A 230,686-nucleotide genomic window follows, 5' to 3' on the forward strand; every position below is an offset into this window, starting at 1 on the left:
AAAAGCATGAAAACCAATTGGGCTATATGATAGAATCATCTTGATTAACACTACGTTAATGGTGAAAAGGGTGAGGAAAATGAAGATTTCGGCTATCGAGCCTACTCCTAGTCCAAATACGATGAAAATTATTTTGGACGAAGAATTACCAATGGGGAAAAGCAATAATTATAAAAAAGATAGTAGTCAGGGTGCACCACCAATTATTCGTAGCATTTTAGCTATCGATGGGGTTAAAGGTGTGTATCATGTCGCAGATTTTTTGGCTGTTGAACGGAATGCAAAATATGATTGGACGGAAATACTACCACAGGTTCGAAAGGCGTTTGGTGAGGACACAACACAAGCGACTGTAGCCGCAAAAATGGTTAATGAGCACTTTGGTGAAGTGAATGTTCAAGTTCAAATATATAAAAATATCCCGATGCAGGTGAAGTTATCATCCAGGTACAGAAACATTACGGGTTGGATTACCAGAAATGTTTGCTGAATCCGTAGCGAAGGTTCAAAAGCCGGAGGATAATGTAGTGATGATGCGGCGTTGGAAGGAATATGGTGTCCGCTATGGAGATTTAAATAGCATTGGTCAGGAAGTAGTGGAAGAGTTACTAGCAGCCTACCCAAATGAAAGGCTCCATTCCATTGTAGAAAATGAAACCAATCCAGTCTTGGACAAAAGTTTAAGTCGTAAGAAATCTCGCGTGAAAGTACGGATAGATGATTTAGATCATATTGATTGGCGTGTGCGGTACCGCTTGTTAGAGCAAATGGATGAACCTACCTTAGCTGATTTGCCTATACTAGATAAAGCTTTAAGAGACGAAAAAGCATCAATTCGTAGATTAGCTACAGTTTATTTGGGAATGATTAAGGATGAGAAGGTATTGCCTTATCTCTATCGTGCCTTAGCTGATAAAACGGTAACAGTGAGACGTACGGCAGGTGACTGTCTATCAGACTTGGGTTTTACCAAAGCAATCGATGAAATGATCAAAGCCTTAAAGGATGAAAGTAAACTAGTTCGCTGGCGCGCTGCGATGTTCTTATATGAAGCAGGTGATGAGCGGGCTCTCGAAGCGCTAAAAAGTGCTGAAAATGACCCTGAATTTGAGGTCAGTTTACAAATTAAAATGGCCATCGCAAGGATTGAAGGTGGCGAAGAGGCGAAAGGTTCTGTATGGAAACAAATGACCGAAGCCAGAAATCGCGACGAACAATGAACGAGCATTCAGAAATAATTAAGTTAAATAAAGTGTTAATGCTCTTATCCGTTGTTTGCAGTAAATGGAGTATGTTACACTGCAATAGATAGAAGGAAGTTGTTAAACAGCTGGAGGAGGAATGTTTATGTCAATGGCTTACGAAGAATACATGAGACAAATGTTAAAACCTATGAGAGAAGAGCTAGTCCAAGCAGGTTTTCAAGAATTATTAACGGCTGAGGAAGTTGATCAATTTATAAGCAATGTTGAAGGAACAACGCTTGTAGTTGTTAACTCTGTTTGTGGATGTGCAGCAGGCCTAGCACGCCCTGCCGTGACGCAAGCTTTAACACAGGCAGCGAAAAAACCAAATCATTTAGTTACCGTTTTTGCTGGTCAAGAAAAGGATGCCACAGCAAAAATGCGTGAATATTTTACCGGATATGAACCATCTTCACCATCAATGGCTCTGTTAAAAGGAAAAGAAGTAGTCCACTTCATTCCTCGTCATGAAATTGAAGGTCAAACAATGGAAGCGATTATGGAGAATCTCCTCACCGCTTTAAATGAAAACTGTTAATTTCAAAGAGATGCTGCGGCATCTCTTTTATTATAGGCTGTATTAAATTTGTCTGTTGATTTCCGCTGCAGGCACTCCCTTTCCGCGGGGGAGTCCTGGAGCCTCCTCGGCGCTTTAGCGCCTGTGGGGTCTCCCAAGACACCTTCTCCCGCAGGAGTCTCGCACCTTCCGTTCCAATCAACAGAGTGCCAAAAAATTAAAATCGTTCTTTAACACATCCTTTTATAAGGATAAATTCCTTTTGAAGCTTTACTGCAACAATAATTCATTCAATATAGGTTATAATAGGGAAAAACGATAGGTGAAGACATGTTTATTACGACAGCAGGTAGAACAAATTTGCAACTGAATCATCAAGCGATGAAAGTGGCTGAAGAATTACAGATTCCTTATATGGAACGAAATAAAAAATCGGTGAGCACACTTCAAGATGTAGCTAAGGATGATTGTATTGTTGTTGGGAAAAAACGACTGGAACTATACCCATATCAAGAGCCAGATCCGTTCTTTTTTCACCCTAATTCTGCAATGTTTCGAATAAAAAGGCTGATAAATAACGAGCATGATCCTTTCCTCGATGCCGCTAAAATCGAAAAAGGTATGACTCTATTAGATTGTACACTGGGACTGGCATCTGATAGTATTATTGCAAGCTATGCCGTTAGTGTAACGGGAAGTGTTGTCGGAATCGAGGGGAATAAATATTTAGCCTATATGGTTAAAGAAGGATTACAGCAATGGGATTCCGGAACTCTTGTTAATGAACGAAGCGATGAAAATGATTGAAATCCATTACGCAAACTCTTATGATTTCTTAAAGGCGCAAAAATCTGCCAGCTTTGATGTCGTTTATTTCGATCCGATGTTTGAAGAGCCTGTCATTGAATCTGATGGAATAAAATCGTTGAGTCGGTTTGCAATTCATGATGATTTAACTCATGAAATCATGAAGGAAGCGTATAGAGTAGCAAGGCACAGGATTGTGCTGAAGGACCATTTTCGTAGCGAACGTTTTAACAAATATGGATTTAACGTGATGATAAGAAAGTCTTCCAAATTCCATTTTGGTACAATTGAAAAACGATAAAAAGAGTACTACTTTTTTTTATTGAATATAAGAGTATAATATATCGTAATAATACTAGAGTTCTACATATTGGAGGATCAACAATGAACATCCATTCCGCAGATAGGATGAATGCTTTTACAGAAAGCGTTTTTGCAGAACTAACACATTTAAAAAAGTCGCAGCTCGCCAAAGGGCATCATGTTATTGATTTAAGTATTGGAAGCCCGGATTTGCCTCCACCTGTTTTTGTTCAAAACAAACTAAAAGAATTGGTCGAACTAGGGAATTCATTTGCTTATTCATTAAGCGGTACTGCTGATTTTAATCAAGCGGTCGCAGACTATTATAATAGAAGTTTCTCTGTAAGACTAAATCCAGAAGATGAAGTTCTCTTGTTAATGGGGTCGCAGGATGGTTTAGTCCATCTACCGCTCGTTTTATGCAACCCTGGTGACTATATCCTTATGCCGGATCCTGGGTATACAGCTTATTTTGCAGGCGCAAAGCTTGCATCTGCTGAAATTTACCCGATGCCATTATTAAAAGAAAATCAATTTTTGCCAAATTTGGCAGAGATTCCTGAAGAAATTATTGAAAAAACTAAATTAATGATATTGAACTTTCCTGGAAACCCTGTACCCGCACTGGCTACTGAGGAGTTTTTTTCGGAAGTTGTTCAGTTTGCGAAAAAACATAATATTGTTGTGCTTCATGATTTTGCTTATTCCGAACTCTATTTTGATGAGAAGCCGATTAGCTTTTTATCTGTTCCGGGTGCAATTGATGTTGGAATTGAAATGAACTCTCTTTCAAAAAGCTTTAGTATGGCAGGAGCTAGGATTGCTTATGCGGCAGGTAATGCGGAAGTTCTTAGTATGTTGGGACAACTAAAGTCCAACCTTGATTATGGGGTATTTTTACCTGTACAAGCTGCAGCGTGTTTAGCCTTAAGAGACACTTCTAATTATCTCGATCAAAACCGACAGATTTATAAGAAGAGGCGAGACTTGTTAGTGAATGGATTTAAGGAGCTGGGCTGGACCATCGAAAGCCCGAAAGCATCGATGTTTATTTGGGCTAAAATACCTGAAGGATACACATCAAAAAGCTTTACGATTCAATTAATTGAGAAAGCGAATGTTGTTGTTACTCCAGGGAATGCATTTGGGCAATGGGGAGAAGGATATGTTCGGATTGCCCTAGTTCAGCCAGAATCAGAAATAGTACAAGCATTAGAAAATATCCGCAAAAGTGGCATACTGCACACGCAAGTTAAGTGAGTTAGAAAGGAGCATCATTGTCCATGCCAAAATGGTTACAAAAATCGCTAGTTGTTTTAATTTCCGTTTTAACGTTCGGCCTTGTCACTCCGCCACAAACCCTGTTAATTGATAAAGTTGATAGAGAAAAAACATTAGAGAGTGAAACCATTGTAGAGGTATCGTCTAATGTTGCTTCGGAAACATCGTTAGAAAATCGAACAAGCGACTTTCTGCAAGAACGCGAAGAAAATCTACTGTCTACTAAACAAAAATGGGTACAATTACGCGTAAAGGATGCAGAAGAACAATCCTTTACAAAATTTGGTCAAAAAATCAAACCAATAATTAAAGATGATTTTCATGAAGTGATTCTGCCAAATATTGAAAAGGTGATATCATCTGTTGCGGAACAATATCCTGAAGACGATTTAGTTCATCTAGCTGTATCAGAAGGGCCAAGTAAAGGAAGGTCAGAACGAATCTTCCATATTACAAATCAAAAAACGGGGATAGATGTCATTCGCTTTCATGTCCGTCGGGACCAACCACCACAGGAGGGTTATTGGTTTAATTTTCACTATCATACTTATCACGACCAATATCAAGCCCATCATGATTTAGGTTCTATCTATTGGGCAAAAAATACTCCTCCTAATTGGATGAGTTAATATTCACCATAATTTCGTTTATTTTCAGACAGAGATGAAAACATTATATAAAAACAAATAGAGGATTTTTAGCTAAAAGGACGGATCAGTCAAATGAGTCACCATCCTTTTAGAATGTAAATGATTGGGGAGCTTTTTCATGATGCAAGACTTTATTAACACATATGCTCAGTTTTTTGATTTTCATATGTGGGTACAGGTATTAACAGATCCAGTTAGCTGGGGGTTAATTGGAACGCTAGTAATTTTAGAAGGGTTGCTATCTGCAGACAACGCCCTTGTGCTCGCGGTTATGGTTAAACATTTACCGGCAAATAAACGAAAAAAAGCATTGTTCTACGGATTGATAGGCGCTTACACATTTCGTTTCATTGCCATCGGCGTCGGAGTTTATTTAATCAAGTTATGGTGGGTTAAGGTACTTGGTGCTGGATACTTAGCTTGGTTATCGATTAAGTATTTTATCGACCGCCGAAAAGGTGTCGATGTTGAAGAAGATGTAGAAGGACTAAATCAAAATGGATTATTTTTTAGACTTTTTGGAACCTTTTGGGGAACGGTTGTTTCAGTTGAATTAATGGACATCGCCTTTTCCGTTGATAGTGTTTTAGCTGCATTTGGAATCAGTCAGGAAGTTTGGGTTTTATTAATGGGCGGTATCCTTGGCGTTCTCATGATGCGTGGGGTCGCCTGGGTATTTTTAAAACTAATTGATCACGTTCCTGAGCTAGAGGCAACAGCGTACATTCTCATTTTGATCATCGCTTTAAAGATGTTTGTTGGTGTCTTTGGTGTCCATATTGATCATATCTATTTCTTTATTGTTTTATTAATCACATTTGGTGCTACCTTTGTTGTTCATTTTATGAAAAAAAGAAAGCAAGCAGTCAACCCGGAAGTTAATCATGAAAAAACAGCTGATCCTGTAATTTGCAGAGTCAGCTGTTTTTTTGTACAGAATTTTAATTGGAATAATTTGGGATATAGTGGATCAAATGTGAAGGACAATGGCAATCGGATGCACCAAATCCTTTGATTGGCAGCGTTCCATTCACTTCCTTCCTTAATTTCTCAGCAAGGAGACACTCTCCATTTTCCAACTCGTATGTTATAATTTTAGTAATCTCACAATAAGGACGCAAATAATCGATATGCCATCTTTTTGGTTTCTCGATTTTTTTATGCCGATTTAAGCGGTGAACTATAGCTCTTTTTGCGCTTCCGACATAAATGTACGCACCTTTTGGAAAATGGTAGGTTCCTAGTTTTCCAATTGGAATCTCTATGTCTTCTATTAGGTCAAGGTGAACGGCGTATAGTGAGTGGTTCTTATCTATTTTTTCTATCATTCAATAATCCTCCAATATATATGAAAAGGAGAGGCATATGCGGAAATTAATCATCTTAGTTATTTTGATTGCTTTCTCCGTTCCTTTATTAGGTCATACCCAGGCGAAAGGTGATGGAATTGCTCTACGTGATTACACACCGCAATCCACATTATTACAATCTCTTCAGCTACGTTCACAGGCACAGCTTGGCAAACTCGTTTATTTACCAGAATCAGATTTTGATCAAGCAGAAGCATCGAAAATTATCTCGCGCTTAGACAAGCTTCCTAGTACCATTTTATCAAAAATGGTTGAGGAGGGAATACAACTGCATCTGTTTGAGGGAAATTTAACGGATCAACCAACAGCAGAGCATTTAAAGGGTGTTATTCCAAGAGGGTATACTAGTAATAAAACATGGGATGATGTTCCAGGTGTAGGGGGTTCGAAGGTAGTCCTTGTCAAAATTGGGGCCAGTGCGAAAGGAAGCGGGCATGGGTCTGTTAATTTAGAGCTTCATGAGCTCGCCCATTCAATCGATCGCTATGTCTACGACGAAATCCGCTCAAACCCTACTTATTTGAAAATATGGAAGCAGGAGCGTAATATCTTATTTCCAGGTCAATCCTACTTTATAAATTATCCAGAAGAGTACTTTGCCGAAACCTTTGCGATGTACTATCTAAGTGAAGAGACGAAAGAAATATTAAAAAAAGAGGCCCCAAAAACATATGCTTTTTTTAATAGCTTATCTACGATAAAATAAAACTTAAATGTTACATTAATAGGCAGTGTTAAAGTTCATTATTGATTTTGTTCACTTGTTGATTGGAGCGGAAGGCGCGAGACTCCTGCGGGAGAAGCGTGTCACGGGAGACCCCACAGGCGCATAGCGCCGAGGAGGCTCCCTGGACTCCCCGCGGAAAGCGAGTGCCTGGAGCGGAAATCAACAATCGAGCTTAACATTGCCAGTTAGTAAAGGTGTGTAGACAAATGGAACAATATTTGCAGCTATGTAAGGATCTTTTAGAAAACGGAGTGAAAAAAGAGGACCGAACAGGAACGGGTACAATCAGCACATTTGGTTATCAAATGAGATTTGATCTGAAAGAAGGTTTTCCTCTTATCACAACAAAAAAGCTACATTTGAAATCGATTATTCATGAACTTCTTTGGTTTTTAAATGGTGACACAAATGTCAAATACCTACAGGATCATGGAGTTCGTATTTGGAATGAATGGGCAGATGAAAACGGTGAACTCGGACCGGTATACGGGCATCAATGGCGTTCGTGGACGGGTGCAGATGGTACAACTGTGGACCAAATAAGTGATCTGATTCATCAGTTAAAAAACAATCCAGATTCAAGAAGATTAATTGTTAATTCCTGGAATGTGACAGAGATCCCAAAAATGGCTCTTCCGCCGTGCCACTGTATGTTCCAATTTTACGTTGCAGATGGAAAACTTTCATGTCAGCTTTATCAACGTTCAGCTGATGTGTTTCTTGGGGTGCCATTCAATATTGCCTCTTATGCACTGCTTACTTTAATGGTTGCCCAAGTATGTGATTTAGAGCCTGGTGAGTTTATTCATACATTCGGTGACACGCATATTTATTTAAACCATCTAGACCAGGTAAAACTTCAATTATCGCGCGAGCCGCGCACCTTACCAACGATGAAGCTGAACCCGGAAGTGAAGGACATTTTCAGCTTTAAGTTTGAAGATTTTAGCTTGGAGGGTTATGACCCGCATCCTCACATTAAGGGGGTAGTCAGTGTATGATCTCATTAATATGGGCAATGGATGTAAATCGGGTAATTGGCAAAGATAATCAGCTTCCGTGGCATTTACCTGAGGATTTGAAGTTTTTTAAAAGAACGACGATGGGACACCCAATTGCAATGGGAAGAAAAACACATGAATCAATTGGTCGCCCCCTCCCTGGTAGGGAAAATATCATCGTCACAAGAAATAAGGACTATTCCAGTGAAGGCTGTACTGTCCTTCATTCTGTTGAAGAGCTAATAGAGTTTTCAAGAGGATTAAAAGAACAAGAAATTTTTGTTATTGGCGGGGCAGAAATCTTTAAAGAAGTATTTCCAGTTGCAGATCGCCTGTATATTACGAAGATTGATTATTCATTTGATGGGGATACTTATTTCCCTGAAATCGCAATGGATGAATGGAATGAAATTTTCCATGAACCTGGATTAAAGGATGAGAAAAATCCATACGATTACGAGTTTTTCACTTATGAACGGAAGTAAATAATATTGATACAAGTAACCCAAGCGGCAATAATCACCGACTTGGGTTATTTTTTATTCGACCCCCCACGCGATTTCGAAAAATTTTCCATAATTACATACCTCACAAAAGAATCCTTGCTATATAATGAAGAAATAGATTTTGGAGGTGCATACGTTCATGTTTCGATTAATTGCCTTTTTCAGTTATTTTGTTGGCTTTCTTTTATATAGCATACCGACATTATCCAAAATGAAAAAGCTTGATCCATCCATACCAGTTGCTCAAAAAAATAAAATGATTCATGAAATCCCTCGAAAATGGTCGCAAACAATCATGAAAATTACAGGTTCCAAGATCATTGTCGAGGGGCAAGAGAATATTCCAGATGGTCCAGTTGTCATTGTTTGTAACCATGTTGGTGATTTCGATATTCCAGTTTTGTTAGGGTTCGTTAATAAACCATTTGGGTTTATTTCAAAAATTGAGGTTAGTAAGGTTCCAATTCTTTCATCCTGGATGAAGGTGATGAATTGTGTGTTTCTAGATCGAAAGGATCGTAGACAATCAGTTAGAGCGATTAAAGAGGCAGCTGCAAGCGTAAAAGAGGGACATTCCCTAGTGCTTTTTCCAGAGGGGACCAGAAGCAAGGGTGGGGCTGTGGGAGAGTTTAAACCAGGTGGGTTCAGAATTGCAATAGATGCCAATGCTCCAATTGTTCCAATATCGATTAGTGGAACTGCTGATGTTTTTGAAAAGAATAATCGCTTAGTCCTGGCCTGCAACAATTAGAATTCATATTGGTAAACCGATTCTATCACATTTAACAACAAATCCTGCATCCATCAAGGAAGTGGCGGAAGAGACAAGACAGTTTATTTTAGCAAACATGGACAAAAGAACGATTGCATCATGAGAAAAGCCTCCGTATGAGAGGCTTTTTTCATAATGTAAGCACATCATGATCTGCATGAATTCGTCCTTACAAATCATTATCCATACAAAGTGGAATTGGTTTCGTAGCTTTCTAGAACCTTCATCATCCCCTTGAATTCTCGGTCATCACAAAATTCATCTTCGGTGAAATTTGTTTTAACCCATTCAATAAGCTCCTTAGGGCTATTAAATATCTCACCACTCGTATCACTTTTTCTAATCATAAATCTTCCATTATCTTCATCAAGTGTAATTTCGACTGGTAAGGCACTGTCAAGGCTACATAATGAAAATTCCATTTCCTCACCCCAATCCCATTGTTATCTAGTATATGTGTTAATCACATTGTTTTATCCTAAAAAATAGTTTATAAAATTGAAATTTTAAAAAAATAACATTGAAAACAAACCCCAAAGTGGTATAATTTACGAATATTAATATCGGAAAAAGGAAGAAGGGTAAGATATGGAACAAAAAGTGGTCAAAAAGAAATGGGTGCAGGTAGAAGACATTCTCATTGCAAACCAACAACTTAAGGATATCGTTGCCCATACTCCATTGCAAAAAAATGAGCGGTTATCCGAAAAATATAATTGTAACGTATATTTAAAACGTGAGGATTTGCAGCATGTACGCTCTTTTAAATTAAGAGGGGCCTATTATATGATGAAAACACTTACGGATGATGAACTGGCTAATGGCGTGGTGTGCGCAAGTGCCGGGAATCATGCACAAGGTGTTGCTTATGCATGCAGACAATTAGGCGTTCAAGGGAAAATTTTCATGCCAACTACAACGCCTCGACAAAAAATCAGTCAGGTTGAAATGTTTGGAAGAGATTTTGTAGAAATTATTCTAGTAGGAGACACTTTTGATGATTCCTACAATGAGGCTTGGGCTTGTTGCCAGCGAGAGAACAGACAATTTGTCCACCCGTTTGATGATGAGCGAGTTATTTCTGGGCAAGGTACAGTTGCGGTTGAAATCCTGCAGGATTGTGAGGAGCCAATTGATTTTATGTTTGCTAGTATTGGCGGCGGCGGCTTAATGGCAGGCCTCAGTACTTATACAAAAAGTATTTCTCCGCAAACGAAAATGATCGGAGTAGAGCCTGAAGGCGCGGCTTCAATGAAGTTTTCTTTTGAACACAATCAAGTATCTGCACTTGATGAAATTGATAAATTTGTTGATGGAGCGGCAGTAAAGTGTGTGGGTGAAAAAACATTTGATATTTGCCAGAGTCTTGTTGATGATATCATCCCTGTTCCAGAAGGAAAGGTGTGTACAACAATTCTTGAACTCTATAATGAACATGCGATTGTTGCTGAGCCTGCAGGTGCGATGCCGATTGCTGCACTAGATTTATATCGTGAAGAGATTAAAGGAAAAACAGTAGTGTGTATTGTAAGCGGCGGGAACAATGACTTTGCGCGGATGCAGGAAATTAAAGAACGATCGCTTCAATATGAAGGATTACTACACTATTTTATTGTTAATTTCCCTCAGCGTGCTGGTGCCTTAAGAGAATTCTTAGATGAAGTATTAGGCCCAACGGATGATATTGTCCGCTTTGAATTTACAAAGAAGAATAATAAAGAAAATGGTCCAGCTCTTGTCGGAATTGAGCTTAAATATCCATATGATTATGAAGCGTTGATTACAAGGATGCAAAAGAAGGGCTTCCCGTTCACTGAAATTAATAAAAATGAACATCTGTTTAACCTTCTAGTTTAGTCATAGTTAGGACATTTTTTGTGAACAATATTGAATGAAAAAAGTCACACTGCACGAAGAATTAGTTTTTTTATGAACAAATTGTGAACAATTGCTTTCTTTAAGTACAAATTAGTGTTTAAATACTATAATCATGTTAGCATTATATTAAGTCAATTTGATAAGGGGATGTACTTATGCTTTCAAATATTGGAGTTCCAGGGCTTATCCTAATCCTCACTCTGGCCTTAATTATTTTTGGACCAAAGAAATTACCTGAAATCGGTCGGGCATTTGGTCAAACACTTCGTGAATTTAAGAAGTCTACTCGTGAACTTACTAGTGACGTAATAGAAGAATTTGAAGAAGATAAGAAGAACGCTACAAAATAAAGGTGTAAGATTTATCTTACACCCTTTTTTTCGAATAAGAGTAAATTGAAACGCCAGGTTATCAATAATAAATGGCGTTTCTGTGTTTCTTATCATCGTTAAGATTTTATTGGCAGGGGATTTAACATGGAAGATAAAGAGTTAAATATCATTGAGCATTTAGATGAATTGCGAAAGCGATTAATCATTACAGTCGCCGCTTTTATTGTCTTTTTTATCGTCGGCTTTATGTATGTAGAAGAAATTTATCAGTGGTTCGTTAAGGATTTAGAAGTAAAACTGATTGTCCTTGGACCGAGTGACATTGTCTGGGTCTACTTAATGATTGCATCAGTCATAGCCATTGCTGCAACCATCCCTATTTTAGCCATTCAAATTTGGATGTTTGTCAAACCAGCGTTAAAACCACTTGAAATCAAAGTGTCCTTATCGTATGTGCCCGCATTATTTATTCTATTTATTGTTGGATTGTGTTTCGGATATTTCGTTATTTTTCCAATGGTAATGGATTTCTTAATTAATCTCGGTGGCGAGATGTTCGTTACTAATTTTACAGCGGATAAGTATTTTCGATTTGTTTTGAATATGACATTACCGTTCGGAGTATTATTTGAGCTCCCAGTCGTTGTCATGTTTTTAACATCACTTGGTATTATCAATCCGTTTGTGCTTTCAAAACTAAGAAAATATGCTTATTTTGTGTTGATTATCATTGCGGTTATCATTACACCACCAGATTTTATTTCTGATTTTCTTGTAACTCTCCCATTATTGATGCTGTACGAAATTAGTATCAATTTATCGAAGATCGTTTATAAGCGTAAATTAAAACGAGAACAAAAATGGGAAGAAGAAAACAGTGACTCAACCGAAATCGTATAATTAAAAACAAGCTATCTAAATCAGATAGCTTGTTTTTTTATGCTTTTATGTATTTATGTCCAAGGGGTTACCAATATTTAAAACTTGAATTTGGTTATTTATATAATAACGGTGCATAAACACTGTGGAAACGAAGTTAAGGATAATGTGTGTCAATTATGAAAACATTAGGACTTTTGTGCGATTTTCGTGCTATATTTACGCTGAAATCATAACAATTTTAGCAGAATAAGGGAGGGAAAATGAAGATGAGAAAGAAAACAATTTATGAAACAGCTTTAGAACATGGTTTTTCACGCCGAGATTTCCTTAAAATGTGCACAGCATTGACGGCGGCAATGGGCTTGGATTTTTCACAGTCCGATAAAGTAGTAAAAGCTATGGAAACAAAAACTCGAGTACCAGTTATTTGGCTTCAGCTTCAAGATTGTACAGGTTGTTCAGAATCATTTATTAGAAGTGCCCATCCTAAGATTGAAAGCGTTCTACTTAACTTGATTTCACTAGAATATTCTGAAGTATTATCCGCTGCTTCAGGTCATCAGGTCGAAGCTGCAATGGAGCAAGTGTTAAAGGATTATGACGGGGAATATGTTCTAGCAGTTGAAGGAAGTATCCCTGGAGGATGATTCCTTTTTATCAGTGGCAGGAAAATCTGCGAAGGAAACCTTTAAGGAAGTGGCAAAGGGTGCAAGTGCTATTATCTCCTATGGAAGCTGTGCTTCATGGGGAGGGATTCCAGCGGCAAAGCCAAATCCAACAGGAGCAAAGCCAATTACGAGCTTTGTTAGCGGAAAGCCAGTCATATTAGTTCCTGGTTGTCCACCGATTGCAGAAGTGATGACAGGGGTTATCGCTCATTATCTTACATTTGGTTCACTACCAGAATTGGATCATTTAGGGCGGCCAAAAGCATTTTATCGTCATAGAATCCATGATAAATGCAATCGAAGAGCATATTTTGATGCTGGACTTTTTGTTGAATCCTTCGATGATGAAGGAGCAAAACAAGGATATTGTTTATACAAAGTAGGCTGTAAAGGCCCAACTACATATAATTCCTGTGCAGAAATGCGCTGGAACGGTGGCGTAAGCTATCCGATTCAATCCGGAAATCCATGTATTGGTTGTTCGGAGGAAGGTTTCTGGGATAATGGTCCATTCTTTGTTCGCCGAGCAAAAATACCAGGTACTCAGACAACGATGAACCCTGATCAAGTTGGTGTAGCAGCAGTAGGATTAACAGCTGCAGGAGTTGCTGTTCACGCAGGACTCACTGTTATGAAGAAGAAGCATGATGATAAACGGGGGGAAGATGAATGAGCGAGCGAATAGTTGTAGATCCGATTACTAGAATTGAAGGTCACCTTAGAATTGAGGCAGATATTGATGATTCAGGCGTAATTAAAAATGCGTATAGTTCGGGTACAGCAGTACGCGGACTTGAGTTAATTGTCCGTGATCGTGACCCGCGGGACGTTTGGGCATACATACAACGTATTTGTGGGGTATGTACAACCGTTCATGCGTTAGCTTCCATTCGTTCTGTAGAGGATGCCTTGAAGATTAACATTCCTCGAAATGCCCATTTAATCCGTGAAATCATGAATGAAGTAATATTTTTACATGATCATGTTGTTCATTTCTATCATTTACATGCATTGGATTGGGTAGATGTTGTTAGCGCATTAGATGCAAATCCAGATGAAACATCAAAAATCGCTCAATCCATTTCAAGCTGGCCAAAATCATCACCTGGATATTTTAAAGATGTACAAAACAAGGTGAAGAAGTTAGTGGAAAGTGGACAGTTAGGGATTTTTGCGAATGGATATTGGGGACATGCAGCCTATAAGCTTCCACCTGAAGTGAATCTGCTAGCTGTTGCTCACTATCTCGAGGCGTTGGATTGGCAAAAGGAAATTGTCCAAATACATACTATTTTCGGAGGGAAAAATCCGCATCCGCATTATCTTGTAGGCGGAATGGCTACACCGCTAGATGTTAATAGCGATAATGGCATTCATGCGGAACGATTAATGAGAGTATCTCAATTAATCGATCAAGCGAAGGAATTTGTTAACCAGGTTTATATTCCGGACCTTCTTGCGATTGGCTCTTATTACAAGGATTGGACATATGGCGGAGGCTTGAACAATTACTTGTGCTATGGTGATTTCTCAACTGGTAGTATCAACGATCCAAAGCTTTATCGGATGCCTCGCGGCGTAATCTTGAATGGTAATTTGAATGAAGTATTAGATGTTGACCTGACAAATCCAGAGCATGTTCAAGAATTTATCGATCATTCATGGTATACGTATGACGGAAAAGATGGCGGAGTGGGTAAGCATCCGTGGGATGGAGAAACCACATTGAAATATTCTGGTCCTAAAGCGCCGTTTAAAGAATTAAATACCGATGAAAAGTACAGCTGGTTGAAAGCGCCTCGTTGGAAAGGGCATGCGATGGAAACTGGACCGCTTGCTCGATTGATGGTCGGCTACGCATCAGGGAAAAAAGACATTGTGTCTCTTGTAGATGAAACATTGAAGAAATTAGATATCCCAATGTCAGCTTTACAATCCGCCCTTGGACGTACGATAGCGCGTGGTCTTGAATCTGTGTTAATCGCGGACTGGTTGCGAAATGACATGGACGAATTGCTTAAAAACGTTAAGAACGGAAATCAAATAACGTTTGATCGGTCGAAATGGGAGCCTGAAAGCTGGCCGAAAAAAGCCCAAGGTGTTGGCTGGATGGAAGCACCTCGTGGGGCATTAGGACATTGGATTGAAATAGAAGACGGTAAGACGAAAAATTATCAGGCTGTTGTACCAACTACCTGGAATGCGTCTCCGAAGGATAACAAAGGGAAAATTGGTGCTTATGAGGCGTCTCTAAAAGGAACACCTTTATTAGATAAGGAAAAGCCTTTAGAAATTTTACGAATCGTCCACTCTTTTGACCCTTGCCTTGCCTGTGCTGTTCATTTAACCGATTTGGAAAATAAACAGACTACAGAAATTCGAATCGGATAGGGGAGTACTAAATGCCTAATCCAAAAATCATTCACAGGAAAAAGGGTTCGATACCGCTTGCACCTGGAGAAAACAGCGAAACCAGCTTTAGACGTCATCGTCCACCAAGCTATAAACCCATTGGGACGGATCAGGTGAAAGTCTATGTTTGGGAGTTACCGGTTCGGATTTGGCACTGGGTTAACGCTATTGCCATTCTGGTTTTAATGGTTACAGGAATATACATTGGAAAACCGTTCGCGGCAGCTACAATGCCAGAGGAAGCCTATTATTCCAATTTAATGGGATGGGTCCGGTATATTCATTTCTTCGCAGCATTTGTGTTCACTGCTAATTCCATTTATCGTTTTTATTGGATATTTGCAGGAAATAAATATTCTTCTCAGAATATTTTTCGCTTAATTTACTGGAAAGAAATGATCGAAACAGTAAAGTTTTATTTGTTCATGAAACATAAAAAGCCTCATTATGTTGGGCATAATCCTTTAGCCATTATGAGCTATATCGTGTTTATTGGAATTGGCTCAATTGCCATTATTTTGACAGGCTTTTATCTTTATTTTGAACCACAGCCAGAAACGTTTTTTGCAGCCTTGTTTTCTTGGGTTCCTTGGATCTTTGGTGATAGCTATTCCATTCGTTCATGGCATCATCTTGTCGCCTGGGCATTTATGGTTTTTTCCGTAATTCATATCTATCTAGCTTGGCGTGATGATTATTTAGAACGAAATGGTACATTATCTTCGATTGGAACGGGCTACAAAGTGGAACCGAAAAAGGCGATTGGAGGAAAAGATGGAGAATAACAGCGTAGAAAACAAGATAACAATCCTAGGGATTGGAAACAGCATCTTTTCTGATGAAGGAGTGGGTGTCCATATCATCCCGGCTTCTCGAGAAGATATTCGATAACGATGAAGGTATAGAAATTATCGAGGGATCGACTGATGGAATGAAGCTGCTAGGTCCTGTAGAGGATACAGATCACTTAATTGTCATCGATGCCATTAATGCTGGCAAACCTGGTGGAACAATTATTCAGCTTGAGGGTGAAGAGATTCCTGCCTATTTTGGCATTAAAATGTCGATTCACCAATTAGGCTTTCAAGAGGTTCTATTTGCAGCAAAATTAAGAGAGAAATTCCCAAAGAACATCGTTATGATTGGGATGCAGCCTACCAGTTTGGAATTGGGTGTCCAATTGACAGAGGTGAATCAGTCGAAGCTGGTTGATTTAGCAGAGATGGTTAGACAACAAGTCATTCGTTGGAGAGAATCTGCGTGAACAGAGAAAGTTTTTTTAAGGAAATGGGTAAAGGTTTGCTTCAGACCGTCAAAACAGTATTTGAGCCATTTATCGAGGATGATTTGGAAACACTTGAAAAAACAACAGACCGTATCCTCGGAATTCAATGGTTGTATCTATGTAGCAGCGAGTATCCATTTGAAAAGCTGAATCAGTTTTATGTGAAAAATAAGTCAATATTCGTGATTCAAGAGGAAGGGAACATGAGGGCAATTAGTGGCATTTGCCCTTCATGTTCCAATCTTCTTCATTTATCAGCCCTATTGTTAACTTGTAAATGTTTTAATTGTGAGAAAGATTATAATTTTCGAACAAATAGTGGGGAGCTCACTTTTTTCGACCTTCCGATCACAAGAAAACAAGACGGCTATTATATTGGAATCAAAGCGAATGATGATAGGCTATCGATAAGGAATGATTCTAATGCATGAAATGTCCTTAATGGGAGACGTGTTAAACATTATTCAAGAGGATGCCTTGACAAAAGGGATTAAAAAGCTAGATAAGGTGGAATTAGTAGTCGGAAAAATCAGCAATGTTTTGCCTGATGCGCTTATTATGGCATTTGCTATTTTTAAAGAACAGAATCCACACTTTATCCATCATGATGCCGTATTAGAAATCCATCTTGAAGAGGCAAAAGCAAAGTGTATATTTTGTGGGGAAGAATATCAGCCTGACCAACGAATTGCTCAATGTCCTGTATGTCAACTTCCATCGGGTAAGGTAACGTCAGGTGAGACATTTCAAGTGTTGTCATATGAAGGGAGATAACCAACATGAAAGTAACATTAAGAACAGATGTATTAACGAACAATAATAAGGCAGCAGAGTTTAATAGAGGATTATTTGCTGATACAAGTACCTTTGTTGTTAATATGATGAGTTCTCCTGGAGCGGGAAAAACAACGTTGCTGGAAGAAACGGTTAGGTCACTTTCGAATCGTTACAGAATCGCCGTTATTGAAGGGGATTTAGCAACCGAAAGAGATGCCGATCGTATTCGAGCACTTGGGGCAAAGGCAGTTCAAATTAACACACATGGTGGTTGTCATCTAGATGCTAGAATGATAGCCGCTTCTCTAGCAGAATTGGACCTAGATGAGATTGATCTTTTATTTATAGAAAACGTTGGTAATTTAGTTTGCCCTTCTGGCTATGATTTAGGCCAACATCATAAAATCGCCGTATTAAGTGTACCTGAGGGAAATGATAAAATTCCAAAATATCCACAGATGTTTATGAGAACCGAGCTTGTTCTTGTAAATAAAATTGATCTACTCCCGTATTTAAATTTTGATGTCAATCAAGCAAAAGAAGATTTGCAAATGATTAACCCAGAATCCAAGCTTATTCCATTATCGGCCACAACGAAGGAAGGCTTTGAACATTGGCTATCTTGGATTGAGGACGCGTATTCAGCATGCTTCGGGCAGTAAAGGTTTCCGTTCAGGGAAGGGTGCAGGGTGTTGGATTTAGACCATTTGTGTTTGGATTAGCAGAAAAGTACAGCTTAGTTGGAACCGTTCAAAATAACATGGATGGAGTTAAGATTCATATTGAAGGTGACGAGCAATCACTGCATGCTTTTTTATCTGATTTAGAAACGAAGCCACCTCGGCTATCCAAAATTAATAAAATCATAGTCAACGAGGCAAAAGTAAAACAATATTCAACTTTTTCAATTATAAGCAGTGAGCGTAGTGGGACGTCGATGCTGGTCATTCCAATCGATTCGGCGGTGTGTGAGGATTGTCTTCAAGAAATGAACAATCCTACTGATTTTCGTTATCGCTATCCGTTTATTAATTGTACGCAATGTGGACCAAGGTACACAATCATTCGAGAGCTTCCCTATGATCGGCCGTATACAACGATGGGTGACTTCCATATGTGTCCTGACTGTCTAACAGAATATGAAAATCCCTTGAATCGCAGGCATCATGCTCAGCCAATTGCCTGTCCGAAATGTGGACCACAGATTTCGTTGTTTGATGGAACGGGTAATTTGGTAGAGTTAAATGATCCACTTGCCGAGGGTATTAGAATGTTAGAGTTGGGTAAGATAGTGGCGGTAAAAGGGATCGGTGGCTACCATCTTTGTTGTGATGCTCGGAACGTCAAAGCAGTTGAGCAGCTCCGGATAAGAAAGAAAAGAAAAGTTCGGCCGCTTGCGGTAATGGCCTCTACTCTGGAGGAGATTCAACGGTTTGCTGATGTTAACGAAGAAGAGGCACTCCTTTTACAAAGTCCAGAAGCACCAATTGTTGTGTTACGAAAGAAAAAAAGTGGTGATTTGGCTGAAGAGATTGCCCCAGGCATGGAAACAATTGGTGTAATGCTACCGTATTCACCGCTTCACCATTTGTTATTTGATAAGTCTGCCGTCAGCTGTCTTGTGATGACGAGTGCGAATCCTTCAGGTCTGCCGATGATTTTCAATGAGGATCAGGTCTTTCATTATTTAAATGAAATTGCTGATTATTATCTCATTCATAATCGAGAAATCTTACATCCGGTTGATGATTCTGTCATCCAATGGAGCAATCAAGGTCCAGACTTTTTACGGCGTTCAAGAGGATATGTCCCAGATCCGCTTCCAATCCAATCTGATGTAACCGGTATTGTCGCCTTTGGTGGACAGCAGAAAAATACCTTTTCGATTGGCAGAAATCAGCAAATCTTTATTGGACCCCATATTGGGGATTTGGAAAATATCGAGACGATTGATCATTTTAAACATGAATTAGACCATTTACTTAAATGGATTGATATCCCAAAAGATACAGCAGTCATTGATGCACACCCAAGTTATTTAAACCGTACTATACTCAATGATTATCATTTTAGTGAAATCCTTGAGGTGCAACACCATCATGCACATATGGCGGCCTGTATGGGTGAAAACGACCTTTATGGTGATACGTATGGGATTATTCTAGATGGAACAGGATATGGCACGGATGGTTGTATATGGGGCTTTGAAATTTTTTATGGTGGATATACTCAATACAAGCGGCTAGGCCATTTGCGCTACACCCCATTACCAGGAGTGGAGAAGGCCATTAAGGAGCCATGGAGAAATGCTGTAGGAATGCTTATCTCTTTGTTAGGAAAAAGGGAGAAGACTACGCCAAGCAGATTTTCTCTGACAAAGAAGCAGAGATTAATATTCTAAGCTCTATGGTTACGAATCAACTTAATATCGTTAACGCTGGCACATGTGGCAGATTATTTGATGCAGTTAGTGCGATGACAGGTATATGTCAGCATTCTACTTATGACGGCGAGGCAGCGATTAAACTTGGAGAATTGGCACGTATGAACGATAAGGTTGTTCCTTATCCGTGTTCATTTATAAAGGTAGAGAATAGATTACAGATTGATTTTACTAAAATGCTAGAAGAGATTGCTGACGAGATCTTATCAGGAAAATCAGTAGAGTCCATTAGTACAAGATTTCATGAAACGATTGTTCGTGCACTTGTACAAGTCATGGTAAACCTACATGAGGAATATCCAGAGAATTCAAAGCGCGTTGTTCTTTCAGGGGGTAGCTTACACAACCGTTATTTACGGGAAAGGCTGTCTAAAGCTCTGAATACACATGGATTCCAGGTGTTTAATCATCATAAGGTTCCTTGCAATGACGGTGGTCTATCCTATGGTCAGTTATTAGTAGCAGCAGCGATAAAGGAGGCAAGCTTATGTGTGTAGGAGTTCCTGCTAAGGTGATTGAAAAACATGAATACTCAGCAGTCGTCGATGTAATGGGTTCACAGACAACGGTCGGCATTATTTTTGTCCCTGAGGTCGAGCTTGGTCAATATGTCATTGTACATGCCGGACAAGCAATGTCGATTGTCGATGAAGAATACGCCAAAGTCAGTGTAGAAGAGTGGAGGAAGCTGATTGATGCACGAAATACTAAAACAGTCCTCTAATCCTGATCTTTGTAAGGAACTACTTGCAGCTGTAATCGAAAAAGCCCAAGAATTCCAGTCGGTTTTTGGTCGGAAACCTGCTTTTATGGAAGTTTGCGGCTCACATACAATGGCGTTGGCCAAATCGGGTGTTAAACAGTGCTTAATTGATGATGTGAAGCTTATTTCAGGTCCTGGCTGCCCTGTCTGCGTGACTGATCAACAATCAATTGATGCGATGATCTCCTTGGCAGAAGGAGATGGTCGAATTATATGTACTTTCGGGGATATGGTGCGCGTACCAGGTTCACAGAAGACGTTACTAGATGCAAAAACGGAAGGACGCGATATTCGTGTCTTGTATTCCCCTGTTGATGCTATCCGAATTGCTCAGGAGAATCCCGACAAGGAAGTCATTTTTCTCGGAATTGGCTTTGAAACAACCATCCCTATTTTAGCGATATTAGTAGGGCGAGCACATGAGCTTCAATTGAAAAACTTTTCTGTTTGGATGACCACGAAGCTTGTAGAACCAATTCTTCGCTCCTTATTAGATGCTGGAGAGGTTGGTCTTGATGGATTTTTACTTCCAGGACATGTGTCAATTGTGTTGGGAGAGGATTATTACCAATTTTTAGCCCAGGAATATCATGTATCCGGAGTGATTTCGGGCTTTGAGCCTGCTGAGCTGCTAAGTGGTATTTATAAATTGATACAGCTTGCATTAGATAATGAAGCAAGAATCATCAATGATCATCGGTCAATCGTAACAAAAGAGGGAAATACAGTGGCGAAAGCCTGGATGGATACATATTTTACTGTTTGTGATGAAGCTTGGAGGGGCATCGGCATCATCCCAAATAGTGGGTTAGAAATCAAACCCGAGTATGAGCAATACAATGCGAAGAAAAAGTTCCAGGTAAAACTAGGTGAGCCAAAGAAAACAAAATGTCGCTGTGGGGAAGTCATTAGAGGTCTAATTTCTCCTAACGAATGCTCTTTGTTTGGAAAAGCATGTCGACCAGTGAATCCAATCGGACCGTGCATGGTTTCGGCAGAGGGAAGCTGTTCAGCATATTACCAATACATGAGGGAGAGTTACTAATGGAAAAGAAAATCACCTTAGCTCATGGAGATGGCGGAGAACGTAGTCATCAATTAATTCAAGAACTATTTGTTGAAGCGTTTGGAAATCGTGAGGAATCAACCTTTGATGCGACCGTACTTCATTTACCGACAACTGAAATTGCCGTCACGACTGACTCTTTTGTCATTAAGCCAATCTTCTTTCCTGGTGGATCGATTGGTAAGCTTGCCATAGCCGGAACGGTCAATGACTTAGCTGTTTCAGGTGCAAAGCCACTCTATTTGACTTGTGGCTTTGTGATTGAGGAAGGATTCGCGATTACCGATTTAAAGAAAATTGTTGGTGATATGGCTGATGAAGCTAAGAAAACGGGCGTAGCAATCATTGCTGGTGATACGAAGGTCGTTGAAAGAGGAAGCGCAGATGGCGTTTATATCAATACAACCTGGATTGGCGTAATCGAGAAAAAACTAAATCCAGATTTAATCTTCCATGAAGGCGATTCAATTATTATCACAGGTACGATAGGAGATCATGGAATGGCGGTTTTAGCCGCGCGAGAAAGCCTTGGAATCTCGATTCCTGTTAACAGTGATTGTGCCTCATTAAATAAAATGCTAGGTTCAGTTATGGATCGGTGTGATCATGTTCGGATTATGAGAGATCCAACTAGAGGGGGACTTGCGACAACCTTAGTGGAAATAGCTGAGGACTTCTCCCTTACTTTAGTGATCGAGGAAGCGAAAGTACCGATTAAGGACGCTGTTCATGGTGCCTGTGACTTATTAGGGTTTGATCCGCTCTATTTAGCCAATGAAGGGAAAGCAATTATCATTGTAGCCCAACAAGAGGCACAATTGGTATTAGATACGCTAAAAGAATACTCAATTGGTGAGGATGCAACGATTATTGGAACCATTACCGGAACCGAAAAAGGTCAACTCCTGCTACAATCACCGATTGGATCGAAACGGTTATTGACTAGATTGACGGGAACAATGCTACCGAGAATCTGTTAATCATAACAAAAATGCTGACGAATACCGTCAGCATTTTTGTTATTTTTTAGGTTTGGCGGTAATGATATAACGCTGTGGAGCATTGCCAACATAGCGAAATGGATAGCAAGTTGTAACGGTAAGAACCTCATCAGGTGCAGTTGGTTTAATGACGGTTAAATCATCTGCTTCCACAATTTTCGTTCCTTCAATGACATAGGTGAAATTACCGTATGGAACCTTGACAACCAGTTCATCCCCAACCTTCAATTCGCCCATTCGCCGAAAAACCGTATCCCGATGTCCGGATAGGACAATTTGGTCCTTTCCCTCAGGCCAAGCTGTCCCTTTGTAATGACCAACGCCCTTTTCTAGATCATCTGCGTCGGTACCCTCAACAATAGGTAATTCAGCATCGATACGAGCGATACTGAGAATGCCGGCAACATCTCCCGTAAAAGGGGAAAACTCATCTATATTAACGTTAGGCTTTTTTAATATTTCATGTGCCTTTGTTAAGCTATTGGATTGAACGGTTTTTGTCTTATAGATTTGATATAAACTAAACCCAATTGTAACTAGACCAATAACAATGAAAAGATAGGACAATTTACGAATCACAAAACCCCTCCTCTCTCATTCTCTACTTTAGCGCATTAGCAATCTTGTAACAACACTCGATTGCGAAAAAATAGTTTTGAGCAACCATAACCCGATTCAAAAGTTATGAGAAGTAGTTACATTGTCTAAAATGAAAATGTATAATATTAGATAAGCGTTTAAATAGGGAAGTGAAAAATTGAGTAAAGTAAGGATTGTAACCGATTCTACTGTGGATCTTACGGATGAAGAGATTAAGAAATATAATGTAGTAGTCGTACCATTATCCATTCAAATTAATGATGAAACATTTATTGACCGAGTTGATATTACCCCACAAGAATTTATTAGAAAAATGAAAGAATCAAAAGAATTACCAAAAAGCTCGCAGCCTGCAGTTGGAACATTCGCTGAGGTTTATAATCGTCTTGGTGAAGAAGGATATGAAATTATCTCGATTCATATGACAGGTGGTATGAGTGGAACCGTTCAATCTGCATCAAGTGCAGCGCAAATGACAGATGCAAAAGTTACGGTAGTTGATTCCCGCTATATTTCCGCTGCCTTAGCCTTTCAGGTGATTGAAGCAGCCGTAATGGCACAAGAAGGAAAATCAACGGAAGAAATTTTAACCAGGGTTAATGAAATTCGTGAACATACAAAGCTTTTTGTTGTAGTTGATACATTGGAAAATTTAGTTAAGGGTGGACGAATCGGCAAAGGACAAGCAATGCTCGGCTCCTTACTAAATATTAAACCTATTGCATCCCTTGACGGAGGAGTTTATACACCCGTTGCCAAGGTAAGAAGCCATTCGCAGGTTGCAAAATACTTAGCGAAACAATTTGCTGAGGCGGTTCAGGGAAAAACAATTAAAGGTGTCGGAATTGTTCATGTTGATGGCTATGAATTAGCAAAGAAAGTAAATGAAGCCATTATTGAATTGACTGGTTACGATCAAGCAGATATCCGCTATACCACTCCTGTAATCGGAACTCATACTGGAGTAGGAGCAATTGGTTTTATGTATTATGTAGAATAATACCGAATAATAGGAAAAGGTGGATGATTATGACACCTTTTCCTTTTTTCTTTGTAAAAGGTTTGCTAGAATAAAGTGCGAGATGATTCATTTAAAGTGGGTGGAGAAATGGGTAGAAAAGGGTATGCTATTTTACTAGTTTTATTTCTAGTGCTTCTTTCTGCGTGTGGACAAAACGAAATACCAAATGCAAAAAACTGGCCTGTTAAAGATTTTACCTATACAGATCAGAATGAAAAGTCGTTCGGTCTATCCGACTTAAAGGGGAAGGTATGGGTCTCAGATTTTATTTTTACATCCTGTGCTGATGTTTGTTATCCGATGACATTCAATATGGCGAAGCTTCAAAAGATGTTGAAGGATGAAGGAATCAAGGATGTAGAACTCGTTTCCTTTAGTGTCGATCCAACCGTTGACACTCCGGAAAGATTAAAAATGTTTGCAGAAAACTTTGAAGCAGATTTTAGTAATTGGCATTTTTTAACTGGTTATACGCAAGAGGAAATCGAGCAAAAGGCATTAAAGGATTTTAAAGCGGTTGTAAAAAAACCTGGAAAATGAGGATCAAGTCATTCATGGCATCGATTTTTATTTAATGGACCAAGATGGTAAGATTGTAAAATACTACGATGGCCTTGATGAAATCCCATATAAGGAAATAATTAAAGATATCAAAACATTACAAAACTAGGCCTATTAGTGGGTCTAGTTTTTTACAATGACCAAACAGGAGACGCAAAACGATGAAGAATATATGGAAAAGTTTGTTTGTAGTTTTATTGTTATTGAACATTAGCTTTGTATTTTGGCTGTATTATTCTCTAACGTCATCAGATGAAGCGAAAACATTAGAAAATAGGAAGGGTAACACGGACGCTATTCCGCTTTCTATTAGAACGAATAAAAGTGATTTAAATACAATAATTAATCAATATTTGCGTAACGAGAAAAAAGGGGCGATAGATTATCAAATTGAGCTCGACGATTACGTAAACCTATACGGAACGCTCCCTATATTCAATCAAAAGATGAACATGAAGGTGGCGTTTGAACCTGTTGCATTAGAAAATGGTGATCTTATTCTACAGGAAAAGGAACTTACAATAGGGAAACTGAAGCTCCCACCTGAAACGGCATTAAAATTTGTCAAAGACCGCTATCAAATTCCTGAATGGGTAACGATTCAGCACGATAAAGAACGAGTTTATCTTGATTTACAAAAGCTGAAGCTAAAAAGCGACATGCAAGTAAGTGTAAATGAGTTTGATTTAAACGATGATCGGATTATTTTTACCTTGCATGTCCCAATTGAAAAAGGTGTCTCAAAATGAGACACCTTTTTCTGTAAACGGAAGGGGACATTGGTTCCGTTATTTTTACAAAAAGTCTTGTTTTGATGGGCTAATCGGACATCAGATTCGTTATTATACAATTCTTTGGTATTATACAGTGGTTTTTAGATAAATAAGATACCCTGTGTCCACTTAAGTCTAGAAATAAGGTGATTTTTTCAAAATAAGGAACTCAATGTCCTTTCAATTCCTTTACTTTGATTAGCTTATACTAATCTGGTCTGGACGAGGTCCAAAAATGGATTAAAATATCCGTAGTCCTTTCGGATAAAAGTTTTTAATGGTTCCTTTTGATTCTTTTCCCCAACCTAATGGAAATCCATTAAGGGTTAATAAAATCCAGCCACGATCTCCATTGGATGAAAGAGTTTCCCCTCTCAAAAAACGCTGCCAACAATCAGTATCTAAAGAAAGAGAATAAGTATGCCGTGCCTCTGTTTCTGTTAATGCGAGTGCGAGCGAATGATTCGGTTCAAAACGATTTTTCTTGAATTCTCCAAGATGAAGACCAGGCCTGACCACCTTTAGTCCAGCAAAATCAAAACAGGTTTCAGGAACGGAAAAGAGCTGCTGCTTAAAGCTGAAAAATGGTCCGCTGATTGGAGTATTGATGGTGTCCTCACAGAACTGTATAAAGTCGCGTAATTCGTTTTTCGATGGACCTTTCCCAATTGGTTTAAGACGAGGGATGGGACTTTGACCATTCTTTCGTAATTTGGCGACGAAATGGCCTTCTCCAACCAAATGCTGTGGCCAAAGTCGCGCAGTTTTTTCTAGGTCACGGTTCTTGGTTTTGCTCCATTCAGGATTTCCGCTTGTGAGGCCATGTTTATGCTCAATCGGAAGTAATTCCATATCAGGATAGGCTGATAAAAAATCCTCAATTGATTGTTCATTTTCCTCGGGCGAGAAGGTACAAGTAGAATAGACAAGAATGCCACCTTCTTTTAACATCGTGTAGGCAGATTTCAAAATACTGCGTTGTTGATTGGCGCAATGTTCAACATGAGCCTCACTCCAAAACGCAATGGCTTCTTCATCCTTACGGAACATTCCTTCTCCTGAACATGGAGCATCGACAAGGATTTTATCAAAATACCCCTCAAACCGCTGTGCAAGCCTGTCTGGTGTTTCATTGAGAACGACTGTGTTTTTGATCCCCATTCGCTCAACATTTTCAGATAGAGCTTTGGCGCGCTTTGGATTGATTTCATTCGCCACTAACAGGCCTTTGTTTTGCATAAATCCTGCAAGCTGAGTTGTTTTCCCACCAGGTGCGGCACATAGGTCTAAGACCGTATCATCACTAGATGGTCTAAGCACATCAGCCACAACCATCGCACTTGGTTCTTGAATATAATATAATCCTGCTGCATGATACGGATGTTTTCCGGGCTGATCAATTTCTGGGTCAAAATAAAATCCCGTCTCAACAAATGGGACCCGCACAAGGTTAAACGGTGAGAGCGATGACCAATCCTCCATCGTTACTTTTAGCGGATTTATTCTTAGCCCGCTTGCTTTCGAATTTTCATATGTTTGAAAAAAATCGTTTGCTTTTTCCTGAAGCAGATTTTCCATTTTTAGCTTAAATTGTTCTGGTAAATTCACGTGTGAGCCCCTTTCAAAAAATTTGCCTAGGAAAATTATTTTCATTTTTAAAGCGAGAAGTCAAGGAAAACTTGTCCAAGAAAAAAAACGACCGGCTTTCCGATCGTTTTAACCGCGAATGATAAAGGTTTCAATCCGAGGTTCACCTTGTTGCAAGCCAGCCAAAATAATAGAATAAACTTCATTTTCCTTGAACTGAAGCTTGTGTAATGGCATTAGGACTTCTTTCGTGCCCGCCATCCTTAACTCCAAGTCAACCGTCATCGGCGATAAAGGTAAATAACCTGTTGCGGTCTTGAAAGCAACTTTTGGAAAAACAACATCGCCTTTAACGACAGCTAAATCAACTTCTGGTGCATCGACAGCCAGATGAATGAAGCGGAATTTAGTTTCACCTTTTGGGACATGTAAATGATCCTCAAATGAAAGCAATCGATGCTTCTTCTCTGATCCAATTATGGGCAATGTATAAATTTTGCCTGGTTCAACCGAAATGCGTCTATTTAATATGCTTGCGACCTGATTTTCTGCTGGGTAGATATCGATATGGTATTTTCCAGCGGGTAAGGATAAATAGTTACTAGCTTGTTTGTAGGGGATATTACGAAAAATACGGAAAGAATTAATATAAACATCGACATTCGGATTATCAATGGAACTGTTTAGAAAACGTATAACTCCCTTGGGCTGGTCGCTTTGTTGTGCTGGTCTGTACTCGGACCCTGCCTGCTGAATTGCCTTCATTAATGCTTGTAGGTGTTTTTGGTAGTAATGCATGTGCATGTTTGGATCTAAGTATTTATAATAATTGGCCATCATATCATAGGCGGCAGCCTTTTCGAAGTACTCCTGTTTATTTCTTGATTCTGACATACTCCTCGCTCCTATCCTCAACGCTTCTTCGATAACATATGCGCTATGGGCTCAAGTGGTGTCTGGATGGAGGGAGGTTATCTAGTAGGGAATCTAGCTAATAAAAGAGCCAATATTTTTACTTTTATTAAAGAAACGTTAAAATAGTGGATATGATGAAAAATAATATTGCTGGAGGTGGGCAAGATGGACGAACGTTTAGAATTAGCGACCTTTGCAGGAGGCTGCTTTTGGTGCATGGTCAAGCCGTTTGATGAACAGCCGGGTATAGAACAGGTTGTGTCTGGTTATTGTGGAGGTCATGTCGAAAATCCAACCTATGAACAGGTTTGCTCAGAGACAACAGGACATTATGAGGCCGTTCAAATTAAATTTAATCCTGAATTATTCTCTTATCAAAAATTGCTTGAACTTTATTGGCAACAGATTGACCCTACCGACCCAGGTGGCCAATTTTATGATCGTGGCACATCCTATCAAACGGTTATTTTCTACCATAATGAGGAGCAAAAACAACTGGCTGAAGCATCGAAAAAGGAACTGGAACAGAGCGGTCGATTTACTAAACCCATCGCGACAAAAATATTACCTGCAAGTACCTTTTATCAGGCTGAAGAATATCATCAGCATTACTATAAGAAAAACAACCTTCACTATGAAGGATATCGGGTCGGTTCAGGTCGATCAGCATTTATTCACAAGCACTGGGGGACAGAGAATGGCAAATAAAAATATTGATGAGTTGAAGAAAAAGCTAACACCCATTCAGTTTGAGGTGACACAACACAACGGAACAGAGCCACCATTTCGAAATGAATATTGGAATGAAGGTAGAGCGGGTCTTTATGTTGACGTTGTTTCTGGGAAGCCATTGTTTAGTTCCCTGGATAAGTTCGATTCGGGCTGTGGCTGGCCAAGCTTTACAAAGCCGATTGAAGTTGATGAAGTTGAAGAAAAGCAGGATTTCAGCCATTATATGATTCGGACAGAAGTTCGCAGTAAAACGGCAGATTCCCACTTAGGGCATGTGTTTAATGATGGTCCAGCACCGACTGGACTTCGCTATTGTATTAATTCTGCTGCACTCCGGTTTATTCCGAAAGAAGATTTAGCAAAAGAAGGATACGGGGAGTTTGTAAATTTATTTGAGCAAAAATAGTAAAAGCCGCAATGCGCGGCTATTTTTTTTGTTTGTAAAAATATACACGATTTATAGAAAGCCAATTATTTCGATGTCATTCCACCTGATAGGATAAATTTCATTGCATCCTCTGGTTTTATATTGATAATCTCCACTTGATCTTTTGGAATTAAAAAAGTAAAACCTGCTACTTGGAAGGTTTGGGGAATGTAAACCGCAATATAGTCTGATAGCGGTCCATAAAATTTCTCCAGCTCTTCAGCGGTGATGAACCCGAGACTTTTCATTTCAGTTCCAGGGATCGTAACCAGTGCGACCTTGGAAAATGATTTTTTCTCACCCAAAAAGGAATGAATTGTATCTTTAATGACAGAATACACCGTTTTAACAAATGGAATTCGATCAAGGATAAAGTCAATGATCCGAATAATCTTGCCTGTTACAAATTTTGTAGATAGCCAGCCTAATAAGGTAATGAGAATAATCGTAATCAATAATCCAATTCCAGGAATGTAATCATCCTTTAAATAAGGCTTGAGCACATTACCGAGCAAGCTGTCTAAAAACATAAACGTCTTATATATGACGTATATAACTAAAATAATCGGGACAATCGTTAAAATTCCATTAATAAAATTTTTCAATAAACTCTTCACTTTAACCGTTCCTCCACTAAATAGTTTACAAACTAATCTAATTCAGTTTATCAAATCCACTGACTTTGTTGAGTATTTTGTGCAAGAAAATTTAATGATGTGCCAATTGTTTATATATCTGAAAAAAGATTAGGCGAAAACACATGCAAGACAAGAACCCATAACATAATGTAACAAGGAAAACTGATTTATTCGATAAGGAGTGATTTGAACATGCATTATGGATATGGATCTTGTGGTTGTGGTGGATATGGCTATTCAGCTCCGGTTTCTTACCCGTGTGGCGGATATAATAACTCGTTTGTGTTAGTTGTCGTGTTATTTATTTTATTAATCATTATTGGTGCAAGTTGTTACGGTGGAAGATAGGTAGCAAACTAAACTCACGGTTAACTAGACCGTGAGTTTTTTTGTTTTATCTAATTTAACGAATATTTTTCGGTGTGAAAAATATTAATGTTCGTGTTTTGTTGACGCGAGTTCGTTTTTCTGATATATTTACCAAGGAGTTAAGGGAAAACACGAAGAACATTTACGTCTGGGGGAAATCTCATGAGATCAAATTACGATGTAATTATTGTAGGTGCAGGACCTGCTGGAATTTTTACAAGCTATGAATTAACAATAAAAATGCCGAATGCTAAAGTATTATTAGTGGATAAAGGCCACGATATATATAAAAGAAATTGTCCAATTTTACAAAAGAAAATTGATAAATGTCCACCCGCAGCTGGAAGAAAAGAATTTGCAGGCTGCTTACCTGCTTGTTCGATTACAAATGGTTTTGGTGGAGCTGGCGCATACTCTGATGGTAAATTTAACATTACGAGTGAATTTGGTGGATGGATGACCGACTATCTTCCAGAATCCACTGTTCTGGATTTAATTAAATATGTAGACGAAATCAATCTTTCACATGGTGCAACTGAAAGCATTACGGATCCGTTAACAGATAAAGTAAGAGACATTGAACGTAGAGGCTATGCAGCGGGTTTAAAGCTACTTCGCGCACAGGTTCGTCACCTTGGAACAGAGCAAAACTTACAAATACTAATGAGTATCTTTGAATACTTAAAAGACAAAGTTGATATGGCGTTTAAAACAGAGGTTGAAGATCTGATTACCGAAAAAACAGCTGATGGGATGAAAATTAATGGGATTCAGTTGAAAAATGGTGAATCGGTTTATGCAGATAAAGTGGTTATTACACCAGGTCGAGATGGTTCTAAATGGCTTTCAGATATGCTTAAAAAACGTCGTTTTGGGATGATTAACAATCAGGTTGATATCGGTGTTCGCGTCGAAACGTCCAATATCGTTATGGAAGAAATTAACGAGAATTTATATGAAGGTAAGTTTGTCTTTAATACTTCTGTTGGTACAAAAGTACGGACGTTCTGCAGCAATCCTTCCGGAACATGTTGTCGTCGAGAACCATTCTGGGATTATGTTAGCGAATGGACATGCTTATCGTGATCCTAAGCTAGGAAGCCCGAATACGAACTTTGCTTTACTTGTATCCCATACATTCTCTGAGCCTTTTGATAAGCCAAATGAATATGCACATGAAATTTCACGTTTGGCTAATATTCTTTCAAATGGTGGTTTAATTGTTCAGAAATACGGCGATTTACTAAAAGGAAGACGTTCTACAGAAAAGCGAATTAAAGAAGGCTTTATTGAACCAACATTAAAAGAAGCTGTACCTGGGGATTTAGGACTTGCCTTACCGTATAACACTTTAAAGAGCTTAATTGAAATGACCGAAGCCTTAAATCATGTGTCACCTGGATTAGCCTCAGAGCACACATTATTCTACGGTGTCGAAGCGAAGTTCTACTCTGCTCGTCCAAAATTAAACGATCGATTTGAAACGGAAGTCAGTGGTCTGTATGTTGGTGGAGACGGTGCCGGTATCACGCGCGGGCTTGCTCAAGCAAGTGCATGTGGGGTGTGGATTGCTAGAGACATCATCGAAAAAGTACAAACAGCACCAGCTCAAAAAGAAGTATTAATTTAAGGGGTACCCAATATAGGCAGTGTGATTCTGATATGGAATCATACTGTTTTTTATTTGGATTGGCTCAACCAGAATTGTGTCGGTGGCATTTATTATGTCGGCGGACATCTGGTCCTCTATTTTGACCAAAAGGGTTGTTTTAACAGGCTAGTCGGACACTGGGTACCTTATTCGATAAAAAGTGAGCCTGATAGATTTGTTTTTAACTAAATAAGACACCTCATGTCCGCGAAGAGTAGAAAAAGAAGGGATCAATCAAGAATAAGGTCCCGTATGTCCGCGTAGACACACGAATTCAGAACGAGTGCTCTAAGCTTTTTGTTGTATCAAGCGTGTCCTTGCATACGGTGGTATAATACATTTGTTAGGTTCATATTGGGAGGGATCGTATGTTTGCGCCGAAGCTCCAGCCAGGAGATGAAATAAGAATTATTGCGCCATCAACAAGCATGGCCGTGGTCAAGGAGAAACAAATTGAAAATGCAGTAAGCCGCTTAAACAAATTAGGATTTACTATTTCGTATGGTAAACATGTTTATGTTCACGATGAATTTTTTAGCTCGTCAATCGAAGAAAGGCTAGAGGATTTACATGAAGCATTTCTAAACCCGAATGTTAAGGGGATCCTGACCGGGATAGGTGGCTACAATAGCAACGCGTTACTAAAATACATAAATTATGATGTAATCCGCAATAATCCAAAAATATTTTGTGGGTACGGAGATACGACTGCATTAAGCTTAGCCATTTACGAAAAAACCGGTTAGTCACTTATGCTGGACCACATTTTACAAGCTTTGGTATAGCTGAAGGATTGGATTATACGTTGCAGTCCTTTATAGATGCAGTAACAAATGACTCACCCTTTGAAATCACGCCATCACCTTTTTGGAGTGATGACGCTTGGCATGTAGAACGTGAAAACCGAGCTTATTTCGAGCAAAGTCACTATCAGGTAATTCAAGAGGGACAAGCTGAAGGACGTTTAATTGGTGGTAATTTAGCCACAATCAATCTTCTACAAGGGACTGAATTTATGCCTTCTCTTAAAGATTCGATTTTGGTTATTGAAGACGATCTCGAAGTACATCCTCATCGTTTTGATCGTAATCTGCAGGCTTTGCTCCATTTACCGGAAGCTGGGCAAATAAAAGCAATCTTAATAGGTAGATTCCAACGGGATTCAAATATGACGGAGGCAGCCCTAGCACAAATTATTCGCTCAAAGCGAGAGCTCAGCGGCATCCCCGTGATTGCAAATGTTAATATCGGTCATGTTCAACCGATTGCCACAGTGCCAATTGGATCAGTAGCAACGATTCAAGCCGTTGGCAATAAAACAGAAATCACAATTGATCAAGTAGAATAATTCAAAATAATGAACCTTCCTTCAACAGACCCACATAAGTGTGTCTGTTTTTTTCATGTCTATTCGCTGGCATTCATATAATGAATTAGTATGAGATTTTTCCCTTTTGTGTGCTTTCGATGAGGAAACGGAGTGAGAAAATGGAGCAGTCTTATTTAATAAAACCCCTTTTGGACGCAAGCCTACCAGTGATTGATTATGGAGAAGGTATATTTTTGTATGATAAAAATGGAAAAAGGTATCTGGATGCTTGTTCAGGAGCCGTAACGGCCAATATTGGTCATGGAGTACCAGAAATTATTGAAGCAATGCGAAAGCAATCTGAAAAGGTTTCATTTGTCTATCGTGCACAATTTACAAGTGAACCGGCCGAAAACCTAGCGAAAAAGATCGCGAATCTGGCCCCAGGTGACTTGAATTGGAGTTTTTTTGTGAACAGTGGCTCGGAGGCCACCGAAACCGCGATGAAAATTGCGATTCAGTTTTGGCAGGAAAAAGGGATGAAGTCGAAAACGAAAATCCTGTCAAGATGGGTTAGCTATCACGGGATTACGTTCGGGGCACTATCCATGTCAGGACACCCGGGTCGAAGAACTCGCTTTGAAGCTCACCTTGAAGATTGCCCTGTAATCAATCCTCCTTATTGCTACCGTTGCCCATATCTATTGACCTCAGATCAATGTGAGAATAAGTGTGCACATGAATTGGAGTTGGCCATTCAGCGGATTGGTGCAGATCATATTGCTGCATTTATTGCCGAACCAGGTAATTGGGGCTGCTGGTGGTGCGATTACACCTCCAAAAGACTATTATAAGGTGATAAAAGAAATATGCGCCCGCCATAATATTTTGTTCATAGCGGATGAAGTCATGACCTGGGCTCGGGCGGACTGGTTCTTTTTTAGCCTGTGAACAGTGGGGCGTAATACCTGATATTGTTGCTTTAGGGAAGGGGCTAGGAGCTGGCTATACGACGATTGCTGCGACACTTGTTAGTGATAAAGTAATGGACCCTATCTTGCAAGGCTCGAAGGTGATTATGAGCGGGCATACCCTTAGTGCCAATCCCCAGACTTGTGCCACCTCTTTAGCCGTCCTTGAGTATTTGGAGCAAAAACAGCTAATCCAGCAGGTGGAAACAAAAGGCATATATTTAAGAAATCTTCTCGTAAAGCTAATGAATCAATTCGACTTCATTGGTGACGTCAGAGGTAAAGGATTATTACTCGGAATCGAATTGGTAAAAGACCGTACATCAAAACAACCTTTTCCAAGAGACTTACAGGTGACGAAAACGCTGATTGATATCGCTCAGGTAAATGGACTCCTTATTTATCCAGCAGGATCAGGCTTGGATGGAATAAGCGGTGATGCCATCATTATTTCCCCACCCTTTACCATTACAAAAAGAGAAATCGAAGAATTAATCCGCATCTTAACCACTACCTTTACAACATTCAAACAGTTGCACCAACAATGCCAAACGAACAAAGGTGAAATCTAAATGGATAACACATTTGGAAAAATCATGACCATAGAAGAGTCAAGGCAGTATTTTTTTGACGGGATGGTTTTAATGTTTGGTGGGTTCGGTGGGATTGGCTCCCCCCAACCTTGATAGACGAAATTATACGATCTGAGTTAAAAAACCTCACTTTAATTGGAAATGATACTGGTTTTCCAAACATCGGAATTGGAAAAATCGTCAGCAATGGCCAAGCAAAAAAAGTGATTGCCTCTCATATTGGTTCAAACCCTGTTGCAGGTAAATTAATGACGGAAGGGAAGCTAGAGGTAGAGTTTTCGCCCCAAGGAATCCTCGCTGAAAGAATAAGAGCAGGTGGTGTCGGGATTGGCGGAATCCTAAGTGATATTGGGCTCGATAATGAAGTGGTGACAGCTTCTAAACCTCAAATTTACTTTAACGGAAAAACGTATCTCGTAGAATCACCCTTAACTGCAGATGTATCAATTGTCTATGCAAAAAAAGCAGATCCGTTTGGGAATCTAGTGTATGACAAAAGTGCGCGTAATACCAATCCACTTGTCGCAATGGCCGGAACCTTGACGATAGCGGAAGTCGAGGAAATCGTTCCGCTAGGCAGCATAAATCCAGAAGAAATCGAAACACCTGGGATATTTGTGAACAAATTGATTCAATCGAAGGGGGTGAACTGGAAGTGGGCATGGGAATAAATATCCGTGAACAAATGGCGAAAAGGGCGGCCAAGGAAATAACAACGGGAATGATTGTGAACTTAGGAATTGGAATTCCGTCATTAGTTCCAAATTACATTCAGGATCAAACAGTTTTATTTCAATCTGAAAATGGAATTTTGGGGATGGGGCCAACTCCGCAACTAGGCTTGGAAGATGAAAACCTATGTAATGCGGGTGGGTTCCAGGTAACAGTTGTCGAGGGAGCGTCATACTGTGATAGCTCGATCGCGTTCGCGATGATCCGCAGGGGAAAATTGATTTAACGATTCTCGGTGCGCTCGAGGTAAGTAAAAAAGGGGATTTGGCTAATTGGATTGTGCCTGGTAAAAAGGTGCCGGGTATGGGAGGCGCGATGGAATTAGCCCAAAAAGCCAAACGGGTCGTCGTCCTGATGAGTCACACAGATAAAAGCGGGAACCCAAAAATTGTTGATCAATGTCATTTGCCATTAACGGCCGCAGCTTGTGTTGATATGATCATCACAGAAATGGCAGTGTTCGTCATAAATCAAGGGGAATTGGTGCTAAAGGAGTTATTTGCTCCTTATACACTGGAGGACGTTAAAGCAAACACGGCTTGCGCATTTTCGATTGGAGCAGAATACGATAGCCATTTTAAATGAATCAGAGGAGTGATAGGATGGAACCTCATGAAATCTTGGTGAAACGATGGCTGCAAAATAACAAAAGTAGGGGAGTAGCTCTCCTGCAAAAGCTAGTTCAAGAGGGGAGTGTTAGGGGGAAGGAGAGCAGTGCCCAAGCTGTCGTAATCGAAAAATGCCGTGAACTGGGCTTGAAGCTGGATATTTGGGAGATTGGAGATCAGAAGCTTTATCAACATCCGAAATTTTGCTCAGACCTGGAAAAATTTTAGCGGAAATCCTAATGTTGTAGCCATTGCCCAAGGAAGAGGTGGAGGGCGGTCGCTTATTTTAAATAGTCATATCGATGTTGTACCAGAAGGCGATTTGACAAATTGGGATGATGATCCGTTTAGTGGGATAATTCGAAATGATAAACTATTTGGCAGGGGTTCATCAGACATGAAAGGAGGAACCGCTGCTCTTTTACTTGCTTTAGAAGCGATTCGTGCTAATGGAATCCAACTTAAGGGGGACGTAATCTTTGAGAGTGTGATTGAAGAGGAAAGCGGTGGAGCCGGTACACTTGCGACTTTAATAAGAGGATATAAAGCAGATGCTGCAATTATTCCTGAACCTACTAATTTAAAATTTTTTCCAAAACAACAGGGCTCAATGTGGTTTCGAATTACGATTCAAGGTAAAGCTGCCCACGGCGGGACGCGATATGAGGGTACAAGTGCCATTGAAAAAGCAATGCTGGTGCTGGAACAACTGCGCAAGCTAGAAGAGGAACGGAATAAAAAAATAACCGACCCTTTATATAAAAATATAAAAATCCCAATTCCAATCAATATAGGTAAAATTAATAGCGGAGATTGGCCGTCATCCGTCCCTGATTTAGCTGTAATCGAAGGGAGAATGGGAGTCGCTCCTAATGAGAGAATGGAGGATGCGGAAAAAGAAATGGAGAAAGCACTGAAGGAATTATCCGAGACAGACAGCTGGTTTGCCCTGCACCCGCCACAAATCGAATGGTTTGGTGGACGTTGGTTGCCAGGTAATCTTGAAGTCGAGCATCCATTAATTCGTGTCGTTTCAAGTTGCTATGAATCGGTTATGAACGAAAAAGCGGTGATTGAAGCATCACCATGGGGAACAGATGGGGGATATTATCGCAGGTTGGGCAAATTCCCGTGATTGTTTTTGGACCTGGTGTTACAGAGGTTGCCCATGATGCAAATGAATATATCATGCTAAATGACGTACAAATCGCGGCTGAAATTATTGCATTAGCGATTCTGCGTTGGTGTGAGGTAGCAAATGAATGACAGTTAGCTAGTTGGAAGAATGGAGGAAAAAGCAGTGGGTGAAGAAGCAAAAATCAAAAGGATGCAAGGTGCAACCTATCAACTGGAATTATACATCGACCCCTTTAATAAACGAGTTCGTGTCGATGATTATCGCGGCAATATCGAGAAAGTGATACAACAAGCGGAATTTGCTGCCGAAGCAAATGGAGCGGAGAAATTAATCTGCAAGGTGCGAAAGGAGCATTTTACTGACTTTATTGAATCCGGTTTTCTTTGTGAAGCAAAATTAGATGGTTATTTTCTAGGTTCAGATGCTTATTTTTTTTGCAAGTACTATTCTACTGAACGGCTTGAAAATGAACAATGGATCTTTGAGGATCAAATCATCAAAAATGTGTCCCTGTTACAACGCAATAATAAAGACAGCAGGCTAGAACTGGATGTTCCCGTTCGCAAAGCAACCAAAGACGATGTGAACGCATTAGCGAAACTTTATCGAGAGGTCTTCCAAGTGTATCCGACCCCGCTTCATGAACCTGAATATATTGAGAAAACGTTGAAGGACGGAACGATTTATTACGTCATTGAGCAAAGCGGAGAATTGATTAGTGCAGCATCTGCAGAGGTCAATACTTTCTATAAAAATGCTGAATTAACCGATTGTGCTACTCTTTCAAACCATCGTAAGCATGGATATGTTAAGGTTTTGCTGCAAAAGCTCGAGGAAGAACTAGTTCAAAGCGGAATTTATTGCTCCTATTCTCTTTCAAGAGCCCAATCGTTTGGGATGAATGCAGCGTTCTATCAGCTTGGCTATCAATATCGAGGCCGTCTTTTGAATAATTGTTTTATCTATGATCAAATCGAAAATATGAACCTTTGGGTAAAGGATTTAGCTAAGGTTAGTGAGTGAGATGTTAAAAAATATTTTCGAAAAATTTTGTGCTGTTTTTTCGGCACGGAAATGACAGATTTTCGGCACCATTTCATATACTTATATGGGATGGTGAGGAAGAATGCTGGAGTATTACAATGTCACAAAAGAAGTATTAGCATCGATTTTAAAAAGTATCGATGAAGCGATTCATGTGGTGAATATAGAGGGTATCTCCGTTTTTTATAATGAAGTGGCTGCAAAGCACGATGGACTTAGTGTCCACGAGGTTCTAGGAAAACCCGTTCTCTCTGTCTTCCCCTCCTTAAATGAAAAGACCAGTACGCTCCTAAACGTGTTACAAACCAAACAACCCATTTACAATCAGCCTCAATCCTATGTCAATCTGCATGGCAAAAAAATCGAAACGATGAATACGACGCTTCCTATATTTGACCAAGGAAAGATCATTGGTGCTGTTGAAATTGGGAAGGATTATTCACGGATTAAACAGCTTTATGAAAGATTGCTAGATTTAGAAAATGGCTTTAAAAAATCTCAGGCTGTTGTAAAAAAACGAGTTCAATATAGTTTAGAAGATCTAAAAACAGTCAATCCGGCCTTCATCCACTTAAAGGCAGTAGCCAAAAAATTAGCTCGTTCTTCTTCCCCGATTATTGTCTATGGTGAGAGCGGAACAGGGAAAGAATTGTTTGTTCAAGGAATTCATGATGCTTCAAAGCGAAGGGATGCACCCTTTATTGCGCAAAACTGTGCTGCGATTCCGTCGAATCTGCTCGAAAGTATTTTGTTTGGAACGGCAAAAGGGAGCTATACTGGAGCCATCGAACGTCCTGGACTGTTTGAACTGGCAAATGGTGGCACCCTATTCCTTGATGAACTTCACGCCATGCCGATTGAGCTTCAAGCAAAGCTATTGAGGGTCATTGAGGATGGGGTTGTTAGAAGGGTTGGAAGTACAAAAAACGTATCGTTTGATGTTCGCATCATTGCGGCGATGAATCTACATCCCTTAACAGCCGTAGAACAAAATAAACTGAGGCCTGATTTATTTTACCGTCTTAATGTTCTTTCGATTGAGCTTAGTTCACTGCGAGAACGAGCGGAGGATATTCTTTTTCTTGCTGATTATTTTATTGAACATTATAACCAAATTCTCGATAAAAGCGTGAAAGGACTCCGGCCGGAGGTTGAAAAAATATTTATCGACTATAGCTGGCCAGGGAATGTGCGTGAATTAAAGCACTGCATTGAATACATGTTAAATGTATCGGACCATGACTTGCTCGACCTTGGGGATTTGCCCATATTTTTAAAGCAGTCGCCAATGCATTCGCACCGAAATAAGCCAGAAAATCTTTCTTTACGAGAGCATATTGAGGATTGTGAAAAAAAGTTAATATCCAAGGCACTATCCTTATCAAGCGGAAATGTAAAGAAGGCTGCAAGTCTGCTCGATATTCCAAGACAAACGCTACAATATAAAATGAAAAAATATGGTGCTGATTAATCGGCACTTTTATTTTTGGCTTATACCGGTTTCGCTGAGCTTCCTCTCCTGCACTTTTGGCATGAAATGTGCATGTAATAAAGTAGATATGTATGGGAGGAATGATCATGAAACAGACACTATATAAACCTGCACGTCATTGGAAGGATATTGAACTCTGGAAAAATGTTACCGAAGAACAATGGAATGATTGGCTTTGGCAGCTTACCAATACAGTTAGAACATTAGAGGATTTACGGAAGGTAATCAATTTAACAACAGAGGAAGAGGAAGGTGTTCGAATCTCAACCAAAACGATTCCGCTAAATATTACACCCTATTATGCCTCGCTAATGAATCCCGATGATCCTCGTTGTCCGATTCGGATGCAATCAGTGCCGATTGGAAAGGAAATTAATAAAACAAAATATGATCTCGAGGATCCCCTTCATGAAGATGAAGATTCACCTGTTCCAGGCTTAACACACCGTTATCCTGACCGCGTACTATTTCTTGTTACAAATCAATGCTCGATGTATTGTCGCTATTGTACAAGAAGAAGATTTTCAGGACAAATTGGTATGGGTGTTCCGAAAAAACAAATTGATGCGGCAATTGCTTATATTCGTCAAACACCTGAAGTCAGAGATGTCCTTCTGTCAGGTGGGGATGGATTGTTAATAAACGATAATATTTTGGAATACATCATAAAAAGCCTACGAGAAATTGATCACGTCGAGATCATTCGCATTGGAACTAGAGCCCCTGTTGTCTTTCCGCAAAGAATCACCGAAAATCTATGCAATATCTTAAAAAAATACCACCCTATCTGGCTAAATACCCATTTTAATACATCCATTGAAATTACTGAGGATTCAAAACGAGCATGTGAAATGCTTGCAAATGCCGGAGTGCCGGTTGGAAATCAATCAGTTATCCTCGCCGGCATAAATGACAGTGTACCAATTATGAAAAAACTAATGCATGACCTCGTCAAAATACGTGTTCGTCCTTACTATATTTATCAATGTGATTTATCAGAAGGAATAGGTCACTTCCGCGCACCGATTTCTAAAGGATTAGAAATTATTGAAGGGTTAAGAGGACACACCTCAGGCTATGCCGTGCCAACATTCGTCTGTGATGCACCTGGTGGGGGCGGGAAGATTTCGTTGCAACCAAATTATCTTATTTCACAAAGTGCGGATAAGGTAGTGTTGAGGAATTTTGAAGGTGTGATCACGTCCTATCCAGAACCGCAGAACTATGTACCAGGTACAGCGGAAGATTACTTTAAAAGTGTTTACTCAGAATATGAAAAGTACCGATCAAACGTTGGTATATCCGCGATCATGAATGATAGTAAATTCAACCTCATTCCAGAAGATCTTCATCGTCTAGATAGAAGGCAAAAGTACCAGGTAGACCCGAATCATACTTCACTAAAGGATAAACGCGAAAAACGGGACGAATTAAAAGAAAAGAAATTTAAAGCGCAGCAAAAATCAGTCAATAGTAAAGATGAAAAAAATAAAATAACGGTAAATGAAAAGGTGATTCGGGATGGCGATTAAATGTGAGTGGTGTGGCGGAAACGCAAGCAACGGTGAGAACACGGTTTACTGGGAGCTGCCCGATGGATCAAGGGCGATTGAAATAACGATGACACCGGCGTTTATATGCCAGGAATGTGGCATGGTGTATCAGAGCGAGAACATTATTAAAGAAATTGAAGATCAATTATTTTTAGTTGATACAAAACTAATCGGAAATTCAATTAGTTTTAAGGAATTAATGATATTACCTAGATTGTTGAAGAAAAATTATTTCGATTTTTCTTCTTAAAGATTCTTTCAAACTAATAAATGGCACTCAGAAATGGGTGCCATTTTTACATTTTTATTAAATTTCTTTCATATTCAGCAATAAGGCCATATTCTTGAATAACACATATATAGAAAATCGGAATAGGTGAAAGATTGTAAGGATTTCGATTTAAACTTCTCAGACAATTCAATAGTTATCCACAAATAAACTGGGATTTTATAGTAAAATAAAAACTAGATATAAATAAACTCAAAACACAGAATTTATTTTGGAGGAAATTTCGGTAGTAAAAAATAGCTATTGATAAATTATTTCATGAACTTATTTACATTAAATAAAAAGCACATCTAATGCCTATGAATGGTGTCATATGAAATTATTTGAGTTTTTGCAGTTATTGAATACTAGTTTAGTGCAAAATAAGCAAACTTGGAGGTTAAAGAGTGAAGGATGATAATAATGAAGTTATCTCCAATAAATTACGTATAATTGTAGGAATTATATTTATGGGGTTACTTTCGATAAAATTATATAGCTACATACAAAGTTCAAGTTTCGAAAAGTACTGGGTGTTGATACCATTTTTGCTTTTTCTAATAACGTATATAGCTAAAGAATTATCTAATAAAAATGTAATTTCAGTATTTAGTTTACTTCTTATAACGATTTTTTCGACTATCATTCTGGGATTTATAGCCAAAATAAGCATTATTAATAATATCTATCAGGTGCACGAAGAATCAGTATTAGTGTTTTCATTTTTTATTTCTTTAATCTGTTTTGCAATGATTTCATATAGAAACAGGAAACCATTGGATATTATGACTGAAGACAAAGATGAGTTGTTTAATTTATTTTACATTAATACATCCAAAGTCCATGAAATAGCGATGTTAATTGATAATAAAATTATGAAAACTATTGAGAGAGACCAAAGTTCTCAAGAAATACTAAAGTCTCAAGTATCAATGAATGTCAATAAGTCTGGTGTTGGAGGAACTTCAATAAATCGATATATAGAAAATAATAACAAGAAAAGTGTTTATGAAAGTTTTGAAGTGAAGACAACTAAATCAATTATGCTGAGAAAGATATATTCATCTATCGAAAATAATGTTACAAATATCCAGAAACTAGGAAACATCGTACTATTTAAAAATATTGAATTAGAACAACGAAATACTGATGATACTGTAATGGTATTAAATGTTTTGAAAGATGGGGGAATGAAACAGCTATCGAAAGATGATGATTTCGAGTTAAACATCTCTAAAATGATGGAAGAAATGTTAGATGATTTTTCTATAGATTACACATTTAAACACAAAAAAAATAACTATTTGATTAGAATTCCTTATAAATCTAAGGAATATTTTGAAAATAGCTACTCTCATAATGATTTGCAATTAGGGAAGCTTAGCATCATTGGTATATATAGAGGAGAAATAGACTTTTCCAAGATAGAAAGCATTTCATCGAAGTTTCTAGAGTTATTTTCAGAGTCATACAAGACTGAGTTACAACGAAATAATAATATAAATGGCGGTTTATTACTGAGTGTTCAACCAAATTCGGGGAAAGAACATGAGTTTAAAATCGAGTATCATAAACTTGATGGGAAGTATCATTTAATTGACTTAATAGCCATAATTCAAGAAATCAACATCAAAGGTGGTGAATTAAGTGGATAAACTTCTATACATTTATGATAGTAAGTACATAGATACATTAAAAGACGAATTAGTAGATTTTGATTTTGTTACTTTAACTTCAATAGTAAGAGAATGTGGTCAGGTGAGTGAAATATACAGATTAGATATTTCACAGCATGTAATTGATTTAACGACTTTTTTCTTTGATACGTGTAACAATAGATGGCACCTTGGTGTATTGGAAGAATATATCATTGAAATGCATAATCAAATTGAACATGTTATATTCTCTTTAGCTAAAACTGAAGAGCAAAAATTTATGGACACATATCCATTTTTATTTTCTAAAGAAAGTATTCATTATTGTCAAGTAGAAGACGAAGGAAACGAAACGAAAGATCAAGAGTCTAAAGAAATCATTTCAATTAATTCGAATACAAATGAAATTCTCATATATGAAAACATTAGTGATATTTATAACTGTAACAGTGAGATGAACATATTTAATTTCTCTCAGCTTGTTAAAGACTTTAATGGTCTTAATGCTAATTTTAATTTTGAGAAAATAAAAGAAGATATTCACTACTTAATTGATCTAACGACTTTAGTTGAGTATCTTAGATACAGGAAGGATCAAGTCTTTATATATGAATTGATTTTTAATAATTTAATGGGGAATGAAAATATTAGGTACCTGATCCATGATAAATCTGTAAATACTATGAATGAAATATTCCCATTTATCTTCAAAGAACAGAAAATATTTGATGAAAAAGTTATCGATACATGCATAACAAGTGAACCAACTGATCATAAAATAAGCTTATCTGAAGATATTGATTTAATAACTAGCACTCTAAGTAAGCAATTACAAGGACACAATGATTTTAAACATGCATTTAAGTCTAATTTGCTAAAGTTCAAATTATTAAATAGGATAGGACGACGCAAAATTATGTCTATATTCATATGTGGAAAATCAGGTATTGGTAAAACAGAATTTGCTAGATTACTTTCTCAGATTATGTATCCAACTGAAGAGCAGATTAAACTTAATTTTGGTAATTACTCAAGTGAAGGCGTTTTGAACAGCCTTATCGGGTCTCCATTAGGTTATGTTGGAAGTGAAAAGGGAGGAGAATTGGTTAATAAAATTAATGAATCAGGATCCAAAGTTATACTGATCGATGAATTTGAAAAGGCTGATGAAAAAGTGTTCAATTTCTTCTATGAGTTGTTAGAAGATGGTCAATTTACAGATAGAGAAGGACACGTACATGATCTGGACGGTTATATAATAGTATTCACATCAAATCTTAATACGGATAATTATCACACACATATACCAGAACCACTACATTCAAGATTTGATATGAAATATTTTTTTACACCATTAATTGTAGATGAAAAATTACATTTTATCCAATCATATAGTTCTAAATTAGTTCAAAACTTGGAAGATGAATTTAGAATTAGTTTTGATAAAGATAATTTAAAAAATAAACTAATAGATTTAGTAGAATACGATAACTTACGGGATATCAAGAGAAATATTGAAGATATAATTATTTCTGAAATGGATTTAAACTCCATATAACACTGTCATTCCTTCATTAATGTAATATTTATACATATTTTTTAAGGTGTCTTACTAAACAAACGGGAGCGATTGTTGAATAGAAAGACTATTTCTTATGCAATGCAAGAATTAGATAAAACACTACTACATCATTTTATCTGCCACACCATTCCAACTATGTTGTCGTTACCAAAATAGGTTTAAAATAAGTAATTAGAGATGAACAAATTATTCATTTTATATAACAAGTTAATGTTTATAGTATTTAGTGATAATTTAATATAATAAATAGCAAAGAAAAGTATACATTAAAAAACGAGAGTGCAGCTTGTCACTTCTTAACTTTTAAGGCTACCTGGTATCTAATTCTCATTTAGCCTTAAAAAAGGAGGGCAAGCTTTTCTTATTGTCTAAGGAGTGGTTTCCTTTTAGGATTTTGAAGAAGCAGAGACTCTTGTGTGGGCTAAAAATACAGATTATACAAATGCACTAAAGTAAAATTGGTTGTAATATTTATAAAGAAAGAAGATGAAGAAAGTGAACAAATCGAAACTGTTGTCTTATGCCACAGGTGGTTTGTTATCTTTTATTGGGATCAGTGGAGTAATTGTTGGACTTTTGTTTGTAATAGAACCAGACGGAAGATGGGTGGGGGTGAACACGGATCTATTAAAGAATACACCATTCGTTAACTTTATGATTCCAGGAATCCTGTTATTTGCCGTCAATGGGGTCGGTAGTCTGATAGGCACTTTTTTAGTATTAAAAAAACACCATAATAATGGAATTGCCACCATCTTTTTAGGAGTAGCAATGATTATTTGGATTTCTGCAGAAGTATACTGGTTTGGTTGGATTAGTAGTGGGCTACAAATAACATTCTTAGTAGTCGGTGTGGTTGAGGTAGTTTTAGGATATTTCTTACATGAACAGGATCGTCATCGGGCACACATACATTAAATTAGTGGAGGTTTTTTGAAAACGTCTAGTTCTGGTGAACATGTGGAGTACGGGAAACATTTTGTAAATAGTCAATAACCAAAACAGGACAAATAGTCATTATGTCTAATTAAAGCTGCAAATCAAGATAATTATCTTCTTGTTTTGCAGTTTTTTGGTTATTTAAAAGTACTTACAATAAAAAACGCAGTCCCTACCTTCGTTTGTGACGCTCCTGGTGGGGGCGGGAAAATTGCTCTGCAACCGAATTATTTGATTTCTCAAAGTGCAGATAAAGTAGTGTTGAGGAATTTTGAGGGTGTGATCACATCCTATCCAGAACCACAAAACTATATCCCAGGCACAGCAGAAGTCTACTTTAAAGGTGTATATCCGGATTATGAAAAGTACAAATCCAATGTTGGAATATCCGCTATCATGAATGACGGTAAATTCAACCTCATTCCTGGAAGATCTTCATCGCCTTGATAGAAGGCAAAAGTACCAGCAAGACCCGCAGCATTCTTCCCTAAAGGATAAACGTGAAAAACGGGACGAATTAAAAGAAAAGAAATTTAAAGCTCAGCAAAAATCAGTCAATAGTAAAGATGAAAAAAATGAAATAACGGTAAATGAAAAGGTGATTCGGGATGGCGATTAAATGTGAGTGGTGTGGAGGAAACGCAAGCAGCGGCGAGAACACGGTTTACTGGAGCTGCCTGATGGTTCAAGGGCGATTGAAATTACATTGACACCGGCGATTATCTGCCAAGAATGTGACATGGTGTACCAGCTCGACGACATCATAAAAGAAATTGAAGATCAATTGTTTTTAGTAGATACAAGGAAAATAGGAAACTCAATAAGTTTTAAGGAGCTTAAGGAATTTCCTAGATTGTTGAAGAGAAACTATTTTGATTTCTCTTCTTAGGTTACAAGTTTTAGCACTCCGAGATGGGTGCTTTTTTTTTTGGAATATACTGCAAACAAGTAAAAAGTTCTGCATGAATTATTTTATTAAAAATAATTAAATGTACTTAACTTATAATTTTTCTCAGTGAATATTCTAATTAGTTTTGAGCGACAATTGATATTTATTTTTTTATATATGTGCTGCAGGTGTTTTTTTACTGTATCCTCACAAATAAACAAATTTTCACTAATTTCTTTGTTACTGTATCCCTTGCAAATAAGAATGATAATTTCAAATTCCCTTTGAGTCAGATTGTACTCTTTAAAAATTGTACCTTTAAGGTTAATTTGGTTTTTTCCTTGGGGGTGCAGTTGATACATGCGATGTGTTAAATGAGGTTTAATATAGTTTAATATAAAAACATCTCTATCTGAGAAATCTGAACTTCCCTTTTCTCTATATAAACAAACTACTCCTAGTAAAATGTTATCGTACACAATATTAAGTACACAACCATAATGCATACCTACAGGGCTATAAATTTTTTTGTAAATATCAGTGTTTTTACGAATAGAATCGGATAGGATATCTGTATCCCGAAAAACAGTCGAGTTTGGGAGCCAATACGCCCAGTTACCATAATCACCCTTTTGGATATTTTCATATTCAGAAAATAGATCATTAGGATTACTTATTCTTTCATAAGGATGCTTATAAACAATAGGGGTAATAAGCGTTTTTTGATTTTCTGCATTACTCCCAATGAAAAATGTTGCAATGTCAAAAGGAACTGCGCCCTCAAGTTTCTTTAAAAATGACATTCTCATTTCTTCATCGTTGGTAGAATTAATGTTGAGAATAATATCTGAAATAATTAACCATTCTTTATCCGAAAGTGTCAACAAATAAATCACCTTCCTTCTTAATCAAGTACTCTTGTATGTCATTCTATACACTAAGCTATATTTTACCCTCTTAATCTAGTTAAAAAGAAATTAATATTTGCCCAATTTTTGAAATATGCCATACGATTTTCTGAACCAGTTATCTAGTATCAATAACCTCTAATCACCATTAACCACACCTTATTTTTCCGCATTCTACTTGTAAGGCATGCTTTATATTCTCTACTATACCTTCAGATTAAATAAATTTCATATAAACATTATATAAATATCATTTTAAAAATGAATACCACTAAAGTGGTATAAATCGAGTGAAACTATGCTTTCGGACAATATTAGAGCTTTACAAAATACCATATACTCATTCATTAAGGGGTGTGTAAAAAATTTATAATTACGCGTAATTAAAGAAAACCAATTTAAACTTTAAATGAATTAATTGTGAATGCAGTTATGAATTATTGGGATCTTCCGAAGTGATTAAGCAATATTAAAAATGATTAGGAGTAGACAATGGAAAAAGAACATACAAAAACCAGTAAAAACACTAAAGTTAAGCTTTTAAGTAAACTGTCTAATAAAAAAATAATTTTTATCATGCTGATTACATTTGTTTTTTTAGGGATTGGCGGAATGGTAGGTGCAAAAGGAGTATTAAAGGCTAGCGATAAGCCATCATTTTGTACGAGCTGTCACAATATGCAGCCTATGTACGATTCCTATAAAAATAGTGATTTGCTAGCTAATTCCCATGCAAAGGCTAAGGATAAGGTAGTATGCCACGATTGTCATGAAAGTACTCTCGTTAAAAAGGCTTCAGAAGGTGTGAAATATGTAACAGGAGATTACGAGACTCCAATGAAAACTAGAAAATTTTCGGATGATATGTGTTTGAAATGCCATAAAATGAATGAAGTTAAGAGCAAGACAAATTTCGATGGTTCTAATCCCCATCAATCACATTTGGGGAAACTTGAATGTAGTAGCTGCCATAAAATGCATGAACCTTCAAAAGTATATTGTTCGAACTGTCATGAAAGTTCACTTTTATGGATGGAAAATCTTCCTGAATACTTTAAAAAACCGTAGTAGTTATAGATAGTCAAATTGAGAGAAAAGTTGTCTAACCGCTAAATCTTGCAAAAGGATTGATCATATGAATAGAAGGTTTGTAAGGAATAAATTGTTTACGATGATAACATTAATTATTTTGATTTTGTCCTTGTTATTACAGGGGTGTTCTGGGATAACTAATGATGAAAAATCCAGTACTGCTTTTAAAAATAAAACACTGAGTACAGATGTAGTAGTGGTGGGTTCCGGTGCAACAGGATTGTCAGCATCAGTCCAAGCGAAACAACTTGGTTTAAATGTTATTTTACTTGAGAAAAATGGCACAATTGGTGGTACCACTAATGTAGCTGAAGGGTATGGTGGTATAAATACTAACTTTGCTGTAAAAGCAGGATACCAATATAATGTAAAAGATATTTTTAATGATGCGGAGTCTTTTCATCATTGGGCAAATAATCCTGAGATTTTGCAGAAATATTATGAAAGCTCTGCAGAAACTGGAAATTGGTTAGAATCCTTAGGGGTAAAATTTGAAGGGATAATGGCAAATGGAGCTAATAAATATAATACGTGGCATTTTTATGAAGGGCTTGGAAAAAACGTTACCCATACTCTATCAGATAATGCAAAAAAAATGGGTGTTAAAATTTTGCTAGAAACTCGTGGAAAAGAACTAATTATGAAGGATGGTAAGGTTGCTGGTATTAAAGCTCAAAAAAGTGACGGTAGTAACTTAACAATCAAAGCGCCTGTCGTCATCCTAGCTACAGGCGGATATGCTGGCAATCCTGATATGGTAGAAAAATATGCAAAAGTTGATCCAGAACAAGTTGTAGATGCTGGTGTTCCAGGAAGAACCTGGAGATGGTATCAATATGGCTTTAAAAGTTGGAGCGTCTGATACTAGACTCAAAGGGTCTCTTATGGTCTTTGGTGCATATATGAAGGGATTAGATATTTATGGAGCTGTCAATTCATTCGGATGGGTGCCTGCTTTGCGAGTAAATCAGGATGGCAAACGTTTCGCAGATGAGTCCCTTTCATTGATTGATTGGGGAACAAACGGAAACATCCTAAAGCAACAAAGAGCTATATATCAGATTGTTTCGAAAGATACTTTAGACCATTATGTGAATGAAGGATTTCCAGATTGGATTGGAGAAATGCCTAACTTTTACGAAGAATTGGATAAAGTGATGAGAAATAAAAAGGGACGCATCTTTATCGCAGATTCTCTTGATGAATTATCAGATAAAATCAACGTGAATAAAACTCAATTAAAAGCCACTGTGGACCAATATAATGGTTACAGTAAAACAGGGGTAGATTTACAGTTTGGGAAAAACGCAGAATATTTATTACCGGTTGAAAATGGTCCTTATTATGCCTTTAAATATCAAACTGGTTACTTCGCTACCACTGATGGATTGGACGTTACAACGGATGCACAGGTATTAGATAAAAAAGGCAAAGTCATCCCGGGGCTCTATGCCGGCGGCGGTGATGCAGGTGGATGTAATGGGGAAACATATGATGTTAGTGTAGTTCCAGGTTCTCAACAAGGTTGGGCTGTAAATTCTGGACGCTTCGCCGCCAAACATGCTGCAGTATATCTAAAGCAAAAGTAAGATTTGCCCAAATATTTTAATTGGAAACAGTTATTGTAGAGTAATTGCACGATAGATAAATTGGCAAGGAAAATTCCTATCCCTTGCCAATTTATTATGTAAATTAAATAAATAATACAGTGATGAAGAGAGGAACTCCCAAATAATGAAAGTAATGTTCAAAATGAAACCTGGTGATATTTTATTAGTTTTTTTAGTGGTAATCTCGGTTTTAATATCACTATTTTGGATGGATTTTCACAATGAAGGCAAACAAACCAATCGCCTTATAGCAGACATTACTAGCAATGGAGAGGTTATTCAGAAGATTGACCTTAATAAAGTAAAAGCTTCCGAAACAATTACAGTAAAGAACAAAGGCTATGAACTAACCCTGGTTGCTGAAAAGGGGAAAATACGAGTTTTAGATGCAGACTGTCCTGATAAAATATGTGTTCATGCCGGATGGCTAATGGAGCAGGGGGATAATGCTATTTGCATGCCATCGGAGATTGTGGTCATGATTGAAGGGGAAGAAAAATGATCAACTTTTGGATATGAGGTAATTTTATATGAACAATAATAAAAAAAATGCCATCATCATTATATTAGTAACCAATGGGATTTTAATCTCTTTTTTGGAATCATTTATCCCCATTCCCTTGCCTGTCCCTGGAGTAAAGTTGGGACTTGGGAACATTATTACAATGATTGGGATAGCTTTCCTCGGATTGAAGGATGTCCTTTTTATTGTCATAGTACGTTGCTTAGTAGTCGCAATCTTTACCAGAGGTGTCGTAATGTTAGCCTTTAGTTTAAGTGGTGGTATCTTAAGTGCACTAGTAATGTGGTGCTTTTATAAGAAAGCATCGAGATTCTTTAGCTTGAAAGGGATTAGTATGACCTGGAGCTATTGTTCATAGTACGGTCCAGATAGTGGTGGCGTCTATCATCTTGGGACAAGGTATCATTATGTACTATCTTCCTATTCTTCTCATTTCTTCAATTGTTACTGGATTCATTACAGGTAAAATCGGGGAATTAACCATAAACGAAGTAAGGAAAAAAGGGGTTTTCACTGTTGGCAATTAAGTGGAAAGGATATTTTGGGCTATGGAAAATAAAGTGATGCAGATTCATCCAACTACCTTACTAAGAACAAAGTACACAGATATTGATGGACTTATTAAGTTTGTAGAAGCTATCATATTTGGGGGATAGTTTTTTTAATAGCAAAACCCATGAGCTTTTTCCTTTTATCCGTTTATTTATTGATTGTCACCTTTATTTCGAGAATAAATACACGAATGTTACTCAAGAGTTTGATATCCTATTGTTTTGTCTTTCTTTTTCCTTATCTTTTTGGAATTGGAATGAATACCCTTTTGTATGCGATTTTCAAAAATGATATATTTTCTTTTCAACAAGACTATGTTGAAATTTTTCTAAGACTTTACCAATTGTTAATGATATGGTATTTGAGTATTCTTTATTTTAATACAACTGATATGAAAACGATGCTTGGACTTTTTGATAAACTCTTGACTCCGTTAAAATTCCTTGGTGTTCCCATATCGGACTATATAAAAATTGTGATGTGCGTTATGCAAGAACTGGCGGAGATAGGATCGGAAGTTAAAAAGAGTTATAGAGAGCGTATGCGTCCTTTAGTAAGGAAAGACAAATGGAAGTATAACATTAATATAAAAGGAATATCTCAAATTATAGTATCCTTGATTGTAAATTCTTTTGATAAATTGGATAAAATTGAGGGATACGTTGAAAAATTAAATACAGATGAACTATGTGAATACAAATTTAAGCTATCCATCATTGATGTTGTCTTTTTATTAATCTTTTTTGTATTGGTCTCATTAATTGTAATGGTAGAGAAAGGGTTTTTTTAGATAATTTATACTCCCATCTTGGGTATCTTTCATGATTTGAAGTGTGTGGGAAAAATCCGTCAAGAATACACTAAATCCACGCTCAATGTTTTTTGGTGAACCTTTCCGGTGGACAAAAATATTGTTTATTCTCTTGCTCCTATCTAATGTAATTGGATTGAAAATGTTCACAATTGAATCGAACGAGAAAGAAGGTGCGGTTTAAACGGCTTGGTTATATTTGCGGGAGCTTTTGAAGTGGTCAAAGTAACAGGTATGAATAAAGTTGTTAGAGATAAAAACCTACAATGGTATATTGTTTTGTTTATCGGATTTATATGGAGTTTTGGTTTTCTGAATTTAGCTATGAGAACTCTCCCTATGGGAATGCCATATGCAGTATGGACAGGAATTGGAACTGTGGGAGGAGTAATTATTGGGATGTTGTTTTATGGAGAACCTAAAGATTTGAAACGAATTTGATTCATAGGAATAATCTTAACAGTAGTAGTTGGTTTGAAAATGACATCTTATATTAGTTTATTAAAGAAAGGCTGCCGAAAACAGGTGACTTTCTTCTTTAACTAGGACATTTTTTTAACAAGAAATAAATATTTACAGCATATAAGCAGCCATGTTTCCATAAGTATGCTGTTTTTTTAAAAGGGTAAAAAAGTCAAGAGAGTTGTTTAAATAAAGCTTTATTGAAATATTGTTCATACTTGCAATAAAAAACGCAGTCCCTACCTTCGTTTTCGATGCTCCTGGTGGGGGAGGGAAAATTGCTCTGCAACCGATTTATTTGATTTCTCAAAGTGCAGATAAAGTAGTGTTGAGGAATTTTGAGGGCGTGATCACATCCTACCCAGAACCGCAGAACTATAAACCAGGCACAGCGGAAGGCTACTTTATAGGCGTATATCCTGATTATGAAAAGTACCAATCCAATGTTGGAATATCCGCCGTCATTAATGATAGTAAATTCAACCTCGTTCCGGAAAATCTTAAGCGCTTGGATAGAAGACAAAAGTACCAGCAAGACCCGCAGCATTCTTCGCTAAAGGATAAACGTGAAAAACGGGACCAATTATAGGAAAAGAAATTTAAAGCACAGGAATAAACAATCAATATTGAGGAATCCAAACCATCTAAAAATGAGTAGGTGATTCGTGTTGGAGATTAAATGTGAGTGGTGTGGAGGAACCGCAAGCAGCGGTGAGAACACGGTTTATTGGGAGCTGCCTGATGGGTCAAGGGCAATCGAAATTACGATTCTTTCAAACTTTTAAATGGCACTCAAACGAGGGTGCCATTTTTTCATGTTTATAAAATTATTCACTTATTCAATTATCGGGCCATATTATCCTATCTTTATGACAACGGAAAGGCCTAATTTCTCAATTTAATGCTGAAAAATTAGGCCTTTATTTTTTTACGCAACCGTAAAGTCCATCAATCAAAGAAAACTTATTAAGAAGCTAAACTTCGTTTAATCAGAATGTTGTAATTTATATTTCTGAAGTTTACGCATGATCGTTGTTTGATTTACATCAAGTGCTTTTGCTATTTTTCTTGTTGTCTTATACTCTGCCATAGCATAGGAGAGTATTTGTTTTTCTGTTTCCTCTATTGCCTTTTTTATTGGGATAATACCTGATACTTTGACTAAAGGCTGTTTGCCATCTCTGTTAAATTCGAAAGGTAAATCTTCCATTGTAATAACAGGTTTATCAGAAGTAACGACAATTTGTTCAATTAAATTTTCTAGTTCCCTGATATTTCCTTGCCACTCATGAAGTTGAAGAAAAAGTTTAGAGCCTTCATCAAATGCTACTGCTTGTGAATATTTTTTATTAAACTTATTTAGAAAGTGTTCAATTAATAATAAAATATCTTTTTTTCTCTCCTAAGTGGCGGGATACGAATAGGAACAACATGTAAGCGATAGTATAAATCCTGACGGAATGTTTTATTTTCGATCATCTCTTGCAAATTTCTATTCGTTGCGGAAATGATACGAATATCCACTTGTTTTTCCTTTGTACCACCAACCCTTGTGAAAGTTTTTTCTTGAACTAAATGTAATATTTTTACTTGGACATCTAAAGGCATTTCGCCAATTTCATCAAGAAATAAAGTACCGCCATTAGCCATTTCAACAAGTCCAGCTTTCCCATTTTTGTTCGCGCCTGTAAATGCTCCTGCCTCATACCCAAATAATTCAGATTCTATTAAATTTGGAGGAATGGCTCCACAATTAACTTTAATAAAGTTTTTATTTTTTCTAGGGCTTAATTCGTGAATGACCTTTGCTAAGACTCCTTTACCTACTCCTGACTCCCCGTGAATAAATATAGAAGAATCTATAGGGGCAACTCTCTTTGCCAATTCTATAACAGTGATCATTTTTTTCGATTGTGTAATAATTCTGTTGTAAAATATTGTCTTTTTAGAAATATTATCATCGTATATTTGTTGATTTATCATGGAATCGGCTTGAGTTAGTTTATTTCTCATTTGGACCAGTTCTGAAATATCCCGAGAATTAGATATGATACGATAAAGTTTACCTTCTTCATCAAAAATAGGTTTTGCTGTTGTAAAAACAGTTTTGCCATTAGGATAAACTTGCTCAGCATATTGTACTGTTTTAGTTTTTATCGTCTTTAAAGTAACAGAGTTAACAATGAGCCCTTTGTCCTCTAGGTCCTTAATGTTTTTATTAAGAAAAGCTTCCGGAGGAAGGCCTGTAAAGCGTTTGCATGCTTCACTTACAAATAGAGTGTTTCCATTTGCATCTGTTACATAGATTTCATCATAAGAAGAGTTAATAATTTCTATTAACTCCTTTTTCTTTTTCATTAATAAGTCCAGTTCGTCCCGTAGTGATTCATTCACGTTTAATAATCTACTTAATTCATGCTGATATTGAATGTTCTTTACTTCCAATGCTTTATAACATATATGTTGTTCATTGTTTTTTACAATAAAATAATTGTACCTGTCAATTTCCTCCACACTCAAATCTAAAATAGTACTTACCATGCAAAAACTGTAGTCTAGGTATGTACTGAGTGGCTGTTCATAGCCTTCCGCAGAAAGGTAATTCAAAAAACGTGCTTCATCCAAAATCCCTATTACTTTCAATGAGTTATTTACAACAAGAATGGGGAAGGACTCAAGTGCTAATAATTGTTTTAATTCTTTTAAACTTATATCAGAAAATACAGTTAAAGCTTTTTTTCTTTCTTCTAATTTCATAAGTGTCCCTCCGATTATTTTATTCAATACATAAACGTTATCGATTAATAAAGTTTTGATTTCTGCACCAGGATAAACTTTTCTTATATTGTTTTTATTATACATAATTTTTAGAATATTAGCACAAATAAATAATAAAAACGAACCGTAAATGCATTTCTTGATGCATTTACGGTTCGTTTTTTGAAAGCTTTATATAATTATTGAATATCTTTGAACGGTGAACCAATAGGTATTTATGAACGAAACATTAAGTCTATTGATTTTCTTTACCATTAAATAGTTAGTTGGATAATTGCGTGTATGCAATTCAAATCTTAAAGATAGATCTGAGGTTGTTTGTTTTTTGAGTTGAATACAATTTGCAACACCTAAAATCGGAGCTTGTTAATAGTAAAATTGTTGAACACCTTTGAAGAATGGTAATTTATCAACCTTGATCAGCTTAGAGTTAACATGTTTTGTGCTTTTTGAACCTCTATTGCATATTGCTGATGCGAAAAGGGTTCGTTTTTAGATAAAAATGATGATTTTAACCCTGGCTTTTTATTCAGAATCTATTGAATATTTTTAATTATTTCCCCCTAAATCACCAGTTTTTATATGGTTATATCCTTTCTTCCATTTTTAATTCAAAAAGTTGGCACGGTAATTGCATATTTAATTGTGTACTTATTTTTTTCTTATTGGAGTGAGAGAACTATGTGGTCATTTAAACACTAATTTGAAAAAGTAACGATTGGAACTACTGAATAAATAACAGAGTTTTAAGAACAAATTACCAACTAATTTTAAAACATTGGCATGGTAATTGCATGTTTAATTGTAAACTTTAAATTTTCTATTAGAGGTGAGAGAACTTTGGGACAATTTAAACACTTATTTGAAAAAGTAACGATTGGAACTACTGAATTAAATAACAGGATTTTAAGTACCGCACATCAAACCAACCATGTTATAGACGGTATACCTACTTCTGACATGACAGCTTATCATGTAGCTCGTGCTAAAGGTGGAGCTGGTTTAATCATTTTAGAAGCAGCTGCTGTTCATACTTCTGGGATGTTAACTGGTCTTACGATTGCTGGATATGATGAGAAGGTGAAGCCTGCTTATTCGGAAATAGCAGAACAACTACATCAATATGGTACTAAGGTTTTTGCTCAATTATTTCATGGAGGAAGAGAAGTAATAGCAAAAGATTATCGTAATGCGGCATGGGCTCCATCTGCTGAACCCAGTTTAAGATTTGGTGCAATGCCCAGACCAATGAGTCTTGCTGATATTGAAGAGGTGATCGAAGGGTTTGCTATTTCCGCCAAAATTGCTAAAGAAGCAGGTATTGACGGAGTTGAAGTAGCATGCTCACATGGGTATTTACCCGCCCAATTTTGGTCAAGTCATACTAACCATAGAAATGATCAATATGGGGGTTCGTTTGAAAACCGAATGCGTTTTACGCTGGAAATTTTGGAGCGAATTTGGAAGTACGTAGGTGAAGATTTTACAGTAGGTATTCGAATTAGTGCGGACGAAATGACAATGGATGGAACCAAAATATCAGATGCAATAAGAATCGTTGAATATTTAACAGAAAGAGTTCGAGTTGATTTTATTGATGTTACTTCAGGGGATTCAAGTACTTATGCGGGTTCAACACATATTGCACCAGCTTCTCCAATGAAACATGCGTATAATGCACCTCATGCTTTTAAGATTAGAATGGCAGGGGCAGTTCCAGTTTTTGTGGGAACAAGAATCATCGATCCTGTTGTAGCTGATCAGATTATTGGTTCTGGAAAAGCAGATGTTGTTGGGATGACTCGGGCCTTAATTGTAGATCCCGAAATGCCAAATAAAGCAAGAAATGGTAATCTCCAGTCAATTGATGCTTGCTTAGGATGCGTGCAAGCCTGTATTGGTCATTATCATAAGGGTCTAAAAATTGGATGTGTGCAAAATCCTGTTGCTGGCCGAGAGAACAATATTGAATCGTTAATTGCTCTTTCAAGGGGAAAACAGCATGTTGTGGTAATTGGAGCAGGGCCAGCGGGACTGCAGGCTGCTATTACTGCGGATCAACAAGGGCACGAAGTGACCTTAATTGATCAAGGTGAAGACATCGGGGGATTGCTTCGAACAATGCGCCGTGCTCCAATGCGTCAAGAAGTAGCAGAAACAATGCTAGATAATTATACTCGTAAGTTAGCAAAAAGTAAGATTAATATTCGGTTAGGAAAGAAGGTAAGCAGGGAGGATGTATCGGAACTTAAGCCAGATGCCATCATTTGTGCTGTGGGTTCAAGACCATACTTGCCTCATGTAGAGGGGGTTAATGATCCTCGAGTGATGGCAGTCGATGAATTGTTCAGTAGTACGCCTAGAAAAGTGGGGCACTGGGTGTTTGTGTTTGATTTTGCAGGGGACTGGGCTGGTATGGAAGCCGCTGTATTCTTGAGGGAAAAAGGTCATATGGTAACTTTATTGTCTTCAAGACTTTATATTGGTGAAGCGATTCATCAGTATTTACGGAATGAGTACTTGAAGAAGTTATACAATCTGAAAGTAGATCTACGCCCTCATTATGACTTTGGGGGATTCAGAATGAACAGCTGGTTATTCGAAACTTATTCTCATCCGAAAAAGAATTGGTGGAAGAATGGGATTCTGTCGTTTTATCGTTAGGGCGTGTTCCCAATACTGAGTTGTTTGAGCAATTAAAGGACTTAGCTCCTGAAGTCAAGCAGATTGGAGATTGCCTTGCTCCTCGTACTATTGAAGAGGCAACTTATGAAGGTATGATAGCAGCCCTTAATTTAGGAATTACACAAGTAAAGGTAAATGTTTAGGAGGAGTAATAAATGAATATATTTGTATGCTTAAAGCGAACATTTGATACGGAAGAAACACTCAGTATTCAGGATGGCCGAGTTAGTGAGGACGGTGCCACTTTTATCATCAACCCTTATGATGAATATGCGGTTGAAGAGGCTCTGAAATTAAAAGAAGATCATGGAGGAGAAGTGACGGTTGTGACCGTAGGGGAGGAAGAGGCTGAAAATGTACTCCGAACTGCTCTGGCTATGGGTGCTGACAAAGCAGTGTTAATCAATGATGAGGATTTGGAGAATCATGACCAATTCTCTACGGCTGCGATCTTGGCTTCTTATTTTAAAGATAAACAGGTTGATATAATCCTTGCCGGAAATGTAACAGTTGATGGCGGTAGCGGGCAGGTCGGACCGCGTCTTGCTGAAGAACTTGGTATTTTAGCTGTAACCGCTATTACTAAGCTTACTGTAGATGGAAGCAAAGTGACAGTTGAGCGAGATATTGAAGGCGATTTGGAAGTTGTCGAGGTATCACTTCCATTACTTGTTACATGTCAGCAGGGGTTGAATGAGCCACGTTACCCCTCATTACCTGGAATCATGAAGGCGAAGAAAAAACAGTTGGAAATATTGGATTTGCATGATTTAGATCTAGATGAGGAGGATGTTAAAGCGAAAGTAAGCTCAGCAGGAATCTTTTTACCTCCTGCAAAAGCAGCTGGGAAAGTGCTAAACGGGGACATCAATCAGCAAGTGAATGATCTTTTAAATTTACTAAGAAAAGAAGCAAAAGTCATTTAAAACGGAGGGCCAAATAATGGGAAAAAAAATATTGGTTTTTGGAGAAATTCGCGAAGGTGAATTACGTAATGTTAGTTTTGAAGCTATAGCTGCTGCCAAGCAGATGTCAGACGGAGGTGAAGTTGTCGGAGTACTTCTTGGCACCAATGTTAGTATTCTAGCAAATGATCTGATTTTTTATGGAGCAGACCGAGTCATAATCGTTGAAAACAATCAGTTACAATCTAATACCCCTGATGTTTATTCGCAGGCTTTACTTCAGGTGATCGAGGTTGAAAAGCCAGAAGTATTCATACTCGGACATACGGCGCTAGGAAAAGATGTTTCACCAAGGATTGCGGCAAAACTGAAATCAGGTTTAATCTCTGATGTAGTAAGAATTGAAACAGAAGGAGAAGTGGTTCAATTCATCCGTCCGATTTATTCCGGAAAGGCTTTTGAAAAGCTTATCGTAAAAGATGGAATTACATTGGTAACAATACGCCCGAATAATATTGCACCATTGGAAAAGGATGTGGCTCGTACAGGGGATGTAGCTGTAATGGATGTTGTGCTTAAAGATTTACGAACAATTATTAAAGAGGTTGTTCGTAAAGCGACAAATGGGGTCGACCTTTCAGAAGCAAAAATTATTATTTCAGGAGGACGCGGTGTCAAGAAGAAAGATGGATTTAAACTGCTCCAGGAATTAGCGGATTTATTAGGCGGTGCAGTTGGGGCTTCTCGGGGGGCATGTGATGCTGACTACTGTGACTATTCTTTGCAGATTGGGCAGACGGGTAAAGTGGTAACACCGGATCTGTATATAGCTTGTGGAATATCAGGAGCCATTCAGCACCTTGCCGGAATGTCTAACGCGAAAGTAATTGTGGCAATCAATAAGGATCCGGAAGCTAACATCTTTAGTGTTGCTGACTACGGAATCGTAGGTGACTTGTTTGAAGTTGTTCCTGTTTTGATTGAAGAATTAAAAAGTGCAGCGATTTGCTAGATTCACAGGGTCCAATCCACTATAAAAGCAGATGGGATTGGAATAAAGATTAATTTATCGAAGGGGCGTTAGGATGAATAATTTACAAATACTCAATATTCTTCTATTCCTAATCGTTACTGGCTATGCGTTTTACTTATTTGTAACACTGGTCAAAACCCGCTATTTGTATATCAAGTTGGGGAAGAAAGCTGAATTTAATCAAACCACAAAAGATAGAGTTGATGACATTCTCATTAATGTATTGGGGCAAAAAAAGCTCTTAAAGGATAAAAAAAGCGGAACCATGCATGTCATATATTTCTATGGCTTTCTGCTTGTTCAATTCGGAGCCATTGATCTAATTTTGAAAGGACTCGCCCCTGGAACTCATCTTCCACTTGGTCCAATTTATTCATATTTCACTTTATTTCAGGAAATTGTTGTTGTAATGATTTTATTCGCAACAGCATGGGGATTCTACCGACGTTATATTGAAAAACTAGTTCGTTTAAAACGAGGATTTAAAGCAGGGCTTGTCTATTTTTTTCTCACTGGACTAATGCTATGCACATTATTGGCTAATGGGATGAACATTATTTGGCTCGCAGATGAACCTAGTTGGGCAGAACCTATTGCTTCATTCGTTTCTATCGTATTTAACTGGCTGCCACATAGTGCTGCAGGTGCCTTATTCTTTGTCTTTTGGTGGGGACATCTTTTATTTTTACTTGCATTTTTAGTGTATATTCCTCAAGGAAAGCACGCTCATTTAATAGCAGGTATTGCCAATGTTTGGTTAGGACGTACAAGTAACGTCGGCCAATTATCTACAATTGATTTTGAAGATGACTCACAGGAAACATTCGGTGTTGGCAAAATAGAAAATTTTAACCAAAAACAACTTTTAGATCTTTATGCCTGTGTGGAGTGTGGACGATGTACCAATATGTGTCCAGCATCAGGAACAGGAAAAATGCTCTCGCCAAAGGACTTAATTTTAAAATTAAGGGATCATTTAACAGAAAAAGGTGCCGCTGTTACCTCAAAATCACCGTGGATGCCCGCTTTTGCTTTTAATAATACTAGAGGGAATCAATTAGCATTAGCAAGCAGAATCGCAGGTGCAAAAGAGTCAGCGGCATCAATCGAAAGTGTTAGTTTGATTGGCGATGTCATTACAGAAGAGGAAATATGGGCTTGTACAACTTGCCGCAACTGTGAGGATCAATGTCCTGTTATGAATGAGCATGTAGATAAGATCATTGATTTGCGACGATATCTTGTTCTAACAGAAGGAAAAATGAATCCAGATGCCCAGCGTGCTATTACAAATATTGAACGACAAGGAAATCCATGGGGATTGAACCGTAAGGAACGGGCTAATTGGAGAAATACCTTTGAGGATGTAATTGTTCCTACCGTTAAAGAGGTAAAAAAAGCAGGAGAAGAATTTGACTTCCTATTCTTTGTTGGATCAATGGGTTCTTATGATAACCGTAGTCAAAAAATAGCCCAATCCTTTGCTCGGGTGATGAACCAAGCTGAAGTGAAGCTAGCAATACTTGGTAATGAAGAAAAGAACTCTGGGGATACACCAAGAAGGATTGGAAATGAGTTTTTATTCCAAGAGTTAGCAATTGCAAATATTGAGACATTTAAAAAGTACGATGTGAAGAAAATTGTTACGATTGATCCTCATGCCTATAATACACTAAAAAACGAGTATCCAGAATTTGGTTTAGAGGCAGAGGTTTATCATCATACTGAATTGTTAGCAAAATTAATTAAAGATGGAAAATTAACGCCAAAAAATCAGGTGGATGAATCGATTGTCTACCACGATTCCTGCTATTTGGGGCGCTATAACAACGTGTACGATGCCCCACGTGAAATATTAAAATCCATACCTGGCGTTAAACTAAAAGAAACCGAACGAAAACGTGAGAATGCAATGTGTTGTGGGGCTGGTGGTGGACTTATGTGGATGGAAGAAAATACTGGAACGCGCATCAATGTTGCTAGAACAGAGCAACTTCTTGAAACAAACGCAACCACAATAAGTACTGGATGTCCATATTGCTTAACAATGATCGGGGATGGAATTAAAGCAAAAGAAGTGGAAGAAAAAGTGCAAAGTTTAGATGTAGTAGAGATTCTGGAAAAATCACTTCTATAGAAATAACTAACTAATAGTCTAAGGGGGAATTTTATATGGGGAAATTTGTAACTCTATTAAAAGAAAGCGAAGCCAAATATGAGGAGGTACCCGGTGCTCTCGGAGATCTCGCAATCTTCTCAAGAAATCTTAATGGGTTATCGAGCACAATTGGCTGCGGATTTAAGCATTTAAAAAAGGCTAGATTCGATTGGGAACTGAAATATGATGAAGCTATTTATGTAGTTTTCGGTGACATGTTTATAATCGAGGATGGTAATAAAATTGAAGCTAAAGAAGGTGACCTATACTTCCTTAGGGAAGGGGCAAAAGTAAATTATGGCACCGATAATGAAGTTAAATTTTTCTATTCTGTATACCCTATAAATTGGAGGGATATTAAATAAGTATGTTGGAAAAATTGTCTTAATCGAACACGAAAAAACTAGCTTTAGTTTGCCCTTGGAAGACTCTTAATGAAAAGTCTATTAAACTCAAACTTTTAAACTCATTGTTTGAATCCATAAATGTTCACTATTATATAGCTTTTCTATATATTAAGTTTCTCAAATTGCACTAGTGTTGCACTAAATAGACTGAAAATTTCGATACTATCCAAACGACACTAGTGATCAAATTTAAATAAAAATTGTAAAAAGAGGAGTTAAATATGAGAAAAAGATTATTTATTAATGGCGAATGGGTTGAATCCCAAAACTACAAATTGCTTCTTTCTCCCTATAAGCAGGAAGTAATAGCAGAAATTCCTTTGGCAACAGTGGAAGAAACCGATATGGCGATTGAATCAGCATATCGTGCCCGGGAAGTCATGGCCAAAATGCCAGCCCATCAGCGAGCAACGATTCTCGAAAAGTTATCTCACCTTTTGGAAGAAAGGTCAGAGGAAGCTGCTCGCATCATTGCTTTAGAAGCAGCCAAGCCAATAAAAACGGCAAGGGTTGAAGTTGCTCGTACAGTCCAAACTTATAAATTCGCAGCAGAAGAAGCAAAGAGAATCCACGGTGAAACAATACCGATGGATGCTGCACCTGGTGGTGAAAGAAGAGTTGGCTATACTTATCGGGAACCAATTGGAGTAATTGGAGCTATCACACCATTTAATTTCCCCATGAACTTGGTAGCACATAAGATTGGCCCTGCAATTGCTGCGGGGAACACCATTGTTCTAAAGCCAGCAGACCAAACACCTTTATCCGCACTATACCTTGCTGAACTCTTGCAAGAAGCAGGGTTGCCTGCCGGAGCACTTAATGTTGTGACGGGTGAGGGGAAAAAGGTAGGCGAGTATATCGTAACCGATTCACGGGTCGCTATGATTACCTTTACTGGAAGTCCTGCTGTAGGTATTGGGATCCGTAATAAGGCCGGATTAAAGCGTGTAACCCTTGAGTTAGGATCGAATGCAGCAGTAATTGTTGATAAAGGAGTTGAAGTCGATAAGATCATTAGCCGATGTGTAATGGGGGCATTTTCGAACCAAGGTCAGGTCTGTATTTCATTGCAACGTATTTATGTACATGAAGATGTATATGAGAAATTTGTTGAGAAATTCGTGGAGGCAACTAAAAATCTAAAATTAGGTGATCCGCTTGATTCAACAACTGATATATCTGTATTAATTTCAACAAAGGATGTCCAAAGAACCATGGATTGGATTGAAGAAGCAAGAGCAAATGGAGCGAAGATCGCGATTGGTGGAGCATCTGAGGGTAATATTGTTTATCCTTCGGTCATTTTAGATGCAGATTCTAGCTTAAAAGTATCTTGTCAGGAAGTATTTGCACCAATTGTGTTAATCAATAAAATAAAGTCAGTTGATGAAGCGTTTAATTTGGTTAATGATTCACGATATGGTCTACAAGCTGGGATATATACTGAGAATATTAAGAATGCACTAGATGCAGCAGAAAAGTTACACGTTGGCGGTGTAATGATTAATGACATCCCTACCTTCCGTGTAGATCATATGCCATATGGTGGAGTAAAAGAAAGTGGTACTGGTCGAGAGGGAATTAAATATGCAATTGAAGAAATGACTGAAATGAAACTAGTTATCTGGAACCGAAATGATTAAAAGTGGTATGAAAGAGGGAAAAAACAATTATTCAACGAATTCTGTATATCAACGAGGATAATGTGATCATTTAAATTACCACTTAAATGGGCTTAGGAATTAGATGATAGCTAAAAAATAAAATTCGTAAGGATTCATTGTGCAACCCAAAGAAGGAATTTAGGCTTGTTTATTTACACCGAAACTTGAATTAAGAATTATTCAATTGAAAGCGTTTTTATTTAGGTGTACTTCAATTAGTTTACTATCTTCTTTATTTATTCATTTTAATCACCAGATTAAAATAATCTATCAAAAAGGGGATTTGATATGAAAAGGATCATAACAGCTACATCATTAGGTAATATTATTGAGTGGTATGAATATGGTGTTTATAGTTATATGGCTGCTATTATAGGAGCGCAATTTTTCCCAGAAAGCAACAAGATGACAGCTCTGTTAAGTGGTTTTGCTATTTTTGCGATTTCCTTTATCGTCAGACCGCTAGGAGGTATTATCTTTGGTTCAATTGGGGATCGATTTGGTCGAAAGCAGATCATGCTAATTACTATTCTGTTGATGTCATTCTCAGGAGCTGCACTTGGTTTACTTCCCAATTATAATTCCATAGGTTTAATGGCGCCGATTCTGTTAATCATTCTGCGGATTGGACAGGGCTTAGCAGCAGGGGGAGAATACGCAGGCGCTACTGTTTATGTAAATGAATCTGCTGATAAATCTCGCCGAGGTTTTTTTGCGAGTTTTCTTGAAGCAGGTACAGTAATTGGTTATCTTATAGGATCATTGGTTGTAGCTTTGCTTACCTTCCTGCTTGGCCAAGACGATATGTCAGCTTGGGGATGGCGTATCCCGTTTCTTTTGTCACTACCTTTAGCATTGGCAGGATTATATATCAGAGTAAAACTTGAGGATTCACCAGCTTTTACCCAGATGAAAAATGAAAACAGTCTATCAAAGGAGCCTCTTCGAGAAGTGTTTTCAACATCTAAAAAACCATTGATAGTTTCCTTTTTAATTTTGGCATACGCCTATTGTGGTTATTATACCGTGATGACATTTATTCCCTCATATTTCTCTAGCCAGGTTGGCTTATCGACATCTGACTCATTCAAGGCAACTACAATTGGCATGATATTAATGATTATTCTCATTGTTACTTTTGGGGCTTTAAGTGACCGTATTGGTAAAAGGCTACTCTTATTTTTGTCTTCTTTATTTGGTGTTTTATCATCATTCCCTATTTTTATTTACATGAATTCTGGAAGTCAGTTGGCACCATTGGTTAGTTATGTAATATTGACCATAATTGTAGCTTGCGTTGCAGGTGTTTATTGCTCAACCATCCCCATGATGTTTCAAAGTCAAGTACGAATCGTTTCTTATGCAATTTCTTTAAATATAGCGGCGGCAATTTTTGGCGGGGAGCTCCTTTCATTATGACAGCGTTGGAGTCTTGGACGGGAAATAGTTTAATTCCAGCTTTCTTCTTGATGGGGACAGGGCTTATGTCATTAGTTGGAACTATATTTATACCCAAAACTGTGGAGGCGAATAAAGTTGATTTCCAAGAAATAGAGACAAAAGATCTGAAAAGTAGCTAATAAATCATGATCCTAAATTTTGAGCCTGTGGAAAAAATCAATTTTTCCACAGGCTCATTTTATTTATTGTACCATCACACTATCTTTATGGATAGTATGTGTCGAAGAAGTGCATACTTGTTTGGGAATCCACATCCACTATATAATTCTTTCAAATCAAGTAAGGGAGGCTTCAATCATAAATAAAAATATAAACCTCTGGATTTAAGGCGATTCCACACCACTTTGTAATGGTGGCGGATACCATTGGAAAAACGAAGAGAGGGATTAACATGAATAAAATTTTGTTTTTTGCCCAATTACGTGATGTAGTCGGTAAAGATTCGGTTTATATGGATCTGTCCGGGAAAACTATTTCTGAAGTAAAAACAAAACTCTTAGAAACCTATCCAGCTTTAAAACTTGATTCAGCTATGGTGGCTGTAAATGAGGAATTTGCCGGAAATGAAGAAATTAATAATACTCAGGATGAGATTGCTTTTATTTCGCCTGTAAGCGGGGGGTGAGAATATGTTTGAACGCTATTCACGCCAAACACTTTTACCTGCAATCGGTTATGAGGTCAAGTAAGAGTTCAAAATAAACATGTATTGATTATCGGAGCAGGCGCATTAGGATCCGGCAGTGCAGAAATGATGACACGATCTGGAGTGGGTCGTTTGACGATTATAGATAGAGATTATGTCGAAGAAAGCAATTTACAACGTCAGCAGCTTTATACGGAAGAAGATGTACGTGAGAAACTGCTATCGTTTTTGGTACTGGTTTGATACTATGTGATGGGAAGTTAGCTGGAAACTGAAAGATTTAACGTATAAAAGTTTAATTAAAAGTTTTTACAACAGCAAGAAGGGAGCTTGTTTTTAAACAAACTCCCTTTTATGATTTAAATAATAAGCATCATAATGTTAGTTTCGCTTCAGGAAATCCTCGGTTGAAATTACATTGCAATACATGCTTTGAAGTGCGCTGACAAATGCATAATGAACCTGTTCTGCTGGTACAATCTTACCTTGGTAAGATAAATCCCTTGTCGCACATGCATCTTCAATTAATGTAGTTTCAAAGCCGAGATCCACTGCAGCTCTAACGGTTGCATCAATACACATATGTGTCATCATACCTACAACCACTACTTTGGTTACACCGTTTGCTCTTAATTTGCTTTCTAAATCAGTCTGTAAAAAGCTGTTAGGGAAATTTTTCCTAATAATGGTTTCGTGTTCCAATGGTTGAACAGTTTCATGTATATCAGCTCCCACTGTATTGGGAAGAAAGAAGCCTAACTCTGGATTACTTGCGAAATGCTGAACATGAAAAATAATATCTTTGTTATTTTGTCTAAACCAATCAAGAACTTTAGCAGCATTAGCGGCTGCTTTATCAGGATTGCTTAACTCCATCATTCCATTTGGAAAATAGTCGTTTTGTATATCGACAATGATTAAAGCTGTACTCATTTTATCCACCTCATTAGAAATTTTTTATTACGAGTATTATGATATTAAATATCTTAATTTCTATCGATACTTTGATGAAACACTCTTAGCTTAAAGAATTTCATGGTGAAAGGAATTTAAAATGGAACTTGATAATATTGATTTTCAGATCCTTCGGTTACTATCCGAAAAATCACGTATTCAATGGAAAGACCTAGGTCAACAAATTCATATGACGGGACAAGCAGTAGGAAATCGTATTAAAAAACTTGAGGATAGTGGTGTAATTAAAGCCTACACTCTACTAGTAGACGAGATGAAATTAGGACTTACTTATACAGCGTTTGTTATTATATATATGAAAACAGCAAATCATGAATCGTTTATACGTTTTGTTCATGATCGAAATGATGTACTTGAAGTTCACAGGGTATCAGGAGAAGGATGTTACCATTTAAAAATAAAAGTTAAATCCCAAGATCAATTAAATCTTTTTCTTAATGAACTTCTAGTATATGGGAATTATAGTATACATTTATCCATACAAGAGATTAAACAACTGAATCCGGTGAAATCACTTATTTAAAGCTTATTCCGACCTGCTTTATGAGGTTGTTGATAATATAACTAGAATCTATACAAAAGGGTAAGAAAAGTGAAGACCTATAAAGTAAATTATCGGTATAGAAAACTATCTAAATATAAGAATAGATGACAAAAGAACAAGAGGATAAAAACATAAAAATAGCAAAAAAGGTATAATTCTCAATGATATTGAGGCATTATACCTTTTTTGCTTAGGATGATTTTTTCATTGTCCGAGTTTGTCACTCAAATCACAATAGCTGTATTTTCTTTTATTTTTTTTTATTTATCTCTCCCCATTGGCACATTTCTTGGATAATAGGCCAAAGGGTTTGCCCTTTTTCAGCGAGGCTATATTCTACCTTTGGAGGGATTTGTGGATATTCCTTACGATGGATTAAGCCATCATTCTCCAATTCCTTTAATGTAGAACTGAGTGTTTTATAGGTTATTTTCCCTATCATTCGCTGAAGTTCGTTATACCGTACCACACCATTTTTTGATAAATAGTAAATGATTAGCAGTTTCCATTTACCATTGATAATGGAAAGGGTGTAGTTAAAAAAAGGCTCTTGATTGTCGGCGTCATTACTTTTAGATGGTTTCATATTTATACTACCCTCCTAGATAGTATGTGTCGAAAAAGTGCATACTTGTTCGAGAATCTATACCAACTATATAATACATTCAGATTCAAGTAAAGGGGGAAATGCGGTGGCGAAAATTGGAATTTTCGGTTCTTCCTTCGACCCGATCACTAATGTCCACTTGTGGACGAATACATTAAATCAAAACATTTGTACCAATAAAAAGGGGGAATTTCCAATGAACAAACAAGTGGAAATCATCTATACTTTGAATGTTAAACCAGAGATCAACGCTAAGAAGGAGATTCGAAACCGGATCGACTTTCTCAAAGCATACTGTTTGAAAGCAGGAGCAAAAGGTTTTGTTTTGGGTATCAGCGGTGGTCAAGACTCGACGCTTACCGGGCGGATGTCGCAATTGGCGGCTGAAGAATTGAGGGCAGAAGGTTATGAAGCCAAATTTTATGCCGTTCGTCTGCCATATGGAACTCAAAAAGATGAACAAGATGCTCAAGCAGCTCTGGATTTTATCAAGCCCGACCAAACCTTCGTCTTAAATATCGAGGATCCCGTTGCTGCTTTTGTCAAAGTCTATACGAACGCGACGGGTGAGGACCTTGCTGACTATCACAAAGGGAATGTTAAAGCCAGAATGCGTATGCTTGCCCAATACGCGATTGCCTGGGAGCAACAATGTTTGGTCATTGGTACGGATCATGCAGCTGAAGCAGTAACTGGGTTCTTTACGAAATTCGGCGATGGTGGAGCTGACATCCTCCCTTTAACCGGCCTCACAAAAGGGCAGGGACGTGAACTCTTGAAGGAGCTAAATGCTTCCGAACAACTTTACCTTAAGATTCCGACAGCTGACTTGCTCGATACCAAACCTCTGCAAGGAGATGAGACGGAACTTGGCATTGAATACAATGTTCTAGATCAATATTTACTAGGTAAGGATGTTGATCCTGTAGTTAAGGCGAATATTGAAAACCGATTCGAAGTTACAAAGCATAAACGGGAGTTGCCCGTAACTCCATTTGATGCTTGGTGGAAGTAAGCATTGTTTGAATGGATGCCGCTCTATAAAGGAGCGGTTTTTTTGTTCTAATGATTAGATGTCAGTTTATAATTTCACTATCGTTTAAGATAGTATGTGTCAAAAAAGTGCATACTTGTTCGCGGATATATACAAGCTATATAATTCATTTAAATTCAATTAAAGGAGGGGTTGAACCTGAAGTAAAATATACACCTCTGATTCAAAAATTTGTTTTTGGAGATGAGGTGGCAAATAAGTGAATGTTTTTCAACCATGAAGAAAAATCGTTAGGAGGACAAATAAAGTATGTTTACACATCAATATCAAGACAATATAGATACAATACTACAGAAAATCGAAGAAGCTGATGCGATTGTGGTTGGCGGTGCTGCTGGAATGTCTGCGGCAGCTGGATATAACTGGTATCGAGATGATGCAAATTTCCGAAAGTATTTTAACGAATTTGCTAAAGAATATGGGATTGACAGTATCTTTGGAGGCTTTTACTATCGATTCTGCACAGAAGAAGAACGGTGGGCATATCTTGCTACTTTAATTAATTTTGTAGCGGAGGTTCCCATCGGCCAGCCTTATAAGGATCTGAATCAAATTTTAAAAGGTAAAAACTATTATATTCTTACGACTAATCAAGATACCCAATTTTTACAAGAGTTCCCGGAAGAAAAAGTTAGTGCCATTCAGGGTAACTGGACCTATTTACAGTGTAGTGGTCCCTGTCACGATGGAATTTATCCTTATGCGGAGCAAGCAAAGGAACTGTGTGCCCACATCGAAGGGACAAGGATTCCATCAAGCTTGGTTCCAAAATGCCAGGAGTGTGGCGGCCCTATGGAACTTTGGGTACGTTCCTTTGTATTTTTGGAAGGAGCCAAATTTAGGGACGAACATAAAAAATATCGTGAATTTCTTACGGAAAATCAAAATAAGAAAGTCCTCTTTTTAGAGTTGGGCGTTGGTCTAATGACTCCGATGTTCATCAAAGAACCCTTCTGGAACATGACTTACAGTTGGCCAGAACGCATACTACATTACCATCAATCCAAATCCGGAGCATAACTTGCTACCAGGGAATTGAAGGATAAAGGACTCGCCATTCATGAAGATATAGCGCAAGTACTACGAGATGTTCTGGCTGAACAGCAAAGTGAAAGGAAACAAGATGCGGTTTAACAGAATCAACAGGCATCTTCCATATCAACAGTACAAAGAACGTCTTCAAATTCTTATTAAGGAAATTCAATTTTAGTTCCGAGTATATCATCGATATCTTATAAAGCTGGAGGATTAAATGAAAGAGAACCATCGTAAGGTCTTAATAAAAATTCAAGAGGCTGACAGCATCCTGATCGGTGCAAGTAACGGCCTTTCCATTTCGGAAGGTATTCATATTTTTGCGGATGATACATCTTTTCAAGAGAATTTTGGCGATTTCCGTGAAAAGTACGGTTTTCGAAGCATTATACAGGGATGCTTCTTTCCATACCCTTCTGTGGAAAAAAAGTGGGCTTTCTTTAGTCGTATGTACGAATATTTTTTAATCAACAGAGAAGCCAGTCCAGTGATGAAGAACCTTTATGAACTGGTGAAAGATAAAAATTATTTTGTGGTTACCTCTAATATCGACGCTCATTTTACACAGGCAGGTTTTCAAAAGGAACGCCTCTTCGAAATAGAAGGCAATTGTCGGAATCTGCAATGCTCACATGGTTGCCATAATCGAATTTACCCAGGCGACGATGTCTTACGCAAAATGGCACAAAACCAAGAGAACGGAAAAGTTCCTTCGGATCTTATTCCAAAATGTTCTGAGTGTGGAGGCCAAATGCAAGTCCATATCGAAGTCGATCGAAATTTTCTAAGAGACCAGAACTGGCAAGCTAGCTTCGAGGCTTATCAGGATTTTATCGAGAAAGCCCATGGTAAAAAATTAGTCCTGTTGGAATTAGGCGTGGGTGCCAGAAATCAAATGATTAAAGCCCCCTTTATGAATGTAACCAATCATGAGGAAAATGCTACCTACATTACTTTTAATAAAGGCGGCGAGCTTTATATTCCAGATGCCATTGCTGCTAAATCAATTGGAATCGATGGCAATATTGCGGAAGTGTTACAGCAATTAGTTCAGATGAAATAAGCTGATTCAATGTATTTGAAAACAGGGGAGGGAATGAAAGGTGTTTCTAGATAATGTTTTGAATGAACCTGTCTGCCAGCCAATCAAAAAGCTTTATGAACAATGGTATAAATACATGGAACAAAATGTAGAGTTTTGGCTGCCGGATAGTGAATGGCATACGAAAACCCATTGCGCTCGAGTGCTATTGCTGGCACTCCTCCTCGGACATCAAAAAAATCTAAGTGATGAAGAAATGGATGCACTGGGAATGGCGGCTATTTTCCATGATTCCCGTCGCCTTGATGATGGGATTGATAAGGGACATGGTGGTCGTGCGGCAGAGTATTACAAAGATTTTTGCCGTGAGCACGATTTGCCCTATAATGCCGCGACCTACTACATCACCTATTACCATGACCAAGATGATTCCCGTGGTTTGTCAGAGATTACAAAGTCCATTAGTTTAAGTGAACGGGGCGTGCTGCTGTATCAGATTTTCAAGGATGCCGACGCACTGGATCGTTTCCGTCTGGGCCCTAATGCATTGAATTTAAATTTTCTTCGGACAGAAGAAGCACACGGACTTGTTGACTTTGCAAAATATCTCTTACAGAAAAGTAGTGAAACTAATTTGTGAAACTATAGAGAGAAAGAGCTTACTTATTGTGAGCAAGTCCGAGCATATTTTGCTAGCATAGGAGGAAAGTGTTATGAACAAGTATATCGATGATAGTTTTGCCCTGCACACGGACTTGTATCAAATCAATATGGCAGAATCCTACTGGGAAGATAATATGCATACAAAAAAGGCTGTATTCGAATTGTATTTTCGAAAATTACCATTTGGAAACGGTTATGCGATCTTTGCAGGGTTGGAACGTATCATCCATTATCTTCAAACCTTTCAATTTTCTGAGAGCGATTTGGATTATTTAAAAGAACTAGGCTATCAAGAAGACTATGTTGATTTTTTACGAACGATCCGTTTTACAGGGTCTGTTCGTGCAATGAAAGAAGGGGAAGTTGTATTTGGCAACGAACCCCTTCTTCGTGTCGAAGCACCGCTTGCCGAAGCACAACTCATCGAGACCGCCTTGCTAAATATTGTGAACTATCAAACACTTATCGCAACTAAAGCTTCCCGAATTAAACAAGCCGCGGGTGACCAACCTGTATTAGAGTTTGGTACTAGGCGCGCACATGAATTCGATGCCGCATTATGGGGGACAAGAGCTGCTTATATTGGCGGGTTCTCAGGCACAAGCAATGTCCGGGCAGGAAAACGATTTGGCCTTCCTGTCTCTGGAACCCATGCTCATTCTTTTGTTCAAGCATATCGAGATGAATACACCGCTTTCCATAAATATGCAAAACGTCACAAAAATTGTGTCTTCTTAGTGGATACCTATGACACTCTAAAATCAGGTGTTCCTTCGGCGATCAAAGTAGCGAATGAACTGGGCAGAAACATAAATTTTGCAGGTATTCGGTTAGATAGTGGAGATCTAGCTTACCTTTCCAAAGAAGCAAGAAAGTTATTGGATCAAGCAGGATTTTTTGATACGAAAATATTTGCTTCGAATGATTTAGATGAACATACTATTATGAGCTTAAACGCTCAAGGAGCGAAAATCGATGCATGGGGAGTCGGTACTAAAGCCATAACCGCTTTCGACCAACCAGCTTTAGGCGCTGTGTACAAGCTGGTCTCCATTGAAGATGAAAACGGGCAGATGAGAGATACCATCAAAATTTCTGCATGTCCTGAAAAAGTCACGACACCAGGATTAAAGAAAGTATATCGTATTATCAATAATTTTACGCAAAAGTCAGAAGGAGATTATGTCGCCTTAAGCTTCGAACAACCAGATAAAGAAGCCAAGCTCTATATGTTTCATCCTGTGCATACGTACATTGGAAAATTCGTGACCAATTTTACGGTCAAAGACTTGCACGAAGATATTTTCGAACATGGTACACTTTTGTATGAATTTCCGAAGGTACAAGTGATACAATCTTACGCACAACAACAACTAAATCTTTTATGGGAAGAGTACAAACGTTCTTTAAATCCAGCAGAATATCCTGTGGTATTAAGTCAAGCTTGTTGGGACAACAAAATGAAAAACATAGGAGAAGCAAAAGAACACAACCTAAAATCTGTACCCTTATAAATTAATTTGGGAGTTGGATTAAATGGCAAAGGAAGCCTTATTAATTGTTGATATGAGTAATGATTTTGTAGCTGATCATGGAACATTAACTGCTGGTAAGCCTGCACAAGAAATAGTTCCTTATATTAAGGAATTGGCGACAAGATTTTTAACAGAGGGAAATGTAGTTGTAGTAACCATGGATGCACACCAACCAAATGATCCACACTTTGAATTATGGCCACCGCATAATATTGTGGATACAGAAGGACAACAGTTGTACGGGGAATTATATGACTGGTATCAAAATAATAAAGATAATGAAAATGCATTTATACACCCAAAACGAACTATAATGCATTCTTTAAAACAGATTTGGCTCAAACTTTAAGAAATTTTGGAGTAGAAAAGGTTCATACTGTTGGAGTATGTACGGATATTTGTGACTTTTTAACAGTTGCAGGTGCAGACGCAGAGGGATTCAAAACAGCCATTCATAAACGAGGTGTAGCAACATTTACGGACCTTGGAGAAACAATGGTAAACCATATGAAACTTTGTTTCCATACTGAAATTATTGAATAAACAACAAACACAATTAGGTCGGTGAAATACATGATTGACTTTTTAGAACGAATTAATGAACTCTCGAGAAAGCAGAATGAAGATGGATTAACAAATGCTGAAAAAGTTGAACAACAGGTGCTTCGGGAAGACTATTTACGGGCAATACGTGGACAAGTGCTCCATACTTTCTCAGGAATGAAGATACTGGATCCACTTGGAAATGATGTAACACCCCAAAAAGTCCGCAAGTTAAATACAAAAGATGAATTAAAAGAATGGGAGAATAAAGGTGAAAGATTATTTAGTAAAAGCCATTGCTCACAATAAACAAGTGCGTGCATATGCCGCTATTACAACGGAAACGATTGAGGAAGCAAGACAACGCCATAATTTGCAAGTGGTTTCTTCTGTTGTTCTAGGACGTTCTATGACAGCTGGAGTCATACTTGGTGCCATGCTAAAAGGAGAGGAAAAACTAACTATAAAAATGAATGGTGGAGGACCAATTGGAACCATCTTAGTGGATGCAAATGCCAAGGGTGAAGTGAGAGGGTATGTTTCAAATCCCCAAGCGTACGCTGAGGTGAATCAGCAGGGATTACTTGATTTTAAATCAGTGGTGGGCACGAATGGAACCCTTTCCGTTACCAAAGATATTGGCTTGAATCACCCGTTCATTGGTCAGGTTCCCATTACGTCGGGTGAAATCGGTGAGGATTTTGCTTCTTATCTATTTCATTCAGAACAAGTTCCTTCCTCTGTTGGTGTAGGTGTACTAGTAAACCCTGACTCTACCATTCAAGCTGCTGGTGGTTTTATTATTCAGCTGATGCCAAACACTGAAGAAGAGACGATTCGTTTAATTGAAGAACGTTTAAAAACGATGCCTTCCATTTCTTCGAGATTAAAGCAAGGGATTACACCAGAACAAATTCTTAAACAATTACTTGGTGAAGAAAATGTCAGCATTCTTGAAACAATGCCAATTGAATTTCAATGTGAATGCTCTAGAGATAGAATCTCGAACGCTATTTTTAGTCTAGGAAGCGAAGAAATCCAAGATATGATCAATACGGATGGACAGGCTGAAGCACAATGCCATTTTTGTAATGAAAGCTACTATTATAGTAAAGAGGATTTAGAAACATTATTAAAAATGGGCGTTTCATAGAGTGCAAAGGAAGAGTAAACCATATTATAATCTTACCTTCCCCTGGCAGCAGGGGTTATTTTTTTGATAGAAAGTATTATAGAAAGATAGGAGAAAAACAAATGGAGAAAGCACCAAAAGACACACGTGTAGTTGTAGGAATGTCAGGCGGGGTCGATTCTTCCGTTGCTGCACTGCTCCTAAAAGAGCAAGGTTATAACGTAATTGGAATATTCATGAAGAACTGGGACGATACGGACGAATTTGGTGTTTGTACGGCGACAGAAGATTATGAGGACGTTATCCGCGTTTGCAATCAATTGGATATCCCCTATTATTCTGTGAGTTTTGAAAAGCAGTATTGGGACAAGGTATTCACCTATTTTTTAGAGGAATATAAGTCAGGAAGAACGCCAAATCCAGATGTAATATGCAATAAGGAAATCAAATTCAAGGCATTTTTAGATCATGCCATGAGTCTTGGAGCCGATTATGTAGCTACGGGACATTATGCACGGGTGGTCAGGGAAAACGGTAAAGTTCACATGTTAAGAGGGAAAGATGAAAATAAGGATCAAACCTATTTTCTAAATCAATTAACGGAGGAGCAGTTAAATAAGGTGTTATTCCCAATAGGCGATATCGAAAAACCAAAAGTAAGGGAAATAGCTGCCGAAGCAAATTTGGCAACAGCATCCAAAAAAGACAGCACAGGAATCTGCTTCATTGGTGAACGGAATTTTAAGCAATTCTTAAGTGGTTATTTGCCTGCACAAAAGGGGAATATGGAAACATACGACGGCAAAGTTGTCGGACATCATGATGGTTTAATGTACTATACAATTGGACAGAGGCATGGATTGGGGATTGGAGGCAATGGTGATCCTTGGTTTGTAATAGGAAAGGATATAGAAAGGAATGTATTAGTTGTTGGACAGGGTTTCCACAACGAAATGCTATATTCGGATAGCCTAATTGCAGATGATGTAAGCTGGATTTCAAAGGGTATTATAACAGAAACATTTGAATGTACGGCAAAATTCCGCTATCGCCAACAGGACAATAAAGTAACGGTAGAAGTGTTGGGTGATTCCAATGTTAAAGTCACTTTCCACGAACCCATTCGTGCCATAACGCCTGGACAAGCAGTTGTTTTTTATCAAGGAGAAGAATGCCTCGGTGGAGGAATTATTAACGAAGTGTATCGGGACGACAAACAATTAACCTATGTAGGATAACGGAGAAGCTGAAACAAAAAGCTGTCTCCAGTTTCGACCAAAAACCGTTATTTGATATAGAAAATGTTTTGGGTGATTAATTTAAGGTTTAAGGAATTAATGACATTACTCAGATGATTGAAGAGAATTTATTTTGATTTTTTCTTCTTATAGATTATTTCAAACTATTAAATGGTGCTCAGGAGTGGGTGCCATTTTTCATATTTAAAAAATTTTTTCTTGATCAACAATCGGGCGCCCTTTAATTGAGTAACGCTTATAAAAAGTACGGTGACAGAATAATACAATTTCAATTAGCAACATATGTAATTAGATTATTGATTTAGAGATTGTTTTATAAAGAGTACTTTAAACTTGTAATAATGAAGGGTTTAACAAAACGATATACGAAAATTTAAATAATCATAGAATTAGGCTGAGTTTTCTTGTGAAAGAACTCAGCCTATTTTCAATTTTTAATTTTGCCCTCAATACGAATTTAATCCATTGCTATCGTTTCTAGTCCATTACCTCAGACAAGAGAAAAGTATATAAACGGTAAAATTGTTATTGATTTTGTATTTGTATCTATTGATTTAATCGTACATCTCCATTCAAATAATAATCCGTTGTCCAAAGGTGACCGCCACTACTATCAATACTAAATCTATTTCATAAATCTAATTGTAGTTTGTTAATATTTGGTGCTACTTGAGGTTATTCGTCTAGAATATGATCTTCTAAAAATGGTTTGTATGAATTACAGTCGATAAATAATTGACCTCATAGGAACTAATCAAAACTGTAATATCTTTCTCTGTAACTGACTCATTTGTTTCCATATTTACAAATGCCTTTAATTCCTAACTTTTCCAATTGGGACCTTTTTCCCCTTCCCTGAGATGTATAAAGTTTATTCCTTTTAATGACGTTCACAAAATTTACTTTTTTATACTAAAAAAATGATTGAAACTTTTTATATATATGGTATTTTTATAAGTGTTCTCATATGATGAGATTATATCTCATATTATGAGATATAATTAAAAAAGGAGGCAATGACAACTTAATTGTTTGAAATCATTAAAATTAATATTGGAGGGCGAAAAAATGAGAAAAGAAAAAGATTCTCTTGGTGAATTGTTAATAGAGGATGAGAAATATTACGGAATTCAAACAGAGAGAGCATGTGCGAATTTTCCTGTATCTAGAATTTATGTAGGATTGTACCCAAAAATAATTAAAGCAGTTGCCCTTTTAAAGAAAGCTGCAGCAATGGCGAACTCCAAAATTGGAATGTTAGATCCTAAGATTTCAAAAGTAATTTGCCTTGCAGCTGATGAAATTGTTGATGGAAAGATGTCAGATCAATTTCCATTGGATATTTATCATGGCGGGGGAGGAACCTCTTTAAACATGAATGTTAACGAAGTCATAGCAAATAGAGCTAATGAGTTGTTAACAGGAAAAAAAGGGTATGAAAAAGTTCATCCTAATACTCATGTAAACATGGCTCAATCAACAAATGATGTTATTCCTAGTGCAATTCATATTGCATGTTACTCCTATATTGAAGAGTTAATACCTGTTCTGGAACAATTAGAAAAAGAATTAGAAAATAAAATGATAGAGTTTGAAAATATCGTGAAAATTGGTAGAACATGTTTACAAGATGCTGTTCCCCTTACATTGGGTCAGCAATTTAGCGGTTATAAATACTTTATTTCTCGAAATATTGCAGAGGTAAAAGAAGTACAAAAGCAGTGTTTACCACTTCCATTAGGTGCAACAGCTGTTGGAACAGGCCTTGGGGCATATCCAGGTTATTTAGAAAATGTATATGAGATTTTACCGACAGTTCTTGCTGTTCCTTTTTATAAAAGTGAAAATTTCTTTGATAGCCTCCAAAATGGGGATTTCTATCTAAAAGTATCATCTGTCTTGAGGGGGCTTGCTACAGGTTTATCAAAGATGGCCAGTGATTTTAGATTGCTATCTTCGGGTCCACGTGCTGGTTTATCTGAGATTACACTTCCATCTGTACAGCCTGGTTCATCAATTATGCCTGGAAAGGTGAATCCAGTTATACCTGAAATGGTTATGCAAGTATGTTTCCAAGTTTACGGAAATGACACTGCTATCATGATGGCAGCTGACCGAGGTGAATTGGACCTAAATGTTTGGGAACCACTTATCATACAAAATCTTTTTAATTCATTTGAGTTGTTAAATAATTGCATTACATTATTTATTGACAAATGCATAATTGGTATTGGTGCAAATATCGAGATTTGCGAGAATAATGCTCATTCTTCATTAGCACTATCAACTGTTATAGCAGCTTTATTTGGATATGAAGAAGCTAGTAAAGTGGCAAAAGAAGCACATTTGAAAAATTGCACAATTAAAGAAATTGTTATAGAGAAGGGTATTCTCTCTGAAGGAGAAGCTGATTTATTGCTTAATCCGTTACAATTATCTAATCCTGAAAAAAGCGGGGAAATATTTGCTAGCTTTAAAAATATGCACGGACATGACAAGTAGAAACAAATTTTACTAGTTTATAGTTGAATTTTAAAAGTATAGATGTAGGCATCCGAGAATCAATTAAAAAAGAAAGTGTATGTAAGTTACTGATTAAAACAAAATATTCTCGTTTGGAGGAAAGGCATCATGTTTTGGATTCAGTTTCTTATTGTTATGGCCTGTATAATTATTGGTGCTCGTCTTGGTGGGGTTGGCTTAGGAGTTATGGGAGGGGTCGGTCTTGCAATTCTTATATTTGGGTTCGGTCTTCAGTCAACCTCAGCACCTATCGATGTAATGTTAATGATTTTGGCTGTTGTAACAGCTGCGGGGACGCTTCAGGCGGCAGGGGGAATGGAATATTTAGTTTTCTTGGCTGAAAAGGCACTTAGAAAACACCCTAAGTGGATCACATTTATTGCTCCATTAGTTACATACTTTTTTACTTTCTGTGCTGGAACAGGCCATGTTGCCTATTCAATCTTACCTGTCATTGCAGAGATTGCACGAGAGTCAGGTATTCGTCCTGAGCGGCCAATGTCCATTGCTGTAATTGCCTCACAACAAGCGATTACGGCTAGTCCCATATCTGCTGCGACAGTTGCTCTGTTAGGCTTATTGTCTGATTTTAATGTAACGTTGTTTCAAATCATGATAATCTGTGTTCCTAGTACTTTTATTGGTAGTTTTATTGCTGCTTTTGTTGTTAGTAAGATGGGGAAAGAACTAGATATGGATGAGGAATATTTAAAACGTCTTGAATCTGGTCTTGCTCCTATTAAAAAAGACAAAAAGAACCTTATACCAACACTAAGTGCAAAACTTTCAGTCAGTTTGTTCATTTTGGCAGCATTATCAATAGTAATTTTAGGTTCATTTGAAGGTCTGCGCCCTGGCTGGGAAATTGAAGGTGTATTTACACGAATGACCATGTCGATTGCCATTGAAATAGTAATGCTTTCAGCTGCAGCACTTATGATCATTTTATGTAAACCGAAAGTAGAAGAGATCGTTAATGGTAGTGTTTTTAAAGCAGGTTCAGCCGCAGTTGTAGCCATCTTTGGTATTGCTTGGATGGGAGATACATTCTTCCAGGGCAATATGACCTTGATTTCCGAATCGGTTTCAGATCTAGTAACAACTGCTCCGTGGTTGTTTGCGATCGCTTTATTTGGACTTTCAATTCTATTATTTAGCCAGGCAGCAACCATTCGTACTTTTATGCCTTTGGGAATTGGACTTGGGATTAACCCGGCCTTATTAATTGCAATGTTCCCAGCAGTCAATGGATATTTCTTTATCCCGAATTATCCAACTGTAGTTGCAGCTATCAACTTTGATTCAACTGGAACGACTAAAATTGGTAAATACATTCTAAACCATAGCTTTATGGTTCCAGGCTTGGTTGCTTGCGCAACATCGGTTGTAATCGGCATCCTACTCAGTATGGTAATCTTATAAATATAAAAAGCTATCTTTTTTAAGATAGCTTTTTTGTATGGTTCTCCCTTTTATTGTATTAGCTCATAATAATGAACTTATTTCTTTAGAGTACAATTTAAGTAATTCCGAAAATTGAACAATTCTTTGTTCGTTAAGTCGTATTTCAGGTGTTGCAATGCCCAACGACCCCTCGATCCCTTTTGGTCCAAAAATTGGTACGGCAATACCAGCAGTTCCTAATGTAGTTTCACCGTAACTTACAGCATAACCACGCATGCGAATTAACTTTAAATCATTCAATAAAGCATCTTCATTATTAATTGTCCGTGATGTGCGTATTTCAAATTTGCAATGTTTAATATAGTTTTCTTGTTCGTCAAGGTTCATAAATGCAAGAATTACTCTCCTTGTAGCCGCAATGTGAAGTGGTAACCTAATACCAATTGGTTCAAACACACGCAGTTGTTGATCGCTGTCGACTGAATCTACGAGTAAAGCTTCGTTAGAGTTAACTAAAATATTGAGATAGACAGATTCCCCTGTCTCCTTTAATATTTTCTCCATGAACGGTCTAGCTATATCACGTATTGAGAATAAAGATTGTGCTTGAAAACCTAGTTCGATTAAGGTTGGTCCTAGGAAAAACTTTTTGCTCTCCAAATTTTGACCAACAAAACCGTATCTCTGCATATCTTGTAAAATCCGGTGGGTTGTCGCTGTATTATAACCTGCAATACGGGATAGTTCCCCAGCACCCCATTCCTTTCTTCCATCTCGTGGTTTTAATAAGCTAAGTAATGTAAAAGCTTTATTTAGTAATTCAGACATATATGTTTAATCCTTTCTATTTTCAGTAATTAATATTGCTACTATAATCTACTTTTAAAAGTAATATTTTTGAAAACAATTTCTAGATTTTTGTTCGTTTTTCTGGAATGGAAGAGTTTTCGAAAAGTTGTAGGTGAAATTAATATCGTTTTCTTGGTATACTTGGTTAATTTCTCACTTTTTATTTGGATGTTTGCGACAAGGTGTTGGGTTTAAGACTAGACTACTTTGAGAATTATATTGCCCCCGTAATTATCTTATAGAAGAGAGAATCAATTATCAACGAGAAATGATTTAAAAAGAAAATGAAGATAGCATTAGAGGAAATTAATATTAATAGATCTCTTTTATATTTATAAATGGCACTCAGGAATAGGTGTCATTTTTCGTATTTATTAATTTTTTTCTTATTCAACTATCGGACCAGATTGTTGAGGAAATTTTCACGTGTTCGTGTTGAATAATGATTAAGATTGCGAATGATTACATTTAAACGAAACATTTTAATTGAACAATAAGTTCCGCATATTATCCATCCTCTATACTAGGGATCCTGGCTGCATAGATTAATAACAGGTTTTTTAACTGAAATACAAGTTTCAGGTCTAAGAACTAAACGTAAAAAAATCCCTAATCATAGTCAAGAAGAATACAAGACAATACTTAGAAATTTCATATTAAAAAACACATAATCATCCATTTGTGTTTTTTAGTTGCCGCAGGCTTTATAGGTAAGGATTGTTATTTGAATAATATAAGGTGTTGTGGGTAACGATAAGTTCGATTGTAAAAAGGAGGGAAAATAAGTGAGAGATCATTTAATACTAACAGCTTCAGAGATTGGGACCTTATGGGGACAATATATTAATGGAACAATGATGGATATCGTAAATCGATACATGGTTTCAATTATTGATGACCAAGGTATAAAAAACATATTTGAAGATGCTGTTCGTACCTTCTATAAACAAAAAGAACAGGTGGCTTTTTTTATCCAAAAAGAGGGGTTTCCAGTTCCAGTTGGTTTTACTGAAGAGGATTTACGAAAAGCACCCAGGCTGTTCTCAGATCTTTTTTGTTTGAATTACTTACATATTATGACTTTACATGGATTAATTGGGCACAATATATCGTTAAGTGTGAGTGTTAATAAAAATTTACGAGAGTTTTATGACTCTTGCGATAATGAAGGAAAACGCATGTTTAAATTAACAACAGATATGTTATTAGAGAAAGGAAGTTTACAACATGAACCTTATTTTTATCCAACAGAAGAAACTGAATTTGTTTCTGAATCAGGCTTTATCAGTTCATTTTTAGATCCAGATAGACCAATTTCTGCAACGGAAGTAATAAACCTCTCCTTCAACTTAAAAAAAAGCATGTTGGGGAAAACGTTGGCAATCGGGTTTAGTCAAGTCGCAAAAGAGCAGGAGGTTATTACTTTCCTTTTGAAAGCTATTAAAAAGTCAGAAAACCATACCAGTGGCTTAGCCGAAATCTTGAAAAAAGAAAATCTCCCTTTACCACAATCATTCGATTCCGAAGTGACAACATCAACAGAGTCACCATTTTCAGATAAACTCATTATGTATCATATTGGCTTTTTGATTCAAACTGCACAAGCCTACCACGGTATTGGTTTATCAGGTGCAATGAGATCAGATTTAGCAATCGCATATGAGAAAACCATTTTGGAGAATTTAGCAGCTACTAGAAAATGGTTTGCAATCATGGTCAAACACAAATGGCTGGAACAACCTCCCTTAGCTGCAAATCGCAAAAGAATAGCAGTAGAAAAAAAGTAAGGATCTTTGGTCTGAGATTTTTACTTTTTTTCTTTAAAGAGTCTATATGGATATTCTTGTAATAACAAAACTAACTAGTGCGGATTACTTGAACAGAGAAGAAAGGCGAAAGAATTCTGAACATCCCTAAGAAACAGATACAGTTGCTTTAGTAAAAAAGTTACTTTCGCATCTCTTTCATATTTTTAATATTCCACAATCGAGCGCATTTCTCATACATACAAGAGATGCGCCTAATTTTATTATGGGCCATATTGTTTAGTAACGAATCTAAAGGAAATTACCACTTTCATTAGACAGGAGAACATGGTTTCTTTTTCTTCACATATTAACTGGCACAAGTGTATTTGAACTATTAAAAAACTTAGAAAGGAATCACTCAAAATAATGTCAAATAAGTCGTGTTAAATTTTGATATCAGTTTAGAGGAGAGGAAAAAAACATAAGATTAATTGTAGTATATTCCTTCCTTTTCCATACCTATAGCTCTATTGTCCACAAAATCTTACTGCAGGGGACGTATATCCATTCAATCCTCAATTCCATTTGACTCGAAATAATTTGGGACTGTACGCTGCTCATTGAAATTTTAAATTGACTCAATCTGTTCCTGCAAGTCTGTAGAAAGTAGGAACGATTAGGAAAAATTCTTCGGTCAAGACCGGAATAGAACGCAGATCCTCGTGCAGTTCAAACGGTGAACAGAAGCCAATGTCCATGATACTGCATGTCTATCTTTTTTTAAGCCCCTTTATACCAGATGTAATAGTGCAACTTTTCCTAGTTCCTAAGATTAAAGAATGCGGTTTATTTTCGGGCCTATTAATTTGTAATTCTATTGACACAGCTAACCTCAATATAATACATGACTGTTTCTTCAGGTGAGTATTCCATACTTTTATCAATCCACCATCTTACTGTTTCTACAAAGCTACCTACGAGATGATTTAAAACGAAATCGGCAGGGGCATTCACTTTTATCTCATTCAGATACTTTGACAACATCGCTGTAAGGTATTCTTTAAAATACCTCATAAAGAGTTCGCCACTTTCGCAGGATAAAATACCCACAATGTTCCTTTTACTGTCCTTCAAATGATGGAGGATATGTGTAAGCTTCGCGTCGATACCGTTGTATTCACTCGAAAAATCATGGGTATTTTCTGGCACGAGTTCATCCGAAAATACATGACTGAAGATATCGGTACACATTGCTTTAAGTAGCTCGTCCTTTGTTTCAAAATGAGCATAAAAAGTGCTTCGACCAATATTCGCTTCATCAATGATTTCCTGCACGGTTATATTTCTATACCTCTTCTGTTCAATCAATTTGCTGAATGCCTTGAAGATAGCATCTCTTGTTTTTTGTTGCCTTCTGTCCACGTACTTACCTCCTGTACAAATACCATTGGAATGTTCAGTAACTTACAGACTGACCATTTTAATTATTGAATATCGAATCGAATAAAAATATGATTTTATAAAACTATATGTTCGATAACATACAAATTGTATCGTTGTTTGAATAACAAAGCAACAGGAGGAATCTACATGAAAATCTTTATAAAACTTAGTGCAAATAGGTTACGTTATCAAAAAAGCAGATGTAGCACATCAAAAGAAACTAGCAGCAATTTTATTTACATGTTATTGAGCTTTGCTTTTAATGTACAAAATAAAATGAAATGATTGAAGAATAATATTTAGCTATTATGGACATAAAACGAAAAATTAACTTCGAAAAGGGAATATTTCTTTCTGACCACATAGAAACGTATGTTGTAGATGCAGGTCGCCAAGGAAACGAAGAACAAGTTTTAGAGGACATGAAAACAGCACTAGACAATTTTATTCATTATGGAGTCACTTAAAATGGAAGATACCACAATACAAAATAAAACCACTAAGCAAAAACTTTCCATCATCTTTGCCTTAGCAATACCCGCAATGATTGAAAATATATTACAAACCATAGTTGGGTTTGTAGATACTCTATTTGTTGCAAAATTAGGTTTAAATGAGGTCACTGCAGTAGGTGTGGCTAATGCAGTATTAGCTGTCTATATTGCTGTTTTTATGGCAATAGGGGTAGGAACATCTTCACTTATTGCCCGAAGTATAGGGGCAGAAGATATTTCAAAAGCAAAATCCATTGCTCGGCAATCAACCATCTTATCATCTATTCTTGGACTGCTATTTGGTTTGATTACCCTCTTTTTTAGCGAACCACTACTCCGTTTAATGGGAGCAGAATCAAAAGTTTTAACAGATGGAGTCACTTACTTTAGTATAGTTGCCATTCCTTCTATTTTTATCTCACTCATGTTTACCTTTGGCAGCATTCTTCGAGCTGCTGGTGATACAAAAACTCCTATGAAGGTTAGTTGGTGGATTAATCTTATTCACATAGGATTAGACTATGTATTAATTTTTGGGATCTTTGGAATAGAAGGACTAGGAGTAGCAGGGGCCGCATGGGCAACAGTTATTGTACGAATCATTGGTACACTTCTGTTGTTTATCAATATTAAAAGGTCAAAAGTGTCCTTTCTATTATTTGGGAGTTCCTCAAGGAAAGATACCTTGTCTATTTTAAAATTATCTACTCCTACAGCAATTGAACGTTTAATTATGCGGTTCGGACAGGTACTTTATTTTGGATTGATACTCAAGATTGGGGCTGATGTCTATGCTTCCCATTCGATTGCAGGAAATATCGAAACATTTTCTTACATGCCAGGTTATGGTCTGGCTATTGCTGCCACAACTTTGGTAGGGCAAAGTATTGGAGGTAAGCAATACAAAGACGCTTATAAGTACGGAATGATTACTACAGTAGTGGCAATTATTTTTATGTCCTTTATAGGTGTTCTTTTATTCTTCTTATCCCCTTGGTTCGCCACTTGGTTTACCACAGATAAAGATGCAATAGATATGGTTGTAACAGCATTAAGGATAGATGCTTTTGCTCAACCTGCATTAGCTATTGGATTAGTTTTAGCAGGAGCATTACAAGGAGCAGGAGATACAAAAAGTCCTATGTATAGCACAGCTATTGGTATGTGGCTGATTCGTGTAGTGGGAGTATTTGTACTTGGAATTCATTTTGAAATGGGAATAGCAGGAGTTTGGCTTTCAATTGCAATAGATTTATATGTCCGAGCTATATTTCTGTTTTTCAGATTTAAGCAATTCAAGAATAAATAAAAGTATCAATAAGAAAATAATAATTAAATTTCGGGGTGTCTGATTATGGGTTATGCAACTAAAGTTCAAGAATTCAAACAAAAACTTGAAGAAATACAGAGTTTATCCATTGAGATGTCCTATACAGCATGGACATTTTATGACGAAATTGTTTGCCCTGATTGTAGAAAACATGAAGGGATATATTGATGTACGAGAAAGAAACACCCACCAGCAACGGCGGGTGTTTCTTTTCACTAATGGTTCAAAAAAGGTGAGTAAATTATGGGAAAATGAGGAGTAGTGACAGAACGAGATAAACAAAATATAATTTCTTTAGCTTAACTAAAGGAGACAAGTAACTATTGAATAAGCGTGATACTGCACCAAGAGATTTGATTTACTATAAAGAGAAAATATATTTCTGGATTGTTCTTTTCTTCAGCATTATTTCTTACGTCCTATTCTCTTTTTCCATTATAGGTTTACCTATAATCGCTGCTTTGTTCTTTCTTTCCTTTTTGCTTCACGGGGTCGCAATGGGGCAAATTCGAACCAACGCAGTTAAGCTTTCGCCTGGGCAATTCCCGGATATCTATACCAAGGTGGAAGAACTTTGCAAAAAAATGGAGCTTAAGAAAATACCGGATGTTTATGTAATGCAATCAGGAGGCATCCTCAATGCCTTTGCAACCCGGTTTTTCCGAAAGAACATGGTCATTGTCTATTCGGAAGTTTTTGACCTCATTGAAGAGGGTTTGGAAGATGAGCTTTATTTCATTCTTGCGCATGAGCTGGCACATATAAAACGTAACCATATGGGAAAGATGGCATTCATCCTGCCATCCATGTGGATCCCAGGATTGGCAGAAACGTATCTTCGTGCCTGTGAATATACATGTGACCGTTATGCAGCGTACTACACGGGAAATCCTGAAGCTTCAGAAAACAGCCTGATGATGCTTGCCATTGGAAAGAAATTATATTACAGGACGGATCGAAATGAATTCATGAATCAAATAAACAGGGAAAAGGGATTCTTTGTATGGCTGAGCGAAATTCTTTCCACACATCCTCCTCTCCCAAAAAGGATTCATGAAATCAAGACCTACTTTGGTGGGGTGGAACCCATCATTTCAGCGAAGAAAACGAAATGGGTATATGGTGCTGTAGCCGTACTCGCATTGTGCATATTTCTTGGTGGAATTTATTCCGAAATGGATAATATTGAATCCCTTCTTCCTTTTGGTAATCTTGAAGACGAAGTAGTTGATGAGCCATCTGACATTCCTCCGATTGTCCAGGCAGCGGTTAATGGGGACACACAGAAGGTCGAAAAGCTTGCCAAGTCAGGAAAAGACGTAGATGAGGAAGACTATACTGGATATACTGCAATGGACTGGTCGATAAAGGCGGGAAATGAGGAAATGGTTAAAACCCTTCTTAAAAATGGTGCTGATCCGAATAACGAAACGAGTTATATGATGACACCGCTAATGACAGCCGCTGAAAAAGGAAGACCGGAAATCATTAAAATTCTTCATTCTGCCAGTGCAAAACTCAATTATCAGGATTCCGAAAACAGTATGACTGCATTAATTTATGCAGCGCAGGGAGAAGACGAGGATACGGTTAAAGTTTTGCTTCAGCTTGGGGCGGATCCTAAAAAGATGGACTACTCAAACATGACACCGTACATGCACGCTCTTGATGTGGGACATGAAAACATTGCTGAACTATTGAAACCGAATAAGTAGGATTTCAAAAAGAACTACTTATGTGGGGTAAATAAAGTATGAACAGAAACAAATTGGTTTTCTTATCAATATTTAGCAGTGTTTTGGTCATTCTGTATATGTTTTTCTAATGGAAAATCATCGATATGATAACGGAATTTTTAGATTGCCTATTCTTCTAATGGTGTTTGGATTATTCATTTTCATTACGGTACGCGAAGTCATATTCTATAAAAATAAAGATTGGAAGCCGATCGTCATCCAGTTCGTCACAATCCTTTTGCTATTTTTAATTACTTTCAATCAGATTAAGGCACCCTAGAGCTGATGCGTTATTACAACATCAAATTTAAATAAAAGTTTTGCTTGAAGGTAAACACTAAAAATGATCCTGCTTTTACTGCCTGGTCCTTTTTTTATTCGACTAACGGGCGCGATTATCAAAAAGATGATTGCGCCTTTTTCATGTTGGGCCATTTAACAGAGTAATAAAGGATAGTGAAGAAAAAAGGTAAGAAGCGGGGGGCAGTTTAACTGAAGAGGAACAACTGATAAAATAGCTATAAATCAAATTCAAAAGGTGTTGTTATTTTGTGGGACAAGTAAGATTGTACAGAATATCTCTGCTATTAATATTAGTTTTTATGGTTGCAGGAATATTATTGTTTATATTGTCCATTATGGCTTTAAGGGCTGCCCCTATTGTGTCAATTTTGATGGTTATTTTTTCAACCTTTACGATAGGTTCTTCAATTTATCTTTGGCGAAAAAGAAATGAAGGTAAAGGATTTTATTGGGATGAAGAAGGAATTGTAATCGACTTAAAGGGAAATAAGGTTTGTTGGGATGAAATTGAAGACATTCAATTTTTTAAAAGTAGTAGCAGCAGTTTTTCAAAGGCTACCGTAATTTACCCTCACTATACTAATCACGAAAATATAAGAATACGACGCAAGAAGTTACTACCAACTCCTGCCCATTCAATTGATTGGATTTTAATCGAAAAGCCAAAGGAATTTCACAATAATTTAATGAAAGTTTGGGAAGAAAAAATAATTAGCAATCATAAAGTCAGATTGCTATTGTTAAGATATATTTATGAATTTTTGGATGGTGTTAATCTTGCGTAGGATACCTAATCTTTACCCTTATTTTTTATTTATACTTGGTATTATAGTAATTGGTAGATTATTACATAAGGAATATGCAAATTATTTTGATTTAGTTTTTATTATCATTTTATTACTTCAAACAATTTATTTATATCAAAGGAAGAAATCAAAAAGACATTAACGATCTTCAAGAATCGGGCGCGAAAATGCAATAAATTAGACTATTTATTTTAGCAGTCCATTTTTCTGGTTATTTATCAACTAAAGAGGCAGTTGATTAAGGAAGTACATTTGAAATTAGTTGTTTTTTCACTATAATATATAATACATAAAAATTCGTACATCGTAGGAGAGCAGATTATGATTAAAAATATTGTATTTGATTTAGGTAATGTGTTATTGAACTGGAACCCTGAGGTGTATCTACAACAAAGGAATATAGAAGTTGATAAAATTCCTGAAGTATATAAAGAAATATTTCAAAGTAAAGAATGGGATTTATTGGACAGAGGGCTTATCACAGAGGATGAAGCAAAAGATATTATAATTAAAAGGAGTCATAACAATGGGCATCTGATAAGGCTTGCATTTGAAAATTGGTATGAGTTGTTTACGCCAATTGAAGATACTGTAGATATTCTGAAAAGTGTAAAAAACGCAGGTTATAAAGCTTATTTTTTGTCTGTTTTTCATTTGTTAGCATTTGAAAATGTAACGAAGAGATATGCCTTTTTTGAACACTTTGATGGTGGAGTTGCCTCTTATGAAGCAAAAATGGTCAAACCTGAAGAAGGTATATATAAACAATTAATAGAGAAATATTCAATAAAGCCTGAAGAGTCCATTTTCATAGATGACTCCAAGGCTAATATTGAAGCTGCAAAAAAACTTAATTTTAATGCAATTCTTTTCGATAGTTCAACGGATTTGAGAGAGGAATTAAAGGAATATAACGTTATTATATAATAGAAAAAAACAATGTTAATTATAAAGACCTTATAAGATCTTTTTGTGGGGTATCCCCAGTATATAAAATTGAAAAGGATTGTACTTAAAAAACGGTAGCATTAGTACAATATGAATTTAGTGATTTTATGATTGAAACCAAATATTGGTTATTCCGTTAAAGGGCGCGAAAATGCAACAAATGGACTGTTAATTTTGGCAGTCCATTTTTCTTGTCCTTTAATCAATTAAAGGAACAGAATACTTCAATAATAAAAAGATAAAACAATTGAATAAATAAACATTTAGTGGTATAAATATACAAACTGATCACAATGGTAATTAGAATAAGGAAGTTGAATTTAGTGAAAAAACACACAAATATGTATAATTTCGGAGGTACCTTATGCTTGATTTTATTAATATAATAGATTTCACTCATTTTACAGCTTTCATAGTCGCTACATTGATAATAGCTATTATTCCGGGACCAGATATGGCTTTTATAGTCAGCCGTACTGTTGTAGGAGGCAAAAAGATTGGAATAGCCACAGCATTTGGAATGCAAGTAGGGGTTATGTTTCATATTCTACTTGCTGCATTTGGACTATCAGCTATTTTGATGACTTCTGCAACTGTTTTTCAAATCGTAAAGTATATTGGTGCCACGTATCTAATTTATTTAGGAATACAGACTGTTCGAGATAAAAAAGGAATAAACATTGATATTCGAGAAAATAAAGGTGGAATATGGAAAGCTTTTTGGCAAGGAGCAATAACTGATATTTTAAACCCGAAAGTAGCTTTATTTTTTCTTACTTTTCTCCCACAATTTATTAATCACGACATGGGCAACACTTTTTTTCAATTCATATTTTTAGGAGTAATTTTTGGAATGCTTAGTTTAACAATTGATGTATGTTATTCAATTGTTGCGAGTTCAATTAGGGATGTTTTAACTAAAAATAAAACTGCAATGAAGTGGCAAAAAAAGGTTAGTGGGTTTACTCTAATCGGTTTAGGAACTTTGCTAGCTGTTGAAAAGAGAGGGTAATCTTAAACGAAAGGGCGCATTTCTCCATCAAGAATTGTGCTCTTTCTTTATGTTAAGGCGCAAATTGTTTAAAATTAGATAAACTTTACAAGGCAGCTGGGGTGAAGATGATATAATTTTATAAAACTGATTTGTATTAAGGAGACTTATAATTTTGGAAGCAAAATGTATTAAATTATATGAATTCGGTAGCCCTAAAGATGTGTTAAGAATTGAGTCTAAAAGTATTGAACCACCAAAAGATAATGAAATCCTTGTTCGAATGCTAGCACGCCCTATCAATCCTTCAGACTTAATACCGATCAGAGGTTCATATTCTCATCGGATTTCATTACCTAATATTCCAGGGATATGAAGGAGTTGGAATAGTAGAAGATGTCGGTCCTTTAGTTTCTCAGCAATTTATTGGTAAACGTGTTTTACCTTTGCGTGGGGAAGGTACATGGCAAGAGTTTGTTAAGACATCTTCAGGGTTTGCGGTTCCTATACCTAATTCGATTGATGATTTTACTGCAGCACAGATGTATATTAATCCAATAACGGCATGGGTAGTTTGTACAGAAGTTTTAAAATTAAAGCCAAATGATGTTTTATTAGTTAACGCATGCGGTTCTTCTATTGGGCATATTTTTGCTCAATTATCGAAAGTTTTGGGTTTTCGATTGATTGCAGTTACTAGAAACAATAAGTATACAAAGGAATTACTTCATTTTGGTGCTTCTTATGTGATTGATACATCTAAAAATAACTTAGATGAAATGGTTTTGCAATTAACTAATGGAAGGGGTGCTGATGCAGCTATTGACTCTGTTGGGGGTTTGGCTGGAAATGAATTAGCTTATTGTGTACATCCTAACGGTAATTTTCTAACCATCGGTCTTTTATCAGGGATACAAGTAAATTGGGCAGAAATTATAAATAAAGTGAAAGTGAATGCGAATATGTTCCATTTGCGAAATTGGAATAATGCTGTCTCAGCAGATAAATGGCAAGAAACCTTTAATCACTTAATAAATTTAATAAGTAATAAAAAATTGCATTTGATGACGGTAGATTCTGAGTTTGATTTATTGAATGTAAAAAGTGCTATCGAAGTCGTTGAATCATCTAAAATAACTAAAGGGAAAGTGTTTTTAACTAGCTATTGAGTAAGTGACATCAACTAAATAGAAGACTTTTTTGTTATTCAATATTACAGATCAAGCACGTGATGTTTTGAAGCAATTATTCCAGGAACATGAAGCGAAAAACATTCGTGTATATTTCGCAGGCTATGGCTGAGGCGGTCCTAATGTGGGGCTGGCTCTGGATGAGCCGGAAAATATGATAAATTAGTAACTATTAATGAAATTCGAGTTGCAATTGATCCTGACATTGAATCGTTTACTGCTGGTCTTACCGTTGAATACACTCAAAAGGCTAATGGGCTTGTATTATTGGGTAATGAGAGCAGCTGTTGTTAAAATAAAAACATTATTAGAGGTAGTTAGCGAAAGACTAACTACCTTATTTAAAAGAGAGAAATCAATTCTCTTCTAAGGATTTTTTTTTTTAGATTAACCTTTTACGACCAATTCAATATGAGCGTATCATTGCATTTTCCCAAACAACAAATCGAGAATTTTTTCATCAGCCTTTCGATTTTGTCCTTTGTAGGGATAACAATGAATATGGATAGCAGGATTAAAGTTAATTTCGATGATACTATAATTCGAGTCAGTCGCTTCTTTTTCAATGTCATCGATCATCATATCCACTCCACAGAACGTAGCGTCGGCAGCTTTAGCAGATTGAATGGCAATCTTTTTATAACTTTCCAGAATTTCATCCGTAAAATCAATGCTGTCTCCGCCAGTACTGATATTTGAGTTTTCCCGTAAGTATACGATTTCACCTGTACTCGGAATATCGGTGATATGCTTCGATTGATTTTTCAAAAACATCTTTTCCACTTCACCCAATTGAATTCGTTCAAGAGGGGTTTTATAACCTTTTCCTCGTAATGGGTCCTTGTTTTTTTCTTGGACGAGCTGTTCAATTGTGTGAATGCTATCCCCTACAACATTTGCGGGTACCCGATGTAAAATCCCGACGACCTCATCGCCCATTACTAAAAAACGATATTCCATTCCTGTCATAAATTCTTCAAGTAGAACAGTCTGGTCGTGTTCAAATGCCATCTCAAAAGCTTTTTGGTAATCCTCAAGGGAAAAGTCCCGGCGAAAATGGTAATGCCAAGTCCAAAATTTGTCGACTTCGGCTTAATGACGATGGGATTATTCCGATAAGTCCCATAATCGGCCAGAGCAGAGTCCAGATCACGATAAACCCTTCCATCTGGCACACGAATGCCGTGTCGCTTAAGGACTTTCTTCGTGACAACCTTATTTTCCATCATTAAAACCGTGCTGTATGAATCAAGGGACGTTTTCGTTGCTTGCTTGACGTACTCTCTATGATTGCCTTTTTGTAGCAGAATAAAATTCTCCTCACGGTCTAAAAATTCAAACGAAATACCTCGTTTAACCGCAGCTTTCAGCAATAGTTGTGTGGATAGCTCCAAGTCTTCGTAGCCAATAAATTGGTAACCACTTGCCTTACTTTCCTCGGCATACTGCTTTGCTTTGTCCATATGGTAAGAAAGATAAGAGGACTTTTGAATCTCAGACTTAACCACAGCAGCAAAACTGAGCTTCGGATTTAATTGCTTTTGTTTCTCTTGATTAAGTAATCGTATGAATGTATCGTCACTAGGCTTTAACACCTGTAACATGTGCTCCATCTCTTTAAAAAAAACTAAGGCTTTTTCCTCTAAAGTTATATAACTGTCTTCACCAAATAACCTACCCTGTAAACCATTCAGGATTAGACTATCATGATTAAGGGCAGCTACTTTTTGTTCTTCTTCTCCGAATGGCCCGTCTTCGATAAGCATCATAAATAGGAGAAATAAATGAACAAATTTCAGCGATTCTTTGCTAACCCCAATTTTATAAAGGGGGTTTAAATCAATCATACGCAGTTCCAAATAGGCGATTCCATTCTGCAACAAAGCTTGAACCAGGTCTTTCCCTTTTTCAGGTTTTATTCTTACAGGACTATAATACTCCCTCACACTCAATAATTCCTTGGATTTAACCAACGATTGTAAGTCTCGAACATACTCTTCAACCGAATCATAAGAAATATAAAATGTTTTTTCATTACGGTAGCCGCATACACTATTACGCAAGGAACCCATGTTCGGAAAAAAATAGCTTTCTTCATCCAAGTGTTCGCTCAATTGAACACATTTTTCGATATAGGTTTTATCAAAGACAGGACTAGCTCCGGTCAAATAAATAAGCAACCAACGATATTTCAATACGTTTCGAGCTACTCTCAAATAGGTGTTGTTTTTAAAATCCTTAAAGCTTTTATTGACATGTAAAGCATGATATATCCTTTTTAAAAACTCCTCATTGAACGAAAAATTATAATGGATTCCGCTTATTAATTGTCTTTTCCGGCCGTATTTTTCGGCCAATTGGAGCCGATAATGATCTTCTTCTGGATCATTCATCAAAGCAATTGGGATTTCCTCATCATTAGGCAATGCAGGTGGATTGCTGCTGGGCCATAGATATTCATCATTTAACTCAAGTGTCACAATATCATGGATCGTTTCTAAAAATTGATATGTCTCATCAATCGTTTCGAATGAAGGCGTAATCATTTCGATTTGGCTTTCCGAAAAATCCGTCTTAATATACGGATTTTCCATTTTTACTCCAAAAGATTTTGGGTGGGGTGTCAATGCTAGTTTTCCATTCTTATCGACTCGGTTATTTTCTTTTTCCAAACCAAAATTGCCACGCCAAATATCTTTATATAAATAATTGTCCATCACGAGTTGTAATAATTCATGATTCAACATACCCATTACAATGTACCTTCTTTCAGTTCATCCTGTAACCTTGATCCCTTTATCATTTGATTCATTTTTCCAAGTGTCCGCTTAAACCAAAAAACAAGAATGATTCCTTTTAGGACACTGCTTAATGCAATGGACATCCAAACACCATTCAGTCCAAAAGGAACCGACAGCATGATCGCCATTGGAATTCTCAATGTTGTTAAAATAATGCTGAAAATAGGTGGAATATAGGTTTTTCCAATTCCGTTGAATGCACCGACTGTCATAAGCTCCAAACACATAAACAATTGGGAATATCCAATAATTCTCATATAGTCACTGCCTAGAAAAAGGCTGGATTCATCCGACAAGAATAATGAAAAAATTGGCCGTGGAAGTAAAATGAATAAAAACGAAATCAAAACTCCAAAAATCGATGTGATGAATAGGGCATTGTTATACCCCTTTTTAATTCGGTCCTGTTTGTGCGCTCCGTAATTTTGGCCAATGAATGCTGCAATGGCACCTTGAAGACCACCAATTGTCATATAAGAAATCGACTCAATCTGTATTCCGACTCTTTGGACAGCAATAGCATTTGGTCCCCACTGGACAATAATTTTAGCAATAATAATGGAAATTACGGTAAAGGTAACCCGCTGTAGCGTGATCGGTATTCCCATCCGAAGAACTTCCTTCATTTTTCCTACATTGAACATAAACGGTTTGGAGAACAAAGTTAGGTTTTTCGTGTGCGCGATAAACAAACAAGTTACAACTACATTGGCCGATAAAGTAGCAAGTGCCGCCCCTGATACACCTAATCCTTTAAAATTCCCCAATCCAAAAATGAATAAAGGGTCAAGAATCAAGTTTACAAGGAACCCAACCGTTTGTACGAGAAAAGGTTTTCCGCTGTTCCCCATTGAAGTTAGAACGGTACTGAGTAAGATGTTAAAAAAAGAAAAGATCGTTCCAATAATCGATATGGTGAGAAACTGTGAGGCCATTTTTTCTATTTCGTCTCTGCCTAAATCAAAAAAACCTATTAAATCATTTCTTGTTAGGAAAATAAACAACATATATATGAAACCTAGTAACAAAGACATTAATAATCCATTATGGATATAAACTTTGGCTTGATCTTCTCTTCCAGCGCCTATGCTATGTGCAACCTTGACGCCTGTACCGATGGAAACCATCGTAAATAACGCAACTGCCAAGTTCACGAAAAAGATTGCTGTCCCAATAGCCGCGACTGAACTGCTTCCCAATTTCCCAACCCAGATCATATCAACAAGCCCGTAGGTTGTAGATATGAAATTCGTTGCAATAATCGGCAAAGTTAATTTCATCAAAGTAGATGCAATAGGTCCTTCTCTCAAATCATACTTTCCCTTCACTATCATATACCTCCTATGTTAATCAAAAAAATTTGATTTAATATCTAAAAAAATTAACAACAAGTCGACTTGAAAACGCAACAAAGTTCATGTGATAGTAAATGATTTAACTCATCCTGATTCAACTCGTAGTAACTCCAAGTTCCCTTTGTTTCCTTTTTTATAAGGTTTGCGTCTAATAAAATCTTCAAATGATAAGATAATTTAGATTGTGCCATATCGACCAAGGGAGCTAAGTCACAAACACACATAGTCCCATTTTTCGTAAGAAGATTCATAATCTGTAGTCTTTTTTTGTCAGCGAGGGCTTTAAACTTTTGTTCATATTGTTCAAACAATCGATCCATTGAATCGTCTTGAAAATCAATGTTTAAGTCCATTTCTTTTTTCATATTATTTACCCTCTTTTCCTTCATCAAATAATCTTGATATATTTATATTAAATACAATATTTTCTCGTGTCAATTATTCATCAAAATAATTTGATTTATTTTACTCATGACATCTTGGAACGTTCTTCCGAACGGGCGCGAATATGCAACAACTTGGACTTTTTGAATTTGAAGTTTATTTTTCATGCCTTTAAACAATTAATAGCTAGATTATTGGAAGTAAAAAAGTGACAAACTAACAGGTATATCAATTCCTAAAAAGGAGTAAGGAAACCGTACGATTATGAAAGTAGTGGCTATAGGGATTATATTGGTGGTTTGTGGAAGTATCATTTTAGGGTGGTTTATTAAAGAAGCTTATAAAAATTATAAAAATGAAAGTAAAAAAACCAAAATTTTCTATTTCCTATGGGTGATTTTAGGTCTCGTATTAGATTTTAGTAATGGATTAATTATTATTGTTGGTCTTATTTTATTAGGTATTCTCTTAATAATCTATTCCCCACTCTTCAACTAACTGGTGTGATGCTTTAAGAAGGCATCGCCTTTCCTTGTTCAGCTTAACCCGTAAATAGAATTAAAGGGCGCTTCGTAAAGAACTGCGATCTCTTTTTTATAGGGAAAACTAGAAATGTAATTACACTAAGGATTCGGAAAAACAAAGCCAGGTGATAAATATGAGACGAGGAATTAGTTTTGAAATTCCAAATGAATACGGAAGTTTCCTTGGGGAAGTATTAAAGCCCATTAACATAACTGAATATATTTGGCGTATTGAGGGCGAGGAATCATATTCAGTGGAGGTTGATAAGTTAGGAGAACTCCTTTTCCTACAAGAGAAAAACGAAATAGATGGCTTATTCCTTAAAGGTTTTTTAGAAGATAAAACGTATAATCTTATTTTTGCTGATTTAAAAGCATACCCAAAAGGAAAGAATCCAGCAAATATTGAGACGTATGAGGAGTTTTTAAATAGCGGATGTGAGCTGGTGCTTTTAGTCGTTGATTCTGTTTATTTCACAATTTATTGTAAGGACAGAGAAAAACTTGAAAACTTATATAATAATGCCAAGTTAAGAGGTTTTGATGATCTCCAATACATTACCGACGAAAATGACACAAGAACAAGGCTATCAGTATGGTAATGGCTGCTTTATAAACACTGTGTTCCAATTCAACAATAGAGCGCGATATCACAAGATTTTCGCTCCCATTTTATGCTTGGGTACTTTAGTAGAAGGCGTTCATTTAATTGAACAACCCTTTAAAGAAAATTGTATATTTTTTGATAAGGAATAGATGAGTTTGTGATAAAGTTTACTTAACTAACGTAATTAGTTTAATGTAACAAGGATTGTAGAACTTCATTTTTAAAAATTTTTATCAGTACTGGATTTATGTATACTAAGGAAATTAATAAAAAGACAGAGTAATAGGATTACACACACATTATTTTAAGCAAATTTGGAGGAATTACATATGGGTCTAAACGAAGGTAATGTGCAAAAATTTTTAGATTGGACATATGAAAAAGTATTAAACGGGATACCAGGTACAGCTTCAGTTGATGAGTTAGCTAATAGCTATACGTCAAAACACTCTTCTAATGATAAAGCAATCAAAAGTTTAATCCGATGGCAACAAGGAAAAACAGGTACAAATGGATTTGTTGCTGGGTTAGGTGGAATTATTGTTATGCCTGTCGCCATCCCTACAAATCTAGCTTCTGTAATGTATATGCAAATGAGAATGATTGCAGCAATTGCTTATATTCGTGGGTACGATTTAAAGGATGACCAAGTACAAACTTTTGTATATGCATGCTTAACAGGACAATCTGCATCAGAATTAGTAAAGCAAAGTGGAATTAAAATTGCTCAGAAGGTTGGCGAAGCACAAATTAAAAGAATACCCGGTGAGGTTATAAAACAAATTAATCAAAAAGTTGGTTTTAGATTAGTAACGAAATTTGGAGAAAAAGGGGTTATTAATTTAGGCAAAATGGTGCCATTACTTGGGGGAGTAGTTGGTGGAGCATTTGATGCTTCATCTACTTATTTGATTGGGAAAGCAGCTGAAAAAACATTTATTGAGGGCGGTTATGATAAAGATAATGGGATTATTATAGATATGACCTAGTTTAATCCGAAACTGTCAACCTACCGCAGTTGAATAAATAAAATATGGAGGGAATGAGATGAAGAAGACTCTTATCATTTTTTTAATATCATTAATTGTGGAAGCAGCAATCACCTATTATGTTGCAGAGAAATTTGCCATCCGATTCATTGAAATTATGTTTTTTGGAGGAGTCGCTTTTTCTATGATCACCTTTTGGTTTTCTAGCAGTGGAGGCATTTTCACAAAGTATAGTGAAAGTGAGGCTAGCGCCATGACAGGCGTTATCCAGAAACGATCGGAACTTGTCTTCAGAAAAGGGCCTGTGTTCATGGCATCTCTAACGTTAATGCTAATTGGTCTGGTCATCTTCATCCTCCTAATTGCCGGGGTTATTCCTGAAGTATAGGGTGCGGCTCATTTAAGAACAAATTGTAAATGAATATTGAGAAAAATACACCATGCAAAATCAATTGAATTTTAACTAAATGAAGTAATGAGTTTCTAAACAATCGGGCGTAATTATCGAGAGATGATTGCGCCCATATCTGTTTTACTAGATACAGAAAAATACCCGGACCACTAGGTTGGAGTTTAGATGAGATTATGAAATGCTGGATTTAAAGTAACGAGTTTATTAATCAATTGTTATGGATAATATTAATTGATTATGTGGAATCTAACGTTAAAAATTATTGGGAGCGAGCATCATGAAGAAAATGTTTGTACTCTTTGCAATTTTATTAATGTTTTACACAGATAACTTGGTTCATGCTAAACCACCAGAGCCAAAGGAAATTAAACCTTATGCAGAAGACTGGTATGTTACACCAGAAGATATTATTCGAGATATTATATTTCCAGCTATTGATAAAAGTGTAATAAAAGAGTACGGAGGAAAAGAGGCTTCCAGTTTTGGTTGGCAGCAACAGAGGATTTTTAATATTGTTTATAACAACAATCATACGTATGATATTTCCCTAAAAATTCAAATTCCCGACAGCAACAATGATTCATTTGAATACATAGAGGACTTGGTTAAGGTAAGAGTTTCTCCATCTTGTGATAGTCCTAAAATTGGATGTAGTCATGGCTTTAAGGTAGAAGTATTAGACTATAAGCATCTAAATAAATAATGAATTAGTGTTGTTTTTAAATATGTTCAAGAGAACAATTCTAGAGCATTGAATCTGCGTTCTTTCTTGTACGACGGATAGGAGGCGCGAAAATGCAACAAAATGGACTTGATAATTTTAGCAGTCCATTTTTCACGGCCTTTAATAAGCTTTAGGGTAGGTTAGTGGAGAATGAATTCTTAAATAATTGTATAAATTGAATATCTTATGTTATTGTTAGTGTAAATTTACACCTTGTAATATGTTAACATAGGGGGTTCTAATTTGAGGAAAATAGGCATCATTATCTTTTTAGTTATTTTCTACTGTTTTCCATTTGTTTTTTTTCAATGAAACAAGACTTTACTAAACGTTCAATGATTGGGTATCTAATAATGATTGTGGCAACTTCCTTTCTAGCATTCGTTTTGAAATCCTTTTATAATTTCATACCCATTATTATCGGAAATGTTTTATCCTTTGTAATTTCTTATTATTTTAATGCAAATATGTCCGAAACAGAGATGTGGGATGGTGGATATTTTAAACCATTTACTTCTTCTCAACTATTAGTGGTTGTAAGTCTTTTGAATTTAATTCCACAGTACATAGCAATTGTTTTAGCGAATAAAGTTCATAATATGAAAAAGATTAAATTTAATAGAGATTAAAATTGAATAGATCTTAACAGCAATTGGGCGCATTTCTCAAATTAGAATGCGGCTATTTTATTAGATAACTAGGTAAACGTTTTATAAGAGATTGTGAAATTCTACATCTAAAGTAACAGGTCAGGGTAGTTAAAGAAGCAGGTATATCTAGTTGAATCTAGAAAATGTTATTATAAAGATTTGGATTTATTAGTCAGGTTCATTTTATAAAGCTAGAGAATGGAGGTTGTTTAATTGGCTGAAATAACGATGAAAAAAGTAAATATATTGATTCCATTGTTTTTATTAGTTATCAACTTTATTTTCTCTGCCTTTCTTATTGAAGAATTAATCGATGCATCTGAGCCAAATTACGGTGTAACTGGTTTATTTACACCTGTAATTGGTTTGATTTCCTTTTTATATATAAGAAAAGTAGAAGGAAAAAAGCAAAATGTTTTGTTCAGAGTTTTACAGCTTTTTAATTGGATTTTTATTATTTTTCCAATAGCTGTTTTCCATTCTCTTGTTCCACTAACTGGGCGTGGGATTAGCAAACTTTGAGAAGTATTAATTTATGTTACATTTTTGAGAGGATACTCAAAAGTTGGAATATTTTTAGAACAAAAGAGGCGGATAAAGTGGCGGAAATAAGAAGGGATAATTCAAAAAGGTTCAAGTTTGTCGGCATAGGGATGGTACTTATAGTGGTGGTCGGATTAAGCACATGGCAATCGGTGGATAGATACAAGGAAGTTAAACAAATTGAGTCGAAATTGGGTTTTGATATTACTGTGGTAGATAGACAGTCACACGATGCATGGTGGGCAGCAACGAGAACGTATCTAGTGAAACCATTAGGAGATGGTAACGAGAGCAATATAGAATACCTATTTTACTTGAACAAAGAAAACAAGGTCGAACAATGGGCGAAGGTCAGAAATGGAAAGACAATCAAACAAAATATCACAGAAAAAGAGTAGAGTTGGATAGATATTCAAGAAGGACATCATTTTCTTTTGCATTTATCAGGTTATCACCATAAAAGAAAACTCAGCTTGATTTGTTAATAAACGGTGTGTTAGTTGAACTGGAGATATATGGTTTTTAAGGAAGCGGAAAAATCTAAGTTATTCAATTAAAGAGCGCGAAAATGCTAGAAAATGGACTTTTAAATATAGCAGTCCATTTTCTTAGCCTCTAATCAATTACAGGCCAGGTTTATTATGAAATGTGGAAGAATTATATAAATCTTTAAAGATGAAACTTTAAATAAATGGTAAAATTAGGACAAATAGCAAGTAAGGTGAAAATTATGAGGTCACTTATGAAAAAAATTAGCTTGCAAATAAATAAAGAAAGGATTAAACCTTTTTTAGTAATTTATTTAATACTTTTAATTGTTTATATAATTATTAGTATATATACCTTTAAAGATAATAGTGTTAATTATTTTTATAATGGGCTTGGACAAATAGTTATTGCAGGATTTTGGTTACTAATGGGGATAGAACATTTACTTCTTAAAAAGAAATTGTTTTCAATCTTCTGTTTTGTGTTATCTCTTATGTTTATATCTTTAGTCATACAAAATTTTAATTTATTCATCTTATAGATATATATAGAAAGATTTAACAAATAAAGGGCAATTGTTACTAAACAATCAGGTGCTTTACTTCAAAAACGATATTCAGTAATCGGGTGCAAATCTCTAACACGAGCTGTGTCTATATTTGTATTGGCCAGATTGATGAGCAACAAGTTATGGGATAATGTAAAAATTAGGAAGTTAATGTGAAGAAAGTACTTAAAGAACGGGGCAGGTGAGCTAAAGAATACTTACAATTCCAACCAATATTATATGGTATAATTCGACCTATAATTATTAAATTCAACGCTAGAGGTTATTCAATGAAGTTATTTACACTAAAAAGGCAGTTTAATGGATATAAAAAAGGAACACAGTTTTACTTGATAGCTGAATCGGAATTTATAGGGGTTAAAGAGTTTGTATTGAGAACAAAAGATTTAACGAATAGGATAACGATTAATGAAAGTGAACTTCTTAAGAATTTTACTTTCATAATAGAAGAGCGATTTTCAGGATGAAGGTCGCTTTTTTATTATGGAGAAAGAAAGGATTGGAGATGGGAGAAGTTATATGAACAAACGTACAGGTAAGGATGAAGATTATGTAATCACATTATGTGATGAGCTTTTAGGAGTATAGGGCACAAGACAGCATGGATTTGATTTCTTAAGGGCTGATCAAGGGAAAACAAATAAAATGGGAAGATCATTACCAGTCGATGTAAATTATCCAATTTAAATTTGGTAATTGAATATCAAGAGAAACAACACGAAGAAACCAACTTCCTTTTTGATAAACCAAATAAAATGACAGCTTCATTAGTGGTATTGGTTATTTATTGGCAGCTTTTACTGAAAGAAAACAGGTACTACACGACATCATCGCCAAAACATTGGTAAAAGTTAATAATAATAAAATTTAATGCTTGTTTCTGCATGTCAGAAATCCAATTAAACTACTGTAAACACGTTAAGAGAAATAATATGATTTCAATTTTTACTAAGTTTTTGAATACCAACGTGCAGAATTAAACCTATTGCACTCCAAATGTTCAGAATAACAGCAATTGTTATCAAAATCCAATGTAACAACTCTGGTAACTGTGTAGTTAGGCTTATTGTTAAGGCACTGCTACCAACTATTAACATTGCTAATAGCAAAGGTAAGTTCTTTACCACAAAATACACCTCCCTTATTTATCCAATATTTATTATATCATACTCAATTTTCTTCAAAAAACAACAAACTATACGAAAACAGCCTTATTTAAATAATGGGTGCGATTTTCAATAGAACTTCCCTATTGACATATAACGGATCATTTAGTTTAACAAGAATCAATTTGATATTACTGAATTACCCAAATTTGAATATTATTAATTTAATATATAAAATTAAGTTAGAGTGAATATGGATTTACTGGTCGGTTTCTTAGTATTTTCGGGAATTTTTGCGGTTTATGGTGCTTTAAGAAAAGTGAATAATAATATCTTAAACCAAACAGAAGAGATAAAAAAATTACGTGAAGAATTATCCAAATGTAATAAAAATTAGAAATTCCTCTTCAGTTAAACGGGTGTTTTCCTTCAATAACGATATTCAGTGATCGGGCGCGCTCAAATAGATGATTGCGCCTATTTCATGTTTGGGCAAGATTGTGGAACATCACTTTTAAAGAAAAATTTGTAAGAAGGAAGATATTGTGAAGATGTACACTCAAACTAATGGCAGTTTACTTTAAGTATACTATTTCACAAACTAACTAATTTATAAGATGAAAATCACTGCAATATACAATTATTAATTATTCTAACTTAGGGCAATTATAGTTGAAATATAGATAGTAGAAGAAAAAGCTACAAACAATTTTTCAGATGAATCAGGTCATCATATGAGGATTGATAGAGAATTAGATACTGCATTTTCATTTTGCAGATGGGATGCTTGCTTACAAATAAATTGTATTTTATACATCTGGACAAACGTATGAAGCAATGAACTGTAAAATAAAGTCATAAAGGCTGTGCAAATTAATAATTACCTATAGTCCAACTACCAAAAATTATCCGCAAATTGTGGTTTAGATAGGCAAAGGAATGTTCCTAAATCTGCAGAATGAAATATGTAAGCTAAAGATTTGAATTTTTGACTGTTCGTTACAAAAAGTTTATACTGTATTTAACTCATCACTCTTTGGGTAAGGAAGGGGGTAGAAAACATGAGTAATTGTGGTAGACCACGGGAGTTTAACAATCCAGAAGTTCTCGACGCAGCAATGGACGTTTTTTGGTTAAAAGGATATGAAGCATGTTCTACTGAGGATTTATGTAGTAGCACTGGGCTAGGACGAGGTAGTTTATATAATGCGTTTGGAAGTAAACATGAATTGTATGAACAAACGCTCCATCGTTATCATGAGCACTGGATTCAGGTGCAAACTGCTATTTTAGAAGAAGGACCTGGTTCAGCCCAAGAAAGGCTACGCAATTTGTTAGAATGGGCTGTGGAAAAGGACTTTGAGGAAACGAGTAAAGGCTGTTTGTTAATTAAAGCCACTATGGAGCGTGCTAGAATAGACTCAGCGGTTGAAAGTGTTGCTAGTAGTCACGCTGAACGTCTGGAAAGTGTTCTCCATCGTGTAATAGAGAAAGGAATTCAATCTGGAGAGATTAAATCTAGCAGATCTGCCTTCGAGCTATCAAAAAGTTTTTTGTGTAGTTACTATGGTCTCCGTACTCTCAACGCAACTACACGTAATCGCGCTTTGGCGGAACAAATCGTTGAAGGTATTATGGTAAACATCTATTAGATGAGATTGCCGTTTTTTTGACATGATTTTGTACTGATTAATAAAAAACTGGTTAGACATTAAAAATATTTTTTGTCTAAAATGAATAACTATTTGTTTTCCAAACGTTAGAATAAGTACTTAACATAATAAGGGGAGAATATAAGAATGACTAGTAAGACTACAGCACAAGTTACGAATGATTTTAATAAAATTATAACAGAACGCCGTTCTATAAAAAATTACGATCCATCTGTAAAAATTAGCCGCGAAGAGATGGCAGAAATTCTTACCTTCGCAACACGTGCTCCATCTTCCGTAAATATGCAGCCATGGCGTTTTCTTGTGATTGAAAGCCCTGAGGCAAAAGCAAAACTTGCCCCTCTAGCTCGGTTCAATCAGACCCAGGTTGAAACATCATCAGCTGTTATTGCGGTTTTTGGTGATTTGAATAATTTTGAGAAGTTCGAAGAAATCTACGGCGCAGCTGTAGATAAGGGATTTATGCCTCTAGAGGTAAAAGAGCGAATTCAGACATCCTTTTCTAGCTACTTTGAAACCATTTCACGCGAAGAGATGAAAGAGGTTGTTTTGGTAGATGGCGGTCTTGTATCAATGCAATTAATGCTTGCTGCCCGCGCTTATGGATATGATACAAATCCAATTGGAGGATATGAAAAAGACCAAATTGCTGAGGCTTTTGGATTGGATAAGGACCGTTATATTCCGGTTATGTTGATTTCTATTGGTAAAGCGGCTGATAACGGGCACCCATCTGTACGTCTCCCAATTGACCAAGTCGCACAATGGAAGTAATGAAATATAAACAAGAGGGGATTGAGGTTTAATGATTATCATTCATGCTACATTCCAAATAAACCCAGCGAAGGAGAACCTGTTTCTAGAGGAAATCCAACCGCTTATTTCCTCTTCAAGAGAAGAGAACGGAAATATTTCTTATCGCCTTCAAAAAGATGTAGAAAATGAACATGTATTTATGATGGTGGAAGTTTGGCAGGATATGCAAGCTGTTGGCAGCCATAACTCAAGCGATCACTTTACCAAGTTCGTAGCCAAAGCAAAGGATTTCTTGGCTGCACCATTAGAGGTTAAAGCATTTGAGGGGCAGCCATTAAAATTATAGAAATGTATTCTTAAATATAATGAAAAAAGAGATGGTTTCCCAAAAGTATAGTTTTTAGGGATCTCTCTTTTTTTGTTCACAAAAAGATGGCTCCCTCCAACTTATATAAGAAGGGAGTAAAGAAAAGGATTAAATGGTGAAACTTATTATCCAATCATATTTCCTGTTCTAGAACAAGGAAGATTTAGGTCTCTTTTGAATTTAACTCTTATAATAATGAACTAAAAATTTTTATTTGGAAAATAAGAATTTACTGATAAAATCACCAAGCTCCATAAACCCAAAAAAAGGCTTGCAAAACTGATGTCAGTTTGCAAGCCTTTTTAATTGCTATTTATATGATATGCACCTCAAAACACAACCCTTTAGAGATCGATGGAGTGCTTTTTTGACGTTAAATTAATTTCTTTTTTACCTGCCATTCCAGGTTTTGTACTTCAAAATAGAACCCGTACCCGTAGGACTACTTTTTTATTTACTAATATTAAACCAACCTGACCTTGCTTGAATTACATTCCATAGTTTTTCTGGAATATTAAGCTGGTCAAGTTTCGTTAAGTCCAACTCAGAAGCGATATCGGCTTCAAGTCCATTTGCGACCTTTTCAACCCAATCAGGATTCATAATTAACGCATGCCCAATAGCTACAAGCGGTAAACCTAATTCCATGGCTTTAAGTGCATCATCTGATGTTATCATAGAACCAGCAGCCAACACAGGTACCTTACCGTTTGCTCTTTCAATAATTAATTCAAGCATTGTTTTTTCATCTTGACTATCAACTGGCTTTGAAGACACTTGACCTAATGAAGCATGTATATAATCTAAATTTTGTTCAATAAGGAAATCAATAAGTTCATATGTGTCTTCCATCCGTAATCCGTCGACTTTGGAGGATTCTTCAGGAGAAAATCGGTATCCTAAAATGAATGGTTTGGTAGCATATGTATCAATTACCTTTTTGATTTCTTTAATAATTGCCAATGGAAAACGCAGTCGATTCTCAAGTGTTCCACCCCATTGGTCTGTCCGTTGATTGGTTGCTGGAGACCAGAAGTTTTGAATTAAAAATCCATGAGCCCCATGAATTTCGACACCATCAAATCCAGCTTCAATTGCCCTTCTCGTTGTGTCGCCAAAAGCACGAATAGTGGACAGGATTTCCTCATGTGATAGTTCTCTTGTTTCTACACTTGCTTCAGTTTGATATGCACTCGCACTGACTGTATCCAACCCAGGCAAGGCTTTATCGCCTGCATGAAAAATCTGAAGTACAGCAGGGGAACCTCCACTTTTGGCTGCATCAGCTAATTTTCGTAAACTGGGAATAAATTCATCGTTGTATCCAGCAAATTCATTCGTAAAGCCTTGCCCATTAGGTGAAACATGAGTACAACCTGTAATGACGAGTCCTACTCCATTTACTCTTTGTTTGTAATATTTTACCTCTTCATCCGAAATGGTAAGGTCGTCATTACTTGACCAAGTTGTCATAGGTGCCATAACGACTCTATTTTTGATTGTTATTCCGCTTCTAAATGTGAATGGTTCAATTAACTTACTGTATTTTTGATTCATTTTTATAACCTCTTTATCCTAAATTCTTCTAATGATGAAAGATTATCTTAGTGCATAATTGTTATCATGTTGAGCCATCAAAACTCTCCCCATTAGAAGTCTACTTTAGTATAAATAGTTGACGTAAGGGGAAGACAAGAGTAAATGATTATAATGTGTAATACACAAGGTTATTGCTATAATATTCTTCCTCATGATATTCTCTTAGTTACAGTAACTGTAACTGTAACTGTAACTAAGGAGGAAAAGGGAATGTTGTATCCAATGAAATATGTAGTGGAGAACTTAAATATAACGGCAAAGACACTTAGATTTTATGAAGAACAAGGGTTACTGCAAGATGTATCTCGTGATGAAATAGGTCGAAGAGTATATAATGAACAACTTGTAGATTGGATTTCTTTTATTCGTTGTCTTAGAGAAACAGGAATGCCACTTTCGAAAATTAAGGAATATAAGGAACTTTACGAACAAGGGAATTCTACCTTTTTGTATAGAGAAGAAATGTTAAAGCAACATAAATTGGAAGTGCAGAAGAAAATTGACGAAAGTATAAAAAATTTGGAAAAAATCAACTATAAAATCGCCATGTATGAACTTCAGAAAGAAGAGGTTACGAAAAATCCTAATCATAACTTTAAATGTCACCGTATGGAGAGTAAGATTGTGAAGTAATGTACTTACGCTAACGGGTGAGTTAGTTTAAGAAGAATTAGTTGGTTTTGGATATCTTAGTTATTCCATTAAAGGGTGCTATCCATAAACAAGGATCAGCTCGTATTTACATACTAAGGCGCAATTTAGTAAAAAGGCGTCTAATTATATTGGATAAAGAATTGAAAAAGTATAAAAAATAAGTGTAAAAAGGTATTTTGTCTTTTTCATAAAAATCCCAGTTTTAACATTTATGATGTAATTAATAAATCAGTTAAAGGTGGAATTTAAAATGATGGAAGCAATGGAACGAATGAATTTTATTTTTAAAGGTATCGGCATAGTAATCGTTGTAGGATTAGTTGTATTATCAGGTAGTTTGCTTGGATAATAAAAAGATTAATAATTAACGGAAATGAAAAAATGGAACGAGTATTCTTTTTTGTGCAAAAGAAAATTTCATATTTATCAATATTCCATAATCAGGCGCGAAAATGCAACAACTTGGACATTAATCAATTAAAGGGCAGGTTGAATAAAGATAAAGAGGATTTGTATAATTACATTCTTACTTACTGAAATTATAAAGGTATCGCAAAACTATAATTTATAAATAGTAAGCTGGGTGTATATGAATCAAAATGAGAAAGCAAAAATAGTTGGAGAACTATATAAAGATGTAGATAAAGTAAACGATAGATATTTTGACTTTTGGAAGGAACATACCCTATTACATTGGGATTGGTGGGTTTCATTAGGCTTAACAATTATTCCTTGGGTTATATGGTGGGAATTTAGAGACAAACAGAACACTGCTCGTTTTATGTTTTCGGCTTTTTTTATCATAATAACTACTTGTTTGTTAGACTTTTTTGGTGTTGTCTCTGGTTTTTGGTACTACACAGGAAAAGTAATACCATCAATTCCCTCCTATTTTCCTTGGGATTTTTGTTTGTTTCCAGTATCAATGACTCTGTTAATGCAATATAGACCTTATATATCACCAGTTAAAAAGTCTATATTTTATAGCGGGATTGTTTCATTCGTTGGAGAACCTTTTTTTGACCGGATAGGATTTTATACCATGGTACATTGGGAATATATTTATTCCTTTCCCATTTATATAATTATTTATCTATGTGCAGATTGGGTAAGCAAACGGAAAACATTTGGAACGGTAAGTAAATAGTAAACCATTAATCACGGTGAGATTTAAGTATAAGTCATATTCAGCTAACTGGTGCATTACCGTAACAACGGTAATGCCTTTTTCTTATTGAAGTAAGTACACGACTTCACAAATTTTTGTGCAATTTTGGATCATGTCGTAGTGATTCCAAAATCAACTAATCCAAATGGTATGAAACAAAACTTGGATGTTTTTGATTTTGAATTAACTAAAGAAGATATGAAAAAATTGGTGAGTTAGATTTAGGACACATTGAATTAATCGACTATTTACAAGCTGCACCAGCAGAAATGCTAAACAGCTTAAAAGTACATGACTAATGGAACTCGAAATTGCTGAGCTTTTTCTCAGCTTTTTGCAACAATAGGGCCATTTCTCCAAAAGAAATGTGCTCTTCTTAATGTATTGAGCTAATTTAATGAAAGAATTTCACGAAACTTTTAAATACATTTAAACGTATATAAATTAAAGGTTTTAGTGAGTTATTGAAGTAATTGGGGTGTTTAAAATGGAATTATACATTTTTTTATCAATTGTTGGTTTATATGTTTTTATTTCACTTTTGATATCACCTTTTCAATATCGTTCTTTAATAGAATTAAAAGAAGAAGAAAAAAAGAATAAATTAAAAGGTAAGAAACAAGGAGAAATGTACGACGCAATGAATGCTGGAGAATTAAGTCTTCAAAGGAATATGCAGGGGAACCCCTTATTCTTTCTTTCGAATATAATGGTTTCAATCATTTATAGAATTAAACATCCTAAAGATAGAAAGTAGGTTAACATGAAAAAGAAAGTGACGTGTGCCAATTCATGCGTCACTTTCTAATTCCATTTATTGAGTTAGCACCTCAAACCGGAACCCTTTACTGGTGTACAGTAGCTTTTGTTGAAGTCCACTGTCTACCTAGATATTAAAAAAGGTTTTAGTGAAAGTTCCAGGTATTTGAAGAGTATCTCCGCCTCCAGTAAGAGTAACATTAGTGTACTTTACGGATACTAATACTCTTTTTTGACCCCCTGGGCAAGTTAAATCTGATGGTGGCGGCTCGAGTGTAAGCGACCCTTGAAATGACCCATTTTTTTTAGATGTAAAATCACCTGAAGCCATTACGGTTCCAGTTTCTTCTGTTTTTTTAGGGTCGGAAGGAAAATTCCCACCATTATTTTGGCACGCATAAACAGCAGTTGCATCAGCTGATGCTGTTACTGTGATGGTGACGTTATCCCCTAATCCACTAAATTTAAAATCAATGTCTAGTGATCCGTCGTTGTTTGGTCCTGTTGCACTTGCAGAGTTAAAATGTGGTCTTGGCATTTAAAATCACCTCCTTTTAATTACAGAGTATGAAATAAAAGTTATATAGTGTGGACAAGTTTATTAAGTTAATAGCACATTTCTTTAATCTTATTTTGGGATGATATGTACATGATAGAAGGATTGATATGAGCAAGGAAACATTGAGTTCCAAAACGGTATTGAATTGAAAAAGGACTATAATAAACTCGGACAACAACTACGGAAAAATTGAAAAATGAACTTGGTACAAAAAATAATGTAAGGTTTTCACCTTCTTTATCAACTATGATGTATGCGGAATTTAATTTTGGATTTTTTTAAAATGGAGATTTTTATGTTAGTTAAACAATTTTAAGGGAGCTATCTATTAATAAGGATCAGTGCTTATTATCATTTGGGACAGGTTGTTGAGCAACAAGTTGTAGAATAATGAAAAAATTTGAAGATATTGTGATGAAGAAATGTACTTAGAGTAATGGTGAAGGTTAGTTACAAATGGTATAAATTATGTGTTTGGGAGACGTGGGATGACAAAGGAAAAAAAAGAAAAGCAGGATGGGATTTTTAAAGAAATGCTAGATGAGATTGGTGGATCTATATTATTTGAAATAGTCTGGAACATCTTAATGTTTATACCAAGAATGATAATTCGCTTGATTACAAGCATTTGGTGAAGTCATTAATTTTTATTGAACTAATGGGTGCAATAGTTAAAGATAAGATCGCTGCGGCGGTCTTTTTGCTTGTTCAGCTAACGGATGGAGTTTAGTGAAGGAAGGATTCATACAATTCTCGATTTATCACTTTTGTTGTGTCAATATCATTTTTCATTTCCTCAGTCAGAAGCTCTTGGAACCAACTACGAAAAGATGATGCTTTACTACTTGCTAACAACGTTGAAAAGAATGAATAGTTGCTCTCAAAGTATTCGAACCAGCCTACATTCGATTTTACAAAATCTAAATCTATTTCAGCTGCTGATTCGCACATTACCCTTAGTTCATTAATATGTTCTTCAATGATTTTATCCAGTAAATCAAATTTATCCAAGTAATGAGGATAAAAGGTTTATCTAAAAAAAATCAACAATTTTTATTGATGTGTTGAGTAATCAACGAATTGCGTTAATTTAACCATTGAACGCAACTTTAATCTATTTATAATTATAAACAGATGTTGATTAATCAATCAATATTGATTTGTTAAGTGGATTTAGCTTAGCTCCTTCGGATTAATAGAATTAAATAAGATCATTCAGAGGGTTATAAGACAAAGCACTACAAAAATATAACAATGCAAAGGAGACAAAAGCATGTTTAACGAAACTTACAAATTATCAAATGGTATAGAAATTCCAAAATTAGGTCTTGGTACATGGCTACTTGACGATGTACAGGCAGCACAGGCAATCCGTGATGCGGTATCTATCGGATATCATCATATAGATACTGCTCAGGCGTATATGAATGAAATTGGTGTAGGCGAAGGAATCCGTTCCTGCGGTGTCGCAAGAGAAGAACTTTTCATCACGACAAAGGTTGCTGCAGAAGCAAAGACCTATGATGCTGTAACAAAGTCAATCGATGAGTCTTTAGTAAAGATGGGATTGGATTATATTGACCTACTGATTATCCACAGCCCACAGCCTTGGAAGGAATTCCGTGAGGAGAACCGTTACTTCGAGGAAAACAAAGAAATATGGAAAGCAATGGAGGATGCTTATAAGACAGGCAAGGTAAAGGCAATCGGTCTTTCTAACTTCCTTCAGGATGATATAGAAAATATTCTGTCAAGTTGTGATATCAAGCCCATGGTAAATCAAATATTGGCACATGTTAGCAATACTCCTTTCGAGTTAATTGAATTATGCAAGAATAAAGACATTCTGGTAGAGGCATATTCACCAATTGCTCATGGTGCAGTCCTTGATAATGCAGAAATTAAAGTCATAGCCGATAAGTACGGGGTATCAGTTGCCCAGCTTTGCCTACGTTATTGCTTACAACTTGGTCTTGTAGTAATACCTAAGACGGCAAATCCGGATCACATGAGAAACAATGCAGATCTTGATTTTACTATTCTAGATGCAGATATGGAGACTTTAAAGAATGTAGATCATATCCAGAATTATGGTGAGCATAGCTTCTTCCCGGTATTTGGCGGGAAATTAAAATAAACAGGGTGTTTGCGAATTCATTACAAAACGGAATAAATAGAATTCTCTCTTAAATAATCTTTTTTTAAAGGTAATCAAAAAATTTATAAAAAAGTAAAATGATTTATTTGACCTCATGTTGAATTTAAACTGTTTAAATCATAAAGAGGAAATTTTCATGACAGAAATGAAAGATAAAGTGGTAATTGTAACTGGACCAAAAGGTGGTATTGGGCTGGCAACAGGACTAAACTGAAAGGTGAATGAAAGAACTGTTGAGTGGCAATAAAGTTACCTCACAATGGGCCAAATTGTTTAATAACAGTTAGTGCAAATTTGCTAAAGTTAGGAAGAAGTTGTGAAGGATAACAATTAAACTAACGAATCAATTAAATTAAAGAAGTGCATCACGATTAGTAGGACAAAGTTTAAATTAATAGATATTCGTAAAAGGGCCAATGAGCCCTTTTTTCTTTTAATTATCTAAGTATCTTTAAAATATTAAAATGTTTTATTTGACTTGAAACGCGTTTCAAATATTACAATTAAATTATCCTGTTAAGGTGTTAAAAAAGGAATTAATGAAATTGATATAAGCTATTAATCTAATCGGAATAAACCATGGAACAATAAATTTCTAGGGGGTATTCTATTGCAATACTTTGATAATCAAATTTTTGTTTGTAGTACAGATAGTGAAATAAGGGATATAACAACTGGAACGAGGTTTCAATTCAAAAAGTATGGTGGAATTATTAGTGCAAAGTTTGTCGGGAAGAATATTGTAAATGGAGAATTAATTGGAATGGTAAATCAGCAAGGTGAACTTGAAGCTATTTTTAACTATTGCAATAGTGATTCACAATTTTATAGCGGTAATTGTTCATTCAAACCTAAAAAAAATCTGAATAAAAGTAGTCAGTTACATGTCCTATGGAACCTATTTGGGAATGAAATTATAGAAAATAACCTTGTTCTTGACGAACTTTCTAATCTAAATTAATGTCAATCAATTAAGAAGATGACTTCTATGAAGGAGAACAAATGACAAATATAAAAGATTTGGCGAAGCTGGCGGGCGTGTCTGTATCGACAGTCTCTCGTGTATTAAATAATTATCCATATATCAACCAAGAAAAAAGAAATGCTGTTTTAAAGGCAATTAAGGACACTAACTATTACAAAAACATAAATGCAGTAAATTTAAGCAAAGGTAAGACTCAGATGATTGGTGTCGTTTTACCATTTTTAGATTATCCCTACTTTTCCCTAATATTAAAAGGAATATCAAGACAAGCAAATAAACACAACTACAAGTTAATCCTATTTCAAACGGGTTATATTGAAAGCAGAGAAATGGAAGCGTTCCAAATGTTGAAACAAAAGCAAATCGACGCTTTAATTATTTGTTCAAGATCTTGTGATTGGTCAATCATCAAAGAACATTTGCCATTTGGACCCATAGTGTTATGTGAAAATCTTAATGAAAAAGTTGTGTCAACAGCCTATATGAATCATTACAAGATTTTTTATGAGGCACTAAAATATTTATATGATAAAGGGCATAGGAAAATTGGATATTGTATTGGTAGAAAGTCGGGACCGAGCAGTATTGAACGTGAATTAGCATATAAGGATTTTATTAGTCAGAATAAATTACCCTACAATCCTAACTTTATATTTGATAATTGTATTCATATTGAAGACGGTAAAAAAGTGGTTAACCAAATAAATGCTATGGATTCACCCCCAACTGCACTGTTGGTAACAAATGATCAAGCTGCTGCAGGGATTGTTACTAGTTGTCAAAAAGAACTTATATCAGTACCAGATCAACTCGCAATTATTGGTTTCAATAATCAGCCAATTGCGGAAATAATGAATATCACAACAATAGAAATTCCCCTTGTGGATATAGGTAATAAACTTTTTCTTCAAGCTATATGTGGTGAAATATCTAATAAGGAATTCGGAGTAAAATTTATTGAAAGAGGAACAGTTTAAATTGAAGTAGGTATGAATGTGGAGAACGCATCCAACAAAATATTGGGAGGAGCCATTAAATGAAATTGCTAACATTAAACTGTCATTCCTGGCAAGAGGAAGATCAAATAGAAAAAATTAAATACCTCGCACAAACAATTAAAGAAAAATCATATGATGTTATTGCCTTACAAGAAGTAAATCAATTGATTGAGGAAGAGTATGTATATAAGAATGTGAAATCTAGTAATTTCGCTTACATATTGTTACAAGAGCTTAAAAAGTTAGAGGTAACAGAATATTCGTTGGTTTGGGACTCTTCAAATGAAATAGAGGAGAAGTATGAGGAGGGTCTTGCTATTCTAACAAAATTTCCAATCGTTGAAGAATATTCCTTCTATGTTTCAAAGGTTGTGGATATTAACAATTGGAAAACACGTAAAATTATTGGGGCTAAAATTAACTATAGTAATAGACCAATATCTTTTTATTCTTGTCATATGGGATGGTGGGGAGATGAAGAGGAACCATTTAAATACCATTTAGACACACTTCTACAAAATGTAAATCAGGTTGAGCAGTTCTTTCTGTTGGGGGATTTTAACAACAGCACTCAACTCGAAGGAGAAGGGTACGAATATTTGTTAAACCAAGGTCTTTATGATACTTATCCATTGGCTCGAGAAAAAGATAACGGAATAACAGTAAAAGGAAAAATAAATGGTTGGGATAATAATAAGAAAGACTTGCGTATCGACTTAATTTTGTCAAACCAGGCTGTTAAGGTAGATTATTCCAGTGTAATCTTCAATGGGAAAAACAAGGCAGTCATTTCCGACCATTTTGGTGTAGAAACAAAAGTAGTAATGTAACCCTTTTACTTTATGAAAATCTATAGGAGCTAGAGTAAAACAACGGAGGTAGCTGCGCAACCCTTTTCTTATTCTGTAATCAGGCCATATAGTTGAGGAAAGTAACCACGTATTTATAATACTACCAAGATTTTTAAGGAATACACTTAAACCAACGAGCAGGTTCATGATACACCCAATGCATCTTGGTCTATTTTTCTTTTTGTCAAAAAAACGGAGTCAATAAGAATATGATATTCAATTGTTTCGAAAATAAAATTAACTTATAATAAAAATATCCTTAGGGAAGGTGGCTTGGAATGATGGGGGTAATTATTACTTTGGCATAGCATAGGCTATTGTCTAATATATAAATCAATTTTCAATAGCTTGTGCTAATCCTAAATATTACTTTTTAGGAGGAGCCAAATGAGCTATCAATATCAAAAAGCAACTGAAATCCTGCCATTAGAAATAATTGAAGAAATCCAAAAATATATTGATGGTGGAATTATATATATTCCAAAGAAATCCACAAATAAAGTAGCTTGGGGAACAAGAACGAATACAAAACAACTGTTGTTTTCCCGCAATTCGGCTATTTATCAGGATTTCTCTGACGGTATGACATATGAACAATTATCACAGAAATATTTTCTAGCTATAAAAAGTATTCAGCGAATAATTAGACAAGTGAAAAAAGAAAATAAAAAAATTATATAGAGTAGATGCGCTGAGTTAATCTTGGCGCATCTTTTTTTATAATTATGTGTGTACCAAAATCCCTAAATTTTTATGATATCTTTTTATTAACTTAGTCGCTAGAAAGGGAGGCGATTGTATGGAATTGATAAAAATGACAGGTATTGAAAAGCATTTTGGTGGTAAGCTTCTTTTTGCTTTTGATAAATTTATTGTTTATAAGAACGATATTATTGGTGTGGTCGGGTTAAACGGAAGTGGAAAAACGACTTTGTTGGAGATCATTAACGGTGATATAGCTCCTGACAAGGGGATGATTGAGGTTAAGGGTGATATCTCTTATTATAAACAATTTGGTCAATACCAGGAATCAGCAGGATCTTGGCAATTGAGAGAATTCCACTCTAGCTCATCAATATCAGAAGGTTGGTTCAGTGGTGGGGAAAAAACTCGTGTACGTTTAGCTGAGACTTTTTCTAAGAATAGTTCAATCCTTTTGCTAGATGAACCAACAGCGAATTTAGATTCTAATGGGATTCATTTGCTAAAGCGAAATTTGGAAAAATATAATACGATAATGATTATTAGCCACGATACAACTTTATTAGATGAATTGTGTAATAGAATTATTGAGATTGACAACAAAACCATACACTGTTTTGACGGGAATTATACAGCGTACAAACAACAGAAAGAACTTCAAATTTTCACAGAGAAAAGAGAATACGAAAATTATCAAGCAAAGAAAAAGCATTTAGAGGAAGCTTATTTGCAGAAAAAAAAGCAAGCTGAAGCGATAACAGATAAGCCAAAGAATATGAGTAGTTCTGAAATTCGAGCTAGAAGCTTCTTATCTACTTATAAGTCTTTTGGAGGGCGACAAAAAGCAATAGCAAAGCAAGCAAAAGCTGTGCAATCACGTATAAAGCAGTTAGATGTAAAAGAAAAGGTCGAAGGACAGGCAAAAATTCAAATTAATTTTGAACTAACAAATCCTCCGAAAAATAAAATATTAATTCGCGGTGAAGAAATAACTTTTGGATATGATTATCATTTGATTTTAAATAACGCCTCTTTTGAAATCCGAAACAAGCAAAAAGTTGCTGTATTGGGGGATAATGGCAGTGGTAAATCGACTCTTTTTTCTTTAATAAGAAATAAGTATGAGGGGATCTATACTGTACCAAAATTAAAAATTGGTTATCTGTACCAAGAGTTTGAAAATTTGCAGCCAGATAAAACTTTACTGGAGTCTGTCTTGGTTGATAGTGTACAAGAAAATGATACTGTATATACAGTATTAATGAATTTACTGTTTTCAATTGAGGATTTTGATAAAAAGGTTGCAGTACTTAGTGGTGGAGAAAAAATTAGGTTATCTTTTGCAAAGTTGATTGTATCAGATTATAATTTGCTTATTTTAGATGAACCTACAAACTATTTGGATTTACCGTCAATTGAGGTAATAAAAAGTGTTTTAAAAGAATATGAAGGAACGATAATATTTGCCAGTCATGATGAAGCGTTTATTAATGAGCTTAGTACTGAACTTTTAATTATTGATAATAAAAAGCTAAAAGGTTATCAGGGAACTCTAGATGAATTCAAGAATAGTAAAACAGAAGCAAATATTGAACATCTACAACAGGAAATAGAACAATTCCAGTTAAGTCAAGTAAAATCCCTTTTGGAAAATGAAACAAATCCTAGAAAAATAGAGAAGATAAAGAAGAAATATGAAGAGATGACTAGGGAATATAAAGGAGAGTAATTATTCTTTGATATAATTTAAAATGATAAAAGTAACAAATAGCCCATTTGAATGAAGCTTTTTACCAAGACCAAAATCAACAAAAGTAAAAAAATGAAGAGTTCGTACATATCAGTCAAGGCTATTGTGTACGAGCTTTTTATTTTCAATATAACTATAAGTGTGAATAGTAGTTCAATTGAAGACTTGAATACCATTCAGCTTTTTTCACTACTTGAATTGTACGGTACGAGAACATTGTAAAGAAATGTACTTAATCTAACGGAGGCCGATAGTGAAAGAGGAACTAAGTGATTTTAGGATAGAGATATATTTTAGTTATTCAATTATGGGCGCATTTCACTAAGAAATGCGTCTCTTTTATGATAGGGAACAAGACTACTTGGAATGCTGTATTAACTATTTTTATTTTCTAGTTCTCACATAATGTTACAATAAAATAAGGACGCTATCTGCAAGTTAAAAGATTGTTTATGAGACTGTTTTTAACATGATTTGGATGGTGATTTATGGTTTTTAAAAGGTTGGACATGAAAATTTTATATGTAACAAAATCAATTTTATATTTTTTATTAGTAACACTATTTGTTATATTATCAGCTTGTTCCCAAAACCCAAACTTTGAATTGTATGAAGGAAAGGATTTAAGAATAGCAGTGGTTGGAGAACCACCAGCAATTATAGAAGATCAAGTGAGCTTTAGTAAAATTACTTTCGATGAATTGGCAAATAAAGAATTAAATTCTTTTGATGCAGTCTTTGTAATGGAAGAGAATCTTCGCCAAGCTGCTGAAAGTCAGTACGCAGATGTTTACTTAAAATCTAAAATCCCATTCATTTTTGTATCAGCTAAAAGTCATATTCCTTTTACTGTGAAGGAAACGGAATATGATGATTCTTGGAAGTGGACTCCTGGTGAAAACTATGCTGTTGGTGTTCTTAGGTCACAAGAAGGGGACCAATTAAAAGATTGGGGATTTGGTTTGTACAATGATGAAAAGACAGAAGAGCACATAAAAGAAATGTATTCAAGAATCTTCAAGAGCATAGAAGAACTTAATCTATAAAAAGGTTCATTCCTCCAGACTAGGGCGCGAAAGTGCAACAACTTGGACTGTTAATTTTAGCAGTCCATTTTTCTTGACCTTTAATCCATTAAAGGAGCAGGTTAATGTAATAACAAATGCAAAAAAGGTTATCATTACCAATTTGTCATGATAATATGAATGTAATCTTTTAGAAGAGGTGATTTTAGTTGAGTAGAGTTGAGCAGAGTATAAAGTTAGATTTAGAACGAATTGTTTTTATTGGGAGGACCTTTGAAGAGTATTTGGATATGTTCGCGCTTTCAGATGAAGAACTGCAAGGAAAGAAAATACTCGATTGTCCAGCAGGAGCTTGTTCATTTACTGCTATTGGTAACAAATTGGGTTTAGATGTAACAGCTTGCGATATTGCCTATTACCATTCGGGGGAAGACCTAAAAAATAAAGGTCTCCAGGATATTGAACACGCAATGGAGCATATGCAAAAAGCCCAAAACAATTATAAATGGGATTATTTCAATGATATACAAGATCTTAGAAAACATCGTTTAAGTGCCTTACATGATTGTGCTAACGATATGAGGGAATCCAATGAAAGATACATCCCTGCCACTTTACCTTCTTTGCCGTTTAAGAGTGCAGAATTTGATATTCTTCTCTCTGCACATTTTCTATTTATGTATGCCGATAGATTGAATTATCAATTTCATATCGAAACGCTAAAGGAATTATTGAGAGTTACGAAAGAGGAAGTTCGTATTTTTCCTTTAGTTGATTTAGAAGGAAAAAGATATGAGCATTTAGATAATTTAATTAGTTATCTGGCTGACACTGGCTGTACAGTTCAGGAAGTGAAAGTACCATATGAATTTCAAACAAATGCTAATTCGATGTTAAAAATAAAAAAAGGTAGTAAAAAGGGGTGAACGTAGATGCGTTGGTCCTTTTTACTACCCATCTTGTATCATTCAACCTATACAAATCGCAAGTCTTAATAATGGAAAAGGTCATACAACAATTGAGCTTGAGCCTATTATCATCGAATTAAAAAAATAATAATGGATTAGTTTAAAAATGGCGCCTAACTTGGATAACGATATTTAGCAATTGGGCGCAATTCAAAAAGAAATGCGCCCTTTTATAGTTGGCCATATAGTTGAGGAAAGTAACACTTATTTATAATGCAATCAAGATTGTTAAGGATTACACTTAAACTAATGAAGTAGTATTGTTTTAGCGCTAACATTAAAAATGCGAAGAAAGACTGGTTGAGGAGTAAATGAAAAATATAATAAAAGTAATTTTGGGTATCAGTTTTATATTTTATTTATTAGCATTGGTCATGCTGTTGTTTGTGGGAGTTATGTTTGTGGGTATTAGAGGTTATATATGGACAGACTTATCGTTGATAGAATATATAAAGAATTCTTCAAATTTTGTTCCATTTAAAACAATCAGTACATATATTCAGGCAATATTTGATGGCAGTATGAATATTAGTATACCTATCAAAAACATTGTGGGTAATTTATTTATGTTTTTGCCAATGGGGATTTTTCTTCCATTTTTCATAGTTAAAATAAATAAAGTCAGCATATTTACTATTTCAATGATTATATTGTTATTTTTTATCGAGGCTATACAATTAGTTACAAGAAGGGGAAGTTTTGATATAGATGATTTCATTCTTAATATGCTTGGTGCTTTGATAGGTTTTGGAATTTGGAAATCAAAACTTTTTCAGAGATTACTTAAATTAACCTGCCCCAAAACTTATTAAAGGCTATGAAAAATGGGCCGCTACAATTAACAGACCAAGTTGTTGCATTTTCGCCCCCGACTACTAATAGTGAGAAAAGGTAAATGGTTTAAAGTTTCCACCATCCCATATCTCTTTTCGGACATATTTGCATTAAAATAATACGAAATTACAAAGAATAAAACATTTCCGATATGAATAGGGATGAAATAACCAAGATAGTAAAATGACTCCATTTAAGAAATGGAGTCATTCAATCAACCTAAATAATGGATAGTAAATTATTTCAAATAAAACTATTGCAATTTATTATGCATTAACTTGCATGGTTTACATCTTTAATTATTCTTTGCCCCATCCTGAATCCAGTTTTTTATAGTTTGAATCGTATCTTCATTCAATGGCTGTCCCGGAGGCATCGGGAATTTAGCTTTTCCTGTAATACTATCATATAACAGGCTTTTATCAGGGTTTCCCGGAGTTACTTCCTTCAATATTCCAGAATAGCTCTTGTATGGAGGATGACATTGTAAGCAATAATTCTGGAAAATAGGTTCAATATCTTTTTGAAAACTTGGATGAGTAACTACTCCCTTCGTTTCCAAAACCTTAGGTCCAGAACTCATTCCTTGATAGGTTAGTACACCTAGCCCAATCACTAATACTGCTGCTACACCCAGTGCAACGGGTCTTTTCTTAGGTGACCGACTCGGATTACGATCGATCCACGGCAAGAAAAATAATATAAGAATTCCAATCAAAGGTAGACCAACCATTGCTAGGACATCCAACTTCCCAGGAAAATACTTTAGAAGTTGATATACACCCATAAAATACCAAGCAGGCTTAGGGGTATAGTTTTCCATGTTTAGTGGATCTGCTGGATCGCCCAAATCCTTGGGAAAATAACTAGCTAGGATGAAAAGGGCAACTGCATTAAGTAAAATAAAAAAAGCCATCCGAAAAGCTTCATTTGGATAAAAAGGACGTGACTTTTGTGTTATATCTTCCCCTCTCTGTTTTGCTTTAGTAAGTTCGTCTGTAGAAGTCATCCCTTGACGAAGAACAAAAAAGATATGAGGCAAGAAGGATAATAAGATAATCCCAGGGAGAACAAGTATATGGATTGCAAAGAACCGGGTCAATGTCGCTCCCGTAACGTTTACGCCATCCCGCAAAACCTGTACGAGATAATCCCCGATAAACGGAACATAACCTGCCATTGCTGTACCAACAGTCGTCGCCCAATATCCTTCTTGATCCCAAGGTAAAAGATAACCTGTAAATCCTAATGCTACGGTTCCCAGAAGCAGTATGACTCCTGAAACCCAGGTCAACTCACGGGGGTATTTATAAGCACCTACATAGAATACTCGAAGCAAATGTAAAACCACTAAAACAATCATGAAATCTGCTCCCCATGCATGTAAGGAGCGAACAAAATTCTCAGCACCTGAAGCTTCTATTGCCTTGACACTGCTGTATGCTTCATTAGCTGAAGGTATGTATACGGTTGCCAATAAAATTCCAGTTATTGCTTCATTAATAAAAGCAAATAAAGTGGCAAAGCCTAAATAGTCTAAAAAATTACTTCGTTTAGGAGCAGGGTGATTAAACATTGAGTCTAGAAGTTCCTGAACCCTTAATCGATCGTCAAGCCATTTTCTCAAACCAACATTCCCCCTACTCTGACAGAATCCCCTTGAACTTCAATAACCCGACGTTGCAAAGGCTTTGGAATCGGTCCGAAGAGGATGTTTCCTTTAATATCAAACGCTCCCCCATGACATGGACATATGAATGTTTTCGATGAATCTTCGTAATTTACCGCGCACTGTAAATGGGTGCAGAGAAATTCTAGAGCAAGCCATCCTTCTTTTCCCATGTTGAGTACGTAAATCCCTTCTTCGACGGTACTTCCTTGATAGGTAATTAATTTAGGGACACCTTCCTCAAAATCGGACACTTTCCCTACTTCTTTTAGCGTCTCTGCATTGGCTACCGGTGGTTCTAGAAACTTTCCAGCCGCACCAATATAACCCAGTGCGATTGCAGTTCCTGCTGCACCTACACCAAGAGTTAAAAAACGGCGACGCGATATTCCGGATTCTGTTTTATTATCCATTTTTTTCTCATTCATTGAATCAACCTCTCGTCATTCTAGTTTGGGCAATTGCCATTAAAATCACCAAGATTAGTAGGACGACAACGATAAAATCAACAAGCAATTAATTGGCAACTAATATTCCCACGCTAAATCAGTTCAAATAGTGGATAAAACTCGCCATTTAGAAATAAATCCCTCCTTGTACTTAACTTCACCTGAGAGTAACATGGTATGGAAGGGCTTACAATAGCCTTGATGGGTATTTCACATAGTTGTCGTATTTGTACTTTTTAAAAGTCATTGAAGAGAGATTAATTTTCGTTAGAGTAACTTTAATAAAGGGACAGTGAATATTGGATGGATGTCGGGAGTGAAAAAAGCTGTACAAGTGGGGATGAAAGATGAACATATTTAGATTTTGCAAGAACATAAATAGAGAAAGTAAGTTAAACAATCATGTAAATCATTCTGAGATATCAAAGAACATTGGTATAAATGCAGATAACCAAAATGAGAAAATATATAAAGATTATTTTGAAGCAATTAAACTTGATCCACAAAATGGAGATCTATATGTAGAGCTAAGTAAAGCATACTGGTCTCAGAAGAAATATGATTTAGCAATTAAATATCTTGATGTCGCTTTTGAGCTAGAGCCGCAAAAACATTACTTTTTTTATTTCCTACGGCATCTTATATTTTGGGAATTAGGTAATTTAGAGAAATCATTAGAGGATATAAAGCAGGCTGTTAACCTAGCACCTCCAGAATATATGTATCATAAACATTTAGCTAAGGTGTATGTTGAATTAGGGCAGAGAGAAAACGCCATATTGGCTTTAAAGAAAGAAATTGAAGAAAATCCAAAAAACAGACATGCTTATTGGGACAATGCGGTATTTTATGAAAGAATCGGGCAATTTCAAGAGGCTCTTGAGTACATTACTATGGCTATTGAAGTAGAACCAGCAATACTCTACTCCTATCATCGGAGAGCAAAAATTTATGCCAAGATGGGACAGTTTGATAATGCACTAAAGGATTGCAATGTCTGTATTCAAATTGAGCCTAAAGAGTGGACTCATTACCGTGTACGCTCAGAAGTATATAAAGCAAAGGGGGATACTCGAGCCGCAGAGGCAGACTATCACACGAGTATGGACTTAAATCCTTGTATAAATCGGTAAAGATCATTTGTGAACTAATATCCCCCGACTTGTCTTATTTTATTTATACCTAACAAATAAAACAACCACACTTCCAGATGGATTTACTAATGGGACAAGTTAGTGTAATTAGCCTTATTCAACTAACAGGTGCTTTAGTTCGATAACGATATTCAGTAATCGGGCGCAGTCCTGCAAAGGACAGTAACCATTGTATAAACTTATTCAAGTTATTTTAAGTTTTTTCCTAATTAATTCATAATATAGAGCTGTAGTTGTTAGTACTAGTAAAAATACAATCACCGAAAAGTAGATTTTATATCCATGTTGATAATGGATTGCTCCCATGAGAGAGGAGATTTTTTCCATAGTTAACCCGACTATAGTCCATCCTATAATATAAAAAATAAAGCGCTTTTTATTTATATTAAGCACCTTATAAAAATAAATAAAGAAGTAACTGAAAGCTGGGAATTGAAAATAGGTCAACAGATCAGTAAGCTCGTATCTGTTAGAATCATTAACTTTATAAAAATCGAGTAATCCTCCACCAATAGTAAAATCAACTAAATTTGAAGTAGCAAACCCCCATGTTAATAACATGACAGTGATATTAAGAGGGAGTTTTTTAGGAAAAACAAAAAATGCAGTATAGGCCAAAAGTAGTAAAACTAAGGTATATATTTCATTTTTATCAAAAGATTCCCATAATATCATTTATATCTCGGCACCTCCGTAGATGTTTTTTTAAATAAGGTGATAGAAAAAAGTGCAATAAGATTTAAGCATAGATAGTATATCCCTTCAAACCAAAAGGTCCACTTTTTGAATTCTGCTATGTTTAATCGAATTGAAATAAAGCTAATAATTAGCAAAATCAATACGGAAGAAATCAGGATAATTGCCTTCATGGTAAGTGAACGATTTTTTATAAAGAGATTTAAGTGTAATACGATAAGAATAGGGATAATAATATTGCGATTAAATAAGTATGCTGTGTACGGTATCCATTTTTCTTGTACAGAAATTAATTTCAATTCATCGTTTATTATCCATGAAAAATTAATACTTATGATAAGTATTATTAAAAAAATAAAAGTGTTTTGGACAATATTTAACTCTTTCTTTATAACGGTAAATATGGATATTCCAAGCCAGGATAGGAAAAAGAAAACTGCAAGTTCCATAAAGCCCTCCATTGATGATTTTATTTCTAGTATGGCACCTAAACGATAACTGATTCACAAGTATTCCATATTTAGAACAATAAATAGAGTAAGGTGTTTATTCAGTTTCGGGGTGTTTGTAGAAGAACCATTAATCGATCATAAAGTGCATACCATATCTTGGTTAACCCAGATAAGGGCTCTTATCCAAGGATAAACGCTCATTTTACGTATTAATAATTGGACCCACGAGATATTTATGGTTTTGTATATGATAAATAAAAATGAAACAAGGAGAATAGTATGTTATTTCGAGAGATTGTACCGAAGGAACTGGAATATGTTTATAAAATGGGCTATAAGGAGTGGCCGAAAGGGAGAACCTTTGAGCGATATGTCGAAGAAAATAAAAAAGAGGATGAATTTGGCAGTCGATATGTCTATGTCGATAAAGAAAACAATATTATTGGTTCACTCATTGTTCTGTCTCTGAAGATCAAAGTTGTAGATAAGATTGTTCCTCTTTTTGGGCTTGGTTCTATCGTTATAAACTCCGATTATCGTGGGCTAGGTTACGGGAACGAAATGATCAAAGAGTGTTTATTTCATATTGAACATAATTGCAGCGAGCCCATTTTTATGCTTTTTAGCGATATAAACCATATGTTTTATTGTCAGCTAGGTTTTAAAGAACTTCCCGAAAATTTGCAACGATATCCCAAATCCGTTTGTATGGTACGCTGCCGTGATGCGGATTACAAACTGGTTTCAAGCCTGTCAATTGATCATATTCCGAAATATTTTTAAGAAAAGCCTATTATTAATAGGAAGATTTTAATGTTAGTTTTTCAATTATAGGACGCGAAAATGCCAAGAAAATGGACTGTTAATGTCAGCAGTTCATTTTCTTGGCATTTTATAAATTTATAGAGCAGGTTATTTATGATTAACCATCAACATAATTGAAAAGCTAAAGCTAAAGGCCATTAAAGGCTTTAGCATTTTCTTAATCCTTTATATTTTTTCCCCATTCTCCCATACTATCTAGGATAGGGATAAAGCTTTTCCCTATAGGTGTTAGCGAATATTCTACCTTTGGAGGGATTTCTTTATATACTTCTCTATGAACCATTTGGTCTTCTTCCAATTCTCTCAACTGACGTGTCAATATTCCTTTTGAAATATCAGGTAGCAACCTTTGCAGTTCATTAAATCTTCTTGTCTGTCTGCTTAAATGCCATAGGATGATGATTTTCCATTTTCCTGCAATTATGTCTTGAGTTTCTGTAACTGGACAAACCTCTATTTGTTCTTTAGGGGGGTCACTAAATCGACTTCGTGCCATCATAAATACCTCTCTTCCTTAATGGTACTATTTTTGTGACTATGTTATAAAAAAGTAACTACTTTTAAAAATAAGTCTAATACTATAATATTTGATTTGATTCGATAGTCAAAATAAAAATATTAATACTTGGAGGTATTTGAAATGAAACATCTAATTGTTTATGCACATCCAAACCCTGAAAGTTTAAACCATGCTATTTTAGATACAACGATTAATACAATAAAGAAAAATGGTCACGAAGTTGTTGTCCGTGATTTATATGCACTTGATTTTCAACCTGTACTGAAACCAGAAGATACAGAAGCTATGAAAGCAGGAAAAACTCCTGATGATATTAAAACAGAACAAGAATTTATCACTGAAGCAGACGTCATAACATTTATTTATCCTATTTGGTGGACTGGTCTTCCAGCCATTATTAAAGGGTATGTAGACCGAGTGTTTGCATTTGGGTTTGCTTATTCTGCTGGACCAGAAGGTATAGTTAAACTATTAGAAGGTAAAAAAGGTTTTATCATCAATACACATGGTACTCCTAATGAGATTTACGATGAAATTGGTATGACAGCAGGTTTGAAAGCCACTTCTGACATTGGAATATGGGATTTTACTGGAGTTGAACCTGTGGAACACTTACTATTCGGAAGTATTGGATACCTTAATGAAGATGCATATAAAGGTATGTTAAAGAAAGTGGAAGATACAATTAATTCTCATTTCTCATAAACAACTATTGAAAAGGGCTGCTCATAACTGGGCAGTCTTTTATTATTTTTAAAACTGTTCATTCCACTAACTGGGCGCTTTTCCTGTAGCAAGGATTAGCGCTTTTTCATTTTTGCGGATGAAAAGTTTAACAAATCATTTGAAAAATTGAAAAGTTAAACCTATTAATTCCTTTAAAATGGAAATATATTGATTAAGAGGTGACCGAAATGATCTCACATCGATTACTTACTCACGATACAATCATCGAACTGTTGCCCCCCATTAGTCCAGATCAGGATTTACTTTTTTATAGTTATTTAGTTCAACGAAGGGAAAAAGCCCTATTTATTTGCCAATTCGTTGAAGAAAATCTGACTGCCATATTAGCTTATTTTAGCGAACTTTCCTTCCCTGCTTTTTCCTTTTTCAGACTTGAAGAAAATAACATCTTTTTTCCAGAACTCGTTTCGTTTACAAGAGAAACTCTCAATCTTGATGAAAAAGCTGTTTGTGGCACGATTCTCAGTCAAAAGGATCTTGAACTTTTTCAATCCTTTGGACTTATTAGAGGAACTCCTCAACGTTTTTTAATAATGAAGCATCAGGATGACTCGAAACTCCTTGATTCACACATAACGGAAAAGGTGAGGGAAAATGAATTTTCTAAGGTTATTGATTTTCTACATAAGGGTGGAATGAGGTTTTTTACTAAGAGCGAGTTAGAATATTGTCCTTTTCTTGGAGTTAGGGAAGGGGAAGATTTTGTTTCTGTCGGTGGGTATCATTTTTATGACTCTAAGCTAGTGGAACTAGGGAACATTGTTACCAGGTTAGATTGCAGAGGAAGGGGATTAGCTAAGCACATAACAAGTGAATTGACACACCTCGGTAAAAAACTTTCACCAGATGTCTATCTGGGTGTATTGGCAGATAATCTGCCCGCTGTTCAGGTTTATGAAGGCTTGGGGTATGGGATTACAGCGGTGTTATCTATTGTCAATTTTACCTTGTCTAGTACCCTTACTTGTAGTAATTCATATTGAACTAGAGGGGTAGGTTTGTGAAAGATTTGCTTATTTTTCATTTCGGACAATGGTACATTTTAGGAAAGGGGTGAGGTAAATTAGTCTTATTCTTTTTGCTTTCATTCACATACTCATAGGTTTAGCATTAATATACTTTTATCGTAAATTACCAAAAGCGATAACTACTTTTGCTTTTGTTTTTCTTTCTATGAGTTTTATTTATTGGGGAGTCGTTTAGAGGGAGCTTATGGAGTTGTTCAAGCAAACAATGTGAATGTTGACCAAAATGGCAACCGTAAGCCCCTCCATTTATGGATGGGTGAGCGTCAGAAGGCAAATAACCCGAAGTTCGTATGAAAGTCTGCCGTTACGGGCGAGACGAGATAACTCTTTTGCTAAGATGACACCAAAGATTCCCGCCTTTCCGTCTGGACAAGAATTACCATTCTTAATTCTTAGATATAAAGTCTGGGTCAGTGAAGTAAGAAAAAAGGCAAGAACTCATGTTTAGGAGGACCAGGCTCGGGTACTGATTTTGGTACTGGTTTAGGAGGATCAGGCATTTGCGGCCTTACCTTTATCCATTGTATCTGCATTATTAATAGGAAACTTTAGAATTTTATTCTTAACTATAATAATTTATATATAGTAATTTGGGCGTTTCTAAAGCGCCTATTATCTATTCACAAATAGTTGATTGTACCTGGAGCGAGGTTAGATAAACTAGTAAAAATGAAATTAGGTAATATTATTACTCACTGATTTTTAAATTTAAAAATTTGTTTATTTTTTCGACATGTGTCCCTATTGGATAGTGTTTGTATAAACTGCTTGCTAATCGAATAGGATCACCAAAAAAGTATCGTTCATACTGGGTTTGCCTTGTACCAAACGAGCTCATTGTCAGGTCCCATGCTAAACGAAAAATTCTAACTCTGTCTTTAGCATTCCTATTCGTCCCTTGTAGGTACTTATCTAAATCCTCGCTTATTTTTGAATTAAAGTCCTTTTCAGTAGGTAATGAAACCATGCCGCTTGCCCCAATTATTTGGATAATCTCGCTGAAGCGGGGATATATTCTCGGAAAGATGTTACTCGCGACTTGTAGAGAGACAATACTAGGGCGCATAATGCCCCACTGATCTATTTCCGCATCATTTTCTGACTTCACCAATAGTGCTTTCATTGTTTCAAGACCGATGATGATTTCGGAAAGTTTTTCTTGTATATGTTGGTACTCACCAACATTAATCGTTTCAACCAGAAGCTGAGCAACGCCTAACATAAATTCTGTTTTAACAATTTGCCGAGTTATTACTTGATGATAGGCAAAAGCATAAAACGAACTATTATTTATTAAATCAAAGACTGCCTCAACATTATCGTAAACAAATACACAATCCCATGGAACCAGTACGTTGTCAAAGACAATAATGGTATCCATTTCTTCATATCTGGAACTCAGGGGATGGTTAAAAGCTGATATTCCTCCGACAAATGATTCCCTGCAAATAAATCTTAAACCTTTTGTATTAGACGGGATGGAAAAAGCAAATGCTTCGGCACTATCCATAAATCCAGATGTGGAAATAACAAATACTTCATCTGTTAAACCACCTTGTGTAGCCAGGAGGCGAGCACCTTTAATGACCAGTCCATCTTTATTTCTATCTATAACCCTGGCTGTGATGGGCTCGTCAGATAATCCCAAATTAAACTGTGAACGATTGACTTGTGGAGTAATAAATGTATGTGTAAATGAAAGGTCTTTTTCCATTGCCTTTTGATATAATCTTTTAATATTTTCAGGAAAACAGTTTTCTCTGTCTTCTAATAATGGGTAAGACGATGCAAAGCTCATTATAGCTGTATTCATATAGTCTGGACTTCTTCCCATTAAACCATTAGTAAATCCAGCCCATTGTTCAATCATCTTTCTTCTTCTTATCAAATCTTCTTTTGTTTTTGGTTGTAAATAGGAGAGTCCAATAGGTTCTCCGTAATCTGGTAAAAGGAAAGTCATGTCATTTTTTAGTACCGGATCATTTTGTAAATCATAGAGGGAAGCTTTGCTCTCAAGAACCCCTTTAAATGCGGGATGCTCGGAAATTTTCCCTATAATTTTATCACCGTCAAGCCAAATTTTATTTTCCAATTTATCGATACGCTCGATAAATTCCCTACCGTTAATGATTCCCATTTCGGTCTGCACTCCTTCGGGTCAGCATCCTTAAAATCTAATTAAGTTAATGTTATTTTATGGATATATTAAATGCTTGTTCCTATTGGAAAAGCCTTGTTTTAAAATGGGGGTAAGTACCATGACAATATTTGGATGGGGATACATTTGAAGGCGACTCAGCCAATTTCTTAAAGTTATTAAATTTCAAATCATAGAACTAAGAAGTAAAATGAAGAACTATATTAATATTATGGTTTATTTATAGATGTAGCTCATGAACGCTGTCGTTTGTCGTGAATGTAGGTCTTTCAAACGGATGAGGTTACGAAGCAAATCGAAGAATAGCTGTTTTTAATTGATTCAAAGAAAATTGGCAAAAATCAGCTATGAGGAGTTTATGGCGTTACCTAGGTTGTTAAAAAAGAATTATTTTACTAATTTTAAATGTACCCTATAGTAAGACTTTTATTATGTAACAATTTATAGGGTACATTTTTACTTTCAGATGAGCTATTTAAATACAAGCTGCTTTGTTAATTTAATAGTTACCATGGACTTGAGCGAACAATCGCTCTCTCATATTCCTGTCCCAGTGTATTGGAGCTGTTCCTTATTATCATTATTTTCTTTCTTTTTGTTTACAACACTCTTAAATGAACCCCAAGCGATACACAATGTAATCATAAATATGACGAGTGTAAATACTGCATGAATAGCACCGAGCCAACCGTATGTAGTATAGTATTGGAAGTTGATAATAAAGAATAACACAAAGCTCAAAAATCTATATAACTTATGAATTTCACCAATATTACCAATAACAAACATAATGACTGGAATAAACTCCATTATGTATACTAAGTCTTTGTGTAATTCCCAAAGTCCACCATCAAAAAAAATAGCTAAACCCGCTAATGAAATTTGGGTGAACAGCCCAAGCAAAAGAATCCATGATAACAGTATAAATAAAGTTCGTGAGTGTTTTTGTATCTTATTCTTAGTTCTCTGACTCATTTTCATTAAAACTCCCCTCCATTTCTACATTTAAAAAATTAGGCCACTTATGGACTCGTGTCATGAATCCCTATTTCATATTTCTGTACCAGTGTATTGGAGCTGCTGCTTATTTTCATTATTTTCTTTCTTGTTGTTTACGACAATCTGATATGAACCCCACGCAACATATAATGAAATCATAAATAATACGATTGCAAATGATGCATGAATCGCACCAAGCCAACCGTAATTAGTATAGTATTGGATTTGGATAAAAAAGAATAACAAGAAGCTCAATGCATTATACAATTTAGGGATCCTACCCATATTACCAAAAATAAACATAATGGCTGGAATAACCTTAATTACATTCATAATAGTTCTGTGTTTTTGCCACAGTCCACCATCAACAAAAACAGCTAAGCATGCTAAAACAACTTGTGTAACGATCCCAAGCAAAAGCATCAATGCCAACAGGAAAAATAAGGTTCGAGAGAATTTTTGAATCTTAAACTTAGTTTTTTTTTCCATTCCCATTAAAAATTCCCCTCCATTTCTAATTTCAAATTGCATACGTATAAGCTGTTTCTCTGGTACTTATGTAATGTTTTTTTGTAGTAAAAATTACCTACATAATAAAAATATCAAGAAATTGTGCAGAAAGTATGAATTTTCTATGTCTTTAAGCGTATTTTATCCTGTGAAACCGCCAAAATATATGCACAACTGAGTAGAAAGAAAAAAGACCTTTGTCATTTGGCAGTGGTCATGAATTGTATTAATGAATACTAATTTGTTTATAATGTTTACGCTTTAACTAATTTCCAAATTCCTTGGATTCCATGATTAATATTGATGGCAAAAACACAATGGAGGATTGTAAAGAGGGTGGGTATGAGCGAAACATAGTACTTAAAGATGAACCTGGTCCTTGTGTATTCTTATTTTTGGAGAATAGATTCATTTTGAAGATGATAGATAATAAATTTTTACACATAAGGAGATAAGACTATGACAAAAAACAAATTACTAAGAATGGACAATGTCGGCATCGTTGTAGAATCCCTTGATGACGCAATCTCTTTCTTCGAGGAGATTGGCTTGAACCTCGAAGGGCGAGCCACTGTCCAGGGTGAATGGGCTGGTCGTGTAACCGGATTGGGCTCTCAGTGCGTAGAGATTGCGATGATGGTTACCCCGGATGGCCATAGCCGACTTGAACTTTCACGATTTCTCACCCCACCTACTGTATCCGATCACCGGACCGCTCCTGTAAACGCCCTCGGTTATCTACGCGTCATGTTCACCGTTGAAGACATTGACGAATTGCTATCCAGACTCACTAAGCATGGTGCTGAGGTTGTTGGCGAAGTGGTTCAATACGAGGACTCGTATCGGCTCTGCTACGTTCGTGGAACCGAAGGACTTCTAATCGGTTTGGCGCAACAACTTGGTAACAAATAAGTATGTAACGTCATCAAACAAAGCATTCAGCTTTGTAAAACTAGTTCCGGTCAACTCTTTTGTGGTCTGTGAGATTTTCCACTTTGGCCGATAAAATTGGAAATAAGGTCGATAAAACCAAAAATAGGGCCGATAAGCTGGACCGGTCATCTCTTTAGTGTGTGACATCCTCCACATTGACCGATAAAATTGGAAAAGCGACCGATAAATTTTATGAAGCGACCGATAAAAATTCAAAGCGACCACTCCAATCCTCTTATTGAGAAGAGAAGAAGCAGGGAAGCAAATTCAGGCTAAAACGTTATATACAATAACTTCTGTTAGATTAAAAAATGGAAATACTTAAATAGACGCAGGACATTTATAAAACCATAAAAAGCCGATCTTCACAACTGGAGATTGGCTTTTTCTATCCCATTCATCATGGAGATTACCTGTCATAAAACGAAAAAACATCTTGTTACATTTATAAAACAAATGACTTTTTCTATTATTTATAACTAGATGCTATTGATGAATTTACCGTATTACTAAATGCAAATATAATTCAATCATAAGTCCCTTTTCTCCCTAAAAAAGTAGAGAAGTTCAGAGAATTATCTAAAATCAAGACTTATAATGACGGATACTCCACACGGATAAATGCGGTGGAGCAATAAAAACTAAAAGCTGGTTTAAAGAAGGAGAGAGAAGGGTGAAACAACTAAAGTTGATCTTTTTGTTATCAATAATCGTTATTATTATGGGAATCGGTGCAGCCTTAACTTTAAAAGTTGCAATTGGTGTTGGGCCATGGGATTCATTAGCACAATCCACTTCTTATTTATTTGGAATGAAAGTAGGAACGATGGGGATGATTTTAAATTGTTCTTGTGTATTAGGCCAATGGATTCTTCTTAAGAAGGATTTTAATTATAGACACCTGTTACAAGTACCGTTGAGCGTACTCATTGGATATGTTGTTAATTTCTTTTTCTATAATGTTTTAGAACTTATTTCTATTGATGGTTATATTATGAAACTTACGTTGTTTATTGTTGCCATTATTGTTTTGGCTTTTGCATTAGCATGTATGTTAGTAATAAATATTGTAACTTTTCCATTAGAAGGATTTTGTATGGCAGTGGCTAAAAAAACTAAATGGAAATTTGCTGTAATTAGACAATTGGCAGATATTTTTAATATTATTCTAGGGGTTTTACTTTCATTTGGACTTTCTTTACCACTAACATTAAGGGAAGGAACCATTATTTGCATGCTATTGTTTGCCCCATTAATTGGTTACTTTATGGGAAGGATTCAACCTATATTTAGAAAATTAGAACTTATAAATGAAGAAGTAGAAAATATAGAAGTAGTTAAGAAAGATTCATTAAAGATCGTTTAAGGAGGACGATAAAAAGAAGGGGCTTGCTTTAATGGTTTAACGGCTAAGTTAACCAATGAAGAAGTTACATATTTAGAAGAGCCTTATGTTCCACACCCTGTGGTAGGTGCTTAAGGTTCTAAGTAATAGTGGTTTTTAACGCAAATCCCCTGGTTTTCCTTGAATGAGTTGTTTGAGATAGGATACAGGACGGTTGAGGAGGATATTGTGTTGACAAAAAGAGGGGTACCCAAGTGAAATGTTATTCATTGGGTACCCCTTAATCTTTAAGAAATAAAAAAGTATAAATTTTTGAACTTCGTTTACTATCCAGCTCCAGCGCCCTAGCGGCTAGTGCCCTTCGCCCTCCGCCCTACGATAAAATGAGCCTCTGGCTCTTCGTGTTTCCTTTATCTCAGTTGGAGTGCTCCAGGTTATTCGCAGCTGAACAGGGTGCTTGCGCTTTACTTATTTAAAACAGTTTCGTAGTCCAATCCTCACAATTCCAAATATCAGTCGCAATTTCACGATAGAAATCAGGTTCATGGGATACCATCAAGATACTTCCGCGATAAGCCTTTAAAGCACGCTTCAATTCTTCTTTTGCGTCCACATCCAAGTGATTGGTAGGCTCGTCTAGAATTAATAAATTCGTTTCTGTATTTAAAATTTTACACAATCGAACCTTGGCTTTTTCGCCACCAGAAAGGACTTCGATTTTACTTTCAATATGTTTCGTCGTTAATCCACATTTTGCAAGAGCAGCACGAACTTCTGCCTGATTCATACTTGGGAACTCGCTCCAAATCTCTTCAATACAAGTGTTGTAGTTGGACTGTTTAACTTCTTGCTCAAAGTAACCGATGTATTGATACTCACCACGTTCCACTTTACCCTCCAGCGGATTAATCAACCCAAGAATACTTTTTAAAAGAGTAGACTTACCAATACCGTTTGCACCCACGAATGCAATTTTTTGTCCGCGTTCCATTTTCAAATTCAGTGGGCGAGAAAGTGGTTCATTGTAACCAATAACAAGATCTTCAGTCTCGAAAATCCAACGACTAGCTGCACGAGCTTCTTTGAAATTAAACTCTGGTTTCGGTCTCTCTTTCCCAATTCAATAACTTCCATTTTGTCGAGCTTCTTCTGACGAGACATCGCCATGTTACGAGTCGCAACACTTGCTTTGTTCCGAGCAACGAAATCTTTCAAATCAGCAATTTCTTGTTGTTGTCGCTTGTAAGCAGATTCTAGTTGTTGCTTCTTCATTTCATGAATTTTTAAGAAGTTGTCATAGTCACCAACATAGCGATTCAATTCTTGGTTTTCCATGTGATAGATCAAGTTAACAACATTGTTCAAGAATGGAATATCATGCGAAATCAAGATAAATGCATTCTCATATTCCTGTAAATATCTTTTCAACCATTCGATATGCTGTTCATCCAAATAGTTCGTAGGCTCGTCTAGTAATAGGATTTCAGGCTTTTCTAGCAAAAGCTTAGCTAGTAAAACTTTCGTACGTTGGCCACCGCTTAGATCCTCTACATCTCGATCTAGTCCAACATCGTCTAATCCTAGACCACGAGCAACTTCCTCAACTTTTGAATTAATTTGATAGAAATCATTGCTATCTAAAGTTTCTTGTAGCTCTCCAACTTCTGCAAGCAGTGCATCGATATCAGCACCTTCATCACCCATTTTTGCATAAAGTTCATTGATCTCTGATTCAGTATCAAAAAGATATTGAAAAGCGGTGCTCAAAGCGTCACGCATCGTAGTGCCTTTTTGAAGGACAGCATGCTGATCTAAATAACCAACACGAACCTTTCGTGACCACTCAACTTTTCCCTCGTCGGGTTGCAACTTTCCAGTAACAATATTCATGAAAGTAGACTTACCCTCACCATTTGCTCCAACTAGTCCAACGTGTTCGCCTTTTAAAAGTCGAAAAGAAACATTATTAAAAATCGCACGATCACCAAAACCGTGGCTTAAATTTTGTACGTTTAATACGCTCATTTTTTTAACCCCTTATCTAAAGTCACATGAGGATATTTTACTAGATTTAGCGTGGATTTTCTACTTGAAGTTATTTCTTGTGCAAAATGTAATTTGATTTTAGGCAAAATTGAAGTCTCCCCCTTCTGAATAAATAAGATTATTGAATTGTGAAAATTTCCACTTGAACTATGGGGGGCTTTATTTCAATGAAATATACATAAAAAACCTAGCTTTTGAGGCTAGGTTTTAGCATTATCCACAATTGTTTTGGAAGAACAGATGAATTATAACAATTGTAAAAATCTTTCCCTCCAATCTTCTGCTAGGGCATCAACTGTCAAAATCTTTTCAATGGATGTTTTATCTTGTTTTTGGTGAAAAAGAATATGTGTAGCAAAAGATACGGATATTTCTTTTGAGTGTTTTTCCAAAAGAGTTATTTCCGAATCCAACATAATAGTTCCCTCTTCTAATACTCGAAAAAAGTAACCAGTTAGAGTCGTATCAATCACTTTCTTTAAAAGTTGTTTTTCTTCGTTATAATTGGAGATAGTTACACAAGGCACTCTCCCTTGTGTGATTTGAAGAATAGTATCACCTATTTTGTATATGTCTCCAATACAGACCTGTTCTTCCGTCATGCCTGTTGCCGTAATATTTTCCCCGAAAGCGGGTAGAATTAGCTTTTTTTGAAATACATCTTCCCAATAAGAGTAATGCTCAAAAGGATAAAAACATACAACACGGTCTGGTCCCCCGTGAAATTTATGATTTGCAACGTCATCACCAATAATGCCAGTTTTTTTTACCTCAAAAGCTTGTACAACTGATTTTCCTATTCCAGAAAACTCTTTTTTATTGTTCCAATTATATTCCCTTGGTTTTCCAACAGCTAAATTAATAATTTTTCTATTCAATTAGAATATACCTCGCTTTCATAGAACTCTAAATTGGTAGGTGAATATAGTTATTTTATCAATATATTGTCACTAGGGAAAAGGGTAGCTCTTTAATAAACAATAGGGTAATTTCACGGGGACAATGGTTAGTTTTGTTGTGGCATCTGAAAAGCACCTCCTTTGATTGATCCATCCATCGTACCAGGAGGTGCTGACCCTTTATTATAGGCTTTCGTTAATTTTAGCAGTCCATTTTTCTTGGCCTTTAAATAACTAAAGGCAATTGTGTAGATATTTAACTAAAACAAAAGTGCAGTTCTGTTCAATAAGAAGTCACAATAAAATTTGGATTATATAGTAAAATTTAATTAGCAATACAATTATTAGGGAGAGATTTTATGAGGCTTTTAACGAGTATTTTCATAATTCTACTGCTTTTGTCAGGTTGTTCAAGTAAACCCTCCTTAGAACTTGTAAGCGCTAGTGTTGAAATTAGAGATGATAGGTCAGGAGGAATTGGTATTACCTCGGGTGAAAAGGAAGGTGAAGTTATAAAGCCTATTTCACTTAGTTATGATTTCGTCTTAAAGAATACTAGTAAAAAGACTCTGGGAAAAGCCGAAAAACCTAATAAACAGACATATGAATATGATGATGGGATAAAAGTTTATATTGAACCAAATGAAAAGTTGAAAGCAATTTCTAAAGAAATAATGGGTGTAAATATTTTTAGTTTTGACGAAGAAGGAAGACAAATAGCAGAGTTAGGTATAGGGAAAACTGGTGTGCCTATTATTGAACCAAATCAAGAAGGAAAATATACTTTTGATCTTATTTTAGGTGCGAATGAAGAAAACCCTGAATTAAGAGTTGTACCCTCATCAGAACAATTAGAAAAGTTGAAGCAAAATGCTATGGATGCAACTTTAATTGTTACGATTGAGGATGAGGAAATCGCACGATTTGATCTTAGTAAATCAAACTAATTTCTTAAACTTTTGTTCTTCAACTGATGGGGACTAGAGTTAAACAACGGAGGTAGGATGAAAATACGAAATATAAAATGTTGTTGTATGTTGATGATTTGCAGCTTGTTGTTAATATTAACAGGGTGCACAGGCGCAGAACAGGGAAAATCACCAACGATTGATAAAATAACCATTGAACCTTATATCTTGAGCGAAAAAGAAAGCCAGCTAATTAGTAAGACTGGTGTGGGGCAAATTGAATTCTTCAAGCTGAATGGTGCTTTGAAAGGTGATGATGATTTACAATTTTCAGTAGAGGTGTATGAAAACGGCAAGTTTAAAGAGACTCTGCTAAAGACTTGGGATGAACCAGGAACAAAATTTAAAGACAGCCTCATTTCTTTTGGAATAAGTGATAACGGAGATGGAAGCCATTCTTTAAAACTGCTAACTGGTATACCTTCTGGGCTTGCTTCAGCGAATTATTCAAACAACATGACATCATCTTCTATCAGTAAACTAGTAGATGAAAAAGTTATTTTAGAGAAAAATAAACCTGTTTATTTAGCAGCGTGGATAGGCACTACTAAAAACGGCCTGCGTGCAGTAGGAAGCGACAATGGCAAATTGCCTGAAGGTATCGAAGAAGCGGAGATCGCACTATTATACAAAGCTCTATGGACTAATAAATGAAAAGAAATATTTTTGCTTATTTCACAATTGGGCACAATTCACCAACAAGAATTGTGCCCTTTTTTATGTTTTGAGCGCTTCAACAGAAAATTCGTCTATTATTATTGTATTGTTCAGTGGAACCTAGTTTTTTGCACTAGACTTACTTAAGTGGAACAATGTGATTTTTTATATATACGGATAAATATGGAAACTGCTATTATTAGGGAAAAATTACACTCTATTCTTAAAGGAGTTCAAGATGAGAGTGCATAAACTCGGAGGTTTTAATTATGTCTAAGAGAACAATTAGCGTAATTTCAATCATATCCTTATTATTTATTGGTTTCCTTATTTATTGGTACCCTGTTCAAAAGAGCATGGCTGAGAAGGCTGTTCAACAATATATGAAAAAACAAGGGATTTACCAGGATAATATTGATGGCAAAAACATAATGTAGGATTATAAACAGGGTGGGTATGAGATAGATATTGTATTAAAAGATGATCCAGGTCTTGTGTATTCTTATATTTGGAGAAAAGGACATGGTGTTGTATTACTTGTATTTATTAATGGTACTGCCGGCATTGATAAGGGAATGAAGTATCCTCCCCTTTAAATCCTTAAAATAATATGGAAAGCTGGATTGCAATTATATAAAAAAAGGGATTTGATATTGAAGGAACAAAAAGACATTCGCTTTTTATTAACGGTGAATTTGTTGATGAATACTATATGTCTAAACTTTTATAAAAATATTTTACTAAGCTAACCTGGAGAATATTTTAAATGCCTTGTTAATTGAGTAACCGGAGGAAAATAATATGAACCAAAAAGAATTTGAATCGGTCATTAAACAATCACCTAATATAAGATACGAGTATTTTATAAAAAAAGTTGCTGATTATGAAGAAGTGTGGGGGTTATATAACGATGGTTGGGCAACAGCACAAGATGATAAAGGAAATATGTTGATCCCTTTCTTTCCCCGAAAAGAATTTGCAGAATACAGTGCTATTAATGAGTGGAATAACTTCAAAGCTGAACCGATTGACTTATACGAGTTTATTGATAAATGGCTTATTGGAATGAAGTTAGATAGAGTTAAACCATCTATTTTCCCAACAAATGATTCAGTTATGGTTGAAATTGATGTGTTATTAAGGAACTTAAATAATGAGTTAGAGAATTATTAAGGTAATGGTACATTAGCACAATAAGTGGGAACCTCTATTTTCAACACTATTGTTTGTTAAAATACTCTCTAATAGGGCGCGGTTGTCTAACGATCAGCGCCTATACAGGCTTGGTTATTGTTTTTCTCTATGGTATGTTTTAATACATAAAAAATTACATTGGGGAGGTATTTTATCAATGCTGAACAACTTAAACCCAATAAGTGATGAAGATCTACAAAAGGTTACAGTTGGCGAAATTCTACCACTCAATTCTTCTATAATAATTCTAGAGTATGATCCTTGTTGGCCTGAGCTTTTCGCGAGAGAGGCTAATAGAATACGTTCCGTACTTGGGGAAAAAGTATTGCTTCTCGAACACGTAGGATCTACCTCCGTTCCTAGTTTATGTGCTAAACCAATTATCGATATTTTATTGGTTGTAGCCGATTCATCCAATGAAATAAGTTATGTCTCAGATTTGGAATCTGCAGGATATACTTTACGTATTCGTGAGCCGGAATGGTTTGAACATCGTATGTTTAAAGGTCCCGATACAGATATTAATCTACATGTGTTTAGCGATGGTGCATCTGAAGTCAAAAGAATGTTGAAGTTTCGGGATTGGCTGAGAGCTTATAAGCCCGATCGAGATAAATATGCTTCTGTTAAGCGCATTTTAGCTGAGAGAGAATGGCGGCATATACAACACTATGCAGATGAAAAGAATTCAATAGTTAAGGAAATTATGGATCAAGCAATTGATATTGATTAGTGGTAGATTCTATCAAAAATTCTTGAAGTATTTATTCAATAAACGGACGCAAAAATGCAACAACTTGGACTGTTACTTTTTTTAGCAGTCCATTTTTCTTGGCTACTAATCCACTAAAGGGTCAGTTTTGTTGAACAAAGGTTTCTGATATTCAGCTAGTTATCAGGGAACAATAATCTCTAATATTAGCTATATAAAGGGGATTATTTATGAAAAAAATCATATTATTTACCATATTGGTATCAGTCATTTTACCAATATTTACTCACTCTAAAGAAAAATCTAATAAAGACCTCATAAAAATTATCAATGAGTTTGTACCACCAAACGCAATACTGGTTAGTCCTGAAGAACCTAAATTAACTAAACCATATCAGTTTTATGATTTTAACCAGGATGGTCAAGAAGAGATTATTATTACTTTTGAATTAAAGGCAAAAGAACAACCTAATCCTTCACAATATGGAGTAATAGTATTAAGAAAAGAAAACGAAAGATGGAAGAAGACTTGGGAGACCCAAACACAAGGAGTAGGATTAGATTATTCAGGTTTTGCTGATATTACTGGTGATGGCATTAAAGAGTATCTCTTCGGTATCACAATTGGTGCTTCAGCAGGAAATACACTAGAGATTTTTAAATGGAATAATAATTCTTTAAAGATTATTGCTGAAGTTCCATATCATATGATGGATCTCTTAAGTAATAAGAAAGTTGGTATAGCCGTTTGGCAAAGGTACATTGCAGATACCTATTTTGTAGATGTTCTTAAATGGAATGGAGAAAAATTAGTTCTAGATGAAGAACTATACTCTAGATACTATCCTGTAATTGAAAAATTTTATAACGAAAAAATATCAACAATGGACGCGTGGTTCTATTGGTATACCCTTGCAGATTCTCAAATAAAAGCAAATTTACTTGAAAAAGCAAGGAATTCTATACAGAAGGGAACTTCATTAGCAAAGCAATTATCATTACCTGATGAAGTGAAAAACTTTGAACAATTAAGTGATAAGCTGGAGAAGAAGAAAAAATCTTATTAAGCTAACTGGCGCGATGCTCCAATCCGGTGGAACAACTTGAAAAATCCATACAACTCCATTTTAGGAACTGTATGGATTTATTCTTTCAAAAGTTTGAACTTGATTATTATGATAAAAGGAATAAATCAAAACACCTTGAAAAGGATTGTTTGTCTTCATTAGAGATTAATAGTAAAGGTACTGGTTTTTCAATTTTGGGGTAGATAGTTGGATAAGAAGTTTAACAAATCATTTGAAATATTGATAAGTTAAACCTATCAATTCCTTTAAAATGGAAATATATTGATTAAGAGGTGACCAAAATGATCTCACATCGATTACTTACCCACGATAAAATAATTCAGCTATTACCACATATTAGTCCGAAAATCTCGACGGATTTAAAAAGTGCAACGGGTTGGTTGCTGGTGAGATGAAGTTGGTCTTAAAGGTAACGAGGAGGGAGTTATTGCCTTTGCCTATTTTCCACCTGAATATGGGGAAAATGGTTTAGTCCTTCGTTTCAGATGGCAGTTTTTTTATGACATCCGCATCACCTGCAACGTCAACGTGTGCTGTTTCTTTTTTTAACTTTTTCTTTATTTGTTTCATTTCTTCTATTTGGCGTTTTGTAATTGTTATTTCATTTACTTGCACAGGGTGTTTTCTTATTTCAACTTCTTCTTCTTTCAGAGGAATTCGGAGTTCCTCCTCATCACCTGCTTCTATTACCATTACTTCACGCTTAATCGGAACCGTGAACGTTTTTTGTTCTTCAACAACTTCTTTATGAACCTTGACCTCACCTAATTGTACTCGTTCTTTTTTTATCTCTAGCTGCTCTTCTCGTAATTGAAGCGTTTGTTCATTATTTTTATTTGTTTTTTCAGAGGGTCCGTCGATGTTCCTTCTCGCAGTCATTGTATAACTAATACCGCCAACGATTGCTCCTAAAACGAGTCCTGATACGACCCTAAAACCTGTTACCCAACCGATTATGCTACCGATTATCGCACCAATAATAATGTACTTGCCCATAGGACCTCCTAAATTCATTTTATTTAAAGAGGATGGAAAGAAACCTACTTAACAAAAAGTTAAGTAGGTGGGAACAGTTAGTCCCCTTTGATAAGATCTGTAGTACCATTTGATTCAATATCTGCAACTTCTTTACGAAGTACTTCGCGTACTTGTTCTGTTTCCTGAACCGAACGTTTATGAGCGGAGACTTCACCAGTGACGACCGTGTGCTTTTCTACATCGATTTTTTCAGCTGTTACGGGAATGTTAACGGTTTCTTCTTCAGTAATTGGTTCATCTGATGGTTTGTGATCAACGGCTCTTTGTTCAATAATGACCTGATCATGAAAAACAGGGACATCCACTGTTTTCTCTTCCTCAACAATGTCCTTATGGAGAGTCACATCACCCGTATCCACCCGATATTTATTGATGTCCATCTCTTCTTCACGAAGATCAAGATGTGCGTCTTCTGCTGCAAATTCTGTATCAGCAGTGCGATCTACTTCACGTACCTTTTGTTGAGTTTCCTTTTTAGTTTCTTCATCGTTAAATAAAAAATCCAAAAAGCCCATGCTGAAAACCTCCTAAGGGATGTGTTTTGATCGTACAACTAATACTTTCACCTGAATGAGTGAAAATATGCGCGTTTATTTTGGTGCCTATATCTTAAAAGGCTGAACTAGACAATTGGGTGTATTTTAAAAAAAGTTACTATTTGAAAGCACGTTGGAATCAAATTCATAGTGATAATATCTTATAAAGTAGAAAAAACTATGTTTAGGAAAGGAGGGATTGTGAATGTCTATAAAAAAATGGGTAACAGGATTATTCGTTGTGCTTGCAATGGTTGTGTTTGTGACAACTCAAGGTTCACTCGGCGTATTTGCCGAATCCGGTGATGTAACTCAGCCTAAGGAGACAGTGAAATCGATTGAGGTCGAGTTGAATGATGATTACTTTAATCCGAAAATCATTACTATTCAGAATGGAACAGCCACATCGTTAATATTGAAAAACAAAGGCAAGAAAGAGCACACCTTCACAGTAAAAAATCTCGGAATAGACGCCGAGGTCCAGCCAGGAAAAGTAAAAAACATTACCGTGACACCGAAACAGCCCGGTACATTTGAACTTATATGTCGGTACCATTTCCAGGAAGGAATGGTTGGGAAAGTAATAGTCAAATAACAAGCACGGTCTTGCATTATTGATGTTTGGATGTTTATTACCGTTCCACCTCTAATAAATGGAAAATATAATGTATCGTATATACCATTTAGAATGAGGTGGAAAGGTGTATTTCTTTAAATCTATTTCTGATGAGGTTCGTTCATTTCAAATAATATTTAAAAAACATAATAAAACGATGAAGCTCATTTTAGCGTCTATTTTTGCGTGTTTCGCTGCTATTTTGCAGTCTGCTGGTGGCTTTTTACCGGGTTTAGGATATTTCTTTAGTCCGCTTGCCACTGCACCTATTCTGCTATGTTCCATGTTTTCCATTCACTTTGGAGTAATGTCCTATTTTCTTACAATGATGTTGTTATTCATCCTCCAGCCAACTGAACTAATTGTATTTCCTTTTACAACAGGATTGTTAGGACTTGGTATTGGGGCATCTTTTTATTTTTTTAGGAAGAGATTAAGTATTATTACTACAGGTGCATTTCTGTTAATGTCAGGAATTTTGAGTCTAATATTTATTTTTGACTTTCCAGTCTTAGGTCCAATCGTCAATGATTCCTTTTCATTTCTTCCTATTGGAAGTATCTTTTTATTTGCTTTTCTGTATAGCTGGTTATGGGTTGAAATGGCTTTAATCATTTTTACAAAATTAAAAGTGATTATAACTTAGTTTGTGAAAATGAAGTGGGTCTGATTTAACGCCATGTAAGAGGTTCAGGGAATGATTTCAAAAACAGTACCTTGGTTAAAATCAGTCACTTTCATTGAGCCATAAACTCCTATAAATAGTCTTGTTTGCCCTAGATTCGTCCCCAGACTAACATAATAAGCAGATTGAGACCCAAAATTATAATTGGTTTCAATCACACTAAAATCATTTGGTCTACCTTCTGGGTTTACCCGAGTATAGGCTAACACCCCTTTAGCCGGAGTTTGAGATTTGTCTCTCCGAGCAAGATCGGTAAACACAACGCTTCCTGTTAAACCAGGGATTCTGTTACCCATATAGGCTTTCACTCCTGTAAGTGCAGTTCCTCTAAACTTGTCTGGTCGGGGATCCTGATGAAAATAACTCGTTAAAGGCTGAAGACGTCTTCCAGAAAGTGTTGCAGCTTCATTGTAATAAGCAATTGTTTTCTCATCCAAAGTGGAATTTCCAGTGCAGCCCCTAACAATCGAAGTAGGAAAGGACCCTTCCCAACCTCGCCAGCCAAAGTTTATAAATCCTTCTTGGTTAGGTTTGTAGTTCGTTAAAGAAGCTTGAACAAGCTGAGTAACCGGTATTGGGTTATAATGAACGAATGAAAAAATCGACTCAACCAAATCCTGCCCGACATTACCCACATATTTGATAAATTGATTATTAAACCTTTGAAATGAAATACCTGATATATTGCGAACCCCTTTGGCGATTACCGTTAGCATTTCCTGACTAGTTGTTGGAAGTTCATTAAATCGTGTGACAATAGGGGGATGATGGGTGGATGAATTTTTTCCTACATCAATTTCAATTATTTTACCGGCGATTTCTAGATCGTCTTGGCTTAAGTTAAATGGATCATAGCCTGATCCACCATCTCCGGTTGTTAAAACCAATTTGCCTGTTTCAGGTGAAAAGTTTAAACTATTGACCCCGTTATGATTTAAAAATGGTCTTCTTAAGTTAAGTAATGTCCGTCGTTTTTGAGGTTGACCATTCGATTGTATAATCCATTCTTCAATGGTATCAATGTGATCATATTGTGTTTCTCTATTGATCCACTTAAGGTTTAAGGTTTTGGGATCACATGGGTCAGGGTTAAAGCCTCCAGGAAGAGCACCTGGACCTTGTGTTCCAGCTACTGAATAATGAAGATAAAACAGACCGTTAAAATAAAATTGGGGATGAAACGCAAGCCCTAGTAACCCTCTTTCATCATATCCTCCACCTGGAAACACCTAGCTTTAGGATTCGCGGGCGAATATCTAAAAAAGTCCTTAAACTTGAGTTTCCTATGTAAAAGATCTCCCCTACCTGGGTTGCAATAAATAATTTTTCAATTGAGTCACCTGGGAGTATAGTGGTTTTCAAAACTGTAGGTAAATTGATCTTACTTGCAACGGGCCGTAAACCAACCTTAACTTTTATCAATTTACTATGCACTCCCTCTTATTGTTTTTTAATAAGAATATGATTAGAACTGTCTATTAGTACCAAATTTGGCTAGGGAATAAATGAGATTGAAACTTAAAGTAATGAGTTAATTGATCAAGGAATAAATAAAGTGATTTTTCCACGGGGAAGATATACACATACAATTCAAGGGGGTTGGATTAAATGAAGAAAAAGGAAATATTTTCCTTAGGTATGATCGTCATTCCCTGGATTTCTGTTCTGTTCATGGATAAGAAGTCATTAATAAGGTTTTTACCTGTGGCGTGTTTTGTTAATTTATTTATTAGTGTTTTTAGTGTCATTAGCAATAAGCAAAGATGGTGGATAAATAAAAATCCATTCTCCCCAGGTAATGTAGATTTTTCATACATTTTAGGACCATACTTTGTAGCAACGTTATGGATATTTAAAAAAACTTATGGGAATTTTTCCAAATATTTTATTGTCAATGTGATACTAAATATTTTTAATGCTTTTCCTATGGCTTCTGCATGGGAAAAGGTTGGTGCATTTAAATTTAAAAAAATTAATCATACTATGTGGTACTTTATTTGTATATGGTTGGCGATTATTATTTACGGTTTTCAATACATTGTTGAAAAAACAATTGTGAATGAAAATAAGCTAAAATCGGAGATATAATATCCATTGATGAGGGACACTTCTGGTAAATTAGCAGGGACAAGATATAAAGCGGAGATCACTACGACGACCCCAATTAAATGGGAAGGGTATATAATGGAACAAATTTGTGAGTCTTTCAACAAAATAAAAGGTCGGTTAATATTAACCGGCCTTCTATGTACATATTCAATTAGGGTTTAGATTTTTGGATTTTGTTAGCGGATGTTTACTTAATTATTGCGAAAGAAGAACCAGTGGATACATTACCACCTGGAATACTCAAAACTATCAGTCCCCTTACCATCGACCGTTCCGGAAACCGAGACATTATAGTAATCTTTGAAAGTTCCCTTAGAAAGTTTGATGTACTGGTCGAAATCAATCTGGACATTTTTGTCGGTGTATTTTGAGGTAGAATAACTCTTTGAATTGAATGCCCAGGTAAGATTGATAGATTTAGTACCAGCAGGAGTTTCATCGCCAGTGCAATTTCCTTCTTCATCGCAAGTAAAATCAACTTTATTTATTTCTAGTGTCTGATTCACTTTGGCCGTACCTTTGTTAATGTCAAAAACCACTATGGATGCTGGTACTACCGCAATTCCATAATAGTATTCGTCTTTTACATAATCGTAGGTTTGGTAATAAAGGATGTAAGAATCCTTAGCTTCAAAGTTAGTAGAAAGGGATACAAAGGTATCGACTGTACCTTCTGAACCATAGAATGAAGCATTTTGAAAAGAGCCTTTGTAAGCAGGGGAATTGCTTTGCGCCATTGCTGGCAGAGCCATAGTCAAAAGGAACACAACCGTCAGGATCAATACTTTAACTTTTTTCATTAAAAACCTCCAGATATTGGAAATCTAAACCTTGTTCTAATTGTACAATATGGAAGTCAACGTGTATTCAGTAACCGTTCGACAATTATTACACTTTGTATTCATCTTGATGATCATAGCAAATTCCTTAGTGATAGAGACTTTTAAAATATTTAAATATTTGTCCTAGATTTAGTACTTATTATCTAAAAACGATAATATCCTTTTACGTAAATATCGTAAAAGGAGAGATATGATGGATCAATTTGATGTAATTATTATCGGCAGCGGCCATAATGCGTTGATAACGGCTGCCTATTTAACACGTGCCGGGAGAAGTGTATTAGTTTTAGAAAAAAATGACCGTCCAGGAGGATTTCTGCGAACAGAAGAGCTGACACTCCCAGGTTTTAAACATGATGTATATGCTGCTGCACATCCACTCTTTACAACTGGACCAGCGTACGCTGAGTTAAGAGAGGACTTAGAAGCACGCGGGCTTCGCTATATAAATACAGACCTGCCGACTGGTGTTTCATTTGAAGACGGACGAACAGCGGTCCTGCCTACTTCCTTTGAGGAGCTCATCACTGAGGTGGAACGGTTGGCTCCTGGTGACAGCACTGCGCTGCAAAGTATGTTTGAACAGTTGAATCCTTATGTAAACGATGTTTTTGGATTATTTAACATGGATCTTTCCAGTTCAGAAGCTGCACCTATCATCCAGCGTTTACTTCATCAAGAAGGCGGTGTCGGTTATTCACCATTTGCAGCATCGCTCGTTTCCACGGCCCGTAATACGGTTAGTTCACTTCAGTCACCTGTGACGAAGGCGATGCTTGCTTCCTGGGTTACTCACCTTGGCCGCACACTGGATGAGGTGGGAAGTGGCATTTGGGTGCCGCTCACTATGATGGCATTGATGGGCGGGGGAATGCCAATACCTGGAGGGTGGCAGTGAGAAGTTAGTTCAAGCTTTAGCTCAGTTAATTACGGATCAGGGCGGGGAAATTCTTACAAAGATTCAGGTCGAGCGGATAATAGTGGAAAATGGTAGAGCAGTTGGCGTAAGGACCTCAAATGGGAAAAAATACCGTGCCAAACAGGCGGTTGTGGCCTCAACCACACCTGATAAATTGTATCTCTCGCTATTAGCCGATACCGAAATATCACCACCACTGCGAGCACAAGCAAAACAATATCGGTACGGCAGAGGCTGTGTGCAAATTCATTTAGCACTGAGTGAGCCGCCCAACTGGCCGGATAAGCGGTTTAACCGTGTAGGTCAGCCACATCTAACAGATAGTCTAGACGGATTTACCTTAGCTATTGCCCAAGGCGCGGCTAATCTGCTTCCGTCCAATCCTACCTTTACTGTAGACTGTTCGACAAATCTGGATCCTACGCGGGCACCGTCAGGAAAGGCCATCATGCGTATTCAAGTGCTGGAAGTACCTATAAGGCCAAGCGGGGATGCTGCAAATCTTATCGATGTGGGGGATGGGACATGGTCGAATGATTTAACAGAGCGTTTTACAGAACGCGTGCTAAACGTGGTCAGCAAGCATATATCAAACATTCCAAGCGCGGTCATTGGAAAATACGTGGTCACGCCAGACACAATTGCAAAATATAATCCGAATGCTGGTCCGGGAGATCCTTATGGTGGTGCACATGATTTAGGTCAGAGTTATCTTTTGAGACCATTAACAGGGCAGCCTGGTCACCAGACCGCAATACCAAATCTGTATATGCTGGGAGCCGCAACTTGGCCCTGGACATGGGGTAAATGGTGGGTCGGGCTATATAGTAGCTCAGAAACTATTAACACAATAAGACATATTAACTTAACAATTAAATTACTAGAAGCCCCGAAATTTAGGGCTTCTTTATTTGAATGTAGTTAACTTCAACCCTTATTTGGTTAACTTGTTTCGTATATGAAATTGGTTTTTCATGAACATTGTCAGGAAGTGCTAATTTATTCTTCTTTTGAAAAGCACTAGGCATTACGTCAAGAACTACTGTACCACGAACGCAAAGAGTTAATCTTGTTTAAGTTTTTTGCAGCCTGTGTTTTTCAGGAATTAGATATGAAATAACGCCCGCGCTTAGTAAAATGAAGGCTGCCAATCCGAATGAAAAAACATGTGTGGCAAAGACCTCATAGCCCCAACCTCCGAGAAATGAAGAAATCGCCCCTCCAATTTGATGACCAAGATAAGCCCAACCGTATAGTATTCCTAGCAGCCGTATGCCAAAAAGCTCTCCTAAAATAGCGGAAGACATCGCTATACTCCCAGACCAAACTAGGCCACCCAATGCTGCAACTAAATAAAGTTGCCATGTGTTCTGGGAAAATACCAAGCCTAAAAAACCTAATCCGCGTACAAAATAAATAAAAAATAGAAGCTTACGTTTGGAAAAACGATCAGCGATTGAAGCTAAGACGAGAGTGCTGAATATTGCAACAAGCCCTATAAGCCCAACTCCAAATGAAGCAGAAGTAGGTTCAAAATGATGATCTATTAACATCGGAACTGCATGGGAACCCAGCAAGTTCATACTGAATCCACAAGCAAATAATCCCGCTACTATTTGCCAATATGCTTTTGAACGAATAGCCTCTCGCAAAGTGAGCTTTTGAGTTAATTCATCAGCAGAAGTGATGGTGCTTGAAACATCTTCTTTTAAATCAGCCCCTTCTGGAACATCTTCTTTAAAAATGAGATTGGCAGCAGGAACAATTATTATGATAAAAATGAACCCAAAAATGAACAAGGTACTTCGCCAACCGGCTGACTCAATCATAAAAGTAGACAACGGATTAAAAATAGCAATACCAGCCATTGAGCCTGTTGAAAGAGAAAATAAAGCCTTTCCCCTTTGACGAACAAACCAACGACTAATAATCGGAGTTACTGCAACTGGGCTAGTAAATGCAAGGCCGAACGACAGAAACACGCCATACATTAAGAAAAATATCCAGACATTGTTTGTTAACACCGTTCCCAAAATCGATAACTCTATGATGCCAAGCCCCAGCAGAAGAACAAATTTTGTACTATATTTTCCACATAAATAACCCGCGATAGGCATTCCAACACCATACATAATCATACTCACAGAAATGATCATGGATATAAAAGTTCGTGTTACATTTAAATCTTCTATCATCGGTAATACAAACGGTCCTATCCCCAAGCGTAGCCCTACCGTTAACATTGTAATGATCATACTTACAATAACAATATGCCAACCAAAGTAAATTCCTTGTCGCTTTTGAACCATTGAGTGTACCCTCTTTCTATGGCGCGATTAATTTACTGGTAAAAATAGATTCAGAGCGATCCTAAAATTTATATAAGTCGAAAAATTCTGAATTACAAAAACAATAGTGTGGGCTAACCACATCACATACTAACAATACATTACACTTCTGCGTTACTCCTCCTTCCTAAATGTTTTTGGCATTAAGACAGCTACTACTTCCCCAGTAACAACAAGGTTGTCTCCTGCAAATACTTCCGTATATACTCTGTATTTTTTTGGATGGATTTCTTCTACTGTCCCAATTGCCTTTAATGGTTCTCCAAAAGGTGTTGGATGTATGAAATCCACTTTTAGAGAACCTGTCACAAATCTCGGGGATTAACCCCATCTCCGATTTCATTTCCATTCTTTCGGTGCAGATACAAAGATGCTGACCCAGTCCCATGACAATCAATTAATGATGCTAATAAACCGCCGTAAACGAAGCCAGGAACACCTCCTGTATGTTCGGGGCGTGGTGTATAAATTGTTATAGTTTTTTTGCCAATCCACCCTGTTTGAAGATGGTAACCGTTTTCATTTAACCGACCACACCCATAACACCAAGCAAAGTCATCAGGGTAATCATTTTGAATTGCGTTCATTACTTTTTCCTCCATCAAAAAAACCTCCTAAATACAAATAGTAAAAATGCTGTTTTTCTTATGTTAGCCATTGAAACTTAAGCTACATAGACATAGAAAAATTCAAAATAGAAACCTACCAATATCTCATTTTCTATATAAAAGATTATAATACTGTATAAATGATAAGAAAAAGATATATATGTTATTTCACTCATAAGAGTTTCTTATATCACGATGTGGGAGGTCCTAAAATATATGGAGCTTAGACAGTTAGAATACTTTGCCGCAGTGGCTAGGATGGAAAATTTCACAAAAGCAGCCGAAAGGCTACGTATAGCCCAACCCGCACTTTCTCAGCAGATAAAAAATTTGGAACAAGAACTCGGCATTAAGCTCTTTAAACGAACAGGACGAGGGGTAATACTAACTGGGGCAGGGGAGCAATTCTTTATTGGTGCTGAAAAGACCCTAGCAGAAGCAAAAATGGCAAAAGATTCTGTTAAGGGGTTTATAAACTCTCCGCACGGCAAAATTATGGTTGGCGCGTTAGAGTCCATGGTACAAACTAGATTACCAAGCTTGTTGAAAGCGTTCAGTAAGAAGTATCCCGGAATAAAAGTATTTATAAGGGAAAACACAACTGAGCCATTGTTGGAAGCTCTTAAGAAGGGTGAGTTAGATCTCGCTTTGGCTCATTCGGAAGTTATTTACCCATCAAATTTAGATTTTGTTCCACCCAAGGGGCTTTCCTCAAAACCTCTATATAAAGATGAACTGGTGTTGGCCGTCGCCAAAGCACATCCACTCGAGAGGAGAAAAGCGATTTCTTTCAAAGAACTTAGAGAAGAGTCATTCGTATCTTTTAAGGAAGGCTCAGGAATCCGTTCCCAACTACTTGCGACGTGCAATAGAGAAGGCTTTGAACCAATTATTGCCTACGAGTGTGCCTCTCCAAGGACGCTGGTAGCGGAGGGACTTGGTGTTTCAGTCCTTCCTCGTTTAATGGCGGAGTCCCCAGGTCCATCCATATCGATTTTACCCTTAGACCCACCGCTATCCCGTTGGGTTTCGGTATTTTACTTTGAAGGACGCTATCTCTCACCTTGTGCTAAGGCCTTTTTGCGTTTTATGGATGAATACCTTATTTCCGAAAGCGAATAAGATGTTAAATTGTTGAAAATCAATTGTGGTAAATAAAGGAATTTAAAAATCCGATAAAGAATTAGTGAGAATAATAGAGTTTTTCAAGGAGGATCCATAATGCCTGTTATCACAGTGAAGTTGGCAAGGGGAAGAACTAGTGAGCAAAAACAAGAATTCGTTGAGGCGTTAACTAAGGAAGCTGTTAAAACATTAAATGTTAAAGAAGAATGGGTAACTGTATTATTCGATGAATACGAACGAGAAAATTGGGCTTCAAATGGACAACTTCACTCCATTAAATTCGGTGATGGTTTTGGTAAACGAGGTGTAGAATAGGATTTTGAGGAGGGGGAATATGATGTTATTCAGTTTATGGTCCATAATCTTTATATTTTTAGGTATTCTTTCTTTTGGCTTTAATTGGTTTCTAGAGGATTACTTTGAACCGATTGTACCTATAGGAGTTATCTTTTTATTGGTTGGGCTTACCTCTAGTCTTATTGCAATCTATAAAAGTGAGAAAGGGAAAATAAAATTCATATCTCTCGCTTCATTTTTTATTATCATATTTTTAGTAACATGGTTTGAGCCATTCCAAGTTGTTCGTATTGTGGCTTGGCTTAAAAATATTTCTTAATTAATGGGTCTTATCTTATTCACTAATTTTTTGGAAATGGCTAACATAACCTACTTTTAGACGTGGTATAATTATCCAAATTAAAGGAGGTATATAAATGACCGGTGATGCACTTTTTACAATTTTTCCACTTGTATCAATTATCTTTTACATAGCACCAGTTTTATTTATTATTTGGTTTTTAATTAAATTCTTAAAAATACAACAAGAAAAGAATACTATTCTTAAATCTATTTCTGACAAACTTGATAAACTAAATAATTAGACGGGGAAACTCGTCTATTTTTATTTCGTAAAATTCGGTTTAGCATCTAAATATAAATAAGACCGTCTATATATTATTAATTGGGAGAATTGCTTATGAAAAAGCGGGTATTTATATTAGTAATTCTTATTGGACTTAGCCTGATGGGGTGTTCAAATGATAGGCTGTCAGGAGGAAAGCCGCCAAAAGCCTTTATAAAGATTAATAATGAAATGTTTGAAACAACACTCGGTACTTATTGTTGGAACGGGGGTAGAAAAACTACCTGCATTGATACTGTGGGACCAATTGAACTCTTAAAAGGCGAAAAGCCTATAAAAGTTAAATCGGGTGAAAATATAACGTTCGTAATGGACTATAAACCAAAACCAAATGAAATTCATGTTGTACTGATGAGCAATAACAAGGAAACTGAAGTCGAGGTTAAAGATAATCAGTTTACCGTACCTACGCAAAAAGGAGTATATTATTATTCTTATGGCGTATGGTGGATGGATGATAAGGAAGAGAATTTATCCCATGGCGACGCCTTTTATGCTTTCGTTATAGAAGTATATTAGATATTTCTTAAAAGGGAGCAATTCTTATAAAGGAATTGCTTCGTACTATATGTTAGGAATAAATTGTTGAGCAATGACTTTAATGAAAATTAGATTTTTCTCTCCCTTTCTTGTGGATTTTTCTCCATATTTCAAACATCTTATTTTTAGGAAAATTAGATATAATTGATTGGAAATGGAGAGGGGATTTGATTATGACCAAAATGGCAAACGCAAGCCCCTACATTTATGTATGGGGTGAGGTTGCCTTTCTTTTTTAAAAAAACAGAACATTTGTTCTTAAAATTATTGTATTAGAAATATATTCATGTTATACTAAAAATATGAAAAGTCTAATAATATATAAGAGTAATAATCATGTTGTTTATTCCTGTAAGTATCATGTTGTTTGGTGTCCTAAGTACAGAAGGAAAGTTCTAATTGATGGAGTAGATGATAGACTTAAATCTATCATTTATGAAGTAGCGGATGAATCCCATTCTGAAATCATCGAATTAGAGATTATGCCCGACCATGTTCATGTATTACTTGAATGTGATCCTCAATTTGGGATTAATAAACTAATTAGAATAATGAAAGGAAGAAGTTCACGTCTTCTAAGAAAAGAATTTCCTTGGTTAAAAAGCAGAATCCCATCGCTTTGGACAAATAGTTATTTTGTTTCCACTGTTGGTGGAACAACATTAGAGGTGGTGAAACAGTACATAGAAAATCAGAAAGGAGTCTAACACAATGGCCGCATCAGAAGAAAAGAAAAAAGAAACCACGCCATCATTCATTGCGACGATTCGTTTGAGAACCAATCATGTGGAAGAAAAGAAGCTTCTGATGCTATCTGATTGTGCCAGACAACTCTACAATGCTTGTTTGGGAGAAAGTTTAAAAAGGTTAAATTTCATCAGAAACACCCGTTTATTTAAAGAAACGATTTCTTTGGATAAGACAGTCGAAGAACAAAAAGAATTAAGAAAAAAGAATTTTAAACATTTAAACGACTCCTACGGTTTTTCTAGTTATTCGATCCAATCCTTTGGAACGAAAACGAAAAATGCTTCGAACTTTATTAACCGGCATTTAGGCACACATGTATGTCAAAAAATTGCAGACAGAGCGTTCAAAGCTGTGCAAAAATATGCGTTTAGACAGGCAAAAAGAGTTTATTTTAAACGCAAAGGGGAATTCGTCTCTTTAGAAGGAAAAAATAACAAAACGTTTCTAACCTATTCAAACGGATTTGTCTTTGTAGGGAAAGATTTAACTTTAAAATGCCTCATGAACCCAAAGGATATCTGGTTACAAGAGTCATTAAAAAATAGAATTAAATTTTGTAGAATCATCCAAAAAGAGGTAAAGGGAAAAAATCGTTTTTACGTTCAACTAATCCTCGAAGGATTCCCACCGCAAAAATATAAAATGGGAAAGGAAGAAGTTGGATTAGACATCGGACCTTCCACCATCGCCATTGTTGGAGAATCAAAAGCTGAACTGTTGGAATTCTGCAAAGAAGTCGTATATTTGGATAAAGAAAAACGAAGATTACAAAGAAAACTAGATCGACAAAGAAGAAGCAATAACCCTCATTATTTCAATGAAAACGGAACGGTGCGAAAAGGAAAAAAACGCTGGGTTTTATCCAATCGCTATATCAAAACCAGAGTTGAATGGAGAGAGTTTGAACGTAAACGAAAAGAAACAAGAAAACACCTCCATGGAAGAGATACCAATCGGGTCTTACAACTTACATCCTCTATTAAGACAGAAAAACTCTCCTACAAAGCCTTTCAAAAATTATTTGGTAAAAGTATTGGACGGAAAGCACCAAGCCTGTACATATCCCTATTAAAAAGGAAAATATTATCCCAAGGAGGGCAATTCAGAGAGTTCTCTACCTATTCAACAAAATTATCTCAAACCTGTCACTGTGGCAAAATACAGAAGAAAAAATTAAGCGAAAGATGGCATAGATGTGATTGCGGAGTCATCGCACAAAGAGATTTATACAGTGCCTTCTTAGCCAAACATGTAACATCCAGTAACAAAGTAAATTTAAAAAAGGCAAAGGAAGAATGGGAGCAGATAGGTCCTATCCTTAAACAATGTATGGAAGAATTAAAAAATTTAAAACAATGTAGTCCATTAATTTCTGCTTTTGGGATTTAAATCTTTAAAGTTGTTAAATTTAATATTCCGGTGTAGACGTGCCCCGTAACAGTCAATAAGTTGTGAAGGGTAAGGGAATCCGAACCTACGCAAGAAGTTCCGTTTTAACCTTTTGCGTCAGAACGATTTCGACTGTAAAAGACTCATAAATCAAAGTGAAGTCCTGCTTTTATATTATAATAAAAGCTAGAAGAGCCAAGATGGTTTTGGGTTGGAACCCCCTCCATTTATGGATGGGTGAGCGTCAGAAGAAACTTCTGCATCTACCTGTTTATTTTATTGTTGGTCGGGACAGTCGGCTGTTCCAATAAAAAGAAAGTGAAACTGAACAAAAGAATGTAAAACCGAAAGCGGCGATTGTGGAAGTCCAACGATTAAATCGTTTGGAAGAAAATTCGGTTGCTTTTACGGATTCTCTGGATATCAAAATTTTTACTGAAGCAGTCAAAACAGCCGTTGAACAACCAGGAATCGCCAATATGTCAGATCCAATGTATAAGGTAACAGTCGGGGAAGAGTCGTATTTCCTGTGGTTAATCAATGGGGACGGTACCATTATGAATACGAATGATACACATACGATATACAGTCTACTTGACCCATCTACAAATGCCATAGACCAGTTATTCATGAAAACGTTTCCTGCTAAAAAGAAAGATGGGACACTTGATATGGCCTCTTATACAAATTTCCCGTTGGATCCAAATAACGTAGGTTTTTTTATAGGATCCCTAAATCCGACCCCGATTGAAGAGGTGGAAAACGGTGTCTATATAAATGGGGTACATGCCCATGGAGACCGCCAATCGTTTCAAATTTTTTCTAAAGTATCGCAGGGGGACTATCAGAATGCAACAGCTCGCCTAGAAGGTGAAAACCTGATTATTGAAATAACGAGCCACGAGGCAAAAAGTGGGGAGGTAGCCCATCCCTATGTGATTCATAGTTTATCCATGAAAGAAAACCCTCGATATTATGTGGTTATTCGAAATGGTAAAACGGAGAAGCAGGAAGAAATTGCATACGGAATTGAATAGAAAATAGCGGAAGAGACTTTTTGTTATAAAGCAGAACGGTTGCTTATCTTCAATCAGTTCTTCTACGATCTGTGTTGAAATTTGCCATTAAGGGTTTTTACAGTTTTAGCATTTATTAAAAGTTTCATAGAATACTTCATTGGAGGTATAATTAAATGTATGAATATAAATATGTAGAGACTTCGTTGGGAGGATTTTTTTCAGCTCCAACACATAGAGAAACCATTGATGCTTATGCAGCTGAAGGCTGGAGATTAATACAAGTTCTGCCGATGGAATATAATGGTCATGGCAAACCAACATCATATGAGATAATTTTTGAAAGGCTAATTCAAGACTAGTTTTTTCATTACAGATTATCTTTTCTTGTCTATTTAATGAAAAGGGTATATGAAATTTGTTGGAATAGTAGATTTATTTTTGTAAAGAAAAATGTAAACTTGAAATGGATAAAGTTTGTATAAAACGGTATGGCTGTTGCCAGCCGTTTTTCTTATAGGGATTACAAAAACTTTTTAATGGAGTACTTCAGTAACCGTTCGACAATTACTTCACTGTAAAATAAATTAAAAAGAACAAGAGGAGAAATTTGTATGAAGATAAGTAAACATAACGCAGAACATTATGTATGGGGAAATATTTGTGACGGCTGGCATTTGGTAAAAAGCGATGGATTAAGTGTCATTCATGAACAGATGCCAGGTAATACTTCAGAGGTAAGGCATTTTCACAAACAAGCACGACAATTTTTCTTTGTTTTATCTGGTACGGCTACGTTAGAAGTTAATGGAGAATACATTATTTTGAACACTCATGAGGGAGTTGAAATTCCACCTCTAACACCACACCAAATGATTAATGACTCAAATAATGATGTTGAATTTTTGGTTATTTCTCAACCTGCAAGTAAAGGTGACAGAGTTTTAGCAGAAGAATAATTTGATTTGTTCTTCGTCTAAAGGGCGCGCCTTTCGTATATTCAAATGATCCCTAAGGGGAAATGTTTTAAATGGAGGATAAAGTGTGAATAACATTATCTTATTTGATGGTCTATGTAATTTTTGTGATCATAGTGTTCAATTTATAATTAAAAGGGATAATAAAGCAATATATAAATTTACTTCCATACAAAGCGATGTTGGGCAGAAAATATTGCAAAAATACAAAGTTCCTACTAATGTAGATAGCTTAATTCTTATTAGTAATAATAAATACTACACAAAAACATCAGCAGCCTTACGAATTTGTAAGAATTTAAAGGGTGGTTGGCAGCTTTTACAATGCTTGTTAATTGTTCCAAAACCAATCCGTGATTTTTTCTATACCATTCTTTCAAAGAATAGATATAAATGGTTTGGGAGGAAAGAAAGTTGCACGATACCGTCTCCCGAGTTAAGAAAAAGATTCTTATAAAGTATGTGCGAAATAAAAGAAGCAAAATACTACCCGTAGGCCTTGCAAAAAGACAATTATTACGAAACTTCCGCTCCATGGATGGTTAAGGGCATAGTTTTGTCCTGATAACAAAAACTAACAGAATGAAAACGGTAATTATATAAAGGAGATAGTCTATGCTGAAAAAGATAAAAAAAATCATTCAAGTACTCCTATTTGTATTTATCGGCACATGTTTCATTCTGCTTGTTTGGGGTAAAATTGACAGAACAGCAGCCGAAAAAAGGATGGTATTTGACCAGCAGCCCATACAATACCCGATTCGCCAAAGTAATATTACTGTGTATACGGACGGGAAAAAGTTAATCAATCAATACTTCTCAGATATAACGAAAGCTAAACATTACGTGTATATCAACTTTTTCTCTATTGCTGATGATAAAGTAAGTCATCAGTTTCTAGATTTATTGAAACAAAAAAGCCAAGAAGGTGTAGAAGTATATTATGCAGTGGACAGGCTAGGTGGAATTTTACTAAAGGAAAAGGAAAGAGAATTATTGGTTAAAGCAGGAGTGCATTTTACGTATTACAATAAGCCTGCTTTTCCTTATCTTTTTTCTTCTTTGGATCATCGGAATCATCGCCGTATTTCAATTATTGATGGAAGGATTGGCTATATTGGTGGATTTAACATAGGTAAGAAGTATTTAGGAGAAAAAGTAAAACTCGGTCATTGGAGAGATTATCATCTTCAGATTCGAGGAGAAGGAGTTCAAGATCTAATACATCAATTTGTATTGGACTGGAAGAAAAACACAGAGCAGAAGATTCCACTACACAACGCGACAAAGGAAAAGGGAGCAACTTTGCATCGATTTACTGCATATTATAGCGGAGAAAAGCTTGGGCAAGATTATGCAATGCTGTTTCAACGAGCAAAAAAGTCCATCATTATAGAAACACCTTATTTTATACTTAAAGACAAAACTATTTGGAACTCATTAGTGGATGCTAGAAAAAGAGGAGTCCATGTTAAAATTCTGTTCTCACCCCATTCGGATGCACTGTTAGTTAAAGAAGCAGCTTATCCATATATTCGAAAAGCATTAAAACAGGGAATCGAAGTATACGGTTATAAAAAGGGAGTGTTACACGCTAAAGTATTCTTGATTGATGAAACGGTATTAATGGTTGGGACCGTAAATTTTGATTCGCGCTCGTTTCATTTAAATGAAGAAATGAACTGTTATATCCATGACCCTGTCTATATTTCAAAAATAAAGCCAGAAATCAATAAAGACATCCAAAATTCAAAACGTGTAACATCCTCTGACGTCAATCAATTATCTTTAAAAGAAAAAATTAATGAAAAAGTTGCAAAAATGATTGAGTATTATTTGTAAAAACTAAATGATTGATCATTGAAATAATACCTGATGATACTTTTATTCAATCAAATGATGTTTTGAGATATTAAGACTTAAATATCCTACTAAAATAAAGCAATTCTCAATAAGGAGAATTGCTTTATTTTGGTAGGATTCTATCCAATATTTTTCTCTTCTATAGATATTTTATCTCAATTCATCCCAATATAAAAAGACGTACTCTGGTTCATTCTCTTTTTTCAACTCATCAACACTTGCCATTTTATCTGAAGTTTTCTGTTTATTCGTACGTAAAGTATTACTAGCGTTCTGTTTTAAATCCTTTTCATCCATTAAATACACTCTCCTTTTTAGGATAGTTTGTGTCCTGCCATTTTTCTTATTCTTTTTTTGTAAGGAAACAACTAATCCAATACAAAATTGTTATTAGTTTACCTCCTCCACATATTTAAGACTATCGACAATTTTTACCGCTGTCTTAATGGGACCTTTATAGTAAAAATGATAAACAAATCCTTCATTTGTCTCCCATTCAATATCAGTATAAGCTTCACTTCTTGTACCCCGAATATTGATTCTACCATCATGAATGTTTTTATTTTTTAGCCAATTCACTTTCTTCATTGCATCAAACAAATCTTCCGCTTGTTGATAGGGCTCGTCCCCGTTATCACCATCAAAACGCATTGACCATGATTCGCGTTTGGCGTAAATAATCGATCTAATCCACGGTTGAATCCATAATTTAGCGCCATCTTTCTTTTTATAAAAAACAAAGTCATGGGGTCGGTCGCTGCGTATCACATTACCGACAAAACCGGATAGCTCGCCGATTCGACTTGATTCAGGTGTATGATCAAATGCCAGTTTATTAGCTGGGTAAGGTTTATCTGTAGTCTCAATATAAATACAGTACCAATTTTCTTCCGTATCAACATATACAGAGGTATGATTCGTCTTCCCTTTTTGTTTCTTCCAATAGGTGGGCAATAATACTGGAACATTAGTATGTTGGTATAGATCTTTTTCGACTGGTTGTAAAAAAGGAACGATTTCCTTCGGTTTCGCCATTGCGGAAAGGAAAAAAATGCAAACGAGAGAGAGCAAAATGAGCTTCCTCAAATAAATCCTTCTTTCAGTAGTTAGTTTTTTATCATTATTTGTTTTAACAAAACAGAATAGTGATGGTAATATCTGCTGGTAAATTCTTAACGAGTACCAATTTCCTTTGGGATATTTTCAAATGAAGCATTATTGGGAATGGGGACTCTACAAGGAGGAAATCCAAGAGGTAATGGAATTGGAAAAACACTTTTACGATACTTATATAGATATGGCAAAAATACTTGAATATAATAAACAGCCCTCTCTAATTAATTGAGAAGTGCTGTTTACTATTTCAGTCCTGAGCGAACTGAGTTTAATTTATTGTTCAATCAGGATTTTCAAATGTAGAAAAAGTATAACAAAAACTTAAAATGGCTAAATTCCTTTGGATGGGCTTTTATTTACTTTAATATTCTCCTTTAATGACAAAAAAAGAGCCCCGAATGATTCCCGCTAGAGTAGACTTCTGCTTAGCAAACTTAAACTTTCCTTCTAGCTCCTTTGGTACCTCCATCCCTTCAGAAAGCTTAAAACCAACGGCCCGTTTTGGCTTAGGGCCATCAACCGTATACAAGACGTTGACTTCAAGACCATCTTCATATAAGACGAAGGCCCATTTGATATTTTCTACTTGGAAACGGGACGTTTCTAAAGGTTTGGCTGCAAACTCAAGATTACGTTCTTTCTTTAAAATTTGGTTCACATAATCAAGGGTCTCTTGGCTTTCGTTAGCAGGCACAACGGTAAATTCATGCTTGTATTTGTTCATAAAGTAACGGGCTTCATTAGCACGTAAACCAGCTAGCGCTTCTGCAACTGGTGAAGACTCTAAACCAACAGTAGAAACATTTTTAAAATTAACGATATAGGACATTTTCATCTCTCCTTTTATCTCTACAAGAGAAATTATTACTATACTTCCCATAAGCAATACAGTTAAACCTCGTATAGTTAGGTTACTATACACTGTATCACAAGTTAAGCATATAACGTTTTATGGATTTCCTTGTGAACATAATTAGGTGAAAATGAACAATTTTAGTACATTTTCATTTTTAAGTTGTAGGTTTTAGTAGTTTTTTGTAGGTCGTAGTTAAAACTAAGAATAACACTATAGAAAAAGCGACAACAAAGGGCTACTAATTTAAGGAGGGTTTTAATGAAGAAGTTTGGTCTTGCTTCGCAAATTTTTGTTGCACTTGTACTCGGTATTGTTATTGGTGCTTTATTTCATGGTAATGAAACAGTCATGGCCATTATCGCTCCGATTGGCGATATTTTTATTCGTTTAATCAAAATGATTGTGGTCCCGATTGTCATCGCTGCATTAGTGGTTTCAGTAGCGGGAGTTGGCGATATTAAAAAGCTAGGGAAATTAGGGGGAAAGACGCTTCTTTATTTTGAAATTGTCACGACCATTGCGATTGCGATTGGACTGCTTTCGGCAAACTTGTTCCATCCGGGCTCTGGTTTAGATACCAGTAATCTTGAAAAGAGCGATATTTCAAAATACGAGGCGACAACGCAAACAGCTGAAAGTCATGGATTTGCGGAAACGATTGTCCATATTGTGCCGAAAAATATATTTGAATCCATGGCTCAAGGGGATTTGTTGCCAATCATTTTCTTTTCAGTATTTTTTGGACTAGGAATCGCGGCGATAGGGGATAAAGGAAAACCTGTCCTAGGGTTTTTTGAAGGTGTATTGGATGCGATGTTTTGGGTGACAAATCAAGTGATGAAGTTCGCACCATTTGGTGTGTTTGCGCTGATAGGAGTGACTGTTGCTAAATTTGGGATAGCATCACTAGTCCCTTTAGGGAAATTAGTAGTGGCTGTGTATGTAACAATGATAATTTTTGTGTTCGTGGTTCTAGGATTAATTGCAAAAATGTCTGGTACAAGTATTTTTGTTTTAATGAAAGTGTTAAAAGACGAACTAATATTGGCTTTTACAACTGCGAGTTCAGAAGCAGTTTTACCAAGGCTAATGGATAAAATGGAGAAGTTCGGTTGTCCGAAATCGATTACTTCTTTCGTTATTCCAACAGGTTACACGTTTAATTTAGACGGTTCATCCATCTATCAAGCACTTGCTTCACTTTTTGTTGCCCAAATGTATGGGATTAATCTATCGTTGACTCAACAAATAACCTTGTTAATGGTACTAATGTTAACTTCAAAAGGAATGGCCGGTGTTCCGGGTGCATCATTCGTTGTCGTTTTAACAACACTGGGTTCGATGGGATTGCCAATAGAAGGTGTGGCATTTATCGCCGGTATTGATCGCATTTTAGACATGATACGAACAGCGGTTAATGTATTGGGGAATTCTTTAGCGACGATTGTCATGTCAAAGTGGGAAGGTGAATTTGATGAAGAAAAAGCAAATGATTACATTAATTCCACTAAACAGGCAAACGTTGCGTAAAATCAAAACGCTGGATTGATAAAAATTATTTGAAATTAGTTATGTGGAGTGCTGTTCACAACTTGAAAGAAGAGATAAATAATATGTAACAGTGAGTAGGGGGCCTTTCCTGAGTGGGAAGGCTCTTATTTTATTTTCATGAACTACAGAGACAAATATAGTTCAGCCTTTGTTAACTCGGGTTATGGGTAATGAAATAAACGATAGTACTTCGTTCCTAATTGTCATGACCTTCATATACTACCTGAAAACAAAATAAATTTAAGGAGGTCTGACGTTGAACTATTTTACCCATCCATACACGAATCCTTATAGGAATCAATCTGTTCATTCAGGAATTAGACAGAATACGCATATACTTGATAAACAAATAGGAGATGTAAATGGCGACAATATACCAGATCTTATTTACCTAGTAGGTGAAAAGACAGAGAATCCTTTTTATGAGCATATAAAAGTTGCCGTCCAGGACGGTAAGACAATGTTGTGGTATGTGATTCCATTGGATCCCAAATACAGTATGGCCTATACTCCATGGCTGATTCTTGGCAGCTTTACTAATTCAAATAGAAATGAAATGATGGTCAATCTGCCTGTGGGCGGAAGCGGGGGACTAACCTATTACTATGTCATATCATTTCTTGATAACCATGCAGAATATATACTTGGACCGGAGCAGTTTATGACACTTTCGGATACATTGGGATTTGAAGTGATCTATATGGATAATTATCGAGTACTTGTTAAAAGTGAAAAACTTAATCAATCTTATACATTGGATATAAGTTCCAGAAAAAAAGTTTATGAAGGCACCGTTTATGACAAGGATGGTAAGCTTATCAAACCTCTAGAAGGGTTTGTCATTGATCTACCCCAGCTGTATCCGATTAAAATAGACGGAAGTGTGCCATATAAGCTAGAAGCGCAGCATGATATAGCAGGAACATCACATGCTGACCAGCTAGGATCAATCGTTTTATACTGGAAATATACAGGAAATAATCGATCCTGGGTTTTAGATCCCGAAATGTTTTTTGTACTGCTTGAGTAATTTAGTATTTATTTTTGAGCCGTAAGGGGGGAATTTCATGCCTTGGCAGCAAAAAATTGGATACTTATTAGGTCAGCCTGTAGGAATTTCGTTTATTGATGGTACTGGAACTTCAGGGGTCTTATGTGATGCATATGGTGGTAGCGTGTACGTCATGGAGTATTTATATCAGTCTCAATTTGCTCTTAAGCATTATAACTACAACATGATTCAAGATATTCATCCTTTTCCAGGGTGTAATCATCCCCATCAACAAAACCATCCAGTAGCCTTTTAAATTACGAGGTAAAGATAGTTGATTATGTAATTAGATAAAATAACCTGATATCAAACATTTTTGTCAGATATTAGGTTTTACTTACTTATTTTTCGAATAGAACTTACAGTTAGTATCAATAGTGGAATCCCGACATAATTTAGGGGAATAAGAAATGGGATTATAATCATCTCTGGAAACTCCAGGGTAGCTGAATCGAAATTAGGGAATAACAGAGTAATTGCAAAGGCGGCCACAGCCTTAAAAAGTGGCTCTGAAATTTACTGCTGATAATATAGATAGTTTGTGAATAAACCTACTTAACCAAAACTAGATAGTATTAATATTTTTATACAAATAATTTCAATATCAGAAGACTAAGTATGCTAAAATTTAGTTAAGGGGTGGTTGAATGAAAGATGAAAACAAACCTTTTAATGATGTAATTGACCATTTCAACAAGATTGAAGGCAATGCTGCTAATCTCGCTAAAACTGATGTGAATAAATTGCCAAAACCAATAAAATACATTGGATACTTTATGATTGGTTTCATTACATTAACTATACTGCTAATGATTATTTTAAATCTATTAAATTAACTGATACTGATATTAATCTCCAGGCTGCCATTCTTGGCGGCTTTTTATTTTTCAGCAGACGGATTTTTAGAGGTTTTACTATGTTTTTCATTCCTTATAAGTGAACCAAATTTATCTGTACTGGACATTACCTTCTTTATCAATCATTCTTTATCAATCATTCTTTATCTATCGGTTGTTGAATACCGTCTTTATATAGATCGAGAAAAATGTCACCATTCGTACTTTTAACAGCATAACATACTTGTTCTAAAGTCAATCCCCGCTTATATAGTTCTTTGTAAAGCCATTCATCAGTTAGTTCATTTTGTTTTAAATTTTTTTTAATTATTTTACCATCCATTATTAGTTCCACAGGAAAAGACGCTTTACTAGTTGAGAAAATTTTTAAATCTTTCCGGGTGACTGGAAGATATTCTGACTTAAGTAATACCGAAACTCTTCCATTCAGCTCAAGTACTGCGTACTGAACTTCTTCAATATCAAATATATTCTTTTCCCTTAATTCTTGATTTAAAGTATCCAGGTTCAATTTAATTTTCTTTAAATTTTGTTCCAGTATTTTTCCATTTTCAATGATAACCGTGGGTTTTCCAGAGAGAAATTTTCTTGCTTTACGGCTATTTAAGGTAATCCAAGTAAGAAGATAACCAATACCACTATACGTTATTAAAGATGCTGTAATCTGCCAAGATTTTAAATTAATGTTAAAAGCTAAATTAGCAGTAAGTGAACCTAATGTTATTGCAGCAACAAAATCATGGTAAGTCATTTGGGAGATGGTTTGTTTTCCAAGTTTACGAGCAATAATCATTATCAAGAAAAATGCAATAATCGTTCTAATTATTATTTGTAAAGTCTCATTCATAGTTTTTCCCTCTATTACAAAGTTAATAATAGGCTTTGTTAAACTTATCAGTTGATGTATTCTTAAATCGGTGAAATGAAATAATTTTTGAACTAAATTTATTTGCATTTTTTAATATTCTCGTATGCAAAGGAAATATTCCTCAGAGTGGGATGGATAGAGGGATATCTCCGGCTTTTAAAGAATACAATTTTATAAATAAGCTTAGCAAAAGTGGTGAGATAAATAGGGGGAAAATGTAATTTCTTTTTGGAAAATGTTACGGAAAAATGGATAATTAACAGGCTTCGAAGCGCTGGTTGTGTTTACGCTGAAGATGAGACCCGGTTACTTATCTCAGAGGCACAAACGCTAGAGGACCTTAAGAAAATGGTAGAAATGCGTGCCGATGGTTTACCTCTTGAATATGTTGTAGGTTATGCAGAGTTCTGTGGTTTGCGGATAGAAGTGGAGCAAGGCGTTTTCGTGCCTCGCCAACGTACCGAGTTTCTTGTTCGCCAGGCAGAAGCCTTGTTATGCACTGATGATATCGTCGTTGACCTATGTTGCGGGTCCGGTGCTGTGGGTGTAGCACTGGCGGCAGCTTTAGGACGAGTTGAATTATACTCTGTTGACATTGATCCTGTCTCAGTACAATGCGCTGGACGCAACGTGACTGATTTCGGTGGCCATGTTTTTGAAGGTGACTTGTATAAAGCTCTGCCCCACTCGCTTAAAGGCCATGTGAACATCCTAGTTGCGAATGTACCTTACGTTCCTACCGAGTCAATCAAGTTGCTCCCACAGGAGGCTCGCCTATATGAACCGAAGGTGGCGCTTGATGGCGGAGAGGATGGACTTGACATTCAGCGAAGAGTAGTAGAAGAAGCATTTCTCTGGCTAGCACCTGGAGGACATCTTTTGATAGAGACGAGCAGAATACAGGCACCTCAGACCTTTGAAATCTTTTCAGGTGCTGGGTTAACCGCAAAATTGACTAGGGATGAGGAACTGGACGCTACTGTCGTAATCGGGTCAAATCCTAGGTTTTAGCGTAATTAAGTACATAGTCTTAATCACAACCAACAAATAAACAAAAAATCTTTATTCATTATAAGAGCGCTTTTCTTAAGCTAAAAAAGGCATCTGCTTTTGGGGAATATTTCAAATAAGGAAAAAGAGTCGGTCTTTTAAATCCGACTCTTCCTTTTATTAATGAGATTGTGGTATTGAAGTTTCGGCTGAAATAACCGTATGTTTTAACAACATAGAAATAGTTACTGGGCCAACACCTCCAGGGACTGGTGTAATGGCTCCTGCTTTTTCGAAACACTCCATATAATCAACATCACCAACATTTCCCTTTTTATAGCCTGCATCAAGGACAATTGCTCCGTCTTTAATCCAGCTACCTTTAATAAAGTTCGGTTTCCCTATCGCAGCTACAACTATATCAGCCTGCTTTAATAACTCTGATAAATTTACAGTGTGAGAATGACAAGTGGTAACTGTTGCATTTGCATTTAAAAGTAGTGCTGAAACTGGTTTACCTAAAATAGGGCTCCTACCGACAACAACAGCATGTTTTCCAGTAATCGATATTTTGTAATATTTAATGATTTCCATGATGGCTGCAGGGGTACAGGAAGGGAATTTCCCAAAACCGAAGGCAGTTTGACCAAAACCGATACTTGTCACTCCGTCCACATCCTTCGCAATATCAATAGATTCGAACGCTTTTCGCTCGTCAATATGTGAAGGTACGGGATGTTGAAGGAGTATTCCATGCACTGAGTTATCTTGATTTAATTCTTCGATTACCTTTAAAAGGTCAACTGTTTGAGTTTCTTTTGGTAGATGAATTCGTAACGATTTTATTCCAATTCTTTCACAAGCATTTCCTTTCATCTTCACATAGGTTTCTGACGAAGGATCGTCACCTACTAATATTGTAGCTAGACAGGGAGTAACTCCTCTTTCTTTCAAATCTTTGACTCGACCAATTAAATTTTCTGTGATATGTTTTGCAACAATCCTACCATCTAATATTATCTTTTCCATTGAAAACCCTCCTTAAATATAAAAAGAGATAAGGATATAATCCCTATCTCTGCCCAGACGACCCGACTAATATAAATGCGGTTTCCATGTGGTTAAATCCACAATTGCCGTCAGTTACCGCACTATTATATTCTTATTTCTTTGAGCATATCATACAAAAAATAGCTGTTCAATAGAAGAGTTTTCTGAAAAGGAAACAAATGAGACCATGGGAAAAATAAAGCTTATTGTTTTCGAAAATCTAGAGATGGATATGTACTATAATTATTCGATGTCACTAAATAAATCCTGGGCGGACCCATAGGAAGTATAAATGTGGATATACCTATAAAAAACCTCATTGGTAATTTTATTTTGTTTTTGTCAATTGGTTTTATCTGCCTTACTTTATAAAAAGAATAAACAAAGTAAGGATATTTTCAATTGCAATTTATCAAAGGATTAGTGAAACTTGTTATTATAGTTACAGTCAATTAAACTGAACCTAATTGACTAAAACTAAGGATTTGCAATTTAAGGAGGAACTAGGATGTTTACATCAGTGAATGATTTCTTAAACGAATGGAAACAAGAAGCAGCAGTTACCCAAAAAATACTGGATGTATTAACGGATGAATCGTTGAATCAGGAAGTTTTCCCAGGATTATATAGTATTGGAAGCCTGGCTTGGCACATTGCTGGTGCAGCTTACTTCTTTCCATCACAGGTAGGATTAAAATTTGAGACTCCTGATCTTAAAAAAGAGGCGCCGAAATCAGCTACTGAAATCAGCGAGACTTACAAAACAGTAAGTCAACGGTTAGCACAAGCATTTTCTGAACAGGTTTCAGATGAAAACTTCAATAAAATGGTGAATTTATTTGGTAGGGAAATGCCATTTCAAGCTGTTTTCCGTCTGCTAATTCAACATCAGGCTCATCATCGCGGACAATTGACTGTCCTTATGAGACAAGCTGACTTGAAAGTTCCAGGCGTATATGGTCCTAGCAAAGAAGAATTGGAAGCAATGAAATCATAAAAGAGCTGAAATCTTCAAAAAGTAAAAAAGAGGATATACAGATAATCCGGTGATTGGATCGGCTGTATATCCTCTTTGCTTTCTAACCATCAATAAGGAGAAAAATCTCATCGCCTTCTATAGATGTTTTATAGGTTTTGACACATCCCGTATCCGGCTCTTGAACCATTCCATTATCTAGGCAGATCTTCCAATCATGCATCGGACAGAAAACAAAATCTCCACTCACAACTCCCTCTGCCAATACTCCGCCTTTATGCGGACAGCGGTTTTCAACCGCGCGGATGCTTCCACCTGAAAGTTTAAATACGGCGATTTCTTTATCACCGACACGCACTGTTTTTCCTAAACGATCCGGTAATTCATGAACAGTACCAACTAATAATTTTAATGCTGCTAAGCTTTTATTTACCACGCTGTCATCTCCTCCTTTGAATAATCCTTAGATTTAAGACATTACTACACTATCAAATAAGTCTTTTTTCTTTTTATTGTCATTAATAATCTCTCTCCATGGATCTTTGAAAATGGATAACGTTTCTTCCATACGAGCGTTCAATTCTTTCCGCTTATCCGTATCCTCCAATATCGATTGCACGTGTGCTAAACTAACACGCTCAATCCAAGCAGACGTACGTTCCAAGTAGTTGGCGGTTTCGCGGTAATACTGCAAATATGCACCTGTAATTTCCATTACTTCTTCGTTCGTTTTTACCTTGTATAACAAATCTCCTCCGCGTACATGAGTTCCGCCGTTACCGCCGATATAAATTTCCCAGCCACCGTCAATACCAATAAATCCAATATCTTTAAAGCCGGATTCGGCACAGCTTCTAGGACAGGCGGATACTGCCATTTTTACCTTGTGAGGTGTTTGAAGACCTTGAAATTTCTTTTCCAATGCGATTCCAAGAGCCATTGAATCCTGCGTGCCAAAGCGGCAGAACTGTTCACCAACACAGGTTTTAACAGTGCGGAGGGATTTTCCATACGCATACCCTGGAAGGCATATCGAGATCTTCCCACACTTTTGGCAGGTCTTCTTTTTTGACACCGAACAGGTCAATACGTTGGCCGCCTGTTAATTTAACTAAAGGAATCTCATATTTATCCACCACATCTGCAATTTTTCTCAAGTCTTGAGAATTGGTCACTCCGCCGTACATAGCTGGTACAACTGAGTATGTGCCATCCTTTTGAATGTTCGCATGCATCCGTTCGTTTACCAAACGGGATTCTTTTTCATCTTTATATTTCGTTGGATTGACCATTCCCAAGTAGTAGTTTAGAGCTGGTCGGCATTTGGAACAGCCTTCTTCTGTGCTCCAGCCAAGGACGTTCATGACTTCTCTTATATGAGTCAATCCTTTTGCTCTTATTTCTTCCACCACTTCATCCCTTGATAATGTTGTACAATCGCAGATTGCTTCTTTTTGAGAATTTGCATCAAATTCCGCTCCTAACGTATGCTGTAACAATTCCGCTACAAGCGGTTTACATCCACCACAAGAACGGGAAGCACTTGTACAGGCTTTTATTTCATCGACTGAGCAGCAACCTTGTTGTTGGATTGCCTGGACAACGGTTCCCTTTGACACTCCGTTACAGCCGCAAATGATTTCATCATCTGTCATGCCGGCAACTAAACTGATGCTTGACGCTTCACCAATCGGCTTCAAAATGGATACTTTCTCTGTATCCGATATATCTGCTTGCTTTTGGATCAAGGAGTACAAGCGGTTGCTATCACTACTGTCACCGAATAGTACAGCTCCGACAATTTGATTCTCTCGCAATACTACTTTTTTATAAATTCCATCTTGTTCATCGAACACCTTGATTGCCTTTTTGTTTTCACCTTCTGTGAAGTCACCGGCAGAGAATACTTCTACACCTGAATACTTTCAGTTGAGTGGATAAAACTGATCCCTGGTACGGCTTTGTTTCTACACCACAGATTGCCTTCGCTAATACTTTTCCTTGTTCGTACAGAGGGGCAACTAATCCGTAGGCGATTCCATTATGTTCAGCACATTCTCCAACTGCGTATATATTTGGGACATCTGTTTGCAAATAGTCGTTGACAACAATTCCGCGATTAACAGAAAGACTACTACCTTTTGCTAAGTCGATATTTGGTTTGATTCCAACCGCCATGACCACTAAGTCGACTTCCAATTCGGTACCGTCGCTAAACCTTAATCCTTCGACGCGATCTTCACCAAAGATTTCCTGAGTTTGTTTTTTTAATAAAAATTTCATCCCTTGATTCTCTAATTCTGTTTGCAATAGCTTACCTGCTGTCGGATCCAATTGTCGTTCCATTAAGTTGGGAGAAAGGTGGATGACTGAAACATCCATTCCCAGATTTAAAAGGCCTCTTGCCGCTTCTAATCCAAGCAGTCCGCCTCCGATAACGGCGGCCTTTTTATATTTTCTTGAAGCAGCAAGCATTTCGTCCGTATCTTTAATATCACGGAAGGCTGTTACTCCTTTTTTATCCGCTCCCGGAATCGGAAGGATAAACGGATTAGATCCTGTTGCCAAAATTAGTTCATCATACGGCTCTATTCTGCCTGAATCGGTCACGACCAATTTTTTATCGGAATCAATCTTTATTACTGTTTCCCCTGTATACAATTGAATATTGTTTTCTTTGTACCAATTCCAATCATTTAGTGTGATATCCACGACTTTTGTGTCGCCTTGCAACACCTTGGATAATAAAATTCTATTATAATTCGGATGTGGCTCGCTTCCGAAAATCGTAATCTCGAATTTTTCCTTAGAAATATTCAATATTTCTTCAATGGCTCTAACACCAGCCATTCCATTCCCTACGAGTATCAACTTCTTTTTTTCCATTCGGCGATTCCTCCTATTGGCACGTTGTTTAAGTAAAGTAAACTCACTAAACTATAACATGGTTTGTTGAATACGTGACTTGTTATGTAAGAATACCTCACAAACTTTTCTCAGAATGTAATATCCTCAAAAATGATTTCTTTCGCTACACCTATTTTTGAGATGTTTTTTAATTGGTTTTTAAGGTTCGAGAAATGAGTAAGCAAGTGGTAAGTAGGGGGAGAAGATTTAAGAAAACGGCCTTTCATCTTCGTTGAATTACAAGTGAAGTGAAAGACCATTTCTTTATTTGGATCCAAAATAGATTAAATTTTTACAGTTGCTTCCTTTGACGACCAAGCTTTCCGCCAAGAAATTTGGGCAATCATCAAGACGAAAAGTGCTGCCAAACCAATTCCTGCATAAACCATAAACCCTGTAGCGTAGCTTCCGGTCACTTGTTTAAGTGTTCCAAGTATATTTGGTACGAAAAATCCACCGACACCACCGGCCGCTCCTACAATTCCGGTAATCATTCCAATTTCATTTTGGAATCTCTGTGGTACTAATTGGAAAACTGCTCCATTTCCCATCCCAAGGCACATCATTCCGATGAATAATAAGGCTGTTACCATCGTTATAGATGGAAGTTGGCTTACACCAAACATACTGAGTGCAACACCAATAAACAAAAAGGTGAGTAGTCGAACGCCGCCGATTTTATCGGCGATGAATCCGCCTACAGGACGGAAAAAGCTTCCTGCTGCCACGCACAGAGTTACGAAATCTCCTGCTCTTACTTTTGATAAATCATATTGATCAACAAAAAAGATACTTAAAAAGCTGGCTAAACCAACAAAACCACCGAAAGTGACACCATAAAGTAAACAGAAGTACCATGTATCTTTTAGTTTAAAGACCTTAAAATATTCGATGATCGGTTTTGCTGCAGGCTGTGAAGGGGCATCTTTCGCAATAAGTACATAAATAGTAAAAACAATTAAAAGTGGAATAAGAGCTAATCCCATCACGCCATGCCAGCTGACATGCTCTGCAAGACGCGGTCCAAATAAAGTTGCAAATAATGTTCCACTATTACCTGCACCTGCAATTCCCATTGCTAATCCTTGTAAATGCGGTGGATACCAGCGGCTCGCCATCGGCAATGCTGCAGCAAAACTTGCACCTGCTACACCAAGTAAAATTGCAATGAAGTAAAGCTCTGTAAGTGTCTGTCCGAATAACCATCCCCATGCAAGTGGAAGCATCGTGACAATCATCCCGCCAATGGCTGTTTTTCGAGGCCCGATTCGGTCAGTTAAGACGCCGAGGATAAGACGGAAGAATGAGCCGCCAAGAATAGGAACGGCAACAATCAAGCCTTTTTCTGCGGGTGACAGGCCGAAATCTTTGGTAATATAGACACCTAGAGCTCCTAATAAAACCCAAATCATAAAGCTGACATCAAAGTATAAAAACGAGGCGAATAGAGACGGTGCATGACCGCTTTTTTTAAGATCGGATATTTTCATCATTTTCTCTCCTTTTTAACAAATAATTTTTTGCTTGTTAGGAATTGCGCAAGTGTAAAGATTTGTTTCTGTGCTTGGTTAAAGGATAGTCTGTTGTTGTGAGTTTTGTCACAAATGGTGTAAGAAAATCTGACGTAAATAATTTTATTAGGTGAAGTTTATGGGATAATAATTCGTATCCACGGTATAGCAATCATTACTCACTATCAACGAGCGGAAGGGATGAGATATATTGACTGAGTTGTTATTAAATTACTTTCGGAAAAAACAGCAGGAAGTTCAGTCGGAAAAAGCGTATGATACGCAATGTCCATATTGTAGTATGCAATGTAAGATGGAATTGGTTGAACAATCGATTGTCTCAAGGAATAAATACAAGATAATTGGGAAGGACAATCCAACTTCCGAGGGGCGTTTATGTATTAAGGGGTTGAACGCACATCAGCATGCTTTGCATGGTGAAAGAATCAAGTATCCGTTATTGAAGGTGAATGGTGAATTTGTTCGTATTTCCTGGGAAGAAGCATTGAATCATATAAAAGAGAATTTCAGCAATATTCAATCTAAGGATGGTATGAATGCATTGGCAGTTTACGGAAGTGCCTCGATTACGAACGAAGAGGCGTATTTACTAGGCAAATTTGCACGCGTGGCTTTAAAAACAAAAAACATAGATTATAACGGGCGTTTATGTATGTCTGCAGCTGCCTCAGCAGCAATCCAAACATTCGGGATGGACCTGGGAATGACGAACTCCTTAACAGAAATTCCACTTACACGGTGTATTATTTTAGCTGGGACGAACATTGCTGAATGCCAGCCTACCATTATGCCATATTTTAAGAAAGCGAAGAAAAATGGGGCGTATATTATCGCCATTGACCCCTGGGAAACGGCTACGACGAAAATCGCGGATTTACACTTAAAAGTAAAACCTGGAACGGATGCGGCTTTAGCAAATGGACTGTTAAAAGTCATGATTGAAGAAAACTTAATCGATGAAGCTTTTATTGAAGAAAGAGCGAATGGCTTTGAGGAAGTGAAGGAGCATGTGGATACATTGAACTTAGAAGAAATCGCTCGAGTAACCAGTATTCCAGTCGAGCAGATTCGCAAAGCGGCCACGGTGTTCGGCCGTGAGGAAACCGGGTATGATTTTTACAGCCAGGGGAGTGGAACAACAAACTGATGGATCAGCAGCTGTGCGGAATTTTCTGAATATTCTTATTGCTACAGGTAAAATCGGGAAACCTTACTCAGGTTATGGAGCAATCACTGGTCAGGGGAATGGCCAGGGAGCTCGCGAGCACGGCCAAAAGGCAGATCAGCTTCCAGGCTATCGCTCGATTGAAAACAAAGAACATCGGGAGTATATTGCCGGTTGTGGGGAATCAGCGAAGACGAGCTGCCGGGAAAAGGAGTATCAGCATACGAAATTATGGAGAAAGTTCATGAAGGCGAGATTACTGGGATGCTGTTAATGTGTTCTAATCCCGTCGTTTCAAATCCGAATGCGAATTTCGTCAAGGAGGCATTGAAAAAATTGAAGTTTTTTGTTGCAGTTGATTTATTTGTTTCTGAAACTGCAAAACTAGCAAATCTTATTTTACCGACTACATCTTATTTAGAAGATGAGGGGACGATGACCAATCTGGAAGGGCGAGTAACGCTGCGGGAAGCAAGCTATCCGAGTCCGGGCGAGGCAAAGCATGACTGGCAAATTATTTGTGACATTGCCGGTGTTCTTGGAAAAGAGAAGTATTTTTCCTTTTCTTCTGCGGAAGAGATTTTTGAAGAATTAAGGGAAGCGAGCCGCGGTGGAGTGGCTGACTACTACGGAATTACTTATGACCGCTTAAGGAATGAGGGCGGCATCTTGTGGCCGTGCCCTGATATTGACCATAAAGGGACAAAACGATTATTTGAAACATCCTTTGCGCATCCTGATGGGAAGGCGTCTATGATTGCTGTACCGAATAACCCAGTTGTTCCGAAAGAACAACCGGATGAAGAGTTTCCGCTCTATTTGACGACAGGTAGGGTTATGTCCCATTATTTAACAGGTGTACAAACAAGAAAAAGTCCGTCATTAACAGCAAGAAATAACGAATCATTTATGGAAATTCACCCAACAACAGCACTGAAATACGAAATTCAAGACCATTCTTTAGTGAAGATTGAATCTAGACGAGGAAGCATTGTAGTCAGAAGCAAATGGTCGGCAGCGATTCGCCAAGACACGGTTTTTGTCCCGTTTCATTGGGACGGTACCCAAAATGTCAATCGCCTCGTGTCAAAAGAATTAGACCCTACATGCAAAATGCCGGGATTTAAAGTAAGTGCTGTTAAAGTCAGTGCTGTTGCAGACTTTTAGTTGGTTTGAAGTTAAATATTGGGAGGAATAAAGTTTTCACCACCAGCATAGAAACCCATGGCAAAATTGTCATGGGTCTTTAACTTTTTTGATTTGTTGATAAGCCATCTTTAACTATAGTGATTTCAACTATGAATAGGTGCATTATTTAAGAAATTTCGCCTAAAATACTTTTGATACCTATTTCGTAAAAAGGATACATATCATTAAGTTCCATAATATGTGTTTGAATTGGAACTCCATACATTAACGCGATTAATTGATAGACTACTTCATTATATCGAGAAGGATGAATAGAAGTTATATCTGAAAGACAGTAGGTAAAAACCTGCTGCAAGTTGAGTGGCTTTACTTTTTGATCAAATGCTTCTTTATTAAACAAGTAATATTCATAAGGTGATAGTTCAATAGCGACTGGTTTCTCGGTAAGTTTACTGTAATAATGGATGAGTGAAACCATGATTTTTTTACCAATAACAGGATCTTCACAGATGGATTGAAATATCTGATACAATCCATCTGCACCTTTATACTTTTTGCAGTGGATATTGAAGCTTCTGTCATAAAGCCACTTACATACAAAGTAATCTAAAACCTGTTCCTTGTACTTAAAGTATTTAAAAAAAGTCACTTTCGTCGTATTGATGTTCGCACACAATTCATCAATGGTAAGATCATTGAGATTTTTTATTTTCAGCAGACGAAGCATTTCTTCAAGTATCGATACCTTCAATAGTGCCGCCTTTTTTTCTCTAATTCCGAAACTTTCCACTTAATTTTCTCCTTCTTTGTTCTATTTCTAATCCAGGTTGCACAGCAAATGATAAAAATAAGGATCGTTATTAAATAAAATATTGAAGTCGACATGCTTTTTATGATCGTAAAAATATCTGCAGCATATACAATAATTTTTGGAACTGCCGATTTATAGGAAAGCATCAAAAAAATCATAATGTTCTCCAAGTAATCAAATAACATCGCAATCAAAGGGAGAGATAAGATGGCTTTTGAAAAAGATGAAAGCGTAGTTATATCTGATCTATTCTTAGCCTTATTATAAAGGCGAAGCAGCAAAATAAATGTGGACAATCCAGTTATGCAGTTTAGGATAGGAAATAAAATATCCAACGGTAACTGAACATACTTATAAAGGCTATAACCATTTTCTGATAATTGAGATAGAAATTTAAATGCATACTCATAAGTATAACCCAAAGGCTTCATATCAAATAACAAAAGGTTACCAGCCTCATGGCTTATCCTCGGAATGGAATAAGTCTGCATGATGATATAGATGGTTTGCGCTAGCAATAGAAAAAGCAGCCACAATTTAATTGTTACATTTTTAAGCTTTTTAACCAGATTGCTTATCATTTATTAGCCCCCTTTGAATTAGTTAACTACAGCAAATAAATTAACTGAGGTAAATTAAATTCTAAAGGGCAGTTGATTCTAAGTCAATAGTTTTTAGCTTTTAGAGATTAGAATAGAGGAGAAACATAGAATTTGTTGGGATTGAACCGGTAGAACATTTACTATTTGGAAATATTGGTTCACTCGATGAGAAGCATATAAAGGTGTGTTAAAGGAAGTTAAAGAAAAGATTCATTCTGTATTTCCCCAGTAAGCGTTGTGTGAATAAATCATTGGGCTGCCTGATTAGTATTGGCAGCCTATTTTATTATTGTAACTTTGTCCACCAAGATGAAGCAGGAACGGAGAACTTACCATCTACTGGAATTGTTTCGCCAATTTTAGGAGCAATCATATTTACTCCTGATTTTTCTGATGCCTTTAATGCTCGTACTATTGGTTCTGTCCAACCATGGAAAGCAAGGGTAAAGGCTCCCCAGTGAACTAACATCATATTCTTACCATTTACATCTATATGTGCCTGAACAGCTTGTTCAGGTGTCATATGAACCCAAGACCAGCGACGGTCATATTGTCCGCCTTCGATTAAAGTAAGATCAAATGGTCCGTACTTCTTCCCAATTTCCTTAAAATGTGTGCCATAACCACCATCTCCGCTTGTATAGAAACGTGTCTTTTCAGAAAGAATGACCCAGCCTCCCCAAAGTGTGGAATTTCTATTTAACGGTCCTCTTCCAGAAAAGTGTTTGGAAGGAGTGAATGCTACAGTTAAGCCTTGAAACTCTGTTTCATCCCACCAATTTAATTCGGTTATCTTTTCTTTTTTAACTCCCCAATTAATCAAGTGTGCACTTACACCAAGAGGAACGAAGAAATGATCGACCTTGTTCTTTAATTTTTTAATTGATGGATAATCTAAGTGGTCGTAATGATCATGGGTAATAAAAACCGCATCAATCGGCGGCATTTCATCAATAAGATGCAGCATATCTTCACTGTAACGTTTGCTCCCTGCGAAAGAAACAGGTGAAGCAACTGGACCTAGCATCGGATCTACAAGTATCTTTTTATTATCGATACTAAGTAAAAAAGCAGAATGACCAAACCAAGTTAAACTATCTTCCTCACTTTTGATTTTGTTCCAATTGATTTCGGAAACAGGAATTGTGCCTTCAGGATTGCGATCTTTAGCACCTGAGAAATTTTCTTTAAGCATGGAGAAATAATCAGTTGCACTCATATTTAACTTTGTTGGTTCTGAGTTGATAAATTGACCGCCTACATAATTGTCCAATTGACTAAATTGCTCTTTTTGTTTTTTACTCGGATTGCCACCGAAAACTGGATTTATGTTGATAAATAATAAGATGAAAACTAGTAATATAACGAAAAAAAGAAAAATATATATCATCACCTTTTTCATAATCCCCTCACTTTTTTGTCGAGAATTTCTATGAAGATTTTTTCATATAAATCATAGCATAGACCGATTATCTTGATAAATGTATTTAAGATTTAAATCCCTAAATGCTTTTTGTTCTGTTTGTTCAATCTAATTGATGTCCCAAAGTAAAGTGTTCTTCCAAGGTAACCCTGCCCCACACATCCATGCTTTACATCCGTATCGATCATGGATTTTTTCATAGAAATCTCTATAATAAGCGGCACGTTCTTCTTTCAAATAATCGCCAATGATTTTCCCATCTAATGAAGTTAGCATGTGGCAGGTGATATTTGGTCTTTCCAAGGTTATTATTCCTTTCTATCAGATTGATAAAAAAACCCTGCATAACAGGGTTATTCTTATCAAAAATTCTTATTTTAAATTGTTATATTCCTCATCTATTACTGGTTCCAACCACTCTGGTTTACCTGCAGTGATTGCAATGTGTTCAAACCAGCTCTCATTTGTAGCTCCATGCCAGTGTTTTACACCATCATGGGTGACAATAACATCACCTGCTTTTAAGAATTGAGCAGGCTTTCCTTCTTCTTGGTACCAACCTTCGCCGCCAGTTACCAATAAAATTTGAAATCCTTCACGATGGATATGCCAGTTATTTCTGCAACCTGGTTCAAAGGTCACATTCCCCACGCCAACACTCACTTCAGGGTCAGCAACTAATCCTTTAAGATAACTTTGTCCCACAAAAAATTGTGCAAATGCTTCATTTTTCTCGCCTGCTGGAAAAATAACGCCATTTTTTACTTCTTCATGTTTTGCCATTTTTAAACCCTCCAATAAATTTTTAAAAAATAGACTTTGTTAAAGCTCAGCCTCCTTAATGTATTAGAATTCCAAAAGTTAGCTAAATAAGATGTATTAAATTAATATTGATTGATTAATCAACATCTGTTTATAATTATAAAAAAGCCCTTCATACTATCAATGGTTAAATAAACACGATTCGTCTATTACTCAACAAATCGATTATAATTGTTGATTATCTTTAGAAAGACTGGTGAATAAAATGTCTAAAATAGATAGAAGAATAGCCAAAAGCCAAATAGCTATAAAAAATGCTGTTATTGAACTGATGTCTGAAAAAAGTTTTGATGATATAACTATTCAGGATATTGCTGATAGAGCAGATGTTAATCGAGGAACCATTTATCTTCATTACACGGATAAATTTGATCTCCTAGATAAGATGATTGAAGAACATATGGACAATCTCCGAGAATTATGCCAATCTGCATCAGAGCTGACTTTTCAAGAAGGAAATTATGTTTGGTACGAATACTTTGAGCGCAATTATTTATTTTTTTCAACGATGTTAGCTAGTAAAGGTGCACCCTATTTTCGTAGTCGTTTTCTTGATTTAGTCATTCAGGAGTTTAAAGCTGAAGTGGATACAAGTGTAGGAAATAATCGAGGATTAAGTGAAGAGGTTATTCTTCAATTTTTTGGTTCAGCAGTGGTTGGGGCAGTGGAATGGTGGTTTAAGAATGGAATGCCTTTGACAGCTCGTGATATGGCAGAACAAACGGGGGCATTGTTAGATAGGAACCTAGACTAACGATTAATATTTTAAGAAATGAAAAACCTGAGTCTTTACTGTACTCAGTTTTTTTGTTAATACTATCTTAATGAAATTAAAAAATGTGGGGGAATACAAAACGAGGCACACCGACTAGGAGTGCCTCTAATATTTTGCTAGAAATACCTATTATTCATTAACCATTGTACTGATGTCGATTACAAAACGGTACCGGACATCTGAAGCTAAGACGCGCTCCCAGGCCTCATCAATCTGATTGGCGGAAATAACCTCGATCTCCGGAGCTATGCTGTGTTCAGCACAAAAGTCGAGCATTTCCTGTGTTTCGCGAATTCCACCAATCATCGATCCAGCAAATGAGCGACGATGACCGATAAGTGAGAATACGTTTACTGACAACGGCTCCGCTGGAGCGCCGACGTTGACCATTGTACCATCTAGCGCCAACAATGAAAGGTAGGCACTAATATCAATCTTCGCGCTCACTGTATTAACAATAAGGTCGAACGAACCAGCCAGTTTCTTAAACGTCTCCGGATCGCTTGTAGCATAATAATGGTCTGCACCAAGCTTTAACCCGTCTTCTTTCTTCTTCAGTGTTTGGGATAAAACAGTGACCTCTGCCCCCATAGCATAAGCGATTTTAACAGCCATGTGTCCAAGCCCGCCTAATCCAACAACAGCTACCCTTTTGCCCGGAGCAGCGCCCCAATGGCGCAGTGGCGAGTAAGTCGTAATGCCTGCACATAATAGAGGAGCGGCGGCGTCAAGTTCGAGATTGTCTGGGATTCGAACTACGAAACCTTCCGTTACGACGATATGAGAGGAATAACCACCCTGTGTGTATTGGCCGTACTTGTCGATAGCTCCATAGGTTCCCGTCATACCATTAAGGCAATACTGCTCCTCTCCCTCATGGCAGTGAGCGCATTCTCCACAGGAATCAACCATACAGCCTACCCCGACTCGATCACCAATGGCAAACTTTGTTACTTCAGAACCAACTTGTGTGATAATTCCTGCGATCTCATGTCCTGGTACTAAAGGATAATTTACTTGACCCCACTCACCACGAGCTGTATGTATGTCAGAGTGGCAAATACCAGCGTATTTAATCTCAATGAGGACATCATGTGGCTCTAAATCTCTGCGCTCAATCGTTGTCGATTTGAACGGACCTTCTGGATTGAACACAGCACGTGCTTTAGCGTTAATCATATAAAAAAACCTCCTATAACCCAAATAGTATAGATTGTTTATCATCTTGTAGGCTGGGATGCTCGGACTAATCTGTAAGTCCACAACATTAATTAAGTGTGTTTTAACTCAAAATACCAGTTCCCTCTATTCAAGATTAATCAACATCTGTTTATAATTATAAAAGGAACCTAGAGGCTTTCAATGGTTAAAAAATCACATTTCGTTGTTTATTCAACAAATTAATAATTTTTGTTGAATATTTTATACGTGTTTTTTCAAAACCAATCTGATTAAATTTAAAAACATACGTAACCTTTCCTTTTTTTGTGATAGGTTAGAAGTAGTTAATGGATTTAATGAGTGTGTTTAAAAAGTTGAAAAAGGAACTAAATACACAGTACTAAGAAAAGGACGTGAAGGGAGATAGAATTATTTAAAAAAGTAATTGTTTGGACTAGTAATATATTATAATGACAATTTAAATTAGTATTAATATAAATTAAGATTCTTGGAGGTACCTATGCTTACTATTGGATTCATTGGAAATGGGAAAAGTACTAATCGATATCATCTGCCATTCGTACTGCAAAGGAAGAATATAAAGGTAAAGACAATTTTTCAAAGGAATCCTCAACACGAAAGCTGGGACAGGATTATAGGAGTACATTATACCTCTGATTTAGATGAACTATTAAATGACAAGGACATTCAACTGATTGTAGTATGTACTAGACATGATAGTCATTATGAATACGCAAAACTAGTATTGGAACATAATAAAAACTGTTTAGTTGAAAAACCTTTTATGGAAACTTCGGAACAAGCAAAAGAAATATTTGCATTGGCAATGGAGAAGAATTTGATCGTTCAGGCGTATCAAAACAGACGGTTCGATAGTGATTTTTTAACGGTTCAAAAAGTTATTGAAGAAGGGAAACTAGGAGACTTGCTGGAAGTCGAAATGCATTTTGACTATTATCGTCCCGAGGTACCTGGAATCAGTTCATTCTTTTAATCCTATGTGGTCGTATTTGTACGGACATGGCTGTCATACAATAGATCAGGTTATCAGCTTTTTTGGCAAGCCGGATCATATCCATTATGATGTAAGACAATTATTGGGTCAGGGAAGAATGAATGATTATTTTGATTTGGATCTTTATTATGGCACATTAAAAGTTTCCGTAAAATCCAGTTACTTTAGGCTTAAAGAAAGGCCAAGCTTTGTTGTCTATGGAAAAAAGGGTGCTTTATAAAAGAAACCAAAGATCGCCAGGAAGAACATTTGAAAATATTTTATATGCCAGATAACAAAGATTTCGGTATCGATACAATAAAACATTATGGTGTGCTCACCTATATCGATGAAGAAGGGACAATCCACGAAGAAAAAGTGAAATCAGTCAATGGTGATTATGGAAGAGTGTATGATGATTTATATGAAGCCATCATAAATGGGAAAGATAAAACCATCACAGACGAACAGACACTCTTGCAAATGGAAATATTAGAAACCGGAGTAAAACACCTGGAATAAAAATAAAGGCAATGATTTTTTTACGAAGCCAAAAGGGTTAGAACTCATTTTTTACCTGTTAATCCATATTCATTATTATGAGCGCGGTTATACAAGAAAACCCTCTTCATCTAATGAAGGGGGTTCTTAATTTCTATTTTTTTTCGATAATTACGATTAAAACACCTGCGAAAATTAGGATAGAGCCTATCCAAAACGTTACACCAATGCTTTCTCCTAAAATGAGCCATCCAAGTAATGTTCCAACCATAGGTTGAAAAAAGAAAAATATTCCTCCACTTGAGGCGTTAAGCATCTGTAATCCACGGTTCCAAAGTAGAAATCCACATGCCGTTGAGACAATCCCCAAATACAAGACTCCTCCCCAAATAGTCGGGTGAGTGAGTTGAGAGATATTAATGGCGTGTAATCGTGGCAAAACAAAAGGCGTTAACACGATTAAGGCTACTAAGATGGAATAAGTGGTTACTACAATTTGAGAATATTCACTTGGCAAGCGCTTCACGAGTACCGACATGAGTGCCCAAGTCAAAGCTGCAATAAGTAGTGCAATACCCCCAAGTTTACTGGATATATTGACATCACCAATTCCGACAATGAGAAGAACTCCAATTGTCGCTAAACAAACGGAGATTCCTTTTCTTAACGTCATTCGTTCATTAAGGAGTAAGCGAGCAAAAATAACCATAAATGCTGGTGTAGAAGAAGTAATTATGGCTCCCATCTGTGCCGTAGAGAGCATTGTACCAGTTTCCTGAGCTACGATTGAAATCGCGTTACCAATGATCCCAATGGCAATGATGATTAAGAAATAACGTTTTTCGATTTGCCATTTTTGCCTTGTGATGAACCCGATAATGAGAAGTGCGATAATAGCCACTAAATACCGTAGCCATACAAGTTCCAGTGGAGGTATGACTGATACGACAACTTTAACAACAACGTACATACCGCCCCAAATACTAGAAGCTAAAATTAAGTATAAAGAACCTAATAAGGTTTTTTTCATTTTTGTACCCTCCGTCTAATGTTCAGGTCGAATCGCCCCTAACGGAGAGATGTAGTCATCCTCACCCCACTAAGAGCAGAAGTTGGCTACTGGTACATCGTTTTCAAATAATGGAGTCCATAACATATTGATTCACCTCTTGTAATGTCTATTTACAATTATTTGTGGTTTATTGTACCAGAATATCTCTAATCGGTCCTACATTACAATAGTTTTATAAGTAGAATAGTAATATAATTGGATGAAAAAAAGGGTGCTTAGCATGCCAATAAATTCTTTTGAAAATTATCCGATGAGCTGGAAGCCATCCATTGATAAATCCAAAAAACCGATTTATCAGGTACTTGCAGATCAATTACAACAGGACATATTAAACGCAGTACTTTTACCCGGTACAAAACTTCCTCCACAGCGAGAACTTGCCGATTTTTTAGACCTAAATTTAAGTACGATTTCTAAAGCCTTTAAAGTTTGTGAGTTAAAGGGTTTGATAAGTGCATCTGTTGGAAGTGGCACATTTGTATCGTATGATGCGTTATCAAATGCATATTTACTTGAAGATACAAAGCCGAAGCATTTAATAGAAATGGGAGCAACACTTCCAGACAATGCTTCATACGAGCCACTTCTACTTCAATTAAAAAGTATGCTGCACGACACAGATTATGAAAAATGGTTTGGTTATGGCCGTGCTGGAGCAAGCCGTTGGCAAAAGGATGCAGCTATTAAGCTAATCCAAAGAGGTGGGTTTAAAACAACAGGTGATCACATTTTATTTGCTAATGGGGGTCAAAATGCGATTGCTGCCACGCTGGCGAGTCTTTGTCAGCCCGGAGATCGCATCGGTGTAGATGATCATACTTATCCAGGTTTAAAAACCGTTGCAAAGATGCTTAGTGTGCAATTAGTACCAATAAAATCAGAGAACGATGAAATGAGTCCAACCGCGTTAGAATATGCGTGTAAAAACGACAATATCAAAGGTATTTACTTGATTCCAGATTATCATAATCCGACAGCAAGCTTCATGTCAGTGGAGAATCGCAAAGTGATTTCAGCCGTTGCGAAAAAGTATAATCAGTTTATTATTGAAGATGCGACGTACCATCTCCTTGGCCGCAAACCACTGCCAGCAGTTGCATCATTTGCACCTGAGCAGACAATTTATATTGCGAGTTTATCAAAATCATTAGCACCAGGGTTACGGTTAGCTTATGTAGCTGTGCCGGGCAAATATAAGGAGCCTATCTCGAAGGCCCTTTATAATTTAAATATATCAGTTTCACCGTTATTAGCAGAACTGTCAGCTCGTACGATTGTTTCGAATCAATTTGAAGATTTAATTACTGGTCATCGGGAGCAAGCCATTCGTAGAAACGAAGTACTAAATCGATATTTAGCAGATTATACTTGTTTAGGTGTTGATACAGGTATCTTTCGTTGGTTGCTGTTACCAGGCAAGATTACAGGAGCTGAATTTGAAATGTTAGCTGCACAGCAAGGGGTACAAGTATATGCAGCTGAACGTTTTGTAGTTGGAAATAGTTGTCCAGGAGCGGGCTGTAAGAGTTGCTGTCTGTGCGCCAGAGACAATAGAAGAGCTTGAGGAAGGATTGATGATTCTTAAACAATTGCTTGATTGTCTTTCCTAATATTGTCCGCCATACAATTATCGTATTGTATGGTTTTTTTGTGCGTGTTATGATGGTGCAAATCATGCGGGAGGATTAAACTATTAGAATTTGCTTATGAAAGTGGGGATCTTATGTTACAAAATAGTGTAAAAGAGTCAGATGCGCAATCAGATTGGTTACAACCCTATATTCGTTCTTCGGACAAACAACAACAATTATATAAAAGAACATTATTTGTCGTTGTCATATCCCAAATTTTTGGAGGAGCAGGACTTGCTGCAGGAGTAACAGTAGGTGCACTTCTAGCACAGGAGCTGTTAGGTACTGATAGTTTTGCAGGGATTCCGACGGCTTTATTTACTTTAGGATCAGCAGGGGCTGCCCTACTTGTAGGACGAATTTCTCAAAGCTGGGGCAGACGTATCGGACTTACAGTCGGTTTTTTGGCTGGGGGTATCGGTGCAATTGGTGTTGTCATTTCAGCATTATGTAATAGCATTCTACTATTATTTATTTCGCTATTTATCTACGGGGCAGGAACGGCAACAAATTTGCAAGCACGCTATGCAGGAACTGACCTAGCAAATTCAACTCAAAGAGCAAGAGCTATTAGTATGGCCATGGTTTCTACCACATTCGGAGCTGTTGCAGGCCCAAATCTGGTGGGAGTAATGGGGGAGTTTGCTAGATCTATAGGAATTCCTGCTTTGGCCGGCCCTTTTATCTTAGCAGCTGCAGCGTATATTTTTGCCGGTTTAGTTTTATTCCTTTTATTACGTCCAGATCCCTTAATTGTTGCAAAAGGAATATCCGACGCTCAAAGAACTACCAGCAGTGATTTAATTCTAGAGGAAAATGTTATCAATAAGCGAGGTATTTTTGCAGGTGGTACCATAATGGTTTTGACTCAATTTGTTATGATGGCAATTATGACAATGACACCAATACACATGGGACATCACGGGCATGATCTGAGTGAAGTTGGACTTGTTATTGCACTTCACGTAGGTGCGATGTTTCTACCCTCTTTAGTCACAGGTTATTTAGTTGATAAAATTGGTCGAAATGCAATGGCCATTGCTTCTGCTATAACGCTACTAGCTTCGGGGATTCTAGCTTCTATGGGATCTGGTGATTCAATAGAAGTACTCATAACGGCACTTGTTTTACTTGGACTTGGCTGGAATTTTGGTTTAATTAGTGGTACTGCAATCATTGTCGATGCCACTTCACCATCTACCCGGGCTAAGACACAGGGGTCTGTAGATGTTTTAATTGCTTTGTCAGGTGCATTAGGAGGAGGAATATCTGGCGTGGTTGTTGCTCATTCCAGTTATGATACGCTTTCAATTGCTGGTGCTTTGCTCTCATTATTACTGATTCCGGTTGTTATTTGGGCTTTAAATAAGCAAGAAAAAACACGATAATCAATGGGACAGGGACGGTCTTTCTTATCTAATAATTCATAATTAGTAACAGGTGCTTGAGACAATGTTCAAGGGGAAGAATTCTCAAGGATATTTAGAAACCCAATCTTCATTTTTAAGAAAATTGGGTTTCTTTTATTAATAATTTAAGGATTTAATTATGCCCAATTATTGGATGCGGTATATATGGTTCTTCGAGGAACGCAATTTCATCAGCTGTTAGCTTCACTGATAGAGCACCTACGGCACCTTCAAGATGGGATATTTTTGTAGCACCGATAATAGGGGCTGTTACGTGTTCTTGCCCCATTAACCAAGCAAGGGCGATATGGATACGGGGAACGCCATGTTTTTCTGCAATGGCTGCAACCCGTTCTACAACTAATCGGTCTGCATCAGCAGTTGCATCATATTTAGATTTTTGAATTTGGTCCGTCTCGGAGCGGTGCGTTGTTTCCGACCAATCACGAGTCAATCTTCCTGATGCAAGTGGGCTGTATGGAGTTACACCGATTTTTTCTTCTTTACAAAGAGGAAGCATTTCTCTCTCTTCTTCACGGTAAATGAGGTTGTAATGATTCTGCATCGACACAAAGCGAGTCCATCCATTTTTCTCGGCTACATATAATGCCTTTTGGAATTGCCATGCATACATGGCAGAAGCACCAATATATCTGGCTTTCCCAGCCTTCACCACATCATGTAATGCTTCCATTGTCTCTTCAATAGGGGTATTGTAGTCCCAGCGGTGGATGATATAAAGGTCTACATAATCCGTTTTCAATCTCTTCAGACTCTTATCAATTTCACTCATGATGGATTTTCGAGAAAGACCCTCACCATTTGGACCTTCATGCATACGTCCATGAATTTTCGTTGCAAGTACAATTTCATCTCGATTGGCAAAATCTTTTAGAGCACGTCCAAGGAATTCTTCACTGCTTCCCATAGAATATACATTTGCGGTATCAAAAAAGTTGATTCCAAGATCCAGTGCTTTTTTTATAATAGAGCGACTTTGCTCTTCATTAAGTACCCATTGATGAATCCATTTTTCTGCTTCACCAAAACTCATACAGCCAAGACAAAATTTAGATACGTCCAATCCTGTATTACCCAGCTTCACATATTCCATATCTTTTTCCTCACTTTCGTCTATTGCTACACTTTGATTTAGTTTGGTTATTGCATTTTTAATTATGTCACAAATATAAACTTAACCCTAAACCCATTCGTATCAAGTTTTTGCCTAATCCTATCAAACTACTTTCTTGCTCAATGAATATCTAGTAAAATGGAACCAACTAAGATGAGGAAAAAGGAGAATAAGATATGGTTGGAAAAATCGACAAGGAGCAGGAACTAGGCAAACTTATTGAGCATTATACAGGTTACGATGGTGTACATCCTACCTCTATTCCATCATTATTTCTCATCCGCGAATCCGTAATTACCGAGCCCATCTCTAGAGTAAACGAGCCATCTTTTTGCCTTATTGTCCAAGGAGAGAAAGAGGTATGGCTGGGAGAGGAATGCTTTAGGTATGGTCCAGGCGATTACATTGTGGCATCCGTTGACTTGCCAGTAACAGGACAAGTTATCGAAGCCTCATCTGACTTTCCTTATTTGGCATTAAAAATTGAATTTACATCGAGCGAAATCTTAGAGGTATTAGATGTTGTAGGCATTCGATTGGGACTGAGTAAAAATCCAAAACGTGCGATGTTTATTAGCGGAGTAGAGCCAACTTTATTGGATGCAGTAACCAGATTAGCTTGTCTGCTGGACAAACCAAAACATATTCCAATGCTTGCTCCTTTATTTAAGAAGGAAATACTTTATTGGGTTCTACAAGGTCCTTACGGGGAAGTACTGGAGCAAATGGCGTTAGAAGGTAGTAATGCACTCAGAATTAAAAACGTTATCGAACATATCAATCATAACTATGAAAAGTCTTTTAAAATAGAGGATTTAGCAGAAATAGCAAATATGAGTGCGGCTTCGCTTTTTAGGCATTTTAAAGAGGTAACGGCTATGAGCCCGATTCAGTTTCAAAAACAATTACGATTGCAGGAAGCTAGGCGTTTGTTATTAGCTGAGTCATCAGATGTAGCTTATGTCGCGTATAGAGTGGGCTACGAAAGTCAATCGCAATTCAGTCGGGAATATTCCCGCATGTTTGGTTTTTCTCCTAAAGTAGATATAAACCGACGGAAAGAGAGAGTCACTAAAGTTATTGAATAAGTATATGGAACAAGATGATGAAATTAAATATTTTTTTTTAAATTCGTGTTATGTAAAAAAAGCTCCCTAATTGAGAGCTAAAATTAAAATAAGTCTGCATCTAATGCGGCATCAAAACTATCTCTTGCAAAATCAAAGGGATTATCAATTTTTTCCCAGTGAATATACATTAGTCTAGGTTCATCAAATAACCAGTGGTTGTGGAGAGCAGTAACTATTATGCCTCTCTTACGAAGGGCTGAAATAAAAGGATTAATTTCCTTTTGAAGAATTACTGTTTCACCTAGATTAAGAGTTGTCCCGCCTTGAGGGTTTTCAAACGACAACGCAAAGGGTAAAGCCAATGGAGATCTTGTTTTCCTATTTAGAATGGATGCGTCAATATCTCTTAGCCTTGAAACTACACAAACACCATTTGAGACTTGAGGCATACCACCAATAATTCGAGCTAATCTTTCACAAGCTGATGACATTATTTCTTCACCTCCTTACACTTTCAAGATATGTAAGGAGGTACAAGCTTGTATAGGTATCCATACATTATTTAAATAAATTAATAGAATAATGCGTAATTTGAATTTTGTAGGTTAAATGGTATATAACTGCAATTACTCATCTGCCGAATCTTTTTTTAGTTTCTTGCGTCCAAGTATAACGACAAATCCTGCAGCAGCAATAGCAGCGATTGATCCGCAGCCTAATCCGCATGCTCCGCATGTACCTGTGCATAATGAACTTGCTGAGCCTGTTAAAGATGTTCCGACCGTTAATCCCGCTGCACCAATTCCAGTTGACAAGGTGGTAAGTTTTTTCTTTGTATTTGAAAACTTTTTTATCATGATTTAAGCTCCTTCATTAAAACCAGGTTTTTGAATAGGAGACTGGCCAGCTGCATTACTATCCCAGCCGTGCTCGCCACTACCGTAGCAAATGGCATTTGTTGGGCAGGCAGCGGTACATTGACGGCAAGTAATACAATGATGAATATTGTATTGGATTTTATTATCTTCGGTCTTTTTGAGTGCACCCATTGGGCATGCTTTTACACAAGAAGAGCAGCTGACACATTTCGCTTTATCGTATTTTAATTTATAAGTAAAACCAAATAAGACTCCAACGCTGTGTACAAAGCTTTGAATGGCTCCCACTGGACACATGAAATTACAATAGCCTCGACCACCTTTTGCGAGAAGACCGAACAAACCAAACCAGAGAAACCCTGTTAAAATAACAGTTGAGCTCATGACCCCGACATCACCCCAAAAACCGCCCGTAAGCATTCGCTCAAAGAAACCGTATCCACAAAATGCGCAGCTTACCGAACCAGTTGTCAATGGAGCTATTACAAATCCAGCTAAGAATCCATAACGAACCTGGTGCTGGATTAACAATTCTTGACCAATTAATTTTCCATTTGTCGGGCCATAAGCGACTTAAGTATTCGGTGAATGCACCAGCTGCACATAATCTTCCGCAGAAAAACGGACCAATTAGGAAGGCTGAGCCTAATAGGAGCACGACACTCACTCCCCATACAGACATTAAATCCAAGCCTTTTCCACTTAACAAATCACCAATAGGCATACGGAGGCAGGTTCCGTGAATATCGCCTTCTTTACCTTGGCCGAACAGCATGTTTAATCCACGATTAAATAAGGCAAATGGTGCATAAAATAGGATAAGTCCAAAAATATACCAAGCTCCTCGGCGGTATAAAAAACTGCGTGAACGCTTTTGAATTTTACTTAAACGCTTTTTTCTAAACGTTAAACCTTTCATCTAACATATCCTCCTAATGACAATTCTCTTCCTTCGTTTGTTCGTCATTTTTTTGTTTACCATCGTCATCTTTTCCTTCTTTATTTTTCTTCAAGTTTTCAGCAGGTTTGTTTTTACTGCTTCCATCCCATTGACCAAAGCTAGGCTGTGGCTTGATGTTTAGTTTTTTATATGGATCTCCATAATCTGAATTGACAATATGTATGGGAATGCTGCTCAATAATGATTGGTCTTTTTGATTGATAAATTGAATCGCTCCAGAAAAACCTACAAGTTTATTGCGGTATTCTTTAGGGATTTCAACAGCAAGATCGACTTTAAAAAACTGTTCAGGTTTTAGTGGCTGTATTAATGCATTGGTTTCTTTGTCATATTCCATTTCAGGTATATCTAACTCAACCTCCCCAGGGAAATTCTTCAACGAAACTTGAACGTACAAATCTTCGTTACTAATATTCTGGATTCCCATCGGTCCGTGACCATTGGAGATTTGGACTAACCCTGGCTGGATCAGTTTTTTCGGCCAACCTTGCTTTGCCAAATCGAGAACAATAGGAAAATTGTCTTTTCCAGGAATTTTTGCTTGGAACTGAGCTTTCTCTGCAGAGAGGGCAGTTCTATACATTCCAGCACCCAGTACGAGCCCAACTTTCAATATAAACAGAATGACTTTCACAATTGAATTTTTAATTGCCTTTTTCAATTTAAATCCCCCATTTGATTTATTCGGGTTCATTCTATTTGATAGTTGTGAGAAAATTATGTTAACAATCAAAAGTTTTAATGAAGTTTGGAAAATATTTATATGGGCCAAAATATGGCTTCGTAGTGTATGTGGAGTGCGTCTCGTGAATGGATTAAAAAGAAGAAGCAGGCTTCCGATATTGGAATACCTGCTTCTTTTCAAATTGGGGAGCTGAGAATATGAAGGCGCTTTGTGTCCTATTTCCTTTAGTGCTTTAATTTTTTAGCCCAATAATGACTAGCTATTTTAATAAGTTCTTTTTCAGGATTACTTAAATAAGAGCCTTTTTTATAAGAAGTACATATTTGCCAAACAGGCTTTTGCTTGATTGAAAAATAGGCAACGTTCGGATTATGTTCGGCATAGGTAATTGGAATCACGGAACAACATAATCCTTCAGCAACCAAATGATATAAGTTGTGGCAGCTTCTCGTTTCTAATAAGATATCGGGATTTATATCTTCTTCGGCAATCAGGTTATCATAAATTTCGCGAAGGGTTGATCCTTTATGGATACAAGCAAAGGTATCGTTCCTAAAAAGTTCTAAACTCATTTCAGGAAGTTGATCACCAAGTTTTCCTCCTAAATGGGCAAGGGGATGTGCTCTAGGGACAGCTAGGATAATTTCTTCCGTATTGATTTGAATATAATCATCTTTTGTTTTTTGGAAATCTTGTAAAGTCAAAAACCCAATATCAAGATTCCCAATTGATATTTCATGCTGTTGTTGCTTTACTGTTAGTTCGATTGGCTCAATCTTTATATTTGGATATTTTTTGTAAAAAACAGGATAGATATTTGCAAACATTTCAGGACCACGTTCGGGGGTTAAGCCCATCCTAATTTTCCCCTTTTTTATTTCCAAAAGATCGTTAATTTGGTTGTATGTATCTTTTTTTATCCGAACCATATTTTTTGCATTTTCAACATAAATTTCTCCCGCCTGCGTTAGTTGCCAATTGGTTCTTGAACGGACAAAAAGTTGAGTTCCGAGCTCTTTTTCTAATTTAAGTAGCTGCTGATTTAATGCGGATTGAGTTATAAAAAGTTTTTCGGCGGCTTTAGTTATATTGTTCTCCTCAGCTATTTTTATCATATATTCCAACTGTTTTAGGTCCATCTGAATTCCCTCTCTTACTCTTAATTTTTCTAAGAGAAATCTAAAAATTATCACTTTTACTTTATGTATAACCTAAGACTACAATGATTTTAAAGAAAGAACAAGGGTTGAGGAGGTAAAACAGTGGGACATCATTATATAAAAATAAATGAAAATGATAACGTTGCCATTGCGGTAAATGCTATTCCAGCCGGTACCGTTGTCATGGATGATATTCTAACAAACCAGGATATTCCCCAAGGACATAAAATAGCATTAACCAATATTGCCGAAGGTGAATCGATCACTCGTTACGGTGTGACCTTAGGATATGCAGTTCATCCGATTCAAAAAGGCGACTGGATCAATGAACATATGTTGAAACTTCCAATCCCTCCATCATTAAATGAGATGGTGTATGCAACAAATTTAGTAACAGATCTGCCGGAGCCACCAGTAAGGACGTTCATGGGTTTTCCGAGCGAAAGCGGAGGATTTGCTGGAACGCGAAATATATTAGGAATTGTCACAACGGTTCAATGCGTAGCAGGTATTTTAAATAATGCTGTTAAGAAGATTAAACAAGAACTACTTCCAAAGTTTCCTAATGTAGATGATGTTGTAGCGATTAACCATGCATATGGCTGCGGTGTTGCCATTAATGCACCTGAAGCAAACATCCCGATTCGAATGCTGCAAAATATGGTGAAACATCCGAACTTTGGTGGAGAGACAATGATTATTTCTCTGGGGTGTGAAAAACTGACATTAGAAATGTTATTGGATACGGAATATAACAATCCTGATAATGTGGTGACGTTACAAAATGTAAAGGGCCACGATGCCATTATCTTAGAAATGATGAAAATGGCAGAGAATAAATTGAAAAAATTGAACCAAAAAAAACGAGTTGAGTTACCTCTATCCGACTTATGTATTGGACTCCAATGCGGTGGAAGCGATGCTTTTTCAGGAGTAACAGCGAATCCTTCTGCAGGATACGCTGCAGACATGTTAGTAAGTGCTGGCGCAACTGTCATGTTCTCAGAAGTAACGGAAGTACGGGATGGTGTCCATATCATTGGTGAACGTTGTGTAAATGAAGAAGTTGGGAAAAAACTGGCTGAAGAAATGGAATGGTATGATCAATACTTGAACAACAGTCAGGTAGACCGTTCGGCAAATCCAACACCAGGGAATAAAAAAGGCGGATTATCAAACATCGTCGAAAAAGCAATGGGTTCAATAGCTAAGTCTGGAACTTCTCCGATTGTAGAGGTTCTTTCTCCAGGAGAAAGACCATCGCAGAAGGGGATGATCTTTGCCGCAACCCCGGCCAGTGATTTTGTCTGTGGTTCGTGCCAGTTATCCAGCGGAATTACGCTTCAAGTTTTTATGACAGGACGAGGCACACCATATGGATTAGCAACTGTTCCAGTAATCAAAGTATGCTCAAGAAATGATATGAAAGATATGTGGCAAGATTTAATTGATGTAAATGCAGGTCCAATTGCTACGGGCGAGGCAACCATACAGGAAATGGGAACTCAATTGTTTAATGAAATTATTGATGTTGCAAGCGGAAGAAAGCAAACTTTTGCAGAAAAATACGAAATTTACAATGATTTTACACTTTTCAACCCTGCTCCGATCACCTGAGATTGTAAAATTAAAAATTTCCAAATTATATAATAATATAAAGTTGGATTAAATAATTATTAAAAGGAAAAGTCCGATAGAAAATTTAATCCTTAGTGGGGTGATTTTTAGTGAAAACTCTCCGAAAGATGTATGATCATTTAAATTGGGCAAACCAGTGTATTCTTAAAACATTACAAAGTAAAGAATATGAAAATCAAGAAGTAAGTCGTTTATTTTCCCATATCCTCTTAGCAGAAAAAGTGTGGATAACTAGATTAAATGGATTGGATAGTTCAGGGTTGCCCATTTGGTCCGATGTCAATATTGACGAATGTTCAGAACTTGTGAAACAAAATGAAGAGAGTTTCAGAGAATTTCTTATTAACTTAAAAAATAGTGATTTAGATAAATTAATCATTTATACAAATAGCAAAGGACAAGAGTTTAAGAGTACTATAGAGGAAATTTTAACTCACATTGCATTGCACGGTCAGTATCATAGGGGACAGATTAATATACGACTTCGAGACCTGGGTTTTGAACCAGTTCATCTTGATTTTATTACATTCGTAAGATAAAAATATCCGAGGATTCCGTATTAAATAGTATTTTATGTTATGTTATACGTCTTAGAGGATAGGACTATATATGATAAGATTTATCCGAGGTGGAAAACTTGGAGCAATTAATTTATACTCTTTTAGCTTTTATAAATAATTCTCTTTTTAAGGATATCAACTATTCTATTGCAAGAAGTCTTTTGGAAAATATCGATAAGATTGAGGGATTTTCGTTAGAAACTGCAGCCGAAGCATGTAATGTAGCTCCATCAACAATCAACCTGGTTCTGCAAAAGAATTGGTTTTAGAAATTTTTCAAACTTAAGGAATAGTGTTGTATTTTCGATTAAGTCAGGTACATCTTTTGAACAAAAGGATAGTGTCCTTAGTGCAGACAGGTTTATAGAGCAATTAGAGGAAAACGTAGAAATCATTGAAAATATCCCAGTTGAACAGATAGAACGGATTGTTAAACTAATTAATGATTCTAGAAGAATTGTAATATTAAGCTTTGAGAAGCATCAAGTACAAGCTTTGGAGTTACAAAAAAAATTACTCCTTGCAGGAAAATTTTGTGAATGTGATACAAATCTATTTAAACAAATGGATGCTCTGGATGTATTGACAGAAGAAGATAGCATTATCACTATTTCTATACAGGGTAACCTCCTTGCAGAGGGATTCCCTTTGATTGAAAAAATTAAAACGACGATGGGTAAGAAATTACTCATTACTTTTTCAAATCCGCATCAACATGAAGAAGTATTTGATGAAATTTTGCAGTGTGGAAAAATTGAAAATAGTGCTGTTAGCAGTAATACCTTACTACGTCTGTTTGATATTTTGATTTATTGGATTCAACATCATCATTCTTACAAGGCTTAAACTGGTCTAATTTAGACCAGTTTTTTTCATTTTAGGAGAGTATCTTTAATTTATTGATAAAAACTAAAGGCTGGTTAATTTCAGGAACCATCCTTCCCTAATATGTGATTTGGTTTCAAGAATGAAAATGTACTTTGAAGATTATTTAAATGGAGGTAAAAATGGTGACTAATTATCAATTTCCTAAGGATTTTTTATGGGGCGGTGCAACTGCAGCAAATCAATTAGAAGGTGCTTATAATGAAGGTGGTAAGGGTCTCTCCATTTTCGATATGGTTAAATTTGTGCCAAAAGAGGAACGCGGAAATGATGTGGAAATGGATGTTAGAAGCGAAAAGGAATTGGAAGCATTATTATCTTTAAAAGAGGGAGAAAATTTTCCTAAGCGACGCGGTATTGATTTTTATCACCGATATCAGGAAGATATTGCTTTATTTGCTGAAATGGGTTTTAAAGTATTCCGTTTATCCATTTCGTGGGCACGTATTTTCCCAAATGGAGATGAATTAACCCCTAATGAAGAAGGTCTAGCATTTTATGATAAGGTGTTTGATGAGTTATCGAAGTATGGCATTGAGCCATTAGTGACCTTATCTCACTATGAAATACCACTTCATTTGGTTCAAAAATACAATGGCTGGACAGATCGCCGCCTAATAGAATTCTTTGTACGTTATGCGGAGACGGTTTTTAACCGTTATAAAGGGAAAGTAAAATATTGGTTAACATTTAATGAAATTAATATTTCTCAATTCTCCCCATATATCGGTTCTGGTATGCTTGTAGACCGCGTGGAGAACAAGGAACAAGCTGTTTATCAAGCACTTCACCATCAATTTGTTGCTAGCGCAAGAGCGGTAAAAGCCTGTCATGAAATCATTCCTGACTCGAAAATCGGTTGTATGATCGCTCGTATGGAGGTGTATCCGGAAACTTGCAATCCAGCTGATGTACTTGTCGCGTTGGAAGAGGATCAAAAGAACCTATTCTTCACAGATGTACAAGTTCGTGGATACTATCCAAGCCATATGTTGAGTTATTTCGAAAAGAATCAAATCAAGATTGACATGTTACCAGGTGATGAAGAAATCTTATTGCAACACCCAGTAGACTTTCTTTCATTTAGCTACTACATGACAATGGTAGCGAGCGGATCCCCTGATAAATTGAAGCAAAAAGGGAACTTTTCCACTGGGATTTTGAACCCTTATTTAGAAACATCTGATTGGGGCTGGCAAATTGATCCTACTGGATTAAGAATCACCTTGAAAAAAATGTACGACCGCTATCAAGTGCCATTATTTATTGTAGAAAATGGATTAGGTGCTTATGACAAAGTGGAAGAGGATGGTTCCATTAATGATGATTATAGAATTAATTATCTACGTGAACACATCAGAGCAATGGGTGAAGCCATTCAGGATGGAGTCGATTTAATGGGATACACGACTTGGGGTGTATTGATTTAATCAGTGCTGGTACATCAGAAATGTCTAAACGCTACGGATTCATTTATGTGGATCAAGATGATTACGGTAATGGTACATTGAAGCGAACACCTAAAAAATCTTTCTATTGGTACAAGGATGTTATTGCCACCAATGGCGAGAAGCTTTAACCATTAAAATTTTTGAAAAAAAGGCGATTCTTCAAAAAAGAAGGATCGCTTTTTCTATTAAATTTTGTTAAAAATATCAATGCTTTTAACACTAATCGGCATATTTATTTAAATTTAACTAATAATAATGGTGTATTTTTGAAATTAGGGTTCGATAGTCAATCATAAAGGGGTACACCATGGAAAAGTTTATACAAAACTTAGATTTGTCATCAAAAGGTTTATGGTTTCCCGTTGCTTTAGGTACTATCTTTTTAATTTACATATTTTTCATGCCAAAACGATTAAGTTGGAGAGAAATTTATTTTATCTTTGGTACAACCGGCTATGTAGCAATAACAATCGATGTTTTCCTAATGTTAAATTATTTGGATGTATTTGATTTAGGTCATAATCCGCAATTGGAAGGAATTGGTGATTTTATATGTTACGGTATCATTCCTTCTTGTTTTGCTGTACTATTTCTTAACTATTTTAAGCAAGAAAAGAAATGGCTGTATGTTACGTTCTTCACTATTTTAGCCAGCTTATCTGAGTGGCTGCTTGTTCAAGTTGGATATATGAAGTTAAAAGGATGGCATACCTGGTGGTCTATCCCGGCCTTTATTATAGTCTTTGGGTTTTGGTTACCTTGGCAATTAAGATTGATACGTGGAGAGACAAAGTGAGAAATAACGCTGCTTAACTGTTATATGGGAGATTACAATCAGGTAATTGCAGGCCCAGATGGTTATCTGATTCATGCCTGGGGTGATAATAGAAATATTCTACGCGGACAACTTAACCCCGATGTTTTCTTCAAAAGAACTAGAACGACTTCACACTAAAATAATCATTGTTTTACTAATTGGTAGACGTCGCACAGATAACCTCATTATGTCAAAATTCACCCTATGCTAGAGAACACATATAAACCAAGAGTAGATGGGTTCGAAAGAGTAAAAAGAGAGTGGAATACCAGATAATCTGAATTCCACTCTCTTTTATATTCGCTTAGTCATGACTGTTAAATTTATATTCAAATTCAGGTGCTGTCTGTGCAACTTACCATACAAAGTGATTTGATAAACATTTATTATTCCGATTTTTGTTTTTACTCGATAAACAACCATACCCTTGTCTCCCTTCATGAATATTTTGATATGAAGGAGGTGGAAGGAATATGCCAAAGAAGAAAAAGAAGGAAGAGAATTGCGGTTGTCCCAAACAAATTATACAACCCTGTTCACTCTCTAACGTGAGAATTATTCCGATTAGAGATATCCCGGACAATTGTCAATTAGTATGTATAGGCCCTTTTTGCTCGTTAGTCTGCTTTGGTTCTGATTTACGAGTAATACATTGTGACATAGTTTGTGATGATGCGGGCAATTGCACTGTTATTTGCACGCCTGACGACAACGGTTAATGCATTCCTCTTGATCGTGACCCATCCGACTAATAGTTTAAATATAATTATTGAAAGGAGTGGATTTTCTTATGACATCGTACAATTATGACCGATATAGTAAAGTTGTAAATATACCTAATCCCTTGTATCAATCCTTACAGGGACGATATTTTGTTGGCCAAACGGAACATATACGGTTTGGAAAAGGAAAAAATGGGTGGGGAGGCTTAGTTAATCCATCTAAATCTGATGTTAATTTATTTGTAAATGCGTTTACCATTACCAATCATGCCAATCAACCTTTTGAAGCTGAAATTTGGTTTAATGCCCTTCCACCTGGAACGACCATGATTTCCAATAATGTGACTCCTGCAAACACATCCCTCACACCACTTCCAAAACCCGAAGTAAAAATTGCATATGCAGAATTTGTTGAAGGATTTCCAAAAAGTGGGGTAATGGCGTTTAGGCGAATTGTCCCCCCGCAAAGTACTTTAGCCAGTGATGAAGATGGGAAATTTATCTTTCCGCCTGACGGATCATTTATTATTTTTTTAGTTTCACCAAATAGTGAAATCATTGAGGCGGAAGTTGCGTTCGGCTGGTTTGAAAAAAGAAGGAAATGGTAATCTCCTAGGTATATAACCACTTTTAGCCCTAGACGAGTCAGCAGCTTTTCGCTATAGTATTTCATAACAAAAGCAGCAGAATAATAAAGTAATTCAATAAGATAAATAAAGGCAGGAAGACGTCACAATGACTAAATCTTTTTATCATTTTTTAATGAAGTATCGACATCCTGAACCAATGGATGCCATCAGTCACTTTGCGAACGATGCATACCATGACCATGGATTTCCAAAAAGTTCATCAGACTATCATGAGATAAGCTTATATCTGGAAATGAATGGTCATTATTTACAAAGCTTAGCCACGTTTGATGAGGTGTGGGCTTGTTATGAAGAGAGTGAGAGATAGGCGCAAAACGTTTGCCTATCTCTTTTTTTATTCCATCGATTCTCATGTATTCTGGTGCCGTTTCAAGCAAAAGTGCATATAATATCCTAAATATTTCACGACTCATCATTGAGAGGATGGAGGAAATGGATAAACGAAAAAAACCGAAAAAGCCGAAGTACAAAATCGGTGATTCAGTCGTGATCACAATATATGGAACAGTTGGGAAAGTTACAGATGTCAAATGGCTCGATGGAATGTATGTGTACGAAATTGATAAAAGTGAAGGTCTATATTTTGAATCAAAGCTCGAATTATTATCAGAGTATCAAGGCGAAATCGTTGAAAAAGAACAGATTGATATCGAATATAAGTTCTTTTTTGGGGATCTAGTCCAAGTAAAAGGTTATGGAGCAGAATTATTTAAAGTTGTAGGCTTTCGGACAGAAATTTGGCGGTATAAGGAAAACGCTTGGGAAGATGTCATTTATGAGTTAGCAAGAATTAAGGATGGGGAATGGTTAGAGGCGGGCGAAGAAGAGCTAACATTAGTGGCAGATGCTGAAACTGCAGATATGTTCATTCAAAAGCTCGGACTGCTGTATTTAGCAAATAAACCACAAGCGCTCCTCAATCTTCCTGAACCAAAAAACCCGAATCGAAAAAGAGAGCGGGAAGAGTTGAATACAAAAATGGAAAAGAAGGAATATATTGATTTTCTATTAGATGTGTATAATGATTATCGTCTGTTATATCACTTATTCCATGATGAGGAATATAAGAAAGTTATGAAGGTTGTATTAAAAAAATTGGCATCTGTAGTAAATGGTGATGAAATTAATCAATAAACACAGACTCTTTCTTATTACTATTTTCCCACCTTCTTTGATCCCCTTAAGTTAATTAAACTCTTATACGAGTTATAGAACAAAGCAAACTCACCATCGTAATAAACACCCTTTAAAATCCTTATTTAAAATAAAAAGTTGCGGGTATGAAAAAAGAAAAATGCTCATACATTCCTATAAAGGGGGCGATACTGTGAGAGAAATTGAAGTATTCATTGACACGGAAGAAATTGCAGAATTTTTCTTTCAAGAGCTTTTGAAACGGGGATACGTTCCCGCAGAGGAAGAATTGGAGGAATTAGCTGATATTACATTTGAGTACTTAGTAGAAAAGAGCATTATCGATGAGGAAGTATCTGAAGATTGACATAGATGACAAAATGACGAGTACCTGTACTCGTCATTTTTGCGTGAGTAAAATTTATTCGTAAATAGAAGGGAGATACGAAACCTTTTATGAATGTTATCGTATAATTAAGGAAGAAATAGCGAGGAGGATAAGAAAATGTTAAAAAAACTTTTGAAATCCATACTTAATAGTGCCGTAAACAACAAAAAACATCACTACACCAGCGACGCGTGGAAAAAGAGCCACAAGTACAAGCATCATTCTCATTACGGTCATGGCCATTATAAAAAGAAACATAAAAGTTTTTCAAGCTTTGGCAGCTTTTTTAGTAGCTAATGTGTTCACTGATTGGAATAGATTAAATGTATAAAAGTATTATCCTAATCATTTCATCATTAATTGAAAAACCCCTGGCGAATGCTACCTTGATTCAAAATCGATACGAAGTTTTGAGTCATCTCGGAAGCGGCAGTTACGGTCATAGTTATTTAGTCTTTGACCATCAAGACAACGTAAAGGTTGTCCTCAAGGCACTAAGGTGGCATAAAAGGATGACAAAAAAAGGGCGAATCGGCTTCTATCAAGAAATGGCAATCATGCAACAGCTCCATTATCCTAGTTTCCCAAGATTTATTGGTCATGGTATGTATGATAAAGTTCCTTTTTTTACGATGGAATACATCTCCGGAAAAACGTTTGAACAACTTATTTTCGAAGAAGGTCGACAATTTGATGAACTAGAATCCTTCACCTTGGGCTATGAGTTAGTTAAGATATTTAGTTTCCTACAACAAAACAACATCGTGCACCGAGATATTCGTATCCCCAATATTATGTGGGATGGAGATCAAATAAAGGTAATCGATTTAGGGCTGGCGAAAAAGGTCGCAGGCGGAACAATCGAAAACCAGAAGTCGATCATTCACCCTCGGAAGCAGATTGATTTCAAGAGTGATTTTTACGGTTTGGGGCACTTTCTCTTATTTTTATTATATTCAGCTTATTCCCCCGATGTTAATGAAAAGGAAAAAAGCTGGGAGGAGGAATTAACCCTATCGTACGATGCGAAAAGCCTGATCCGGAAATTGCTTCAAATAGATCCTCCTTATGAAACAACGCAACAATTAAAGTGTGATTTTGAAAAAATATTAAAATCTTATGCTATAACGGAAGGATGAAGAAAATGTCATTATTTAATAAAGTATTTGCCAGTGTTGGAATAGGCTCTGCTACTGTTGATACAAAATTGGAACGAGATACATTGATTCCAGGAGAAGAAATTAAGGGCATTGTAGAGATTCGTGGTGGCAGTGTCGACCAGCAAATTGACGCTATTTATCTTTCGTTATATACAACTTACTTAAAAGAATCAGATGAAAAGAAATACTCCGTTAATGCTTTAATCGATCAGGTCCGATTAAATGAACCATTATTAATAAAATCGAAAGAAACAAAACAGATTCCATTTTCATTTAAATTGCCAATTGATACTCCTATTTCATTGGGAAGAACAAAAATCTGGGTTGCAACAGGTTTAGACATTAAAAATGCGGTGGATCCATCCGATAAAGATTATATTAAAGTAGTTCCAAATCCACTTATGGAGGCGGTACTTAACGCAGTAAATGACTTAGGATTCAGATTACGTGAAGCAGAGTGCGAGGAGGCTCCATATCGCTTACGGAAACGACTGCCATTTGTCCAGGAATTTGAATTTGTTCCAATTACGGGAAGCTATAAGGGAAGATTGGATGAACTAGAGATTGTCTTCTTTCCAAGTTCCAATTCAATGACCGATATTTATATGCAGGTTGATCGTAAAGCTCGTGGTCTAGGTGGATTTCTGGCAGAGGCATTGGAGATGGATGAAAGTCACGTGCACTTCACGGTAAGCTCTGGAGACCTTCCTTCCTTACGAGAAAAAATCAACGCAACGATCCAAAAATTTGCATAATCGGGTTCGGTGAATTTGGTAGCGGACATTAGATTCTTTATTTTAATTAAAAGTGTTTATTTGATAGGCTAACCGGACAACAGGTTTGTTATTTTACATTCTATGGGCATCAATCAGTGGTTTTTATATAAATAAGGCATTTTGTGTCCTTTTAAGCCTTGAAAAAAGGATATTGGATCAATATAAGGTCCTCTATGTCCGTTCCAATAACTACGTTTTGAAAATTAGCTCAGATTAATCTGGGCTTTTTTTATGCATTTTTTCGTTTTAATTAAAAATTTATTGTCATCCGACAAAAAAACAAAAAATCTGATGAAGGATTCGACAAAGAAAATGTTTAATTCTTATTAAAATTGATTTATTTTCTACTGCAGTTGAAAAGTAATGTCAGTTATTGGAAAATACACAATTGGGGGAATCGGTATGTTAATGGAATTAGTAGGAAAACGAAAACGCAAATTTGATGTCACCCTTTACCAAACTCCAGTATTCAGACAGAAAAAAGGTTATGAACAAGTATATCGCATACTAGTTGAGGAGATTAATCATAAAGACTGCCTTGAAAGCATTTTTAAAATATTTAATGTAAACGATTTGATCCCAAATGATTATGGTGGAAGATATGTTGGGACAGGGGATATTATTTCAATTGAAGAAGGTAAAAACGGCCAAGCCTTCTATCAATTACAGCCGGATGGTTGGATCAAAATTAATCGTTTGCGTTTAAGGTAGGAAGAGGAAAGCTTAAGCTTCCTCCTCTTTTTACTGTTATTGTTTATTTTTTCGATTACCCGCAGTATATTCTTTTCCATGAGCTTCATGTTCTGCAATAATCGCCTCTGCTGGAATATGGTTATTTTTCTTCGGAGAATTAATTCGACTTCGATGTTTTTTGCCCATTGTAACACTCCTCCCTTAATCCATTTCGCAATGGTTGTAATATCCTCACGATAATCACGCCTATAGGAATAAGATTTTGCCTTTATTAACGCTACTTTTATCATTCCCATTTTATTTTGAATCATGAATTTTACTGTTCATTTTTCTGTACAGTAATAATATGCTATAGTTTTTAATGTTGAATGAAAAAACTTCTTTTGATGAATGGAGGAAAAAGGATGAGTATCCATATTGCTGCAAAAGAAAACGAAATTGCTGAAACCGTACTCTTACCAGGTGATCCACTGCGAGCAAAGTATATAGCTGAAACCTTTTTAGAAAACACTGTTTGTTATAATGAGGTTCGTAATATGTTTGGCTATACAGGTACATATAAAGGAAAACCTATTTCCGTTCAAGGAACTGGGATGGGGGTTCCATCCATATCCATTTACATTAATGAGCTAATGCAAAGCTATAATGTTCAAAAATTAATACGAGTTGGTACTTGTGGGGCCATTCAAAGGGATGTAAAAGTAAGAGACGTTATCCTAGCGATGAGTGCATCAACGGATTCGCAAATGAACCGCCTTACTTTTGGAGGGGTTGATTATGCTCCAACTGCGGATTTTGATTTGCTAAAAAAAGCGTACGATGCTGGAGTTCAAAAGGGGCTTAATTTAAAAGTAGGAAATGTTTTCACTGCCGACCTATTTTATAATGATAATGCCGAGCATGAAAAATGGGCAAAATACAAAATATTAGCAATTGAAATGGAGACAGCGGCGCTCTATACATTAGCGGCGAAATTCAGCCGTCAGGCGTTATCCGTTCTTACGGTGAGTGATCACATTCTAACCGGTGAAGAAACGACAGCAGAAGAGAGACAAACAACCTTCAATGAGATGATTGAAGTTGCATTAGAGGCTTCTATAACAGAATAAACCAATAATATCTCAATAACGAATGAAAAGGTGCCTGATTTGCAGGTGCCTTTTTTCAATGAATGTTCGAAAAATCACAGGGTTTTTGTTGGATTTTGCTGTTTTTTCGTTACATTCTGTCGTTTCGTGGTAAAATACTTAGTATTGTATAGTTATAAGAAATTTTTTAGATTGGTGGGTAATATGAATAGATTGCATATCCCAATTGTTTTAAGTCTGATTTTATTAACCGGATGCAATCGGTTTGATACGTATTTTAAAAAGCTTCCCTTTATAAATGAATCTGATCAGAATGGCTCACAACAGATTGATGAAAAAAAGGTAGATGAAAAAACAAATGATCAGACCACAGCTGATGAATTGACACTTGAGGCTGGATATTTTAATGTGATTGAACAGGTTGCCGGAAAAAGTGTCATTCAAAATCCTAAGAATGAATTAGCATTAGTTAATAAACTGTATGCGCTACCTGAAGGGTACATCCCTTCAGACTTAAAAAGGCCAAATGTTCATTTTTCATTTGGTGAAGAGGAATTAGAGAAAAGCTTTCTTCGTGAAGCAGCAGCAAATGCCCTTGAAAAAATGTTTGTTCAGGCTAAACAGGAAGGGATCGAATTAAATGCTGTTTCTGGATATAGGTCTTATGACCGACAGGTAGCACTTTTTGCTGCAGAGGTTAGTCGTGTGGGTGAAGAGCAGGCTATACAAGCCGTTGCTGTCCCAGGGAACAGTGAGCATCAAACTGGGCTAGCTATGGATATATCGAGTGATAGTATGAACAATGAATTATCGGAACAATTTGAGACAAGTGTTGAAGGTAAATGGTTAGCTGAAAATGCTCATCGATTTGGTTTTATTCTCCGCTATCCAAAAGGTAAAGAGAACATAACAGGGTACCAATTTGAGCCTTGGCATTTCCGTTATGTTGGAGAAAAGTCTGCTACAGTTATCTATGAAAAAAATTGGACTCTTGAAGAATTTTTTAACATTGTCAAAAAAATATAAGGTAAAGTGAAACAACCTAGTCCAGAACAGCGTCAAATAGGATAAAATGGTATCTAAACAATAGCGTTAACGATTTCAAATTACATGTAGATCTACTAGGGATTATGAAAGTGGTGAGAGGTTTGGAGCAAAACGAATTAGACCAAAAAAAGCCTGAACAGCAAGAACAACAAAAACCTGGAACAAACTGCAGGATTTGTAAGAATGAAAAAATTCCACTTTGCGATGCTACTTTTTCTTCTTGTCTTTTTAACAGCAGGAATTACGACCTTTGCATTAGCATTCGGGGATGAAAAGGTTGTCCAAAACCCAACGGTGAATGAGCGTGAGGAATTTGACAAGCTTTATACTGTTTTTGATACGCTGAAGCAAGATTATTTTAAAGATGTTAAGGATTCAAAATTAATAAACGGTGCGATCAATGGAATGATTGAAGCTCTCGATGATCCATATTCTGATTATATGAATGAAGAAGAGGCAAATAGCTTTCACCAGAGTATCTCCTCTTCGTTTGAAGGAATCGGTGCTGAAATTCAAGAACAAGACGGTCATATAGTTATTGTGACACCGTTAAAAGGATCACCAGCAGAGAAGGCAGGTTTAAAGCCAAACGATAAGGTTATTACAGTTGATGGTAAAAGCCTGCAAGGAATGAGTTCTACAGAGGCTGTGACTTTAATCCGTGGGAAAAAGGGAACGAAGGTCGAATTAAGTATCATGCGGACAGGTATGGAAGAACCTATGAATGTTTCGATTATCCGTGATACGATTCCGCTTCAAACTGTTTATGGCAAGATGCTTGATGGTGGGATTGCGCAGGTTCAAATTACCTCATTCTCTCAGAATACAACTTCTGACCTTGAAAAGGTATTAACAGAAATGAAAGACCAAGGTATGAAGGGACTTGTTTTAGATTTAAGACAAAATCCTGGTGGATTATTAGATCAAGCGATTAATATTTCAAGTATGTTTGTGCCAAATGGTAAAATCATCTTTAAAGTAGAAGACCGTGCTGGAAAAATACAGGAATATAAATCAGAAAATCAAGGCAATTCGACGACTCCACTTGTCGTTCTCATTGATAAAGGAAGTGCAAGTGCGTCTGAAATCTTTGCAGCTGCAGTTAGTGAAAGTGCTGGAATTCCGTTAGTGGGTGAAACCTCATTTGGTAAAGGAACCGTGCAAAGAGCACAGGACTTTGAGGATGGTTCTAATATAAAGTTAACAACAGAAAAGTGGTTAACACCAAAAGGAAACTGGATCCATCAAAAAGGGATTAAGCCGGATTATGAAGTGGCTTTGCCAGAGTACGCTTCGCTACAAATAATTGATCCAGAGAAGGAATACAAAATCTCATCCTCTGGTAATGAAGTAAAGTCAGCTCAAAAAATGCTTAAGGCAATTGGATTTGATCCTGGTCGAGAAGATGGATTCTTTGATCAGAACACAGAAAATGCCATTAAAGCCCTGCAAAAAGATGCGCAACTTGATCAAAATGGAGTTCTTAGTGGGAAAACGACGATGATGTTAATGGACCGTCTAAGAACGCAAATTGAACAAAATGATACCCAATTAATGAAAGCTGTCGAGCTTTTAAAAGCACAAATGGGCTCATAAAAGTAAATGAACAAACCTCTTTAATGAGAGGTCTAAGACTGTAGACAAACTCGGTGAAAATCGATTTTTGTCTACAGTTTTTTTCTTTCTAGTATAAGTGGAGTGTGTCCGAATAGCAGATAACATGGAGAATTAATGAAAGAGATTGAAAACCTCTTTGGATGTAGTCGATTAAAAAAGGTTGACACATTCTTATATTTTTATTATTATCATACCCATAGGGGTAAAGGTAAAAATTTTTTCTAAATATAAATACCCGTATAGGTAATTAAATATAGGAGGTCATTAAAAATGGCAGAGAAGAAAAAAACAACAATCGTCCTATTAAGCGGAGATTATGATAAAACAATGGCAGCTTATATTATTGCGAATGGTGCAGCAGCCTACGACCATGAAGTAACTATCTTTCACACATTCTGGGGATTAAATGCTTTACGCAAAGATGAAAATATTTCAGTTGAAAAAGGATTTTTGGAGAAAATGTTTTCGAAAATGATGCCGAGAGGCGCTGACAAAATGGGACTTTCAAAAATGAACTTTGCTGGTTTTGGACCTAAGTTGATTAAGAAGGTCATGAAAAAACACAATGCAATGTCTCTTCCTCAACTAATTGAAATGGCTCAAGAGCAGGATATAAAATTAATTGCATGTACCATGACGATGGATTTACTAGGTCTGCAAAAAGAAGAGCTATTAGACAATATTGAATATGCAGGAGTTGCCGCGTATTTAGCAGAGGCTGAAGACGGGAATGTAAATTTATTTATTTAGATAAAAACAGGGGGATATTAAATGGATAACATGAAAGCAAATGTAATTTTAGATGCAAAAGGATTAGCATGTCCAATGCCAATTGTCAAAACGAAGAAGGCAATGAATGGATTAGATGCTGGTCAAGTATTGGAAGTTCAGGCAACGGATAAAGGGTCCAAAGCTGATATCAAGGCATGGTCTGAAAGTACAGGTCATCAATATTTAGGGACGCTGGAGGAAGGAGAAGTATTAAAACACTATATTAGAAAGTCCTCAAGTGATGAATCAATCGAAAGAAAACATCCAAATGTCATTAATAATGACGAACTCGAAAAGAAAATTGAAGCAAGTGAAAATATTGTAGTTCTTGATGTAAGAGAAACAGCAGAATTTGCCTTTAATCACATTCCTATTGCGATTTCGATTCCTTTAGGTGAACTAGAACAACGTTTAGGTGAATTAGATAAAGAAAAAGAAACTTATGTTGTTTGCCGAACAGGGAGCCGCAGTGACCTTGCTGCACAAAATTTAGCGGATTTGGGCTTTACAAAAGTTATAAACGTTGTCCCAGGTATGAGTCAATGGTCAGGAAAAACAACTGGTTTAAAAAATTAGATCGCCGTACACAGATTGAGGTAATGGATGGTCTAGTTTCTAAAATGATATTTTCATCTATCATATTTTTTTTGAGACAAAACATACCGTAGGGGGTAACTTGAATGACTGTAAATGTAATGAACTCAAAAGATGTTACACAAAAAGTATTTAATAAGGAAGAATTATTCATTCTAGATGTTCGAAATGAGAGTGACTTTCAGGATTGGAAAATTGAAGGAGAAAACTTCGAGTATTATAATATCCCTTATTTTGAATTACTAGATGGTGTTGAAAGTATTATGGATAAGATTCCTTCTGATAAAGAAGTTTTAGTGGTATGTGCGAAGGAAGGATCATCTATTATGATAGCTGAAATGCTCTCTGACGCAGGGCTTGCGGTTTCTTATCTAAAGGGTGGAATGAAAGCTTGGAGTGAGCATTTGGAACCTGTAAAGGTAGGAGATTTGAAAGATGGCGGTGAAATTTATCAGTTTGTACGTATCGGTAAGGGCTGCTTATCTTATATGGTTGTATCGAATGCTGATGCTGCGATAATTGATGCCACTCGAATGACTGATATTTATCTTGAATTTGCTGATAGTATTGGTGCAAAAATTACTCATGTTTTTGACACACACTTACATGCGGACCACATTTCCGGTGGAAGAAGCATTGCAGAAAAAACAGGCGCTACTTATTGGCTGCCTCCAAAGGATGCAACAGACGTTACTTTTGAGTTCCAACCATTAGAAGATGGACACCTAGTAGAAATTGGAACGGTAAAAATTAATATTCATGCCTTATATTCTCCAGGCCATACAATTGGGTCTACTTCATTTATTGTCGATGAAAAGTTCTTACTTTCTGGTGATATCTTGTTCATTGACTCAATCGGAAGACCAGATTTAGCTGGCTTAGCTCAGGATTGGGTAGGTGATTTAAGAGAAAGTCTATATAAACGTTACAGAGAACTTTCCGAGGAACTAATTGTTCTTCCTGCACACTTCATGATTATTGAAGAACTAAATGAAGATGGTAGTGTATCAGAAAAATTAGGAACATTATATGCACAAAATCATGGCCTGAATATTGAAGATGAAAATGATTTTAGAAAAATGGTAACGGAAAACTTACCACCACAACCAAATGCTTATCAAGAAATTCGTGAAACAAACATGGGAAAAATCAGTCCTGATGAAGAAAAGCAACGTGAAATGGAAATTGGACCAAATCGCTGTGCAGTTCGTTAAGCACAACAAAAACTAGGAGGTAAAAGAATGGAAGCAAATAAGGTTTTAGACGCAAAAGGGTTAGCGTGCCCAATGCCAATTGTAAAAACAAAAAAGGCGATGAATGAATTAGAAAGTGGTCAAGTTTTGGAAATTCATGCAACAGATAAAGGTGCAAAAAATGACCTTACTGCATGGGCAAAATCAGGTGGTCATGAGCTAATTAAACACGAAGTTGAGAACGATGTTTTGAAATTTTGGATTAAAAAAGGCTAAGAAGTAGGGAACCAGATGGGGTTCCCTTTTCTTATAGGAGAGGCTGTACAATGGATATTGGCTTTATCATTACCATCTTCTTAATTGGTTTTATTGGTTCCTATATATCTGGGATGTTAGGAATAGGCGGTTCCATTATTAAATATCCGATGCTTTTATATATTCCACCTTTATTTGGTTTAGCAGCATTTAGTGCGCATGAAGTATCAGGAATAAGCGCTGTTCAGGTGTTTTTTGCGACGATTGGTGGTGTATGGGCCTACCGAAAAGGAGGATATTTAAATAAATCACTAATTGGATACATGGGAGCAAGCATATTAGTTGGTAGTTTTGTTGGCGGTTATGGTTCAAGGTTAATGACAGAAGGTGGGATCAATTTAGTTTATGGGATATTAGCATTAATAGCCGCAATCATGATGTTTGTTCCGAAAAAAGGAATTGATGATATACCGCTAGACCAAGTGAAGTTTAATAAATGGATTGCAGTATCTTTAGCATTAATTGTTGGTATTGGTTCTGGAATTGTAGGAGCAGCAGGAGCATTTTTATTAGTTCCAATCATGCTAGTTGTATTAAAAATACCGACACGTATGACGATTGCATCTTCATTGGCTATTACATTTATCTCCTCAATCGGTGCTACTATAGGGAAAATTTCAACCGGACAAGTAGAATTTTTACCTTCAGTCATCATGATTATAGCAAGCCTTATTGCCTCACCATTAGGTGCAATGGCTGGGAAAAAGATAAACACCAAGGTTTTACAAGTAATCTTGGCTATATTAATTTTAGCAACAGCAATAAAGATTTGGCTGGATATACTATAGACCTAAGTTTATAAAGAAATTCAAAGTATGAAACAAGTTCTAGAGGTTTTTCATATCATGATATCTACACTTCAATTTTGCACTCCATTTTTTCTGAATGTTTTATTAGACCAAGGGAAAAACTTAAATATCGCGAAAATTTCAGAAAATGAGTGGGGAATCATGACTGCAAAATGGATGATCGTATGCATTACAGGATTTTTATTGATAGTGGACGGCTTCTTATATGACAAAATAAGCTATGCAACAACCGAGAATAGTATCCCCTCTTGGGAAAAGGTAAACAAGATTTTACCAAAATACAGTAAATTTACAGTTGTTGATACGGAAACTGGAATGAAGTTTCGAGTTCAACGACGTGCGGGTAGTGCTCATGCAGATGTACAACCCTTATCAAGTGCTGACACGAAAATAATGAAAAAAATTTATAGTGGCAAATGGAGTTGGCGACGTCGTTCTATTTTTGTTATGAAAGGCAAACATCAAATTCCTGCCTCAATGCATGGAATGCCCCACGGAGCAGGCGCTTTACAAAATAATTTCCCTGGCCATTTTTGCATTCATTTTTATGGGAGTACGACTCATCGAACAAATCATATGGATTTATCTCATAAATTAATGATATTAAAAGCGGCAGGTAAACTAGAAAGTCATTTGGCCGGTCCCGACCCGTATGAAGTTGTAAATGCTTTTTTTGCAGGATTAAAGGAGAAGGATAAAAGAATCGCTTCTGTCGCATCGTTGCAACCTGCAAATTGGACTGAGATAATTGAAAAAATAGACACTGTGCGAATTTCGCAAATGACCGTATTACCGATCGATGATGCCCGTGAGGAACTACACTTATTGATTCCAATTCAAATTGATTGGTTTTTAAAAGGGATTGGGCCAAAGCACTTTAACGGCAATATAGAAGTAATTCGATTTTCACAAGGGGATCCTTGGAAAGTGAGCAATTTGTCCTTTTTAGAACAAAATGGGTTAATTACAACAAAAAGAGAAGGAGCATGAGTATCAGTATTCATGCTTCTTCTTTTTTGTTGTAATTTTTTTGCCAAACCTTGTCTTAATATGTAACAATACGACTAGGGAGAAAGTAGAAAGTTATCACTTTTTGCACAAATCGGTTAGTGATTAGACAATTAGTGGAAGAGCTTTTTATGATTTGATTTTTATTTACATAGAAACAAGGGGGAGAATAATTTGAAAAAATTTTTGGGATTGATTTTGCTTGTGGGTTTTCTGTTCGCCTTAGTGGCTTGCTCTGGTTCTGAGGAATCAAATGATGAGCATAATGAGGATTCGATGAAATGGGTTGATGTAAACTTGACGATTAGCCCTGAAAAACCACAGGCCAATGAACCTGTTCTCTTTAAAGCAGCCGTAACATATGGGGATGAGATTGTTACAGATGCAAAAGAAGTATCATTTGAAATTTGGCGTGCCAACGATGAAAATCATGAGGAAGTTGCGGTAGAAAAAGCAACCGATGGTGCGTACCAGCTTGAAAAAAACTTTGAAAGAGATGGAACATATTATGTCATTGCCCATGTTACGGCAAAGAGTATGCATAATATGCCGAAGAAGGAATTTGTTATCGGTACTCCGAGTGAACCAGAGAAGAAGGATGAAAAGAGCCAGTATATGGAAGAACATGATTCAATGGACGATTCAGAATCAAAATAATGGCTCCTTATTGAAACCACTCTAAAAAAGTTCAGTAACATCAATCTCAGAATATTGCATGTCAACGCTTTTGGGGATTTTTATTTCTAATACACTGTCTTTATAGTTGGCGGTTGCACCTTTTTTCTTAACGATGGCAGGAAGGGTCAAACTGTGTTTGTCATCTTGGTTTGGAATATGCTCAATAATGATCTGATTTGCTGTATGACAGATTTTCATCGAGTTTAACCATTCTTCGGTTTGGATGTTTATTCGAACAAAAACATGTTCATGTGTATCAAAGATGGAATACTTCAAATCTGGAGAACTGGATGATTGGTAATTGGTTTCTGGAAATAGATTTTTGAACAGTTCTTGAGGGTTGGTCATACCCTCCATATGGCTAGACATCATTTTACCCATTATTTCTTGGGTATACTTTTCCAATTGCTCAGGCTTCATGCCATTCATCATTTGCTTCATATTTTGGTTAAATGGAAATAAATTAAAAGGGAACATGATGTTTACTTCCTTTCAGTTCACAACTATCATGTGATTTCATTTGGGTAGTTTATAATATGCACGACAAAGCCCAAACGTTAATAGAAAAAAGGAGCCTCCCATTAGGAAGGCTCCTTTGCTGTAACAAATCTTGGATAGTGTTGGATCGACCAAAGTCTATAGCTAAGAAAGATTGCCCCGAACGCTAATCCAGAAATCAACCCCACCCAATAACCATATGGACCGAGATCCGAATATTTGGCTAAAAAATAACCTAATGGCAACCCAATCACCCAGTAGGAAACAAGAGCCATGATAAACGTAATATTAACATCTTTGTAGCCTCGTAACGCACCTTGAATCGGTGCTTGAATGGCATCGGATAGCTGGAAAAATAGGGCGTATAACAGAAAATGGGCTGTTAGCTTTTGAACGGATGGATCATCTGTATAAATTCCAGCGATTCCATCTCTAAATAATAATAGGATGAGCCCTGAGAAAAAGGCCATTATCACGGCAATCGTAATTCCCATTAAACTATAGACTTTGGCATCTTTAAGACGTTTAGCCCCAACTTCAAATCCAACGACTATCGTTAGTGCCATCGATATGCTAAGTGGAATCATGTAAAGCAGTGAAGCGAAATTAATGGCTGACTGGTGGGAGGCGATTGTTGCAGTGTTAAATTCACTCATTAATAAGGTGACTGCCGAAAAAATACTCGTCTCAAAGAAAATAGCTAATCCAATCGGGATTCCAATGACCAATATTTCCTTCCACATTGAGATGGAAATGGAATAGAGCTTTCTAAAAACACCATACGATTTAAATGGAACTAGTAGATGAATAATGGATATCGCAATAAACAAAATAATCCAGTAAGTAATGGCAGTAGCGTAGCCGGCTCCTACTCCACCAAGTTCAGGGAACCCCCATTTTCCAAAAATCAATAAGTAATTTAAAAAGATATTAATAGGTAGTGACATTAATGTAATAATCATCGATACCCTTGTTTTTCCAAGGGCATCAATGAAAGATCGAAGCAGATTAAAGACGAATAATGGAATCATTCCGGTGCTTAATGCAACTAAAAATTGCCTTGCAACAGCATGTACACCTTTTTCGAGCTGCATTTTATTTAATAGAGGATCTAATATAAAGGAACCAATTACAATTACGCTAATTGCGAGTAGTACTGACAGGTACACCCCTTGAATGACAGCGAAAGGCACTTTCTTTTCGTTTTTTGCTCCAACCAGTTGTGCAATGATAGGTGTGATAGCAAGCATGATACCGCTAAGACCAGTAAATATCGGTACCCATAAAGAGGAACCAATTGCCACACCTGCTAAATCAATCGAATTATAATGGCCAGACATTGTAGTATCAAAAAAATTCATCATCATTAGTCCTACTTGAGTTACAAGAATAGGAAGTAAGATGATTAATAACTGTTGGAGTTTTTCTTTAATAGTGGTTGTTTTTTTCATGGAAGTTGCCTCAATTTCTATATAATAAAATACAGTGAAGATTATACCATACTTCTCTTCCGTTCATGATTCAATAATCCTCACATATAATGGTTGAAAAGGGTTAGTCGTGAGGTGAAAACGAATGGCATATCCTGGTTCAAAGGGCTGGTATGTAGGTGAATTAAAGAAGCTAGGCATCTCTAAACATCCGATTGAACGGAAAAAACTAGAACTATATAAAACCTTTATTGTTCGGAACTTGTATAAGGAAATTGTAGATAATAAGGAAAAAGAATGAAAATGCCTCCCATTGTGAATTATATGAATATTATTCTATAAGGGGAGCGATCCAATTGAGCTATAAATTAAATCGAATCAATCCGAATCAAACTCAGGTCTTTTTCCTAGATGGTCGATTTGAAACGTTAACGAATGAAGAATTAGATTCTTTTTTAACAGAGATGGGCGAAGAGGAATCGATATCAGTCCAACTGAACCAAGAACTATAAATAAACGCTCCGAATAAATTCGGAGCGTTAGTTATTGAATGGAACTTATCTCGTTGCTTATGCCAATTGTGACGATTCTTGTTGCTGTGGATTTGTTCGTAAGACATGGAATGTGTATTGGTCCTTTGAAATCTCAAATAAATCATACACGATTCCATCCGCGTTAATTTGATCATATAAGTGTTGTCTTGATTCATTAGCATTCATCACATATGGCAGTTTTTGCGCAGCTTTAATGGAACGAATATTTGTTTTCCGAATGCGCATAAAAATATGTTCGATACCTAATTCAAAGAAAAGTTCCTCAAAGAAAGCGTCCTTTGCAGGTTTATTATAGCCTTTACCGTGATATGGTTTACCGAGCCAAGTTCCCAAAAATCCAGCGTTATCTTGAATATCGAACAAATTTATCGTCCCAATTGGAGCGCCCCACTCGTCAAGAATCGTTCGTGAAATCAATTCACCGCGTTCTTCTGCTTCAATTGTTTGCTTCGTAATAAAGACAAACTCATCGTAGCAATCCGCTTTATGGCGCACAAAAGGGAAGACTTCTGGGTGCGTCATTAAATCATACAAAGCATGACAGTCATGAAGATCCCGCTTCTTGAGCATGCAAACCCCTCCAAATAAGGGCGTGTCGAACTCGAACCCATGCCAAAATACACGTCGGTCCGTCCCACCCTCGAAATTTTTTGTGTTGCTAAAAAATTTCGGGTGGGAATCGAACCCACTAGGACCAGTTAACTGGTGGCGCACCATTTGCCTTCCCTAATCACTTCATATATGGAATTGTGTAATAAAAAAATACTCTTCAATTCGTATAATACAAGAAAATAATTGAAAATGATATAGGTATTTTTATGAAATTTTCAACTGATTTATTCTTGTTGTTCACTGCTTTTTCAAATTTTTCACATAGACAAATTCGCCATTTATCATGGTCCATTTTGGGGTGGCTAGAAAGTGGAAAGGATGGTGAGTCCATAGCACAAGATCCGCGTCTTTTCCGACTTCAATGCTCCCTAATATATCATCAACTTGAAGATTTCTTGCTGGTAATATTGTAATTCCTTCCAAAGCTTTTTGCTCCGATAGTCCTTCGCGAACGGCTAAAGCTGCACATATGTTTAAGTATTGTATGGGCGTATAAGGGTGATCGGTTATAATCGAAACTTCAATACCATGATTGGTTAGTTCCTGATATGTTTTCCATGTCTTGTTTTTTAATTCAACCTTTGAACGACGTGTTAAAGTGGGGCCAACTGAAACTTTTAAGTTCATAGATGCTAATTCAGATGCAATTAAATGCCCTTCGGTACAATGTTCAATCCTAAGGTCGAGATCAAATTCTTTTGCTAGGCGAACAGCTGATAAAATATCATCGGCGCGGTGGGCATGAATCCGTACGGGAATTTCTCTGTTTAATGCTTTTACTAAAGGCTGAATTCTCAAGGATAATTCAGGATTCTCAACACGTTTTGCATTGTAAAATGCCTCTCTTAGCAATCCCATAATTCCCATTCGCGTCATTGAATCCTGGCTCCCATTGCTGTGAATTCGTTTTGGGTTCTCACCAAATGCAATTTTTAGGCCAGCGGTTTCTTTGACAATCATTTTATTAATGTTATTTCCGCTGGTCTTTATGACAGATGTCGTTCCACCAATAACATTCGAGCTACCAGGCATAATATGAACCGTTGTAATGCCGTATTTAACTGCATCAACAAATGCAGGATCGAGGGGATAAACTCCATCTATGGCGCGAACATGAGGGGTTAGGGGTTCAATTGTTTCATTCGCATCATTACCAGCCCATCCCGTTCCTTCATCGTATAATCCTAAATGGGTATGAACATCAATGAAACCGGGAAATAAGAATCCCCCGACACAGTCAATGATTCTGGTATTTGAATCTGCAGGCAAATTAGCACCGATTTTAGAGATGATTTCATTTTCAATTAATACATCACCTCTTTGGATGGGAGATGATGTTATTGGATAAATATATGCGTTCTTTAATAGTGTTTTCATGCTGAATCGGTCCTTATGAGAGTAATATTTAGCGCAAGTCATACCTTTATTATGGGTAAGTCATTCGTTTATTACTAATGTATGCCAATACTTTTGTCAAATTTCTAAAATATCCCGATTCGTTGTAAAATAATAATAGCGGCACCAAGTAACCAAACATAGACGGCGAACATTTTTAATGATCTCTTTTTAAGAAACTGAATCATGCCAACTACAGCTAAATAACCAAATAGTGCTGAGGAGAGTGTTGCCACAAATAGGCTGCTAAAGGATATGACTTCTGGTTGTTCATTGACCATCTTTGCAAACTGCAAAAATATCCCTCCTGCAATGACAGGTATTGATAGTAAGAAAGAAAAATAGGCTGCTGTTTCACGATCGAGTTTTCTAAAGAGACCTGCAGCAATCGTTAATCCAGAGCGCGAAATAGCTGGAAAAATGGCAGCTGCTTGAAATGTTCCAATGAATAAGGCATCAGCATAGCCGATATTATGTGTTTTCTTGGCACCAGTTTTAACGCTATCAGCCATCCACAGAATTGCACCTGTAATAATAAATTCCCATCCAATTGTTTTACCTGTTTTTGAAATGGATTCAAATAAATCATCAAACAGAAAACCGATTACTACTGCAGGAATCGTTCCTACTACTAAAATTGTAGATTGCCTACTAAAGGGCTGTTTAATAATATTCAGTAAGTCTTGTTTATAAACGATGATGACAGCGATCAATGTACCGATATGAAGCATCGTATCAAGAAATAGACCTGCTTCGTCAAGTTGAAATAGATGTCTTCCTAAATAAAGGTGCCCGGTGCTTGAAATTGGTAAAAATTCAGTCAATCCTTGTATGATTCCAAGAATAAACGCTTCAAATGTAGACATATTCTTATCCGTCCTTATCAAATTTCTTGTCTTATATCCGTTACTAAAAATGTATTTCAATTTGTCCAAATCAAGAACCTATTGATTTGACCTTAGTGAAACTATTACGGGGAACATCCGTAATAAATACTATAATCTGGAACTATATTTAATTTATTGGAGGGAACTGCAATGCCAACAAATGAGGAACGTACTTGGGCTGCTGTTATTTATGGGATAAGTTTTTTTACTGTATTTATCGGTCCAGTGGTAATTTGGTTGATTAAAAGGAATGAATCGGAATTTATCGATTATCACGGAAAGGAATATTTGAATTTTCTTATTTCCTACACAGTTTATTCTATTGTCAGTATGGTGTTAATGCTCGTTTTGGTCGGTTTTATTCTTGTTTGGCTCGTCGGGGTATTAGCGTTTATCTTTACGATCGTTGCGGCGATAAAGGCATATGAAGGAGAGGATTATCGCATTCCGTTTGTCTTTCGATTGATTCGTTAACAAAAAGGAGAGGAATTAGATGGAAGTATTGGGGAATTTTAATCTTGCTATTTTGCTCCCTATATTAATCATCCAATTGATTTTGTTAGTGGTTGCCCTTGTTGATATTATTAGGTCAGAAAAAACCAATGGTCCAAAATGGATTTGGGTGTTAATTATTATTTTTATTAATATTATTGGTCCTATCCTTTATTTTGTCATCGGAAGGAGGAACCATTAATGTCAGTTGTAAGTGTAATCGGGTTAAAAAAAAGCTTTAAGGACAAAGAAGTCATTGCAGATGTAGACTTTTCTTTATCTACCTGGAAAATGTACTGCCCTAATCGGTCCAAATGGAGCTGGTAAAACAACCATATTACGCATGTTATCTGGACTAATCAAACCATCTGCTGGGACAATTCAATTCCATGGAGATCATATTCAAGGTGATTTTCGTAAATACATAGGATATTTACCTCAATTTCCGCATTTTTATGAATGGATGACAGGCCAAGAATTCCTTCAATACGTTGGTCGTTTAGGTGGTTTATCAAAAGATAAGGCTAGTGAGCGTTCTAAGGAATTATTGACCTTAGTCGGTTTACAGGAAGCAAACAAGCAGAGAATTGGAAAATATTCAGGTGGGATGAAGCAGCGATTGGGCATCGCGCAAGCAATTATTCATGAACCAAGGCTTGTCATGTTAGATGAGCCTGTTTCGGCCCTCGATCCATTTGGTCGGCGGGAGGTATTGGATCTATTAGAAAAATTAAAACAAAACACAACGATCCTTTTTTCTACCCATATACTAAATGACGCTGAATCGGTATGCGATCATATTCTTTTCTTACATAAGGGAAAAATTGTTGAATCTGGTTCCATGGTTGATCTGCAAGCTAAATACCAGCAAGCGAAGATTATTCTTGAGTTTCAAGGCGGAATAGGTGAATACCTTCCGATATTATCAGCACATGACTTTATCCAATCATGCACTATTGATGGAAATCAAGTGACCATCGTAGTCAAAAGTTTAGAAGATTCGAAAGCGATCCTATTAAGAGAAATTGCCGATAAAAATTGGCCGCTTATTAGGTTTGAAGTGGGACGCTTAACGTTAGAAGACGTATTTTTGGAGGTGGTGAAAAAATGAGCCAGTGGCTAACGATCCTTCAAAAGGAAATTCTTGAAATGTGGCGTAATTTCAAATGGATTTGGTTTCCCATCTCTTTTGTTTTACTAGGGGCTTCAGAACCAATAACAACGTACTATATGCCAACTATCCTTGACTCATTCGGTGATCTTCCTGAAGGGGCTGTGATTGAACTTCCAACACCTGCTCCAGCTGAGATTTTATTTCAAAGTATTAGTCAATACAATACACTAGGTATTCTAATCATTGTATTAGCATCTATGGGGATTATCGCAGCAGAGCGGAAAAGTGGAGTAGCCGAGTTAATATTGGTCAAACCGGCTTCCTATTCTTCGTATATCCTAGCTAAATGGTTTGGCGCCCTTATATTAGTATTGGTTTCATATTTGGTTGGTCTTTTCACTAGTTGGTATTATGTGATGATTTTATTTGAACAAATACCATTTACCGACTTGCTTGTAGCTTACGGACTTTTCGCATTATGGCTGACAGTTGTTTTAACCATTACGATTTTCTTTAATGCCATGTTTAAGTCCCCAGGAGTGGTCGGATTCATTTCCCTTGCATGTGTCATTATTCTAAATTTAATTACTAGCACCTTTTCACATCGGTTAGAATGGAGTCCGGCACAGCTACCAGGCTATACCAGTTCCTATCTAGTATCTGGTAAGCTAGCACATGAAGCTGTGGGTGCAATTTCTATTTCAGCCCTTGTTATCTTCATTCTCCTTGGATTGTCAATTTTTATTTTTAAAAATAAAGAAATGGCATAGCCCTGAAAAGGCATTTCAATCAACATTATTTTTAAATAATGGTAGAATATAAATATTACCAAAAATAAGATGATTGTTTTTGAAATGAAGGGAAGAGGCAACGTGTTAAATCATGTCGGATTGGTGTTGGAAGGAGGAGGAATGCGCGGTGTTTATACAGCGGGTGTTCTTGAAAGCTTTTTAGAGCATGAAATCTCTTTTCCGTATGTTATTGGCGTTTCTGCTGGTGCTGCAAATGCAGCTTCCTATTTATCAAAGCAGAAGGGAAGAAATCGAACGGTAAACATAAATTATGTAACCGATCCACGGTACATTTCGTGGCGTAATTTTCTCAAAAACAGACAGTTTTTTGGAATGGATTTTATATTTGATGAAATTCCTAATAAACTTGTACCTTATGATTACGATGCATTTTATCAAAACAATGCTGAGTTCGTAATTGGAACGACCGATTGCCATAGCGGAAATCCAGTTTACTATTCCAAACAAGATTATGGTCAGGATTTGCTAACCGTCCTGAGGGCATCAAGCTCGCTTCCGTTTATTGCAAAGGAGATTCCTTTTAGGGATAAAGTCTTGCTTGATGGTGGAATAAGTGACCCGATTCCGATCAAAAAAGCACAAGAGGATGGCTTTCAGAAAAATATCGTTGTGCTAACGAGAAATCAAGGGTATCAAAAAAAACCGTCGCGCTTTCAATTCCTTGTAAAAGGAAAGTATCCTGAATACACTGGATTACAAGCGGCACTACATCGGCGTTATCAAAAGTACAATAACACACTTTTATATCTTGAAGAGGAAGAGAAGAAAGGAAATGTGTTGATTATCCGTCCGACTGAACCAGTTGAGGTTGGGAGAATGGAACGAAAGCCAGAAAAACTAAACAAGCTTTATGAATCTGGTTATCAGGATGGTTTGCGCTCTATTCAATCCATTTTATCATGGTAAAAAGCCTGAAGTGCGGTTGCAATAAAAGCCACACTTCAGGTTTTTTATTTATATGGTTGCTTGAAAAGACTCATGAATAGTGGGAAAACATAATAGAATGGTACAAAGCATAGAAAAAGACAAGGAGAAATAAGATGAATATTCAACAATATTATCGCTCTGCTGCAATGACAGCCTTAAATGGTAGTTTGGCAGCCTTTGTACCTGTTATTCTGATCCTTGGTGGGGGTATGATCTTTTCTGTACAACTTCCTCTGTTTCTTATTATTCTGCCTTTTTGTTTTTATAGCTTTATTTGTTATCAACAATATTTAATTCAACAGCAACGTAGTCACGAGGTTAACTACATAAAGACAGTAAACGAGCAATCCTTTTATACAGAAGATAATCTATTAATAACGTTCCTCCCAGCACCATCGCTAAGAATGCTCTTGTTCGCATCTAATGGTAATATGATTGGGGAAGTTCGCGATAAATACTTCTATTGGTGGAGATGGTTTTTACCGTACTTCATTGATCGATTATTTCCAATGGAGTATGGGCTATATGACCAAGCTGGACAAGTTATGGCGGTTTATCGAATTGATTTACGAAAACAACAAGTAAAAATATATGATTCCACTGGTGGTTTGATGGGAGTAGTAACCGAAGATCATAAAGCTACTCCTTCATTAAAAAGAAGCGGTGTCATTCGTTCACTAGAAAATAATAAATTAATATATGCTGAAAGATCAGCCCTTTATCCTCAGGTGTTTCTGCGGAATGAGCAAGGGAAAATTATTGGAAAGCTGATAAAAGGGTGGATGCCTTTAGAGTGGAGTCAACAGTTTCGTGATGGCAATACCCCGTTTATCACCTTTGAGAAAAATCTTCCTGAAACAGAAAAAATACTGACTATTGCTGTGTTAACTGAAATGTTTCATTACACCAGTCATTAGAATGGTTAATCTTCGAGCGCTATTCGTTCGAGGATTTTTCTTTTACGATAAAGAACCATAGCACTTTCAGATATATCATGAATGGTTGAGCGATTAATAAATGCGCCGAATAGCAGTCCAGTAATCGGGATCATTTGGAAAAGCTTTTTCCAGCCGATTTGTTCCCGATAAGTCATGACCACTTCACGCCATCCTTGAATTTCAGCAATCACTTCACGATCTTTGTTTTTATTGGGTGAATCAAATAAAGCCAATTGCTTTAAGATCGCCTGTTTTCCCACGATATCTGATGAAACGAATTGTAAACATTTCAAGATGAAAATGCGCTCTTTTTCTTCAGTCGGATCATAACCGTAACAGATTGCCATATCCTGAAGTGTTTTTAGTTGAAGGCCAAGTAACAGAGGAATATCTAAAGAAAGGGTAAATACTCCTCCAATTCCTGTGCTTGCCCCCTGGACTGTTGCTATTTTTTTTCGGCTTTTCATCAGCTTTTGAGCGGCTTTATCCATTTCTGAAAGCGGTAAAGATGCAATGTCTGCAAATTGCTTCACTTGCGGAAGGTGTGCATAGTAGGTCTTCCCCTTTTCAGTTGAGCTTAAGTAGCGTCCACCACTTTGAATGTATTGTCCAAGTTCATCTATTGTTTGAGCCATCTTTTCTTGCAAAAAGGCAGGGGTCCATCGATCCAAGAGCTTAAATGGCAAACGACCGAGTTTTTCCCAAAACCAAAGATCGCTCTGGTTTTTTTCCCATGCTTCACATTTAATTAATTCAGCTTTTAAATAATCATTCGTTTCAATCAATATCGTATTCATTCCTTTTCTGATTAATGGATAAGTAAATCGGTGTTTGTTGGTAATTCATATACGTCATAATCAAAAAAAGGTTTCACGCACTTGTTAAAAGCAACAAAAAAAGCCTGTTTAATACCAAAACAGGCTTAAAAATGTTGGTCGATCTTAGTATTCAACGAACAACTCATTACGGTTCGAAAAGAAAGGCGTTTGCTTGATAATTTGCAATATATTGATCAAGTTTTTGGCTAATTTCGACTGTTTTATCACTAGATAGTCCTTCTTTGAGGCCGACACGAATCATTTCTTCTCGAAGGGATTCAATCAATTCCAATAGTTCCAAATTCTTTTCTGTGATTTGCATAAATATCAAGCATCGTCTCCCTTTAATGTCCTCTTTTTGCCAATTTAACATTTTTTTAGGAGGTGGCGCTGTGATAAAAAACACATTAAAACAAATATTTATCGACAAAATCAAATTATTATTATGAATTGTATTATTTTTTCGTTATATCATTGCAGGATAGGAGTTATTAGGGTAATATGTCAATAATAGTTGAATATTTGTTGATCATAACCAAGTTGGATATGGTCGCCTTCGGGGTCGGGTGAAATTCCCAACCGGCGGTAATGAGGATAACCTCTAGCCCGTGACCCGATTTGAAAGTTTGGGATCGGTGCAGTATTAAACTGCGCGATTCGAATATTTGAAATCGGTGGATTTGGTGAGATTCCAAAGCCGACAGTACAGTCTGGATGGGAGAAGGCATGGTAGCGTAAAAAAATGTAATTTTTGACGCTTATTTGAGTATGTGTTTTGACCCCATGCATTTATTTGTATGGGGTTTTTATTTTTGCTTTTTGTACAAATAATAAGCGTATATAAAACAAGTGACCCTGAAAAATCAACCAATACATGATGAGGAACAAAGGGGGGATTATATGTTTACAGGAATAATTGAAGAAATCGGTACCATGCAAAACATACATAAACAAGGCTCTACATTAATCTTAACGATTCAAGCGCAAAAAATACTATCCGATGTTCATCTTGGTGACAGTATTGCTGTGAATGGGGTTTGTTTGACTGTTACTAATTTTACTAAAACTAGCTTTTCTGTAGATGTTATGCCGGAAACTTTTAACTCTACTTCACTAGCTGGGTTAAAATCAGGATCGAAGGTAAACCTGGAACGAGCAATGGCGGCTAACGGTAGGTTTGGCGGACATTTCGTTTCTGGTCATATTGATGGTACAGGAACAATCTCTTCAATCAAGGCTGAAGAAAATGCCGTTTATATTGAAATCAACATTCCAAAACACGGCACTCAATATTGTTTGCCAAAAGGATCGATTGCGGTTGATGGCACATCACTTACCATTTTTTATGTTAAAGAGCAGTCTGTTACGATCTCGTTAATTCCTCATACAAGAGGAGAAACCATCTTAGGTGCTAAACGGGTTGGAGACATTGTTAATATCGAGTTTGATTTATTAGGAAAGTATGTTCGTTCGATTGCCGAGAAAAAAGCAGAAACCAGTCATACACCAACAGGTATTACGGCAGATTTTCTAAAACAAACTGGTTTTCTGTAAAAATGGAGGAGAAAAACATGTTCCATTCAATTGAAGAAGCATTAGAGGATTTGAAAAATGGGAAAATGGTTATTGTTTGTGATGATGAAGACAGGGAAAATGAAGGGGACTTCATAATGTTAGCCGAATTTGCTACACCTGAAGCAGTAAATTTTATGGCTAAAGAAGGGCGCGGACTTATTTGTGCTCCTATAACGGAGGATTTGGCGCAAAAGCTAGAATTACGACCAATGACCGAAGTCAATACTGATACAAATGGTACGGCCTTCACGGTAAGCATCGATCATATTAAAACAACAACAGGTATTAGTGCATTTGAACGGTCTGATACCATCATGAGCCTTCTTGATGAAACAGCTTCACCTGCTGATTTTAAAAGACCTGGGTCATATCTTTCCATTAATCGCAAAAAATGGCGGCGTTCTAAGACGGGCTGGACATACGGAGGCGGCTATAGATTTGGCACGACTAGCTGGGGAAAACATGCCGGGGTCATTTGCGAAATAATGAACGAGGATGGTTCAATGGCAAGAGTGCCTGAACTAAAGGAAATCTCGAAGCGTTTTGACCTAAAGCTGATTACCATTCAAGCATTAATTGAATATAGACTCATTCATGATTCACTAGTGAAGCGCGAAGCAGATATCGATCTTCCAACAGAATACGGCCATTTCCGGGCAGTCGGTTATTCAAGTATTGCGGATGGGAATGAACACATCGCCTTAGTTAAGGGTGAAATTAATGAGGAGAATCCAACGCTTGTTCGTGTGCATTCTGAATGTTTAACAGGTGATGTGTTTGGTTCATGTCGTTGTGACTGCGGACCTCAGCTACAAGCTGCATTAAAGCATATCGAAGCAAATGGTAACGGCATCCTTCTTTATATGCGTCAGGAAGGCCGAGGAATTGGGCTAATGAACAAGCTTAAAGCCTACAAATTACAAGAAGAGGGCTATGATACTGTTGAAGCGAATCATAAGCTTGGCTTTAAGGATGACCTTCGTGATTACGGGGTTGGAGCTCAAATTTTACGAGATTTAGGAGTGCGGAAAATGCACTTATTAACCAATAATCCAAGGAAAATCGCTGGCCTTAAAGGCTATGGTTTAGAGATTCTTGAAAGGGTTCCGATTGAGATGCCTGCAAAAGAAGAAAACAAACATTATTTGCAAACGAAGCAACAAAAGCTAGGGCATTTATTAAAATTATAATAGGGGAGATACGAAAATGAAAAAAGTGATTGAAGGAAATTTAATTGGTACTGGATTACGAGTTGGGATTGTAGTAGCACGTTTTAATGAATTTATAACAAATCGTTTATTAAGTGGTGCTGAGGATGCATTAAACCGTCATGGTGTAAATTCAGAAGATGTAACTGTAGCGTGGGTACCAGGTGCGTTTGAGATTCCAATTGCTGCAAAAAAACTGGCTGATTCAGGAAAATTCGATGCAGTGATTGCGCTGGGAACAGTCATTAGAGGGGCAACTCCTCATTTTGAATATGTAAATAGTGAAGTGGCCAAGGGAGTAGCGAGCACGGCTTTACAAAGTGGAGTTCCTGTTATTTTCGGTGTATTAACGACAGATACAATTGAACAGGCAATTGAACGTGCAGGTACAAAAGCTGGAAACAAAGGCTGGGAATGCGCTGTTGGTGCTATTGAAATGGCTAATCTTTTTAAACAATTTGAATAGAAGGCGTAATTGGGGGAGTAATAGTGCAAATTGAAGTGTTGAAATGTCATGGATCAGGAAATGACTTCTTCATAATTGATGAAATGACAGACAAATATTCTTTTACTGATGAAGTACGGGCGCAGCTAGCCATTTCCCTCTGTAACCGAAACACAGAGCTTGGTGCGGATGGAATTCTGTTTGTCCTTAATAGTGAAAGTGCTGATGCCAGAATGCGAGTTTTTAATGCGGATGGTTCAGAAGCGTCCATGTGTGGCAATGGGTTACGCTGTGTAGCTCGTTATGTCTGTGAAAAATTTGGGAAAAATCAAGCAGTGATTGAAACGATGAAGGTGAATCTTTCAGTGGAGAAAGAAGATGACCTATTTCCTAATATCCCAACCTACAAAGTTGAGATTTCGCCTGTTTCATTCCAATTAAGGGATTTACCATTGCAGCTTCCACAGGAAACACTAATTAATGAAATAATTCCTGCTTTATCTAAAGACTTGAATTTTACGGCATTAGCTGTCCCAAATCCTCATATCGTCACTATCGTCGATTCAAAGCAATTGGATTCGGATATTCAGACCAGCTTGAGTGAATATGTAAACGGACCAAATCCTTTGTTCCCAGATGGTGTGAATGTAAGCTTTGTTCAACCGCTTAGTAAAGGACATATTTTCGTCCGAACATATGAGCGAGGGGTGGGCTTTACTAATGCTTGTGGAACGGCAATGTCTGCATCTTCCTTAGTGACTTGCTTAGTAGGGCTCAATGGAAAAGAAGAATTTATTGAGGTATACAACCCTGGTGGGAAGGTTCGTTGTAATGTCCATGAAAATGATGGAATATACAAGATTGATTTAATCGGAAATGGAACCTATGTATATAAAGCGGTTGTTCAAATCGAAGAATCGAATCTTACACAATTTACGGTTGACCAAACGCACGTCTTTACAGATGAGGCTGAACATTATGCAAAACTTAAAGCCCATGCCAAAGACTTTATATTACAGCATCAATAAGAAAAGCGCATGGCGCCTGAAGCTAGACACCCATCAAAATTAATTACTATCTTAATGTATAAAAAAAGATAACCTTTTGCTCCTGATTAGGAGCAAGGGTTATCTTTTTTTTGCTGTGCCAAGAATTCAAGAATCGGCTCGAGATTTTGTTGTTTTTTAGCATCAAAATAGCCTTGAAATGGATCCGCATCTTTCTTAAGCCTGGCTAAAATAGTTGTTATTTGAAATTGGTCTGGAGATAATTTTTCGTTCACTTCATCCCAATAAAGAGGGGTAGCAATTGTTGCTTGTTTATTCCCTCTTGGAGAGTAAGGAGCAACGATGGTTTTTCCTTCTCCATGTTGAATATAATCAACATAGAGGCGATTGCTTCGTTTTTTTTTCATTCTCTCAATTGTAAAGGATTCCGGAATTGGCTGAAATCAAATATTCTGCAATAAATGACGTGAAAAGCCTAGTGTCGTCATAGCTTAGCTTCTGTTCTGGCAAAGGAATATAGATTTGCAAGCCTTTATTACCTGAAGTTTTTACAAAGCTAATGATATTCAGTTGATCACATACATGTTTAATAATTAGAGCTGCTTTAACTGCTAATGAAAAGTCCTCTTTAGAAGGAGGATCTAAATCCAACACAATTTCACTAGGAAAACCACTTTCCACTGTTTGAAATGGAATGTGGTATTCAAATGCCAATTGATTGCCGAGCCATAATAATGTCTTTAGATTATTACAAAGGATATAGTCAATATTTTCAAATGAATAGGTATTGACATAGTCTGGTGCATAATCAGGACAGTTTTTTTGATAAAATGCTTCACCGAACATTCCGTGTGGATAACGAATAACTGTCAGCACACGGTTCTTTAAAAAAGGAAGCATATATGGTGCAATCTCTCGTAAGAAATGAATATAATCAATTTTCTTTATGGCTGGACTTTCCCAAAGTGGTTTATCAGGGTGAGTGATTTCAACATCAATGGGAAGATTTTTTTTTGCCTGAATAAATTTTTCGAAGGTACATTCCTCTGCTTTTACATCAAAGCGAAATTGATGAAAATGGGGTTCACGCAGTTGTTCCTCATAAACCTCTAAATATTTGATTTCTACACATATGGCTGGAGGGACGTAAATAAACTGTTGATCCTCAGCTGATTGATTTTGTTTAATAACAGTCGATAAAGCTTGTTTTTGCTCAGGGTTCAAACCAAACAGAAAGTGACCAATTGGAAAGACATCTGACCCTTTAAAAACCGCAATATGAAAATAACCATTTGTCTTATCAAATGTAGTAATAAAGCAGGTAACATACTTCCAATTCTTATATTTTAACCAATTTACGGTTCGCTTCCCTTCCTCCCATTGGTGTGAATCATTTTTGGCTACAATCCCCTCACCATCATGAAGAACAACCTGTTCCCATACCGTGTCAAATTGTTGATTTCCTGGAATCATTTGGATTATTTTTATGGTCTCATTATCTGGCTGAAGCGGTAGTGAAAGTTGCTTGAAAAGCTGCTCTAATTTTAATTTGCGGGCCTCATACGTTTGATTTCCGATTGGGGTTCCATTGATCATGAGAAGATCGAAAACTAAATAATAGCAAGGTTGCTTTGCAGCTTTTTCGACTATTCGTTTTTCTGAACGCATTCTCCCACGAATCTGTATTGCACCAAAATTGGCCTTGTAAGGATTATCTAATGAAACTAATTCACCGTCTAACACTAATGGGAGATAAGGGGCAAATTGGTCTTGCCTTTCTAATAAAAAATTTTCTATTTCTGGAAATTGTTCCAATAATGATTTTCCATTTCGGCTCATGAGGGTAATTGTTTCACCCCATTCTAAAATACCTCGAAAACCATCATATTTTACTTCATAGGACCAATGATTACCTTTAGGTATATCG

General features: G+C 36.5%; 229 protein-coding genes, 28 pseudogenes and 2 riboswitches (1 of these 259 only partly in view). Of the genes and pseudogenes, 190 read left to right on the plus strand and 67 right to left on the minus strand.

What is annotated here, in order from left to right; genetic code table 11:
- The first annotated feature begins 79 nt into the window (after positions 1–79).
- From RGF10_RS08640 to RGF10_RS08665, 6 genes and pseudogenes are all read left to right on the plus strand, one after another.
- A pseudogene (locus tag RGF10_RS08640) lies at positions 80–1,220 on the plus strand (conserved virulence factor C family protein).
- Between the two features lie 127 nt (positions 1,221–1,347).
- Positions 1,348–1,782 (plus strand): BrxA/BrxB family bacilliredoxin, encoded by a 435-nt coding sequence (locus tag RGF10_RS08645; protein WP_318508647.1) that lies wholly within the window; start codon positions 1,348–1,350, stop codon positions 1,780–1,782.
- A 309-nt stretch (positions 1,783–2,091) separates the two neighbouring features.
- Positions 2,092–2,869 (plus strand): annotated as a pseudogene (locus RGF10_RS08650) (class I SAM-dependent methyltransferase).
- A gap of 83 nt (positions 2,870–2,952) precedes the next feature.
- On the plus strand, positions 2,953–4,131 hold the full coding sequence (locus RGF10_RS08655) for an LL-diaminopimelate aminotransferase (protein ID WP_318508648.1): 1,179 nt from the start codon (positions 2,953–2,955) through the stop codon (positions 4,129–4,131).
- A gap of 17 nt (positions 4,132–4,148) precedes the next feature.
- Positions 4,149–4,781 carry a YpjP family protein gene (locus tag RGF10_RS08660; RefSeq protein WP_412176691.1) on the plus strand — a complete coding sequence of 211 codons (633 nt, stop codon included), beginning with the start codon at positions 4,149–4,151 and terminating at the stop codon, positions 4,779–4,781.
- 139 nt (positions 4,782–4,920) lie between these two features.
- A pseudogene (locus tag RGF10_RS08665) lies at positions 4,921–5,667 on the plus strand (TerC family protein); the annotation flags it as partial.
- A gap of 76 nt (positions 5,668–5,743) precedes the next feature.
- Here RGF10_RS08665 and RGF10_RS08670 read toward each other — a convergent pair.
- Positions 5,744–6,130 carry a GIY-YIG nuclease family protein gene (locus tag RGF10_RS08670; protein WP_318508650.1) on the minus strand — a complete coding sequence of 129 codons (387 nt, stop codon included), beginning with the start codon at positions 6,128–6,130 and terminating at the stop codon, positions 5,744–5,746.
- A 37-nt stretch (positions 6,131–6,167) separates the two neighbouring features.
- Between RGF10_RS08670 and RGF10_RS08675 the strand changes: the two genes are divergently transcribed.
- The 4 genes from RGF10_RS08675 to RGF10_RS08690 all read left to right on the plus strand — a co-directional run bounded on the left by RGF10_RS08675 (position 6,168) and on the right by RGF10_RS08690 (position 9,157).
- The gene (locus RGF10_RS08675; RefSeq protein WP_318508651.1) at positions 6,168–6,878 is read left to right on the plus strand and encodes an anthrax toxin lethal factor-related metalloendopeptidase; all 711 of its coding nucleotides are present in this window, start codon (positions 6,168–6,170) and stop codon (positions 6,876–6,878) included.
- Positions 6,879–7,105: 227 nt separating this feature from the next.
- Positions 7,106–7,900 (plus strand): thymidylate synthase, encoded by a 795-nt coding sequence (locus RGF10_RS08680; RefSeq protein ID WP_318508652.1) that lies wholly within the window; start codon positions 7,106–7,108, stop codon positions 7,898–7,900.
- Complete coding sequence (locus tag RGF10_RS08685; protein ID WP_318508653.1) at positions 7,897–8,385, plus strand: dihydrofolate reductase; 489 nt, start codon at positions 7,897–7,899, stop codon at positions 8,383–8,385. The genes RGF10_RS08680 and RGF10_RS08685 overlap by 4 nt, the downstream gene beginning before the upstream one ends.
- Before the next feature lie 160 nt (positions 8,386–8,545).
- Positions 8,546–9,157 (plus strand): lysophospholipid acyltransferase family protein, encoded by a 612-nt coding sequence (locus RGF10_RS08690; protein ID WP_318508654.1) that lies wholly within the window; start codon positions 8,546–8,548, stop codon positions 9,155–9,157.
- Between the two features lie 200 nt (positions 9,158–9,357).
- On the opposite strand, the gene RGF10_RS08695 is transcribed toward RGF10_RS08690, so the two are convergent.
- Entirely contained in the window at positions 9,358–9,600 is a 243-nt protein-coding gene (locus RGF10_RS08695) for a hypothetical protein (RefSeq protein WP_318508655.1), read from the minus strand.
- Positions 9,601–9,766: 166 nt separating this feature from the next.
- On the opposite strand from RGF10_RS08695, the gene ilvA reads away from it, so the two are divergent.
- The 15 genes and pseudogenes from ilvA (at position 9,767) to hypE (ending at position 22,664) form a co-directional block, all read left to right on the plus strand.
- A complete protein-coding gene (gene ilvA / locus RGF10_RS08700) occupies positions 9,767–11,035 on the plus strand; it encodes a threonine ammonia-lyase IlvA (RefSeq protein WP_318508656.1) in 1,269 nt (422 codons plus the stop codon).
- A 176-nt stretch (positions 11,036–11,211) separates the two neighbouring features.
- Positions 11,212–11,406 (plus strand): twin-arginine translocase TatA/TatE family subunit, encoded by a 195-nt coding sequence (locus tag RGF10_RS08705; RefSeq protein WP_318508657.1) that lies wholly within the window; start codon positions 11,212–11,214, stop codon positions 11,404–11,406.
- Between the two features lie 126 nt (positions 11,407–11,532).
- Positions 11,533–12,288: a twin-arginine translocase subunit TatC gene (gene tatC, locus RGF10_RS08710; RefSeq protein ID WP_318508658.1), complete on the plus strand. Its 756-nt coding sequence runs from the start codon at positions 11,533–11,535 to the stop codon at positions 12,286–12,288.
- Positions 12,289–12,536: 248 nt separating this feature from the next.
- A pseudogene (locus tag RGF10_RS08715) lies at positions 12,537–13,611 on the plus strand (hydrogenase small subunit).
- A complete protein-coding gene (locus tag RGF10_RS08720) occupies positions 13,608–15,329 on the plus strand; it encodes a nickel-dependent hydrogenase large subunit (protein ID WP_318508659.1) in 1,722 nt (573 codons plus the stop codon). The pseudogene RGF10_RS08715 and the gene RGF10_RS08720 overlap by 4 nt, the downstream one beginning before the upstream one ends.
- Positions 15,330–15,340: 11 nt before the next feature.
- Positions 15,341–16,135: a Ni/Fe-hydrogenase, b-type cytochrome subunit gene (gene cybH / locus RGF10_RS08725; RefSeq protein ID WP_318508660.1), complete on the plus strand. Its 795-nt coding sequence runs from the start codon at positions 15,341–15,343 to the stop codon at positions 16,133–16,135.
- Positions 16,125–16,614 (plus strand): annotated as a pseudogene (locus RGF10_RS08730) (HyaD/HybD family hydrogenase maturation endopeptidase). The gene cybH and the pseudogene RGF10_RS08730 overlap by 11 nt, the downstream one beginning before the upstream one ends.
- Positions 16,611–17,066: a hypothetical protein gene (locus RGF10_RS08735; protein ID WP_318508661.1), complete on the plus strand. Its 456-nt coding sequence runs from the start codon at positions 16,611–16,613 to the stop codon at positions 17,064–17,066. The pseudogene RGF10_RS08730 and the gene RGF10_RS08735 overlap by 4 nt, the downstream one beginning before the upstream one ends.
- Entirely contained in the window at positions 17,059–17,409 is a 351-nt protein-coding gene (locus RGF10_RS08740; protein ID WP_318508662.1) for a hydrogenase maturation nickel metallochaperone HypA/HybF, read from the plus strand. The genes RGF10_RS08735 and RGF10_RS08740 overlap by 8 nt, the downstream gene beginning before the upstream one ends.
- 5 nt (positions 17,410–17,414) lie before the next feature.
- Positions 17,415–18,074: a hydrogenase nickel incorporation protein HypB gene (gene hypB, locus RGF10_RS08745; protein ID WP_318508663.1), complete on the plus strand. Its 660-nt coding sequence runs from the start codon at positions 17,415–17,417 to the stop codon at positions 18,072–18,074.
- Positions 18,059–19,813: a carbamoyltransferase HypF gene (gene hypF / locus RGF10_RS08750; RefSeq protein ID WP_318508664.1), complete on the plus strand. Its 1,755-nt coding sequence runs from the start codon at positions 18,059–18,061 to the stop codon at positions 19,811–19,813. The genes hypB and hypF overlap by 16 nt, the downstream gene beginning before the upstream one ends.
- On the plus strand, positions 19,711–20,352 hold the full coding sequence (locus RGF10_RS08755; protein WP_412176692.1) for a Kae1-like domain-containing protein: 642 nt from the start codon (positions 19,711–19,713) through the stop codon (positions 20,350–20,352). The genes hypF and RGF10_RS08755 overlap by 103 nt, the downstream gene beginning before the upstream one ends.
- The gene (locus tag RGF10_RS08760) at positions 20,343–20,579 is read left to right on the plus strand and encodes a HypC/HybG/HupF family hydrogenase formation chaperone (RefSeq protein ID WP_318508666.1); all 237 of its coding nucleotides are present in this window, start codon (positions 20,343–20,345) and stop codon (positions 20,577–20,579) included. Before RGF10_RS08755 ends, RGF10_RS08760 begins: the two co-directional genes overlap by 10 nt.
- On the plus strand, positions 20,551–21,663 hold the full coding sequence (gene hypD / locus RGF10_RS08765; RefSeq protein WP_318509386.1) for a hydrogenase formation protein HypD: 1,113 nt from the start codon (positions 20,551–20,553) through the stop codon (positions 21,661–21,663). Before RGF10_RS08760 ends, hypD begins: the two co-directional genes overlap by 29 nt.
- Positions 21,663–22,664 (plus strand): hydrogenase expression/formation protein HypE, encoded by a 1,002-nt coding sequence (hypE, locus tag RGF10_RS08770; protein ID WP_318508667.1) that lies wholly within the window; start codon positions 21,663–21,665, stop codon positions 22,662–22,664. The genes hypD and hypE overlap by 1 nt, the downstream gene beginning before the upstream one ends.
- 39 nt (positions 22,665–22,703) lie before the next feature.
- On the opposite strand, the gene RGF10_RS08775 is transcribed toward hypE, so the two are convergent.
- Positions 22,704–23,264 (minus strand): class D sortase, encoded by a 561-nt coding sequence (locus tag RGF10_RS08775; RefSeq protein ID WP_318508668.1) that lies wholly within the window; start codon positions 23,262–23,264, stop codon positions 22,704–22,706.
- Between the two features lie 178 nt (positions 23,265–23,442).
- Here RGF10_RS08775 and RGF10_RS08780 point away from each other — a divergent pair, with 178 nt between their 5' ends.
- From RGF10_RS08780 to RGF10_RS08790, 3 genes and pseudogenes are all read left to right on the plus strand, one after another.
- Positions 23,443–24,285: a DegV family protein gene (locus tag RGF10_RS08780; RefSeq protein WP_318508669.1), complete on the plus strand. Its 843-nt coding sequence runs from the start codon at positions 23,443–23,445 to the stop codon at positions 24,283–24,285.
- 108 nt (positions 24,286–24,393) lie between these two features.
- Positions 24,394–24,976, plus strand: a pseudogene (locus RGF10_RS08785) (SCO family protein).
- 52 nt (positions 24,977–25,028) lie between these two features.
- Positions 25,029–25,616, plus strand: a complete 588-nt coding sequence (locus tag RGF10_RS08790; RefSeq protein ID WP_318508670.1) for a YpmS family protein — start codon at positions 25,029–25,031, stop codon at positions 25,614–25,616.
- A 264-nt stretch (positions 25,617–25,880) separates the two neighbouring features.
- On the opposite strand, the gene RGF10_RS08795 is transcribed toward RGF10_RS08790, so the two are convergent.
- Entirely contained in the window at positions 25,881–27,248 is a 1,368-nt protein-coding gene (locus RGF10_RS08795) for an RsmF rRNA methyltransferase first C-terminal domain-containing protein (protein WP_318508671.1), read from the minus strand.
- Between the two features lie 108 nt (positions 27,249–27,356).
- The gene (locus RGF10_RS08800; RefSeq protein ID WP_318508672.1) at positions 27,357–28,121 is read right to left on the minus strand and encodes a DUF4397 domain-containing protein; all 765 of its coding nucleotides are present in this window, start codon (positions 28,119–28,121) and stop codon (positions 27,357–27,359) included.
- 186 nt (positions 28,122–28,307) lie between these two features.
- Here RGF10_RS08800 and msrA point away from each other — a divergent pair, with 186 nt between their 5' ends.
- Both msrA and msrB read left to right on the plus strand, forming a co-directional pair.
- Complete coding sequence (msrA, locus tag RGF10_RS08805; RefSeq protein ID WP_318508673.1) at positions 28,308–28,850, plus strand: peptide-methionine (S)-S-oxide reductase MsrA; 543 nt, start codon at positions 28,308–28,310, stop codon at positions 28,848–28,850.
- Positions 28,840–29,280 (plus strand): peptide-methionine (R)-S-oxide reductase MsrB, encoded by a 441-nt coding sequence (gene msrB, locus RGF10_RS08810; protein WP_318508674.1) that lies wholly within the window; start codon positions 28,840–28,842, stop codon positions 29,278–29,280. Before msrA ends, msrB begins: the two co-directional genes overlap by 11 nt.
- Before the next feature lie 65 nt (positions 29,281–29,345).
- Here msrB and RGF10_RS08815 read toward each other — a convergent pair whose 3' ends face one another.
- Positions 29,346–29,918 carry a DUF502 domain-containing protein gene (locus RGF10_RS08815; protein ID WP_318508675.1) on the minus strand — a complete coding sequence of 191 codons (573 nt, stop codon included), beginning with the start codon at positions 29,916–29,918 and terminating at the stop codon, positions 29,346–29,348.
- Positions 29,919–30,131: 213 nt separating this feature from the next.
- Here RGF10_RS08815 and RGF10_RS08820 point away from each other — a divergent pair, with 213 nt between their 5' ends.
- The 16 genes and pseudogenes from RGF10_RS08820 (at position 30,132) to RGF10_RS08895 (ending at position 46,732) form a co-directional block, all read left to right on the plus strand.
- Complete coding sequence (locus RGF10_RS08820; protein ID WP_318508676.1) at positions 30,132–30,287, plus strand: YjcZ family sporulation protein; 156 nt, start codon at positions 30,132–30,134, stop codon at positions 30,285–30,287.
- Positions 30,288–30,470: 183 nt separating this feature from the next.
- Positions 30,471–31,938 (plus strand): annotated as a pseudogene (locus RGF10_RS08825) (NAD(P)/FAD-dependent oxidoreductase).
- Positions 31,939–32,327: 389 nt separating this feature from the next.
- Positions 32,328–33,307: pseudogene (locus RGF10_RS08830) on the plus strand (S66 peptidase family protein).
- A gap of 140 nt (positions 33,308–33,447) precedes the next feature.
- A pseudogene (locus tag RGF10_RS08835) lies at positions 33,448–34,811 on the plus strand (aspartate aminotransferase family protein).
- A pseudogene (locus RGF10_RS08840) lies at positions 34,812–35,503 on the plus strand (CoA transferase subunit A). It abuts the pseudogene before it with no gap.
- A pseudogene (locus RGF10_RS08845) lies at positions 35,488–36,149 on the plus strand (3-oxoacid CoA-transferase subunit B). Before RGF10_RS08840 ends, RGF10_RS08845 begins: the two co-directional pseudogenes overlap by 16 nt.
- Positions 36,150–36,166: 17 nt before the next feature.
- Positions 36,167–37,438: pseudogene (locus tag RGF10_RS08850) on the plus strand (peptidase).
- Positions 37,439–37,472: 34 nt separating this feature from the next.
- Positions 37,473–38,333, plus strand: coding sequence for a putative beta-lysine N-acetyltransferase (gene ablB / locus RGF10_RS08855; RefSeq protein ID WP_318508677.1), 861 nt, complete (start codon positions 37,473–37,475; stop codon positions 38,331–38,333).
- A 103-nt stretch (positions 38,334–38,436) separates the two neighbouring features.
- Positions 38,437–39,825, plus strand: a complete 1,389-nt coding sequence (locus tag RGF10_RS08860; RefSeq protein WP_318508678.1) for a sigma-54 interaction domain-containing protein — start codon at positions 38,437–38,439, stop codon at positions 39,823–39,825.
- 107 nt (positions 39,826–39,932) lie between these two features.
- On the plus strand, positions 39,933–41,378 hold the full coding sequence (ablA, locus tag RGF10_RS08865) for a lysine 2,3-aminomutase (protein WP_318508679.1): 1,446 nt from the start codon (positions 39,933–39,935) through the stop codon (positions 41,376–41,378).
- On the plus strand, positions 41,368–41,649 hold the full coding sequence (locus RGF10_RS08870) for a YokU family protein (protein WP_318508680.1): 282 nt from the start codon (positions 41,368–41,370) through the stop codon (positions 41,647–41,649). The genes ablA and RGF10_RS08870 overlap by 11 nt, the downstream gene beginning before the upstream one ends.
- Positions 41,650–42,074: 425 nt before the next feature.
- On the plus strand, positions 42,075–43,322 hold the full coding sequence (locus tag RGF10_RS08875) for a hypothetical protein (protein ID WP_318508681.1): 1,248 nt from the start codon (positions 42,075–42,077) through the stop codon (positions 43,320–43,322).
- The gene (locus RGF10_RS08880; RefSeq protein WP_318508682.1) at positions 43,315–44,880 is read left to right on the plus strand and encodes an AAA family ATPase; all 1,566 of its coding nucleotides are present in this window, start codon (positions 43,315–43,317) and stop codon (positions 44,878–44,880) included. The genes RGF10_RS08875 and RGF10_RS08880 overlap by 8 nt, the downstream gene beginning before the upstream one ends.
- A 519-nt stretch (positions 44,881–45,399) precedes the next feature.
- A complete protein-coding gene (locus RGF10_RS08885; protein ID WP_318508683.1) occupies positions 45,400–45,822 on the plus strand; it encodes a hypothetical protein in 423 nt (140 codons plus the stop codon).
- Between the two features lie 186 nt (positions 45,823–46,008).
- Positions 46,009–46,462, plus strand: a pseudogene (locus RGF10_RS08890) (lysine 2,3-aminomutase); the annotation flags it as partial.
- A pseudogene (locus RGF10_RS08895) lies at positions 46,452–46,732 on the plus strand (YokU family protein). The pseudogenes RGF10_RS08890 and RGF10_RS08895, both read left to right, overlap by 11 nt.
- Before the next feature lie 86 nt (positions 46,733–46,818).
- On the opposite strand, the gene RGF10_RS08900 reads toward RGF10_RS08895, so the two are convergent.
- On the minus strand, positions 46,819–47,616 hold the full coding sequence (locus tag RGF10_RS08900) for a response regulator transcription factor (protein WP_318508684.1): 798 nt from the start codon (positions 47,614–47,616) through the stop codon (positions 46,819–46,821).
- A gap of 516 nt (positions 47,617–48,132) precedes the next feature.
- Between RGF10_RS08900 and RGF10_RS08905 the strand changes: the two genes are divergently transcribed.
- The 10 genes and pseudogenes from RGF10_RS08905 to RGF10_RS08950 form a co-directional block, all read left to right on the plus strand.
- Entirely contained in the window at positions 48,133–48,708 is a 576-nt protein-coding gene (locus RGF10_RS08905) for a cytochrome c3 family protein (RefSeq protein ID WP_318508685.1), read from the plus strand.
- 67 nt (positions 48,709–48,775) lie between these two features.
- A complete protein-coding gene (locus tag RGF10_RS08910; protein ID WP_318508686.1) occupies positions 48,776–49,594 on the plus strand; it encodes an FAD-dependent oxidoreductase in 819 nt (272 codons plus the stop codon).
- Positions 49,569–50,321, plus strand: coding sequence for an FAD-binding protein (locus RGF10_RS08915; RefSeq protein WP_318508687.1), 753 nt, complete (start codon positions 49,569–49,571; stop codon positions 50,319–50,321). Before RGF10_RS08910 ends, RGF10_RS08915 begins: the two co-directional genes overlap by 26 nt.
- Positions 50,322–50,466: 145 nt before the next feature.
- Complete coding sequence (locus RGF10_RS08920) at positions 50,467–50,844, plus strand: NusG domain II-containing protein (protein ID WP_318508688.1); 378 nt, start codon at positions 50,467–50,469, stop codon at positions 50,842–50,844.
- A 28-nt stretch (positions 50,845–50,872) separates the two neighbouring features.
- On the plus strand, positions 50,873–51,223 hold the full coding sequence (locus tag RGF10_RS08925) for a Gx transporter family protein (RefSeq protein ID WP_318508689.1): 351 nt from the start codon (positions 50,873–50,875) through the stop codon (positions 51,221–51,223).
- Positions 51,224–51,254: 31 nt separating this feature from the next.
- Positions 51,255–51,392 carry a hypothetical protein gene (locus RGF10_RS08930; protein ID WP_318508690.1) on the plus strand — a complete coding sequence of 46 codons (138 nt, stop codon included), beginning with the start codon at positions 51,255–51,257 and terminating at the stop codon, positions 51,390–51,392.
- A gap of 281 nt (positions 51,393–51,673) precedes the next feature.
- A complete protein-coding gene (locus RGF10_RS08935; RefSeq protein ID WP_318508691.1) occupies positions 51,674–52,207 on the plus strand; it encodes a hypothetical protein in 534 nt (177 codons plus the stop codon).
- A 210-nt stretch (positions 52,208–52,417) separates the two neighbouring features.
- Complete coding sequence (locus RGF10_RS08940) at positions 52,418–52,669, plus strand: DMT family transporter (protein WP_412176693.1); 252 nt, start codon at positions 52,418–52,420, stop codon at positions 52,667–52,669.
- Positions 52,670–52,922: 253 nt separating this feature from the next.
- Positions 52,923–53,279 (plus strand): annotated as a pseudogene (locus RGF10_RS08945) (lysine 2,3-aminomutase); the annotation flags it as partial.
- 85 nt (positions 53,280–53,364) lie between these two features.
- Positions 53,365–53,457: pseudogene (locus RGF10_RS08950) on the plus strand (YokU family protein); the annotation flags it as partial.
- Positions 53,458–53,675: 218 nt separating this feature from the next.
- On the opposite strand, the gene RGF10_RS08955 reads toward RGF10_RS08950, so the two are convergent.
- Both RGF10_RS08955 and RGF10_RS08960 read right to left on the minus strand, forming a co-directional pair.
- Complete coding sequence (locus RGF10_RS08955; protein WP_318508692.1) at positions 53,676–53,900, minus strand: TyrR/PhhR family helix-turn-helix DNA-binding protein; 225 nt, start codon at positions 53,898–53,900, stop codon at positions 53,676–53,678.
- Between the two features lie 164 nt (positions 53,901–54,064).
- Positions 54,065–55,447 carry a sigma 54-interacting transcriptional regulator gene (locus RGF10_RS08960; protein ID WP_318508693.1) on the minus strand — a complete coding sequence of 461 codons (1,383 nt, stop codon included), beginning with the start codon at positions 55,445–55,447 and terminating at the stop codon, positions 54,065–54,067.
- 861 nt (positions 55,448–56,308) lie between these two features.
- On the opposite strand from RGF10_RS08960, the gene RGF10_RS08965 reads away from it, so the two are divergent.
- The 11 genes and pseudogenes from RGF10_RS08965 to RGF10_RS09015 form a co-directional block, all read left to right on the plus strand.
- Positions 56,309–58,132, plus strand: a complete 1,824-nt coding sequence (locus tag RGF10_RS08965; RefSeq protein WP_318508694.1) for an oxidoreductase — start codon at positions 56,309–56,311, stop codon at positions 58,130–58,132.
- On the plus strand, positions 58,099–58,296 hold the full coding sequence (locus RGF10_RS08970) for a hypothetical protein (protein ID WP_318508695.1): 198 nt from the start codon (positions 58,099–58,101) through the stop codon (positions 58,294–58,296). The genes RGF10_RS08965 and RGF10_RS08970 overlap by 34 nt, the downstream gene beginning before the upstream one ends.
- 12 nt (positions 58,297–58,308) lie before the next feature.
- The gene (locus tag RGF10_RS08975) at positions 58,309–59,079 is read left to right on the plus strand and encodes an electron transfer flavoprotein subunit beta/FixA family protein (RefSeq protein ID WP_318508696.1); all 771 of its coding nucleotides are present in this window, start codon (positions 58,309–58,311) and stop codon (positions 59,077–59,079) included.
- 16 nt (positions 59,080–59,095) lie between these two features.
- Positions 59,096–60,070: an electron transfer flavoprotein subunit alpha/FixB family protein gene (locus RGF10_RS08980; RefSeq protein WP_318508697.1), complete on the plus strand. Its 975-nt coding sequence runs from the start codon at positions 59,096–59,098 to the stop codon at positions 60,068–60,070.
- A 73-nt stretch (positions 60,071–60,143) separates the two neighbouring features.
- Entirely contained in the window at positions 60,144–62,228 is a 2,085-nt protein-coding gene (locus RGF10_RS08985) for a (Fe-S)-binding protein (RefSeq protein ID WP_318508698.1), read from the plus strand.
- A 35-nt stretch (positions 62,229–62,263) separates the two neighbouring features.
- On the plus strand, positions 62,264–62,614 hold the full coding sequence (locus RGF10_RS08990; protein ID WP_318508699.1) for a cupin domain-containing protein: 351 nt from the start codon (positions 62,264–62,266) through the stop codon (positions 62,612–62,614).
- A 263-nt stretch (positions 62,615–62,877) separates the two neighbouring features.
- Positions 62,878–64,302 (plus strand): aldehyde dehydrogenase family protein, encoded by a 1,425-nt coding sequence (locus RGF10_RS08995; RefSeq protein ID WP_318508700.1) that lies wholly within the window; start codon positions 62,878–62,880, stop codon positions 64,300–64,302.
- A 309-nt stretch (positions 64,303–64,611) separates the two neighbouring features.
- Positions 64,612–65,742, plus strand: coding sequence for an MFS transporter (locus RGF10_RS09000; protein ID WP_318508701.1), 1,131 nt, complete (start codon positions 64,612–64,614; stop codon positions 65,740–65,742).
- Positions 65,739–65,903: a hypothetical protein gene (locus tag RGF10_RS09005; RefSeq protein WP_318508702.1), complete on the plus strand. Its 165-nt coding sequence runs from the start codon at positions 65,739–65,741 to the stop codon at positions 65,901–65,903. The genes RGF10_RS09000 and RGF10_RS09005 overlap by 4 nt, the downstream gene beginning before the upstream one ends.
- 272 nt (positions 65,904–66,175) lie before the next feature.
- Positions 66,176–66,409 carry a MoaD/ThiS family protein gene (locus tag RGF10_RS09010; RefSeq protein WP_318508703.1) on the plus strand — a complete coding sequence of 78 codons (234 nt, stop codon included), beginning with the start codon at positions 66,176–66,178 and terminating at the stop codon, positions 66,407–66,409.
- Positions 66,410–66,413: 4 nt separating this feature from the next.
- Positions 66,414–66,649 (plus strand): annotated as a pseudogene (locus RGF10_RS09015) (ThiF family adenylyltransferase); the annotation flags it as partial.
- Positions 66,650–66,811: 162 nt separating this feature from the next.
- On the opposite strand, the gene RGF10_RS09020 reads toward RGF10_RS09015, so the two are convergent.
- A complete protein-coding gene (locus tag RGF10_RS09020) occupies positions 66,812–67,363 on the minus strand; it encodes a cysteine hydrolase family protein (protein ID WP_318508704.1) in 552 nt (183 codons plus the stop codon).
- 121 nt (positions 67,364–67,484) lie between these two features.
- Between RGF10_RS09020 and RGF10_RS09025 the strand changes: the two genes are divergently transcribed.
- Positions 67,485–67,928 carry an Lrp/AsnC family transcriptional regulator gene (locus RGF10_RS09025; RefSeq protein WP_318508705.1) on the plus strand — a complete coding sequence of 148 codons (444 nt, stop codon included), beginning with the start codon at positions 67,485–67,487 and terminating at the stop codon, positions 67,926–67,928.
- A gap of 271 nt (positions 67,929–68,199) precedes the next feature.
- Here the strand turns inward: RGF10_RS09025 and RGF10_RS09030 are convergent, their stop codons facing one another.
- Positions 68,200–68,541, minus strand: coding sequence for a winged helix-turn-helix transcriptional regulator (locus RGF10_RS09030; RefSeq protein ID WP_412176722.1), 342 nt, complete (start codon positions 68,539–68,541; stop codon positions 68,200–68,202).
- Between the two features lie 211 nt (positions 68,542–68,752).
- On the opposite strand from RGF10_RS09030, the gene nadE reads away from it, so the two are divergent.
- From nadE to RGF10_RS09090, 12 genes are all read left to right on the plus strand, one after another.
- Positions 68,753–69,571, plus strand: a complete 819-nt coding sequence (gene nadE / locus RGF10_RS09035) for an NAD(+) synthase (protein WP_318509389.1) — start codon at positions 68,753–68,755, stop codon at positions 69,569–69,571.
- A 288-nt stretch (positions 69,572–69,859) separates the two neighbouring features.
- Positions 69,860–70,630, plus strand: a complete 771-nt coding sequence (locus tag RGF10_RS09040; RefSeq protein WP_318508707.1) for an SIR2 family NAD-dependent protein deacylase — start codon at positions 69,860–69,862, stop codon at positions 70,628–70,630.
- Between the two features lie 232 nt (positions 70,631–70,862).
- On the plus strand, positions 70,863–71,708 hold the full coding sequence (locus tag RGF10_RS09045; RefSeq protein WP_318508708.1) for a Sir2 family NAD-dependent protein deacetylase: 846 nt from the start codon (positions 70,863–70,865) through the stop codon (positions 71,706–71,708).
- Positions 71,709–71,748: 40 nt separating this feature from the next.
- A complete protein-coding gene (locus tag RGF10_RS09050) occupies positions 71,749–72,327 on the plus strand; it encodes an HD-GYP domain-containing protein (RefSeq protein WP_318508709.1) in 579 nt (192 codons plus the stop codon).
- A gap of 73 nt (positions 72,328–72,400) precedes the next feature.
- Positions 72,401–73,864 carry a nicotinate phosphoribosyltransferase gene (locus RGF10_RS09055; protein ID WP_318508710.1) on the plus strand — a complete coding sequence of 488 codons (1,464 nt, stop codon included), beginning with the start codon at positions 72,401–72,403 and terminating at the stop codon, positions 73,862–73,864.
- A 22-nt stretch (positions 73,865–73,886) separates the two neighbouring features.
- Entirely contained in the window at positions 73,887–74,234 is a 348-nt protein-coding gene (locus RGF10_RS09060) for a cysteine hydrolase family protein (protein WP_318508711.1), read from the plus strand.
- Positions 74,219–74,428 (plus strand): isochorismatase family protein, encoded by a 210-nt coding sequence (locus RGF10_RS09065; protein ID WP_318508712.1) that lies wholly within the window; start codon positions 74,219–74,221, stop codon positions 74,426–74,428. The genes RGF10_RS09060 and RGF10_RS09065 overlap by 16 nt, the downstream gene beginning before the upstream one ends.
- Positions 74,429–74,458: 30 nt before the next feature.
- A complete protein-coding gene (locus tag RGF10_RS09070) occupies positions 74,459–74,737 on the plus strand; it encodes a DUF896 domain-containing protein (RefSeq protein ID WP_318508713.1) in 279 nt (92 codons plus the stop codon).
- The gene (gene hslO / locus RGF10_RS09075) at positions 74,700–75,581 is read left to right on the plus strand and encodes an Hsp33 family molecular chaperone HslO (protein WP_318508714.1); all 882 of its coding nucleotides are present in this window, start codon (positions 74,700–74,702) and stop codon (positions 75,579–75,581) included. Before RGF10_RS09070 ends, hslO begins: the two co-directional genes overlap by 38 nt.
- Before the next feature lie 101 nt (positions 75,582–75,682).
- Entirely contained in the window at positions 75,683–76,798 is a 1,116-nt protein-coding gene (gene mnmA, locus RGF10_RS09080; protein WP_318508715.1) for a tRNA 2-thiouridine(34) synthase MnmA, read from the plus strand.
- Positions 76,799–77,887: 1,089 nt separating this feature from the next.
- Complete coding sequence (locus tag RGF10_RS09085; RefSeq protein WP_318508716.1) at positions 77,888–79,321, plus strand: aspartate ammonia-lyase; 1,434 nt, start codon at positions 77,888–77,890, stop codon at positions 79,319–79,321.
- Between the two features lie 129 nt (positions 79,322–79,450).
- Positions 79,451–80,764: an anaerobic C4-dicarboxylate transporter gene (locus RGF10_RS09090; RefSeq protein WP_318508717.1), complete on the plus strand. Its 1,314-nt coding sequence runs from the start codon at positions 79,451–79,453 to the stop codon at positions 80,762–80,764.
- 63 nt (positions 80,765–80,827) lie between these two features.
- Here RGF10_RS09090 and RGF10_RS09095 read toward each other — a convergent pair whose 3' ends face one another.
- Positions 80,828–81,574 carry an IclR family transcriptional regulator gene (locus RGF10_RS09095; RefSeq protein ID WP_318508718.1) on the minus strand — a complete coding sequence of 249 codons (747 nt, stop codon included), beginning with the start codon at positions 81,572–81,574 and terminating at the stop codon, positions 80,828–80,830.
- Between the two features lie 806 nt (positions 81,575–82,380).
- Here RGF10_RS09095 and RGF10_RS09100 point away from each other — a divergent pair.
- On the plus strand, positions 82,381–83,382 hold the full coding sequence (locus RGF10_RS09100) for a DUF3231 family protein (protein ID WP_318508719.1): 1,002 nt from the start codon (positions 82,381–82,383) through the stop codon (positions 83,380–83,382).
- 822 nt (positions 83,383–84,204) lie between these two features.
- Here RGF10_RS09100 and RGF10_RS09105 read toward each other — a convergent pair.
- Entirely contained in the window at positions 84,205–84,765 is a 561-nt protein-coding gene (locus RGF10_RS09105; protein WP_318508720.1) for a TetR/AcrR family transcriptional regulator, read from the minus strand.
- Positions 84,766–85,254: 489 nt separating this feature from the next.
- Here RGF10_RS09105 and RGF10_RS09110 point away from each other — a divergent pair, with 489 nt between their 5' ends.
- The 6 genes and pseudogenes from RGF10_RS09110 (at position 85,255) to RGF10_RS09135 (ending at position 92,563) form a co-directional block, all read left to right on the plus strand.
- Positions 85,255–86,589 carry an MATE family efflux transporter gene (locus RGF10_RS09110; protein ID WP_318508721.1) on the plus strand — a complete coding sequence of 445 codons (1,335 nt, stop codon included), beginning with the start codon at positions 85,255–85,257 and terminating at the stop codon, positions 86,587–86,589.
- Between the two features lie 344 nt (positions 86,590–86,933).
- On the plus strand, positions 86,934–88,325 hold the full coding sequence (locus tag RGF10_RS09115) for a M48 family metallopeptidase (RefSeq protein WP_318508722.1): 1,392 nt from the start codon (positions 86,934–86,936) through the stop codon (positions 88,323–88,325).
- Positions 88,326–88,897: 572 nt separating this feature from the next.
- Positions 88,898–89,434, plus strand: a complete 537-nt coding sequence (locus RGF10_RS09120; protein ID WP_318508723.1) for a hypothetical protein — start codon at positions 88,898–88,900, stop codon at positions 89,432–89,434.
- 342 nt (positions 89,435–89,776) lie between these two features.
- Positions 89,777–90,382, plus strand: a complete 606-nt coding sequence (locus RGF10_RS09125) for an HAD family hydrolase (RefSeq protein WP_318508724.1) — start codon at positions 89,777–89,779, stop codon at positions 90,380–90,382.
- 385 nt (positions 90,383–90,767) lie between these two features.
- Entirely contained in the window at positions 90,768–91,415 is a 648-nt protein-coding gene (locus tag RGF10_RS09130; RefSeq protein WP_318508725.1) for a LysE family translocator, read from the plus strand.
- A gap of 154 nt (positions 91,416–91,569) precedes the next feature.
- Positions 91,570–92,563 (plus strand): annotated as a pseudogene (locus RGF10_RS09135) (zinc-dependent alcohol dehydrogenase family protein).
- A gap of 441 nt (positions 92,564–93,004) precedes the next feature.
- Here the strand turns inward: RGF10_RS09135 and RGF10_RS09140 are convergent.
- Genes RGF10_RS09140 through RGF10_RS09155 form a run of 4 tightly spaced genes read right to left on the minus strand, consistent with a single transcriptional unit; the run spans position 93,005 to position 97,060 of the window.
- Entirely contained in the window at positions 93,005–93,595 is a 591-nt protein-coding gene (locus RGF10_RS09140) for a hypothetical protein (RefSeq protein ID WP_318508726.1), read from the minus strand.
- Positions 93,550–95,337 (minus strand): bifunctional glutamate--cysteine ligase GshA/glutathione synthetase GshB, encoded by a 1,788-nt coding sequence (gene gshAB / locus RGF10_RS09145; RefSeq protein ID WP_318508727.1) that lies wholly within the window; start codon positions 95,335–95,337, stop codon positions 93,550–93,552. The genes RGF10_RS09140 and gshAB overlap by 46 nt, the downstream gene beginning before the upstream one ends.
- Positions 95,337–96,713, minus strand: coding sequence for an MATE family efflux transporter (locus RGF10_RS09150; RefSeq protein WP_318508728.1), 1,377 nt, complete (start codon positions 96,711–96,713; stop codon positions 95,337–95,339). Before RGF10_RS09150 ends, gshAB begins: the two co-directional genes overlap by 1 nt.
- Before the next feature lie 53 nt (positions 96,714–96,766).
- Positions 96,767–97,060: an ArsR/SmtB family transcription factor gene (locus tag RGF10_RS09155; protein ID WP_318509390.1), complete on the minus strand. Its 294-nt coding sequence runs from the start codon at positions 97,058–97,060 to the stop codon at positions 96,767–96,769.
- Between the two features lie 328 nt (positions 97,061–97,388).
- Between RGF10_RS09155 and RGF10_RS09160 the strand changes: the two genes are divergently transcribed.
- From RGF10_RS09160 to RGF10_RS09195, 8 genes are all read left to right on the plus strand, one after another.
- Positions 97,389–97,622 carry a hypothetical protein gene (locus RGF10_RS09160; RefSeq protein WP_318508729.1) on the plus strand — a complete coding sequence of 78 codons (234 nt, stop codon included), beginning with the start codon at positions 97,389–97,391 and terminating at the stop codon, positions 97,620–97,622.
- Positions 97,623–97,782: 160 nt separating this feature from the next.
- The gene (locus RGF10_RS09165) at positions 97,783–98,250 is read left to right on the plus strand and encodes a DUF2691 family protein (RefSeq protein WP_318508730.1); all 468 of its coding nucleotides are present in this window, start codon (positions 97,783–97,785) and stop codon (positions 98,248–98,250) included.
- 334 nt (positions 98,251–98,584) lie between these two features.
- Complete coding sequence (locus RGF10_RS09170; RefSeq protein WP_318508731.1) at positions 98,585–99,244, plus strand: EcsC family protein; 660 nt, start codon at positions 98,585–98,587, stop codon at positions 99,242–99,244.
- 58 nt (positions 99,245–99,302) lie between these two features.
- On the plus strand, positions 99,303–99,632 hold the full coding sequence (locus tag RGF10_RS09175; protein ID WP_318508732.1) for a hypothetical protein: 330 nt from the start codon (positions 99,303–99,305) through the stop codon (positions 99,630–99,632).
- 301 nt (positions 99,633–99,933) lie between these two features.
- Complete coding sequence (locus RGF10_RS09180; protein ID WP_318508733.1) at positions 99,934–100,359, plus strand: hypothetical protein; 426 nt, start codon at positions 99,934–99,936, stop codon at positions 100,357–100,359.
- A gap of 884 nt (positions 100,360–101,243) precedes the next feature.
- Positions 101,244–101,552 (plus strand): hypothetical protein, encoded by a 309-nt coding sequence (locus RGF10_RS09185; RefSeq protein ID WP_318508734.1) that lies wholly within the window; start codon positions 101,244–101,246, stop codon positions 101,550–101,552.
- A 77-nt stretch (positions 101,553–101,629) separates the two neighbouring features.
- Positions 101,630–101,971 carry a hypothetical protein gene (locus tag RGF10_RS09190; protein WP_318508735.1) on the plus strand — a complete coding sequence of 114 codons (342 nt, stop codon included), beginning with the start codon at positions 101,630–101,632 and terminating at the stop codon, positions 101,969–101,971.
- Positions 101,972–102,899: 928 nt separating this feature from the next.
- Positions 102,900–103,097 (plus strand): hypothetical protein, encoded by a 198-nt coding sequence (locus tag RGF10_RS09195; protein WP_318508736.1) that lies wholly within the window; start codon positions 102,900–102,902, stop codon positions 103,095–103,097.
- 471 nt (positions 103,098–103,568) lie between these two features.
- Here the strand turns inward: RGF10_RS09195 and RGF10_RS09200 are convergent, their stop codons facing one another.
- On the minus strand, positions 103,569–103,757 hold the full coding sequence (locus tag RGF10_RS09200) for a hypothetical protein (protein ID WP_318508737.1): 189 nt from the start codon (positions 103,755–103,757) through the stop codon (positions 103,569–103,571).
- Positions 103,758–104,797: 1,040 nt separating this feature from the next.
- Between RGF10_RS09200 and RGF10_RS09205 the strand changes: the two genes are divergently transcribed.
- The 3 genes from RGF10_RS09205 (at position 104,798) to RGF10_RS09215 (ending at position 106,511) form a co-directional block, all read left to right on the plus strand.
- A complete protein-coding gene (locus RGF10_RS09205) occupies positions 104,798–105,388 on the plus strand; it encodes a TetR/AcrR family transcriptional regulator (RefSeq protein ID WP_318508738.1) in 591 nt (196 codons plus the stop codon).
- A gap of 147 nt (positions 105,389–105,535) precedes the next feature.
- Positions 105,536–106,183 carry a nitroreductase family protein gene (locus RGF10_RS09210; RefSeq protein WP_318508739.1) on the plus strand — a complete coding sequence of 216 codons (648 nt, stop codon included), beginning with the start codon at positions 105,536–105,538 and terminating at the stop codon, positions 106,181–106,183.
- A gap of 31 nt (positions 106,184–106,214) precedes the next feature.
- Entirely contained in the window at positions 106,215–106,511 is a 297-nt protein-coding gene (locus tag RGF10_RS09215) for a putative quinol monooxygenase (protein ID WP_318508740.1), read from the plus strand.
- Between the two features lie 471 nt (positions 106,512–106,982).
- On the opposite strand, the gene RGF10_RS09220 is transcribed toward RGF10_RS09215, so the two are convergent.
- On the minus strand, positions 106,983–108,089 hold the full coding sequence (locus RGF10_RS09220; RefSeq protein ID WP_318508741.1) for an NADH-dependent flavin oxidoreductase: 1,107 nt from the start codon (positions 108,087–108,089) through the stop codon (positions 106,983–106,985).
- Positions 108,090–108,341: 252 nt separating this feature from the next.
- On the opposite strand from RGF10_RS09220, the gene RGF10_RS09225 reads away from it, so the two are divergent.
- The 3 genes from RGF10_RS09225 (at position 108,342) to RGF10_RS09235 (ending at position 110,710) form a co-directional block, all read left to right on the plus strand.
- A complete protein-coding gene (locus tag RGF10_RS09225) occupies positions 108,342–108,764 on the plus strand; it encodes a MerR family transcriptional regulator (RefSeq protein ID WP_318508742.1) in 423 nt (140 codons plus the stop codon).
- A 610-nt stretch (positions 108,765–109,374) separates the two neighbouring features.
- Positions 109,375–109,932 (plus strand): CBO0543 family protein, encoded by a 558-nt coding sequence (locus RGF10_RS09230; RefSeq protein ID WP_318508743.1) that lies wholly within the window; start codon positions 109,375–109,377, stop codon positions 109,930–109,932.
- A 508-nt stretch (positions 109,933–110,440) separates the two neighbouring features.
- Positions 110,441–110,710: a DUF3949 domain-containing protein gene (locus tag RGF10_RS09235; protein ID WP_318508744.1), complete on the plus strand. Its 270-nt coding sequence runs from the start codon at positions 110,441–110,443 to the stop codon at positions 110,708–110,710.
- Positions 110,711–110,839: 129 nt separating this feature from the next.
- Here the strand turns inward: RGF10_RS09235 and RGF10_RS09240 are convergent, their stop codons facing one another.
- The gene (locus tag RGF10_RS09240) at positions 110,840–111,250 is read right to left on the minus strand and encodes a hypothetical protein (RefSeq protein WP_318508745.1); all 411 of its coding nucleotides are present in this window, start codon (positions 111,248–111,250) and stop codon (positions 110,840–110,842) included.
- Positions 111,251–111,759: 509 nt separating this feature from the next.
- Between RGF10_RS09240 and RGF10_RS09245 the strand changes: the two genes are divergently transcribed.
- Positions 111,760–111,906 (plus strand): hypothetical protein, encoded by a 147-nt coding sequence (locus tag RGF10_RS09245; protein ID WP_318508746.1) that lies wholly within the window; start codon positions 111,760–111,762, stop codon positions 111,904–111,906.
- A gap of 91 nt (positions 111,907–111,997) precedes the next feature.
- On the opposite strand, the gene RGF10_RS09250 is transcribed toward RGF10_RS09245, so the two are convergent.
- Positions 111,998–112,282 (minus strand): hypothetical protein, encoded by a 285-nt coding sequence (locus RGF10_RS09250; RefSeq protein WP_318508747.1) that lies wholly within the window; start codon positions 112,280–112,282, stop codon positions 111,998–112,000.
- A gap of 262 nt (positions 112,283–112,544) precedes the next feature.
- On the opposite strand from RGF10_RS09250, the gene RGF10_RS09255 reads away from it, so the two are divergent.
- The 9 genes from RGF10_RS09255 to RGF10_RS09295 all read left to right on the plus strand — a co-directional run bounded on the left by RGF10_RS09255 (position 112,545) and on the right by RGF10_RS09295 (position 121,520).
- A complete protein-coding gene (locus RGF10_RS09255) occupies positions 112,545–113,408 on the plus strand; it encodes an aldo/keto reductase (protein WP_318508748.1) in 864 nt (287 codons plus the stop codon).
- A 631-nt stretch (positions 113,409–114,039) separates the two neighbouring features.
- Complete coding sequence (locus RGF10_RS09260; RefSeq protein ID WP_318508749.1) at positions 114,040–114,390, plus strand: avidin-fold protein; 351 nt, start codon at positions 114,040–114,042, stop codon at positions 114,388–114,390.
- Positions 114,391–114,431: 41 nt separating this feature from the next.
- Positions 114,432–115,391 (plus strand): LacI family DNA-binding transcriptional regulator, encoded by a 960-nt coding sequence (locus tag RGF10_RS09265; protein WP_318508750.1) that lies wholly within the window; start codon positions 114,432–114,434, stop codon positions 115,389–115,391.
- A 59-nt stretch (positions 115,392–115,450) separates the two neighbouring features.
- Positions 115,451–116,242 carry an endonuclease/exonuclease/phosphatase family protein gene (locus RGF10_RS09270; protein WP_318508751.1) on the plus strand — a complete coding sequence of 264 codons (792 nt, stop codon included), beginning with the start codon at positions 115,451–115,453 and terminating at the stop codon, positions 116,240–116,242.
- A 408-nt stretch (positions 116,243–116,650) separates the two neighbouring features.
- A complete protein-coding gene (locus tag RGF10_RS09275; RefSeq protein ID WP_318508752.1) occupies positions 116,651–116,944 on the plus strand; it encodes a CD3324 family protein in 294 nt (97 codons plus the stop codon).
- Between the two features lie 118 nt (positions 116,945–117,062).
- Positions 117,063–118,694: a ribosomal protection-like ABC-F family protein gene (abc-f, locus tag RGF10_RS09280; protein WP_318508753.1), complete on the plus strand. Its 1,632-nt coding sequence runs from the start codon at positions 117,063–117,065 to the stop codon at positions 118,692–118,694.
- Positions 118,695–119,224: 530 nt separating this feature from the next.
- The gene (locus tag RGF10_RS09285) at positions 119,225–119,761 is read left to right on the plus strand and encodes a hypothetical protein (protein ID WP_318508754.1); all 537 of its coding nucleotides are present in this window, start codon (positions 119,225–119,227) and stop codon (positions 119,759–119,761) included.
- Between the two features lie 188 nt (positions 119,762–119,949).
- Complete coding sequence (locus RGF10_RS09290; protein ID WP_318508755.1) at positions 119,950–120,666, plus strand: SAM-dependent methyltransferase; 717 nt, start codon at positions 119,950–119,952, stop codon at positions 120,664–120,666.
- A gap of 353 nt (positions 120,667–121,019) precedes the next feature.
- Positions 121,020–121,520: a VanZ family protein gene (locus RGF10_RS09295; RefSeq protein ID WP_318508756.1), complete on the plus strand. Its 501-nt coding sequence runs from the start codon at positions 121,020–121,022 to the stop codon at positions 121,518–121,520.
- Positions 121,521–121,837: 317 nt separating this feature from the next.
- On the opposite strand, the gene RGF10_RS09300 is transcribed toward RGF10_RS09295, so the two are convergent.
- The gene (locus RGF10_RS09300; RefSeq protein ID WP_318508757.1) at positions 121,838–123,169 is read right to left on the minus strand and encodes a cytochrome b N-terminal domain-containing protein; all 1,332 of its coding nucleotides are present in this window, start codon (positions 123,167–123,169) and stop codon (positions 121,838–121,840) included.
- Complete coding sequence (locus tag RGF10_RS09305) at positions 123,166–123,639, minus strand: QcrA and Rieske domain-containing protein (RefSeq protein ID WP_318508758.1); 474 nt, start codon at positions 123,637–123,639, stop codon at positions 123,166–123,168. Before RGF10_RS09305 ends, RGF10_RS09300 begins: the two co-directional genes overlap by 4 nt.
- 368 nt (positions 123,640–124,007) lie before the next feature.
- Between RGF10_RS09305 and RGF10_RS09310 the strand changes: the two genes are divergently transcribed.
- Complete coding sequence (locus tag RGF10_RS09310; protein WP_318508759.1) at positions 124,008–124,793, plus strand: tetratricopeptide repeat protein; 786 nt, start codon at positions 124,008–124,010, stop codon at positions 124,791–124,793.
- Positions 124,794–124,997: 204 nt separating this feature from the next.
- Here the strand turns inward: RGF10_RS09310 and RGF10_RS09315 are convergent, their stop codons facing one another.
- Positions 124,998–125,489, minus strand: a complete 492-nt coding sequence (locus tag RGF10_RS09315) for a hypothetical protein (RefSeq protein ID WP_318508760.1) — start codon at positions 125,487–125,489, stop codon at positions 124,998–125,000.
- A 752-nt stretch (positions 125,490–126,241) separates the two neighbouring features.
- Between RGF10_RS09315 and RGF10_RS09320 the strand changes: the two genes are divergently transcribed.
- Positions 126,242–126,745, plus strand: a complete 504-nt coding sequence (locus RGF10_RS09320) for a GNAT family N-acetyltransferase (protein ID WP_318508761.1) — start codon at positions 126,242–126,244, stop codon at positions 126,743–126,745.
- 199 nt (positions 126,746–126,944) lie between these two features.
- Here the strand turns inward: RGF10_RS09320 and RGF10_RS09325 are convergent, their stop codons facing one another.
- Positions 126,945–127,283, minus strand: a complete 339-nt coding sequence (locus tag RGF10_RS09325) for a winged helix-turn-helix transcriptional regulator (protein WP_318509392.1) — start codon at positions 127,281–127,283, stop codon at positions 126,945–126,947.
- 144 nt (positions 127,284–127,427) lie between these two features.
- On the opposite strand from RGF10_RS09325, the gene RGF10_RS09330 reads away from it, so the two are divergent.
- Both RGF10_RS09330 and RGF10_RS09335 read left to right on the plus strand, forming a co-directional pair.
- Positions 127,428–128,012 carry an NAD(P)H-dependent oxidoreductase gene (locus RGF10_RS09330; protein ID WP_318508762.1) on the plus strand — a complete coding sequence of 195 codons (585 nt, stop codon included), beginning with the start codon at positions 127,428–127,430 and terminating at the stop codon, positions 128,010–128,012.
- Positions 128,013–128,221: 209 nt separating this feature from the next.
- Positions 128,222–129,037 carry a GNAT family N-acetyltransferase gene (locus RGF10_RS09335; protein ID WP_318508763.1) on the plus strand — a complete coding sequence of 272 codons (816 nt, stop codon included), beginning with the start codon at positions 128,222–128,224 and terminating at the stop codon, positions 129,035–129,037.
- A gap of 733 nt (positions 129,038–129,770) precedes the next feature.
- Here the strand turns inward: RGF10_RS09335 and hpaB are convergent.
- The 3 genes from hpaB to RGF10_RS09350 form a co-directional block, all read right to left on the minus strand.
- Positions 129,771–131,219: a 4-hydroxyphenylacetate 3-monooxygenase, oxygenase component gene (gene hpaB / locus RGF10_RS09340; RefSeq protein WP_318508764.1), complete on the minus strand. Its 1,449-nt coding sequence runs from the start codon at positions 131,217–131,219 to the stop codon at positions 129,771–129,773.
- A gap of 558 nt (positions 131,220–131,777) precedes the next feature.
- On the minus strand, positions 131,778–132,215 hold the full coding sequence (locus RGF10_RS09345; protein WP_318508765.1) for a DUF6220 domain-containing protein: 438 nt from the start codon (positions 132,213–132,215) through the stop codon (positions 131,778–131,780).
- Positions 132,216–132,290: 75 nt separating this feature from the next.
- Positions 132,291–132,734: a DUF6220 domain-containing protein gene (locus RGF10_RS09350; protein WP_318508766.1), complete on the minus strand. Its 444-nt coding sequence runs from the start codon at positions 132,732–132,734 to the stop codon at positions 132,291–132,293.
- Positions 132,735–133,208: 474 nt separating this feature from the next.
- Here RGF10_RS09350 and RGF10_RS09355 point away from each other — a divergent pair, with 474 nt between their 5' ends.
- Positions 133,209–133,661 (plus strand): VOC family protein, encoded by a 453-nt coding sequence (locus RGF10_RS09355; RefSeq protein WP_318508767.1) that lies wholly within the window; start codon positions 133,209–133,211, stop codon positions 133,659–133,661.
- Between the two features lie 694 nt (positions 133,662–134,355).
- Entirely contained in the window at positions 134,356–135,048 is a 693-nt protein-coding gene (locus tag RGF10_RS09360) for a YczE/YyaS/YitT family protein (RefSeq protein WP_318508768.1), read from the plus strand.
- Positions 135,049–135,499: 451 nt separating this feature from the next.
- Here RGF10_RS09360 and RGF10_RS09365 read toward each other — a convergent pair.
- Together RGF10_RS09365 and RGF10_RS09370 are read right to left on the minus strand one after the other, a co-directional pair.
- Positions 135,500–137,052, minus strand: a pseudogene (locus RGF10_RS09365) (ABC-F family ATP-binding cassette domain-containing protein).
- Between the two features lie 266 nt (positions 137,053–137,318).
- Complete coding sequence (locus tag RGF10_RS09370; protein WP_318508769.1) at positions 137,319–137,951, minus strand: MOSC domain-containing protein; 633 nt, start codon at positions 137,949–137,951, stop codon at positions 137,319–137,321.
- Between the two features lie 380 nt (positions 137,952–138,331).
- Here RGF10_RS09370 and RGF10_RS09375 point away from each other — a divergent pair, with 380 nt between their 5' ends.
- From RGF10_RS09375 to RGF10_RS09400, 7 genes and pseudogenes are all read left to right on the plus strand, one after another.
- A complete protein-coding gene (locus tag RGF10_RS09375) occupies positions 138,332–138,919 on the plus strand; it encodes a hypothetical protein (protein WP_318508770.1) in 588 nt (195 codons plus the stop codon).
- 57 nt (positions 138,920–138,976) lie between these two features.
- A complete protein-coding gene (locus RGF10_RS09380; RefSeq protein ID WP_318508771.1) occupies positions 138,977–139,594 on the plus strand; it encodes a hypothetical protein in 618 nt (205 codons plus the stop codon).
- Between the two features lie 272 nt (positions 139,595–139,866).
- Positions 139,867–140,034, plus strand: a complete 168-nt coding sequence (locus RGF10_RS09385) for a DUF3139 domain-containing protein (RefSeq protein WP_318508772.1) — start codon at positions 139,867–139,869, stop codon at positions 140,032–140,034.
- Positions 140,035–140,211: 177 nt separating this feature from the next.
- A pseudogene (locus tag RGF10_RS23800) lies at positions 140,212–140,327 on the plus strand (GNAT family N-acetyltransferase); the annotation flags it as partial.
- A 71-nt stretch (positions 140,328–140,398) separates the two neighbouring features.
- On the plus strand, positions 140,399–140,770 hold the full coding sequence (locus RGF10_RS09390) for a DUF2750 domain-containing protein (RefSeq protein ID WP_318508773.1): 372 nt from the start codon (positions 140,399–140,401) through the stop codon (positions 140,768–140,770).
- Positions 140,771–140,948: 178 nt separating this feature from the next.
- Positions 140,949–141,524: a GrpB family protein gene (locus RGF10_RS09395; protein WP_318508774.1), complete on the plus strand. Its 576-nt coding sequence runs from the start codon at positions 140,949–140,951 to the stop codon at positions 141,522–141,524.
- Positions 141,525–141,733: 209 nt separating this feature from the next.
- The gene (locus RGF10_RS09400; RefSeq protein WP_318508775.1) at positions 141,734–142,570 is read left to right on the plus strand and encodes a hypothetical protein; all 837 of its coding nucleotides are present in this window, start codon (positions 141,734–141,736) and stop codon (positions 142,568–142,570) included.
- A gap of 489 nt (positions 142,571–143,059) precedes the next feature.
- Here the strand turns inward: RGF10_RS09400 and RGF10_RS09405 are convergent, their stop codons facing one another.
- Positions 143,060–143,587 (minus strand): YsnF/AvaK domain-containing protein, encoded by a 528-nt coding sequence (locus RGF10_RS09405; RefSeq protein WP_318508776.1) that lies wholly within the window; start codon positions 143,585–143,587, stop codon positions 143,060–143,062.
- A gap of 77 nt (positions 143,588–143,664) precedes the next feature.
- Positions 143,665–144,144, minus strand: coding sequence for a YsnF/AvaK domain-containing protein (locus RGF10_RS09410; protein ID WP_318508777.1), 480 nt, complete (start codon positions 144,142–144,144; stop codon positions 143,665–143,667).
- 226 nt (positions 144,145–144,370) lie between these two features.
- Here RGF10_RS09410 and RGF10_RS09415 point away from each other — a divergent pair, with 226 nt between their 5' ends.
- Both RGF10_RS09415 and RGF10_RS09420 read left to right on the plus strand, forming a co-directional pair.
- Positions 144,371–144,760, plus strand: a complete 390-nt coding sequence (locus RGF10_RS09415; RefSeq protein ID WP_318508778.1) for a cupredoxin domain-containing protein — start codon at positions 144,371–144,373, stop codon at positions 144,758–144,760.
- 106 nt (positions 144,761–144,866) lie between these two features.
- Positions 144,867–145,427 carry a hypothetical protein gene (locus RGF10_RS09420; protein WP_318508779.1) on the plus strand — a complete coding sequence of 187 codons (561 nt, stop codon included), beginning with the start codon at positions 144,867–144,869 and terminating at the stop codon, positions 145,425–145,427.
- A gap of 44 nt (positions 145,428–145,471) precedes the next feature.
- On the opposite strand, the pseudogene RGF10_RS09425 reads toward RGF10_RS09420, so the two are convergent.
- Positions 145,472–146,888, minus strand: a pseudogene (locus tag RGF10_RS09425) (PQQ-dependent sugar dehydrogenase).
- Between the two features lie 186 nt (positions 146,889–147,074).
- On the opposite strand from RGF10_RS09425, the gene RGF10_RS09430 reads away from it, so the two are divergent.
- Positions 147,075–147,554: a hypothetical protein gene (locus tag RGF10_RS09430; protein WP_318508780.1), complete on the plus strand. Its 480-nt coding sequence runs from the start codon at positions 147,075–147,077 to the stop codon at positions 147,552–147,554.
- Positions 147,555–147,799: 245 nt separating this feature from the next.
- On the opposite strand, the gene RGF10_RS09435 is transcribed toward RGF10_RS09430, so the two are convergent.
- Positions 147,800–148,375: a hypothetical protein gene (locus RGF10_RS09435; protein WP_318508781.1), complete on the minus strand. Its 576-nt coding sequence runs from the start codon at positions 148,373–148,375 to the stop codon at positions 147,800–147,802.
- A 232-nt stretch (positions 148,376–148,607) separates the two neighbouring features.
- Between RGF10_RS09435 and RGF10_RS09440 the strand changes: the two genes are divergently transcribed.
- Positions 148,608–149,315, plus strand: a complete 708-nt coding sequence (locus RGF10_RS09440; protein ID WP_318508782.1) for a phytoene desaturase family protein — start codon at positions 148,608–148,610, stop codon at positions 149,313–149,315.
- Positions 149,316–149,343: 28 nt separating this feature from the next.
- Positions 149,344–150,261 (plus strand): phytoene desaturase family protein, encoded by a 918-nt coding sequence (locus RGF10_RS09445; RefSeq protein WP_318509394.1) that lies wholly within the window; start codon positions 149,344–149,346, stop codon positions 150,259–150,261.
- A 148-nt stretch (positions 150,262–150,409) separates the two neighbouring features.
- Here RGF10_RS09445 and RGF10_RS09450 read toward each other — a convergent pair whose 3' ends face one another.
- Positions 150,410–151,645 carry an MFS transporter gene (locus tag RGF10_RS09450; RefSeq protein ID WP_318508783.1) on the minus strand — a complete coding sequence of 412 codons (1,236 nt, stop codon included), beginning with the start codon at positions 151,643–151,645 and terminating at the stop codon, positions 150,410–150,412.
- A 153-nt stretch (positions 151,646–151,798) separates the two neighbouring features.
- A pseudogene (locus tag RGF10_RS09455) lies at positions 151,799–152,286 on the minus strand (PaaI family thioesterase).
- Between the two features lie 222 nt (positions 152,287–152,508).
- Between RGF10_RS09455 and RGF10_RS09460 the strand changes: the two are divergent.
- From RGF10_RS09460 to RGF10_RS09515, 12 genes are all read left to right on the plus strand, one after another.
- The gene (locus tag RGF10_RS09460) at positions 152,509–153,414 is read left to right on the plus strand and encodes a LysR family transcriptional regulator (RefSeq protein ID WP_318508784.1); all 906 of its coding nucleotides are present in this window, start codon (positions 152,509–152,511) and stop codon (positions 153,412–153,414) included.
- 99 nt (positions 153,415–153,513) lie between these two features.
- Entirely contained in the window at positions 153,514–153,732 is a 219-nt protein-coding gene (locus tag RGF10_RS09465; protein ID WP_318508785.1) for a tautomerase family protein, read from the plus strand.
- Positions 153,733–153,751: 19 nt separating this feature from the next.
- Complete coding sequence (locus RGF10_RS09470) at positions 153,752–154,033, plus strand: hypothetical protein (RefSeq protein WP_318508786.1); 282 nt, start codon at positions 153,752–153,754, stop codon at positions 154,031–154,033.
- Between the two features lie 97 nt (positions 154,034–154,130).
- Positions 154,131–154,298, plus strand: a complete 168-nt coding sequence (locus tag RGF10_RS09475; protein ID WP_318508787.1) for a hypothetical protein — start codon at positions 154,131–154,133, stop codon at positions 154,296–154,298.
- Positions 154,299–154,393: 95 nt separating this feature from the next.
- Positions 154,394–154,858: a hypothetical protein gene (locus RGF10_RS09480; RefSeq protein ID WP_318508788.1), complete on the plus strand. Its 465-nt coding sequence runs from the start codon at positions 154,394–154,396 to the stop codon at positions 154,856–154,858.
- A 323-nt stretch (positions 154,859–155,181) separates the two neighbouring features.
- Positions 155,182–155,586, plus strand: a complete 405-nt coding sequence (gene tnpA / locus RGF10_RS09485) for an IS200/IS605 family transposase (RefSeq protein ID WP_318508789.1) — start codon at positions 155,182–155,184, stop codon at positions 155,584–155,586.
- Between the two features lie 4 nt (positions 155,587–155,590).
- Positions 155,591–157,018 (plus strand): transposase, encoded by a 1,428-nt coding sequence (locus RGF10_RS09490; RefSeq protein ID WP_318508790.1) that lies wholly within the window; start codon positions 155,591–155,593, stop codon positions 157,016–157,018.
- 359 nt (positions 157,019–157,377) lie between these two features.
- Positions 157,378–158,055, plus strand: coding sequence for a YhfM domain-containing protein (locus RGF10_RS09495; protein ID WP_318508791.1), 678 nt, complete (start codon positions 157,378–157,380; stop codon positions 158,053–158,055).
- A gap of 155 nt (positions 158,056–158,210) precedes the next feature.
- Positions 158,211–158,396: a DUF4177 domain-containing protein gene (locus RGF10_RS09500; RefSeq protein WP_318508792.1), complete on the plus strand. Its 186-nt coding sequence runs from the start codon at positions 158,211–158,213 to the stop codon at positions 158,394–158,396.
- A 252-nt stretch (positions 158,397–158,648) separates the two neighbouring features.
- Positions 158,649–158,993: a cupin domain-containing protein gene (locus RGF10_RS09505; protein WP_318508793.1), complete on the plus strand. Its 345-nt coding sequence runs from the start codon at positions 158,649–158,651 to the stop codon at positions 158,991–158,993.
- Positions 158,994–159,078: 85 nt separating this feature from the next.
- Positions 159,079–159,468, plus strand: a complete 390-nt coding sequence (locus RGF10_RS09510; protein WP_318508794.1) for a thiol-disulfide oxidoreductase DCC family protein — start codon at positions 159,079–159,081, stop codon at positions 159,466–159,468.
- A gap of 158 nt (positions 159,469–159,626) precedes the next feature.
- The gene (locus RGF10_RS09515) at positions 159,627–160,853 is read left to right on the plus strand and encodes a phospholipase D-like domain-containing protein (protein WP_318508795.1); all 1,227 of its coding nucleotides are present in this window, start codon (positions 159,627–159,629) and stop codon (positions 160,851–160,853) included.
- Positions 160,854–161,024: 171 nt separating this feature from the next.
- Here the strand turns inward: RGF10_RS09515 and RGF10_RS09520 are convergent, their stop codons facing one another.
- The 3 genes from RGF10_RS09520 to RGF10_RS09530 all read right to left on the minus strand — a co-directional run bounded on the left by RGF10_RS09520 (position 161,025) and on the right by RGF10_RS09530 (position 162,819).
- A complete protein-coding gene (locus tag RGF10_RS09520) occupies positions 161,025–161,171 on the minus strand; it encodes a hypothetical protein (protein ID WP_318508796.1) in 147 nt (48 codons plus the stop codon).
- Between the two features lie 93 nt (positions 161,172–161,264).
- The gene (locus RGF10_RS09525) at positions 161,265–161,960 is read right to left on the minus strand and encodes a hypothetical protein (RefSeq protein WP_318508797.1); all 696 of its coding nucleotides are present in this window, start codon (positions 161,958–161,960) and stop codon (positions 161,265–161,267) included.
- A 391-nt stretch (positions 161,961–162,351) separates the two neighbouring features.
- Positions 162,352–162,819, minus strand: coding sequence for a DUF8821 family protein (locus RGF10_RS09530; protein ID WP_318508798.1), 468 nt, complete (start codon positions 162,817–162,819; stop codon positions 162,352–162,354).
- A 285-nt stretch (positions 162,820–163,104) separates the two neighbouring features.
- Between RGF10_RS09530 and RGF10_RS09535 the strand changes: the two genes are divergently transcribed.
- From RGF10_RS09535 to RGF10_RS09550, 4 genes are all read left to right on the plus strand, one after another.
- The gene (locus RGF10_RS09535; protein ID WP_318508799.1) at positions 163,105–164,376 is read left to right on the plus strand and encodes a cation:dicarboxylate symporter family transporter; all 1,272 of its coding nucleotides are present in this window, start codon (positions 163,105–163,107) and stop codon (positions 164,374–164,376) included.
- Between the two features lie 277 nt (positions 164,377–164,653).
- Positions 164,654–165,427, plus strand: coding sequence for a VCBS repeat-containing protein (locus RGF10_RS09540; protein WP_318508800.1), 774 nt, complete (start codon positions 164,654–164,656; stop codon positions 165,425–165,427).
- 37 nt (positions 165,428–165,464) lie between these two features.
- On the plus strand, positions 165,465–165,704 hold the full coding sequence (locus tag RGF10_RS09545) for a hypothetical protein (RefSeq protein WP_318508801.1): 240 nt from the start codon (positions 165,465–165,467) through the stop codon (positions 165,702–165,704).
- A 391-nt stretch (positions 165,705–166,095) separates the two neighbouring features.
- On the plus strand, positions 166,096–166,284 hold the full coding sequence (locus tag RGF10_RS09550; protein WP_318508802.1) for an amino acid transporter: 189 nt from the start codon (positions 166,096–166,098) through the stop codon (positions 166,282–166,284).
- Between the two features lie 157 nt (positions 166,285–166,441).
- Here the strand turns inward: RGF10_RS09550 and RGF10_RS09555 are convergent, their stop codons facing one another.
- On the minus strand, positions 166,442–167,152 hold the full coding sequence (locus RGF10_RS09555; RefSeq protein ID WP_318508803.1) for a DUF421 domain-containing protein: 711 nt from the start codon (positions 167,150–167,152) through the stop codon (positions 166,442–166,444).
- 249 nt (positions 167,153–167,401) lie between these two features.
- On the opposite strand from RGF10_RS09555, the gene RGF10_RS09560 reads away from it, so the two are divergent.
- Positions 167,402–168,184 carry a putative protein N(5)-glutamine methyltransferase gene (locus RGF10_RS09560; protein WP_318508804.1) on the plus strand — a complete coding sequence of 261 codons (783 nt, stop codon included), beginning with the start codon at positions 167,402–167,404 and terminating at the stop codon, positions 168,182–168,184.
- A gap of 159 nt (positions 168,185–168,343) precedes the next feature.
- On the opposite strand, the gene RGF10_RS09565 is transcribed toward RGF10_RS09560, so the two are convergent.
- The gene (locus tag RGF10_RS09565; RefSeq protein ID WP_318508805.1) at positions 168,344–169,192 is read right to left on the minus strand and encodes a bifunctional 5,10-methylenetetrahydrofolate dehydrogenase/5,10-methenyltetrahydrofolate cyclohydrolase; all 849 of its coding nucleotides are present in this window, start codon (positions 169,190–169,192) and stop codon (positions 168,344–168,346) included.
- 44 nt (positions 169,193–169,236) lie between these two features.
- Positions 169,237–169,320, minus strand: a riboswitch (ZMP/ZTP riboswitch).
- Between the two features lie 401 nt (positions 169,321–169,721).
- Here RGF10_RS09565 and RGF10_RS09570 point away from each other — a divergent pair.
- Positions 169,722–170,210 carry a DinB family protein gene (locus tag RGF10_RS09570; protein ID WP_318508806.1) on the plus strand — a complete coding sequence of 163 codons (489 nt, stop codon included), beginning with the start codon at positions 169,722–169,724 and terminating at the stop codon, positions 170,208–170,210.
- 82 nt (positions 170,211–170,292) lie between these two features.
- On the opposite strand, the gene nirD is transcribed toward RGF10_RS09570, so the two are convergent.
- The 3 genes and pseudogenes from nirD to RGF10_RS09585 all read right to left on the minus strand — a co-directional run bounded on the left by nirD (position 170,293) and on the right by RGF10_RS09585 (position 174,586).
- The gene (gene nirD, locus RGF10_RS09575; protein ID WP_318508807.1) at positions 170,293–170,625 is read right to left on the minus strand and encodes a nitrite reductase small subunit NirD; all 333 of its coding nucleotides are present in this window, start codon (positions 170,623–170,625) and stop codon (positions 170,293–170,295) included.
- 33 nt (positions 170,626–170,658) lie between these two features.
- Positions 170,659–173,075 (minus strand): annotated as a pseudogene (gene nirB, locus RGF10_RS09580) (nitrite reductase large subunit NirB).
- 305 nt (positions 173,076–173,380) lie between these two features.
- On the minus strand, positions 173,381–174,586 hold the full coding sequence (locus RGF10_RS09585) for a nitrate/nitrite transporter (protein ID WP_318509395.1): 1,206 nt from the start codon (positions 174,584–174,586) through the stop codon (positions 173,381–173,383).
- Between the two features lie 232 nt (positions 174,587–174,818).
- Here RGF10_RS09585 and nasC point away from each other — a divergent pair.
- Positions 174,819–176,960: pseudogene (nasC, locus tag RGF10_RS09590) on the plus strand (assimilatory nitrate reductase catalytic subunit NasC).
- Positions 176,961–177,108: 148 nt separating this feature from the next.
- Here the strand turns inward: nasC and RGF10_RS09595 are convergent.
- The 5 genes from RGF10_RS09595 to RGF10_RS09615 all read right to left on the minus strand — a co-directional run bounded on the left by RGF10_RS09595 (position 177,109) and on the right by RGF10_RS09615 (position 180,561).
- Positions 177,109–177,732: a TetR/AcrR family transcriptional regulator gene (locus tag RGF10_RS09595; RefSeq protein ID WP_318508808.1), complete on the minus strand. Its 624-nt coding sequence runs from the start codon at positions 177,730–177,732 to the stop codon at positions 177,109–177,111.
- Complete coding sequence (locus RGF10_RS09600) at positions 177,690–178,334, minus strand: hypothetical protein (protein ID WP_318508809.1); 645 nt, start codon at positions 178,332–178,334, stop codon at positions 177,690–177,692. Before RGF10_RS09600 ends, RGF10_RS09595 begins: the two co-directional genes overlap by 43 nt.
- Before the next feature lie 307 nt (positions 178,335–178,641).
- Positions 178,642–179,745, minus strand: coding sequence for an MBL fold metallo-hydrolase (locus tag RGF10_RS09605; protein WP_318509397.1), 1,104 nt, complete (start codon positions 179,743–179,745; stop codon positions 178,642–178,644).
- Positions 179,746–179,886: 141 nt separating this feature from the next.
- Entirely contained in the window at positions 179,887–180,081 is a 195-nt protein-coding gene (locus RGF10_RS09610; RefSeq protein ID WP_318508810.1) for a hypothetical protein, read from the minus strand.
- Between the two features lie 69 nt (positions 180,082–180,150).
- Positions 180,151–180,561 carry a cupin domain-containing protein gene (locus RGF10_RS09615; RefSeq protein WP_318508811.1) on the minus strand — a complete coding sequence of 137 codons (411 nt, stop codon included), beginning with the start codon at positions 180,559–180,561 and terminating at the stop codon, positions 180,151–180,153.
- 244 nt (positions 180,562–180,805) lie between these two features.
- On the opposite strand from RGF10_RS09615, the gene RGF10_RS09620 reads away from it, so the two are divergent.
- Positions 180,806–181,354 carry a TetR/AcrR family transcriptional regulator gene (locus tag RGF10_RS09620; protein WP_318508812.1) on the plus strand — a complete coding sequence of 183 codons (549 nt, stop codon included), beginning with the start codon at positions 180,806–180,808 and terminating at the stop codon, positions 181,352–181,354.
- Positions 181,355–181,504: 150 nt separating this feature from the next.
- Here RGF10_RS09620 and RGF10_RS09625 read toward each other — a convergent pair whose 3' ends face one another.
- Positions 181,505–182,554: an NAD(P)-dependent alcohol dehydrogenase gene (locus RGF10_RS09625; protein ID WP_318508813.1), complete on the minus strand. Its 1,050-nt coding sequence runs from the start codon at positions 182,552–182,554 to the stop codon at positions 181,505–181,507.
- A 502-nt stretch (positions 182,555–183,056) separates the two neighbouring features.
- Here RGF10_RS09625 and RGF10_RS09630 point away from each other — a divergent pair.
- Positions 183,057–184,073: pseudogene (locus tag RGF10_RS09630) on the plus strand (oxidoreductase).
- 133 nt (positions 184,074–184,206) lie between these two features.
- On the opposite strand, the gene RGF10_RS09635 reads toward RGF10_RS09630, so the two are convergent.
- Positions 184,207–185,082, minus strand: coding sequence for a DMT family transporter (locus RGF10_RS09635; RefSeq protein WP_318508814.1), 876 nt, complete (start codon positions 185,080–185,082; stop codon positions 184,207–184,209).
- Between the two features lie 262 nt (positions 185,083–185,344).
- On the opposite strand from RGF10_RS09635, the pseudogene RGF10_RS09640 reads away from it, so the two are divergent.
- Together RGF10_RS09640 and RGF10_RS09645 are read left to right on the plus strand one after the other, a co-directional pair.
- Positions 185,345–186,734 (plus strand): annotated as a pseudogene (locus RGF10_RS09640) (PLP-dependent aminotransferase family protein).
- A gap of 113 nt (positions 186,735–186,847) precedes the next feature.
- Positions 186,848–188,143 carry an MFS transporter gene (locus tag RGF10_RS09645; protein WP_318508815.1) on the plus strand — a complete coding sequence of 432 codons (1,296 nt, stop codon included), beginning with the start codon at positions 186,848–186,850 and terminating at the stop codon, positions 188,141–188,143.
- A gap of 154 nt (positions 188,144–188,297) precedes the next feature.
- Here the strand turns inward: RGF10_RS09645 and RGF10_RS09650 are convergent, their stop codons facing one another.
- The gene (locus RGF10_RS09650) at positions 188,298–189,278 is read right to left on the minus strand and encodes an aldo/keto reductase (RefSeq protein WP_318508816.1); all 981 of its coding nucleotides are present in this window, start codon (positions 189,276–189,278) and stop codon (positions 188,298–188,300) included.
- Positions 189,279–189,475: 197 nt separating this feature from the next.
- On the opposite strand from RGF10_RS09650, the gene RGF10_RS09655 reads away from it, so the two are divergent.
- Positions 189,476–190,387 carry an AraC family transcriptional regulator gene (locus RGF10_RS09655; RefSeq protein ID WP_318508817.1) on the plus strand — a complete coding sequence of 304 codons (912 nt, stop codon included), beginning with the start codon at positions 189,476–189,478 and terminating at the stop codon, positions 190,385–190,387.
- Between the two features lie 83 nt (positions 190,388–190,470).
- Here the strand turns inward: RGF10_RS09655 and RGF10_RS09660 are convergent, their stop codons facing one another.
- The 6 genes from RGF10_RS09660 to RGF10_RS09685 form a co-directional block, all read right to left on the minus strand.
- Positions 190,471–190,860, minus strand: a complete 390-nt coding sequence (locus RGF10_RS09660) for a DUF1259 domain-containing protein (protein ID WP_318508818.1) — start codon at positions 190,858–190,860, stop codon at positions 190,471–190,473.
- A 135-nt stretch (positions 190,861–190,995) separates the two neighbouring features.
- On the minus strand, positions 190,996–191,226 hold the full coding sequence (locus RGF10_RS09665) for a hypothetical protein (RefSeq protein ID WP_318508819.1): 231 nt from the start codon (positions 191,224–191,226) through the stop codon (positions 190,996–190,998).
- A 3-nt stretch (positions 191,227–191,229) separates the two neighbouring features.
- Positions 191,230–191,631 carry a 4Fe-4S binding protein gene (locus tag RGF10_RS09670; RefSeq protein WP_318508820.1) on the minus strand — a complete coding sequence of 134 codons (402 nt, stop codon included), beginning with the start codon at positions 191,629–191,631 and terminating at the stop codon, positions 191,230–191,232.
- Positions 191,632–191,671: 40 nt separating this feature from the next.
- The gene (locus RGF10_RS09675) at positions 191,672–192,166 is read right to left on the minus strand and encodes a 4Fe-4S binding protein (RefSeq protein WP_318508821.1); all 495 of its coding nucleotides are present in this window, start codon (positions 192,164–192,166) and stop codon (positions 191,672–191,674) included.
- 13 nt (positions 192,167–192,179) lie between these two features.
- Positions 192,180–192,869 (minus strand): hypothetical protein, encoded by a 690-nt coding sequence (locus tag RGF10_RS09680; RefSeq protein ID WP_318508822.1) that lies wholly within the window; start codon positions 192,867–192,869, stop codon positions 192,180–192,182.
- 248 nt (positions 192,870–193,117) lie between these two features.
- The gene (locus RGF10_RS09685; RefSeq protein WP_318508823.1) at positions 193,118–194,032 is read right to left on the minus strand and encodes a LysR family transcriptional regulator; all 915 of its coding nucleotides are present in this window, start codon (positions 194,030–194,032) and stop codon (positions 193,118–193,120) included.
- A gap of 123 nt (positions 194,033–194,155) precedes the next feature.
- On the opposite strand from RGF10_RS09685, the gene garD reads away from it, so the two are divergent.
- The 14 genes and pseudogenes from garD (at position 194,156) to RGF10_RS09755 (ending at position 204,945) form a co-directional block, all read left to right on the plus strand.
- Positions 194,156–195,670 (plus strand): galactarate dehydratase, encoded by a 1,515-nt coding sequence (garD, locus tag RGF10_RS09690; RefSeq protein WP_318508824.1) that lies wholly within the window; start codon positions 194,156–194,158, stop codon positions 195,668–195,670.
- Positions 195,671–195,780: 110 nt separating this feature from the next.
- On the plus strand, positions 195,781–196,230 hold the full coding sequence (locus RGF10_RS09695; RefSeq protein WP_318508825.1) for a DinB family protein: 450 nt from the start codon (positions 195,781–195,783) through the stop codon (positions 196,228–196,230).
- 98 nt (positions 196,231–196,328) lie between these two features.
- Entirely contained in the window at positions 196,329–196,520 is a 192-nt protein-coding gene (locus RGF10_RS09700) for a hypothetical protein (RefSeq protein WP_318508826.1), read from the plus strand.
- A 226-nt stretch (positions 196,521–196,746) separates the two neighbouring features.
- Positions 196,747–197,097, plus strand: a complete 351-nt coding sequence (locus RGF10_RS09705; protein WP_318508827.1) for a hypothetical protein — start codon at positions 196,747–196,749, stop codon at positions 197,095–197,097.
- A gap of 161 nt (positions 197,098–197,258) precedes the next feature.
- A pseudogene (locus RGF10_RS09710) lies at positions 197,259–198,715 on the plus strand (glycoside hydrolase family 1 protein).
- A gap of 179 nt (positions 198,716–198,894) precedes the next feature.
- On the plus strand, positions 198,895–199,383 hold the full coding sequence (locus tag RGF10_RS09715) for a hypothetical protein (protein ID WP_318508828.1): 489 nt from the start codon (positions 198,895–198,897) through the stop codon (positions 199,381–199,383).
- 811 nt (positions 199,384–200,194) lie between these two features.
- A complete protein-coding gene (locus RGF10_RS09720; protein WP_318508829.1) occupies positions 200,195–200,734 on the plus strand; it encodes a DUF6143 family protein in 540 nt (179 codons plus the stop codon).
- A gap of 127 nt (positions 200,735–200,861) precedes the next feature.
- Positions 200,862–201,083, plus strand: coding sequence for a YozE family protein (locus RGF10_RS09725; protein WP_318508830.1), 222 nt, complete (start codon positions 200,862–200,864; stop codon positions 201,081–201,083).
- 125 nt (positions 201,084–201,208) lie between these two features.
- Positions 201,209–201,910 (plus strand): hypothetical protein, encoded by a 702-nt coding sequence (locus tag RGF10_RS09730; RefSeq protein WP_412176694.1) that lies wholly within the window; start codon positions 201,209–201,211, stop codon positions 201,908–201,910.
- 193 nt (positions 201,911–202,103) lie between these two features.
- Positions 202,104–202,277 carry a YozD family protein gene (locus tag RGF10_RS09735; RefSeq protein WP_318508831.1) on the plus strand — a complete coding sequence of 58 codons (174 nt, stop codon included), beginning with the start codon at positions 202,104–202,106 and terminating at the stop codon, positions 202,275–202,277.
- Between the two features lie 138 nt (positions 202,278–202,415).
- A complete protein-coding gene (locus RGF10_RS09740; RefSeq protein ID WP_318508832.1) occupies positions 202,416–202,595 on the plus strand; it encodes a hypothetical protein in 180 nt (59 codons plus the stop codon).
- 26 nt (positions 202,596–202,621) lie between these two features.
- A complete protein-coding gene (locus RGF10_RS09745; protein ID WP_318508833.1) occupies positions 202,622–203,437 on the plus strand; it encodes a serine/threonine protein kinase in 816 nt (271 codons plus the stop codon).
- 5 nt (positions 203,438–203,442) lie between these two features.
- On the plus strand, positions 203,443–204,213 hold the full coding sequence (locus RGF10_RS09750; protein WP_318508834.1) for a sporulation protein: 771 nt from the start codon (positions 203,443–203,445) through the stop codon (positions 204,211–204,213).
- 423 nt (positions 204,214–204,636) lie between these two features.
- Positions 204,637–204,945, plus strand: coding sequence for a YodL domain-containing protein (locus RGF10_RS09755; RefSeq protein WP_318508835.1), 309 nt, complete (start codon positions 204,637–204,639; stop codon positions 204,943–204,945).
- Between the two features lie 36 nt (positions 204,946–204,981).
- Here RGF10_RS09755 and RGF10_RS09760 read toward each other — a convergent pair whose 3' ends face one another.
- Complete coding sequence (locus RGF10_RS09760) at positions 204,982–205,113, minus strand: hypothetical protein (protein ID WP_318508836.1); 132 nt, start codon at positions 205,111–205,113, stop codon at positions 204,982–204,984.
- A gap of 218 nt (positions 205,114–205,331) precedes the next feature.
- Here RGF10_RS09760 and deoD point away from each other — a divergent pair, with 218 nt between their 5' ends.
- The 10 genes from deoD (at position 205,332) to RGF10_RS09810 (ending at position 214,026) form a co-directional block, all read left to right on the plus strand.
- Positions 205,332–206,036, plus strand: a complete 705-nt coding sequence (gene deoD, locus RGF10_RS09765; protein ID WP_318508837.1) for a purine-nucleoside phosphorylase — start codon at positions 205,332–205,334, stop codon at positions 206,034–206,036.
- Positions 206,037–206,219: 183 nt separating this feature from the next.
- The gene (locus RGF10_RS09770; protein ID WP_318508838.1) at positions 206,220–207,041 is read left to right on the plus strand and encodes a M15 family metallopeptidase; all 822 of its coding nucleotides are present in this window, start codon (positions 206,220–206,222) and stop codon (positions 207,039–207,041) included.
- A 204-nt stretch (positions 207,042–207,245) separates the two neighbouring features.
- A complete protein-coding gene (locus RGF10_RS09775) occupies positions 207,246–208,658 on the plus strand; it encodes a lmo1851 family serine protease (protein ID WP_318508839.1) in 1,413 nt (470 codons plus the stop codon).
- 291 nt (positions 208,659–208,949) lie between these two features.
- Positions 208,950–209,429 carry a DsrE/DsrF/DrsH-like family protein gene (locus RGF10_RS09780; RefSeq protein WP_318508840.1) on the plus strand — a complete coding sequence of 160 codons (480 nt, stop codon included), beginning with the start codon at positions 208,950–208,952 and terminating at the stop codon, positions 209,427–209,429.
- 21 nt (positions 209,430–209,450) lie between these two features.
- A complete protein-coding gene (locus RGF10_RS09785) occupies positions 209,451–210,026 on the plus strand; it encodes a sulfurtransferase TusA family protein (protein ID WP_318508841.1) in 576 nt (191 codons plus the stop codon).
- 104 nt (positions 210,027–210,130) lie between these two features.
- Positions 210,131–211,258: an MBL fold metallo-hydrolase gene (locus RGF10_RS09790; protein WP_318508842.1), complete on the plus strand. Its 1,128-nt coding sequence runs from the start codon at positions 210,131–210,133 to the stop codon at positions 211,256–211,258.
- A 27-nt stretch (positions 211,259–211,285) separates the two neighbouring features.
- Positions 211,286–211,513, plus strand: coding sequence for a sulfurtransferase TusA family protein (locus tag RGF10_RS09795; protein WP_318508843.1), 228 nt, complete (start codon positions 211,286–211,288; stop codon positions 211,511–211,513).
- Between the two features lie 50 nt (positions 211,514–211,563).
- On the plus strand, positions 211,564–212,340 hold the full coding sequence (locus RGF10_RS09800; RefSeq protein ID WP_318508844.1) for a sulfite exporter TauE/SafE family protein: 777 nt from the start codon (positions 211,564–211,566) through the stop codon (positions 212,338–212,340).
- Between the two features lie 57 nt (positions 212,341–212,397).
- A complete protein-coding gene (locus RGF10_RS09805; protein WP_318508845.1) occupies positions 212,398–213,351 on the plus strand; it encodes a hypothetical protein in 954 nt (317 codons plus the stop codon).
- 192 nt (positions 213,352–213,543) lie between these two features.
- Positions 213,544–214,026 carry a FixH family protein gene (locus tag RGF10_RS09810; protein ID WP_318508846.1) on the plus strand — a complete coding sequence of 161 codons (483 nt, stop codon included), beginning with the start codon at positions 213,544–213,546 and terminating at the stop codon, positions 214,024–214,026.
- A gap of 21 nt (positions 214,027–214,047) precedes the next feature.
- Here the strand turns inward: RGF10_RS09810 and RGF10_RS09815 are convergent, their stop codons facing one another.
- Both RGF10_RS09815 and RGF10_RS09820 read right to left on the minus strand, forming a co-directional pair.
- Entirely contained in the window at positions 214,048–214,524 is a 477-nt protein-coding gene (locus RGF10_RS09815) for an Hsp20/alpha crystallin family protein (RefSeq protein ID WP_318508847.1), read from the minus strand.
- A 104-nt stretch (positions 214,525–214,628) separates the two neighbouring features.
- The gene (locus RGF10_RS09820) at positions 214,629–215,996 is read right to left on the minus strand and encodes an MATE family efflux transporter (protein WP_318508848.1); all 1,368 of its coding nucleotides are present in this window, start codon (positions 215,994–215,996) and stop codon (positions 214,629–214,631) included.
- 124 nt (positions 215,997–216,120) lie between these two features.
- Between RGF10_RS09820 and RGF10_RS09825 the strand changes: the two genes are divergently transcribed.
- Together RGF10_RS09825 and RGF10_RS09830 are read left to right on the plus strand one after the other, a co-directional pair.
- On the plus strand, positions 216,121–216,276 hold the full coding sequence (locus RGF10_RS09825) for a YflJ family protein (RefSeq protein WP_318508849.1): 156 nt from the start codon (positions 216,121–216,123) through the stop codon (positions 216,274–216,276).
- Between the two features lie 55 nt (positions 216,277–216,331).
- Positions 216,332–216,487, plus strand: a complete 156-nt coding sequence (locus RGF10_RS09830) for a hypothetical protein (RefSeq protein ID WP_318508850.1) — start codon at positions 216,332–216,334, stop codon at positions 216,485–216,487.
- 57 nt (positions 216,488–216,544) lie between these two features.
- Here RGF10_RS09830 and RGF10_RS09835 read toward each other — a convergent pair whose 3' ends face one another.
- The 3 genes from RGF10_RS09835 to RGF10_RS09845 form a co-directional block, all read right to left on the minus strand.
- A complete protein-coding gene (locus RGF10_RS09835; protein WP_318508851.1) occupies positions 216,545–217,099 on the minus strand; it encodes a GNAT family N-acetyltransferase in 555 nt (184 codons plus the stop codon).
- A gap of 279 nt (positions 217,100–217,378) precedes the next feature.
- Complete coding sequence (locus tag RGF10_RS09840) at positions 217,379–218,518, minus strand: amidohydrolase (protein WP_318508852.1); 1,140 nt, start codon at positions 218,516–218,518, stop codon at positions 217,379–217,381.
- Positions 218,519–218,622: 104 nt separating this feature from the next.
- Positions 218,623–219,402, minus strand: coding sequence for an undecaprenyl-diphosphate phosphatase (locus tag RGF10_RS09845; RefSeq protein ID WP_318508853.1), 780 nt, complete (start codon positions 219,400–219,402; stop codon positions 218,623–218,625).
- Between the two features lie 171 nt (positions 219,403–219,573).
- Here RGF10_RS09845 and RGF10_RS09850 point away from each other — a divergent pair, with 171 nt between their 5' ends.
- From RGF10_RS09850 to RGF10_RS09880, 7 genes are all read left to right on the plus strand, one after another.
- On the plus strand, positions 219,574–219,897 hold the full coding sequence (locus RGF10_RS09850; RefSeq protein ID WP_318508854.1) for a DUF4870 domain-containing protein: 324 nt from the start codon (positions 219,574–219,576) through the stop codon (positions 219,895–219,897).
- Positions 219,898–219,916: 19 nt separating this feature from the next.
- Positions 219,917–220,117 (plus strand): PLDc N-terminal domain-containing protein, encoded by a 201-nt coding sequence (locus RGF10_RS09855; RefSeq protein ID WP_318508855.1) that lies wholly within the window; start codon positions 219,917–219,919, stop codon positions 220,115–220,117.
- Positions 220,117–220,242 carry a hypothetical protein gene (locus tag RGF10_RS09860; protein WP_318508856.1) on the plus strand — a complete coding sequence of 42 codons (126 nt, stop codon included), beginning with the start codon at positions 220,117–220,119 and terminating at the stop codon, positions 220,240–220,242. Before RGF10_RS09855 ends, RGF10_RS09860 begins: the two co-directional genes overlap by 1 nt.
- Positions 220,243–220,258: 16 nt before the next feature.
- On the plus strand, positions 220,259–221,026 hold the full coding sequence (locus RGF10_RS09865) for an ABC transporter ATP-binding protein (RefSeq protein WP_318508857.1): 768 nt from the start codon (positions 220,259–220,261) through the stop codon (positions 221,024–221,026).
- Complete coding sequence (locus RGF10_RS09870) at positions 221,023–221,799, plus strand: ABC transporter permease (RefSeq protein WP_318508858.1); 777 nt, start codon at positions 221,023–221,025, stop codon at positions 221,797–221,799. Before RGF10_RS09865 ends, RGF10_RS09870 begins: the two co-directional genes overlap by 4 nt.
- Before the next feature lie 102 nt (positions 221,800–221,901).
- Positions 221,902–222,747, plus strand: a complete 846-nt coding sequence (locus RGF10_RS09875) for a patatin-like phospholipase family protein (RefSeq protein WP_318508859.1) — start codon at positions 221,902–221,904, stop codon at positions 222,745–222,747.
- 134 nt (positions 222,748–222,881) lie between these two features.
- Positions 222,882–223,685: a hypothetical protein gene (locus tag RGF10_RS09880; RefSeq protein ID WP_318508860.1), complete on the plus strand. Its 804-nt coding sequence runs from the start codon at positions 222,882–222,884 to the stop codon at positions 223,683–223,685.
- Between the two features lie 5 nt (positions 223,686–223,690).
- Here RGF10_RS09880 and RGF10_RS09885 read toward each other — a convergent pair whose 3' ends face one another.
- The gene (locus RGF10_RS09885; RefSeq protein ID WP_318508861.1) at positions 223,691–224,503 is read right to left on the minus strand and encodes an EcsC family protein; all 813 of its coding nucleotides are present in this window, start codon (positions 224,501–224,503) and stop codon (positions 223,691–223,693) included.
- 166 nt (positions 224,504–224,669) lie between these two features.
- Complete coding sequence (locus RGF10_RS09890; protein WP_318509401.1) at positions 224,670–224,846, minus strand: aspartyl-phosphate phosphatase Spo0E family protein; 177 nt, start codon at positions 224,844–224,846, stop codon at positions 224,670–224,672.
- Positions 224,847–225,072: 226 nt separating this feature from the next.
- Positions 225,073–225,254: riboswitch (FMN riboswitch) on the plus strand.
- A 170-nt stretch (positions 225,255–225,424) separates the two neighbouring features.
- On the opposite strand from RGF10_RS09890, the gene ribE (RGF10_RS09895) reads away from it, so the two are divergent.
- The 4 genes from ribE (RGF10_RS09895) to dapF are packed head-to-tail and all read left to right on the plus strand — an operon-like array spanning position 225,425 to position 228,780.
- Positions 225,425–226,078 carry a riboflavin synthase gene (gene ribE / locus RGF10_RS09895; RefSeq protein WP_318508862.1) on the plus strand — a complete coding sequence of 218 codons (654 nt, stop codon included), beginning with the start codon at positions 225,425–225,427 and terminating at the stop codon, positions 226,076–226,078.
- Between the two features lie 17 nt (positions 226,079–226,095).
- Positions 226,096–227,289, plus strand: coding sequence for a bifunctional 3,4-dihydroxy-2-butanone-4-phosphate synthase/GTP cyclohydrolase II (locus RGF10_RS09900; RefSeq protein ID WP_318508863.1), 1,194 nt, complete (start codon positions 226,096–226,098; stop codon positions 227,287–227,289).
- 16 nt (positions 227,290–227,305) lie between these two features.
- Positions 227,306–227,773, plus strand: a complete 468-nt coding sequence (gene ribE, locus RGF10_RS09905) for a 6,7-dimethyl-8-ribityllumazine synthase (protein WP_318508864.1) — start codon at positions 227,306–227,308, stop codon at positions 227,771–227,773.
- A 23-nt stretch (positions 227,774–227,796) separates the two neighbouring features.
- Complete coding sequence (gene dapF / locus RGF10_RS09910) at positions 227,797–228,780, plus strand: diaminopimelate epimerase (protein WP_318508865.1); 984 nt, start codon at positions 227,797–227,799, stop codon at positions 228,778–228,780.
- A gap of 86 nt (positions 228,781–228,866) precedes the next feature.
- Here the strand turns inward: dapF and RGF10_RS09920 are convergent.
- Positions 228,867–230,686 (minus strand): annotated as a pseudogene (locus RGF10_RS09920) (DNA ligase D) (it continues 29 nt past the right edge of the window).

The sequence above is a fragment of the Bacillus sp. T3 genome, assembly GCF_033449965.1.
Lineage (GTDB): Bacteria > Bacillota > Bacilli > Bacillales > Cytobacillaceae > Bacillus_BU.

Excerpts from the sequence above, each read along its gene's own strand:
- RGF10_RS09585 (WP_318509395.1), bottom strand. The coding sequence starts at position 174,586 with ATGAAAATATCCGATCTTAAAAAAAGCGGTCATGCACCGTCTCTATTC.
- RGF10_RS09205 (WP_318508738.1), top strand. The coding sequence starts at position 104,798 with ATGAGTAATTGTGGTAGACCACGGGAGTTTAACAATCCAGAAGTTCTC.
- RGF10_RS08960 (WP_318508693.1), bottom strand. The coding sequence starts at position 55,447 with ATGAAATTAGAAGAAAGAAAAAAAGCTTTAACTGTATTTTCTGATATA.
- RGF10_RS09355 (WP_318508767.1), top strand. The coding sequence starts at position 133,209 with ATGACAAAAAACAAATTACTAAGAATGGACAATGTCGGCATCGTTGTA.
- RGF10_RS09240 (WP_318508745.1), bottom strand. The coding sequence starts at position 111,250 with ATGCCAAGACCACATTTTAACTCTGCAAGTGCAACAGGACCAAACAAC.
- RGF10_RS08645 (WP_318508647.1), top strand. The coding sequence starts at position 1,348 with ATGTCAATGGCTTACGAAGAATACATGAGACAAATGTTAAAACCTATG.
- hypE (WP_318508667.1), top strand. The coding sequence starts at position 21,663 with ATGGAAAAGAAAATCACCTTAGCTCATGGAGATGGCGGAGAACGTAGT.
- RGF10_RS09545 (WP_318508801.1), top strand. The coding sequence starts at position 165,465 with ATGCCTTGGCAGCAAAAAATTGGATACTTATTAGGTCAGCCTGTAGGA.
- RGF10_RS09780 (WP_318508840.1), top strand. The coding sequence starts at position 208,950 with ATGGCAGAGAAGAAAAAAACAACAATCGTCCTATTAAGCGGAGATTAT.
- RGF10_RS09470 (WP_318508786.1), top strand. The coding sequence starts at position 153,752 with ATGATGTTATTCAGTTTATGGTCCATAATCTTTATATTTTTAGGTATT.
- RGF10_RS09750 (WP_318508834.1), top strand. The coding sequence starts at position 203,443 with ATGTCATTATTTAATAAAGTATTTGCCAGTGTTGGAATAGGCTCTGCT.
- ablA (WP_318508679.1), top strand. The coding sequence starts at position 39,933 with ATGAAACAGACACTATATAAACCTGCACGTCATTGGAAGGATATTGAA.
- ribE (WP_318508864.1), top strand. The coding sequence starts at position 227,306 with ATGAAAAAAGTGATTGAAGGAAATTTAATTGGTACTGGATTACGAGTT.
- RGF10_RS09195 (WP_318508736.1), top strand. The coding sequence starts at position 102,900 with ATGAAGTTATTTACACTAAAAAGGCAGTTTAATGGATATAAAAAAGGA.
- RGF10_RS09375 (WP_318508770.1), top strand. The coding sequence starts at position 138,332 with ATGAGGCTTTTAACGAGTATTTTCATAATTCTACTGCTTTTGTCAGGT.
- RGF10_RS09405 (WP_318508776.1), bottom strand. The coding sequence starts at position 143,587 with ATGGGCAAGTACATTATTATTGGTGCGATAATCGGTAGCATAATCGGT.
- RGF10_RS08800 (WP_318508672.1), bottom strand. The coding sequence starts at position 28,121 with ATGTCAGAATCAAGAAATAAACAGGAGTACTTCGAAAAGGCTGCCGCC.
- RGF10_RS09645 (WP_318508815.1), top strand. The coding sequence starts at position 186,848 with ATGTTACAAAATAGTGTAAAAGAGTCAGATGCGCAATCAGATTGGTTA.
- RGF10_RS09860 (WP_318508856.1), top strand. The coding sequence starts at position 220,117 with ATGTCAGTTGTAAGTGTAATCGGGTTAAAAAAAAGCTTTAAGGACAAA.
- RGF10_RS09090 (WP_318508717.1), top strand. The coding sequence starts at position 79,451 with ATGTTTTGGATTCAGTTTCTTATTGTTATGGCCTGTATAATTATTGGT.
- RGF10_RS09045 (WP_318508708.1), top strand. The coding sequence starts at position 70,863 with ATGAAAGAGAACCATCGTAAGGTCTTAATAAAAATTCAAGAGGCTGAC.
- RGF10_RS08685 (WP_318508653.1), top strand. The coding sequence starts at position 7,897 with ATGATCTCATTAATATGGGCAATGGATGTAAATCGGGTAATTGGCAAA.
- RGF10_RS08990 (WP_318508699.1), top strand. The coding sequence starts at position 62,264 with ATGGGGAAATTTGTAACTCTATTAAAAGAAAGCGAAGCCAAATATGAG.
- RGF10_RS08680 (WP_318508652.1), top strand. The coding sequence starts at position 7,106 with ATGGAACAATATTTGCAGCTATGTAAGGATCTTTTAGAAAACGGAGTG.
- RGF10_RS09165 (WP_318508730.1), top strand. The coding sequence starts at position 97,783 with ATGAGACGAGGAATTAGTTTTGAAATTCCAAATGAATACGGAAGTTTC.
- RGF10_RS09885 (WP_318508861.1), bottom strand. The coding sequence starts at position 224,503 with ATGAATACGATATTGATTGAAACGAATGATTATTTAAAAGCTGAATTA.
- RGF10_RS08955 (WP_318508692.1), bottom strand. The coding sequence starts at position 53,900 with ATGGAAGATTTACCTTTCGAATTTAACAGAGATGGCAAACAGCCTTTA.
- RGF10_RS09175 (WP_318508732.1), top strand. The coding sequence starts at position 99,303 with ATGAAGAAGACTCTTATCATTTTTTTAATATCATTAATTGTGGAAGCA.
- RGF10_RS08740 (WP_318508662.1), top strand. The coding sequence starts at position 17,059 with ATGCATGAAATGTCCTTAATGGGAGACGTGTTAAACATTATTCAAGAG.
- tatC (WP_318508658.1), top strand. The coding sequence starts at position 11,533 with ATGGAAGATAAAGAGTTAAATATCATTGAGCATTTAGATGAATTGCGA.
- RGF10_RS09870 (WP_318508858.1), top strand. The coding sequence starts at position 221,023 with ATGAGCCAGTGGCTAACGATCCTTCAAAAGGAAATTCTTGAAATGTGG.
- RGF10_RS09800 (WP_318508844.1), top strand. The coding sequence starts at position 211,564 with ATGGATATTGGCTTTATCATTACCATCTTCTTAATTGGTTTTATTGGT.
- RGF10_RS09285 (WP_318508754.1), top strand. The coding sequence starts at position 119,225 with ATGAAAATTTTATATGTAACAAAATCAATTTTATATTTTTTATTAGTA.
- RGF10_RS09625 (WP_318508813.1), bottom strand. The coding sequence starts at position 182,554 with ATGATTAACGCTAAAGCACGTGCTGTGTTCAATCCAGAAGGTCCGTTC.
- RGF10_RS09865 (WP_318508857.1), top strand. The coding sequence starts at position 220,259 with ATGTTATCTGGACTAATCAAACCATCTGCTGGGACAATTCAATTCCAT.
- RGF10_RS09480 (WP_318508788.1), top strand. The coding sequence starts at position 154,394 with ATGAAAAAGCGGGTATTTATATTAGTAATTCTTATTGGACTTAGCCTG.
- RGF10_RS09840 (WP_318508852.1), bottom strand. The coding sequence starts at position 218,518 with ATGAAAACACTATTAAAGAACGCATATATTTATCCAATAACATCATCT.
- RGF10_RS09415 (WP_318508778.1), top strand. The coding sequence starts at position 144,371 with ATGTCTATAAAAAAATGGGTAACAGGATTATTCGTTGTGCTTGCAATG.
- RGF10_RS08720 (WP_318508659.1), top strand. The coding sequence starts at position 13,608 with ATGAGCGAGCGAATAGTTGTAGATCCGATTACTAGAATTGAAGGTCAC.
- RGF10_RS09815 (WP_318508847.1), bottom strand. The coding sequence starts at position 214,524 with ATGTTCCCTTTTAATTTATTTCCATTTAACCAAAATATGAAGCAAATG.
- RGF10_RS09655 (WP_318508817.1), top strand. The coding sequence starts at position 189,476 with ATGGTTGGAAAAATCGACAAGGAGCAGGAACTAGGCAAACTTATTGAG.
- RGF10_RS09230 (WP_318508743.1), top strand. The coding sequence starts at position 109,375 with ATGAATCAAAATGAGAAAGCAAAAATAGTTGGAGAACTATATAAAGAT.
- RGF10_RS09660 (WP_318508818.1), bottom strand. The coding sequence starts at position 190,860 with ATGTCATCAGCTTGTGAAAGATTAGCTCGAATTATTGGTGGTATGCCT.
- RGF10_RS09465 (WP_318508785.1), top strand. The coding sequence starts at position 153,514 with ATGCCTGTTATCACAGTGAAGTTGGCAAGGGGAAGAACTAGTGAGCAA.
- RGF10_RS08905 (WP_318508685.1), top strand. The coding sequence starts at position 48,133 with ATGGAAAAAGAACATACAAAAACCAGTAAAAACACTAAAGTTAAGCTT.
- RGF10_RS09140 (WP_318508726.1), bottom strand. The coding sequence starts at position 93,595 with ATGGCATTTGAACACGACCAGACTGTTCTACTTGAAGAATTTATGACA.
- RGF10_RS09535 (WP_318508799.1), top strand. The coding sequence starts at position 163,105 with ATGAAGAAGTTTGGTCTTGCTTCGCAAATTTTTGTTGCACTTGTACTC.
- RGF10_RS09005 (WP_318508702.1), top strand. The coding sequence starts at position 65,739 with ATGACAGCGTTGGAGTCTTGGACGGGAAATAGTTTAATTCCAGCTTTC.
- RGF10_RS09550 (WP_318508802.1), top strand. The coding sequence starts at position 166,096 with ATGAAAGATGAAAACAAACCTTTTAATGATGTAATTGACCATTTCAAC.
- RGF10_RS08820 (WP_318508676.1), top strand. The coding sequence starts at position 30,132 with ATGCATTATGGATATGGATCTTGTGGTTGTGGTGGATATGGCTATTCA.
- RGF10_RS09675 (WP_318508821.1), bottom strand. The coding sequence starts at position 192,166 with ATGAAAGGTTTAACGTTTAGAAAAAAGCGTTTAAGTAAAATTCAAAAG.
- RGF10_RS09605 (WP_318509397.1), bottom strand. The coding sequence starts at position 179,745 with ATGATATATATTTTTCTTTTTTTCGTTATATTACTAGTTTTCATCTTA.
- RGF10_RS09790 (WP_318508842.1), top strand. The coding sequence starts at position 210,131 with ATGACTGTAAATGTAATGAACTCAAAAGATGTTACACAAAAAGTATTT.
- RGF10_RS08915 (WP_318508687.1), top strand. The coding sequence starts at position 49,569 with ATGGCTTTAAAAGTTGGAGCGTCTGATACTAGACTCAAAGGGTCTCTT.
- RGF10_RS09225 (WP_318508742.1), top strand. The coding sequence starts at position 108,342 with ATGTTGTATCCAATGAAATATGTAGTGGAGAACTTAAATATAACGGCA.
- RGF10_RS09530 (WP_318508798.1), bottom strand. The coding sequence starts at position 162,819 with ATGTCCTATATCGTTAATTTTAAAAATGTTTCTACTGTTGGTTTAGAG.
- RGF10_RS09720 (WP_318508829.1), top strand. The coding sequence starts at position 200,195 with ATGACATCGTACAATTATGACCGATATAGTAAAGTTGTAAATATACCT.
- RGF10_RS08755 (WP_412176692.1), top strand. The coding sequence starts at position 19,711 with ATGGAGAAATGCTGTAGGAATGCTTATCTCTTTGTTAGGAAAAAGGGA.
- RGF10_RS09385 (WP_318508772.1), top strand. The coding sequence starts at position 139,867 with ATGTCTAAGAGAACAATTAGCGTAATTTCAATCATATCCTTATTATTT.
- RGF10_RS09845 (WP_318508853.1), bottom strand. The coding sequence starts at position 219,402 with ATGTCTACATTTGAAGCGTTTATTCTTGGAATCATACAAGGATTGACT.
- RGF10_RS09475 (WP_318508787.1), top strand. The coding sequence starts at position 154,131 with ATGACCGGTGATGCACTTTTTACAATTTTTCCACTTGTATCAATTATC.
- RGF10_RS09740 (WP_318508832.1), top strand. The coding sequence starts at position 202,416 with ATGTTAAAAAAACTTTTGAAATCCATACTTAATAGTGCCGTAAACAAC.
- RGF10_RS09805 (WP_318508845.1), top strand. The coding sequence starts at position 212,398 with ATGATATCTACACTTCAATTTTGCACTCCATTTTTTCTGAATGTTTTA.
- RGF10_RS08860 (WP_318508678.1), top strand. The coding sequence starts at position 38,437 with ATGCTGGAGTATTACAATGTCACAAAAGAAGTATTAGCATCGATTTTA.
- RGF10_RS09835 (WP_318508851.1), bottom strand. The coding sequence starts at position 217,099 with ATGCTCAAGAAGCGGGATCTTCATGACTGTCATGCTTTGTATGATTTA.
- RGF10_RS08670 (WP_318508650.1), bottom strand. The coding sequence starts at position 6,130 with ATGATAGAAAAAATAGATAAGAACCACTCACTATACGCCGTTCACCTT.
- RGF10_RS08655 (WP_318508648.1), top strand. The coding sequence starts at position 2,953 with ATGAACATCCATTCCGCAGATAGGATGAATGCTTTTACAGAAAGCGTT.
- mnmA (WP_318508715.1), top strand. The coding sequence starts at position 75,683 with ATGGAGAAAGCACCAAAAGACACACGTGTAGTTGTAGGAATGTCAGGC.
- cybH (WP_318508660.1), top strand. The coding sequence starts at position 15,341 with ATGCCTAATCCAAAAATCATTCACAGGAAAAAGGGTTCGATACCGCTT.
- RGF10_RS09555 (WP_318508803.1), bottom strand. The coding sequence starts at position 167,152 with ATGAATGAGACTTTACAAATAATAATTAGAACGATTATTGCATTTTTC.
- hypD (WP_318509386.1), top strand. The coding sequence starts at position 20,551 with ATGCACGAAATACTAAAACAGTCCTCTAATCCTGATCTTTGTAAGGAA.
- RGF10_RS09315 (WP_318508760.1), bottom strand. The coding sequence starts at position 125,489 with ATGATATTATGGGAATCTTTTGATAAAAATGAAATATATACCTTAGTT.
- RGF10_RS08790 (WP_318508670.1), top strand. The coding sequence starts at position 25,029 with ATGAAGAATATATGGAAAAGTTTGTTTGTAGTTTTATTGTTATTGAAC.
- RGF10_RS09435 (WP_318508781.1), bottom strand. The coding sequence starts at position 148,375 with ATGAAAAAAGTTAAAGTATTGATCCTGACGGTTGTGTTCCTTTTGACT.
- RGF10_RS09255 (WP_318508748.1), top strand. The coding sequence starts at position 112,545 with ATGTTTAACGAAACTTACAAATTATCAAATGGTATAGAAATTCCAAAA.
- RGF10_RS09490 (WP_318508790.1), top strand. The coding sequence starts at position 155,591 with ATGGCCGCATCAGAAGAAAAGAAAAAAGAAACCACGCCATCATTCATT.
- RGF10_RS09325 (WP_318509392.1), bottom strand. The coding sequence starts at position 127,283 with ATGGCACGAAGTCGATTTAGTGACCCCCCTAAAGAACAAATAGAGGTT.
- RGF10_RS09430 (WP_318508780.1), top strand. The coding sequence starts at position 147,075 with ATGAAGAAAAAGGAAATATTTTCCTTAGGTATGATCGTCATTCCCTGG.
- RGF10_RS09770 (WP_318508838.1), top strand. The coding sequence starts at position 206,220 with ATGAATAGATTGCATATCCCAATTGTTTTAAGTCTGATTTTATTAACC.
- RGF10_RS09460 (WP_318508784.1), top strand. The coding sequence starts at position 152,509 with ATGGAGCTTAGACAGTTAGAATACTTTGCCGCAGTGGCTAGGATGGAA.
- RGF10_RS09395 (WP_318508774.1), top strand. The coding sequence starts at position 140,949 with ATGCTGAACAACTTAAACCCAATAAGTGATGAAGATCTACAAAAGGTT.
- nadE (WP_318509389.1), top strand. The coding sequence starts at position 68,753 with ATGAACAAACAAGTGGAAATCATCTATACTTTGAATGTTAAACCAGAG.
- RGF10_RS08695 (WP_318508655.1), bottom strand. The coding sequence starts at position 9,600 with ATGGAATTTTCATTATGTAGCCTTGACAGTGCCTTACCAGTCGAAATT.
- RGF10_RS09020 (WP_318508704.1), bottom strand. The coding sequence starts at position 67,363 with ATGAGTACAGCTTTAATCATTGTCGATATACAAAACGACTATTTTCCA.
- RGF10_RS08975 (WP_318508696.1), top strand. The coding sequence starts at position 58,309 with ATGAATATATTTGTATGCTTAAAGCGAACATTTGATACGGAAGAAACA.
- RGF10_RS09055 (WP_318508710.1), top strand. The coding sequence starts at position 72,401 with ATGAACAAGTATATCGATGATAGTTTTGCCCTGCACACGGACTTGTAT.
- RGF10_RS08920 (WP_318508688.1), top strand. The coding sequence starts at position 50,467 with ATGAAAGTAATGTTCAAAATGAAACCTGGTGATATTTTATTAGTTTTT.
- RGF10_RS09350 (WP_318508766.1), bottom strand. The coding sequence starts at position 132,734 with ATGGGAATGGAAAAAAAAACTAAGTTTAAGATTCAAAAATTCTCTCGA.
- RGF10_RS09160 (WP_318508729.1), top strand. The coding sequence starts at position 97,389 with ATGAAAGTAGTGGCTATAGGGATTATATTGGTGGTTTGTGGAAGTATC.
- RGF10_RS09130 (WP_318508725.1), top strand. The coding sequence starts at position 90,768 with ATGCTTGATTTTATTAATATAATAGATTTCACTCATTTTACAGCTTTC.
- RGF10_RS09330 (WP_318508762.1), top strand. The coding sequence starts at position 127,428 with ATGAAACATCTAATTGTTTATGCACATCCAAACCCTGAAAGTTTAAAC.
- hypB (WP_318508663.1), top strand. The coding sequence starts at position 17,415 with ATGAAAGTAACATTAAGAACAGATGTATTAACGAACAATAATAAGGCA.
- RGF10_RS09270 (WP_318508751.1), top strand. The coding sequence starts at position 115,451 with ATGAAATTGCTAACATTAAACTGTCATTCCTGGCAAGAGGAAGATCAA.
- RGF10_RS09025 (WP_318508705.1), top strand. The coding sequence starts at position 67,485 with ATGGAACTTGATAATATTGATTTTCAGATCCTTCGGTTACTATCCGAA.
- RGF10_RS09755 (WP_318508835.1), top strand. The coding sequence starts at position 204,637 with ATGTTAATGGAATTAGTAGGAAAACGAAAACGCAAATTTGATGTCACC.
- RGF10_RS09745 (WP_318508833.1), top strand. The coding sequence starts at position 202,622 with ATGTATAAAAGTATTATCCTAATCATTTCATCATTAATTGAAAAACCC.
- RGF10_RS09820 (WP_318508848.1), bottom strand. The coding sequence starts at position 215,996 with ATGAAAAAAACAACCACTATTAAAGAAAAACTCCAACAGTTATTAATC.
- RGF10_RS09335 (WP_318508763.1), top strand. The coding sequence starts at position 128,222 with ATGATCTCACATCGATTACTTACTCACGATACAATCATCGAACTGTTG.
- hypF (WP_318508664.1), top strand. The coding sequence starts at position 18,059 with ATGCTTCGGGCAGTAAAGGTTTCCGTTCAGGGAAGGGTGCAGGGTGTT.
- RGF10_RS09320 (WP_318508761.1), top strand. The coding sequence starts at position 126,242 with ATGTTATTTCGAGAGATTGTACCGAAGGAACTGGAATATGTTTATAAA.
- RGF10_RS09380 (WP_318508771.1), top strand. The coding sequence starts at position 138,977 with ATGAAAATACGAAATATAAAATGTTGTTGTATGTTGATGATTTGCAGC.
- RGF10_RS09565 (WP_318508805.1), bottom strand. The coding sequence starts at position 169,192 with ATGGAAAAGATAATATTAGATGGTAGGATTGTTGCAAAACATATCACA.
- RGF10_RS09855 (WP_318508855.1), top strand. The coding sequence starts at position 219,917 with ATGGAAGTATTGGGGAATTTTAATCTTGCTATTTTGCTCCCTATATTA.
- RGF10_RS09070 (WP_318508713.1), top strand. The coding sequence starts at position 74,459 with ATGATTGACTTTTTAGAACGAATTAATGAACTCTCGAGAAAGCAGAAT.
- RGF10_RS09775 (WP_318508839.1), top strand. The coding sequence starts at position 207,246 with ATGAAAAAATTCCACTTTGCGATGCTACTTTTTCTTCTTGTCTTTTTA.
- RGF10_RS09570 (WP_318508806.1), top strand. The coding sequence starts at position 169,722 with ATGTTTACATCAGTGAATGATTTCTTAAACGAATGGAAACAAGAAGCA.
- RGF10_RS09110 (WP_318508721.1), top strand. The coding sequence starts at position 85,255 with ATGGAAGATACCACAATACAAAATAAAACCACTAAGCAAAAACTTTCC.
- RGF10_RS08910 (WP_318508686.1), top strand. The coding sequence starts at position 48,776 with ATGAATAGAAGGTTTGTAAGGAATAAATTGTTTACGATGATAACATTA.
- RGF10_RS09345 (WP_318508765.1), bottom strand. The coding sequence starts at position 132,215 with ATGAGTCAGAGAACTAAGAATAAGATACAAAAACACTCACGAACTTTA.
- RGF10_RS09235 (WP_318508744.1), top strand. The coding sequence starts at position 110,441 with ATGGAATTATACATTTTTTTATCAATTGTTGGTTTATATGTTTTTATT.
- RGF10_RS09665 (WP_318508819.1), bottom strand. The coding sequence starts at position 191,226 with ATGATAAAAAAGTTTTCAAATACAAAGAAAAAACTTACCACCTTGTCA.
- RGF10_RS09085 (WP_318508716.1), top strand. The coding sequence starts at position 77,888 with ATGAGAAAAGAAAAAGATTCTCTTGGTGAATTGTTAATAGAGGATGAG.
- deoD (WP_318508837.1), top strand. The coding sequence starts at position 205,332 with ATGAGTATCCATATTGCTGCAAAAGAAAACGAAATTGCTGAAACCGTA.
- RGF10_RS09850 (WP_318508854.1), top strand. The coding sequence starts at position 219,574 with ATGCCAACAAATGAGGAACGTACTTGGGCTGCTGTTATTTATGGGATA.
- RGF10_RS09880 (WP_318508860.1), top strand. The coding sequence starts at position 222,882 with ATGAATATTCAACAATATTATCGCTCTGCTGCAATGACAGCCTTAAAT.
- RGF10_RS09620 (WP_318508812.1), top strand. The coding sequence starts at position 180,806 with ATGTCTAAAATAGATAGAAGAATAGCCAAAAGCCAAATAGCTATAAAA.
- RGF10_RS09170 (WP_318508731.1), top strand. The coding sequence starts at position 98,585 with ATGGGTCTAAACGAAGGTAATGTGCAAAAATTTTTAGATTGGACATAT.
- RGF10_RS09715 (WP_318508828.1), top strand. The coding sequence starts at position 198,895 with ATGGAAAAGTTTATACAAAACTTAGATTTGTCATCAAAAGGTTTATGG.
- RGF10_RS09305 (WP_318508758.1), bottom strand. The coding sequence starts at position 123,639 with ATGAATGAGAAAAAAATGGATAATAAAACAGAATCCGGAATATCGCGT.
- RGF10_RS09615 (WP_318508811.1), bottom strand. The coding sequence starts at position 180,561 with ATGGCAAAACATGAAGAAGTAAAAAATGGCGTTATTTTTCCAGCAGGC.
- RGF10_RS09650 (WP_318508816.1), bottom strand. The coding sequence starts at position 189,278 with ATGGAATATGTGAAGCTGGGTAATACAGGATTGGACGTATCTAAATTT.
- RGF10_RS09410 (WP_318508777.1), bottom strand. The coding sequence starts at position 144,144 with ATGGGCTTTTTGGATTTTTTATTTAACGATGAAGAAACTAAAAAGGAA.
- RGF10_RS09685 (WP_318508823.1), bottom strand. The coding sequence starts at position 194,032 with ATGGACCTAAAACAGTTGGAATATATGATAAAAATAGCTGAGGAGAAC.
- RGF10_RS09215 (WP_318508740.1), top strand. The coding sequence starts at position 106,215 with ATGATTATCATTCATGCTACATTCCAAATAAACCCAGCGAAGGAGAAC.
- RGF10_RS09505 (WP_318508793.1), top strand. The coding sequence starts at position 158,649 with ATGAAGATAAGTAAACATAACGCAGAACATTATGTATGGGGAAATATT.
- RGF10_RS09730 (WP_412176694.1), top strand. The coding sequence starts at position 201,209 with ATGGATAAACGAAAAAAACCGAAAAAGCCGAAGTACAAAATCGGTGAT.
- RGF10_RS09275 (WP_318508752.1), top strand. The coding sequence starts at position 116,651 with ATGAGCTATCAATATCAAAAAGCAACTGAAATCCTGCCATTAGAAATA.
- RGF10_RS08690 (WP_318508654.1), top strand. The coding sequence starts at position 8,546 with ATGTTTCGATTAATTGCCTTTTTCAGTTATTTTGTTGGCTTTCTTTTA.
- RGF10_RS08760 (WP_318508666.1), top strand. The coding sequence starts at position 20,343 with ATGTGTGTAGGAGTTCCTGCTAAGGTGATTGAAAAACATGAATACTCA.
- RGF10_RS09450 (WP_318508783.1), bottom strand. The coding sequence starts at position 151,645 with ATGGTTCAAAAGCGACAAGGAATTTACTTTGGTTGGCATATTGTTATT.
- RGF10_RS09635 (WP_318508814.1), bottom strand. The coding sequence starts at position 185,082 with ATGAAAAAAACCTTATTAGGTTCTTTATACTTAATTTTAGCTTCTAGT.
- RGF10_RS09245 (WP_318508746.1), top strand. The coding sequence starts at position 111,760 with ATGACAAAGGAAAAAAAAGAAAAGCAGGATGGGATTTTTAAAGAAATG.
- RGF10_RS09180 (WP_318508733.1), top strand. The coding sequence starts at position 99,934 with ATGAAGAAAATGTTTGTACTCTTTGCAATTTTATTAATGTTTTACACA.
- hpaB (WP_318508764.1), bottom strand. The coding sequence starts at position 131,219 with ATGGGAATCATTAACGGTAGGGAATTTATCGAGCGTATCGATAAATTG.
- RGF10_RS09040 (WP_318508707.1), top strand. The coding sequence starts at position 69,860 with ATGTTTACACATCAATATCAAGACAATATAGATACAATACTACAGAAA.
- RGF10_RS09220 (WP_318508741.1), bottom strand. The coding sequence starts at position 108,089 with ATGAATCAAAAATACAGTAAGTTAATTGAACCATTCACATTTAGAAGC.
- RGF10_RS09095 (WP_318508718.1), bottom strand. The coding sequence starts at position 81,574 with ATGTCTGAATTACTAAATAAAGCTTTTACATTACTTAGCTTATTAAAA.
- RGF10_RS09000 (WP_318508701.1), top strand. The coding sequence starts at position 64,612 with ATGAAAAGGATCATAACAGCTACATCATTAGGTAATATTATTGAGTGG.
- ribE (WP_318508862.1), top strand. The coding sequence starts at position 225,425 with ATGTTTACAGGAATAATTGAAGAAATCGGTACCATGCAAAACATACAT.
- RGF10_RS08995 (WP_318508700.1), top strand. The coding sequence starts at position 62,878 with ATGAGAAAAAGATTATTTATTAATGGCGAATGGGTTGAATCCCAAAAC.
- RGF10_RS09725 (WP_318508830.1), top strand. The coding sequence starts at position 200,862 with ATGACTAAATCTTTTTATCATTTTTTAATGAAGTATCGACATCCTGAA.
- ilvA (WP_318508656.1), top strand. The coding sequence starts at position 9,767 with ATGGAACAAAAAGTGGTCAAAAAGAAATGGGTGCAGGTAGAAGACATT.
- msrB (WP_318508674.1), top strand. The coding sequence starts at position 28,840 with ATGGCAAATAAAAATATTGATGAGTTGAAGAAAAAGCTAACACCCATT.
- RGF10_RS09400 (WP_318508775.1), top strand. The coding sequence starts at position 141,734 with ATGAAAAAAATCATATTATTTACCATATTGGTATCAGTCATTTTACCA.
- RGF10_RS08985 (WP_318508698.1), top strand. The coding sequence starts at position 60,144 with ATGAATAATTTACAAATACTCAATATTCTTCTATTCCTAATCGTTACT.
- tnpA (WP_318508789.1), top strand. The coding sequence starts at position 155,182 with ATGAAAAGTCTAATAATATATAAGAGTAATAATCATGTTGTTTATTCC.
- RGF10_RS09390 (WP_318508773.1), top strand. The coding sequence starts at position 140,399 with ATGAACCAAAAAGAATTTGAATCGGTCATTAAACAATCACCTAATATA.
- RGF10_RS08705 (WP_318508657.1), top strand. The coding sequence starts at position 11,212 with ATGCTTTCAAATATTGGAGTTCCAGGGCTTATCCTAATCCTCACTCTG.
- RGF10_RS09060 (WP_318508711.1), top strand. The coding sequence starts at position 73,887 with ATGGCAAAGGAAGCCTTATTAATTGTTGATATGAGTAATGATTTTGTA.
- RGF10_RS08980 (WP_318508697.1), top strand. The coding sequence starts at position 59,096 with ATGGGAAAAAAAATATTGGTTTTTGGAGAAATTCGCGAAGGTGAATTA.
- RGF10_RS09310 (WP_318508759.1), top strand. The coding sequence starts at position 124,008 with ATGAACATATTTAGATTTTGCAAGAACATAAATAGAGAAAGTAAGTTA.
- RGF10_RS09155 (WP_318509390.1), bottom strand. The coding sequence starts at position 97,060 with ATGGATCGATTGTTTGAACAATATGAACAAAAGTTTAAAGCCCTCGCT.
- RGF10_RS09600 (WP_318508809.1), bottom strand. The coding sequence starts at position 178,334 with ATGATAAGCAATCTGGTTAAAAAGCTTAAAAATGTAACAATTAAATTG.
- RGF10_RS08870 (WP_318508680.1), top strand. The coding sequence starts at position 41,368 with ATGGCGATTAAATGTGAGTGGTGTGGCGGAAACGCAAGCAACGGTGAG.
- RGF10_RS09010 (WP_318508703.1), top strand. The coding sequence starts at position 66,176 with ATGAATAAAATTTTGTTTTTTGCCCAATTACGTGATGTAGTCGGTAAA.
- RGF10_RS09515 (WP_318508795.1), top strand. The coding sequence starts at position 159,627 with ATGCTGAAAAAGATAAAAAAAATCATTCAAGTACTCCTATTTGTATTT.
- RGF10_RS08925 (WP_318508689.1), top strand. The coding sequence starts at position 50,873 with ATGAACAATAATAAAAAAAATGCCATCATCATTATATTAGTAACCAAT.
- RGF10_RS08675 (WP_318508651.1), top strand. The coding sequence starts at position 6,168 with ATGCGGAAATTAATCATCTTAGTTATTTTGATTGCTTTCTCCGTTCCT.
- RGF10_RS09670 (WP_318508820.1), bottom strand. The coding sequence starts at position 191,631 with ATGAGCTCAACTGTTATTTTAACAGGGTTTCTCTGGTTTGGTTTGTTC.
- RGF10_RS09440 (WP_318508782.1), top strand. The coding sequence starts at position 148,608 with ATGATGGATCAATTTGATGTAATTATTATCGGCAGCGGCCATAATGCG.
- RGF10_RS09900 (WP_318508863.1), top strand. The coding sequence starts at position 226,096 with ATGTTCCATTCAATTGAAGAAGCATTAGAGGATTTGAAAAATGGGAAA.
- RGF10_RS09890 (WP_318509401.1), bottom strand. The coding sequence starts at position 224,846 with ATGCAAATCACAGAAAAGAATTTGGAACTATTGGAATTGATTGAATCC.
- RGF10_RS09125 (WP_318508724.1), top strand. The coding sequence starts at position 89,777 with ATGATTAAAAATATTGTATTTGATTTAGGTAATGTGTTATTGAACTGG.
- RGF10_RS09265 (WP_318508750.1), top strand. The coding sequence starts at position 114,432 with ATGACAAATATAAAAGATTTGGCGAAGCTGGCGGGCGTGTCTGTATCG.
- RGF10_RS09210 (WP_318508739.1), top strand. The coding sequence starts at position 105,536 with ATGACTAGTAAGACTACAGCACAAGTTACGAATGATTTTAATAAAATT.
- RGF10_RS08935 (WP_318508691.1), top strand. The coding sequence starts at position 51,674 with ATGAATACCCTTTTGTATGCGATTTTCAAAAATGATATATTTTCTTTT.
- gshAB (WP_318508727.1), bottom strand. The coding sequence starts at position 95,337 with ATGGGTATGTTGAATCATGAATTATTACAACTCGTGATGGACAATTAT.
- RGF10_RS09500 (WP_318508792.1), top strand. The coding sequence starts at position 158,211 with ATGTATGAATATAAATATGTAGAGACTTCGTTGGGAGGATTTTTTTCA.
- abc-f (WP_318508753.1), top strand. The coding sequence starts at position 117,063 with ATGGAATTGATAAAAATGACAGGTATTGAAAAGCATTTTGGTGGTAAG.
- RGF10_RS09785 (WP_318508841.1), top strand. The coding sequence starts at position 209,451 with ATGGATAACATGAAAGCAAATGTAATTTTAGATGCAAAAGGATTAGCA.
- msrA (WP_318508673.1), top strand. The coding sequence starts at position 28,308 with ATGGACGAACGTTTAGAATTAGCGACCTTTGCAGGAGGCTGCTTTTGG.
- RGF10_RS09825 (WP_318508849.1), top strand. The coding sequence starts at position 216,121 with ATGGCATATCCTGGTTCAAAGGGCTGGTATGTAGGTGAATTAAAGAAG.
- RGF10_RS09520 (WP_318508796.1), bottom strand. The coding sequence starts at position 161,171 with ATGGATGAAAAGGATTTAAAACAGAACGCTAGTAATACTTTACGTACG.
- RGF10_RS09760 (WP_318508836.1), bottom strand. The coding sequence starts at position 205,113 with ATGGGCAAAAAACATCGAAGTCGAATTAATTCTCCGAAGAAAAATAAC.
- RGF10_RS09295 (WP_318508756.1), top strand. The coding sequence starts at position 121,020 with ATGAAAAATATAATAAAAGTAATTTTGGGTATCAGTTTTATATTTTAT.
- RGF10_RS09795 (WP_318508843.1), top strand. The coding sequence starts at position 211,286 with ATGGAAGCAAATAAGGTTTTAGACGCAAAAGGGTTAGCGTGCCCAATG.